Source organism: Paraliomyxa miuraensis (genome assembly GCF_026337845.1).
Taxonomy (GTDB): Bacteria; Myxococcota_A; Polyangia; order Nannocystales; family Nannocystaceae; genus Paraliomyxa; species Paraliomyxa miuraensis.
On record NZ_JAOVZF010000161.1, the window covers coordinates 1 to 230,686 of the forward strand.

Sequence of the window (230,686 nt, forward strand, 5' to 3'; positions counted from 1 at the left end):
GTCGAGGTCCACAGGGTCACGAAAGAAGGTTTCGTGCTGCTACATGGCAATCCTCCTTCTCCAAGCTTCATGGCGCACTCAGAAGGTTCGCAAGACGCTCCACCTCTCCGATTTCTTCGTTGCCAACGACAATCAGTCGGAAAAGATGCTTGGAGACGAGTTGTGGCGGTTCCTCCAAGCTGTGACTGGCCAAGAGATCGTACGGCCCCACCAGGATGAAAAGGGCATGCAGGCGGCCTGGTCCGCAGCGCTACGGTCTTCGTGTATGTCGCGTCAAGTAGGAGCAGCCATAGTCTCGAAGCAGGGGGAACTACTCTCCGTTGGGACGAACGACCCTCCCTCGCCCAAGGGAGGACTCTACGCCGACGGCGGCGAACCAGACCACCGTTGCTTCAAGTGGCCCAGCGACGACCCTCACTGTCGCAACGATCGAAAGAAGAAGGAGATCTACCAGGAGATCTTCGAGAAGCTCCAGAGCACCAAGATCACCCCGAAGAACATCGACCAGGAGGTCGAGGCCCCCCTTCTCGCTCCTGCTGCGTCGATCGAGGACCTGGTCAAGGCGCTGAAGTCCACCCGCATTCGAGACCTCATCGAATTCTCCCGCGCCATCCATGCGGAGATGGACGCACTCCTTGCCATCGCGAGAGAAGGCACCGCCAAGTCGGAAGGCGCGACCTTGTACTGCACGACCTACCCTTGTCACAGCTGTGCACGACACATCGTCGCAGCGGGGATCAACGAGGTCGTGTACATCGAACCCTACGACAAGAGTCTGGCCAACGAGCTACACAGTGATGCGGTCAGGGACGTTTCGGTCGTGGACCAACCGGTCGATCGCAAGAACGACCCGCGAGTGGTCTTTCGTCTCTTCGGTGGAGTCGCCCCTCGTCGATTCACCGCCCTGTTCGAGAAGCGACGCGACCTCAAGGATGGCGACGGACTGCGAGTCGACCTCGCCCACCGCGTTGCGCATACGGACCCCATCCTCAAGGGAAGCTTCCTGACATTGGAGGATGACGTGGCGGCAAGCGTAGCCGAGGCCCTCGAAGGGGGTAGCCATGCATGACCGGAGAAAGCCCCCCCCCCTGCGGGTCGTGGAGGGAGAAGGCCGAGCCCAGCAAAGCACGAGACGAGGGCAGCTACTCGAGGTGCGGGGGTCGGCGGCCATCTCTCCAAACGGTCAACTGGCGCTGCCGGGATTCCAATCTGGCCGAAACCCGGTCCTCATCTCGGGCTCCCTCGCATCGTTGGCCCTGCGCCCCATTCGGGAGTTCCTCCGGGAACTGCAGGTTCGAAGGATCATCGACATCCGCATTGCTCCATCCTTCTTGCGCCTCGGCCTACCGATGCCTGCGTTCCAGCACATGCTCCAAGAGCTGGGGATCACCTATTCTCACTTCTCGAGCCTGGCCAACCGTTTTGCCGGGCTGTCTTCGCATCCAGAGCTCCTCCGCTCGCGATTCACCCGCTACCTCGAAGATAGAGACAACGAGATCCGCGAGCTCCGAGCGCTCCTCGACGAGGGCCCCGTGCTGTTGATCGGCGCCGATCCCCCAGGGCCGAGCTCGGACCGAGACATCGTGCTTGGCGCCCTAGAGAGGATCGGGCCCCGCTTCGAACTCCAGTATCTTGCTGATCCTTGAGCTGCTCGGTGGCTGGCTCAGGGATCCGCAGCCCCGGCTGCCGAGCCATCGCCCACCGCTCCCTTGCGCTGGTAGAGGTCGACCGCCTTCTCGTGCTCGGCCACCGTCTTGCTGAACTGGTGCGTGCCGTCGTTGCGCGAGACGAAGTAGAGGAAGCGCGACTTCTTGGGGAAGAGCACGGCCTCGAGCGCGTCCTTGCCCGGATTGGCGATCGGCCCCGGCGGGAGCCCCTCGTGGGCGTAGGTGCTGTAGGGATTGTCCTTGTCGCGCAGATGGATCGTCCGAATGCGCCCCTCGAACTTCTTGCAGGCCTCACTCTTGTCGGCAGGCACGACGCAGCCATAGACGATGGTGGGATCGGTCTGCAGCAGCTTGGGCGAGAAGCCGGGGAAGCGCAGGCGGTTGAGGAACACCCCCGCGATGAGCGGCCGCTCGTGCTTGGCCGCCGTCTCCTTCTCGACGATGGACGCGAGGATCACGATCTCGTGATCGCCCCAGCCGAGCTGGCTCTCCAGCTCCTTGGCCTCGACCCGATGGCGCCGACGCAGCTCGGCGAACACCTGGCGATGCCGCTGCACCATGCGAGTGATCACCTCGCGCGGCGAGGCCCCGGCGCGGAACTTGTAGGTATCGGGGAACAGATAGCCCTCGGCCGTGGGCCCGGGGATCTCGAGCTCGGCGAGCAGCTCCGGATCTCGCATCGCCGCCTCGAGCTCGGCCGCGTCGCCCAGGCCTGCTTCGGACAGGAGCGCGGCGACCTCGAGGATGTTCTTGCCCTCGGGAATGGTCGCGCTCAGCTCCTGGCTCCTCTGCTTGCGTGCGAGCTCCTCGAGGATCTGCGCCGGCGTCATGTCGCCACGAAAGTGGTGCGGGCCCGCCGTGGTCTTGCGCGCGGCCCCTTCGTGCAGCACGTAGAGCTTGAAGTAGCCCGCTTCCTCCTCGGCGATCACTCCGTGCTCCACCAGCAACGCGAGCACCTGGGGAAAGGAGGCGCCGCTGGGGATCTCCACCTCGATGATCTCCGCGCTCCCGATCCCGGGGCGATCGGGATAGGCGACCAGCCGCGTATAGGCGCGATGGAGCGCCCAGGCGGCCAGGCCCAGGCTCACGAGCACCACCACGAGCGCCCAGCGCTGGATCCTTCGCGAGCGCCGCGGCTTCCACCACGGGTGCCGCCGACCCCGGGAGGCGGCCGCGCTCACGTGCGTGCCTCCGCGGGGCGCTGTGCATCGAGCCAGCCCTGCAGGATCACCTGGGCCGCGACCGCGTCGATCTTCTCCTTGCGACGCTTGCGAGACACGTCGGCCTCGAGCAACGCCCGCTCGGCCGCAGCCGAGGAGAACCGCTCGTCCCAGGTCACCACCTCCACGCTCGGCCCGGGCAGGCCGTGCAGCCGCTCTCGCAGGGCCTGCGCCAGACGAAGCACCCGGCGGGCCCGGTGCCCCTCGCGTCCGTCGAGCTCGAGCGGCAGGCCCACCACCACCCGCCCCACCTCGCGCGCCTGGATCCGCACCACCAGCTCGCTCACGTCCGCGGCCTCACCGCGCCGAGCCAGGGTCTCCCACGGGCAGGCCACGATTCCGTCGGGGTCGCTGAGCGCCAGCCCGATGGTTCGAGCACCAACGTCGAGGGCAAGGGCCCGCATGGAGCGCGTTGTAGCACGGGCGGGGCTTGGGCATGCTCCGCCTCGGCATGCCGTCGCTCGCACGATCCTTCGACCCGAGGACCCAAGCTTCCCCCGCTTCGAGACCGCATGGGGCCTTCGTGGGCGCGATCGGCCTGCTGATGACGATCTCGGTGGTTGGTTGTCCGTCGCCAGCCCCTCGACCGACGCCGGCCACCGCCGAGCGACCGCCCGCACCCGAGGCCAAGGTCGAGCCCACGCCGGCCGAGCCCGAGCCCCGGCCGCTGGCGCCCCCTCCCCCCGTGGATGCGGGCCCTCCCCTGCCGGCCGCGCTGACCGCCGCGAACTCCCCCATGCAATCCCTGTGGCGCGCGCTCGAGAGCGTGGACGGCGGAGACAGTGACGCACTGGGTCCGATCCTGCGCCCCGACGGTCGGTGGTTTCCTCCGGGGAGCGTCGCCGAGTCGGTGTCGGGGTCCGATCTCCCCCGGGCCATGCTGCCGTGGACGGGCCCGAGCGTGGAGATCGACGTGCGACGGATGATCGACCTCGGTGGGCCGTTCGTGGCGCAGGTCGCCGTGACCGAGCCGCCGAACCGCCACGAGCTCGTGCTGATGGTGATGCCGCGGGGCGACGGAATCGGGGCCATCCACCACCATGGCGATCCTCTCGGACCGATTCGGCTGGGCTCCGATCCATCGGAGCCCATGGACCTCGGGCCCCTGGGCGAGGTGGCGCTCGAGCGCGGCAAGCCCAACCCCGACGCGATCGCCCTCGTCACGGACCTGACCGAAGCGCTCGATGGGCGCAAGGACGACGCGGCCCGGGCGCGGCTGGCCGAGACCGTGGTGCTCCACGACATCATCGCGCGTCGCACCCGGCGAGGCCGCGACGCCTATCTGGCCGGGTTCCAGGCCACCATGGGGGACTCGGGGCACCTGACGATCGCGCGGAGCCACTCGGCGGCGGGCTGGGTCGTGGTCGAAGGCGCAGTCCACGGGCGTGAGCCCAGCGCCGAGAACCCCCAGGAATTCGGTTTCGCCGACGTTCATCGGGTGATCGACGGCGCGATCGCGGAGACCTGGCACTACGTCGATCGGCGAGGTCGCCCCCGCTCCCCGCGGCTCGATCCCTGAATGTCCGTGCACGTTTGCGGCCTTCCGTTCGACCAGTCGAACCGACAGGCACGCACACCGCCCACCCGCTCGGACGAGGCCTCGGTGAGCGCCCCCTCGGATGGCGTTCGCCCAGCCGTCCAACTGCGATAGCATCAGCGCTCCACCCGTGAGCGACGTCCGGTCCAATCCATCCGAGGTCGATGACGAGATGCTGCCGCGCGGGGTGCCCAACCTCAGCGGCACCCTCGTCGACGGACGCTATCAGATCGGCTCCATCCTCGGCGCGGGTGGCATGGGTGCCGTATTCGAAGCCCAGGACACACGACTGAGCCGTCGCGTTGCCCTCAAGGTGCTCAAGCCCACGCTGATGCACCGCGACGACTACGTCGAGCGGTTCAAGCGCGAGGCTCGAACGGCATCCAACATCCGCCACCCCAACGTGGTGGGCATCTTCGACTACGGCAGCATGCCCGACGGCACGGTCTATACCGTCATGGAGCTGCTGGTCGGGGAGGACCTCAGCACTCGCCTCAAGCGCATCGGTCGCATGTCGTGGCCGGCGTCGCGTTGGGTCCTGGTGCAGGTCGTGCGAGCACTCCACGCCGCGCACTCGCAGGGCGTGATCCACCGCGACATCAAGCCCGCCAACTGCTTCCTCATGGGCCCCGAGGGGCAGGAGCTGGTCAAGGTGCTCGACTTCGGCATCGCCAAGCTCGACCAGCTCGAAGAGGGAGACCGCGCGCTGACGGGCACCTCCGAGATCCTCGGCACCCCGAGCTACATGGCGCCCGAGATGGCCCGCGGCATCACGGCCGACGCCCGCTCCGAGGTCTACTCGATCGGCGTCCTCGCCTACCGAATGCTGGGTGGCCAGGTGCCGTTCGACGGCAACAATGCGTTCGACGTGCTGCTGCAGCACGCGACCCAAGCCCCTCCTCCGCTGCAGAGCAAGGCGCCCAATCTTCCGCCGAAGGTGGTCGAGCTCGTCCACCACCTGTTGCAAAAGGATCCGAGCGCTCGCCCGCAGACCATGCAGGACGTGGAGCGTCTGCTGCTCTCGCTCGACGAGAACGGACAGCCGTGCAATCCCGCCACGCAGTCGGTGTACCCGGTCGCGCCATCGGCAAGCTCGTCGACCTCCATGCAGCGCAGCAGCGTGGGCTCGGGGATCCATCCCACGCCTTCCGGCTCGCTGATCCCAGGGCCACCCACCCCGGGGCCCATGCAGCGAGACCTCGCCGCCCCCGGGTTCACCATGCCTCCACCCGGCGGGGGACCAGCCCGCGGGCGCACCCTCGGTCCCCCTCCGAGCCCACCCCCTTCGTTCGGCCGCCCCGCCGCCCCGCCGCCCCGCCCACCCGGCGCGAGCGGGCCGAGCTCGCCAACGCCGAACAAGACCGCACCACCCGAGCCCGGGTTGGGCACGGCCAAGACCGTCTTTGCCCCCGCCCCCGCCTCGCATCGCCCAAGCCCACAACCCTCGGGGGCGCGTCCCGGTCGGCCGGCCGCCTTCAGCAAGCCGGCCGCGCCCAAGCTCGATCGACCCGGGGGAGCCAAGCCGAGCTCCGCCTCGCGCAGGCCCGCGGTGGCGGAGCCCGAGCCCGAAGATCGCACGATGCTCGCCCCGTCGCCGGTTGCGCGACCCAAGGGAGCCGGCACGCCCCTCGATCAGCCGTCGGCCAGGCCCACGCTGCCACCGTCCACCGCGGCTCCGTATCCGCAGGCGGGCGTCGACCGCACCATGATGGTCGACGCCCCGTTTGCGCGACCCAAGCCTCCTTCCGCCGCCACGCCAGCTCCCGCGCCGTCGTATCCGCAGGCAGGCATCGACCGCACCATGATGGTCGATGCTCCGTTCGCGCGACCCAAGCCTCCTTCCGCCGCCACGCCAGCGCCCACGCCCTCACCCGCGCCGTCGTATCCGCAGGCGGGCATCGACCGCACCATGATGGTCGATACTCCGCTCACCCGGCCCAAGGACGACTTCGCCGAGGGGGCCGAGCGCACCATGATCCACCCGCCCGCCGGTGAGGATCTGGCGGAGCGCACCATGATCCATCCCCCATCGGCGGCGATGGGCGGACTCAGCGAGGACGAGCATCGACCCAAGCGCACGCTGATGCTCGACGATCCCTTCGCGGGAGCGGGTACGGATCGCACCATGATCCTCGACTCGGGCAACGATCCGCTCGAGCTCGACGCATCCGACTTGGTGCAGGTCGGCGGCACGCAGGTCGTCGACATCAACGAGGTCACCAAGGCGGCTGCACTCGCGGCCGTCGGCATCCAGGCCCCGCCTGCGGGTCCCCACGGATTCGCGCCGAACCCCGGAGCCGAGGTCCAGCATCCGATGCCGGGCGGGCCCAACAACCTGCTGCATTCCTCTCCGGGGATCGAAGCCTACGAGGAAGAATCCGAGCCGATCGGCAGCGGGCGCTGGGTGATGTTGGCCCTCGTCGGAGCGCTGGTCGCCATCGGTGCGGGTGGCTTGGTCGCGTACATGTTGTTCGCGGGTGACGACACGGAGGAGACGGCCAAGGCCGACGACCCCAAGCCCGAGGAGACCAAGACCGACGAGACGAAGGCCGAGGCCAACGCCGACGCCGACGCCGACGCCGACGATGGCAAGGCCCCGGCTGCGGACGACGGCACCCCGGCCGCCGACGATGGCACCCCCGCGGCCGACGATGGCACCCCCGCAGCCGACGATGGCACTGCGGCCGACGATGGCACCCCGGCCGGCGACGACGGGGCCGAGGCCGGCGACGATGGAGCCGAGGCCGACGACGACGGAGCCGAGGCCGACGACGGAGCCGAAGCCGACGATGGAGCCGAAGCCGACGACGGCACCGAGCCCGATCCCACGCCCAAGCCCAAGCCCAAGTCGACCGAGCCGACCAAGCCCAAGGGTCCTGCCCCCGACGGCACCGTCAAGAAGCGGGTCGCCAAGGCCGCCGCCAAGAAGTGCAGCCCCGGCAAGAAGTACACGGTCTCGTTCATCATCGGACCGGAAGGGACGCTCAAGCTGCCGAGCGTCTCCCCTCGGGACTCCACCGGCGACTGCATCCTCGAGATCGTACGCAAGGCCAAGTTCCGCACCCGCCCCTCCAACACCCGCGACCAACTCACGGTCCCTTGAGCCCACACCCCGGCCAGTCGTCGGCCAATCCGTCGGTAGGCCGCTCCTCCTCGCGCCCCGCGCAGGGTGATGCACGTGGGCGACTGTGCGCCGTCGTGTGCGGTCGCGATGCATCGTCTCTGGTCGAAAACGCGCCAAAGACCCCCTCAGGACGATTGTGGGGGCTTTGTGCAGGTGTTTTCATGGGTCGAGTCCGGTGACGATCCAAAGCCACCCCCTCGAGCTCACGCCCGGTGAAGTGCTCGACGGGAAGTACCGGGTCGAGCGGCTGCTGGGCGTGGGCGGCATGGGGGCCGTCTATGTCGCCGAGCGCATGCCGCTGCAAGACAAGGTCGCCATCAAGTCGATCTTGTCCTCGCAGAACACCGAGGCCAATCGCGTCCGCTTCCTGCGCGAGGCTCGAGCCGCCACCAAGATCCGCCACCCCAACGTGGTGAAGATCTTCGACTTCGGCGAGCCCCCCGGTCGGCCGCCGTACATGGTCATGGAGTACCTCGCGGGGCCGACCTTGGCCGCGGTGATCCGTGACTACGCGCCCATGCCCCTGGCGCGCGCACTGTGGATCTTCTCGGGCCTCTGCGCCGCGGTCGAGGCCGGGCATCGCCGGGGCGTGGTGCACCGCGACCTCAAGCCGGGCAACGTGATCCTCTCGCGAGCCGACGACGGTCGCGAGACGGTCAAGGTCCTCGACTTCGGCCTGGCGAAGGTGCTGATGGAGACCGAGGTCTCGGCGCTCACCAGCCCCGGCACCATGCTCGGAACGTGCAGCTACATGTCGCCCGAGCTCATCGAGGCCAACAACGCCTCGACCGCCAGCGACATCTATGCGCTGGGCGTGATCCTCTACGAGATGATCACCGGGCGCTCGCCGTTCCGCGCCGACAACAACGCCGCCACCATCTGGAGGATCACCAACGGCGACTACGAGCGCCCGGCCGATCTCGTGCCCGATCTTCCGCAAGAGGTCAGCTCGGGGATCGAGGCCGCGCTCGCGCGCGAGCCCGGTGATCGCCCGCGCTCGCCCGAGGAGCTGGCCGCCCGGGTGGGAGCTCCGCTGGCTGCATCCGCATCGGAGCACGACCGCCCCCCGCTCGAGCTGGCGCGCTCCCGCCCGAGCCCCGGGACCGAGATCAGCGGCAGCGACATCCCTCGCCCCGATGGCCCCGCCAGCATGTCGCTCTCCGCTCCGGTGGCGAGCGACGTGACCACGGCCGACGTGAGCGTCAACCTCGACGGAGGCGAGCGCACCAGCGTGGCGCAGGTCCGCGAGGGCCTCGCGTTCTCGGAAGTCTTCGTGGGCCGGGCCAGCGACCTCGATGCGCTGCGCCGCGAGTACCGCATGACGCTCGACGGACGCGGGCGCATCGTGGTCATTCGCGGCGATGCGGGCGTGGGCAAGAGCCGCTTGCTCGAGATGTTCGGCGACTGGGCCCGCAGCCAGGGCGCGTTGGTGCTGCGCGGGCGCTTCTTCGCCTACGAGGGCGATCAGCCCCCGCCCTACGAGACGTTCTCGTGGATGCTGACCGCGCCCCCGTCCCACAGTGCGCCGCGGCGCACCCACCTGGCATCCGGCAGCAACTCGAACCCCGGCATCGATCCGGCGCTCACCCAGGACAAGTGGCGAGCATTCTCGGCGCTCACCCAGGGATTCTCCGATCGCGCGGTGGGGCGACCGCTGGTGCTCACGGTCGACGACCTGCAGTGGGGCACTGCGCTCGACCTCGAGTTCCTCGCCCACCTGCCGCAAGCGATCGACGGCCCGGTGATGGTGGTGGGCACCGGACGCATGGGCGCTCGAAACGAGCACCATGGTGAGCTCGACGCCTGGCTGGCGCGCCTGGGTAGCCAGCGCACGCTCTCGATGCTGCGGCTCGAGGGCTTCGGGATCGGCGAGGTGCGGGCGTGGTTCCAGGCCTGCTTCCCCGGGATTCGCATTCGCCCGCAGGACATCCGACGGCTCCAGCACGCGACCAGCGGAAACCCCTACTACCTCGCCGAGGTGGTGGGACAGCTGGTGCAGGCACGCCGAATCCAACGCAACCCCCATGGGTACTCGTGCAGCCCGCTCGACTCGGTGGCCCTGCCCGACACCGTGTACAGCGTCGTGCAAGCCAAGCTCGAGGGGCTACCCGAGGACCTGCGCTCGGTGCTCGAGACCGCCTGCGTGGTCGGTGAGGAGTTCGGCTTCGAACTGCTCCGTGCCGCCACCGCGATGGAGGAAGACGCGCTCGAGGTCCTGCTCGAGCGTGCGGTCAAGCTGAACCTCTTGAGCGAGGACGTCCGCTCGCCCGCCTCGGACTTCCGCTTCGACACCACCACCCTCCGCAGCGTGCTCTACGACGGCCTGAGCCGACGTCGCCGACGACGCCTGCATCGCACCGTGGTCGACGCGCTGCTGCGGCTCCACGGCGACCAGAAGGCCGATCGCATCTCTCGCGTGCTCTGCTACCACTACCACGCCGTCGAGGACCACGAAGAGACGCTGCGGTGGGGCTTGCGAGCGGCCGAGGACACCCTTGCCCACTACGATCACGACCACGCCGAGCTCAGCCTGCGACGGGCGGCCGAGGCCGCCGAGGCGCTCTCGGTGCTCGGCAAGCCGGTGCCCACGCACAGCACCATCGAGCTCGATCGCCTGACCGGCCTGCTCTACGCCCGCATCGGCCGGCTCGAGGAAGCCGACGCCGTGCTCCAGCGCGCGCTCGAGCTCGCCGACGGCCACCCCGACGACGAGGGCGTGGACGCCCAGCGGCTCGACATCATGCTGAGCCTCGCGGGCTGCCAGCTCAGCCGGGGCCTGCTCGAGGTGAGCATCGATCTCGGCCAGATGGCCATCGAGCTCGCCGAGCTGCTCGGCGATCGCCCACGCGAGCTCGAGGCTCGCCTGCGCACCGCTCGGGCCGCCGCCGCGCACGGCCAGCTCGACAGCGCCGCGCTGTCCGTCGAGCCGATCATCGACAGCGCCGAGGGGCCCGAGCTCGCGCCGATGCGCGTGCTCGCCATGGCCGAGCTCGCCGCGATCCACACTCAACAAGGAGCCCTCGAGCGGGCCCACGATCTCGCCCAGCGAGCGCTGACCCTGGCGGGTGAGTGCCACGACCTCCAGGCCGAGTCGCGGGCCACCAGCGTGCTGGGCGAGGTGCTCCTCGAAGGAGCCGACCTCGAGGGCGCGGCTCGCCACCTCGAGCGAGCACTCGAGCACGCGCGCAGTCTGTCGCTGCGTCGCCGCGAGGGCCACGAGCTGCACCTGCTGGCCGTGTGCTCGCTCCAGCAGGGCAACCTCGACGAAGCCGAGGCCCGCGCTCGCGAGGCGCTCGCGATCTTCCTCGAGATCCACGACCTGGCCTCCGAGGGCGACTGCCGCGTGAGCCTGGGCCGCATCCTGCGAGCCGCCGAGGCCACCGAGGACGCCATCGAGATGCTCGAGACCGGCCGCGAGCTGTGTGCCACCGTCGGCCGCCGCGTCTACGAGGGTCAGGCCCTGCTCGAGCTGGGACTCATCAGCACCGAGGACGGCAACCTGCCGCAGGCGCGCGAGCAGCTCGAGCGCGCCAGCACCCTGTTCGGGAGCATCGACTCGCTGCACCTTTGGCGCTCCGAGCTGGGCCTCGCCAAGCTCGCCCTCGCCGAGGGCGATCGCCCGCGCGCCGCCACCCATGCGCGGCGGGCCGCGCAGCTGGTCGACATCCAGCGCTCACGCCTGGGCCATGCGCTCGACCACGAGGCGTTCGACCGCTCGGTGTCCGAGCTCCGCGAGACCCTCGACAGCCTCATGAGCTGAGCCGGGCGCCCGCCTGCGAGCACGGCACGCGCACCGGCCGGGCTCGAGCCCGACCGGCGTCGTTGGTGGTGGTGCGAGAGCTACGGGCAGCTCAGGCCGCACTCGCTGGCCACCTCGCCCACGCAGATCCCATCCCACGAATTGCTGCAACAGAACGCATCCACCGCACAGATCGTGGTCACGCACGGGTGGCAGCCGGCCGCGAGCGCAACCCCGGTCTGGCACACGAGGTGGGCACACGCGGGCGAGACGCAGGTGGCCAGCCCGCACACCGACGCCACCTCGTCCACGCAGATCGCATCCCACTGGTTGTTGCAGCAGAACGCATCCACCGCGCACACCTGGGTCACGCACGGATCGCAGCCGTTGACCTGCGGCAGGCCGGGCGACGTGCACAGGCCGAAGGGACAGCCGCAGCCATCGTCGGCCACGCCATCGCAGTCCTCGTCGAGGCCGTTGCCACAGATCTCGGCGCCCGGCCCCATGTTGCCCGAGCAGATCAGCGCACCGCCCGAGCACGACAGCGTGCCAGGGCCGCAGACCCCGGGCTGACCCGTGTTGCAGGCACCGCCGCCCCCCGGGTTGCCGTCGTCGACCACACCGTCGCAGTCGTCGTCTTGGCTGTTGCAGACCTCGCTCGACGGTGCCGTGTCCGGCACGCAGGAGATCACACCACCGCTGCACTGGTTGGTCCCGGCCGAGCACACCCCGGGCATGCCGGTGTTGCACGCCCCTCCACCACCGGGGTTGCCGTCGTCGGCCTCGCCGTTGCAGTCGTCGTCGAGGCCGTTGCAGGTCTCCGGCATGGCCATCATCACCGGGTTGCAGGCGATCGCTCCCCCCTCGCAGGCGGTCACCCCATCGGCACACACCCCGGACATGCCCGTGTTGCAGTCCTCGCCCGCGCCGGGATCACCGTTGTCGGGGACCCCGTCACAGTCGTCGTCGAGGCCGTTGCAGGTCTCGTCCTCGGGCACGCAGCCCGTGTCGGGATCGGGGCCCGTGTCGGGATCGGGACCCGTGTCGGGATCGGGACCCGTGGGGTTTGGACCATCATCGGAGCCGTCGCTGGTCATCACCCCGGTGTCGTTGGAATCGAACGTCGTCACCCCCGTGTCGGCGGTGTCGTTGGTGGTCGAATCCCCTCCGAAGGAGGTGAGGCTGGTGAAGCCACCGGGAGACTCCCCGCTCGCACAACCAAACGAGATCAACATCGCCGCGAACGGCACCCAACGAGCGCGCAGGAGCAAGGCCACGGCGAAATGATAACAGCGATGCGGCGGCCGATGGATGCGGGTTGCCATGGAATGGGCGACAGCGCAGCCTCCGCAAGCCAGCGGCGTCGTTCGGCGCCGAGTCTCGGAGCGAGGCTCACGAGCTCGGGAGCGCCGAGCGCCTGCGAAGCCACCAGGCACAGACGACCGCGATCACGATCTCCGCGCCGAGCCACACCCACTGCAGCCGATCGGGGCTGCCGTCGAGCACGAAGCCCACGGCGCGAGCCAGGCCGATCCCCACCATCAGCCACATCAGCCACGACACCACCCGCTGCGCACGGGTTTGCCGCTGAGCCCAGCCGATGGCGAGCCCCACCCCCAGCAACGCGCCACCCCAGCTGGCCCGCAGGTTGATCATCTCCGAGGACGTCGCAGCCGGGCGGCCGAGGAACTCTCCCACCTCGACCGGCGAGGCGATGGCAGCGATCGCCGCTGCGATCACGATGAGAGCGAACACGAGTCGGAGCCGCACGACCCGGATGATAGCGCGACCGGGCCGCCGGCGTGGGTCCAAGATCCGGCTCGGGGCCCGATGCGCAGACCGATCGCACCGACACCAGCGCGAGCCATGCGGATGTCGAAACGATGGGGACCACCGCGGGGGCTCGGATGTTCCACTCGGCTGGTACCAGAGCCCCCACGAGGCCGAGCACATGGGTCGTGCTATGGTGGCAACGCCTCCATGAGCTTCGCCGTCGGTATCATCGATCAGCAGGTTCGCGGGCTCGCGACGCGCCTCCACGATCGCATGGAGGCACTCCTCGAAAAGAAGGTCGACGAGACCCTCGGTCGGTCGATCGCGTTCGTCGTGCTGTGTGTCAAGGCCGTCCTCGACCTCGATGACGACGACGCCCTGGACCGACTGACCGAGGGCGGCAACGACTTCGGCGTGGATGCCCTCGACGTCTCCGACGTCTCCGAGGGCGAATTCACCGTCACCTTGTTCCAAGGCAAGTACAAGCACGAGAACCTGGATGGCCAGGCTCACTTTCCCGAGGACGGGGTCGCCAAGGCCGTTGCCGCGATTCGGGCCCTGTTCAACCCCCACGCGCCCGTCGATCTCAACCCACGCCTCCTCGCGCACGTCGAGGAAATCCGCTCGCTGATCGTGGACGGCTACATCCCCCGCGTGCGGTTCTTGCTGTGCAACAACGGCCTGCCGTGGCAACGACCCGTGGCCCAGCGAATCATCGACCGCGAGGGCTTCCCCGCCAATCGCGTCCAGTTCGAGCACGTCAACCACGACACCCTGTTCCAGATCCTCCAGTCGACTCAGCCGGTCGACGAGACCATCCAGTTCTCGGGCAAGGCCGTGGTGGAGGACTTCGACTTCAGCCGAGTGTTCCTCGGCAAGGTCACGGTGGGCGAGATCGCTCGTCTCATGCAGACTCACGGCGACCGCCTGCTCGAGCGCAACGTCCGGCGCTACCTCGGCATGCACGGCAACCGGGTCAATCTGGGCATCCGCAGCACGCTCTGCAACGAGGAGGAACGCCCGAGCTTCTTCTTCTACAACAACGGCATCACGCTGATCTGCCGCCAGTTCAGCCACAACGCGCTCCAGCCCGCCGACCACGAGGTGCGAGTCGAGGGTCTACAGATCATCAACGGCGGCCAGACCTGCAAGACCATCCAGGCCACGCTCGCCGAGCTCGGCCCCGATGCGCCCAGGCTCGACGATGCGTTCGTGCTGGTGCGCCTCTACCAGATCACGGGTGACGACTCGAAGTCGTTCGTCCACACCATCACCTACGCCACCAACAGCCAGAACCCCGTCGACCTCAGGGACCTGCGCTCCAACGACCCCATCCAGAAGCAGCTCGAGCTCGCGATGAAGGACCTCGGCTACGAGTACCGGAGGCAACGGAGCGAGTCGGGGACGAGGCCAGGCGATGTCATCACCAGCGGAATCGCGGCCACCGCCGTCCTCTCGGTGTGGCGCCGTCGGCCTCAGCAGGCAAAGTTCATGTCTGGCGAGCACTTTGGGCGGCTCTACGACGAGATCTTCGGCCACGAGCTCAACGCAGCGCAGGCGATCGTGGCGGTGCTGCTGTTCCGAATCGCCGAGTCCAAGCGCAAGCGGCCACCGTGGAGGGCCCCCGACTTCGTCCGCTACGCCTCGCACTTCGCCGCCATGCTGATGGGCAAGCTGCTCCTCCGAGATCTGGGCATTGGGCTCGACCGACTCGATCACCGCAGTTTCGCCCAGGCCAAGGCTCTCATCGACGAGCGTGGCGAGGAGTACTTCCGCCTCGCCACGTTGGTCATCGGCGCGGGGCTGGAGTCCCTCTACGGAAGGATGGACATCGGCTTCCAGCGGCTGTCGTCCCTCTTCCGGCACGGCGAGCTGCTGCTCGTGCTCGACAGGGACGAGGCCATCGATCCCATGGTCCTGAAGGAGCTGCTCGCGAAGGACGCCGCCAAGACCACGAGGACGCACGATCTCGTCGACTCATGACGGCGCTCGCCGAAGCCGGCCTACGCGGTCGCCTCGGCGGGCTTTTCCTTCTTGCCGTGGCACTTCTTGTAGCGCTTGCCCGAGCCACACGGGCAGGGCTCGTTCGGACGGACCTTTGGCACGTCCTTGACGGCCAGGGCGGCCGCGGCCGCCGCCTCGGTCGCCTCTTCGGGCGAGGCCATGGCGGCCGAGGCCGCCGCGGCCTGCAGCTGCTCCATCGCCCGCCGCGCCGCCTCTTGCAGCTTGTCGAGCTGCTGCCCCGCGGCGACCCGCCGCGGCTGCCCCGCCCCCCGCTGGCGAGCGCTCGCGCGGGTGAGCGCGGTCTCGTACTCGGCGCCCTCCTCGGCCTGTCGCCGCTCCTCCTCGGTGAGCCGCAGGGTGACGACCTTGTCGAGCACGGTCTGCTCGATCCCCTCCCACATCTCCTTGAACAGGTTGTAGCCGCGGATCTTGTACTCGTTCTTGGGGTTGCGCGTGGCGTACCCCACCAGGCCAATGCCGGTCCGTAGGTGCTCGATGTTCTTGAGGTGGGCGATCCACTGGCCGTCGATCTCGTCGAGCCACAGGCGCCGGATGTGGAACAGGTAGGTCGTCAGACCGAACTGCTCCTCGCGCTCGAGCAGGAGCGCCTCGAGGGCGTCCCAGCACACGTCGACCAGGTCGTCGAGGTTCTCGGGGACGTCGCGGAGCTCGAGCTCGACGTGGAAGCGCTGCTCGAGCTGCTTCTCGAGCTCGGGAATCTCCCACTCGTCGGGGTGCACGTCGGCCGGGCAGGTTTGCTCGACCACGTGGGCCACCAGCGCGTTGGCCAGGTCGTGCAGGCGCTCGCGCTGCTGGATCAGCGCCCACGCGATCTCGCGCACCGCCAGCTCGAGCAGCTTGCCGTAGTCACCCTTGACCGCGGCGAAGTCGACCATGGAGCCGTAGTGGCGGTAGAGCTCGTGCGTGAGCGCCTCGGCCTCCACGCCACCGCTGGGCCACTTGCCTCCGGCCACGCGCTCGTCGTCGACCGCCTCGGTGCCGGCCTCGGACTTGGCCGCCACCAGCGCAGCACAGTGGGCATCGATGATCGCCTTGACCCGCTCGCGGATCTTCTCCGACAGCGACTCGATGGTGTGCGGCCCCGACTCCTTGGGCGGATCGGGAAGCTTGTGCTGCTGCTCGTCGCGGGCCTGCTCGTCGAGGATCTCGGGGCGGTAGCGGCCCTCGAGGATCTGGCGGCGCAAGAGGTAGATCGCCTTGCGCTGCTCGTTCATCACGTTGTCGTACTCGAACAGGTTCTTGCGCGTGTCGAAGTGCATGGCCTCGACCTTGCTCTGCGCATTCTCGATGGCCCGGTTGACCAGCGGGGCCTCGATGGGCACGTCCTCCTCCATGCCCAGGCGCTCCATCAGGCCGGTGATGCGATCGGCCCCGAAGATGCGCATCAGGTCGTCCTCGAGCGACAAATAGAACTGCGACGAGCCCGGGTCGCCCTGGCGACCGGCGCGGCCGCGCAGCTGGTTGTCGATGCGGCGGCTCTCGTGGCGCTCGGTGCCGATGATGTGCAGACCACCCAGCGCGAGCACATCCTTCTTCTCGTCGTCGCACTGCTTCTTGAGCCCCTGGTGGAGCTTCTCGAATTCCTCGGGCTCCTTGTCGGGGTCGTAGTGCGCCTTGGCCATCATCTCGGCGTTGCCGCCCAGGATGATGTCGGTGCCGCGGCCGGCCATGTTGGTCGACACGGTGACCGCGTGCTTGCGACCGGCCTGCGCCACGATGTAGGCCTCGCGCTCGTGCTGCTTGGCGTTGAGCACGTTGTGCGCGATGCCCTCGCGATCGAGCAGCTGGTGGATGACCTGGCTCTTCTCGACGCTGGTGGTGCCCACGAGGATGGGCTGCCCCTTGGTCGTGCGCTCGCGGATCTCGGCCACGATGGCCTTGAACTTGCCGCGCTCGTTCTTGTAGACCAGATCGTCCTTGTCGTCGCGAATGATGGAGCGGTTGGGGGGGATCACGAGCACGCCGAGCTCGTAGATCTTGTGGAACTCCTCCGCCTCGGTGTCGGCGGTGCCGGTCATGCCCGCGAGCTTGCGGTACATGCGGAAGTAGTTCTGATAGGTGATCGTGGCCAGGGTCTGGCTCTCGGGCTGGATCGGCACGCCCTCCTTGGCCTCGATCGCCTGGTGCAGGCCGTCGCTCCAGCGCCGGCCCTCCATCTTGCGACCGGTGAACTCGTCGACGATGATCACCTCGCCCTTCTCGACGAGGTAGTTGACGTCCTTCTTGTAGAGCGCGTGCGCGCGCAGGGCCTGGTTGACGTGGTGCAGCAGCTCGTTGTTCTCGGGCGCGTAGAGGTTCTTGCAGTCGAGCAGCCGCTCGATGCGGTCCACCCCCGCGTCGGTGAGCTGCACGCTGTGGGCCTTCTCGTCGACCACGTAGTCGAGATCGCGGCGCAGCGAGGGCACGGCCTGGTTGACCGTGATGTAGAGATCGGCCGGCTTGTCGGCCTCGCCGCTGATGATGAGCGGCGTGCGGGCCTCGTCGATCAGGATCGAGTCGACCTCGTCGACGATCGCGAAGTGCAGGTCGCGCTGCACGTACTTCTCGATCGTCTCCTTCATGTTGTCGCGCAGGTAGTCGAACCCGAACTCGTTGTTGGTGCCGTAGGTGATGTCGCAGCGGTAGGAGCGCTGGCGCTCGCCGTGGTAGAGCCCGTGGACGATGGTGCCCACGCTCATCCCGAGGAACTTGTAGATCTGCCCCATCCACTCCGCGTCGCGGCTGGCGAGGTAGTCGTTGACGGTGATGAGGTGGGCGCCCCGACCCGGCAGCGCGTTGAGGTAGAGGGCCGAGGTCGCCGTGAGGGTCTTGCCCTCGCCGGTCCGCATCTCGCAGATCATCCCGCGGTGCATGCCGATGCCGCCGATCATCTGCACGTCGTAGTGGCGCATGCCCAGCGTGCGCTTGCTGGCCTCGCGCACGCTGGCGAACGCCTCGGGGAGCAGGTCGTCGAGCGAGGCCCCGTTGTCGAGCTTGGTGCGGAACTCGGCCGTCTTGCCCCGCAGCTGCTCGTCGCCGAGCTTCTCCAGGGTCGGCTCGAGCCCATTGATGCGCTCGACCAGCGGCCGCAGCTTCTTCATCTGCCGCTGGTGCTTGGTGCCGAAGATCTTCTTGACGATGCTGCCTAGCATGATGGCTCTCTGAGGCCGGCCTGACTCGGGTGCCGCGCGGGTCCGAGGGCCTTGGGGGCGTGCTGCGCCGGGCTCGCGCGGGGTTCCCACCGCGAGCACGACGCGCAAGGGTACGGCCCGGTCCGTGCGCGTGTCCACGCGCCGAGGACGCGGATCCCGACCGTCCGTGCTTGGCCGTCCTTGGCGGTGCAGGGCCTTGCTATAGTGACCGCCCCAGCCGCCCACGACCCGAGCCACGAGCCCGGCCACGCGCCCCGCCCACGAGCCTCACCATGACCGAAGCCGCCGTGATCCTCGAGATCCGCAACGTTCGCCTGGCCGAGCAGGCCACTCTCCAACCCACGAACCTCGGGCCTTCGCCTTCGGGGGCGGATGAAGAAGGCGTGTTCGTCGCGCTCGACGACCCGCCGCCGGTGCGTACGGTGCTCACCGTGATCGAGGGCGAGCAGCGCCGCGCGCTCGAGGTGGTGTGGGTCGTGGAGGTGCCCGAGCGCAACGCGGCCCGTGGCTTCCATGGCCGCTGGGTGGGGGACGAGGTGCGGCAGCGCGCCGCCAAGGTGGGAACCGAGCATCTGGAGGACGGGACGCCGGTCGTGCAGCCGGTCGTGCCCGACAATAGCCTGTCGATGGACGTATCTGACGCCGTGATGGCGATGCCGGCCCCCGTGATGATCCACGACGACGACACCGGCACGGTCGACGAGGGCGAGGACGAAGAGCGTGCAGCCTCCGACGACGAGGGCGGCAGCGACGAGGCGGCCGTCGAGCAGCAAGTGGCCTCCGACGAGGGCGGCAGCGACGACGCGTCCGCCGAGCAGCAGGCCGCCTCCGACGACGAGGGCGGCAGCGACGAGGCGTCCGCCGAGCAGCAGGCCGCCTCCGACGAGGGCGGCAGCGAGACCAGCGAAGGCGACGCGAACGCCGAGGGCGAAGCAGCGGCCGAAGGCGACGCGAGCGACGACGAAGCCTCCGACGAGGCGGGCTCCGACGACGACCCCGACGGCGGCGGTGACGAGCCCGCTGGCGAAGAGGCCGCCGCATCCGACGACCCCGCCGCCTCGGAAGACGGCAAGAAGCGCCGCAGGAAGCGGAGCCGGCGTCGCAAGTGAGCGGCCGTCCCACCGCCCTCCGCTCGGGCGATCGGGTGCACGTGGTCGCGGCGTCGGGCCCGGTCCCGGCCGAGCGCTTCGATCGCGGCCTGCGAGTGCTGCGACGTCACCTCGACGCCGAGCTCGTGCTCGCGCCGAACATCCACGAGCAAGAGGGCTACTTCGCCGGCTCCGATCGCCTGCGCCTGCAGTGCTTGCACGCCGCGCTCGGCGATCCCGATGCCAGGGTGGTGATGACCGCCCGCGGCGGCTACGGGGCCACGCGCCTGCTCAGCGCGCTCGACCCCGAGCTGCTGCGGCGTCACCCCAAGCTGCTGGTCGGCTTCTCCGACATCACGGCGCTCTTGTGCTGGGCCTGGGTCCGCGCAGGCATTCCCTCGATTCACGGCCCCGTGGTGACCCAGCTGTCCACCACCTGCCCCGACGACCTGCAGCGCCTGGTCGACCTGCTGCGAGGGGAGGTGCCGGCGCCCATCGAGGCCACGGAGGGCACCGTGATCCACGGCGGCACGGTGGAGGGCACGCTCGTCGCCGCCAACCTCGAGGTCCTGCGGGCGCTGGTGGGCACGCGCTTCATGCCCTCGCTCGCGGGAGCGGTGCTCGCCATCGAGGAGGTGACCGAGCGCCCCTATCGCATCGATCGTACGCTCACCCACCTGCTGAGCGCCGGGGCCATGCGAGGCATCCGCGGAGTGGTGGTGGGACAGCTCACCGATTGCGAGGAGCCCGAGACCGGCCGCTACGGCCCCACGGCCCACGACGTGGTGGTGGAGCGGCTGGCCACCCTGGGGGTCCCGGTGGTCACCGGCTTTCCCTTTGGCCACGACCCCGAGCGCAACGCGGCGCTGCCGTTCGGGGCCCGCGTGCGCCTGGTCGCCGACGACTGCTCGCTCGAGCTGCTCGAGCCGGTGGCTGGCCCGCCATGAACCCCCCGACCGCCCCGCCAAAGATGGCATGATCCCGCCGTGCCGCCCTGGTCCCTCGTTGCCATCGGCGTGAGCCTGACCGCCGCCCTGCTGGGACTGTGGCTGTGGCGACGGCCCGGCCCCGACGCCCGGCTCGCCGCCGACGCCCACGACCCCTATCGGCGCTGGGTGCAGAACGCATTCTTGTTGGTCACCGGTGACTGCGACTACGCGCACCTGCCCGGCGCGGAGGCGCGGCGGATCCTCGCCCACTGGTGGGACGTGTACGGGCCGCTCGAGCACCGTCGCACGCTGCTGCAGCTCGCGGACGAGGACGGCCGCGACCACGCATGGCCGCTGTTGCGCTACATCCTGGTGTCTCGACTCGGCGTGGCCGCGGGGATGCTCGCCGACGAGGTCAGCTGGAGCGAGATCGTACCGATCGCTCGCCGGCTGCAGGCGGCCCATCCCGGCTGGCGAGCGATGGCGCAGGCCTACGTGCAGGCGCGACGCCAGTGGAAGGAGCTGCCGCTCGACGGCAGCAGCGACGACGACGGCATGATCACGCTCCTCGACAACCTCGCGCGCCTCGACGACACCCGCTGGAAGGAGCTGCCGTGGGACACGGCGCTGACCCCGGCCGAGTCGGAGGATGGTGCCCATGGGTGAGCGCCACGGTCGACGCAAGCGCGGGCGTCGCAAGGGACCGCCCATGCCGCCGCCGCCCCCCGGTCTCGAGGTCGGGCAGGAGGCCGAGGTCGTCATCGACGAGATCGCTCCCAAGGGCGATGGCGTGGGGCCGCTGGGCGACAAGCGAGCCTATGCAGCGCGCACCATTCCCGGTGAGCGCGTGCGGGTACGGATCCGCCGGCATCGCCGGGAGTGGATCGCGGTCGACTTGCTCGAGGTGCTCGAGCCCTCGCCCGACCGCGTGCAGCCACGATGCCCCGTGTTCGAGCACTGCAGCGGCTGCCAGCTCCAGCACGTGGCCTACCCGCGCCAGCTCGAGCTCAAGCGTGCGATCGTGCGCCAGCAGCTCCGCACCCACGGCGGGTTCGAGGACGCCCCGGTGGCCTCGGTGCTCGGCGCCGAGGATCCCTGGCACTACCGCAACCATGGGCGCTTCACCGTCAAGGACGGCCACCTCGGCTTCGTGCGCCACTTTCGACGCGAGTTCCTGCCGGTGCCGCAGTGCCCGATCATGGAGCCGCGGATCAACGAGGTGATGGCCAGGGTCGACGGGCGACTGCACGGCGCCACCCAGTGCAACGTGCGGGTGGGCGGGGTGCCGGGCTCGCTGATGATCCAGCCCCGACTGCCACAGGTGGAGGACGTGGTGGAGAGCGGGCAGTCCTCCCTCGACGAGCAGCTGCTCGGCCATCGCTTTCGTGTGTCGGCGGCCGCGTTCTTCCAGGTCAATCGCAGGCAGGCCGAGCGTCTGGTCGAGCTGGTGCGCGAGCGCGTGAAGCTCTCCATGGCGGCCCATTCCGCATCGTCGCCCGACGGCGCCGAGGGGCCTTCGGGCGGCACCGTGATCGACGCCTACGGCGGCGTGGGCACGTTCGCCGTGCTGCTGTCGGCCCACGTGGGCAAGGTGATCTCCATCGAGGAATCCGGGCCCGCCGTGCAGGACGCCAAGCTCAACGCCGAGGGACTGACCAACGTGGAGCTGGTGCTCGGCAAGACCGAGGAGGTGCTCGCAGGGATCCCCGGACCGGTCGATGCGATCGTGCTCGACCCGCCGCGCAGCGGGTGCCAGCCGCAAGCGCTGGCCGCGGTGATCGAGCACCGGCCGCGGCGGGTCGTCTACGTGTCGTGCGAGCCCGAGACCCTGGCGCGGGACCTGCGGGTGCTGGTCGACGCGGGCTACGAGCTCGTCGAGGTGCAGCCGGTCGACATGTTCCCGCACACGCACCACATCGAGTGCGTGGCCACGCTGCAGCGGCCGTGACCGGGAACGCGGTAGACTCTCGCTCGCTCCCACGATGGACCGCTCCCTCGATCCCCTGGACGCTGCGGTGATCGTCTTCGTCGTCGCCTGCGCCGGCTTCGGGCTGCTCGTGTCGGCGTTGGTTCACTTCGAGGTCGTCGATCGCATCTTGCCGCTGTGGCCGTTGTTCCTGGCCGTGTCCGCGGTTGCCTGGATGACGCTCGATGTCTGGTCGCCGCCGTCGGCCTCCCCGGGACCGCAGGTGATCCGCCTTGTGGCGTTCGTGTGCGTCGAGGCGCTGGCCGCCGCGCCGATGGTCGCCCTCGGATGGGAGCTCGCCGGGCCGGCGACGGTGGTAGGAGCCGCGCTGGCGGCCGGGGCGACATGCGCGGGCTTGGTGGTCTTCGCCCTGCTCAAGCCCACCACGTACCTCGAGCCGATCGACCCCTTGATCGCACTGGGCATCATGGGGCTGGTGGTGGCCACCGTGGGGCTCGGCCTGGGCCTGCCGCTCCGTTTGGTGTGGGCGGTGCCGTTGCTCGGGCTCACCGCAACGATCGCGCTGCGAGAGATCGCGAGCGTTGCCGGCTTCGGACCGGATCAGCACGTCGCAGGCGGGACCCGCCTGTTCGCCTGTGGTGCGGTGCTCTTCGCCCAGCTCCTGCACTACTTCGTCTCGATGGCCCGGGCAGACGACCTGGTGTGGTTGCTCCTCGTGCGTGCGCTGGGCGGAGCCGACGTGGCGGTCTCATGATTGCGCGATTTGCGCATTAGGCCCGATCCGCGCTCAGGACTCGGGTTCGAAGCGCTCGAAGTCGAAGACGTGGATCCGCTCGAGCATCGGTCGCAGGAACACGTCGGCATAGGCGCGGTGCACCGGATCCACCCGGTAGCGCTCGACCGCCTCGACGTCGTCGAGCACGACCTGCAGGCACAGATCCCAGTCTCGTCGCGTGCGCCCATCCGCCGGAGTGCCGATGCGAAGGGCTCGCACGCCCTCGGCCTTGGGCAAGGTGGACGCCGTGGCTGCGGCAACCTGGGCCCGCTGCTCATCGGTGGCGTAGGCCTTCTTGAGCTTGATCAACACGACGCGCTCGATCACGGCGCCATCATCTCATCGCCTCTCCGACGACCGCCAACGCGAGGGGCCGAGCATCGAGCGAAGTGCCGGATCGAGTACGGCGCCATCATCGAGCCATGCAACCATCCTTGACAGCCCCCGGTACGCCGGCTACGGTGGGTTCGGCCTCGGCGACGCGGCCAATGATGAGCAACTGAGTCGACAACCCTCTGACGAGGGCACTTCACCAAGGTCGTCACAGCCGCCGTATTCGGCGTCCTGTCGCGATTTGGGGTATTTGCTCCGAGTAGGGTCATCGACGCGGTCGCGCAATCTTGCATCGCATTCGGCATCGGCATCGGCTGGTGACCGGTCACGTGCGTGATCGCCCTCGTCCACCTCGACGAGGCGACTCGACATCGAGGGCAAGCACCTTCGGACGCGCCAGGGCTTCGGCTCGGCGGTGACGACGAACCCAATTCGTCCCATGGCCAAGGCCGTGCACGAGACGGGACGGGACGCATGCGTCTCGTCCCGCCGCGAGCACGTGCCTCGGCGTGGGCTGCCTCGAGACCGAAAGGACGACGTCATGCCGAATTCCAAGACCACCCTCACCAGCTCCATCACCCCCGAGTCGAACCCGCTGAGCAACGATCAGCTCGATGCCGCGCTGGTCCCTCACGAGGGGCCTCCGCCAACGGCGGCGATCATCGAGTCCCTGCCGTTGACGGGGCTCGCCTCGGCCCGAAGCATCCGCAACGACGCCCCGGGCATCGGACGACCTCGACGGCCGGCGCGAGGGCGCGGGCACGAGCACGGGCGCGGCGTGCCCAACCGAGCCGATCGGAGGTTCAACTCGCGCCACCGCGGCTGAGCAACGGCTGAGCGACGGCCAGCGCACGCCCAAGGCCCTTGGGCGTGCCTGGCCGGCGCTGGCGGACGAGCACATCAGCGAGTGCCCGATGCCCCGTGATCACCCAGGTTCATGGGCCAGTATGGGTCATGGCTCGGCGAGCCTTGCCAACGGCGCCTCGATGGATCCCGAAGCGCAGAAGGGTGAGCTTCGGCCGTGGGTGTGCGATCATCCCGTCCGTGCAGGTCAACGGCACCGTGCTGCGCTCGCGCACGCTGTTCGTCCGCTCCAAGGGTGACGACGCATGGCAGAGGGTGCTGCACGAGCTGCAGCCGGCCACCCGCGAGGCGGCCGAGGCCGGCTTCCTCGAGACCCGCTGGTATCCATTCGATCTGCTCATCGACATCTCCTCGACCGCCGACCGCATGCTGGGCGAGGGTGACATGGCGCTGTGCCGCGAGATGGGGCGGCACTCCTGCGGCATCACCCTGACCACGATCCACCGCTTGCTGCTCAAGTTCGGCAACATCGGACACCTGGTCGATCGCGCGGCCACGGCCTGGCGCACGCAGTTCGACACCGGGGAGATCGTCGTCCACGAGCGCAGCAACGACCTCTACGTGTTCGAGCTGCGCCGCATCCCCACCCCCCATCGGGCGCACTGCTCCGCGATCACGGGGTGGATGGAGCGCGCCGCGGAGCTGTCGGGCGAGGACGAGTTCGAGCTCGAGGAGAAGTGCCGTGCGCTCGGCCACGGCTACTGCATGTGGACGTTCAAGCGCCGGCCGATGGGGCTCGAGATCTAGCCCCGCGAGGAGAAACTCGCACCGGGCTGGCGCGTGGTGGGACGCATGGGCGACGAAGGTCGAGACAACGAACCAAGGCGAATGGCCCCCTCGATGGGCCTGCTCGCGGTGCTGGGCGTGATGACGGCCGCGTGTCCAGCGACCCCCGAGATCGCGGACCCGACGGCATCGAGCACCTCGGAGGGCACGAACACCGACACCGAGGGCAAGCCGGGCTCGGACACGGGAACCTCGACCAGCGCCACCGCGGGCTCGAGCACGGCCGACGGGTCGAGCGGCTCCACCGACGCCTCGGCCACCACCGAGGGCTCGAGCGACACCACCAACGACTCGAGCACGGGCGAGCCCGGCACGGCGGTGCTCGACGGGCGCGCCGAGAAGGGGCCGCTGATCCTCGGCTCGACCGTGGTGGCAAGCCCGCTCGCGCCCGATGGCATGCCCACCGGCGCGGTCTTCTTCGGCATGATCGACGACGATCTGGGGAGCTTCTCGCTCGAGCTGCCGGTGGGTCTCGTGGGCCTGATGAGCGAAGGGTTCTACTTCGACGAGGTCGCGGGCGAGCTGTCGACCGCGCCGCTGAGCCTGCGGGGCACGGCGGTCGTTCCGGTGGGCGGCGGCCCGAGCCGGGTCAACGTGCTCACGCACCTGCGCGATGCACGGGCGCTGGTGCTGATCGAGACGGGCACCGATCCCGAGCTGGCGCTCCTGCAAGCGGCCGACGAGTGCGTGCAGGCGCTCGAGATCGGGGCCAACGTCATTCCGGCCGGCGCCTTCGATGCCATGGGGATCTTCGGCGCGGGCACGCTCGACGACGCCTACCTGCTGGCGGTCTCGGCCACCCTCATCGCCGCCACCAACGGCTCGCCGGCACAGCTGCAGCTGCTGCTCAACACGCTGGCGGCCGACCTGGCCGACGACGGTCTCATCGATCCCGCCCGGCTCCCCGACCTGCGCGCGGGTGAGTCGGCGGTCGAGGCCGCCACGGTGCTGGCCAACCTCGAGGCCCACGCGCTCGACGTGGGCTTTGCCTGGGTGGCCCCGCCGCTCGACGAGGTGCTCGACCGCGACCACGACGACGTGGCCAACGCGCTCGACAACTGCGTGGGCGTGCCCAATCCCTTGCAGGAGGACGGCGACGGCGATGGTGAGGGCGATGCCTGCGAGGATTGCAGCGACCCGGCCCTCCCCGACCCCGACAACGACGGGATTCGCGACCCCTGCGACAACTGCCCCACACTGCGCAACGTCGCGCAGATCGACTCCGATGGCGACGGGGTCGGCAACGTGTGCGATCCGTGCTCGATGACCGCGGGGGTCGCCGGACCGGCGTGCTGCGATCCCCGCGAGCCGGCGCTGTGGTGCATGGAGAACGACCTGGCGATCCAGAACACCAAGTGCGGCATCTTCGGCGGCGGCTTCGGCCCCGGCTTCGTGTGCAACGGCATCTACTTCGGGTCGTCGGGCTACCTCGAGGACTGCCTGTTCACCTGTGCCGCGGGGCCGTGCGTGCCGTCGGGGGTGCTGCCCGTCGATCCGGCCCCCGTCAGCGGCTACGACTGCGGTCCGGGGGACTCGTGCTGCACGAAGGTCTGCACCACGATCCTCGACGACTGCGGAGGCGTGCCCGACGTCCACTGCATCCCGTGGTTCGCGCCCGGCACGGCACCCCCTGGCCTCGACGACCTGGGGATCTGTGTGGACACCGTGGTCGGGCCATGCGCGGGCGCGGGCGCGGTCGCCAGCGCGTGCTCGGGCGCCACGTGGTGAGTGGCGCCCTTCGAGCCCCACCGCCTCCATGGTAGGGTCGTCGCGCATCGGCAGCCTCCATGCGCACCACCCTTCTGCAAGTACTGCTCTCGATCGGCACACCGTGCGCCTGTGCGGCCCCCACCAGCATGGCGCCATCGCCCGAACGAGCACCGCCCTCCCCCACCCCCGACATGCCCACCACCTCCTCGACCCAAAGTGACGGCGCCTGCAACCCCTCCCGCTTCGAACGAAGCGCCGAGGGATTCACGTGGGTCATCGGCGGCGCCTCGCTCCGATTCCGCACCCATGAGAAGGTGGAGGAGCAATACACCTACAACTACCGGCGGCGCACCGCACGGATCGAGTCGATCGACGATCCCACGATCTACCTCGAGAGCAGCCCCTACACCGAGACCGACTGTGGCGCCCCCCCGGACCCGGAAGGCAACGATCTATGGTGCCTGGTCTCCCATGGGCTTTACGGTGCAGAGTCCCTGTTCCCTCTCATCGAGGCCCACCGCCCTTGTGAGTCGGGGCTGGAGCTGCTCGAGGCGTTCGCGCTGCACTCGACCGCCCCCACCGGTTTCCGGGTGGCACTGACCACGTACCCCGGTGCCCTGTACGAAGAGCTGGGGGAGCTGTCGGAGCAGATGGCCGAGCAGGGGCTCGAGGCCGGGCTCATCGAGGCGATCGATGCCCATGCGAAGGCAGCGGAGGACGCCTATCAGGGCTACGACCGCCCGGAGGACAACGCCAAGTGTGCCGCGGCCCTCGCCGAGGCCCGCAAGCTCCTCGCTCCGCACACGCGATTGGAGGCGGCATGGAGGGCCGATCTCGTCGCGATGCGAGCGCTGGCCCGCCTGGAGAAGCGCTATCCCTACACCCTGGTGGGACCCCGCGAGACCTTCTACGACGTCGTCGATTCCCACACGGACCCGTGGATCATGAAGCCGACGCCACCCCCCTGGTCGGGGCCCTGAGAGCCGCTCACTCCACCACGACCTCGTCGCTGAACACGAACGTCGGGGCGCCTGCGCCCGGGTGCCAGTCGGGGATCGTGCCCAGGGTCGGTGCGCGCAGGCGGACGAAGCGGACGCGCCTGGCCTGGCCGGTGACGCGGAGCGAGCTGACGATCACCCGCTCCATCTCGGTGACGGGCACGTCGTGGGTCGCCCGTCCGAACGGTCGCCAGCGCTTGCCATCGCTGGAGACCTCGACCTCGAGGTGGCGCGGCATCCAGATCCACGCGCGCGCATCCTGCAAGAACCCCACCGTCACCGTGCGCACGGTCATGGGCTCGTCGAGCGCGATGGTGGCCTCCACGTCGACGCCCTGCCACCCGAGCCAGCCGCCGGTGCGCCAGTGCTCGGTTCCGCGGCGACCGTCGAGCAGCCCCGCCGCGCCACCGGCCTGGTAGGCGCGATGGGGCGGCACGGCGAGGGTGGCCTCCATCCCGTCGCGCCGGCGATAGAAGCTGGCCGTCACCACCGGACCCTGGCGCTGCCCCTCGAACACCGCCGCGCGCAGCGTGGCGCTCTGTCGCAGCACGATCGGCGTGCCGGGCTCGTAGCGCGGGCTGCTCGGCCCCAGCGGCTCGTCGTCTCGCGCATGGCGGATCTCCTGGCCGTCGCGCTCCTGTCCCGCCTCGATGCGCAGCGTCACCGGCAGCTCGTCCACGAAGCTCTGGCTGGCCGCCTCGACCAGCGGCGCCGGCAAGGCGCGCGCCGGCCCGGCCGACAGCGGCGGATCGGGCTCGATCGCCCCCCACCCCGGGTTGGGCTCGGTACCCATCTCGAGCCGGAGATGCCCGCCGCGCACGATGTCGTCGTGACGCAGCCGCGCCTGCGCATGGGGCTTGCCGTTCAGCGTGGCCGACTGCACGAACATCGCCTCGGACGAGACCCCGGGCGCCTCGATCACGAAGTCGTTGCCGCCCGGAACATACACCGTGACCCGATCGAACAGCGGCGTGCCGATCACGTAGTCGTCGCGCCCGGGCGCCAGCGGATAGAACCCCAGCGCGGACAGCACGTACCATGACGACATCTGCCCGCAGTCGTCGTTGCCCGACAGCCCATCGGGCGCATCGGAGTAGAGCGTGTCGACGATCTGGCGCACCCGCGCCTGGGTCTTGGGCGCCTGCCCCACGTAGGGATAGAGGTAGGCCGCATGGTGGCTGGGCTCGTTGCCCTGCGCGTATTGACCGATGAGCCCGGTGATGTCGACCTGATGCCGACCCACCAGCGCGCTCTCTTCGGTGAAGAGCTGATCGAGCCTCCGCTCGAGCCCCGCCGGTCCCCCGTGCCGCTGCACCAGGCCCCCCACGTCGTGCGGCACGAAGAACCCATACTGCCAGGCGTTGGCCTCGGTGTAGTGCAGGTTGACGTCGCGCGGATCGAAGTCGGGCACCCAGCCGCCGTTGTCGCGGGCACGAAACACCCCGCTGCCGGGGTCGAACAGGTTGCCCCACGACTGCGCGCGCTGCAGGAACCGATCGCGCACGTCGTCGTGACCGAGGTCGTCCGCGAGCATGGCGATGCACCAGTCGTCGTAGGCGTACTCGAGCGTCTTGGACACCGACTCGTGCTCCTGCTCGGCCGGCACGTAGCCCTGCGCGCGGTAGCCCGGCAGCCCCAGGTGCTCGGCGTCGGCCGAGGCGATCGCGGCCCGCAGCGCCTCCTCCGGGTCGAAGCCCCGCAGCCCCTTGGCCCAGGCATCCACGATCACGGGCACCGCGTGGTAGCCGATCATGGTGCCGGTGTAGTTGGCCGCCAGCTCCCACATGACCAGCCGCCCGCCCGTGCGGGCCTGGTCGAGCAGGGTGCGCACGAAGTCGGTCGAGCGTTCCGGCTCGAGGATGGTGAGCAGCGGGTGCGTGGCCCGAAAGGTGTCCCACAGCGAGAACACGGTGTAGACGGTCAGATCCGGTGAGTCGTGGATCTCCTGATCCATGCCGCGGTAGCGGCCATCGACGTCCTCGAACAGGTTGGGCGCGAGCATCGAGTGATAGAGCGCGGTGTAGAACGTGCGCCGCTGCGCCGCAGTGCCGCCCTCCACCTCCACCGCGGCCAGTGCGTCGCGCCACTGCGCGTGAGCGTCGGCAACGTAGGCATCGAAGTCCCAGTGCGGCGCCTCGGCCCGAAGGTTGGCGCGGGCTCCTTCCACGTCCACGCTCGAGATCGCCAGCTTGACCAGCAGCGCGTCGTCGTCGGGCGCGGGCAAGAGCCGCAGCCGCACGTCGGGACCCTCCCAGCGCGGCCCGCTTCCCCCGGGCGCGAGCGCGGCGATGCTCTGCAGCGGTCGCGACAGCTCCATCGCAAAGTACACCCACTGGTCGCGCGCCCACGAGCGCGAGCGCCGAAGCCCCACCAGCTCGGTGGGCGAGACCTGCTCGACCCACGATTCGATCACCTCGTCGCGATGCCGCAGGTCGAGCACCAGCCCCGGCGCCCCCGTGCCCGAGAACGCATAGCGGTGGATGCCCACGCGGGGCGTCGCCGTGAGCGAGACCTCCACCGCGGGCTCGTGCAGCCGGACGCGGTAGAACCCGGGCTTGGCGTCCTCGTCGGCGTGTTCGAAATGCGCGGCGAACGGGTGCTCGGGATCGACGGCGGGTCGCCGCCCACCCTCGGTGGGCATCAGCAGCACGTCGGCGTAGTCGGCGATGCCCGTGCCGGACAGGTGGGTGTGGCTGAAGCCGTGGACGATCGAGTCGTCGTAGTGGTAGCCCGAGCAGCCGTCCCAGCCCGTCAGGCGCGTATCGGGGCCGAGCTGCACCATGCCGAACGGCCGCGTGGCTCCCGGGAACGTGTGCCCGTGGGCTGCGGTGCCGATGAACGGATCGACCTCGGGGGTGGGGTCGAACGCCGGCTCGACCACCACCGGTGCCTTCGGCGGTCCGTCGAGCTCGGCCTCGACGCGGCAGCCGGCCAGCACCAACGGTCCCACGGCGATCCGCACGAGCATCACGGCCGCGCGCGACGGCCCGAGACCCACCGAGCGCGTGATCCTGGTGATCCTGGTGATCCTGGTGATCCTGGTGATCATGGTGATCATGGTGATCATGGTGATCATGCGTCCTCCTCGCCTCCCGAGCGGGCAAACCACCCGATGTATGCGTAGGCCACCACGGTGGCGAGCAAGGCCACGCGATAGCCGAAGGCATCGGCCAGGGCGCCCATGCCCACGGGGATCAGCGCCCCGCCGACGATGGCCATCACCAGCACCCCCGAGCCGCGGCTGGTCTCGTCGCCGAGGCCCTGCACCGCCAGCGAGAAGATGGTGGGGAACATGATCGAGTTGAACAGCCCGACGCCCAGCAACGTGGGCACCGCGATCGTCCCCATCAGGCCCACCGTGAGCAGCACCAGGACGATCGCCAGCGCGCTGCCCGTGGCCAGCACCGCGCGCGGTGAGAAGCGGCGCTGCAAGGCCGCGCCCACGAAGCGCCCGACCATGGCCGATCCCCAGTAGAACGACACCAGGTAGCCCCCGTCGGCCGGCGCCATCCCGGCCACCTCGGGCAGGCCGAAGAACAGCACCAGCATGCTGCCGATCCCCACCTCGGCCCCCACGTAGAGGAAGATCGCCAGCGCGCCCAGGCGCAGCCGACGGTGCCGCCACACGCTGCCGTTCACGGCCACGCGCACCTCGGTGGGTGGGTTCGGCAGCGGCACGCGAGCGAACACCAACGCCAGCACCACCAGCACGGCGGCGATGCCCAGGTAGGGCACCCGCACGCCCTGGGCCCCCTGCCCCTCGAGGATGAGCCACGAGCCCACCACCGGCGCCAGCGTGGTGCCGAGCGAGTTGATCCCCTGGGTGAGGTTCAGGCGGCTGGCCGCCGTACGCGGCGGGCCGAGCAGGGTGACGTAGGGATTGGCCGCCACCTGCAGCACGGTGATGCCCCCGGCCAGCACGAACAGCGCCAGCAGGAACGCGGCGTACGACGTCAGCCACGAGCTGAGCGCAAAGCACAGCGCGCCCGTGGCGGCGACCAGCAGGCCCACCACGATCCCTCCGCGATACCCCACCCGCGCCACCAGCCACCCCGCGGGCATGCCCACCACGAAGTAGGCCCCGAAGAACGACATCTGCACCAGCATCGCCGTGGCGGCGTCGAGCGAGAACAGGCCCTTGAGGTGCGGAACGAGGATGTCGCCGAGCACGGTGACGAAGCCCCACATGAAGAACAGCAGGGCAAGCAGTGCCAGCGCCGAGCGGTGATCGTCGTGAGGGTCCGAGGACACGCGGAGGCGGAGGATAGCGGACGGCGACGAATCCTACTGCTACCCTGGCGGCACCGCCCATGCGCGCCCACCAGGCCAGCCGCACCGCCGTCAAGATCAGCCGCCTCGTGCTCTACGTGGCCGACGACCCGCGCCGCGCCGCGCTGCTGCCCATGGGAGCGGCGGAGGCCACCGAGGCGCTGCTGCGCGCAGCGGGGCTCTTGCAGGACTGGCACCTGCGCGTGTACCGGTCGCAGCAATTCCGCTCGATGCTCGCGTGGACCGAGCGCAAGCTCTTGCCGGGCCAGACCACCCATGTGGCGCTCCGCAAGCGGGTGCTCCACGACGAGACCCGGGCCGGGCTCGAGGCCGGCGCCTCGCAGGTGCTGATCGTGGGTGCCGGCTTCGACACGCTGGCGCTGCGCCTGGCCCGGGCTCATCCAGGGGTGCGCTTCGTGGAGATCGACCACCCGGCGACGCAGTCGCTCAAGCGTCATGCGCTCGACCAGCTCGATCCTCCGCCCAACCTGCGCCTGTACCCGGCCGACCTGGGGCTCACCTCGCTCCCGGACGTGCTCGACCAGCTCGAGTGGGATCGCAGCGCTCGCGGGGTGGCGGTGGCCGAGGGCGTGCTGATGTACCTGGGCGAGCACGAGGTGGCCGACTTCATGCGCGGCCTGGGCGAGGCGCTGGGCTCGGGCAGCCGCATGCTGGGCACGTACGTGGTGCCCGACGAGCGCGGGCGCCCCCAGCTCGGGCGCCTGGGATGGTTGAGCCGTGCGTCGCTCGAGGCGATGGGCGAGCCCTTGCGCTGGTCCCCCACCCCCGAGGCGCTGGGCGCCTTGCTGCACGATGCGGGGTTCTCGATGCGCGACGCTCCGGGCCGCGTGGATCTGCGGCTGCGCTACCTGGTGCCCGCTGGGCTCGATGATCTACCGCTGGCCACGGTCGAGCGGGTGTTCATCGCCGATCGGGACTGAGCTGGTTCTCACGTCACGGATGCTTCGCGAGCCACTGCTCGATCCGACCCAGCTCACCGACCGCGTCGTGCCCGGCCCCGACCGCGTCCTCGTGCGGTGCGTCACCCACGCGGCTTTGGCCCAACCGGGCTAGCAGACGGGGGTGTTGCCCGGTGCAGCCGCGGGAACCGACGCGCCGATCGTCTCTGTTGTACCATTCCCCGGGGGCTGTGTCCGGCTCCATTGAGGTAAGACCATGCAGCACGGCTACATTTCGGGAATCCTGGTCTTGGTGTTGTTCTCGTTGTTCTCTTGCGTTCAGACCGAGACCACCGACGACGGACCTTCCTCCGAGACAAACGCATCGGCAACGAGCACGGCGGATTCGTCCTCGGCCTCGGCCGAGGATTCGACTGGGAGCAACGTACCGGCGGAGCAACTACTGTGCGAGCGCGCCGACGAGTGCAACCTGATGGCAATGGGCATCAGCGTGCAGGACTGCGTTGACCTCCAGACGATGTGTACGGATGGCCTGCTCACTTCCCAGAAAACGGACTGGGAAAATCTTCTGGGGGACTGCCTCGACCTGGCTAACTGTATGAACTACTCGAATTGCGTGCTCGAACTTCCCGATTGCCCTCCACGGGATGCGTTTGGGACGGACACGGCATCTTGCGAGGCGAACTGCGATTACTGTTGGATCGGAACCGAGGAAGAGAATATGTGTCCCGCTGAGTGGAACGGCGGCGGGGATGGCTGCGATTGCGGTTGCCAATTTGTCGACGTCGATTGCTGAAGAGTGAGGCACGCAATCTCATGGGCAAAGCTTGCAACGAATCGCCAACCGCACTCGACCAACTCTGTGCACTGCTTGCATGAAATTGCCTGGCGCCCTGGGAGTCGTCCATGCTTGTCCTTTCCATCGATGCCGACTTTTTCGTTGAACCCATCGCCACGGATATGTTGATGGATTCAGTCGACCGTCTTGCTGAGGCCGAATACGACGTCGACAGCGAGGGGGATGTTGCGGCCTTCTTCGAGGAGCGATGTGCTCTTGATGCGCGCAAACCTGTTCCCGGCGTATTCATTCGCCACCACGACCAGGCATTTGACGTTATCAAGGCCCTCGCACAACAGCACGGACCCGTCCGACTGATGCATGTCGATGCTCACGCTGACCTAGGGTCGGGCGATACGGGATATGTGTACTTGCTCTCAGACTGGCTCCAACGGCCGCATCCGCGTCCTGATCCCGAGAACGAGCACAACCGGATGAATCTGGGGAATTGGCTGGCGTTTGCCGCTGCCGGAGGCTTCATAGAAGCGATCGAGTTCGTGCCACGTCATTTCCCGCCGCCAGAGTCAGACCTTTTTCAATACTACATCGGTCCCACGCCCGAGACCTCCTCAGCTCTAACCTTCCGGCCGCTCACAAGGGAAGAAATCCTCTATAAAATTCCCGTCGGGCATGCGCGGGCGTGGGAATTTTTTGAGACTAAGCCAGTGCTGCAAGCAACTCCTTGGCACGTAGTGGCAAGAGACAGTTTCGCCATTGCTACTCCTCCCGATTTCGTCATTGTCTGCCAATCTCCGCAGTTTACCCCGGCGTCGGCTGACCTTGTTCTTGACCTTCTTCGTCGGTACGTGTGCCAGATTGATCTCGGTATCCCACTGACGCCGCCGCTTGTCTAGAAGCCTTGCCGTGGTAGGATTCACTCATGGTCACCATCCGAGTAATCCGAACCTCGCACCAGACTGAGGACGAGCGAGTCCCAATTTTGATTGAGCTGTCCCGCGTCCCATGCATTGGCGAAGAGATCAACTCGAACGGCGCAACGAAAAACGGAGAAGACATTTTTCCTGGGTTTTTTGTTGTTGAACGTGTGACCCATATGTGGGACCCATATGTGGGACCCATATGTGGGACCCATATGTGGGACCCATATGTGTGATAAGGATGTTCAGGCAAGAGTGGTTGTAAGCCAAATGCCAGACTAGAAGCGTCGAGGCACAAACCATCCCCGATACTTGGGCCAATGGACGACTCGGTTTCATTGCGCTTGTCCAACACATCGGGCCTGCGGCGCTCGACGCGGCGCGTCCCGTCATAGCCGGAGCCAGCGCGGCGAGAATCGACAGCGCCCCCAAGTGCGTGAGCGCTCCACCGGGGGAGCAGGCCCCCAGGGGCGCACACGGGTTCACCCAACCGTGGAGCGAGGGAGCAGGGCTCGATCCCTACCGGACCCCCAGCGGCGCCCCTGGCTCGCCCATTGCGTCGGGTGGGCGTTGCATTGCGATGCGACGCCTCGGGGGGCCGAGTCGCGAGGGTCGGTTGCGCGCGTCCAGCCGAGCAAAATTTGGCCCGAACGGTGTCGATTAGTGTCGACTGGCGTCGACCGTCAACCAACGAGCAACCCCGCGGGATCCCAAGTGTTTCGTCCAAAAGCCGCGTGATGACGCGTGGTTGGGATCCGCAGGGCTGTATTTCGTAGAGCGACGCGCAGAAGCTGAACTGGTCGCTGCGTGCGTCTGCCGGCCGCCCCACCATCTGCTCGTGGGGCATGTACGCCGGCGTGCCCAGCACCGAGCCGGTCCGGGTGATCGACTCGCTCGACGTCAGGACCGCCTGCCGCCTGCCGTGGTCGGGCTCGAGCTCGTTGGTCACCGTGTCCTCGAGCTCGTGCTCCTGCTCGTCCTGCCGCGCCAAGCCGAAGTCGAGCACCCGTGCCCTCCCCTTGTCGTCGACGATCGCGTTGCCCGGCTTGAAGTCGCGGTGGACCAACCCCTGCTCGTGCGCGGCGGCCAGCCCTGCGCCCAGCTGCACGTAGAGCCGCAAGCACGCGCGCCAGTCGGGGCGAGGGCGCTGCTCGGCCCATGCTCGCGCGGTCTTGCCCTCGACCAGCTCCATCGCCACGAAGGTGTGCCCGTCGAGCTCGCCGACCTCGTACACCTGCACCACATTCGGGTGCGAGAGCCTGGCCAACGCCTGTGCCTCTCGTCTGAGCCGGATGGTGTGGTGCTCGTCGAGCCCACGCTGCAGCACCTTGAGGGCCACCTGCCGGTCGAGCTGCCGGTCGTAGGCGCGCAGCACCACGCCCATGCCACCCGCACCGAGCGTACCGAGCACCACGTAGCGGCCCAGTGTCAGCTCGCCGGCGGATCGCTGGAACCGCAGCTCGAACTCCCGAGCGAGCGCCTCACCCCGTACCGAGTCGACATCACCATCCCCCTCGTCGTTCGTCCGGTTGGTTTTCCGCATGCGCGGATCATCACACCGATGACCCGGGAAGGTTCTGGGCACGAGGCGTGGCCAGGTGCTCGGCGAGCAGGTCGAAGACCACGCGGATCCGCCGAGCGGTTCGCAGCTCGCGGTGGGTGACCAGCCAAACCGGAAACCGCACGGGGGCCAGCGCCTCGAGCACCCGCACCACCCCCGGCGTCAGCCGAGCCACGTCGTCCATCATCGCGCCGATGCCGAGTCCCTGGCGCACCAGCTCCCAGGCAGTCACGGAATTCTCCGAGTACAGCGGAAAGTGGTCCGTCGTCAGCGGGAGGCCGTGGCCGCGGAGGTACTCGAGGAAGCGATCGGACCGGTCGCTGCCGATGAAGTCGTGCGCCATGGCCTCGTCGGCGGTGTGGGGGTGGCCGTGCTCGGCCACCCAGGCCTCGGACGCGTAGAAGCTGGCGGTGGCCTCGCGGATCAGCCGCGCGATCAGATCGGGCTCCGAGGGGCTCACGTGGCGAATCGCGATGTCGGCCTCGCGGCGGCGAAGATCGCTGAGGGCATTGGACGAGACCACCTCAACGACGATGCGCGGCGCGGCCCGCCGAATGTGGTGGATGACGCGCGGCAGGAGGTAGGCCGCCACGGCGTCGCTCGCCGAGATCGACACCAAGCCCTCGACCGCCTGCGAACGCCCGGTTGCGGCCAGGGCCAGCTCCTCGGCCGCACTGCCCATGATGCGCGCGTGCTCGAGCAGGTCCAGACCCGTGGAGGTGAGCACCATGGCCTTGCCGACGCGCTCGAACAGGGTGACCCCCAGCCGCTGCTCGACCGCCGCCACCTGGCGGCTCAGGGTCGGCTGGGTCAGGCCCAGCTTGCGGGCGGCGGCCGAGAGCGACCCCGCCTCGGCCGTCTCGAGGAAGGCGCGTAGCTGATTCCAGTCGAGACGATCCATACGCAGATGCATGAGCAGGCTACGAATTATCGCATTTCCCCTTGCATCCTGCATGGGTAGGCTACAGAGCCTCCCCCCAGCAGCCTCGACCATGACCACCGGCACCCTTCACACCAGCGCTCCTTCTTCCTCCATGGCCGTGGCGACCGACGGTCCCACGGCGAAGAAGGCCCGCTTCTGGGACAAGATCGCCCGCAAGTACGCCACCGACCCCATCGCGGACATGGCGGGCTACGAGGTGAGCCTCGATCGCACGCGGACGCTGCTCGCCCCCACGCACCGGGTGCTCGAGCTCGGTTGCGGCACGGGCACCACCGCCCTGCACCTCGCGCCCAGTGCCGGCCGCTTCGTGGCCACGGACGTGTCCCCGGAGATGATCGCCATCGCCCGCGAGAAGCTCGCCGCCGCCCCGCAGCCCAACCTCGAGTTCGAGGTCGCCGACGCCGATGCCCCGGCGTTCGGTCAGGGCTGCTACGACGTGGTGCTGGCCTTCAACCTCTTGCACCTGGTCGCGGACCTCGACGCGGCGCTGTCCTCGGCCCTGCATGCCCTCGTGCCCGGGGGGCTGTTCATCTCCAAGACGCCCTGCCTCTCCGAGATGAACCCGCTGATCCCCGTGCTGGTCTTGCCGGTGATGCGCCTGGTCGGCAAGGCGCCGCCCGTGCTGTGCCTGCGGGAGCTCGATCTACGCGCCGCCTTCGAGCGACACGGCATGGACGTCGTCGCGGTCGAGCGCCATGGCACCAAGGGCAAGGACGTCCGCCCCTTCATCGTGGCGCGCAAGCGCGGTCCTGCGGACGGCTGAGCGGCTCACGAGCTCTCGGGCGGCTTCGGCCCGATCACTCGAGCGCAGCCTCGAGCGCTCGCCGGGCCGCGAGCGCCGAGGCAAAGCGCTCGTCGGGCGCCTTGGCGAGCAGCGTGGACACTACCGCATCGAGGTCCGCATTGCCGTACTGCCCCAACGAAGGGATCGGGGCGGACAGGTGCATCCTCCACACCTTGGCGACCTCGTCGCCGTCGAACGGCACCCGCCCCGTCAGCATCTCGTAGAGCATGATGCCAAGGGCGTAGAGATCGGTCCGCCCATCGACCTCGGTGCCGAGGATCTGCTCCGGCGGCATGTACCTCGGCGTGCCGAACACGATGCCCCGGGTCGTCAGGCGCGTGCACTCCTTTGGGCCCAGCACGTTCTGCACGAGCTTGACCAGCCCGAAGTCGATGAGCTTGACCAGCCATCGTCCGTGCTGGTCCCGGGTCAGCAGCACGTTCTCGGGCTTCAGATCGCGGTGCACCATCCCGAACTGATGGGCATGATGCAGCGCGCTGAGGATCTGCGTGGCGATCGCGACCACCTCGTGCGCCGGCATCGGGCCGCGCTCGAGCACGTCGGCCAGGGGCGGGCCGTCGACCAGCTCCAGCACGAAGCACAGCTCGCCGGTCGAGCACGCCCCCACCGCCCACAGCGCCGCGATGTGAGGGTGCGAGAGCAAGGCGTGCGCGGACGCTTCGCGTTCGAAGCGTGCGATCAGCTCGGGCGTGGTGGCGATGTCGGCATGCAGCCGCTTGATCGCCACCTCGACGCCGTCCTGGTCGACGGCTCGGTACACGACGCCCATCCCTCCCTCGCCGATGACGTCGGTGAGGGTGTAGCGATCGAGCACGGTGTCGCCGACGTTCATCCGACTACTGCGTCCACACCAGGAACGCCGCGTAGGCCAGCCCCGCGAGCAACACCACCACCAGCAAGAAGCTCCAGCGCGGCAGCGGATCGACCGGTGCATGGGCGGCGGTGGGCCGAGCCCGCGCGCCATGACGGGAGGCCGCGGTCCCCGAGGTCGTACGCGCGCCCGGGGGCACCCGCTCGTGCGAGCCCGTCGCCGGCCGTGCGCCCGGGGGCACCCGCTCGTGCGAGCCCGTCGCCGTTCGTGCGCCCGGCGGCACTCGCTCGTGCGAGCCCGTCGCCGTCCGTGCGCCCGGCGGCACTCGCTCGTATGAGCCCGTCGCCGTGCGCGACTGCGAGGCCCGCGAGTCCCGGCCGTCGGCCCCGACCTTGCGCTTGCGACCCTTGGCGGGCTCGGCGGAGGGCTGCTGCTTGGTCCACGCCACGGTATCGACCACGAAGCGAGGCCCCGTGGGCGCCGACTCGCGCTCGAGCTCCTCGAGGTCGATCCGCGGCGCCGAACCGCTGTCGCTGTCGGGAGTGTCTCGGTTGTCGCGACCCCAGGCATCGCGGCCCGCTCGCTCGCGCTCGCGCAGCTCGTCGAGATCGATCCGCGGCACCGACCCCGTCGACGGCCCGTCGCGTCGCGCGCGCTCGCGATCGCGCAGCTCGTCGAGATCGATCCGCGGCGCCGACCCCGTCGATGGCCCGTCGCGTCGCGCGCGCTCGCGCTCGCGTCGAGCCTGCTCCTTGACCCGTCGCGCCTCCTCTTGCGCCCGCCGCGCCTCCTCCTGCGCCTTGCGGGCCTCTTCTTGCACCCGCCGCGCCTCTTCTTCCTGCTGGGCCCGGATCCGTGCGGCCTCTTCCTGCGCCTTGCGAGCCTCTTCTTGCGCTCGCCGCGCTTCCTCTTGCGCCTTGCGGGCCTGCGCCTGCGCCTTGCGGATCTCCTCCTGCACGCGCTGGGCTTCCTCCTCTTGCTTCGCGCGCAGGCGGGCGGCCTCTTCCTGCGCCCGACGGGCTTGCTCCTGCGCACGGGCCCGGCTGGTGTCCTCGCGGGCCCGCGGCGGGACTCCCATCCCCGACCAGGTTCCTCCCGATCGGGACTCGGCGTCCTCGGCGTCGGCGCCGGCCAGCGGCTCCCACGGCTTGCGCGCGCGCGACGGCGAGGGCGGCGAGGGCTCCTCCTCCGTGGGCTCCTCGATCGAGAGATCGTCGTCGTCGTCCACCAGATCCAGCTCGAAGTCATCCGGGGCGCTGGCCGCAGGCACCGCAGGCCCGCGAGACGGGCCGCGGCGCTTGGCCCCCCCACTCGCGGGTGGATCGCTGGCCTCGGCCACGGCCCACAGCTGAGTGCGCCGATCTTCGTCGGTGGTCTCGCCACCGGCGACCTCGTGGGGCACCACGCCCATCCACAGGAGCGCCTTGTCGATCCGCTCGAGCACCTCGTCCATCGACGACGGGCGATCGGCCGGGTTGCCCTCGATGCAATCGGACACCAGGCCCAGCAAGACCTCGGGCGCATCGAAGGCCTTGGTGCGGATGGTGGGCGTGCTCCGCCTGGCCTTGCCCCGCGGCGGCTCGGGCGGCTCGGGCGGCGCGAACGGATGCTCGCCCGCGAGCATCTCGTACATGATCACGCCCAGCGCGAACACGTCCATCGACGGCTGTGGGGGGCGCTGGCGGAGCTGCTCGGGCGCACGGTAGCGGCGCCGCTCCTGCGCATCGACGGCGCGCCCGCTCTGGTCCTTGACGCGGCGGACCGGCGCCCCCACGTCACCCACTGCGGTGAATTCGACCAGCTTGACCCGCTCCGCGTCCTCCGGTCCGATGAGCATGATGTTGTTGGGCCGCAGATCGCGATGGATCACCCCGGCCATGTGCATCGCGCGGAGCGCCCGCCCGATCTGGCGCGCGATCCGACACACCCGCTCGGGCGACATGCGATCGATCTCGGCGAGCGCCTTGGCCAGGGTGCGCCCGACCAGCAGCTCGAGCGCCACGAACTCGCGTCCATCCTCGATCGTGCCGTGATCGAGCAACCGCACCACGTTCGGATGATCGATGCGCCGCAGCAGCTCCACCTCGCGCCGAAACCGACTCACCTCGGTCTCGTCCCCCGCGAGCTGGGGCCGCAGCAGCTTGAACGCGATGGCGTCACGAGACCCCGTCGGCTTGGCCCGGTACACGATCGAGGACTCGGAGTGCGCGATCTCGTGCAGCAGCACGTACTGACCGCCACAGACCTCGGTGAGCGGCGTGATGTCCGATCCCCAGGGCGGTGACGATCGCGGGATCTCGTCCCGGTGGTCGCTCTCGCCGGTCAAGAGCACCTACTCCTTGCCGGGCTCGACATGGAGATGCGACACGGCTGGGCGTGAACCACGACGCTCATCTCGGGGGGGCGGCGCGCCGCACGGAAGGACACCGTGAACCGGGAGGCTGGTGAAGGGCTCCTCCGACGCGTTAGCGCCTTATAACAGAGTGATCGCAGGGTGAGAGCCGGCCAACGTCAACGGTCGTTTTGGTGGTGGCGCTGGGCCCGATGGGACGGACCGAACCGCGTCGATCACAGTTCTGAGCCGTGATCCCCAGGATCCGAGCTGAATTTCGACTGCGGCGGGTGCGTGGTTGCGCATGTCACGGACCCGCCGGGTCGCGAAGAACCATTCGCCGCCCCCTGCGGAGATCACCTCGGGTGGGGGCCCGGCGGGCTCATCGGGGATCGCGTGGTAGCGTAGCCACGCCGTGGCCAGGCCCCCCCGCAGCAAGACGGCTCCTCGGCTCCCGCCCCGGGAGGCGCCCTCGGCGGGGGCGGATGGAAGGGTACCGGGGCATCACCGGGGCCGGTCTCGAACCTCCCCGGCCCTGTCGCCTCGACCCCCCGGGCAGGAGCTCCCTCGCGCCCCCGATGGCGGCACTCATCATTCGCCGCTCGCACCGGGCTCGGGTCCGCACCCGCTCGTTCCGCAGATGCCGATCAATCGGCCGCAGCATCGATCCGGGGTGATGGACGCCATCACCAGCCCGCACCCGGCCCTGCCTCCCACCGAGCCCCCGCCCATGCCCGGCTCGCCGAGCGAGTCGACCGTGGGCGCCGCCATCGTCGACCCCAACGCTCGCCCCGGCACGTCCCCGAGCTTGCCGCCCCCCGGACCGCCCATGCCGCGGGTGAGCACGCAGCCCAATCAACTGCGCACCCTGCCCAGCGTGGTGCCGTTCCGCGCCCCCGTGCGCGGCGACATGATCCGCAACGCCGACAACGGCGTGTACTTCATGGGCGAGTACATCGGCGGTGGCTCCTATGGCGACGTGTACGAGTGCACCGACGAGTGGGCCAACCCGCTGGTGGCCAAGGTGCTCAAGCCGGCCATGTCGTTCGAAGAGGTCCGGCGCCAGTGGGAGAGCGAGGTCAACAACCTCAGCCGCATGCGGCACCCCAACATCACCTACATCTACGATGCATTCTTCTACGACAACGCGTTCTACATCATCGTGGAGAAGTGCCTCTACAGCCTCGATCGCGTGCTGCCGCGGATCGACGAGTCGTGGCTGCCCCACATCGCGCGTGATCTCCTGCAGGCGCTGTCGTTCATCCACCGCCACGGCCACGTGCACAAGGACGTGCATCCCGGCAACGTGTTCGTGAGCCTGACCAGCGACGTGATGGATGCCGAGCACGGCCCGCGGGTGTCGTTCAAGCTCGGCGATCTCGGCATCACCCGCGTGGAGACCGACATCCGCATCGTGGGCACGATCATGGCCCCGTGGATGCTGCCCCCCGAGGCCCTCGTCCCCGCCACGTTCGGCACCGTGGGGCGCCCCACCGACGTCTATCACGCGGCGCTGCTGTTGCTGTCGGTGCTGCGCCGCGAGGTCCCGAGCTTCACCGAGATGGAGATCGTCTCGGGGGTGCCCCAGCAGGTCGCCCAGAGCCTGCACACGCCCTATGCCTCGGCGCTGGCCAACGCCCTGCGGCCCCGGGTCATGCACCGCACCCAGACGCCGCTCGAGTTCTGGCGCGAGATCCAGGCGGCGCTTCAGTACGTGGGGCTCTAGTCCCGCCGGCGGCGCACGAGCATCGCGAGCACCAGCAACGCCCAGGCAAAATCCGACTCACCGGGCGCTCGAGCCGCGCAGGCACAGCCGCGATCGACCAGTTCATCGTCGAGCCCGGCGCCGTCGTCCGAGCCGCTCTCGTCTGCGGTGCCTCCGGACCAGTCGTCTCCGGTGTCGAGCGGCTGGGGGGGCGGCGGCTGGGGTGGGGGCGGCTGCGGCGGCGGTGGCTCCGGCGGCGGTTCCGGGGGCGGTGGTTCGGGCGGAGGCTCCGGAGGTGGACCCTCGAAGGGCGGTCCGCACAGCTCCCCCGGTCCGCTGAGCAGCTGGTTCACGCAGCCGTCCTGCCAGGTGCCCGAGGTCGTGGAAGGATCCCACGGGGCCATCGGCATCGCGTCGCAGCGCGAATCGGGGTTCCAGGTGCCGTTGGCGTCGTGGCAGGGCGTGAGGTCGAGACCGGTCTGCTGCTCGAGCCACGGCATCACGTGGGCAAACGTGGAATAGACCGTGCCGTAGCCGCACCAGTTGATGTCGTTGGGTGGCGTGTCGGGGTGGATCCGCGAGGCCGCCCCGATCACGCGCCACGTGCCATCGGGCATGCCCACCACCGCCGGACCGCCCGAGTCGCCCGGGCAGCCGCCGGCATCGTCGCCCAGCAGGCGGGCCGCGTCGTCGATCACCGCCTCGAGCACCTGCGGCGCCCAGCGCTTGGGGCCGTTGCCGCTGACCTCCTCCCAGCCGTCGGGGCCGAGGATCGCCACGTCGGCGCCGAACCCGACGATGAACACCTCGGCGCCGGGCACCATGGCCTCCCACTCGCAGCCCATGAGCGGGGGAACCACGTCGAGGTCGACCGCCTGCGAGAGCACGCAGTAGCCCACGTCGAAGCCGTCCGGATTGCCGTCGTGCCACTCGGGGTGGATGCCACAGAAGGCCGGGGCGACGTCGGCCACGGGCTCGAAGCCGTCCTCACCGAACCCGATGGAGGTGGGATCGCCAGGGCCGAAGGCGGGATCGATGCAGTGGGCTGCCAGCAGCACCACCTGTGGGTGCACCAGGGTGCCCGTGCAGAACGGGAACCCATCGATCCGCAGTGCCACCGCGGTGGCCCAGCCGCACGTCTCGACCTCCTCGCCACCCGCAACCGACTGGGGCTCGACGCTCGCGGCGACGCCAGGAGCCCCCATCGCGAGGGATGGCGCGACCACCGACGTCAAGAGCAATCCCAACGCCAGCCCGGCACGCACGATGTCCACGGTACGAGAGGAGGGCCGCTGCGTCAAACCGGTTGGGCTCACTTTGGGGTCCGCCCTAGAGGTATTCGGGCCATCACGACGATCGGACGCACGATCCGCACCCGCGCAGGATGAGGGTTTCGCGCCCGAGCACCGCCGTCCCTGGCCAACGCGCGGTACATTCGATGCGCCTTGGCCATCAAGACCATCGAGATCCCCCGCGGGGGACAGCTCACCCACCGTCGCCTGGGCCGGGTGAAGCTGCGCGTGCGCAGCGGCCCCGATCGCGGCCGGGAGATCGAGGTCCCGCGCACCACGATCACCGGAGGCCGCAGCGAGGTCAACGACCTGGTGCTCACCGACGGCTCGGTCAGCACCACCCACTTCGAGCTGGTGCTGCGCGATGGTGGGGTGCTGCTGCGCGATCGCGACAGCACCAACGGAACCTGGATCGGCAACGCCCGCGTGGTCGAAGCCTGGATCGACGTGGGCGCCGTGTTCTCGCCCGGCCAGCACACCGAGGTCGAGCTGCTGTCCGCCGAGGAGGTCGATGTCCCGATCTCCCCACATGATCGCTTCGAGGAGATGTACGGAGCGAGCTCGGGCATGCGCGAGGTATTCAGCGTACTCGAGCGAGCCGCCAACGCCTCACTCGACGTGCTGCTCGCCGGCGAGACCGGCACCGGCAAGGAGCTGGCCGCGCGAGCCCTGCACGGCCGGTCCCCCCGCGCCAAGGGTCCGTTCGTGGTGCTCGACTGCGCCGCCCTGCCGCGTGAGCTCGCCGAGGCCACCATCCTCGGCTACAAGAAGGGAGCGTTCACCGGGGCGCACGAGGACAACGCCGGGTGCTTCGAGGAAGCCCACGGGGGCACCTTGTTCATGGACGAGATCGGCGAGCTCCCGCTCGAGCTCCAGCCCAAGCTGCTGCGGGTGCTCGACCGCCGCGAGGTGCAGCGCATCGGCGAGGTCAAGCCGCGGCCGGTCGACGTGCGGCTGGTGGCGGCCACGCACCGCGATCTGCGACAGATGGTGGGTGAGGGAAAGTTTCGCGCCGACCTCTACTACCGCCTGGACGAGCTCACGGTGACCCTGCCCGCGCTGCGAGAGCGCGGCAGCGACATGCTGCTGCTGGCCGACCGCTTCTTGCAGGGATTCGCCCGCGACCGCGGCGTGGCGCTGTCGTTCTCCGACGAAGCCTACCAGGCGCTTCGCGCCCACCCCTGGCCCGGCAACGTGCGCGAGCTGAAGAAGGTGATCAAGCGCGCCGCCATGCTGTGCCCGGGCTCCACCGTGCGGCGCGACGACCTGGTCCTCGGCGGCGCCGTGGCCAATGACGCGCTCGACGAGTCGATCTACCGCCTACCGCTCGACGAGGCCCGCACGGAATTCGAGCGCGAGTACTTCAAGCGGCTGCTCGAGCGCACGCGCGGCAACGTGAGCGAAGCAGCCCGTCAGACCGGATACACGCGGCAGGGGCTGCGAGATCTGCTCAAGCGCATCGGCCTGAGCTAGCTCCAGGGCTTCGACGGCGGCTCCTCCAGCGCCTGCAGCACCCCGGCTTCGGCATCGAGGCGCACGCGCTGACCGGTTGCGAATCGCTCGGTCGCGCGATCGAGATCGACGACCGCGGGCAGCCCCAGCTCGCGAGCGACCACCGCCCCGTGCGACAGGGTGCCGCCGATCTCCGTGGCCAGCCCGCCCGCGATGCTGAAGTAGGGAGTCCAGCCCGCGTCGGTGAACGGAACGATCAAGATCTCCCCGGGCCGCAGCGCTCCCGCGTCGGCCGGCGTTCGAGCCACGCGCGCCAGGCCCTCGACCACGCCCCCGCTCACCGGGGTCCCCCGCACCTGCTGCATCCCGGCGGGGATCGGCGGCAGCGGAAGCGGCTCGGGCCTGGTCCGGCTGACCATGGGCATGCGCAGCGCTCGCTGACGACCGAGGGCGTGGCGTCGCCGGGTGGCGAGCCGGGCCATCGCACCGCCGTGGGTCGAGGGATCGCGGGCGAGCGCCACCAGCTCGTCGCGGGTCAAGAAGTAGACGAGGTCGGCCTCGGGCAGCCCCCCCTGCTCGATGAGCCGCTGGCCCAGACGCACGCAGCACGCCTTGGTGAGCCGGGCGACCCGCACCAGCAGCGACTTGCCGCGCTCGCGCTGACGGATTGCATCGTGAACCCGGGGCAGGAGCCACCGAACCCCGCGCCGGGCCCCGCGCGAGATCGCCAGGGCGTCCACGTCGACCGGCCGTGGGCGAGCGCGGTGGCCATCGCTCGACAGCGAGGCCCGCAGCACCGCCAGCAACGGGGTGGGATCCTGCGACCAGTCGCGCTCGCGCAGCTCGAGCTCGCCCACGCAGCGGTGGCCATGGCGCTCGATGAACGCACGCCAGCGCTCACCGGCCAGGCCGCTGCCGGGCTGCTCGAGCCAGGCCAGCAGCGCCGGGTCGTCCGCACCGCCCTCGGGGTCGCGCACGCGGGCCGTGGCCTCGGGGCTCTCGCGCAGGGCATCGACCAGGGTCTCCACGGCGGCTCCGATGTCGGCGCTCTCGACCCCGCCGATCCCCTGGAGGAGCGCCGCGAACGACGAGCCTCGATCGGAGGGCAGCGACTCGTCCCCGGCCAGCACTCGCTGGAGCACCCCCGCGAGCATCCCCGACCAGGTCGAGGCGATCATGTGCGCCTCGCAGGTCTCGACGCCATAGTCGACCAGCTCGTGTAGGCGCGCGATCAGGGCCTCGGTGTCGTCGGGCAGCGGCGCGTGGAACCTCGGCAGGGCCGCCTCGACCTCGGTGACCTCGGCCTTGGCCCGCCGCAGCAGCGGAAAGGCCCGCGCGGCGGTGCGCAGCCGCGTCCAGGTGCTTCGCGTGGGGTAGCCCTCGAGCTCGTCGAACACCCGACCTCCCAGGCTGCGATCGGCGTCTTCCTTGTTCGCCCCGGCGACCTTGGCCACGAACAAATAGGGAGCACGCATGCTCATCAGCAGGTGACCCGAAACGACGACGAAGCAGCGCCCACGCGCGTCGACCTCGTCGAACACCCCCATGCGCTCGTAGACTCGCGAGAACCCGCCGTCGATCATCTCCACCACGGTGGTGGCGGTGAGCGGCGTGATCGCCCCGGGCAGGATCTCGCCCACGTTGTAGCGGGTGAACCCCGGCGTCGGCACGTCGAGCGCGGTGTCGAGCTCGTCCAGCGGCGTGGGCCCCGACTCGGTGATCGGCCGTGCCTGCAGCCAGTAGAGGCCCTCGGCGTGATCGATGGCCCACTCCATGTCGAGCGGCTCGCCGCCCAGCTCGGCCCGGGCCACCCTGGCCTGCGCCACCATGGCCGTGAGCTCGGCGTCGTGGAGCACTGGCTGGTCGCCGACGAGCTCGCGCTCGAGCACCGTGCCGTCGTTCGGATCGACCACGTAGCGATCGGGCCGCTTGCGACCCGAGACCAGCGCCTCGCCGAGACCCTCGACCGCCTCGATGTGCCAGCGCGAGTCGTCGCCGCGCACCGGGTCGAGCGTGAACAGCACCCCGGCACAGCGAGCCCCGACCATGCGCTGGACCACCACCGACATGCGCGCGTCGCTGGCCCCTCCCGCGTAGGCCCGCACCCGCTCGTCGTGCACCGACGCCAGGCAACGAAGCACGGCCGCGCGCAGGGCCGTCTCGCCCTCCACGTCGAGCACCGACTCGTAGACCCCGGCGTAGGAGTGAACCGTGCCGTCCTCGAACGCGCCCGAGGACCGCACCGCAACCTTGCCCGCTCCGAGGGCGGCGTACGCCTGGCCCAGGTCGGGCGGGAGTGCGTCGGCGCGGGCATCCACGATCACGAAGCCCTCGGGCACCCGCAGACCGGCCGCGATCAAGCGGGCGAGGCCACGGGCCTTGCCTCCGCACGCAGGGTCGGTGGCGCGATCGAGGGGAACGAGCGAGGACATGGGGCTCGGCGGGCGCAGCGGAGATGTCGGTCGAAGCGGCCCGCCGGGCCCGTCTACGCACGTCGAGGGCGCAGAGCGGCGGGCATCCCGAACGCAGCATACCAGCGATTGGCCCAGCGATTGGCCCACGGATGCCCCCGTGAGCTGGCATGCTCGGTGCATTCAACGCCGGACGCGATGGCCCTCGTCGATTCCCTCCTCAAGCTGATGTCCGCCCAGGGGGCGGACGTGCTGGTGATCCCCTCGACCGAGCCTCCGTGGCTCGAGCGGCGCGGCGAGCCGCGTCCGCTGTCCATGCCCGCGCTGGGCCGCGACATGGTGGACGTGATGATCGAGGATCTCCTCGATGCGCCCGCGCGCGAGCAGCTGGCCGCCGGACAGCCCGTGGAGACCGTCTACGAGGCCGAGGATGGTCATGGCTACGCGGTCCTGGCAGAGCCTCGCAGCGATGGACCGCGATTGACACTTCGTCGCGCCGGAGCCGAGCTCGCGGCCCCTTCGTCCGCTCCGATGCCGGCCGAGCCCGGGCCACCGGCCTTTCCCGCGGCCCCGTCCGATCCCGAGCCCCCGCTCGAGGCCCCCGCGAGCAGCTCGATCCCGCCGGCCGCCAACCATCCCCCGTCTCAGGCCCCCGTGGTGTTCACCAGCGGAGCCGGTACCCCGCTCGAGCCGCTACGCAGCGAGCCGTTGCTCGACCCCGGCCCGCTCGGACCGGTGCTCGTGCAGGCGAGCCAGGAACGGGCGTCGGACATCTTGCTCTCGCAAGGCAGCAACGCCCGGCTGCGCGTCGCGGGAGAGATCACCGAGCTCGCCGGTCTGCCGATCGACGAGCCCATGATCCGTGGGCTCGTGCACCCCGTGCTGGGGCCGCGAGCCCAGCACGAGCTGAACCATGCGGGCAGCACCGATCTCGCCCTGCGCATACGCATCGAGGGCCAAGTGCAGCGCTACCGCGCCAACCTGTTCTTGCAGCAGAGCGGCCTGGCCCTCGCGCTTCGGCCGGTGCGCGCCGATCCGCCCACGCTCGACGTGCTGAACCTCCCGGCCGAGCTCGCCACGCTCGCCACGCTGGACAGCGGCCTGGTGCTGATGACCGGCACGGCCGGCTCGGGCAAGTCCACCACCCTGGTCGCGCTCATCGAGCACATCAACCGCACCGCGCCCAAGCACGTGATCACGCTCGAGGATCCCATCGAGTACGAGTACCGGCACCGCCGCGCGCTGGTCCACCAGCGCCAGCTCGGCGTGCACGTCAGCTCGTTCAGCGAGGGCCTGCGCGCGGCGCTGCGCGAGAGCCCCGATGTGATCCTCGTGGGCGAGATGCGAGACCACGCCACCGTGGCCGCTGCACTCACCGCGGCCGAGACCGGGCACCTGGTGCTGAGCACCCTGCATGCCGCCGATGCCACGATGGCCCTCGATCGCATCATCGACTCGTTCCCCGAGCATCAGCAGGCGCAGATCCGCTTCCAGCTCTCGGGGGTGCTGCGGGCGATCGTCACCCAGCGCCTGCTGCCCTCGCGGGTGCTGCCCCAGCGGGTGCCGGCGGTGGAGCTCTTGCGGGTCAACACCGCGGTGGCCACCAAGATCCGCGAGGGTCGCGGGCATCAGATCCTCAGCGAGATCCAAAAGGGCCGCGGCGACGGCATGCTCTCGTTCGAGGTGACCCTGGCCGCGCTCGTTCGCCGCGGCTTGCTGGCGACCGAGGCGGCCATGGCCCACAGCAGCAACCCGGCGCTGATGGCCGAGCACCTGCGCGGGCGTGGCTGACGATTCCTACGACCAGACGCAGGCGATTCCGAACGCACAGAGCATTCCCGGCGGGCAGAGCAGGCCGCCCGCACAGGACAGGACGCACTCGTTGGCTCCGTCGCCGGTGGCGTCGGTGCACTGCGCGACCGCCGTGCCGCCGGGCGGCGTGAGCGGGCAATCGGCCAGGGCCGTGCAGGACGCAGCGCATGCCCCCTGGGCGGGGTTCAAGGGGTTGAACACGCACTGCTCCTGGGGCAGGCACGCCACCCCCGGCGGATTGTTGATGCAGTCGCCGTAGCCGATGCTCTGGCACGACGACGTATCGAAGCCCGAGCAGTCGCCCAGGCAGCCGAGCGTTCCGCCGTCGAAGCCCTGCGAGAGGCAATCCTGCCCGGCGAGGTCGGCACCGTCGCAGACCTCGCCGGCACCGATGACGCCGTCGCCACAGGCACCCGGCGCGGGGCAGGAGCCGCCCACGCCCTGGCACGCCGGCTCGATGAGGGCCTCGTCGGCGCAGATGCCATCCCACTGGGTGTCGCAGCAGAACGGATCGATCGCGCACACGGCCGCGGTGCAGGCTGCATCGTCACACCCGGGGGTCCCGTTGTCCGCACAGCAATCGCCGCCGAAGTCGGCGCACCCGCTGGTGTCGAAGCCCGAGCAATTGCCCAGGCAGCCGAGCATGCCGGTGTCGAAGCCCTGGCTGATGCAGTCCTCGCCCGCGAGGTCGGCACCGTCGCAGACCTCGAGACCCTGGGCCACGTCATCGCCACAGACCGGCGCGGAGCAGGAGCCGCCCACGCCCTGGCACGCCGGCTCGGCGATGGCCTCACCCGCACAGACGCCATCCCACTGGTTGCTGCAGCAGAACGGATCGATCGCACACACGGCCGCGGTGCAGGCCAGGTCGTCGCACCCGGGGGTCGGATGGGCCGCACAGCAGTCGCCCGTGAAGTCGATGCAGCCCGTGGTGTCGAAGGCGCTGCAGTCGGCCTGGCAGGCCAGGGTACCGAGGTCGAAGCCCTGCGTCGCACAGGACTCACCCGCCAGATCCAGGCCGTCGCAGGTCTCGACCGGGCTGTTGATCGTGCCGTCGCCACAGTTGTCGCAGACGGCCGGGCACTCGACGAACGCCTCGTCGCCACAGATCGCGTCCCACTGATTGCTGCAGCAGAACGGGTCGAGCGCACACACGGCCGCGGTACAGGCCACGTCATCGCAGCCGGGGGTTCCGTTGGCCGCACAGCAGTCGCCGGCGAAGTTCGCACAGCCGCTGGTGTCGAAGGCCGAGCAATCGCCCAGGCAGCCGAGCGTACCCACGTCGAAGCCCTGGCCGACGCAGTCCTGCCCCGCGAGGTCGGTGCCGTCGCACACCTCGGTCCCCTCGATCGCATCGTTGCCGCACATGAACGCCACGCAGCTCGAGGTGTCGTAGCCCGTGCAGTCGTCCAGACAGCCGAGCGTGCCGGCGTCGAAGCCCTGGCCGATGCAGTCCTGACCCGCCAGATCGGTGCCGTCGCACACCTCGGCCCCCTCGATCGCATCGTTGCCGCACATGAACGTCACGCAGCCCGACGTGTCGTAGCCCGTGCAATCGCCCATGCAGCCCAGCGTACCGGCGTCGAAGCCCTGGCTGATGCAGTCCTCGCCCGCCAGATCGGTGCCGTCGCACACCTCGGCCGCCTCGATCGCATCGTTGCCGCAGTTCATCATGATGCAGCCCGAGGTATCGAAGGTGCAGTCGGGGTTGCAGGCGATCATGCCGGCGTCGAAGCCCTGGCTGATGCAATCCTCGCCCGCGAGGTCCGAGCCGTCGCACGCCTCGGCGCCCTCGACCACGTCGTTGCCACAGACCTCGCCCGGACCGGTGGTCGCGTCGGTGGTCGAGGCATCGGTGTCGCTCGTGGAGGCAGTGCCATCGGTCGCGGTCGAGTCCGGACCCGTGGTCATCGGCGTGTCGGTGTCGCCGGTGGTTCCGGAATCCCCGGTGCCGTCCTGCACCGCGGTGGTCCCCGTCGTGGTCGGGCCGTTCGTATCGGAGTCGGTCTGGGTGCCGCTCCCGCTCTCACTGTCCGAGTTGCTGGTTCCGATCGCGATGTCGTCGCTCGGGCACCCGGTCAAGAGAGCCAACGAGGTGCAAAGCGCTACCGCGCCCCATGAAGAGCTACGCAAGGTCATGGCAGGTCCCCCTCGCCCCGCCGGTCGCCCGCGCGGAGCCAAGCGATTCTATCGCGCATGGCGCCGGAAGCGGGGTTCGATCCGCGCCCCGAACGCCCATCTGGCGCGCGATCATCGCGGGAATTTTTGCCAACCCACCCCCGGTGGCTGCGGATAGGTGCCTCTGCAACCGCGGCTGACTCGCTCCGAGCGGCCATCTCCGCCACCTCCGAGGGCTTCACCCATGCGACCGACTGCCTCCCTGCTCCCCATCTCCGCCGCGCTCCTTGCGCTCACCGCGACCACCCCGGCCCTGGCCGGCGAGGGCGACGGGACCACCGTGGTCTCGGAGTCCGTCGAGGACGGACCGGTGAAGGTGGTGGTAGAGACCGACGCCGATGGCGACACCACCAAGACCACCGTGATCGAGGAGGCCGACGGCGAGGCCGTGGTGAAGGTCGTCGAGAAGGTCGAGGACGGGCAGACCAAGAAGGTCGTGAAGATCACCGACGGCGACCAGGCGGTGGTGATCGTGGAGAGCTCGGACGACGACGACGACGACGAGATCGTCGAGGAGGAGATCGTCGAGCATCACCATCATCATCGCCATCGCGACATCAAGTGGCTCGGCCTGCACGGAGGCCTGGTCTTCAACCCCGGCGGCAGCAACGGGCGGGTCTCCAGCGGCGACGGGCGGCTGCGTCAGAACCAGTTCAAGGCGTGCGCCGATCCGGCGGGGCAGACCGCGTGCGGCTACGTCAAGGGGCTCGACCTCAAGGTCCAGATGTTCGAGACCGACAGCGCGTGGCGCTACCCCCACTTCATCGGCTACTTCCGCACCGGCTTCGAGCAGGGGCGGGTGGTGTTCGAGCCGGGAGAAGGGGGCATCGGCCCGGGCCAGGCCACCCGCCTCGACTACACCTCGGTGCCACTGTTCCTCGGCGGCAGCCTGTACCTGTTCGACGAGTTCCCCGTGCGCCCCTACGCGGGCCTGGGCTTCGGGTTCGACGTGCTCCGCCTCGACTACCGCCGCGCCGAGGCGGCCCGCACCGTCGACGCCAGCGCGCGGATCGGCTTCGAGCTGCACGCCGGCCTCGAGGTCCGCATCAGCAACTACATCTCGCTCAACGCCGAGGTGATGCAGCTGTGGAGCGCGCGTCGCAAGATGCCCAGCCTGCCCGACTACAGCAACACGGGGCTGTCGGTGCTCGCGGGAGTCACGGTGGGGATTCCGGTGCGGCTCGACCGGCGCAACGAAGACCACGACGAGCACCACCACACGGTCAAGAAGGTCCGGCGCGTGAAGGACTAGGCTCGAGAGCCCCCGCTGGGATTCATGGGCTCGGAGCCGAGCGCCAACGACGGCTACTTCGCCGCCCGGCCTCGAGCCCGCTTCGAATCGCAGGGCGACCTTCGCACGAGCACGCGCCGCAGCTTCGTCGAGACGTCCGGTGGCACGTCCCCTTCGGAGAGGATTCGCCGGGCCTCGCGCTTGGCGTCCTCGAGCTTGCCGGCCCGAGCGAGCGAGGTGACGACGGCCACGGAGGCCCGGAGGGTGGCCTCGCCGCCCGCTGAGCCACGATCGGTGCCCTGGCGCTCCGCATCCGAACCGTCTCGACCACCCCGCTCGGCGTAGAGCCGGGCCAGGTTGTCGCGCGTCGAAGCGCGCTCGGTGAGGCCCGGGATCTCGGACCTCAGGATCTCGACCAACGTCGTCAGCTGCATCTCGGATCGAGTACCGCTCGAGTGGCTGGTGCGCCACGTCGGCTGCGTACGGGTCGATCGGAGATTCCTTCGTGATTCCGGGTGATCGAGACCGGAGATCTCGCGCAAAGTGAACGAGCAGATCCCGGGATCTCGCGCAAAGTGAACGAGCAGATCCCGGGATCTCACCGTGGGAGCATCCACGTGCAGACCCGCGTGCTCGGGGCGCTTCTACTCTTGGACACCCAGGTAGGGCGGCGACGCCCGCCACAGCTCCAGCATCGGCATCAGGCCGGTCGCCAGCAGGGGCAGCTGTGGAACGAGCGCGAGGGAGGCCACCACCTGGAGCGCCCGTGCGGTGTCCATGGCTCGCTGCACGTCCGGCTCGAGCACGCGCAGGCTCCGACGCGCCGCCTCGGCATCGTACGTCGCGGCGGCCGCGGGACCGAACAGCGCGAGATCCCACTCCGGGGGGCCGAGCGTGACGTCTTCGAAGTCGGCGTACCGGATCCCCGAGGTCGCGTGGATCAGGTTGTACGAGGGGGCGTCGCCGTGGATCGGCTGCACGGTGCCGCGGGGGAATGCTGCCGCGAACGACTCGCTCGAGGTCAGCACGGGCTCGAGTGCAGCCCACTCGCGCCGAGCCCGATCGAGATCGGCGGCCGCAATCAGCTCGGGATGATCGGCGAGGAAGGCGAGGCCGGGCGGAACCGTGGCGTGGACCGGCCACAAGAACGGCAGCTCGCCCGGGTACTCGCGCATCGTAGCGTGCAGTGCCGCAGCCAAGCCGGCGCTCGCAACGTAGTCTGGGGTGACGGTCGCATCGATCTCGACGAGCGTCCAAAAGGTCATCGAGAACCCCTCGTGCACCACTGGCTGGACCGGCACCAGCGGGCTGGGCACGACGACGGGCTCACCACGTGCCGCGAGCCACTCGACGATCCCGAGCTCTCTGCGCTGACGGGCGATCAGCTCCGCGCGCTCGAGCCCCGGCGGCAAGACGACGGGAATGCGGGCGACCAGCGGTGCAGGTGACAGGTGAACGACCACTGAGAACGCGTCGTGTAGAACTCGTGGCTCGATCACCGTGATCCCGAGCTCGCGCGCCACCGCAGCCGCGGCCTCGACGGCTCGGTTGGTGCGCCCGACGAGATTGCCCGACTCCGACATCGGCCTCATGGTGCCAGGCTTCGGGCTGAGGCGTTACCCTCGGCTCGGCCCAGTCAGGGCTCTCGATGGACCACCGCGCAAGCGCCTCTGCGTGAAGTCACATGACCCCCCAATTTCGTCACTGTCGGGCCACCGTGGCCAACCCGTGGGCCAGAGCCCGGTCCATCGGTTGGCCACTCTCGGACCATCGCGCTCGCAAGCCCGCGTGATCCTTCGACCAGGTCACCGGAACAGAAATCGCAAAGCGGTCGGCCTGTTCGATGGCCGACGACGAGGACGAACGACGCCGCAATCCGCATGATCGGTTGGCGCGGCGGATCCTCTCCGATCCCGCGGCTGCGGGAGTGGAGCTACGGCACGTGCTGCCTGCACGACTCGTGGCGCTGCTCGACTTCGACGACATTCGGATCGAGCCCGGCTCGTTCGTGGACCGCGTCCTCGACGAGGGGCGCACGGACGTCCTCTACTCGATCGCCTTCGCCAACGGCGAGCACCGAGCCCTCGTCTACGTGCTGCTCGAGCACCAGTCCCAGCCCGATCCGCTGATGCCGTGGCGAATGCTCGAGTACCTCGTGTGGATCTGGAAACGGTTCCTCGCCAACCAAGGGGACTCGGTCCGCAAGATCCCACTGATCATCCCGGTGGTCCTGGCTCAGTGTGAGAATGGCTGGACCGCACCGTATCGCTTGTCGGAGATGCTGGATCTGCCCGAGGAGCTGAAGGAAGGGTTCGTCAGCCCGGTGGAAGTCACGCTGGTCATCGACGACGTTCGTGATCCCATCGTCCAGGACCAGCAGGCCCGGGACGAGATCCTCACGCTGGTTCGGGTGACCCGGCTGCTCCTGCTGGCCCACCACGAAGGGGACCGGTACACGGAGGAACAGATGCTCGCCATCGCGGACATGCTCACGACGGTGAAGCGCGAGCTGGGCGGGGAGGTCGTCTGTACGCTATGGTTCTACGTGGTCAGCGTGTTCGGACCGGAGTCTCGGTTTCGACGCACGCTGCTGGACGTCATCGACGAGGAGCAGCGAGGGATGCACGACGCAGCGAGGCACAAATGGCTGGCCGAGGGCGGCGAGCAATGGCTCGAAGAGCAGATGAAGCAGCGGAAGGCCGAGCTGCTGGCCGAAGGGCACAAGGCAGGGCACGAGGCAGGGCACAAGGTAGGGCACGAGCAGGGGCGCAGGGAAGGGCGCGCTGCCGCGAAGGCCGAGATGCTCCTCGCACTGCTCGAGCAACGAGGCTTCAGCGTTTCTCCGAAGCTTCGCGAGCGCGTCCTGGCCACGCGCGACGAACTCCAGCTCCAGCGCTGGTTCCAGCGTGCCGTCGCGGCACACTCGGTGGACGAGGTCTTCCAGCGCGTGCCCTGAGTGTGGAGCACGCGGCATGCGCTCCAGCTCAGGCCCCTCCTACGTCACGCCGGCGCGGCGGATCACGCGGGTGAGATCGATGGCCCGCAGCCGCTCGGCATCCCGCGCGGCCTTGCTGGCCTCGGGCCGCTCGGCGTCGTGCAGGTAGTCCTCGGGACGGCAGGTGAGCACCACGATCTGCGCCCGCGCTCCGATCTGCAGCAACAGCTCGCGAAACCATGCGACCCGCTGTGGATCGGTCTGCGCGAGGTGATCATCGAGCACGAGCGCAGTGCCGAGGTGGTCGGCGATCGCCAGCCGCAAGATGGTGGCGAGCTGATCCTGCACGCCCTCGGAGAACCGACCCAGGTCCCGCAGCGCCCCCGCGACCTCGAGACCCTCGGCCTTCAGGTCACGGCCGAGCCGGAGCCCGCCGTAGCGACCGCCCGTGAGCGCGGCGAACCGCTTGTGTACGTCCTCGCCGAGCGCCTCGCCAAGGTGGCGCCCCTCGGCGCTCTCGGCCTCGCGCAGGGTCTGGGTCAGCAGCTTCCATGCCTCGTAGTCGAGCTCGAGGTCGTGCTCGCGCTGCCGCGCGGCCAACAGCGCATCGCGGGTCTGCTGGGCACGCTCGCGGGCGATCGCCCCGCCCACGTGCTTGAGCGCACCACGGAGCTGCTCGTAGTCGGCCTCGGCCTCGCGCATCGCGTGCTGCCGCGTGGTCAGCTCGGCCTCGGCGGCCTCGAGCGCCTCGAGCGTCACGACCGTCTGGGGCTCGGGCAGCGCCCGCAGCTGCTCCTGACAGCGCTCGACCTCGGCCCGCAACGCAGGCTCGTCCACGCGGCTGGCCTGGGCCTCGAGCTGTGCCAACCGACCGCGCGCCTGGGCCTCCGCCTCGCGACGCTCGTCGACCTCGCGCCGAGCCTGAGCCGCCGTCACTCGGCAGCGATCGGCCTCGGCCTGGGCATCGCGCACCAGCATCACCGCCTCGGCTCGCTGGCGTGCACGGGCCTCGTCGTGCTCGGCGAGCTGCTCGTCCACGGTCTCTTGCTCGCCCTCGATCGCGGCGAGGCGATCGAACAACGCATCACGCTCCTCCTCGGGATCGCCCATCGCCAGCAGCGGCTGGAGCTCGGCGTGGACGCGCTCGCGTTCCTCGGCCCGAGCACGCTGATCGCTGGCGAGACTGGCCGCGCGCGCCTTGGCCTTCACATGGCGGTGCTGGGACTCGTCGATGCGAGCCTCGGCATGGGCGCGGCGGTGCTCGAGAGCGGCCTCGTCGTGCTCGCTCGAGCGCTGCTCGAGCGCGTCGCGGTCGAGCCCGGCCAGCGCCTGCTCGCGCGCGTGGAGCACCTGCTCGAGCTGGGGCAGGTCGTCGGCCCGCTGCTGCAGAGCAGCCGCGCGATCGAGCTCGCGCTGCACCTCGTGCCGACGCCGCACGATGGACGCCCGCCGCTCCCGCGCATCGTGCAGCCTGCGCTCCACTGCCGACAGGTCGGGAACGCCGAGCCCGTCCAGCACGGGTGCGACCTCTTCGACCCAGCGACGCTCCACCGCGTCGCGAGCCGCTCGCGCCAGGGGATCGCCGCCTTGCACCTCCAGCTCCACCTCGTCGGCCACCTGTATGCGCAGCCGCTGGCGGGCCTCGACCGACTGCCCCGCCGCCGTGGCCTGGGGCTCGTGCTCATCGCGCCACACCCGGACGGGCACAGAGCCGCGATGCACCACCAGCGACAGACCCACGCCCAGCCGTGCCTCGGCCACGCGACGCTCCTCGGCCAGCGCTCGCCAGGCATCGAGGGTGGCGGGTTCGGGTAGCCGTGCGGCCGCGAGCGCGGCCTCTTCCTGGTCGAGCGCCACCGTTCGTGCGTCGGCGACCGAGCGCAGGCGGGCAACCTCATCGGCCGCTTGCCTGGCGGCATCGACCCGCGCCTTGGCCTCCTGCCAGCGACGCAGCCTCAGCAAGGCATCGTAGAGCCGTCGCTCCGCGTCGGCCTCGCGGCGCGAGGCCTCGGCCTGCGCCGCGGCGTGCTCGGCCGCGGCGAGATCCTGGCCCAGGGCCCGCTGCTCCTCGTCGAGCTGCTCGAGCCGCTCGCGCAGGCGCAGTGCTTCTTCGGCGCGCTGCATGGCCGCATCGGCCCGCTCGCGCTCGGTGCGAAGCTCGAGCCGCCGCGTCTCGAGGGCTTGACGAGTCAGCCGGCTCTGCGCGTCGCCGCCTTCTTCGATCGCACGCACCGCGGCCTCGGCCTGCACGAGCCGCTGCTGCGCCTCGTCGTTGGCCTCGCGCGCGCGCTCGAGCGCGGCCTCGGCCGCGGGCAGCATGCCGAGGTGACGCTCGGCCGCCTGCTGCCACTGGCGCAGCTCGGTGAGCACCGCCCGCCCCTGCTCGAGCGCCTGCGCCGCCTGCTCCTCCTCGGCCTTGGCCCGCATCCGCGCCCGTCCCTGCTCGAACGCGGCGCGAGCCTGCTGCGCCTCCGCCTCGGCCTCGTCGCGCGCCACGATCGCCTCGGTGCGCGCCGCTTCGAGCTGCAAGAGCTGCTCGCGCACCGTGTCGCTGTCGTGCACCCGCGACTCCTCCTCGCGCAGCCGCGACTCGAGCACCTCGATCTCCTGGCGCACGGGGGTCAGCGGCGAGGCCTTGCCCTTCTTGGGCTTGCCCAGCGGGGTGAAGGCCTCGTCGACCTTGCGCTGGGCCTCGTCGAGCACCTCCTTGAAGCGAGGGTCCTGCGCGAGCGCCTGCAAGGCCTCGGTCAGCCGCTCGCGACCGGACTCGCTGGCGTCGGCATCGAGACCCTTGCCCAGCACCGAGCCGGGCACTGCCTGCGGCCCGAGCAGCACGGTGGCGAGGAACGAGCCAGGAAAGCCCCGGGCGCCACGAGCACGCGCCTCGGGCACGCCCCAGCCCAGCAGGTGCCGCAGCTTGGCGTCGACGCCCGGTCCCTTCTCGTCGAGCGAGAAGCGCTCGCCATCGTTGGACCACTCGAGCTCGGCCTGCCCTCCCTTGCCGCCGAACACCTTGCGTACCCGCCAGCGCCGAGGCAGCGCGCCTGAGCCGGGCTCGTCGGGCGCTTCGAACGTCAGGCGCACCTCGGGGGCCGCATCGCGGTGCCAGGGTCGAAACTCCTGGGCCTCACGGTGCCCGCTGGGCAGCAGCAGCGCCGCCCGGATCGCGTGGGCGAGCGTGGACTTGCCCAGATCGTTGGGCCCGTAGAGCACGTTCACGCCCGGACCCAGCTCGATGCGAGCCTCCTCGACGCAGCCGAAGCTGCGCACGCGTAGCGAGAGCAGGCGCATGCTAGCCGGACCTCACCAGGCGATAGAGGTGATAGAGGGCTCGCTGCGCCACCTCGCCGGTCTCACCGGGCTCGCCGGCCTGGGCGCGCAGCCTGGTGGCGGTCTCCACGAGCACCGCAGGCGCGCCTAGTAGCGCATCGCCCAGATCCGAGGCATCGGTGCGCAGCCCGGTGCGATCGACCTGCAGCACCGCCGCATGGCCATGGCTCGACGACGTGCCCCCGAGCACGCGCAGGATCTCCTCGACTTCGTCGCGCTCGGCCGGGCTCACCCGCAGCCGCAGCTGCAGCCGCAGCACCGTGCGCTGCAGGTCCTCGTCCCGCAGCCGCCGCAGCGACGGCATGTCCTCGATCACCCGCTCCTCCCAGGTGAAGCGGGCCACCCGCTCGGAGCGGATGAGCGGCCGACGGCGCCGACGCCCGAAGAACACCAGCGCCACGTTGCCCACGTCGCGCTCGCCGAAGCTCGTGGGCTCGGGTGCACCCGGGTACACGGTGGGCTGCTCGGGCGGGTCGTACACGCGGTGGGCGTGGGTGTCCCCGATCGCGAGGTAGTCGAACCCCCGAACCACTGCAGCGTCGCGCGCGATCGGGAAGTTGGTCTGGTGCTCGGGCATGTCGAACGTGGACCCGTGCACCATGCCGATGCGGATCGACGCATCGCCCTCCTCGCGAGCCGGCAAGGCCATGGCCAGGTCGAGGCCCTCGGCCCGACTGCGGCACGGCCGGGCGTAGAGGGTGGCCTCGGGAGCCAGGGGAAGGGTGAAGTCGTCGCGATCGACCACGTGCACGTGCTCTGGCAGCGCCTGCCGGAACGCGTGCTCGGGGTGGTAGACGGTGCCCGGCCCCAGGAAGTCGTGGTTGCCGGGCAAGAGCACGACCGGACGCCCCGGCCGGGCGTGCCGCCGCAGCTTTTCCGTCAGAGGCCGCCACCACTCCTCGTCGGGGTTGGGATCGTCGAACAGGTCACCCGCGCACAGCACCGCGTCGACCTCGTTGTGCGCGGCCGAGCCGAGGATCGCATCGATCACCGACATGCGCGCGCGCATGAGCTCGAGTCCCACCTCGGTGGGGAAGCTCGGGAACCGCCGGCCCAGGTGCCAGTCGGCGGTGTGCAGCAGCTTGAGCGCCAAGTCGTCCTCCTCCCGTCCTTCGTATTCGGGCCCACTCTGGCCCGCGAGCTTGGTCTCGGTCATGTGATCACGAGCTCCACGTCGAGCACCCGCGTGACACGGGGCACGTTGTAGCGCCGCTGCAGGGCGTTTTCTCGCCAGGTCTCGTAGTCCTCGTCGTCGCGGGCCCGCAGCCGCGAAATCTCGCCGCAGGCCGCCTCGTGCTCTTCCTCCAGCGCGGACAGCTCGGCGTCCGCGCGGTCGCGGGCCGCGGCCCCAGCCGCCCCGTCCCGCCGCCGCCGGGCGTCTTCGATCCGCTCGTGGAGCTCGGCCCGCCGCTGCTCCCACACCAGCACGCGGTCGTCCATGAAGCGCTCGATGCGATCGAGCGCCTCTTCGAGGCGCCCGCGCTCGTGGGGCTCGACGGTGGCCCGATCGAGGAACAGCCGCTCCTCGATCGCATCCTCGAGATCGGCGGCATGGATCCGCAGCGGAGGCCGCAGCGACTCGCGATCGTGGATCGGCGCGTGGGCCAGCAGGTGCTGCGCAACCTCGAGCGGCAGCGCCTCCAGCCGATCCTCGAGCAGCAGCACCGGGCACAGGTTCTCGACCGGCTCGAACCCATCGTACGCGACCATCGAGAGCACCAGGCGACCACGCTGCCCCACGTGCTCCTGCAGCCACGGGTGATCGCAGGCCTCCACGTCCACTACGAATGGATCGCGCGTGGCCATGCGAGCCTCCTGCACCGCCGCGCGCACCAGCGAGTGCCCCAGGTGCAGGCGCTGCCCCGGCGGGCCCTCGTCTTCGAGCGCGGGCGAGCGCGGCCCCACCAGCACCCGCACCCCGCCGCGCAGCCCCTCGGGCAGGGCCGGGTGGGGCTGTAGATCGAAGCACCAGGTGCCCTCGTCCTCGCGCTCGGTCCACTCGACCCCGACTGCGCCGAGGTAGCGCTGCAAGAGCCCCCCCAGCGCTTGATCGAACGCGGCCAGGCCGGAGGGCAGATCGTCCTCGAGCCGAGCAAAGCCGGCGCGCACCGTCTCGTCGAGCCGGCTCTCGATGAGCCCGGCCGTGCGGCGGTAGGTGTCCTCGAACTCGTCGCGCTTGCCCTCGATCTCGCCGCGCAGCGCATCGAGCTCGGCCTCGATCTCGTCGAGGCTGCGCGCGCGCTCGTAGATCCGCTGGAGCTGCGCCTCGAGCTCGAGCCCCAGCGCTCCCGCCAGGGTCTCGGGCCCCAGCGCCCCCGGCTGGTGCAGCACCACGTCGGAGGCATCGAGCACGGTCCCGAACAGATCGAGCTTGCGGCTCAAGATCTCGAACGTCAGCCGCTGCGCCGCGTTGTCGCGATTGAGGAAGTTGATCACGGTGACCCCGCGGGTCTGCCCGTAGCGGTGGCAGCGACCGATCCGCTGCTCGATGCGCTGAGGGTTCCACGGCAGGTCGTAGTTGATCACCGTGTCGCAGAACTGCAAGTTGAGCCCCTTGGCCCCCGCCTCGGTGGCGATGAGCACCCGCGAGCGCGTGGCGAACTCGTGCACGAGCGCCATGCGAATGGCCACGGCCCGGCTGGGGGTCGGTCCGCCGCCACCCCCGTGGCCAGACCGAGCCGGTGCATCGGCCACCTCGTTGGTCCAGCGCCCGAGCGCAGCCTGGACCCGCGGTCCCGCGTTGGTGCCTCGAAACAGCGTGACCTCCTCGTCGCTCACCACCCCGGCCTCGACCAGGCGACGCGCCAGGTAGTCCTGCGTGCTGAGCGACTCGGTGAAGATCACCGCCTTGCCGCTGCCCTCCGGTCGCGACAGCGCCATCCGCAGGGCGATCACCAGCTGCTCGAGCTTGGCATCGGTGGGACAGCCGCGGGCCCGCTCGATGAAGCCACGCACGCGCTCGAGCTCTCGGCGGATCCTGGTGTCGGGTAGGGCGCCAGGCAGGGTGTCGGACGGGGTCTCGGGCCACGCGACGGAGCCTTCGAAGGCATCGCGCTTCCCGCCCTCGGGCCCGCGTTCCTCACCGTCGGCTCCGTCGCTCTCCTCGTCCTCGTCGCCGTTCTCCCCATCGTCCTCCCCATCGTCCTCCATGGCCGCGACGAGTCCGTCCTCGTCCTCGAGGTCGAGCGCGAACTGCTGCGCCTGCGCATCGGCCTCCTGCGGGGGCGCCGACCCGAACAGCGCCAGGGTCTGGTCGTCGCGCCGACGCCCGCTGCCCACCGCCGGCAGCAGCATGCCCTCGAGCCGCTGCGCGACCGACTCCAGGCTGGCCGCGAGCGCCTCGAGCGACGATGCCATGCGGCGGTGGAAGCCCAGCAGCAGCAGCCGTCGCTGCCCGCCCCGAAATGCGCACAGGTCGGGCTCGAGCAGGTAGCGGGTGACGTCGTCGTAGAGCGTTCGCTCCTGCGACCCCATGCTGTACTCGAACAGCCGCGCCTGCCGATCCACGAACGGCCGCTTCATGAACGCCTGGGCCTGGCGTCGCAGCGTCCGCTGGCACACCTTGGCCACGCGCCGTCGCAGCTCGTCGTCCGATCCGTCGCGGAGCCGGCGATCGTCACCCGCACAGAACAAGCTGCGAAACGTGGGCAGATCGCCGAGCAAGGTGCCCGTGGGCTCCACGTACTGCACCAGCCCCCACAGCTCCGTCAGCGAGTTCTGGATCGGCGTGGCGGTGAGCAGCAGCACCGGAGTACCGGCCAGCGCCAGCTTGACCCGCGCCGCCACCCGGGCCTGCCGTCCGCGCGCGCGCCAGCGACCGAAGCGATCGTAGCGCTTGTAGATCCCCGCGAAGATCTCGTGCGCCTCGTCGATCACCGCCAGGTCGAACGGAGCCGCGAGGCGCAGCCGCTCGGCCCCGCGCTCGCTGCCCGCCTGCTCGCGGCCGACGAGGTACACCCCGGGCTCGCGCAGATCGGTGTCGGCCCCGACCTCGATCGTCTCGATCCCGAACAGCGACAGCAGCTCGTCACCCCACTGCCCCATGAGCGGCTTGGGCGTGATGAGCAGGATCCGGCGCGCGCCCTCGACTCGCCGCTGGGCGATCACCAGGCCGGCCTCGATCGTCTTGCCCAGGCCCACCTCGTCGGCCAGGATGCAGCCGCCCTGGGGGATCCGCTGGAGCGCAAAGATCACCGCGTCGATCTGATGCGGGTTGGGGTCGATCCTCCCCGCGCGCTGTGACGCCACGTAGCGCGGGTGCTCGTCGGCCCGCCGCAGGCGAACCAGCGACTCGGCGAGATAGCGCCGACGGATCGGATGGCTCGCCATGGGGGAGGTGACATCGCACGTCGAGACGGATCGGGGAAGGGGCGCGATGGACGAGCCGCCGCCCCCGGCCCGGGGTGTAGGGCCGAGTACGCCGTACCCACCGTGTCCATGAGCTCGTGCGTTCCCGCCCCCGCGCTTTCCGGTAGCATCCTTGCATGGATTCCTTGGACATGCGCAGGTCGAGGCGGTGGCTCCTGCTCGCCTTCGCCCTCGGCGGCTGCATCCCCCCGCTCGTCGCCGTCGAGGACGATGGCGACGGCTCGTCCTCCGACGACTCGAGCACCGGCGACTCGACCATCACCACGACGACCGCCGGACCGACGACCTCCCCGCCGCCCCCCACCACCATCACCACCGTCACCACCATCGATCCCGACACGGGCACGAGCGCCGACACGGACGACTGCGAGTGCCCCCCCGGTCAGATCTGCCTCGCCGGCGTGTGCTTCGACTGCCCCGAGCCGATCTGCGACCACGCCTGCGCCCCCAACGAGAGCTGCGCATGCCCGCCCGGCGACGAGTGCTGCGACCTCGGAACGTGCACGCCGACCGACTGCCCGGCTGACCCGCTGCCAGGCAACTACGACGCATGCCTCGACGCGATGAGCACGCCCAACGATGCGTTCTGCGACGGCGCCCCTTGCGTCACCGACGACGACTCCAATCCCTCCGTGAGCGTGTGCATGGCGTCCGAGTGCGACCTCGCATGCCAGTGCCCGCCCCACCCCGGTACCGGCAATGCCCAGGTCGTCTGCGAGGACGTCACCGGCGAGGGCGTGGGCAATTGCTGGCTCGACTGCCAGAGCGGCGAGACCTGCCCCGACGGCATGGAGTGCTTCGGCGGCTTCATCTGTATCTGGGACCCCGCCAGCGCGCACTCGGCCTACGGCGATTGCATCAACTCGCCCGGCACCTGCCAGCCGGGTGAGAACGCCTGCCTCACCGACGGAGGCGGCGCGCCGACCGGCGGCGCTTGCTCGCTCGCCGGCTGTGCCTCGACCACGGACTGCCCCGCCCCGCCCGCCACCGGCAACGCCCCCGCCACGTGCGCCGACCTCGGGAACGGCAACACCTGCCATCTCGACTGCTCGATGGGCCAGACCTGCCCCGACGGCATGGTCTGTACCGGCGTGGGCATGGGCATGGCCTGTCTTTGGCCCTTCGTCCCGCCGAACTTCACCTGCATCGACGGCGATCTGGGCAGCGCCTTGGGACCGGCCGTGGCCATCGGCACGACCACCGGCGGCGGCAACGACCACTTTCCGTCGTGCACGGGCGGTGGCAACGACGAGGACGTGCAGCTGCGGTGGACCGCACCGGCCGACGGCACCTATACGTTCGACACCATCGGCTCCGACTACGACACGGTCCTCATGATCCATCCGGATTGCGTGGGCCCCGAGCTGGTCTGCAACGACGACACCGTGATGCTGCTGTCGGAGGTCACGCTCGGGATCGCGGGGGGTCAATCGGTGCTGATCGTGATCGACGGCTGGAACCAGTCCGGCAACTACGTGCTCAACATCCAGTGAGCCGGCCCCGACGACGCCGACCCAGAGGACCCGCATGCAAGCGCTTGCCCGGCCAGCCGTGCGAGCGCTTGCGCGACGCAGCAGCTCGTTGCATGCCGAGACCCACGGGGTAGGCCCCCCGTGTGCCCGGACTCACCCAAGGTGCATTCCCACCCACTGGAATGCGGGGCTCTGCGGGGCCTCGGCCCTTGGAAAGCAACGGCCCGGTGGCTTACCCTGGGTCGGATCCGAACGCGGATCAGGCCGCGGACCACGAAGACGAAGAAGGACGAGCTTTCAAGATGGCTAGACTCACCTACACCAAGCCTCTGTTGATCCTCGGCGTGCTGGCCCTGACCGCCTGCCCGGGCGACGACACCACGCTCGAGACCGACAGCGCCTCGTCGGGCGACGAGAGCACCACGGGCAACGGACCCACCACCACGCCACCCACCTCCTCCACCTCCACCACCGACGACACGGTCGACTCGACCTCGACCACCGGCGACGATCCGTGCGCCAACGTGGAGTGCCCCCCGGGCCAGGAGTGCATCGGCGGCTCCTGCTTCACGTGCGGCCTGCCCACCTGCGATTCGGACTGTCCGATGGGCGAGGTCTGCGAGTGCCCGGACGACGACGAGTGCTGCGACGTCGGCATGTGCGTGCCGCTCGACTGCCCGGGTGACGCCCTGCCCGGCAACTACGAGCCGTGCCTGACGGACGGCGTGCCCGACGACACGCCTTGCGACGGCGCGGCCTGCATCGTCGACAACGACGCCAACCCGCAGGCGGGCGTGTGCATGGTGCTGGGCTGCGAGTACAGCTGCCAGTGCCCGCCCCACCCGGGCACCGGCGACGCGGTCGTCACCTGCGAGGACGTCACCGGCGACGACGTGAGCGACTGCTGGATCGACTGTGGCGGCGGCGCGACCTGTCCCGACGGCATGTCCTGCTTCGGCGGCTTCATCTGCATCTGGTCGGACTCGCCCGAGACCCCGCTGTACGGCGACTGCTTCAACGGCTCGCCGATCTGCGCAGACGGTGGCTTCTGCCTCGGTGCCGGACCCGACGGTGCGTTCTGCTCGGGGGCGTGCGGCGACGTGGGCGACTGCCAGCCGCCGCCGGCCACCGGTGACGCAACCATCCAGTGCCTCGACGTGACCATGGACGGCATGCCCGAGTGCTGGCTGGGCTGCATGGGCGGCGAGACCTGTCCCGACGACATGTACTGCTACATGGACTTCATCTGCCTGTGGCCCGAGATCATCCCGCCCGGCGACAATTACGGCGATTGCTTCAACTGGCCCGGCGGGTGCGAGGCGGGCGAGGACGCCTGCATCAACGACAACGGCATGATGCCGATGGCCGGCGCTTGCTCGCAGAGCGGCTGCGCCGACGCCATGGACTGCCCGGCCGCCCCGGCGTCCGGCAACGCCCCGGTCGCCTGCGGAGACCTCGGTGGTGGCAACACCTGCCTCCTCGACTGCAGCATGGGCGAGACCTGCCCCGACGGGATGGCCTGCACCACCGTCGACCTGGGCATGGGCATGAGCACCGACGTCTGCATGTGGCCCGACCACGTCGAGGACTTCACCTGCTCCGACGGCGATCTGGGCAGCGCCGTCGGCATGGCGGTCTCGATGGGCACGACCGTGGGCGCCGGCGACGACTACATCCCGTCGTGCTCGGGTGGCAACGACGAGGACGTCGAGCTGCAGTGGACCGCGCCGGCCGACGGCACCTACACCTTCGACACCGTCGGTTCGAGCATCGACACGATCCTCACCATCTTCCCCGACTGCGTGACCCCCGAGGTCGCCTGCAATGACGACATCAACCCGGCGATGATGAACTTCCAGTCCACCGTCACGCTCGACGTCCCCGCGGGGCAGACCGTGCTGATCGTGATCGACGGCTGGAACGAGTCCGGCAACTACGTCCTCAACATCAACTAGACTTGGGACTCGGGCCCACCGGCCCCACCCTCGACCGGCACCGCACGCGGAACCCAGGTTTCGCGTGCGGTGCGCGTTTTTTCTCGAAACAGCGATCGCCGCTGGGTCCCACTGGCGAATTCAATGGTTTCCGTGACCGCACGGGCTGGCTTACTCTCGGGCGGCTCCGGGGCCGAACATACCGGCCGGAGCTCGAACGAAGACGAAGGGACGAGCTTCAGATGTCTAGACTCACCTACGCGACGCCGCTCTTGGCTGGCGCGCTCCTCATGACCGCCTGCCCAGACGACGCGCCGCCCATCGACACCGAGGCCTCCTCGACGGGCAACGACGAGAGCACCACCGGCGTCGGGCCCACCACCACGCCCCCCACCTCCACCACGATCGATCCCGACTCGAGCTCGGGCGATCCCACCACCGGTGGACCCATGTGCGAGCCAGAGTGCGCGCCAGGGGAGTGCTGCCAGGGCGGCTTCTGCTTCGACGCCCCGCAGCCGAGCTGCAACCCCGGATGCGAGGACACCGAGGTCTGCCAGTGCCCGGAGGGCTCCGATCCCTGCAGCTGCATCGCCGAGTGCGTCTCCTGCGGCACCCCGGCCGCCGACTACGTGTCGTGCCTCGACATGCCCTGCCCCGACGGCGAGGCCTGCATCCTCGACGATCCGATGGATCCCACCTTCGGGGTCTGTGCGCCCCAGGGCTGTGGCGAAGATGCGTGTGCCTGCCCGCTGCCGCCCGGCGGCACCGCCCTCAACGCCTGCGCCGACTTCACGGGCGACGACGGCGGAGGCTCGTGCTACCTCGACTGCTCCGACGGCACCTGCCCCGACGGCATGATCTGCCGCACCCTCAGTGGCAACAGCGCCTGCGTGTGGCCGGGCGAGGGCCTCGAGTCCGACTGCTGCTTCTCCAACGGCACCCCGGGCTGCGACGACATGGCCTGCCAGGACACGGTCTGCGCGGCCGACCCGTTCTGCTGCTCCACCGAGTGGGACCAGATCTGCGCCGACCAGGTACCCGACGCCTGTCCGGGCCTGTGCCCCGAGCCGCCCGAGCCCGGCTACGGCAACTGCGGCCTGGCCAACATCGATTGCGCCATGGTCGAGACCTGCATCGACGACGGCATGATGATGATGGATCCCACCTGGGCGGTGTGCACCCAGGGTGGATGCACCGACGCGGGCGACTGCGGCTCGCTGGTGCCGCCGACCGGTGACGCGCCGGTGGCCTGCGCCGATCCCAGCGGCATGGGCGGGCCCAACACCTGCTACCTCGACTGCTCGGGCGGACAGACCTGCCCCGACGGCATGAGCTGCATCGCCAGCTCGTGGTGCGCATGGCCGCAGGGTCTGACCACGTTCTCCGACGACTTCCAGACCGGCGACCTGTCGGCGGGCTGGACCCTGAACAACGTCGACGGGCTCGCTCCCGACCCGAACGTGGACTTCGTCAACGACGCGTGGGTCGTGGCCGACGTGTTCGCCGCGGGTGAGTTCGAGGCGATCAGCACCTCGTGGTACGCCCCCGCCGGCATGTCCGACGACTGGCTGATCTCGCCGCAGATCATGCTGGGCGCCAACACCCGGCTCTACTGGACCTCGCAGACCATCGACCCCGGCTTCCCCGACACCCTGGAGGTTCGCATCTCCATCGCCGGGACCATGATCGCCGACTTCGAGGCCAACCCGCCGCTGCTCGTGGCCGACCCCGAGCTCGACGTGCCCGTCAACCACTTCGTGGATCTGGCCCCGGCCGGCTACATGAACCAGCCGGTTCACATCGCGTTCCGCAACCTCACGTTCGACGGCTTCCTGCTCACCGTCGACGATGTGGTGGTGGTCGACCTGCCGTAGCCCAGGCGCTCGCGAGCTCGCATCGGAGCCCACCGGCCGCGCCTGCGGCGGTGGGCTCCGATCGTAGGGGGGTCAGCTCGGCGGCATGCCGCCACCCCCCACCGTGGAGAGCGCGTGACCGGTCATGTCGCTGTAGGTGTAGGCGCCGATCAGGTTGTTGTAGCTGTTCACGATACCGGTGACGGGATCGGCTCGATAGGCGTTGCTCCCGGCGAAGCTCACGCCCCACACCTTGCCCGCGAAGTCCACGCTGATCCCGTGCACGTACTCGGGCAGCTGGATCTGCTCGTCGACCGCCAGGGTCTCGATGTTGAAGCCCATCACCAGGCCGAAGTCGTTGCCGTGCCAGATGAGCTGATCGCCATCGGACATGCAGCCGCCGATGCCGCTGCCCCCCGTGGAGTTCCAGGTGGCGGTCACCAGATCGAAGCGCGACACGCCCCCGCCCCCACACACCCACGGCCGACCCACCGAGTCCACCGTGATGCCATAGCCACCCAGCGGCGGCAGCGGCCACGACTGGGTGACCAGCGTCTGATGGTCCACGCGGAACAGGTTGTTGTTGCCCATGTCCAGGCCCCAGAAGTTGCCGTCGGCATCGGCCGCGCCGCCGTACACGAACGCCCAGCCGCCGGCTCCAGCCGGTACGGGGACCGTCTCCTCGATCGCCCCCGTCTCGCCGTCGAGCAGCAGCACCTGGTCGTCGCACGCGGTCCACAGCTGCATGTTCACGAAGGCGCACTCGCCCTCGTCGAACTCTCCACGCGTCCATGCCACCGGGCGGTTCGAGTCGCAGACCAGCGGCGTGTGCCAGGCCATGCACTCCTCCTGGCCCCACGACTTGACGTCACCCGCGCCCGAGGACGTGTTGATGACCCCGTTGCCGTTGGCATCGTGACAGTCCTCCTCGTTGGCCCAGAACTTCGTCACGCCGCCGTTGCGATTGGCCACCGCCACGTCGCCCGCGAGGTTGACCGACGTCCGCGAGGGATCGCCCCCCGCCGGGCGCGCCTGGTAGCGCCCTTCCTCCACCATCGTGGTGGTGTCGATCTTGGAGATGGTTCCCTGCGCCGAGTTGGCGATCCAGATGTAGGAGAGCGACAAGTCACCATTGCCGGCGCCCCCGCAGATCGGCGGAGGCATGTCGGGCACCGCACCCAGGTCGAGCTTGATGCCAGGACCATCGGTATCGGGCGGGTCGCCCGTGGTGCCCGGAGGCTCACCCGTGGTGGAGCTGGTGGCCGAGCCCGTCATCATGCCCGTCTCGTCGACCGAGGTGATGGTAGGCGAGGTACCGGTGCTCGCGCCCGAGGACTCCCCGTCGGACTCGGTGCCGGCCGGAGGGGCGGTGGGATCGCCGCAGGCGATCGAGAGGGAAAGGAACGACGATGCCGTGATCGCGACCAGGTGGTTTCTCATCGAATGCTCCCAGAAATGCCAAGAACGGGCGCCCGAGAACGGGGCGCCAAGGACGACCGCGGACCCGGTCCGAATGCCAAGACCGAGTATATGGCCGGTGTGGGGAAGAAGCTTCAACGCCCCAGTTGGTCTCCACCCGGACCCGAATCCATCACGAAATCGGGAGGGCCTCGTTCGTGAGCTTTGGCGTCCCTCGTGAGGACCGAGGGGAACCTGCCCGGGGTGGGGGACCGACCCCTCCGACCAGCCCCGGCAGGCGTTCGGTTTCAGGGTCGATCACGCCGAGGCATCGAGCGCCGGGGGGTCTTGCAAGCGCCTGACCTCGAGGCCACGCGTGGCCATCGACTCGCGAAGCTCGGCGCGAGCGTGGCCCACCGTCCAGTGCAGCGGCGGGTCCGCCGCCACCACCACGTCGCCCATCGTCACCAGCGTCGCGTCGAGCGAGGGTCCACGCACGCTCCAGCGCCGACGGGGCGGCCACAGCCGCACCACGCGAAGCGACGACCACTGCTCGGCTCGGGCCACCAGATCCAGGGTGTCGTGATCGGGCGGCAGCGCCAGCACGAGGTCGGCCCATCCTCCGGCTCGCGCACAGGGCACGATGGAACCTCCACGATTGCGATAGCCCCCCCACGCGCGAAGCATGTCGTCGTTGCGTCGCGGCTCGGCCGCTTCGGGTGGGAGGCCGGCCTCGCGATGGAGCTCGTGCGGAGCGGGGAACTCGACCACCGGCAGCGCGCGTGCGTGGGCCCAGGCCGCCACGCCCTCGTCGGCGCCACCGCGAGCACCGTGCCAGACGCGATCGAAGCGGAGGTTCCTGCGCAGGAGATCGAGCAGCGGCCACCACGATGCATCGACCGCGAGCGCACGGCTCCCGCCGACCACGACGACGCGAGGCCGAGGTCCCGCGGACCCCGGCCGCGAACGCGACCCCATGCTCGAACGCTACGCGGGTTGGTGTGCGGCCACCATCGGCAGCGACCCGACAAGGAATCGCGCGTGGGTGCTCGAGAACGATCGTCGTGCGCGATGGTGAGCGGTGCACGAGCGAGAGCGAGCGGGGTACGAGCGATGGTGAGCAGTGCACGGGCGACATCGATCTGCGCGACATCGATCTGCGCGACATCGATCTGCGCGACATCGATCTGCGCGACATCGATCTGCGACCGCTCAGCCCTGAGGCATGTACGGATCGCAGTAGCTCTCTTCGACCGCGGCGTTGATCGCATCGACCAGCGACACCGCGCCCGACAGCACCATGTTGATGTCGTAGACACCACCGTCGGTGGCCTCCGGGATCGGCAGCATGCCCATGAAGGGTGTGGACCAGCCCGGCGTCACGTCCATGCAGTTGCACGCACCGCCGATCTGATCCGCGAATGCATACACCCGCACGAATTGGTCCTGGAGCGCCTGCACCGTCTCGGCGTAGCCGTGCTGGATCATCACCCCGTTGCCGATGGTGGGTCCGTCCCAGAACGTGTCGTCGGTCGTGTGGATGACGATGCGCGTGGTGGTCTCGGCCGGGCGCCACTGGAAGCCGTTCGCGGCCAGGTAGAGCCCATCGAGGCTGTTCTCGGTCCAGGTGGAGTTGGAGTTGCCGCCGCCCACCTGCTGATTGCTGGCGGTGAACGCCGCCCACATCAAGAAGTCGTCGCGCAGCGCGGTGGCGTTGGCATAGGGCGCACCGCCGTTGAGCAGCGCCGCATCGTCCACGAACACGGCCAGGCCGTAGTGGGGCTCGTCGGGCAGGTCCAGCATCTGGATCGCGGCATCGACCGCCAGCATCTCGTTGGCCAGCAAGTTGATGAAGCCCCCCATGGTGGTCGACACGTCCATCACGAACACGATGTCGAGGGACTGCTGGCACTCGGTCATCGGGATGTCGGGGATGATGCCGAGATCGAAGTAGACGGTGGGACCGGTGTCGGCATCGTCGGCCGTGGTGGTCGCGGAGGGATCGACCGCGGTGGTGTCACTCGGAGCGGGACCGGTGCTGTCGGGAGGAGCGGTGGTGGTCGTGTCGTCGCTGGTGGTGGTCAGCGGGCCGAGACTGCTCGCGGTGGTCGAGGTGTCGTCGCGCTCACCATCCTTCGAACCGCAAGCCCCCAGGCAACCCGCCACGGTCAATGCTGTCACGATCATCCACGCTCGCATCGGCTCGAAATCCCCCGGGACCAGGGGACCATGATCCGCGGTGGGACTCAAGGGTCGCGGCAATGGCGTCCCGCAACGTGGTGAAATCCATCAGAGGAGGTGAACCGGGAAGGTTCGTCAGGGCAGCACGACTCGAGCCGAATTCCGTTCCCGAGAATTCCTTCCGCCTCACCCCCCGCGCTCGCGCCGAAGATACCCCGCCCGCTGGAACGCCCAGTCCGAGGCCTCGTCGAGCCCGAGCGCGCCGTAGTGCTCGGCCAGCCCGCGGTAGCGTGCCTCGGGATCGAAGCCCAGCGTCAGGTGGAGCTTGCGCAGGCACACCGGGCACAGGTGCATCGGTGCCCGATCGACCTCGCTGAGGTGGTTGGCCCCGTTCATCACGCAGTGCAGGTGCACGCAGTGCTCCACGCCGAACATGTGGCCGATCTCGTGGCTCATCACCTTCAGCGCGCGTCGCACCATCAAGCGGCGATCCACCGTGAACCCCGGATCGTCGGCAGGCACCTCGCCGAAGAACGCGGGGTGGTAGCGCGCAAAGCTGAACACCCCCACCCGCGACTTGAGACGAGCCAGGCCGAACACGTAGTTGAAGTCGTCGCTGGGGTAGAGATCCTCGAGCGTCACGGCAATGAGACAGTAGGCATCGCGCGGGACCTCGGCCTGCAACACGTCGAGCACCGCGGTGGCGTTGAGCTGGCGATGATCACCCTGCACCCGCGACGGCACGTCGAGCTGGACGAGCGGCCGCACGGGCAGCACCACCACCGGCAGCCCGAAGAACCGACGCGCGTGCTCGGCCAGCTCGTCGGTGGTGGGCCCACGCTCGGAGGGCAGCCGACCCAGCGGGAGGATGTAGATGTGGTCGCCCGGCTCGGGCTCGTTGGGGTGCGAGTCGACGTAGTCCTGCACCGTCTGCCCGCGCTCGGGGTGGATCCGCAGCCAGTCCTCGGGGCCCGGGGCGGGCATCGGCGAGAAGTGCGAGGTGAAGCGGAACGCGGCCTGCTGGGCCCCGGGCAGGTGGTCGATGGGCCCCACCGCACGCGGCACCTCCTCGGCCACGATGTCGTGGGCCATGACGAAGGGCATGGAGCCCTCGTCGACCGGCTCGGGCGAGTGGAGCACGTGCAGCGCCACCGCCAGCCCGACCGTGAGCAACCACGGCAGCAGCCACGCGACCATCACCGTCACCCGGCGGGTCGGCCAACCGCGCGGCATCGGCCAGCGGTCGTGGTGCTCCACGGGGGCTTGGTGTCGCGAGGTCATGGCCGGGATTCACCGCGCAAGTCACGCGCAGGTCGCGCGCGTCGACGCTGTTCACACGATCACGGGCGCAGGCACAATCGCTCGCCCAACCGTGATACCCGACCCACGGCAGAGCCGCCGGAACGTTCCCCGCAGCTCGTGCGTACCGGCAGGCCGCGCGTGATCGTCATCCTCTACACCACCCGCTACCGCAGGGGCGGACCGAGCTTCGAGGCCGCGGCGCGGACCATGGCCCGCGAGCTGGCCGCCGCGCACCCGAGCCTCGAGGTTCGCTGCCAGCGGGTCGAGAGCAAGGCGGAGGTCCGGGCGATCTTCGCCGAGCTGCGGCGAGCCGACCGGCGCATCACCCAGCTGCGGTTCGTGCTGCATGCGGGGATGTACGGCCCCATGTTCGGGACCACCGAGTGGCCCGAGCAATTCAGCCCGCACGAGTGGCGCACCCTCGAGATCCCGTTTGCCGAGGACGGCGAGGCGTTCTTCCATGCGTGCCGCTCGGCGCGGTGGTTCGCCCCGTTCTTCGCCCGCACCTTCGGCGTGCGCAGCCACGGCTACCACTGGTACACCGCGTTCTCCACCGACCCCGAGCGCTTCGTGTGGCCGCCGCCGTGGCGGGATCCGAGCGCGCCGCTCTACGTGTTCGGCTGCCCCGGCAACAAGTCGCACGGGCGCATGGCCTCGCTGCGCAAGTACACCGGGCGCATGCCGGCCGAGGTCATGCGCAGCTTCGAACCCGACGACATCCATGGCCGCGCCAGCTACGACGGCGTGGCCACCGACTACGACCAGGTGTTCGACGACATCGGCGTGCGTCACGACGAGGTGCGCTGGCTCGAGCGACGGCTCGACGCGCTGGGCGGCCGCCCGCGGGTGCTCGACCTCGGGTGCGGCAACGGGGCGCTCTTGCAGCGCCTGGCCCCGCGCATCGGCGACGCGCTGGGGGTGGATGCCTCGGCCGGGATGATCGAGCACGCACGCGAGCGCTGCGCCCGGCTGCCCAGGCTGCGCTTCGAACGCGTTGAGGGCCCCACGATCCCCGCCGACGACGGCAGCTTCGACGTGGCGATCTCGATGCTCTCGTTTCGCTACCTCGACTGGGATCCGCTGATGGTCGAGCTACGCCGGGTGCTGCGACCGCAGGGGCGGCTCTACGTGATCGACATGGTCGACAAGCCGGTGGAGACCAAGCACGTGCCACGCATGCTGCTCGACAAGGCGCGGACCACCGCCCACGCCCTGCGCTCCCCCGGCTACCGGCACCGCCTGGCCACGATGGTCCGCACCCCGCAGTGGCAGGACATGCTGCGCTACAACCCCATGCGGGCGCTGCACGAGTACGAGTGGTACCTGGGCAGCCGCTTCCCTCGGGGGCAGCTGCAGACGCTGAACTACGGACGGCGAGCACGGGTCATCGCCTACGACAGCGGTCCGTTCGAGCACGCCGAGATCGTGGAGATGCAGTACCCCTGAGCGCGATCCATGTCGCAGTTCGCGGCCCGCCGCTCGACCTGCGATGATCCGGCTCGCGCATGGATCATCGCCTCGGCATCCTCGACTGGGGCATCGGCGGCCTCGACCTCTATCGCCGCCTGCGCGACGCGGGCTCGCGCCGTGACGTGATCTACTGGTCCGACGCCGGTGCTCCACCCTACGGCACGCTCCCGGGCCCCGTGCTCGCCGAGCGCGTCGCGACCGTGCTCGAGCACCTCGCCGACGAGGGCTGCCGCGAGGTGGTGATCGCCTGCAATGCGGCCAGCACCGTCCTGTCCGACGGAGCGCTGCGCCGCCGCGCCGATGCTCGCGGCCTGACCGTGCTCGGCGTCATCGAGCCCGCCCTCGAGGCCGTGCGTCGCCTGGGCCTGCGAGAGGTCGCGGTGATCGGCGGTCGACGCACCATCGAGTCCCGCGCCTACGCCGAGCCGCTCGAGGCCTCGGGCTGCCGCGTGACCCAGCGGGTGGCCCAGCCGCTGTCGGCCCTGATCGAGCGCGGCATCACCGAGGGCGACGATTTACACGCGTGTCTGGCGGAAATCCTCGACCCCTTGCACGACGCCGAGTCCCTCGTGATCGCCTGCACGCACTACGTGGCGGCCCTGCCCGCGATCCGCTCGCACCTGCCCCGGCTGCGCCGTGTGGTCGATCCCGCGGCGGAGACCACCGAGGCCCTGCTTCGGCTGCATCATGCGCGCGGCCTCGGTTCCTCCCACGGCCACGGCACCGCGCGCTTCGTGACCACCGGCTCGCCCACGGACACTCAGCGGGCCGCAAAACGAGCATTCGGGATCGCACTACCGGCAGTGGAGCCCGTGAATCGCTGATGCGCAGGGCCAGGGCGCGTGCGCGTGGCCGCCCATCGACGCGGCCCGGTTGAACCCGGGCGGGACCCCCGGCACGATCGACCCGATGAACGGCAGGGCGATCCGTTGGAGCCTCGTGGGAAGCTGGCTGGCCGCGTGCTCGCCCGTGCCCGACACGGTACCCGGTCAGACCGAGGGGACCGAGTCGAGCTCGACCAGCGAAGGAGACCTCGACACCGGGGTGTCCTCCACCACCACCGAGGGCCTCGACGAGAGCAGCGGCAGCGACGGCTCCACCGGCGAGCTCCCGCCCGATCCCGGCGATCCCTACGACCCTCCCCCGCCCCTCGATCCCCTCCCCGACGATCGCCTCGCCGCGCTGCAGGCCGCCATCGACGGCCACCTCGCCAACCCGGCCGTGTCGTTCGCCGATCAGGGCGTGCTCATCATCGACGCCGCCACCGAGCAGGTGCTCTACGAGCGCAACCCCGACGTGCTGCGCACACCGGCGTCGAACACCAAGCTGTTCACCACCGCGGCCGCCATGGGAGCGCTGGGTGAGGATCACTCGGTCGGGGTGGAGGTTTGGTCGGAGACGGCCATCGATGCCATGGGCGTGGTCTCCGGCGAGCTGCACCTGGTGGGTCACCACGATTTCTCGTGGTCCGACGACGTCGTGCCGGGGCCCGCGCGCCTGTCGCTGGATCTGGTCGCCGAGCGACTCTACGACGCGGGCCTGCGCGAGGTCACCGACGGCCTCACCGCGCAGGGCGAGTTCCTCTACGACGGGTACTCGCTGGGGACCTACAACGCCACGACCCACCGCAACCTCGCGGCCGCTCGCTTTCGCGAGGCGCTCGTGGCCGCGGGCATCACGGTGGGACCGAGCACCAACTCGTCGTCGAGCTTCGCCCCACCGCCCGGGGCGGTGATGCTCGAGCGCTGGGATGCGCCGCCGCTGTCGGTCGGCGCGGTGCCCCTCAACGTCTACAGCCACAACGAATTCGCCGACATCCTGCTGCGACACCTCGGCTGGGCCCTCGCGGGCACCAGCGACTACGCCACGGGCGCGACCGAGCTGTCGGTGTGGATGGACGACATGGGCCTGGCCGGCGACGAGGTGATGTTCTTCGACGGCTCGGGCCTCTCCCACAACAACGCGGTCACCCCTCGCCACGTGATCGACCTGCTGCAGGTCATGGCCACCGTGCCCGAGGGCGTCGCGTGGCGGCGCACGTTCTCGATCGCCGGGGTGCGCGGCACCCTGGGCGGTCGCATGCTCGGCGCCGACACCTGGGGTCGCGTGCACGGCAAGACCGGCACCCTCACCGGGGTCATCGCCACCAGCGGCGTGGTCTACAACCGCTGGGATCACCGCGAGTACCTGTTCGCGATCCTCATGAACGGCACGGGTGACGCCGGCTCCACCCGTGCGATCCACGACGCGGTCATCGGCGAGGTCGCGGCCGACATCCGAGGCGAGCCCACGCCGCCGCCGACCCCCGTGCTGCGATCCGTACGCCACGAGCCGGGCACCACCATCGCGCACGTGCAGTGGGATCCGGTCGCGGGCGCCGATGGTTACCTGGTGTGGCTGAGCCCGGATGGCCTGGTGTGGGACCGCGCCGACGCGCGCTACGTGACCACCACCGAGCACCGCGCGGGCACGCTGCCGTTCCCGGAGCCCCCGCTGTTCGTGCGCGTGAGCGCGGTGGGACCCGAAGGCGAGAGCGAGCCCTCCGACGTCTACGCGACCTGGGTGGGCGACCGACCCGCGCGCGTGCTGGTGGTGGACGGCAACGATCGCTGGCAAGACGAGCCCGTGCCCGAGAACCCCATGGGCGTGGGCCACGACTTCGCCGCCGTGCACGGCCGCGCCCTCGCCGAGGCGAGCGCGGGGACGCTGGTCGGCTTCGATACCGCCGCCAACGAGACCATCGTCGACGGCCTCGTCGCGCTCGACGACTACGACCTGGTGGTCTGGGCGCTGGGCGAGGAAGGCATCGACCACGACACCTTCAGCGCGGCCGAGCAGGGACTGGTGACCGCCTACCTCGACGACGAGGGCTCGCTGATGGTGTCGGGGTCGGAGATCGGCTGGGACCTCGTCGAGCAGGGCAACGCGGCCGATCAGGCGTTCTACTCCGACGTGCTGCATGCCCAGTACCTGGGCGATCAGGCCGACACCTACTTCGTGCGCGGCGAGGGCGAGCTGGTCGACGAGGGACAGTGGCGGTTCTTCACCCCCGGTGCCATGAACGTGCAGTTCGCCGATCGCCTGGTCCCGACCCCCGATGCGGAGCAGGCCGCCGGCTACGTCCGGGGTCTGGGAGACGGTGCGGCCGCGCTGTACCTGGGACCGGGGTCGGTGCTCCACCTTGCCTTCCCGTTCGAATCGGTCGACGAGGCCATCAAGCGCGTGACGCTGATGGAGCGTGCTCTCGACCTGCTGTTGTAGGGAGGCCCTACGCGCTCGCCTTGCCCGCCTCGGTACGACTGCGTAGCATCCAGCCCACGGGGCGCGCTCCAGGAGCAATGAGATGACGACACGCGTCGGGGTCGGCACGAGCGCGAAACCTTCGGCGTCGGTGGCCGAACGCGAAGCCGTCGACGAGACGGAGCGCCAGCTCGCCCGCGCGCAGGCGCTCAGCGAGTACGTACTGCGCTGCCCGAGCTTCGCAACCCCGGCCGAGATCCTCTCGGGCGCGACCGATCTGCTCGCCAGCCAGTTCGACGTGGACGATGCGCATGCCGTGCGGCTGTCCCTCACCGAGGACGCGGCGACCGTGCTGACCCCCACCGGCGAGCTCGCGCTGGGGCCGGTGGGACGAGAGCTGCCGACGCTGGGGCACCCCCGGCTGCTTCCCGACGGGGATCTCGAGCCCCAGGACGAGCCGCTGCTCCGTGCGCTGCAGCAGCTCGAGGACCGCAGCGCCCCGCTCCGCTCGCGGCGCATCACGCAAGCCGTGCTGATGCCGGTGCTGGGCGCGGATGCCGTGGAGTGGCTGCTGGTGCTCGTGTGCTTCGAGGGACGCGCCTCCAGCCGCACCCAGGAGGCCCCCGGGCCGCATCACGTGCAATTCTTGCAGCTCGTGTCCGGGCACGTCGAGCGCCTGCTGGACAACGCCCGGCTCGCCCACGACCTGCGCCACCACGCCGACGAGCTGGCCGAGTCCAACCAACGCCTGCAGAGCAGCCTGGACGAGCTCGCCCGTGCCCAGCAGCAGCTGGTGCAGGCCAGCAAGATGGAGGCCCTGGGCCGGCTGGCCGGTGGCATCGCCCACGACTTCAACAACCTGCTCACGGTCATTCTGAGCACCGCCGATCTGATGCAGCAGGACATGGAGCCCCATGCTCTGGCCGCCCGCGACCTCGCCACCCTCATCGAGGCCGCTCAGCGCGCCAGCGCCCTCACCCGGCAGCTGCTCACGTTCGGGCGGCGCCGACCGGGCAAGGCCCAGCACCTCGAGCTGCACCCGTTGCTCTCGGACATGAGCCGCCTGCTGCGACGCCTGATCGGTGAGGACGTGACCCTCGAGCTCCGCCTCGAGGCCCGCTACGACGCGCTCGAGGCCGACCCCGCCCAGATCGAGCAGGTGGTGATGAACCTGGTGCTCAATGCCCGCGAGGCCATGCCCTGGGGCGGCACCGTGGTGGTCGAGACCAGCCTCGGGAGGCCCGAGGGTGCGCCCGGGGGACCGCCCATGATCATGCTGGCCGTCTCCGACACCGGCATGGGGATGGATGCAGCCACCCGCGCTCGGGTATTCGAGCCCTTCTTCACCACCAAGGCCTCGCAGGGAGGCTCGGGCATGGGCTTGGCCACCGTGTACGGCATCGTCCGGCACCTCGGCGGCCAGGTGCAGGTACACAGTCAGCCGGGTCAGGGCGCGCGCTTCGAGGTGTTCCTGCCGCGCACGGGGTTCGTGAACCTCGAGACGATCGACGGCGAGCCCGCGGCGCCGCGCATCACCGTGCTGGTGGTGGAGGACGAGCCCGCGATCCGTCGCCTGGTCTCGCGAATCCTCGGTCGGAGGGGCTACGAGGTGCTCGCGGCGCCCGACGGCGAGACCGGCCTGCGACGCTTCTCCGAGCGAGAGGACGACATCGACCTCGTGCTCACCGACATCGTGATGCCCGGCCTCGACGGCGTGGGCATGGCCCAGGAGCTACGCACGCGGCGACCGGGGCTCCCGGTGCTGTTCATGTCGGGCTACCCGGGCGACAACCGGCCCGGCATGGACGACGACGACCTCGATTGCCTGATCGACAAGCCGTTCACGCCCGATCAGCTGCTCGAGCGCATCGAGCAAGTGCTACGGCCACCCACGGGTGCCTCCGCCGCCAAGCGCCAGTCTTGAATCGGGCGTGTCTCACCCGTCCCATCGGAGCATTGCGGCTTCCCCACGCGGAACGGGACCGTGGATGAAGACTCACGGGATGAGAACCACGGGATCGCGCGCGATCGCCATCATTCCGCATTCGGGCCGCATGTAGGCACGAGGGGTGATGCGGAGCCACCCGCGCAGTGGGGCGCTTTACGTGTTGCGCACGACGTTGCCCGACCCGTCCCAACTCGGCTCCCCCGAAGAGTGACCGCAGTGGCAAACTGGCCCGGCCAGGCGAGGACCACGCTACGCATGCGAAACCACCGACCCGCTCGCTTCGATGCGAGAGGACCCGACGACGAGACGCGAAGTCTCGGGGGAACCGCGAGCCGCGAGCCTCCGCGACCCATGATGGGCGACGAGACGCGACAGCTCGACGGCTCTGGATCGTTCGGCTCCGGGTCGTTCGTATCACGCGATTCCCTCGACCACCCGAGCAGCATCACCGAGCCCGAGGACGTCGGGGTTCGAGCGGATGATGCCATGAGGGGCAAGCAGATCGGACGTTTCGTCGTGCTCGGGACGCTGGGTCGGGGCGGCATGGGCACGGTCTACGAGGCCTTCGATCGCACGCTCGACCGAAGGGTCGCGGTCAAGATCCTTCACCATGACGTGACCGCCCTCGACCAGAAGCGGCTCATCCACGAGGCCCAGGCGCTGGCGCAGCTGTCCCACCCCAACGTGGTGCAGGTGTACGAGGCCGGCGAGATCGGCGGCCAGAGCTTCGTGGCCATGGAGCTGGTGCAGGGGCGAACGCTGCGGCGCTGGCTTGCCCAGGAACCTCGGCCCGACTGGCGCACGTGCGTGGAGATCTACATGCATGCAGGCGCCGGGCTGGCCGCAGCCCACGAGCAGGGACTGGTCCACTGTGACTTCAAGCCCAGCAACGCGATCGTGGACGAGAAGGGGCGGGTGCGCGTGCTCGACTTCGGGCTGGCCCGCCCGACCCAGCGCGTGGTGCCCGACTCGCGGCGCCTCGCCGCCCATCGACGTGCCGACTCGTCGACGACCGGCCCCGCGACGACCGATTCCGTGGCGGTGATGGGCACGCCGGCCTACATGCCCCTCGAGCAGATGGAGGGGGCGGAGGTCGATGCACGGGGCGATCAGTTCAGCTTTTGCGTGGCGCTCTACGAGGCGGTGTACGGCGAGCGTCCGTTCGAGGGGGAGTCGCTCGCGGAGCTGAAGGAGGCACGAAGGACCGAGCGCATCCTTGCTGCGCCTCGCCACACCAAGGCCCCGGCCAAGCTGCGCGAGATCCTGGTGCGGGGGCTCGCCGCCGACCCCGAGCGGCGGTGGCCATCGATGCACGCGTTGCTCGACCAGCTGCGACCGCTGTGTGCCCCGCGGAGGCGCCGCAGGCTGCTCGCGCTGGGCGGAGCGGTCGCGCTGATCGGGGCGCTCGTGGGAGCCGGGCTGACCTACCAGGCGCGCATGGACCAGCGGTGCAGCGGCGCCCGGGCCCAGCTCGACGGCGTCTGGGACGGTGCGCGTCGACAGCAGCTGGAAGAGGCGATCCTCGGCACCGGCCTGTCGTACGCCCGTGACACCTGGGAGCGCGTGGTCACCCCGCTCGACGAGTACGCCGATGCCTGGGTGAACGTGCACACCGAGGTCTGCGAGGCGACCAGCGTGCGCCAGGAGCAGTCGGCCGTCGTCATGGACCTGCGCATGAGGTGCCTGCGAGAGCGCGCCGTCGCCCTGCGGGAGGTCGTCGACGTGCTGCTGCAGGCCGATCCGACCCGGGTCAAGCAAGCGGTGACCCTGGTCGCGAGCCTCCCCGCGCTCTCGCGCTGCGACGACGTGGAGGCGCTCTTGGCGAAGCTTCCCCCGCCCGAGGATCCAGCGGACGCCGAGCAGGTCGAGGCGCTCCGCGACGGGCTGGCGCAGGTGCGAGCGCTACGCAGCGCCGGGGCCTACGACGAGGCCTTGGCCAATGCGGAGTCGATCGTGTCCCGGGCCGACGGTCTGGGCCATGCACCGCTGCAGGTCGAGGCGATGCTCGAGCGCGGCCTCGCCCGCCAGGAGCTGGCCCAGTACGAGGAGGCCGCGGGGGATCTCGAGCGGGCGTACGTGCTGGCGGCCGAGCTCGAGCACGCCGAGGTGGAGGCGGCCGCCGTGCGCGAGCTGGCCTTCGTCGTGGGTCACGATCAGGCCAAGCACGACGCCGGCCTCCAGTGGAGCAAGACCGCCCTGGCCCTGGCCCGCCGCCCCCGATCCGACGCGAGCGAGCAGGCCATCGTGCTCAGTGCCATCGGCGTGATGCTGCTTCGCAACGGCGAGTTGGACGACGCGCTGGCGCATCAGCAACGAGCCCTGGCGATCTTCGAGGCGGCGCTCGGCCCCGAGCACCCCGACATCGCCGACTTGCTGCACAACATGGGCACCGTGCTGCTACAGCAAGGCAAGCAGGATCAAGCGCTCACCCACCTACGACGAGCGCTGGCGATCCGGCAACAGGCACTCGGTCCCCGTCATCCCCACGTCGCCCACTCGCTCACCGCCATCGGGGCAGTGCTGATCCAGCAAGGTGAGTGGGAGCCCGCGCTCTCTCAGCTCGAACAGGCATTGACCATTCGAGAGGACGCGCTCGGCCCTCGTCACCCCGACGTCGCCACCTCACTCAACAACATCGGCGCCGTCCTCAAGCAACAGGGCAAGCGACAGCAAGCGCTCGAGCACTTTCAGCGCGCCCTGGACATTCAACGTGAAGTGCTTGGCGCTCGCCACCCACGAGTTGCCTATCCCCTGAACAACATCGGCGAGGTCTTGCGAGAGCAAGGCAAGCTCGACGAAGCACTGACCTACCTCCAGCAAGCGCTCACCATCTCCGAAGAAGCGCTCGGTTCCGAGCACCCCGACATCGCATCCAGCGCGGCCAACCTGGGGAACCTCCTCCTGCGTCAGCGGCGATATGACGACGCAGAGCACCAGTACCGACGAGCGCTGCAGATCCAGCGAGCGACTTTGCCCCCCGATCACCCGCATGTGGCCTTGTCGCTGCTCGGGTTGGCCAGAGTTGGCCTCGCCAAGGAGGAATTCGACGCCGCACGAGGTCATGCCGAGCAAGCAGTGTCCATCCGCGAGTCGGGGACGATGGCCCCAGAGCTATTGGCGGAGGCCCATTTCGTGCTCGCACGCATCCTCTGGAGCGAACCTGGTGAGCGCTCTCGCTCGCGGAGCCTCGCCGAGCAGGCCCACGACGCCTGGTCCAATGCTCGTTCCGACGACCAACAGACGAGGGAGTATCTCGCCGAGGTCGAGCAGTGGTTGACGGAGCACCCCATGGCACCCTAGGACACTGGAGAGACGCAGAACGGCGAGATGAAGGATTCGGAGCCGGTGATCACGACGAAGGCATTGCCGCATCGGCCACAATCCTGTGCTGAAGAAGCGCGTACACCGTCCGAGACAGCGACTCTCGGCGCATCCGTACCAAGCGACCAGGTGCGGGTCGCCACGGTCGCTCGCGAGCACTCCTTCCGGGTGCTGGGCCGCTACGAAATCTTGGGTAGGCTGGGGTGCGGGGCCATGGGGACGGTGCTCGAAGCATTCGATCCCCAACTCGATCGCAGGGTGGCGCTCAAGATCCTCCACCATGAGCACGACACGCCACACAACGCGCGGCTGTTGCGAGAGGCCAAGGCCCTGGCCAAGCTCTCGCACCCCAATGTGGTGCAGGTGTACGAAGTGGGCCAAGTCGACGGCCGAACCTTCGTCGCCATGGAGTTGGTCGAAGGTCGAACGCTCGACCAATGGATGCAGCAAGAACCCAGGCCGAAGTGGCGAGCATGCGTCCAGGTCTTCATCCAGGTGGGCATGGGCCTGGCCGCGGCCCACGAGCAAGGCATGGTCCATCGTGACTTCAAGCCGAGCAACGCCATGATCGACGGCAAGGGGCGCGCACGCGTGCTCGACTTCGGCTTGGCGCGGGAATCGGAGGAGTCCGAGCACGACGGGGCCACCCCCCTGCCCCTCGGCAAAGCCGGCGCACACCAAACAGAGCTCGAAGCCTCGCTCACTCGCACCGGCGCCATCTTGGGGACCCCCGCCTATATGCCGCCCGAGCAAATGTTGGGCCGAGAGGCCGATGCTCGTAGCGACCAGTTCAGCTTCTGCGTCGCGCTCTACGAGGCCGTGTACGGGCGCAGACCGTACGATGCTCGATCGATGGGCTCGTTGATGCACTCGGTGATGAGCGGTCGCATCGCGCTGCCCAAGGGGACTGGAGTACCCGGCCGGCTGGGCCAGATCCTGCTACGAGGTCTCGCCACCGACCCGCAGCAGCGCTGGACCTCGATGGAGGCCCTGCTCGAGGCGCTTCGGCGCCTCATTGCGCCTCGCCGAGGGCGATGGTTGGCACTCGGCTCGACCATCGGCCTCGCAACGATCGGTGCCGGGCTGTTCCATCGAACCGAGCTCGCCCAACGTCAAGAACTCGCGCGACAGGCCGAGCTCGCCCAACGCTGCAGCAGCGCCCGGATCCAGCTCGATGGGATCTGGGACGACGCGCGTCGTCGACAGCTGGAGGAGGTCTTCCTCGGCACCGGTCTGTCGTACGCTTCCGACACCTGGGAGCGCGTGGCAAACTCGCTCGACGAGTACGCGGACTGCTGGGTGAACACGCACACCGAGGTCTGCGAGGCGACCAGTCTGCGCCAGGAGCAATCGGCTGCCGTCATGGACCTACGGATGGGGTGCTTGCGGCAGCATCGCGTGGCCCTGCGGGAGGTGGTCGACCTGCTGCTCCAGGCCGATCCGACCCGGGTCAAGCAAGCGGTGACACTGGTTGCGAGCCTTCCCGCGCTCGCGCGCTGCGACGATGTGGAGACGCTTCAGGCGAAGCTTCCCCCACCCCAGGATCCACGGGCCGCGGAGAAGGTCGAGGCGCTCCGCGACGGGCTGGCGCAGGTGCGAGCGCTACGCAGCGCCGGGGTCTACGACGATGCCTTGGCAAACGCGGAATCCATCGTGGTCGCGGCCGACGATCTGGGTCATGCGCCACTGCAGGCCGAAGCCGTGCTGGAGCGCGGCCTCGCCCGTCAGGACCTGGCCCAGTACGATGACGCTGCCCGAGATCTCGAACAGGCATATCTACTGGCCATCGAGCTCGAGCACTTCGAGGTGGAGGCAGCCGCCGTGCGGGAGCTGGCCTTCGTCGTCGGCCACGACCAGGCCAGGCACGAGGCCGGACTCCAGTGGAGCAAGACCGCCCTGGCCCTGACCCGCCGCCCCCGAGCCGATCCTCGCGAGCAGGCCACCGTGCTCAGTGCCATCGGTGTGATGCTGCTTCGCAACGGCGAGCTCGATGACGCGCTGGCCCATCAGCAGCAGGCCCTGGCCATCTTCGAGGCGGCGCTCGGCCCCGAGCACCCCGACATCGCCGACCTCCGCCACAACATGGGCAACGTGCTACGGCAGCAGGGCAAGCTCGACGAGGCGCTCTCGCACCTGCAACGGGCGCTGGCCATCCGCGAGCAAACGTTGGGCCCGGGCCACCCCGACATCGCGAGCCCGCTCACCACGATCGGTGCGGTGCTCGACGAGCAAGGGCACAAGCAGGATGCCCTGCTCCACTTGCAGCGGGCGCTGGCCATTCGCGAGCAGGCGCTGGGCGCCAGTCACCCCGACGTGGCCACGTCGCTCAACAACATCGGCATCATGTACAAGCAGCAAGGCAAGCTGCCGGAGGCCCTCGAGTCGTTCGAACGGGCTCTGACCATCCTGGAAGCGTCGCTGGGCCCGACCCACCCCCGCCTCGCCTACCCGCTCAACAACCTCGGTGAGGTGCTGCGAGCACGGGGCGAGCAGGAACACGCCGTGACCTACTATCAGCGGGCGTTGACCGTGCTCGAGCAATCCCAGGGATCCGACCATCCCAATGTTGCCTCGAGCATGATCAACCTGGGTAACCTCCTGTACGAGCAGAAGCGGTACGAAGAGGCGGAGCACCACTACCAGCGGGCACTCGAGATCCAGCAGCGCACGCTGCCCGAGGATCACCCCCACCAGGCATGGCCACGCTTGGGTTTGGCCAAGATCGACCTCGGGCGAGGACGAATCGAACGAGCACGCGAGCAGGCCGAGCAGGCCGTGGCCATCCGCGAGCAGGCAGGGGTGGCTCCCGTTCTGCTTGCCGAGGGCCGCTTCGTGCTCGCGCGCACCCTCTGGAACGACCCAACCGAGCGCTCGCGTGCGCGGAGCCTCGCCGAACGGGCCCGCGAAGCCTGGGCCAGCGCGGAGGCCGACGACCCACAGACCAGGGAGTACCTCTCCGAGGTCGAGCTGTGGCTCGCCGAGCACCCCACTCGCTGAGCCAGTCGGCTACCCCCCGACTTCTCCTGGGATCTGCTGAGGCGGCGGCGGTGGTGGCTCGTTGATGTCCGGGTGCACCGGGCCCGTGGCGGGATCCATGGTTTCCTCGATCGGATACTGCGGGTCGTCATCCGCAACGACCCCCCAGCTTCCGCCGAATTCCTGGGCCAACGCCTTGAACAGCGAGAGTTCCTGGCAAGTCACGTCGCACTCGGGCTCGGGGGGCTGGTAGACCCCCCCGGCCGCATCGACGGTCCCCATGAGCTGGTCGATCTTGGACTGGGAGAGCCCCTCGATGTCGGCCACGATCTGCAGCTCGTCGAGCGAGGGATCGGCAGGCTCGTCCTCCGGTGCCGCGAAGTCATCGATCTTGGTCGGACTGAGCAACGCCGTGGGATCGACCCAGTAGCGCGTATCCACCATGATCCCGACCGACTGCATCTCCGCCCACACCTTGTACTGCCAGGTCCCCTGGTTGTTGATGCTCCCCGAGGGTCCGGAGCACTCGCCGTTGCTGTTGTTCTCGAAGCCGTCGGTCAGAACGTACATCCGGTTCAGCATCGGGCTGATCGTGAACGTCTCGCCGTCGCCGTTGACCCCCTTGCACAGCGCATCGGCCAGTGGGGTGCTGCCCTCACATGACAGGGCGTTGACCGCGTTCTTGGCCGACACCGCATCGGTGTAGTATCCGGTGATCGTGGGCTGGACGTCGTCGCTGGTGTCGTCGTCGTTGGCAAAACCCCAGATCGCGATCCCATCGCCATCGACCTTGGTGGGATCGAAGAAGTCGTTGATGATGCCCCGGGCCATGATCTTGGCGTCGTAACACCGCGTGTTCCCCGTGGAGGAGCGCACCGTGGTCATGGAGCTCGTCACGTCGATGAGCAGGATCCCGTACCCCCCGCCGTCGACCGCCGGATCGAGCTCGTCCACCAGCCCCCCGACCCCATCGGGCCGGTCGTAGGAGTCGAGGTCGTCGCCGGAGGCGGAGCAACCGGCGGTGACCAGCACGAGGATGGAAATGAGCCCTTGGCGTCGCATGGATCCTCCCGTAAGCACCGAGGACGAGCGGGCAATCACCCCGCCATCCCGGCGTCATCTGCATTACCGATGAATCCCACGGTAATGCAGAACCCTACAGGAGCTCAAGCCCCAAGTGCCCTCCTACCCCGTCCCAAGTTGGGTCCACGGCGGAATCGAGCCGAGTTCATTTTGGGCCAGGCGCCGGCTCGTTCGCCCCGCTCTCGCCTCGCGGCGCCTCGGCTCACGCCTCCTGGACGGTCACCTTGATCATCTGCACGGGCGTGCGCGGACGATCGCTGCCGTCGGTCGGCGTCTTCTCGATCGCGTGCACGACGTCCATGCCGTCGACGACCCGACCGAACACCGGGTGCTTGGACGGCCCGGGGCTGAACCAGTCGAGGTAGTCATTGTGCACGGTATTGATGAAGAATTGACAGCTCCCGCTGTTGGGGCGGCCGGTGTTGGCCATTGACAGCGTTCCGGGCTCGTTGGAGAGCTTGGCGTTGGCCGGGTGCTCGTCCGCAATCGTGCCGTCGGGGCCGTCCCCGGTGCCCGCGCGACGGCTGTTGGGATCGCGGCTGTGCGGGCAGCCGAACTGCAGCATGAAGCGGTTGATGACCCGGTGGAAGTGCAGCCCGTCGTAGAACCCGCTCTTGGCGAGCGCGACGAAATTGCCGGCGGTGATCGGCATCTTGTCGACGAACAGCTCCACGGTGATGTTGCCCATCGAGGTCTGCAGGGTGGCGGTCGGGTTGGCCATGGGCCCAACGAGTAGCAGAACGCGCGCGCGTCCGCGAGCGCGCGCCGCCCGCTACTGGATCCCGCGGGTCTCCGTCGCCAGCTTGACCTCGCGGATCGCCAGCACGAAGGCCGCCTTGCGCATCGAGATGTCGTGCGCCCGCTTGATGTCGCGGATCTTGCGATGGGCCTCGGTCATGATCTTGTCGAGCTCCTCGTTGACCCGGGTCTCGTCCCAGCGGAAGTTCTGCAGGTTCTGGACCCACTCGAAGTAGCTCACCGTCACCCCACCCGCGTTGGCGTAGATGTCGGGCACGATGGTGACGCCGCGCTGCTCGAGGATCTCGTCGGCCTCGGCCGTGACCGGGCCGTTGGCGGCCTCGACCACGTACTTGGCCTTCACGTCATTGGCGTTCCTGGCCGTGATCACGCTGCCGAGCGCCGCCGGCATGAGCACGTCGCAATCGGCCACCAGCAGATCCTCGTTCGAGATCGCCTCGGCTCCCGGAAAGCCCAGGACCGTGCCGTGCGAGTCGTAGTGCTCGAGCACGGCGGGAATGTCGAGGCCGTCACCCGCAAAGATTCCCCCCTTGGAGCCGCTCACGGCGAGGATCTTGGCCCCGCGCGCGTGCAGCAAGCGCGCGCTCCAGGAGCCCACGTTGCCAAAGCCCTGGATCACGAAGCGCTGATCCTTGAGATCGGCCCCCGACTCCCTCAGCGTCTCGCGAATGGCGAACACACAGCCGCGGCCGGTGGCCGCCGAGCGCCCGGGGGAGCCGTGCAGGCCGATCGGCTTGCCCGTGACCACGCCGGGCGCGAATCCGTGCAGACGGGTGTACTCGTCGAAGAACCACGCCATCACCTGCGCATTGGTGTTGACGTCGGGGGCCGGAATGTCCCGCTCGGGCCCCACGAGGTCGTGGACCTGCCGCACGAAGGTCCGGGTCAGACGCTCGAGCTCGCGCGGGCTGACCTCGCGCGGATCGACCTGGATGCCCCCCTTCGCGCCACCGAACGGAACCCCCACCACCGCGGTCTTCCAGGTCATCAGGCTGGCCAGCGAGCGCACCTCGTGGATGTCGACATGAGGGTGATAGCGGAGCCCGCCCTTGAAGGGGCCACGCGAGTCGTCGTGCTGGACGCGATAGCCGATGAAGTTGCCGATCGAGCCGTCGTCGCGACGAATCACCAGCTCGACCCTGAGCTCGCGGCTGGGCGTCGTCAGCATGCGCCTCATGTCCTCGTCCACGCCGAGGATCTCGAAGGCCTGTTGGAGGAAGTGCTGGGTGGTGTCGTTGGCGTTCATGGGGGGTGGCGCACAGGGCGGCGGCGACAGCATACCCCGCTCCGAAGATCTCGGGATGCCTTGGTATGCTCTCGCCGTGTCCACCCGGATTCAGCTCCGCCGTGATGCCGGGAAGGTGGGCCCCACGCACGGCCCGTGGATCCGCACGCGACAGGTGGCCCGCATCCTCGGCGTGCCCGATCCCGGCGAGCTGGCCGCGGTGGAGGATCGCCACGGCGAAGTGCTCGGCTGGGGCCTCGTCTCGGAGCGCTCGAGCATCACGGTACGCATGCTGCAATGGGGTGCAGAGCCGCCTCCACCGCAGTGGCTGTCGCAGCGGCTCACCCGCGCGTTCGAGGCCCGGCAGCACCTGGGGTTGCAGGCGCAGCCCACCACCGGCATGCGCATGGTCAACAGCGAGGGCGATGGGCTGCCCGGGCTGGTGATCGATCGCTACGACACGCAGCTGGTCGTGCAGATCGCCACCGCCCCCATGGCCGCGCGAAGGCACGAGCTGATGAAGGAGCTGCGCACGCGCTTCGATGGGCCGGTCCACGTGGTCCGCCCCGAGTCCGCAGCCAAGACCGAGGGCTTCGAGCCCGGGATCGAGCGCGAGGGCGAGCACGGGCCGCTGTGCTTCGTGGAGCACGGGCTGCGCTTGTCGGTCCCCGCACCGCCGAGCCAGAAGACCGGCGCATACTTCGATCAGCGCGCCAACCGTCGCGAGGTGGCGAGGCTGGCGGCCCACGCAGAGGGACCGCTGCTCGACCTCGGCTGCCACGTGGGTGGCTTCGCCCTGCACGCCGCGGCTGCGGGCGTTCCCGCGGTTGGTGTCGATCGGAGCGCGTCGATGCTCGAGCGCGCAGCAGCGCACGCGACGATGAACCATCTGCCCGGCCTACAGTGGGTCGAGGCCGACATGTTCGGAGTGCTCGACGATCCCCGGCTGGCCGGACCCTTCGGTACGATCGTGGTGGATCCTCCGAAGATCGCAGCACGACGGCGCGACGTGGATCGAGCGGCAGAAGCGATGCAGCGCATGGTCGCTCGCGTCGCCGCGCGACTTCGCGTGGGCGGGCACCTGGTGCTCTGTAGCTGCAGCCATCACGTGGGGAGCGAGCACCTCGATCGCTTCGTGCTGGCATCGCCCGGATCGTTCACCCGCGTGGCACTGCGCGGTGCCGACCTCGATCACCCGATCGCACCGGGACACATCGAGGGCGAGTACCTGCGGGTCGCCATCTACCAGCGCCGCACCTAGCCGGTGGCCGTGGCCGCCGCGGGGCGCTCGTCACGAATGGCGATCCGATAAACGCTGTTCTCGGTCTCGACGTAGAGGACGTTGTCTTCGCTGGTGGTCAGCACGCGACGCACCGCGGTCGTGACCATGCGACGCCCATTCGGATCGCGAAAGATGACCATGCCGCGACCAACGACGGGAGAGGACAGCAGATAGCCCTCGTAGATCCTCCCCACGGTCGCAGACAACCCGCCCACCCCGTGGGACGTGCGGATCTTCGTAGCGACGACCGACAACACCCTAGCGGCAAGCTTATCCCGCAGCGGGAAGGAACGCCACACGAGAATCCAACGACCCAGGGGGGCCGAGTGCGCCGCTCTCGGGGCGTCCGTGGGACTCGGTCTCGACGCGTCGTGTGGGTGCGTGCTGGAGGAGTGACGTATGGCGAGGTGGGCGAGAACATGACAGTGACACGGTCGATCGTGAAGCCGCGTGCACGCCTCGGCAGCCCACGGAGCGTCAACCGTCGCCGTCGGCGTCTTCCGATGCGTCGATCCGGGGGCGCGGCGGGCCTGCGCGGCCGGTACCTCGATCGCCGAGCTCGCCGATGGCCCCCTCGTGAACCCAGCCCTCGAGTCCTCCGGGCAGCCGAACCTGCCGCCAGCCCGGGCTTCGACCCACCACTCGCACGCGTGCCCCGCCCTGCAACCGGAACGCGACCCGCCGATGGTTGCCGGCGCCGTCGCGAGCATCGACGAGATCCTCGAGCACGATCGCTTCCGGTGCCGTGCGATCTGCGCGAAGGGCCAGTCCGTGCAGCACCCCGAGACCGAGATAGATGCTGGCGAGCACGAGCAACACGGCACCGATGGCCGTGCTCCCCGACTGACCGCGGCGGCGTCGACGACCACGCAGCCATCCGAGGCCGAGGACCAGCCAGCCCGCGACCAGAGCCGACCATCCCACTCCGGGCGCTCGTAGCGCTTCGACCACGAGATCCCACCAGGTCTCGGGGCGATCGATCTTGGCCCCCGAGCCCGCCGCCTGCATCTCGGCGCGGCGACGGGCCACGCCCAGATTGAAGCGCGCCGACTCGGCCAGCTCGGCCGTGGGCCCCCCGCGCCAGTCCAGAGCGCGGCGCAGGTGGAAGGTGGCACGACCCACGTCGCCGTGATGCAGATAGGCGGTGCCCAGATCATAGGAGAGCACTGCGCTGCGCTCGGGCAGCAACGCCGCGGCTTGCTCGTAGGCGGCGATCGCCTGCTCCCAGTCGCCGTCTTGCGCGGCTTGGCTTCCGCGAGCGAAGGCCTCGTCGACCGCATCGGCGCGTGCGCGATCGGGTGCGAGCAAGAGCACTCCCCCGAGGGCCAGACCCGCGGCCTTGCGAGCCCACGCGCGAGCCCAACGACGCGCTCGGATCATGGGGCCTCCTTGGCGAGCCGGCTGGTGCGAACCAGGTCGAGCACCTCGTCGAGCAAGATCTGTCGATCCTCGCGGGTGTCGCCCTGGGCTCCGAAGCGCGCGGCGTCGCAGCGGTCGAGCAGATCGCGAAGGCGATCCACGTCGGCTGGCGGCACGCCGTGCTGACCCAGCAAGCGCAGCAGCTCGGGTCTGGGCAGGCCCACGCCCTCGGCGCCCGCGCGCTCGACCGCGATCTCGTGCAGCAGCTTGCTGAGCGTTCCGTGGAATCCCTCGCCGCCGTCCACGGCACGCTCGGCCGTCTCGATGAGCTGCCGCTGCCGCTGCCGCCGACGCGCTGCCGCCTGCGCCCGCTCGTCGGCCCCAAAGCGCCGCCACAGCGCCGCGCCCGACAGGCCCAGCGCGGCCAGGCCGGGTACGGCGAGCATGCCGTAGAGCCAGCGGGTGGGGGTCAACCAGCGATCGCGCGGGGCGTGGCGCGGCAGCGCGTCGCCCAGCACCAGCGGCGACAGCTCCTCGGATCCCGCCTCGCGGTCGGCCTCGGGCTCGGGCTGCACCGCTTCGCCGCCCTCCACCGTGAGCACGATGGGCTCGGTACGCACGACCTGATAGGCCTCGGCCTCGGGATCGAAGAACGCCAGCTCGTGCGAGGGAATCGTCAGCTCGCCGCCGCGCTCGGGAATCAGCAAGAACTCGTAGCGACGCTCGCCGCCCAGGACCTGCCCCTTGCGCAGGCGCGTCTCGACCTTGGGGTCGTAGCGACGGATGCCTTCGAGGTCGGGCCACGGACCGGGGTCGACGAACTTCACGTTGCCCTCGCCGCCGATCGTCACCCGCAGGGTCACCGGCTCGTTGGCGGCGAGCTCGGTGCGATCGACCTCGGCGGTGATCGTGTAGCGCCCCACGTTGTTGGCCGAGAAACCGGCCGGGCGTCCCTGCGCCGGCAGCGGCAGCACCTCGACCGTGAGCGCGGGCGAGAGGATCCGCTGGCGACCGCCCACGGAGAGCTCGGCCGCGCCGATCTCGAGCGTGCCCGCGCGCTGCGGGAACAGGGCCCGCCGCAGGCCCGGGCGCACGCGATAGTCGGTGGTGCCCACGCGCTTGATCACCGGCTCGCCCTCGGGAAGCTCCTCGGTGAAGAAGTCGGTGAAGCTCGGCGGCTTGCGCAGGTGGATGCCGAGGAACGAGCGGCGCTCGTAGACGTCGAGCGCGTAGCTGACCTGCTCGCCCACGAACACCTGCTCCTTGTCGACGGTGGCCCACAGGAACACGGGGCCCTGCGCCTCGGTGGGCTGGCGGCCACCCGGGGTCTCGGGCAGGGGCTCGTCGGCGGCCACGACCTCGAGCACGGGTACGTTGGATTCGAACGTCTCGCCGTCGACCTCGAGCGAGAAGCCGAGTTCGAATTTGCCGGCGGTCTTGGGCGTGATGAGGGCCGAGACCTTGCGGGTGGAGACGCGGGCTGCCGGTCCCCCGAACAGATCGCCCGACCACCCCCCGACCGTCTCGATGCCGCTGACCTCGAAGTCGCCGATCAACGCCTTGGGCCAGGGCAGGTCGGCGGGAGCCCGGGCGCCGCGCACCGAGACCGCGAGCGTGAGACGAACGGGCTCGCCCACTCGAGTGGACGCCGCGCTGAGGCTGGCTTCGAGCTCGACCTCGGCCGCATGAGCAATGCCGACGTGCCCCAGCAGCGCGACGGAGGTCGACAGCGCGAGGGCTCGAGCAAAGCGGCGGCGGGTGAGGCGATGCATGGCCGGAGAACTCCAGGATTACCAGTCCTCGGTGGGGGGTCGCACCCCTCCCAGTGGACGATCGAGGGGAAAGTGGTCCTGCTCGTCGAGCTCGTCGAGCGCCTTTTGCAGATCGAGCTGATCCAGCGGCTGGGGCTGCGATGGTGGGGGCTCACCCGTGCCTTGCCCGTCGTCCTGCGGCTCGGGCTCGCCGCCCGTGGTTCCACCTTCGTCGGGGGGTTGGCCGGTCTCGCCTCCGCTGTCCTCCCCGCCTGCGGTGGAGCCTCCGTCGTCGCTGCCTCCATCACTGCCGCCCGTCGAGCCTCCGTCGTCGCTGCTGCTCGTCGAGTCCTCGCCGCCGCTGTCCTCACCCCCCGTGCCGCTGTCGTCCTGCTCGTCCTCGTTCTCGTCGTCCTCTTCCTCCTCGTCGTCCTCGTCCTTCTCGTCCTCCTGCTTGCGCAGGCGAGCGAGCTCGAGGTTCCACTTGGCGTTGATGTGATCGGGCCGAGCCTCGAGACACTCGATGTAGGCCTCGATGGCGGCGTCCCACTCCTCGGCGTCGAAGGCCACGTTGCCGCGCTCGTAGAAGGCGCTGGCGCGCACCTCGAGCTCCTCGGCCTCGCTGGCGTGTTCGAACGCGCGCCGGGCTGCATCGAGCTCGCCCTTGGCCAGCAGCACCAGGCCCCGGTCGTAGCTCAGCTCGGGCCGATCGCCGTGGCGCTCGATCGCGGCGTCGAAGCGCTCGAGCGCCGCATCGAGGTCGCCCGCCTCGTAGGCCTCGATGCCCGCCTCCACGTCGCGATCGGGACGCGCCAGCCGGTCGGCGAGCCAGCCCGCGAGCAGAGCGGCCAGGAGTACGCGCCCGATCACGCCGGCTCCCTCCGATCCCCGAGTCCGAGCGCCAGGCACAAGAGCGCGAGACCTGCGACCACCGGGATCCCGAAGCCCTCGTCGTGGTGGACCTCGATGGTGTCCTCGCGCTGGGTGCGGCTGAGTTCCTCGAGCACGTCGCGAACCTCGTCGAGGCTGAAGCGCTCGGCTTCGACCTTCACGTAGCGCCCCCCGGTGACCTTGGCGATCTCCTGCAGGAGCGACTCGTCGAGGCGAGTCATGCGGTACTGTCCGGTCTCCTCGTCCTTGACGAATCCGGTGGGGTTGCCGTTCTCGTCGAAGGTCTGGATGGGCTCGCCCGACTTGGAGCCGATGCCCACCGTGTAGATGCGCACCCCGAGCCGTGCGGCCTCCTCGGCGAGCTCGAGCGGGCGGCTGGCGTTGTCCTCTCCATCGGTGAGCAGCACGATGGCCTGACCGTTCTCGGCCGGGGGAACGTCTTGCAGCGCCGCGGCTTCGTCCTCGCTCGGGCGCGCGCCCTCGCCCCCCATGGCGGGCTGATCGTCCACGCCGCGGCGTGCGTCGACCAGGAACGTCAGCGAGCGCGAGAGTGCCTTGCCCATCGCGGTGCCGCCCGGGCGTTCGAAGCGCGGGTCGGCGTCGGCCAGGTAGAGCTTGAGCAGGCGCATGTCGGGGGTGACGGGAAAGCCTCGCGCGGCCCCGGCGAACACGACCACGCCCACGCGATCACCACGCCGCCCCGCGTCGTCGAGGAAGCGGCCGAGCTCGGCCTCGAGCCGCTCGCTCCGCGACGGGTACACGTCCTGGGCGAGCATCGACTTGCTGTAGTCGACCGCGAGCACCACGTCGAGACCGCTGGCCGGGATGACCTCGGCCGTGCCGCCGTACTGCAGGCGCAGCAGGCCCACCCCCACCGCCGCGACCGCAGCCGTGGTGGCCACCGCCACCAGCAGCCGCCGCCCGTGGTGCACGCTGCCCACCAGGCGGGAGATCAGCGCGGGGTTGCCCAAGGCCTCGACCGCGCGCCGGCGCTGACGCGCCGCATACCCGAACAGGAGCGCGACGAGCGGAACGGCCAGGAGCACGGGCCAGTACTCGGCGCTGGCCAACACGACCTCGTCGAGGGTGCCCAGCTCGCCGGGCTCGGCGAGGCCGAGCAGACCGGTCCATCCAGTCCATCCAGTCCATCCAGTCATGGGAACCTCCGCAGGCGAGTGGTTCGCAGGACGACGTCGAGCAGCAGCAGCACCAGCGCCGGCCACAGCAGCAGCTGGAACAGCTCCGGACGCACGGGCTCGCCCTCGAGCCGCGAGCGCTCGAGCTTGTCGAGCAGGTCCTGGAAGGTACCCTGCAGGGCCTGGCTGTCGACCGCGGTGTAGGCAAAGCCCCCGGTGATGCTGGCGATCCGCTCGAGCCGACCGGGGTCGATCGAGCCGCCGTCGAGGCCGTGGCGCCCGATGAGCACCGTGTACACGCTCACGCCGCGCTCGGCCGCCTCGCTGGCCACCGTGTCGGGATCGAGGCCATCGGCGTTGTGCACCCCATCGGTGAGCAGCACGATCACCTTGCTGTCGGCGTCGGACTCGTCGAGGCGGTTCAAGGCCATGCCCAGGCCCGCGCCGATGGCGGTGGTGTTGCCCTCCATCACCCCGAGCCGCAGGCGCCGCATGAGCGTGCGCAGCACCCCGTGATCGAGGGTCAGCGGGGCCACGGTGGATGCGGTGCTGCCGAACGCCACCAGCCCGATGCGGTCGCGCGGGCGACGGCGGATGAAGTCGTCGATCACCGCCTGAGCCGCGCCCAGCCGGTTGGGCGCCATGTCGGGGGTCTCCATCGAGTCCGAGAGATCGAGCACGATCACGATGTCGATGCCCTCGTGGTGCACGCGGTCGTTGCCGCGGGTCGACTGCGGACGCGCGAGCGCGCCGACGAGCAGCAGCGCCGCCGCCAGTCGCAGCCCGTCGGGGAGGTGGACCAGCCGCACGGCCCAGCCCCCGCGCAAACGCGTGAGCGAGCGCGCCCGAGAGTAGCGCAGGGTCGGCGCCCGGGGAGCGAGCCAGGCCCGCAGCACCACCGCGAGCACGGGCACCACCGCGGCCAGCAACCACTCGGGTCGCGACCAGATCACGTGACGCAAGCCGCCCCCCGCGGTCCACGACGCCGCGGCGAGGCCGAGCGCCAGGGCGAGCACCCCGAAGGCGAAGATGGGACCCACGGACCTCATCGCGCGTCGACCTCCGCTTGGGACTCCTCGGACGCGGTCGCGGTGTCGCGTGCCTCCGCGGCCTCGCTCGGCGCGGCCTCACTGCTCTCGTTGCGGCGCTCGGGCGCGCTCGCCTTCACCTCGGCGTCGCCGCCCTTCGGGCCTTCGGGCGCGCTCGCCTTCACCTCGGCCACCACCGCGGCCATCGAGCGCTTGACCATGTCGCGCACCAGCTCGAGCGCCTCGTGGGACTCCTCGTCGGGCGGGCTGAAGCGGGCGAATTTGACCAGGTCGCAGCGCTGCAGGAACTCGACCACCGCATCGGCCGACAGCGGGGCCAGGCGCTTGGCATCATCGAGCAAGGCGCGGCGGATCTCGTCGGTGGTGCGGTCGAGGGCGTCGAGCCCGAAGCGCCCCTCGAGGTAGCCCTTGGCGATCTCGGTGAGCTCGACGTAGTAGCGCTGGACCTGCCCCGAGGCGAGCAGCTCGCCGCGCTCGAGCTCGTCGAGCGCCTCGAAGGCCAGCTCGTGCGGCGGAATCGGTGGGGGCAGCGCCACGGCCCTGCGCGGCCCGAACCTGCGCACGAGCAGCCACGCCAAGAGCCCCAGCAGCAGCGTGCCCAGCACCGAGAGCACGACCGCCTCGGCCAGCGTGTCGGGATACTCGCGCGAGATCGGCGGGTCCTCCCCACGTCGCTGCGGATCGGACTCGTTGGCCAGCAGCGACTCGACCGTGAACGCACGCGGAGGGATCTGCACCGTGTGCACCGCCCCATCGGCGTCGACGTAGGTCAGCGGGAACGAGGGGATCGTGGCCGTGCCCACCTCGAAGTACTGCAGCTCGATGCGGAAGGTCTTGCGCAGCCCGTCGCCGGTGGGCTCGGCTTCGCCCTCCACCGTGCTCACGTGATGGAGCGGGGCGAGCTCGAGCCGCGTGGGCAGGTTGACCCGCACGTCGCGGGGGTAGGCCGCCACCACCTCGAGGACGAGGAGGTCACCAACGTTGGAGGGATCGGGAGCGAGCCGAGTGGTCACGGCCACCGGGCCATCGCTCACCACCGGAGTCTTCGACGTGGGGTCGGGTGCCGCGGGCGCAGGAGCCGGCGTCGCAGGCTCGCCGACGGCAGCGCGGCTCGGAGGCTCCGGCGCTGGCTCGGGGCTCGGAGGCTCCGGGGGCGCTGGCTCGGGCGCCGTGGGCTCGGGCGCCGTGGGCTCGGGCGCGGGAGCGGGGCTCGGAGGCTCGGCACGAACCATCGAGCCCGTCGCCAAGACCCACACCAGCCCCAGCCCCAAGCCGCCAAGGAGCCTCGCGACGCCGCGCCTCATGCTCGAAGCCTCCGGTTGCGCCGGGCGAAGAACGCCACCAGCGGCTTTTGCCAGTCGTCGCCGCAGCGGATGCTCATCATCGGCAGCGACAGCTTGCGCATGAGGCGATCGATGCGACGGCGCTCGGCCTCCACCTCGCCGCGGTAGCGCTTGGCCTGGCTCGCGGACAGATCGATCACGTGGTCGCCGCCGAGATCGAGCAGCTCGAGATCCTCGACGGTCAGCAGGCCCAGCGCGGGCAGCTCGAGCTCGAGGGGATCCTCGACCCGGATCGGGATCACGTCGTGCCGCCGCTTGGCCACCTTGAGCGCGTGCTCGAGGCGCTTCTCCTCGGCCTCGGTGCCGCCCTCGCCCCCGCCGCCGGACCGCTCGCCCCCGAGCGCGTCGACGAAGTCGGAGATCACGATCGCGACCCCGTGCCCCTTGTGCAGCCGCGAGAGGTACTCGAGCGCCACCGCGGGCGACGTGCCGCGATGCTCCGGCACGTGGCTGAGCACGCGCTGGATCACCGCCAGCACGTGCTTGCGCCCGCTGCGAGGCGGCACGAACACCTCGACCCGATCGGTGAAGCCGATGAGCCCCACGCGGTCGTTGTTCTGGATCGCCGAGAACGCGAACGTGGCCGCGAGCCGGGCCACCAGGTGGCGCTTGTCGTGCTCGCGGCTGCCCAGATCGAGGCTGGCGCTCATGTCGACCACCAGCATCACGGTCAGCTCGCGCTCCTCGGTGAAGAGCTTGACGTGGGGCTCACCCGTGCGCGCGGTGACGTTCCAGTCGATCGCCCGCACGTCGTCGCCGGGCTCGTAGGCGCGCACCTCGGCGAACGCGATGCCCTGACCGCGAAACACCGACTGGTAGGAGCCGGCCAGGTGCTGGGTGACCAGGCGCGAGGTCTGGATCTCGATGCGCCGGATCTCGCGCAGCAGCTCGGCCGTGCGCTCGCGAGCCTCGGCCGCCTCCTGGCTGGCGGCGGCCGGGCCCCGGGACGGACTGGGGGCGAGGCTTGGCGTTGGGCCCCTCGGAGAAGGGCTGGGCGTCCGGGCGACCACGGTCACTTCCCCACGCCGCTAGGGTACCTGCACGTGCTCGAGGATCTGGCGGGCGATCTGCTCGACCGTCTTGCCCTCGGCCTCGGCTTCGTACGACAAGATGATGCGATGGCGGAGCACGTCGGGGGCGATGGCCTTGACGTCCTCCGGGCTCACGTAGCCGCGGCGCCGCATGAACGCGTGGGCCCGCGAGGCCTGCAAGAGCGCGATGGTGGCCCGCGGCGAGGCGCCGAAGTCGATGAACGTCTCGAGCTCGGCCAGGCCCGCGACCCCGGGGCGCCGCGTGGCCGCGACCACGTCGACGATGTAGCGACGCACCGGCTCCTCCACGATGATCTCGTCGAGGGTCTTGCGGACCTGCTCGATGTCGGCGGGGCCGATGACCGGCTGCGCCTCGGGCTTGGGCGCCTCGGGGCCCGAGCCCATGCGCGCCATGATCTCCAGCTCGTCCTCGGCCGAGGGGTAGTCGACCCTGATCTTGAACATGAAGCGGTCGAGCTGGGCCTCGGGGAGGTTGTAGGTGCCCTCCTGCTCGATGGGGTTTTGGGTGGCGAGCACCAGGAACGGCCGCGGCAGCGGGTAGCTCTGGTCGCCGATGGTCACGTGGCGCTCGGCCATGGCCTCGAGCAAGGCGCTCTGCACCTTGGCGGGCGCGCGGTTGATCTCGTCGGCGAGCAAGAGGTTGGTGAAGATCGGACCGCGCTTGTTGGTGAAGGTGCCGCTCTGGTGGTTGTAGATCACCGTGCCGAGCACGTCCGAGGGCAGGAGATCCGGGGTGAACTGCACCCGCTTGAACTCGAGCTCGAGGCTCCTGGCGAGGGTGTTGACGGTGAGGGTCTTGGCCAGGCCGGGCGCGCCTTCCAGGAGCACGTGGCCCCCGCACAAAAGGCCCATGAACACGCGCTCGATCATGTCGCGCTGGCCCACGATGACCTTGTTGACCTCGGAGAACAGCCGGTCGAGGAATGCGGACTCGCGCTCGACGAGCTGGGTGACCATGCGGATGTCGTAGGCGCCTAGGCTCATGGTGCTCGGACTGCTCGGTGAGAAGGAGTGAAGGCAGATTCTCGAAGACGAGGCCGGCGCGACGACCGGCCTGCGGTCGGGTACGTTAACCCCAGCGAGCACGGCCGCAAGGGTCGCCCGCAACCTCGTCCCGGCGGGCATCATTCCAGGACCGCGGGACCAGCGCAAGGCAGTTGACGCTCGAATTGGGCCCGTGCGGGCCGTTTGACGCTGACTCGCGGCTGATCTACAACGCTGCGACCATGGCCCTACGGATCGACCGTGCGCGATTGTTCGACAAGCGAGTGGTGCAGCGAAACATCCACGCTGGCCGCGTGACGAAGGACGAGTATCGCGCGTGGCTCAAGGATCTGCCGGACTCGACCGACAAGATCATGGCGCGCGACGAGGGTGGTGACGACGACGGCTACGAGCCCTCGGCGCGCCCGGTGGTGGTGGCCGCTGCGCCTGCCGCTGCACCCGCCGAGGCTGCGCCCGCGCCCGCGCCCGCCGTGGTCGACGCGGCGCCGTCCGAGCCTCCGTCCCCCGACCAAGCGGGCTGACGCGTCCGCATGCGCGTCGCCGGCCAACGTGCTTCCTGTGGGGGGCAAGCTCCCCACCCGGGACGTGCGTCCGGCGGGCGCTTGGCCAGCCTCGCGAGTGCGGGCTTGCTGGTGCTCGCGATGAGCGTGGGCTGCCGTCGCGTGGATGAGCCGGTGGTGGAGATGCGCACGCCTCCGCCCAACCTCGACGCGGCGACCCCCGCCGAGCGCCCCCCCAACGGCGGCGGCGGCAAGACCTTCGTGGTCCCCGACTTCGCCAAGGTGGCCCAGCAGCTGTCGCCCTCGGTGGTCACCGTGATCTCCACCGTGGGCAGCCGCGGACCCCAGGGACAGCGCCGCACCGTGCACGGGGTGGGCAGCGGCATGCTGGTGAGCGCGCGCGGGCAGATCCTCACCAACGAGCACGTGGTGGCCAGCGCCACCCGGGTGCAGGTGGAGCTCTCGACCCGAGCCCGCCTCGACGCGCGGGTGATCTATGCCGACCCCATGCTCGACCTCGCCTTGCTCGAGCTCGACGGCCTCGAAGGCGAGCTGGCCCCCGTGCTGTTCTCCGAGCGCGATCCCACGCCCGGCGAGTGGGTGATGGCGGTGGGCCAGCCGTTCGGGCTGGGCAACACGGTCACGGTGGGGGTGATCAGCGGGCTGGGGCGCGACCACGCCGACCTCGGGCGTCCGCCGGGGCTCGATCCGCAGGGGATCTGGTCGTTCATCCAGACCGACGCCTCGATCAACGTGGGCAACTCGGGCGGGCCGCTGGTCGATCCGGATGGCGAGGTGGTGGGCATCGCCACTGCGGTCCGGGCCGACGGTCAGGGCCTCGCGTTCGCGATCCCGGCCCCGATGGCGCGGCACTTCCTGCAGGAGGTGTGGATCCACGGTCGGGTTCGCCACGCGCGGCTGGGCATGACGGTCGACGACGCCGTCAATGGAGAGCTGCCGGGGCGCGGCTCGGTGGTGCTGGTCAAGCAGGTCGAGCCCGGCGGGCCCGCGGCCGAGGGAGGGCTGCAGCCCGGCGACTTCATCCTCTCCGTGGGGGGCAAGCCGGTCTCGCGCGTGTCCGACGTGGCCTATCTGGTCCAGCTCGCGGGCGTGGGGGCGCAGGTGTCGTTCGAGTACAAGCGCGGCGAGGCGGGCATCGAGGAGTGCTTCGTGACGCCGACGCTGCGGTGAGGGCGGGGCGGGCCGGGGCTCGATGCCGATTCACTGGTGCATGGGAAGACCCACGGCACCGAGCGAGCGTCCGCCGAGCAACGCGCGGGCGAGCGGTGCGACCAGCTCGCGCAGGGCGTGCTGCGTGGTGGCATCGACGTCCGCGGGAGGCAGGATCCCGTGGGCACGCCATACCTCGTCGGGAACCTCCGCGGGGAGGTCGGCCCCGCGGGGGGCATGCTCGGCCGGGGCGCGCAAGGTGGTCTCGATGCGACGTCGCAGCGAGGCACTCGCTCGCGGCAGCGCCCAGGCGACGAAGCGCCAGGCGAGCGCGGCGTGCTCGAGCTCTTGCTCGGCCACGCGGGCCAGCGCAGCCGCCAGCGCGGGCTCGCGAGCCAGACGCGCGGCCACGGTGATGCGCCAGGCCGAGAGCGTCTCGGCGATGCAGCCCTCGCGTACGGTCGCCAGCACGATCTCGTCGAGGTCGTCGGAGCCTGCAAGAGCATCACGCACATCGAGCGCACCAGGCCCGAGCGGGCGCCCGGCCGCCCCGGATGCCAGCGCGAAGAACAGACGCGCGTGCTCGATCTCCTCGCCCAGCGCCACGTGAGCGGCGGTGACCAGCGATGCCGGGGCACCACAGGCCATCAGCTGCAGGATGAAGCGAGAGAAGGATGCGATCGACGCATGCTCCGCCAGAGCCACGTCGGCCCATGCGGCTGCAAGGGCGGCTCGATGATCGGACGGCATCGCCACGCGGGTGACACCACCCCAGTCGTCGCGCTCGACCTCGACGAGCGCGGCGAGGCGCTCGCGCCCATCGATCACGAACGGACGACCCTCGGGCGGGCAAGGCCACGACTGGACGATGAACCACATGCAACACTGGTCGCCGAAGTCGGGGAGCGGGCCGCAGCCGATCGCGCTCGCTTCGACCTGCTGGCACCCTTCGCCGTAGCACGCGGCGAGATCCTCGTTCAGCTTGGCGGAGCCGGCGAAGCCTCGAGCCCACTCGTCGCAGGTCTGCCCCTCGAAGAGCTCCACGCAGTAGAACTGGAAGTAGGACCCCTCGGGGAGCTCGGCCATGCACGCCTCGGCGGGCGGACGAGGCTGAGAGGGGCAATCGGGCGGGGGCATGGGCGGGATCGGAGGAACCCCACCAAAGTCGAACTTGGGCTGCATCGGGCCGGTCTCGGACTCGGCCCCCTCGTCGACGCCACCGGTGGAGGTCTCGGCGCTCGAGGTCGCGCTGGCGCCCGAGGACGATCCGCCGGTCGTGGACCCGACCGAGCTGCTCCCTCCGTCCCCTCCGCCGTCATCGGGCAGCTGCACGACGGGGCCACAGCCCGCGCCGAGGGCAACGGCCAACGACGCCATCAAGCGCGCACGGAGTTCTTCGATGCCCATGCGCCACGATACCATGGCGCGCTCCGCTCAGCGCGCGGAGAAGCTGCCGCAGTCGCTGTTGATCTCCACCGTGCGCATGCCCCCCTCGATGGTCACGCTGGAGATCCCGTTTTGGCCGTCGTCGACGATCCAGATCATGTCGCCCGCCTGCTTGCTGTAGGAGGTCGAGGTGTTGGAGCCGAGCGACGAGTAGGTCCCGCTGCCGAACTTGGGCTTGTCGCCAAAGAACAGCTTGACCGTCTGTGAGCAGGTGTTGCGCAGGGTGATCGAGACGATCGTGGGGCCGGCTGGCTGCGAGGGACCGGGGTCGGAGCCGCTGCTCGGGGAATCGTAGCTCCCGCCCCCACCACCATGGGGGTCGCCGCCTCCACCATGGGACTGGCCGTCGTTGCTGGCGTAGGTGGGCGCGGGACCGGGCTGCGAGGCCATGCAGATTCCGATGAGACCGCAGCGGCTGACGTACTCCGACTCCTGCCCGCAACCGCGCGCGACGTAGGTGCCGCTCATGCCGCTGTACTGGGTGGTCTCCACCTGCACCTGGTCTTGCGTGCACGCAAAGTCGCCCGCGGCGCGCTTGCGGACCGTGGTCTCGAGGCGGCCCGCGCAGGCGGGGAGCAGGGAGGTGGAGGCGAGGATCAGGGCGAGCGGGAGCAGGCGCATGGTGGGTCCGTGGTGCGCGGTTCATACCACGCGGTCGCGCGGCCCGGCGGCGGCTCGGGCAGCACACCGTTCTTCCGCGCCCCATGCCGCACGCACGGCCTGCCGCGGTCATGCCACTCGAGCGCGGCGCTCGACCTTCAGTGCAGCTCGTCGTCCCTTCGACGCCCATCCACCGTGTTCTCGAACTCCGCCTGCAGAGCATCGAACCCCCGGTTGCACGGCTCGTACCCCTTGGGCGGCGTGTCGTGGAACATCGCGGGCAGCGTGGTGAACGTGTGCATCTCCGACTCGGGGATGATCTCGCCGCACACGTCACAGCGAAACGGCGCCCGCGGGCGCTCGATGAGGTGCCAGCGACGTCGTGCACCGGGCAGGGGCATCGCGCTTCAGGGTACCACCGGTTCGCCCGCGTGAGCGTCAAAGGCGCCGCATTGGCCCTCGCCGAGTTGCCGTTCGTGCTACGCTCGCCTTGCTCATGACCTCCAACGAGCTTCTCGGTGCCGTGCTCGGGTTGCCCCCCAAGGAACGCGCTCGCATCGCGCATGAGCTCTTGCTCAGCCTCGACGACCGCCAGGGGGATCACCGAGATGAGCATGAGTTCATCGCAGAACTGGACCGGCGACGACAGCAGGTGGAGTCGGGCGAGGCTCGAATGCTCGACCGTGCCGAGTTCGCTCGCGCAATCGCAAGCCGCCGGGCAACCCGACGATAGTCGTGAAACTCTGGGTTCATCCGCTGGCGCTCGACGAGCTCGACGAAGCTGCCGCGTGGTACGACGCCCGTGAGCCCGGCTTGGGGAACGACTTGGTCGACGAGGTCAACGATGGTCTGCGGTGGATCGAGGAACGACCACTCGCATGGCCGACCCATTCGATCGATCCACGCTACCGCGTCTTCCACCTGTGGCGGTTCCCCTACCAGCTTCCATTCAGCATCGATGGCGACAGCGTGAACGTGTGGGCCATCGCTCATTCGAAGCGCCGAGTCGGCTACTGGCGTTCGCGTACCCAAATCTAGCCCAACAGACCTCCCTCGACGTCAGCTGCAGCGGACCGAGATGTTGTAGGTCGCGGTGGCGTCCTCGCCGTCGGCCGTTTCGAACATCACCGACAGCTCCACCGGGCGACCGCACAGGCCCGCGAGCTCTCCGTTGGTGGTGCCGCGGTTGAGCACGCGCACGGTCTGTTCCTCGTGGGCATCCATCCGCACCACCGCGTCGTCGCCCTGCGTCTGCATCAGCTCCGCAGGAAACATGACGCGCTGGGAATCGTCGCTGACGGGCTGGGCGGTGATCATCACCTCGCCGAGCTCGACCTCCTCGGGCTGGCCGCGGGACATGAGCTCCACCGTCACGTCGAGATTGGCGAGCGCGTCCGCCTGGGCCGGATTCACGTCGAGCTGCGCTCGCGCCACGGAGGCCTCGATGCCCCCGGGCTCGTCGCCCTGGCAGGCGAGCAAGAGGGTCGAGCAGAGCAGCAGCGGGGCCGTTCGGAGCAGGCGCACGAGCTGAAGCGTACCGCTGGTCCCGGCCCCGCGAAACGCCAGTCGATGCCCTTTTCGCCTGCCCACCCCCGGCGCGGCTTCGCCCACGGCCGAGGCCACGGCCGACGGCTTGCGCCCCGCTGCCCGACCCCGGCATGGTGGACCCATGCAAGGCCTGCGCGGGTGGCAAGTGGTCGTGTCCCTGGTGGCGCTGTTGCTCACGGGCTGCGGCATCTTCACCTGTGAGTCCCCCATCGAGCGGGAGCGCCGAGAGCTGCGCGAAGCCGGGGAGACCAGTGAAGCCGTGCTCTACCGCGGGCTCAAGGTCACACTGCGCTCGGCTCCACTCGAGGCAGGGATCGCCACCGATCCATCCGCGACCAAGATCCGTCAGCTCACCGCTCGCATCTTCGCGCGGCTGCTCGCCAAGGGCTCGGAAGGTCGGCCCGACACCGAGCCCACCGCGGCCGACTACGTGGCGCTGGCCAAGGAATTCTACGACTTGAGGGCCGAGCTGCGCGTCGCCAACGAGGACGACTACCCCACCCTGCTACAGCAGATCGTCACCGCCTCGGGCAACGACCCCGCCACGGTGGAGGCGCTGCGCTGGTACGACTCGTCGTGGGAGCACCTGGTGCTGGCGCTCCTGTGGACCAGCAGCAGCTCGGTGGCGCCGCAAGGGTTCGTGATCTACGAGATCGGCCAGCTCGATCCCGCTGGCATCCAGGACCACGGGGTGCGCATGGGAGCCCGGCTGATCCGAGCCGGTGCCTTCTATCGCTACCGCTGGGTCCATCTCACGGAAGAGGAAACCACGGCCTACCTCGCCGACCTCGAGGACCACAGCACCGAGGTGATCGCATTCACCCGCACCTTCGGCGGACCGGAGGTCTCGGCCAACGACGACGTGGTCCATGCCCAGTGGCACGCGCCGGGGGTGCTCCTGCGGGGAGTGGCACGCATGGAGATCGAGGACCAGGACGAAGCCTCGCTCGACGATCTCGACGCGTTCCTGACCGATGCCCAGACCCTCGGCCTCGACGACGAGGGCGTGTGGCTCATCGGCGCCTACGTGGGCATCCGTCGCGAGGACGGCGAGCGCGCCCTCACCAACCTGCGCAAGCTCGAGGGCAGCCCGCTGCTCGACGACGATGCGCGCACGCTCGTGCGGGACACGATCGCCGCGCTCGAGGATCGCGACCCGGACAGCGCCCTCAATCGCGTGACCGACAAGATCCTCATGGCAAAGATCGTGGGCAGCTACCTGCTGCGCGTGCTGGCCAAGGTACGCTGGCGCGAGGAGCTGCAGGCCACCGAGTCGGGGCGAGCGCTCCTGAAGCTCGATGCGGAGGTCCGAGCCGAGGTCGACCGCCTCGAGGGCGCTCTGTCGACCGAGCAGCTCGAGGAGCTGACCGCGTCGACCGTCGAGTCCGCGCGAGCGCTGGGTCGGAGCACCAAGGACAAGGCCGCCGAGGCCTGGCACCGCGCGGTGGGGGACTGATCTGCGCTCGTCGTGGATGCCCTAACCCTTCCCCTCCACCGTCAACCCGTACCCATCCTCCGCATACAGCCGATCGAAGCGCTCCGCAAACCCCTTCTCGATGTTCTTGCGCTTGACCTTGAGCGTGGGCGTGATCTCGTCCTCCTCGATCGACAGCTCGCGCTCGAGCACCATCACGCGCTTGACCTTCTCGACCTGCGAGAGCTTGGCGTTGGCGCGCCGCACCGCCGCGAGCACCCGGTCGCGGATCTCGGGCCGGCGCCCCACCTCGGCCAGCAGCTCGTCGAGCCCCTCCGGCCGCGAGAGCGGGTTGGCCAGTAGCTCGGCCTTCATGCGCGTGACCTCGTCGGCCCCGATCATCCCCTTGCCCTGCGCCCAGTCGAGCGCGTCGGTGGGACTGAGCGTGACCATGGCGCTCACGTAGGGCCGCCGATCCCCGTGCGCATGGACCTGCGAGATGATGGGGTCCTGCGCCTTGACCTCGTTCTCGATGTTAGCCGGGGTGATGTTCTTGCCGCCCGCGGTGATGATGATGTGCTTCTTGCGATCGACGATGTAGAGGTAGCCGTCGTCGTCGATGCGGCCGATGTCACCCGTGTGCAGCCAGCCGTCGTCGTCGATGGCCTCGCGGGTGGCATCGTCGTTCTTGTGGTAGCCGCGAAACACCAACGGGCCCCGGACCAGCACCTCGCCGTCGTCGGCCAGGCGGTGCTCGATGAACGACAGCGCCCGCCCCACCGAGCCCAGCCGCGTGGACCCGGGGCGATTGACGTGGGTGATCACGGTGGCCTCGGTCTGACCGTAGGCCTCGAACACGGGAAAGCCCAGCGCCCAGAAGAACCGCAGCACCTGCGAGGGAATGGGCGCGGCCCCCGTCACGAACATGCGCACGCGACCACCAAAGACCTCGCGGATCTTGGAGAACACCAGGCGATCGGCCAGCCGATACTGGAGGCGCAGCGAGAGCCTCACCGGCTCGCCTCGCTGCCAGCGATCGACCACCGCGAGCCCCACACCCTCGGCCCAGCGAAACACCTTCTGCCGCATGGGCGGCGCCTGATCCACCTGAGCCTGGATGCGGTCGTAGGCCTTCTCGAAGATCCGCGGCACCGCGCCGAACAGCGTGGGCCGAACCTCCTTGATCTCCTCGAGCACGGCGGGAACGCTGCTGGCGAGCGCGGTGGAGATGCCCACGTTGACCCGCATGTAGAACCCGGCGATGCGCTCGGCCACGTGGGCCATGGGCAAGAACGAGAGGTTCTCGTCGTCCTCGTCGAACTCGACCCCGACGCCCCCCGAGAGGAACGCCAGGAGGTTGGCCTGAGTGAGCATCGCCCCCTTGGGCGGGCCGGTCGTGCCGCTGGTGTAGACCACGATCGCCACGTGGTCGGGCTCGATCGCCTCGCGACGCCGCCGCAGCTCGTCCTCGTCGACCGCGGCCTTCAGCACCTCGGAGAACGGGACCACCTCGTATCCAGGCTCATGTCCAGGCGCGTGTCCAGGCTCGATCCCATCGGGCTCCCACACCACGATGCACTGGAGCTTGGGGCACCGTGCCGCGACCTCGCGCACCGCGGCGACCTCCTTGGCGCCCTCGGCGAATACCACCTTGGCGTCGCTGTGCTCGATGACGTAGCCGAGCTGCTCGACCGAGAGCGTGGGGTAGGCACCCACCGTGACGAGTCCCCCGAGCTGGCCCCCGAGATCGCACAGGTACCACTGCGAGCGCGTGCTGCCCACGACCAGCACCGTGTCGCCGAGCTCGAGGCCACGAGCGCAGAGCCAGCTGGCCACCGCTGCCGCCTGATCACGAACCTCTCGCCACGTCGACTCCCTCCAGCCTCCGGCTTGCTTGGCGCGCCACGCCCGGCGGTGGGGAGACGCCGCGACCCGACGTTCGAACATGTCACCGATGCTCGAGGATCCCTTGGCGACACCCTCGGTGAGGCGAACGGGAGGAGACAAGTGATCGAGGTTCATGGGGGCGGGTCCTTGCGCGAGAGTCGGTAGCAGGCGAGCGCGTTGTCGTGGAACAGGGCCCGCTGCTCGGCGAGCGGACGCCCGGCCACCAGCTCGCGGTAGGCGTCGTAGAGGCGCTCGAAGCCCAGCGAGACCTTGTCCATGGGGAAGTTGCTGGCGAACATGCAGCGCTCCACCCCGAAGCACGCGAGCGCATGCTCCACGAACGGGGCCAGGGCATCGCGGACCTGCGCAGTGGTGACCGGCGCGCTGCGTCCATGGAGGTCCCAGCCGACCGGCGGCATGAACATCCCCGAGAGCTTGACGCTCACCTGCGGGTGCTCGGCCAGCCGTGCGACGACGTCGCGCCACTGGGCTCGAATGGCGGCCTGCGCCGCCTCGTCGAGCCCCCGCCCGGCGAACGGACCGCCGGCCGCCACGGGAGTCACGAGGTGATCGACGATCACCCGCACGCGTGGGTACGCCCGCACCAGGTCCACCAGCGCGTTGGCCTGCTCGAGGTAGATCCACGCATCGAAGGACAGATCGTGATCGGCGAGCGAGGAGAACCCGCGACGCCACGCCGGATCGCCCATCAGCGCCGGAGCGGGCGCAAAGTCCATCACCCCGCGGGTGGGGCTCCACGCCAGCTTGTCGCGAATGCCACACAGGCGGTCGCTGGCGTCGCGATGGGCCTGCAGCAGCCGCGCGAGGTCGGGCCGCCGCAGATCGGCCGCCGCCACGATGCCCAAGAGCCGTGGTTCCCCCGAGCGCTCGTGCTGACGGCCCAGCGCCTCGGCCCAGCGCGTCTCGTCGGCCTGGGCCATGCGTCCCCGCCCCATCCAGCTCGCCTCCACGTAGACATAGCCCTCGACCTGGTGGTGCCCCACGTCGGCGGCGTAGTCGGGCGGCAGGTAGGGCGCCACCAGGTAGTCGGTACGGCCCACGAACTCGCGGACGGCCTCGGGGAGCACCAGCCGCGGCACCGTGTGCAACAGGTCGGCGTTCCAGCCCAGGAGCTTGACGAACGGCGTGGCGATCCGCGGCTGCCGCCCCGGGTCCCACAGGTGGATGTGCGGATCGATGATGGGGAAGGTGGAATCCATGGGCGCCCCCAGCTCACGGATTCTGCCACGGCTTGCGCCGGAAGTAGTCGCGGGTCATCTCGGCCACCTGGGGCGACAGCAACACCAGCGCAATGAGGTTGGGGAGGATCACGATGCCCATCATCACGTCGCCGAGCTCCCACGCGACCTTGAGCGGCAGCACGGCCCCCATGAAGTGCATGCCCACGAAGACCACGCGGTAGGGGAGCACCGCCTTCGCTCCCAGCACGTAGTGGGCACAGCGATCGCCGTAGTAGCTCCACGAGATCGCGGTGGAGATGCCAAAGAGGAGCACGCACAGCAGCACCACGTAGTGACCGAAGTCCCCCAGCGGAGACAGCCCCCGCTGGAACCCCAGCATGGTCAGCGGGGCTCCGCTCTCGACTGCGTCGCCCCATAGCGAGGCATGAGTGGTGCCGTCATGGGCGGTGGCCTGGCCGGTCTTGGGATCGATCACCCCGGAGAACGGGCGGGACTTGGCCTCGTCCTCGTAGAGGCGCTCCACGGGTACGTCGTGCCAGGCCACCCGGGTGCCTCCGCCGGTGCCCCCGCTGGTCGCCCCATCGAGCCCCCCACCGAGCCCACCGTCGAATTGGGTGCCATCCTCCACCGAGACCGAGGCCGGCTCCGAGGTCGGCTCCCAGCCGCCGTCGGCGGTGGCCGTCACCCAGGCCACGTCGCCGCCGCCCAGGGTCACCTCGGTGCTCACGCGCTCGGTCCACACCCCGGTCATCACGATCACCAGCGCGGTCATCGTGCAGATGATGATGGTGTCGATGAACGGCTCGAGCAGCGCCACCACGCCCTCGGACACGGGCTCGTCGGTCTTGGCTGCCGCGTGGGCAATGGGCGCGGAGCCCTGGCCCGCCTCGTTCGAGAACAGGCCGCGCTTGACCCCCCACATCATGGTCACGAGGATCGCCCCCACCCCCGTGCCGGCCACCCCGGCCGAGGGCTGGAACGCCTCCCGCACCACCAGGCCCAGCGTGGGGAGGATCTGCCCCGCGTTCATCACCAGGATGATCGAGGCCCCGGCCACGTAGAGCAGGGCCATGGCGGGAGCGAGCACCGCGGTGACTCGGCCGATGCGACGGATGCCCCCCAGGATCACCGCGGCCACGAGCGCGGCCGTCACCGCCCCGGTGATCGCGGGATCGATCGCGAACACGGCCTCGATGGTGTCGGCCACCGTGTTGGCCTGCACCCCGTTGCCGGTGAGGAAGGCGGTCAGGCCCAGCATGATCGCGAACAACAGCGCCATCGGACGCCAGCTCGGGCCGAGGCCGCGCTCGATGTAGTACATGGGACCGCCGGCCACCGTGTTGCCGCCCTCGTCCTCCTCGACCTGCCGGTAGCGCTGGGCCAGGGTGACCTCGGCGAACTTGGTGGCCATGCCGAGCAGCGCGGTGATCCACATCCAGAACAGCGCTCCCGGTCCGCCCCAGTGGATCGCGATCGCGACCCCGCCGATGTTGCCGATGCCCACGGTGGCCGACAGCGCGGTGGAGAGCGCCTGGAAGTGGCTGACGTCGCCGGGATCGTCGGGGTCGTCGTAGCGACCGGTGGCCACCGCGGCCCCGTGTCCCAGCCGGCGCAGCTGCACGAAGCCCAGGCGCAGCGTGAGGAACACCCCGGCTCCCAACAGCGCCAGCACCACCAGCGGGATGGTCTGACCTCCCACCGGAATGCCGAACGACCAGATGTAGAAGTTGAGGGTCTCGACGAGCGATTGCAGCGCTTCCATGGTCGCGAAGGGGGTACCCGCATGAGCGCCACCTCTTGGCCGCGCGGGGCGAGCCGCCCGCAACGAGCATCCCCCTCGGGGGCCACCCGAGGCAAGCCGGCGGTCGAGCCCCCCGGTGGGTTTGCCGGGGTCGAAGCCGGGATGTCATCCTGCGCGCGATGTTCATCCCCTCCCGCTTCCTCCGTGGCCGCATGCCCACGCTCGTGTCGGCCCTGGCGCTGGTGCTCGCCTGCAAGTCACGCGGCCAGACGAGCGAGGCGCCCGACGGCCAGACCGGCCCCATGGTCGACGCGGACGCAGCTCCACGAACACGGGTCGGCCCCGTGGCCAAGGCACCCGAGCCCACCAAGGAGGGCGAGGGGGCCAAGAAGGGCGACGAACCCAAGTGGGACGTGAGCCAGCCCTTCGGCCCCACCAAGTCGGTGGGTCTCGACGTGACCGAGGGCACCTGGATGAGCCTCGATGTCAGCCCCGACGGCAAGACGATCGTGTTCGACCTGCTGGGCGATCTCTACGCGCTGCCCATCGAGGGCGGCGATGCGCGCCCGCTGACCTCGGGCCTCGCGTGGGACATGCAGCCGAGCTTCTCCCCCGATGGTCGGTGGATCGTGTTCACCAGCGATCGAGGCGGCGGCGACAACATCTGGATGATCCCGTTCGGTGCGAGCGGCGACGCCGAGTCCGAGGGCACGGAGCCGCGGCAGCTGACCAAGGAGAGCTTCCGACTGGTCAATAGTCCCTCGTTCTCTCCCGACGGCCAGTTCGTGGTGGCGCACAAGCACTTCACCGCCGAGCGCAGCCTGGGCAGCGGCGAGATGTGGCTCTACCACGTCACGGGTGGCGGCGGCGTGCAGCTGACCGAGAAGCCCAACGACCAGCAGGACGTGGGCGAGCCCGCGTTCTCCCCCGACGGCCGCTGGCTCTACTACAGCCAGGACGTCACCCCGGGGCCGTTCTTCGAGTACAACAAGGATCCCCACCAGGGCATCTACGCGATCATGCGTCGCGATCTCGAGGAGCAGCGCACCGAGACGCTGCTGTCCGGGCCCGGCGGCGCGGTGCGTCCCGTGCCCGCGCCCGACGGCAAGCGCCTGGCCTATGTGCGCCGCAAGGGCCTGCGCACCGTGTTGTTCGTCTACGACCTCGAGTCGGGGGCCGAGCAGGCGGTGATGACCGGGCTCGACCGCGACATGCAGGAGACCTGGGCGATCCACGGGGTCTACCCGGCGTTCTCCTGGACGCCCGACGGCAAGGGCATCGTGATCTGGGCCGGCGGCAAGCTGCACCGCGTGGACGTGACCAAGCACGAGGCCAAGCCGATCCCGTTCCGCGTGAAGGACACGCGCACGGTGATCGAGGCGGTGCGCTTCCCGGTGCAGGTTCACCCCGAGAAGTTCGAAACCAAGATGCTGCGCTGGGTGACCGTGTCGCCCACCGGCGGGCGCGTGGTGTTCCAGGCGCTCGGACACCTCTACGTGCACGACCCGAGCACGAACGAGAGCCGCCGCCTCACCCGCGACGACGACGTGTTCGAGCACTATCCCGCGTTCTCGCGCGACGGCAAGCAGCTGGCCTTCACCACCTGGGACGACGAGGCGCTGGGCAGTGTGCGAGTGGTCTCGGCCGGCGGCGGCAAGGCTCGCACCATCAGCCCGCAACCGGGTCACTACGCCGAGCCCGTGTGGAGCCCCGATGGCAAGACGGTGGTCGTGCGACGCGGTGGCGGCGGGTACCTGCGATCGGGGCGGTGGTCACGGGATCCCGGGCTCTATGCGCTGCCGGCCTCGGGGGCCAAGAAGCCCGAGGACATGAAGCTGATCGTCCGCGAGGGCGAGCACCCGCAGTTCGGGGCGAAGAGCGACCGCGTGTTCTACGTGGCCTCTCGAAGGGGAGGTGAGGGCCCGGGCGGCAAGCGCAAGCTCGTGCTCGAGAGCGTCGATCTACAGGGCCACGAGGAGCGCACGCACCTGAGCAGCGAGTGGGCCTCGGACTTCGCGATCTCGCCCGACGAGCGCTGGGTGGCGTTCACCGAGCGCTTCCACGCCTACGTGCGACCGTTCGTCGCCACCGGCAAGGCCGTCGACGTGGGTCCCAAGAGCGAGGACGTGCCGCAGGTCAGGCTGACCCGCGATGCCGGCAACGACGTGCACTGGTCGGGCGACTCCAGCACCCTGCACTGGTCGCTCGGCCCCGAGCTCTACACCCGTGATCTGAAGGACGCACTCGCATTCATGGAGGGCGCCCCGGCCGAGCTCCCCGAGCCTCCCACCACCGGGGTCTCGCTGGCCTTCGAGGTCACCTCCGACGTCCCCAAGGGCCGCATCGCGCTCTCCGGCGGCCGGGTGATCACCATGAAGGGCCAGGAGGTCATCGAGCGCGGCACCGTGCTGGTGGAGGGCAACCGCATCGTGGCGGTGGGCAAGCAGGGTGAGGTTCGGATCCCGGCGGGCACCAAGACCATCGACGTGAGCGGCAAGACCCTGATCCCCGGCCTGGTCGACGTGCACGCGCACGGCTCGCAGGGCACCGATGGGTTCATCCCGCAGCAGAACTGGCTGCACCTGGCCGAGCTCGCGCTGGGCGTGACCACCGTGCACGACCCCAGCAACGACACCAGCACCGTGTTCGCGGCCGCCGAGATGGCCCGCGCGGGGTTGCTGGTGGCGCCGCGGATCTTCTCCACCGGCACCATCCTCTACGGGGCCCACACCTCCTTCACCGCCGAGGTCGACGGTCTCGACGACGCGCGCCGTCACCTGCGGCGCATGAAGGCGGTGGGCGCGTTCAGTGTCAAGAGCTACAACCAACCGCGCCGCGAGCAGCGGCAGCAGGTGCTCACCGCCGCCCGCGAGCTGCAGATGATGGTGGTGCCCGAGGGCGGCTCGCTGTTCCAGCACAACATGACGATGGTGGTCGACGGCCACACCGGAGTCGAGCACGCGATCCCCGTGGCCCGCGCCTACGACGACGTGGAGCAGCTATGGGGCGGCACCGAGGTCGGCTACACCCCCACCCTGGTGGTGGGCTACGGCGGGCTCTCCGGCGAGTACTACTGGTATGCGCACAGCAACGTGTGGCAGCACGAGCTGCTGCGCCGCTACGTGCCGCCGTTCGTGCTCCAGCCGCGGTCTCGCCGGCGTCAGCTCGCCTCGCGCGGCGACTGGAACCACATCGAGATCGCTCGCACGGCCAAGCACCTGCTCGACGCGGGCGTCGAGGTCAACATCGGCGCTCACGGACAGCGCGAGGGCCTGGCCGCCCACTGGGAGATCTGGATGCTCGAGCAGGGCGGCATGAGCCCCCACGAGGCGCTGCGCGCCGCCACCCTGCACGGCGCGCGCTATCTGGGTCTCGACGAGGACATCGGGTCGATCGAGGTCGGCAAGCTCGCCGACGTGGTCGTGATCGACGGCAACCCGCTCGAGGACATCCGCAAGAGCGACGACGTGCTCTACACGATGATCAACGGGCGAGTGTACGAGGCCAAGACCATGAACGAGATCGGCAACCGCGAGCGCAAGCGAGAGCCGCTGTTCTGGGAGCGCGAGGGCGGCAGCTCGGCACGGGGTGGGATGACGGTGGACCACGGACCCGGGTGCAGCTGCGGACTCGGGCGGCACTGACGGACCGAGCGAGACGAGGAGGCGAGGCATGCTGAGGCGCATCAAGATCGAGAATCTTCGGGGGATCCGCGAGGGGGAGATCGACGGGCTGACCAAGCTCGTGGTGCTGGTGGGGCCCAACGGCAGCGGGAAGAGCACGGTGCTCGAGGGGGCGTACATCGGCGGGGCGCGCCACCCAGCGGCGGCCGCTGGAGCCGTGACGAAGCATCGCACACACACTTGGAATGGTGCACAGTGGCTGATTCGGGGAGGGAGCGAGGAGAACGCGGCGAGGGTCGAAGTCGAGTGGACCAACGGGACACGTGTCACGCGTCGTATTCACTGGGATTCCGTGCTCGTCGTACGTGAAGCCAATGAGAAGCTATCGAAGCACGGAGCGCCCGGCCCATACAGCGCGTTTCGCATCTACCGGGAAGTCCCACCCATGCCCAGAACGGATGAAGCCGATGCGTTCGCGGCGACAGCAATGGCAGCGAACAACGAGTATCTCCCCTACGATGTCGAGATGGACCTGGAATTGGCACCGCTTCGGCTCATCGATCCTACCGGGGGGCAACCTCTCCACGACCTGTTCACGCAGGCCAAGAGATCGCCGTGGCGGGACGAGCTGCTCGAGAGCACGAGGTCGGTGATTCCCGACCTCGAGGACATCGAGATCTTGACCGAGAAGAGCGTCCCGAGACTGTTCTTGTTGTTCGGAAACAAGTCCACGCCTCCGGTGCCCGTCAGCCTCGCGGGTGACGGCATTCACGCGTTGTTGCGCATGGCATTCGAGCTGTCGAGCCCCGCAGGTGGAACAGTCTTGCTGGAGGAACCGGAGACCCACATGCACCCACGCGCACTGTCCGCTTGTGCCAAGGCGATCGTCGCGGCGGTGCGACGGGGAGTCCAAGTCATCGCCACCACTCACAGCCTCGAGCTCATCGACCGACTGCTCGCGGAGCTGACGGACGAGGAGGTCGAGGACCCGAGCATGATGACGTTGCAGAAGGTTCGCCTCCAAGACGGGCGACTCATGTCCATAGAAATTCCAGCATCCGACGCCGAACAAGCTCGCACGACGCTGTCCGAGGACCTTCGCTGATGCGCAACGTGGCGATCTACGTGGAAGGGTATCATGACCGCGCCTTCTTGAAGGGATGGCTCCTTCACCGCGGGTGGCAGGTTCCCGGCCGAAGGAAGTCGGGCCGCAAGCACGCCATCGTCAACCCCGTCACCGAGAAGGAAGTAGAGGGCGGGCGCTTCGCGTTCTCGTCCCCCCACGATTCGACCTTCCTCGAGCTGCGCCCCATGCACGGAGACGACTTGTTGCTCAACGAGATCGGTCGGTTGGCACGGCGTGTGACCCCTCCCGACCCCGATGAGATCGTCGTCGTGCTCGACGTGGACGTCGATGGAACCCAGCTGGCGGATGGCATCGCACGTCGCGAGCAATCGGTGAACGCTCGCCTGCTCAGCGGAGATCCAGGTACCACGCGCAGCGGCTCCTCGTGGGCCCTGTCCTCGGGGGTGCTCGTTCACTTGGCCCTGTGGACCTGCGAGTCCGAGGACTGCCGTGGCGTACCCGACGCTCACACGCTCGAGCGCCTCGTCTCCACGGCCATCAAGAGCGTCCATCCGGAACGGGCCGAGGCCGTCCAAGCGTGGCTCGATGCCCGCCCGGCACCACCGCCACGCCGCACCGCCAAGGAGCACTCGTGGTCCTACATGGCCGGTTGGTACGCCGACCTCGGCTGTGATGCGTTCCTCTCGAACGTCTGGGACGATCCCGAGATCGCGGCCGCGCTCGAGAACTCGCTCTCCACCTCGGGCCTCGACGCAATCCTCCGCGGCTATGAGCAGACTAGGGAGCAGATTGGGGAGCAGATTGGGGAGTAACCCACCCCCTCAGGTCGCCCGGTACACCACCAGCATCGCCGACATCTTGATCACCGGCGGCGTGTGGGCTCCGCCGTCGTAGTCGCAGCCGGTCCCCAGCGCGCAGCCCATGCACACGGGTGAGTCCGGCCGGCACGTGTTCTCGTAGTCCGAGAGATCGTAGAGCACCTGCACCGCGTCGCCGGGTGACACGCCGCCGGTCACGTCCTCGACCCACGCGATCACATCGGCCCCGGGGCACCACCCCGCACGCGGATACGTCCACGTGCCTTGCTGGTTGTCGATGGGGTTGTCTGCGCAGTCGTCTCGCCACACCAGGCGCTGCACCGCGGCGTTGCCCACCAGGTAGCCGTGGGTCAGGCCACAGAATTCCGCGCAGTTGTCGAGGTTGCCCTGCCCGTGCCCCGTGATGACCGATCGGAGCTCCACCCGCGAGGCCCAGTCGGGAATCTCTGCCATGGTCGGCTCGAGCTGGCCATCGACCGGCAGCATCGGATCGCCGATCGTCGCCTCCGCGTATGGCCACAGCGGGATCACCTCCACCGGCAACTCGGCCGGCACTCCGCCCACGAAGTCGAAGCGAGCATCGACGAGCCATCCATCGCCGTTGGCGTGCCCCGGCCCCACCCAGGTGTCGATGAACACCCGCAGCGTTCGCGGCCCGGAGAGCAGCGGTCGCAGGGCGCTGACGTCGATCGACCACTCCCCCGCCACCCGGTAGGGCGTGATGAAGCGTGCGACCTCGATCACCCGCTCCTGCTCGGTGCCCGCGTCCTCCACCACCGCGATGTTGCCGAAGCGGTCCCACCAGTCGCACAGACCATTGGGACAGCGCAGGCCCAGCTCGAGCGTCACCGACTCGTAGCCGAACATGGCCGGCGGGAACTCGACCTCGACGTCGATCGATCGCATGTTGTCGTCACCCAGGAAGTAGACGTGCGCCCCGTCGAAGGCGGCCACGCTCGTGTCGGGCCCGGGCTCGACGGGCGGTGCGCCGGTGGTCGAACCACTGCTCTCCCCGTCGGCCATCGCGGTCGACTCGCCGGCGGTGGTCGATGCCATCGTGGTCCCATCGGACGTGGTCGTCGAGGTGCTCTCGCCGCTCGTGCTGCCCCCACTCCCCGAAGGCGGCGGCGGGTCTCCGCAAGCGAGGACGAGGATCGACGAGGCGATCAGCACGGAGATACGAGCGCTCCTGGGCAACATGCCAGCGAGTGGAACACGAGCCGCGCGTGCCGTGGGCGCGCCGCGGCGTGGGCCCGCAGAGGCGGTCAGGAGGGGCCCTACGCGGCCTCGAGCGACCTCGACCGGAGCGCGCACACGCGTTCGCGTCTGCCACCGACGGATCGTCGAGCGCCGCGAGACGGCGCTTCGGAAACTTGGCCTCCGATCACGACTCGCGATCGGCATCGTCGCCTCATCATCTCGACGAGCATCGCCGACGAGTTCGGCACCCGACGCTCCGATTCGAGTCGACACGCGCTCGGTGATCGTCGCCGCACGTTTTCGCCCACGAGCACGGGTCCTGCCGCGATACGCTGGTCAACTGCCATGCGCAAAAGCATCTCTTCCTTGTCGATTGCCTGCTTCGCTTGCCTCGCGGGGCTCACCAGCCGCGAGGCCCTGGCTGCGTTCGGTGGACCCGACGGCTTCGGCTACTACTTCATCGATCAAGCCCACGGCACCGTCTACAACTACGTCGACATCACCGCGACCGGAGTGATGCTCGGCAACGGCGACGACGTGCTCGTCGCCGCCATGAACCTCGGTGCCCCGTTCACGTTCTACGGCAACGTGGTCACCCAGGTGCGGCCGAGCACCAACGGCTTCATCACCAGCACCACGGGCACCAGCTCCGACTTCTCCAACGACTGCCCGCTTCCCATCGTGGCGGGCGGCGGGGGATTTCGGATCGCGGCGCTCCACGACGACCTCATCTCCACCGTTCGCTACCAGTACTTCGATGAGGTCGCCGCCGCCGGGGTGGGCTACCCCGGCGAGACGGCCGGCATCAGCGTGTTCCAGTGGAATGGCGAGTTCTTCCCCGCGGGCGGCGGCGATGCGGTGAGCTTCGAGGCGATCCTCTTCCACGACGACTTCTCCATCCTCACCATGGTCGAGCAGGACACCAATGGTGGCTCGAGCAGCACGATGGGGATCCAGAACGGCAACGCGTCCATCGGTCTCAACTACACCTGCAACGCGGCGGGCGACGTGATCCCCGGGGTGACGGCCGTGCTCTACACGCTGACCCCACCCATGATCCCGCCCGACAGCGATTGCTGCACCGCGAGCCCCACGGGCACTCCTGGCTGTCTCGATGCCGCGTGCGAGGCCGCGGTGTGCGGGATCGATCCGTTCTGCTGCGACACTGCGTGGGACGGCATCTGTGCCGACGAGTCGGCCCAGCTCTGCGCGATCTGTGCCATGTGCGGCGACGGAGTGGTGGGCGTGGGCGAGGAGTGCGACGGTGATGGCATGGGCCTGGCGGGCGAGACGGCCACCTGCGACGCCGACTGCACCGCGGCCGCCTGCGGCGACATGGTGGTCAACGCCACCGCGGGTGAGGCCTGCGACGACGGCATGGAGACCGCGACCTGCAACGTGGACTGCACCGCGGCGATGTGCGGCGACACGGTGGTCAACACCACCGCGGGCGAGACCTGCGACGACGGTGGACGCTCGGCCACGTGCAACGCCGACTGCACCGCCGTGAGCTGCGGGGACGGAGTGCTCAACGCGGCGGCCGGTGAGGAGTGCGACGACGCCGGCGAGTCGGCGACCTGCGACGCCGACTGCACCAACTCCATGTGCGGCGACGGGCTCGCCAATGCCACGGCCGGTGAGGAGTGCGACGATGCCGGCGAGTCCAAGGGCTGCGACGACGACTGCACCCTCGCCACGTGCGGCGACGGCACGCTCAACGCCACCGCCGGCGAGGAGTGCGACGACGGCAACACCGACGACGGCGACGGCTGTTCCGTGGACTGCATGGAGGAGGCCGAGCCCGGGAGCACCGGGGGCGACGAGAGCACCGGCACCGACACGGGGCTCGAGACCGGCGCCGACGAGACGGCCGGAACCTCCGGCAACGCAGACACCGGGGCGACGTCCATGGGTCCCGGTCCCGACACTCTGAGCGCAGGCGACGACGACTCCTCGGGCGGCCGAGACACGGACACCGACACGAGCGGGGTGCTGCCGCCCACCGACGGCTGCAGCTGCTCGACACCCGAGCCGGGTGGCGGTCGTGGAATGCCGTGGTCGGTGCTCGCTCTGCTCGGCCTGGGTGCCCTGCGTCGGCGTCGTCGGAGTTAGCCCTACGAGCGCGAGGGACGATCTCGCGCTCGTCCCTCGACCCTGGCCCGTGCAAATCACGCACGGGCCGCTCGACGGAGACAGCGACTGGCTGCGGCAGGAATGTGACCGCGCAGCCGCGATCGCAGGGCCGTCTTTCGCCCGACGCCCGATCGGCCTGCGATACGCTCGACGCTGGCCATGCGTAGAACGACTTCCTCACTGACCACCGTCTCCATCGCGACCCTTGCTGCCCTCGCCTCCGGCGATGCGCAGGCCGCCATCGACGGGCCCGACGCATTCGGTTACCGACTCGTCGATCACAACGACGGCGCCCCCTTCGACTACGTCGACATCACCGCCACCGGGATGATGGTCGCCACCGGCGACGATCAGCTCGCTCCGGCATTCGCGCTCGGGGCCCCGTTCGAGTTCTACGGCGTGGTCGTCAACGACGTGCGAGTGAGCACCAACGGCTTCATCACCAGCACGGCCGGAACCGACTCCGACTTCAGCAACGACTGCCCGATACCGTTTGCGGCCGGCGGCGGAGGCTTCCGCATCGCCGCCCTGCACGACGATTTCATCAGCGACGTCTACTACCAGTACCTCGACGAGGTCGCCGCCGCGGCCGCCGGCTTCCCGGGGGAGACCGCCGGCATCAGCGTGTTCCAGTGGGTCGGCGAGCACTTCCCGGCCGGAGGCGCCGATCCGGTCGAGTTCGAGGCGATCTTGTTCCACGACGACTTCACCATCCTCACGATGGTGGCCGTCGACGCCGAGAACGGCCTCAGCAGCACCCTCGGCATCCAGAACGAGAATGCCAGCCTCGGCCTCAACTACGTGTGCAACACCGGTGGCAGCGTGATCCCGGGCCTGACCGCGGTGCAGTACATCCTGGGCCCAGCGCCCGACAGCAACTGCTGCAGCCCGAGCCCCACGGCAACCCCGGGCTGCACCAACCCCACGTGCCAGGACGCCGTGTGCGGGTTCGACGAGTTCTGCTGCACGATGGAGTGGGATGCCGTCTGTGCGGGCGAGGCCGCGACCGCGTGCGGGGTGCTGTGCGGCATGCCGCCGGCGGTCAGCATCAACGAGATCCGCATCGATCAGACCGGCACCGACAACGACGAGTACTTCGAACTCGCCGGACCGCCCGGGACCCTCCTCACCGACGTCCAGTACCTGGTGGTGGGCGACACGCCCACGGGCACCGTCGAGGCCGCCGTCGACCTCAGCGGCCGCGCGATCCCGCCCTCGGGCTTCTTGGTCGTGGCCGAGGGTACGTTCACGCTCGGCGGGTCCAACGTAACCACCTCGCTCAACTTCGAGAACGTCGACACCGTCACCCACATGCTGGTGGGCGGGTTCACCGGCACGGTCAACCAGAACCTCGACGCCAACGCCGACGGCGTGTTCGACGTCACGCCGTGGAGCGCGGTGCTCGACACCGTGGCCGTGGTGCACCCGCCCAGCACCGACCTCCCCTACGGCCCCCCGCTCAATTGCGCCGCCGGGCCGCTGTGCCAGGAAGTCGACGACGGCATCGACGGGGCGTTCCAGCTCTATCGCTGCCCCGACGGCGATGGGGTCTGGCAGATCGGCAACGACGACATCGCCACCATGCCGGCCACCGACAGCCCGCGCAATCCCAACGTGTGCGGTGCGTGCAGCAACGGGGTGGTCGATCCCGGCGAGGACTGCGACGGCGGGGGTGAGACCGCCATGTGCAACGTCAACTGCACGTTCGCATCGTGCGGCGACGGCATCGTCAACGGCACCGCCGGCGAGCACTGCGACGACATCGGTGAGTCGTCGGTCTGCAACGCCAACTGCACCAACGCGGTCTGTGGCGACTCCATCATCAACGCAACGGCGAACGAGACCTGCGATGACGGCGGTGAGTCGGCCGCCTGTGACGACGACTGCACGGCGGCCCTGTGCGGCGACGGCGTGACGAACGCGACCGCCGGCGAGGCCTGTGACACCACCGTCGAGTCGGCCGCCTGCAACGCCAACTGCACCCTCCCGGCCTGTGGCGACGGCGTGGTCAACATGGCCGCCGGCGAGGCCTGTGACGACGGCGGCGAGTCGGCCACCTGCAACGCCGACTGCACGCTCGCCACCTGTGGCGACGGCATCATCAACATGGCCGCGGGAGAGGAGTGCGACGACAACGGCGAGTCGGCCACCTGCGACGACGACTGCACCGCGGCCATGTGCGGTGACATGACGGTCAACACCACCGCGGGCGAGACCTGCGACGACGGCGGGCGCTCCCCGCTGTGCAACGTCGATTGCACCGCCGCCACCTGCGGCGACGGCATGGTGAACATGGCCGCGGGTGAGGAGTGCGATGGCGACGGCATGGGCATGCCGGGCGAGACCGACACGTGCGACGACGACTGCACCAATGCCATGTGCGGCGATGCCGTCATCAACGTCACGGCCGGCGAGGTCTGTGACGACGGCGGCGAGTCGGCCACCTGCGACGACGACTGCACGGACGTGATGTGCGGCGACTCGGTCGTCAACGCCACCGCCGGCGAGGACTGTGACGACGGCGGTGAGTCCGAGACCTGCAACGACGACTGCACCACCGCGACCTGCGGCGACGGCCTGGCCAACACCACCGCCGGCGAGGAGTGCGACGACGGCGGCGAGTCCAAGGGCTGCGACGACGACTGCACGATCGCGACCTGCGGCGACGGCCTGATCAACGCCACCGCGGGCGAGGAGTGCGACGACGGCAACACCGACGACGGCGATGGCTGCGCGGCCGACTGCACCGACGAGATGACGGGCACCACCGGGGGCAGCGACACCGATGCGGACTCGTCGGGTGGCGGCTCGGGGGTCGACAGCACCGGTGGTGGACCCGGTCCGGTGACGACGCCCGCCGACGACGGCTCGACCAGCAGGGGCGAGACCGACACCGAGACGGGCGGCAGCGTCCCGGGTGTGGGCGACGACGGCTGCAGCTGTTCCACCAGCGGCGACCGCAACGGCAGCAACGCGCTGTGGTCGATGCTGGCGGTGTTCGGCCTGGGCGCCCTCCGACGGCGCCGCCGGGCCTGACCCCGCGGGTCCTCGGACGACACGCGCTACGGCGCCGGGCTTCGGGCTCGGCGCCGTTCCTCGTTCGCAGCCCGCAGGCGGCTAGAACCCGAGTTCCTTCTTGCGCTCCTCGGCGCCGGGGAACGGCTCCCCGGTCTCGGTGACCGCGGGCAAGCCCGGGGCCTTCTCGGCGTTGACGTCCTTCCACTTCTGAAGCTCTTCGGGAAGCTCGGTCTCGTCGTAGATGGCCTCGACGGGGCACTCCGGGACGCACGCGCCGCAGTCGATGCACTCATCGGGGTCGATGTAGAGCATCTCCTTGTCACCGTGGAAGCATTCCACGGGACACACGGCGACACAGTCCGTGAAGCGGCAGCGTTGGCAATTTCCGGTGACGACGAAGGTCATGCGCGCTCCTTGGCAAGGGCTCTGCGCCCGGCGCGTTGTTTACCACGGTCTGCCCGCCTCGCCCACCTCGGAGGCGGGGTTGCGCCGACGAGGGCGCCACGGCGCCCGGAGGCCAGCTTCTTCCGCCGGTGATACACCTGGGCTCGTGCCCGGGCCGCCCCGCTTGCACGATCCGAACCGACCCGCAGGCTGCCAGCGCGGGGGGGGACCTCCGTGAGCCTCGCCCGCCCGACACGGTCCATCTCCGGACCCATCATCCTCAGCTCCGTGGCGGTGGCGCTGTCGGTGGCGCTGCTCGTGGGGTGGATCCTGGTGATCTACCGCAACCAGGTGCTCACCCGAAGCTGGGAGGGCAATGCCTGGCTGATGATCGCGGGAATCATCTCGTTCGTGACCATCATGACGGTGCTGGTGCTGTTCTCGGTGTTCCTCGCCCGCGAGATCCGAGAGGTGCGGCGCCAGACCTCCTTCATCGACTCGGTGACCCACGAGCTGCGCAGCCCCCTGGCCTCGCTGCGCCTGTGCCTCGAGACTCAGGCCCGCGAGGGCCTGCAGCCGGCCCAGCGCCAGCGGCTGCGCGAGATGATGCTCGACGACATCGAGCGGCTGTCGGCGTTCGTCGACGACATCCTCGAGAGCAACCGCCTGGCCCACGGGCAGGACGCCCGCCCGATCGAGGCCTTCGAGCTCGAGGCGCTGGTGCAGCGCTCGGTGGCCACCGTCACCAAGCGCCACCACATCGAGCAGGAGCCCATCACGGTGGAGGTGCCGCAGGACATGGTGCTGCACACCGACCCGGTGGCGCTCGAGCTGGTGCTGCGCAACTTGCTCGACAACGCGGTCAAGTACTCCGACCCACCGCGCGCGGTGCGGCTGCGCGCCACCGTGGATTCCAGGCACACCGTATCGATCGAGGTCGAGGACGACGGCGTCGGCATTCCCAAGGCCGACCTCAAGCGGGTGTTCGAGCGCTTCTATCGGGTCGACGACGAGGCCGTGCGCACGCGCCGGGGCACCGGCCTGGGTCTGTTCGTGGTGGCCTCGCTCGTGCGCGGCCTCGGCGGGCGGCTGCGCGCACACTCCCCCGGCCCTGGCAAGGGCACCTGCATGGTGGTCACCCTCCCCTCGCGCGTGCTCCACTCGCGCACCGCCCGTTCCCCTTCGACCGCGGAAGACGCCCCTACATGAGTCCGGAGCTGCCGATCGCCGACCCTCGCCTGCTCATCGTGGAAGACGAGGAGCACCTCGCGGCCGGGCTCAAGCTCAATTTCGAGCTCGAGGGCTACGTGGTCGACGTGGCCCGCTCCGGGCGCGAGGCGGCGAGCCTGATGATCCAGCCCGAGCACTACGACGCGATCATCCTCGACGTGATGCTGCCCGACATGAGCGGCTTCATCCTGTGCCAGAAGCTACGCGACGCCGGCAACCGCACCCCGGTGCTCATGCTCACCGCCCGCGGTGCCGTGGAGGATCGCGTGGAGGGGCTCAACGTGGGAGCCGACGACTACGTGACCAAGCCCTTCGAGCTGCAAGAGCTGCTCGCTCGCGTTCGATCGCTGCTGCGGCGCCGCTCGTGGGAGCAGCACCAGGACCAGGAGCTGTCGGTGCTGCACCTGGGCGATGCCACCATCGACTTCGACACCCATCGGGTGGAGATCGCCGGCGAGCAACGGCAGCTCACCAAGCTCGAGCTCGACCTGCTGCGCTACTTTGCCGAGAACCCCGGCCGCGTCCTCGACCGCGAGGAGCTGCAGGAGAAGGTGTGGAAGCTGCAGAACTATCCGAACCGCCGGATGGTCGACAACTTCATCATGCGGCTGCGCCGGCACTTCGAGCCCGAACCCAAGCGACCGCGCTACTTCGTGTCGGTGCGCGGGGCCGGCTACAAGTTCGTGCCGCCCGAGCCATGAGGCGCCCGGGCGGCCCTCGACGCCCCTGCTGCAAGCGCGCAGGGCTCACGCCGCACGACGGCGACGGCGACCCAGCCCCAAGAGCCCCAGCAGCACCAGCGCCCAGCTCGGGGCCGGGGCCGCGGTCACCGAGCAGCCCTTGCTGCTGCCGTCGTCGCCGGCTCCGCCGCTGGCCCCTTCAGTGTCTCCATCGGTCGCGCCCTCGCCTCCGGTCGTGCCGGGCTCGGTGCCCGTCGAGCCGCCCTCTTCGCCCGAGTCCAGGCCCTCGCCTCCGGTCGAGCCGCCGCTGGTAGCACCGTCGGTGTCGCCGCCCGCCTCGGTATCACCCTCGGTCTCGCCCGGCTCGCCGGTCTCGCCCTCGGTCTCCCCGCCCTCGGTGCATCCTTCCTCGAGCTGCATCTCGCACACCATCAGCAGCTCCTCCTCGGAGAGGCCGGCCCACTCGTTGCCGCCGCCCCCACCAAAGCCCAGGCCATTGGCGCACGCGCACTCGATGAAGTCCGCGGGGTCGTTGGTGATCGTGCACGTGCCGAGGTCGTTGCCGCACTCGAGCTCGCCCGGGGGCGGAGGCGGAGGAGCACCGCACTCCATGTCCACGACGTCCTCGCACACGTCGACGAGTTCCATGTCGGACAGGCCGGCCCAGGCGTTGCCGCCCCCGAACCCGAACCCGCTGCCATCGGCGCACTCGCAGCTGATGAAGTCCTCGGGGGTGTTGGAGATCACGCAGTCGCCGCTGGCGGTGCCGCAGGGGATTCCGGGCGGTGGTGGAGGGGCGCCACAGAAGAGCGCGAGCTGGTCGTCGCAGACCAGCTGCAGCTCCATCTCGGAGAGCCCCGCCCACGCCATGCCCCCGACCATGCCGCCGCCGCTGCCGTCGGCGCACATGCAGCTGAGGGTGTCCTCGAAGTCGTTGCTGACCTCGCACGAGCCGTCGGGGCTCATGCAGTTGGCGGTGGCCGCCATCGCGGGGCCGCCGATGAGCGAGGAGAAGGAAAGGGAGACGGAGAACAGGCCCAGGGCCAGGGATGCGCGCATGGTTTCGGTGTCCTTAGGGAGTAGTGGAGGTAGGAGCCGCCGCAGCGGCGGCTTCGCTTCCCCAGGTCTCCGGCTCCGGACCGAACCGTCACGGCCTCGCGAAGAAAGATCGAGAATCTTCGCGGGCCGCTGGCAATGTAGTGCGGCTTACTGGGTGAGATCGCTCGGGCGGCAGACCTGGCCGGGGCCATCGGCGATCGTCACGCACTGCTGGCCTTCGGGGCAGGCCGTGTTCTTGGGACCGCCGCACTGGATCTCACAGCTCGCGAACTTGGGGCCGCGGGGGCCCGCGATGCCGTAGTACTCGAGGCATCGGTAGGGTGCTGCGCAGCGCATGAACTCGCACGAGGCCCCGCCCGGCGGATCGGACGGCTGCTCGGGCGCCGGCAGCGTCAGCCCCTCGGCGTTCCACCAGATGCACTGGCCCTGCACGCAGCCGCACGAGGTGTTGGCGGGCAGCGGCGCCGGGGGAACGTCGCAGGTGGTCATCACGTCCGTGGCCGCGCTGCACACCTCGCTGCTGCACCCGCCCGCGTGGCAATCGGCGTCGGCGCTGCAGGCGTTGTCGAAACCCTCGCCCTCGTAGCGGGCGTGCAGGGGGTGATCGGCGGGCACCGCCGCCTTGCGCTCGTCGGCGGGGGGCGGAGCCGCCCCGTCATCGCTGGGCGGGACCACGCCCTCGTCACTGGGCGGAGGCTTGCTCTTGTCGCAGGCGGTGGCGGTGAGGGCGAAGAGGGCCGCGAGCAGAGCGGCACCGGGGAGACGGAAGGGGTGTGGCATGGGGTCGGGGGACATCGTAGCGCCGCTTCGGGACGGCGGCGAATGTCGGCGGGGGCGCAGGATTGGCGCTGCCTGCCGAGGCTCACGTGGGATCCAGGCTCAAGTGGTAGCGCTGCCGAACGGACGGCGGAACCAGTACCAGGAGTACATCGTGGGAGAGCGCACGGAACTCCCGTGCGGGATGAAGCAGACCGCGCTTCGCCCTGCTCCAGGCATCGACCACCGCCCTGGTGTCGCCTCGCTCCTCGGCTCTGAACAGAGGCTCGAGCTTTGGACGAACCACGTGATTGACGTGATCCGAATAGCGCGTCAGCAGTGCCGGTCGATCGAGCCCACACACCTCGATCGTCCTGGTTCCCCGCAGGGTGCGACCATAGGGGACCCAGCGCTCCTTCCCCTGGACCTTGTCACGCCGGTACTCGATCTCGGCCAAGGGATCGAGGTTGGAATCAGAAGGGTCGAGCACCAGCGGTTGCTCGTTGCCTGGTGGTGCTTGCTCCGCAGTCAAGCAAGCCGACTCGTCGACCAACGGGAACTGATCCCTCTTGTGCTCGCGGTTGCACTCGAAACACGCAAACAGGAGATTCTCCCATGTCCAAGCCAGCCACCAATAGTTTGCCTTGGGGCGATAGTGCTCCACATCGCGGTACTTCGCCTGCTCTTCGAGCTTCTCGCAGTAGCAGCACTTGCGATGCTGCATCTCGAAGAGGTTCTCCTTGACCTCACCGTATCCCTCGAATTCGAGCTTGCAGCCCTTGGAGCGCGCTCGACGGGCCGCAGTCAGCCTCTCGGTACGAGTCGGACCCAATGTTGGAGGTTCTGGCGTGCGGTGGATGCGGATCACGCCCCTTCCTCCCGCGATACGGGCTCCCAGTCGAACTCGATCCCGGCGGCAGCAAGCTCCCGCCGCAGAGCCTTCATCTCTGCATCATCTTCACTCGTGCGCGTCGGATCAGTCGCGAGCCTGCCGTACCGCTGCGTCTTCTCTCCCAATGCGTTGGGGTGAAGCTCGTGGATCTCGAAGAAGGCATCGAAGAGCTCGGAACCGGTGAGGAGCGCGGGCGAACGTGTCGATGGCGTCGCGACCACGCTTCCCTCCTCATCCTGGGAGAGCAGGATCACCTCGTCAGCGGTCAGGGCTGGCAGTAGCATCGCGGAGTGCGTGGTAGCGATGAACTGAAGCCGCGGGAACACCTGCTTGAGCGCGGGGATGAGGCGCAGCTGCCATGTGGGGTGGAGGTGCAGGTCGATCTCGTCGATGAGGACCAAACCCTCCATCTCGGCGGCTTCGAGGGGCTCTCCCGCTTCTAGGAGGATCTGACCCACGACGTCGGCCAGCCACGCGATCAGGGTCTGATAGCCCTGCGAGAGCCAGGTGGCGGGAACCCGGATGGGCTTGCCTTCGACGTCGAGTAGATCCATCTCGAAGCGCTGAGCCTCGATGAGGTCCCTTGATGAACGTATCCCTCCACGACCACGCAGTTCCAGCCGTGTTACGTGTGGCAACAGTTCGCCTGCGATGAAGATGGACTGGAGCACGCTTGCGAAAGCCCGCCCCAGCTCCTCTCCCAGTAGTTCGATGAACCCGGTCCCAATGAGGCCGGAACCAAAGAGCGACCGAAGACGATCGAGCGTTGCATCATACTTGCGATGCAACGACATGCCCGTGCCAAGCAGCAAACGGCTCGGACCGTAGCCCGCCACGAACCAATCGGGCAGTTCCTTGCTACGTGCCTCCATCAAGGGATCGCCTCCGCTGCCCAGCGGTTCCCGATCATAGGCAGAGCCGCCCGAGAACACCCGCTTGTCCGGCTCGAGCTCGAGGCACGATCGCAGCAAGGGGGGCTTCGTCGGCGGCCTACGCGTGGCAGGATAGCTCCGGCGAGCGTGTCTCTCATCGCTGAACCCGAACGTCGCTTCCACGCTCAACGGCACGGGATCCCTCAGATCAGGCCACGACGCAACGACGTCGGTCGCTAGCTGTGTCCCACGATCTGCACCACAGGCGGCTGCAGCGATCGTCTGGAGCAGCGTCGTCTTGCACAGCCGGTTCTCCCCCACGAATACGGTCCACATCCGCGGCCGCCCGTCTGGGCCGACGAAGTCGAGCTCGACGTCGCGGAGCAGCTTGACGTTCCTCACGTGGAGATGCCGCAGATACATGCGCGCTCACCCCCCCTTCTTCTCGAGCTTCGCCCAGCTGTCGCGCAGCCCGATCGTTCGATTGAACACCGGCCGGTCCACCCGGTGCTCCACCCAGTCGGCCACGAAGTACCCCAGCCGTTCGAACTGCACCCGCGTCTCGGGCTCGGCCTGGGCCAGCGCCGGCTCGAGCTTGCAGCCGGTGAGCACCTCGAGCGACTCGGGGTTCAGGTGATCGAGGAAGCTCCCGCCCTCGGGTACGTCGCTCGGATCCTCGGCCGTGTAGAGCCGGTCATAGAGCCGCACCTCGGCGTCCACCGCATGCTGGGCGCTCACCCAGTGCAGCGTGCCCTTGACCTTGCGCCCGTCGGGCGAGCGACCGCCGCGGGACTCGGGATCCCACGTGCAGCGTAGCTCGACCACCTGGCCCTGGTCGTCGCGCACGACCTCGTGGCACGTGACCAGGCACGCCGAGCGCAGTCGCACCTCGCGGCCAGGCGCGAGCCGAAACCACTTCTTGGGCGCGTCCTCGCGAAAGTCCTCGTGCTCGACGTAGAGCTCGCGACCAAACGCCACCTTGCGGGTGCCCGCCGAGGGATCCTCGGGGTTGTTGGGCACCTCGAATTCCTCCACGTGCCCCTCGTCCCAGTTGGTGATCGTGAGCTTGAGCGGTCGCAGCACCGCCATGCGACGCACCGCGGTGCGGTTCAGGTGCTCGCGCAGCACGAACTCGAGCAGGCTGACGTCGATCACCCCGTCGCGCTTGGCCACCCCCACCCGCTCACAGACCTCGCGCAGCACCTGCGGCGGATACCCGCGGCGACGCAGGCCTCGCAGAGTCGGCATGCGCGGATCGTCCCAGCCCGACACGTGACCGTCCTTGACCAGCAGCAAGAGCCGCCGCTTGCTCAGCACCGTGTAGCTGAACTGGAGCTTGGCGAACTCGATCTGCCGCGGCTTGGCCGGCACCGGCAGGTTGTCGAGGAACCACTCGTAGAGCGGGCGGTGATCCTCGAACTCGAGCGTGCAGATCGAGTGGGTGATGTGCTCGATCGCGTCACTCTGCCCGTGAGCGTAGTCGTACATGGGGTAGATGCACCACTTGTCGCCCGTGCGATGGTGGTGCGCCTTGCGAATGCGGTAGAGCAGCGGGTCGCGCAGGTTCTGGTTGCCCGACGCCATGTCGATCTTGGCGCGCAGCACCGCCTCGCCCTCCGGCAGCTCGCCTCGGCGCATGCGCTCGAACAGCTCGAGGTTCTCCTCCACCGATCGATTGCGATACGCGCTCTCCACCCCGGGGGTGTAGAAGTTGCCGCGATCCTTGCGGATCTGGTCGGTGCTGCTGCTGTCGACGTAGGCCTTGCCCTGCTCGATGAGGTGCACCGCCCATGCGTGGAGCTGGTCGAAGTAATCCGAGGCGAAGTAGAGGTGCTCGCCCCAGTCGAACCCGAGCCAGCGAATGTCCTCCTGGATCGCGTCGACGTACTCCTGCTCCTCCTTGGCCGGGTTGGTGTCGTCGAACCGCAGGTGGCAGCGCCCGCCAAAGCGCTGCGCGAGCCCAAAGTTCAGGCAGATCGCCTTGGCGTGCCCGATGTGGAGGTAGCCGTTGGGCTCGGGCGGAAAGCGGGTGATCACCTGCTGGTGCTTGCCCGCGCGCAGATCGTCCTCGACGATCTCGGCGACGAAGTTGCGGGGTGCATCCTCGGAAGCGGCGGCAGCGTCGGCAGGAGTCTCGGTCTTGGTGTCGGTCATGGCCGTGGCGGGACTATAGCGCCGGGTCGGCGAGCGCGCGCCGGTGGGTCTCCGGATGCCGGTGGAAGGCGTCAGCGCGGCGCCCGATACGCCCGTCCGCCCGACGACACGCTGGCTTCTGACGGCCAGGCAGACACGACATCCGGGGTGCGAGGGCCTGCGGCTCGATCTCGATGCGCTGTGGACCGAGGTCGACCGCGGGGCGGCGTTCCTGGCGGGAACTCAGGACGGCGAGGGCTGACCAGCGCGGCGCACATCGCCGCCCTCCGCACGTTCACCACCAGACCTTCCCGATCAGCTCCCGTGCCTCCGGCACCGCCCCTTGGAGCACTAGATACCCATCGAACGGCTCCCCCTCCGTCATCTCCCCCGCAATCGTGGTGGTCATCAACTCCCGCACCTTCCCCGGATCACCGGGGTGCAGCCCCAGCGCCCAGCCGAGCTTGATGTACGCGACCTCGGGCAGCATGTTGGCGAGCGGCACGACCCCCAGCTCGAGGATCTCCCGCCCGGTCTCGTACACGTGCATCTGCACGAAGCCCCACAGGGTCTGCAGCGTCATGTACATCTGCACCCCCGCCTCGTGGGCTCGCCTCAGCGCGGGGTAGACCTTCTTGTTGACGTGGCCCAGGCCGGTGCCGGCGATCACGATGCCCTCGTAGCCGCAGCTCACCAGCGCATCGATCACGTCGGGCTGCATGTTGGGGTAGTAGTAGAGGATGGTGACCTTGTCCTCGAACGCCACCTGCACCCTGGCCTGGCGGTCGCTCCGCCGCGGGCGTACGTTGGGCTCGAGCACCTCCATGGCGCCATCCTCCTGCACCATGGCCAGCGGAATCCCGCCCAGCGTGCGAAACGTGCTGCGGTAGGAGCTGTGCATCTTGCGAACGCGGGTCCCGCGGTGCAAGAGGTCGTAGCGATCGGAGGTGGGCCCGAACATGCACACCATCACCTCGGCGATCGGTCCCCGCGCGGCGGCCTGCGTGGCGGCGATCAAATTGCGAGCCGCGTCGGACGAGGGTCGGTCCGACGAGCGCTGGCTGCCCACCATCACGATCGGCACCGGCGGATCCTGCACCATGAACGAGAGCGCAGCCGCGGTGTGGGCCATGGTGTCGGTGCCGTGCCCGATGACGACGCCATCGTAGCCATCGGCGATGGCCTGCCCCACGCGGCGCGCGAGCACCTGATACTCGTGCGCGCCCATGTTCTCCGAGAACACCCCGAACAGCTTCTCGGTCTCGAGGTTGCAGATGTCTGCCAGCTCGGGCACCGAGCCGTAGAGCTCACCGGGGCTGAACGCGGGGATCACCGCCCCGGTGCGGTAGTCGAGCCGCGAGGCGATCGTGCCCCCCGTGCCCAGGAGCATCACGCGGGGCTTGTCCGGATCGACCGGGAACGGCTCCTCGGGGATCTTGTACTGGGCCTTGCGATAGCCCACCGCCTCCATGCTCTCGATGGTGTCGTGGCGGATCCCGATGTTGTAGCCGCTGACCAGCTTGAGCACCATGTGCTCGGCGTCCGAGGTCTCCGAGCGCGGCAGCACCAGCCCCTGGAAGTCGCCGCGCGTGGTGCGAGCCACGACCTCGCTCCACACGGTCACGCCAAAGCGCTTCATCACCCCGAGCATCGGCTCGCGGTAGCCCTTGTAGTCGTCGGGATCGGGGAGGTGAGCGGGGGATGATTGGTCGGACGAGCTCATGACGGTGCGTGATCCGAGCTAGGCGAGCACGGCGAGCAAGCGCTCGCGGACGACGGCAGGCGCGAGGTGGCCGAGCACGGTCGGCATCGCCTGGCCGAGCGCCCAGCGCATGCGAGCATCGGGCGACGAGAACCGACGCTCGGCGGCGGCCGCGACGAGCCGATCCAGCGCCGCGGCGAGCGAAGGCTCGGGCGAGCGCGCGCACCACTGCTCGACCAACACCCGGCCCGCCTGCGCGTCGTCGGCCCGCAAGAGCGCATCGAAGACCTCGTCGTAGGCCTCGGGACGCAGCTTCCCCTCGTCGATCGCGAGCACCAGCGGCCGTAGTCGCTCGGACTCGGGCAGCGTGCGCGTGCCCGACTCGCGCCACCAGGCCAAGAGCCGACACTCGAGCGCAGAGGCCAAGCGACGTCGGCCCACCACCGTGGAGGGCGCGAGCGCATCGAACAGCTCGTAGAGCCCGCGCTCGACCAGCACCCGCGCCGCCCGAGCGCCGAGCCCCAGCTCCTCCACATAGCGACGCTCGCGCTCCCAGGGCCGCTCGGGCTGGCTGGCGTCGATCTCCCCGAGCCAGGCATCGGGCACCGGCCATGGCGGCGTGTCGGTATCGGGATACATGCGCTCGGGCCCCGGCAGGATGCGTTCGAAGCCGGTCGTGCCATCGGGGTGCGCCTGGCGGGTCTCGGAGGGCACCCCCACGAGCGCCTCGCGACCTCGACCCACGATCTCCTCCACCGCGGTGGCCACGTCGGCCCAAGGGCCCCACACCACCACCACCGCATCGTCGGCCGTGGCTCGCAGCGCCCGGCGAAGCTCGCGCCAGGTGGACTCGTGTACGGGCGAAGACGCCTCGTCGGTGTGGGCCATGAACGGCCGCGCGGTGAGGCAGGCGATCACGCGCAGGCGCTCGGCGAGCTCGTGATCGAAGCGCAGATCCCCGTGAGGAGACGGCTGGGTACGATGCGCCAAGATCCCCGCGAAGCCCGGCAGCCGTACCGCCGCGATCATGTCCCCGCGCTCGCGCGCGCCCTGGATCGGCGGCCCGTCCCGATCACCCACCAGCGTGCGCGCATCGATGGCCAGCGGCGACGCCCACGGAGGATCGAGCTGGGGCAGCACGAGCTGCTCGGCCGTGACGCCCCGCCGCAGCAGCTCGGCGCGAATCCGCAGCAGCTCGAGGTGCCGGTAGGCCTCGATGTGCACCAGCCGCGGCAGCACCTTGTGCTGGCAGACCCCCTTGATCTCCACCCGCCGGCTGCCGGCGATCGACACGTTGACGTCCTGACGCGCGGCCCCGGGACCCCGCCGCACGCGCCCGCTCGCCCGCGCCACCCAGGCCAGCAACGATCCCCCCGCGGCCACGTCGCGCGGGGTCAACAGGTCGGGCTCGGTCACGGTCTCGGTGAGCGGCATCCCCAGCCGGTCGGTGCGAAACACGATGCGGTGCCCCACGTCGGAGACCTCGCGGCACGAGTCCTCCTCGAGCGTGAGCTGCCGAATGCGAAGCACGCGATCGGGGCCCAGCTCGCTGTCGGGGAACGGCAGCACGCCAGCCAGCGCGACCATGGCGGTGCGCTGGAACCCGGTGGGGATCGAGCCGTCGAGGTACTGCTTGCGCATGACCTGCAGCTCGGATACGCGATCGAGCCCGTAGAGCGTGGCGATCTCGAGCGCCGCCCGGATCGCCTCCTCGTCGATGGGGAACGGAGGAGTGTCGTCGATCTCGTAGGTGCACACGGTGCGACGATCGAGCCGGTACACGATCTCCTTGCGCGTGCGAAACTCCATCAGCGCGGTGCCGTCGTACTCGCCCAGCTCGCTGAGCGTGGGGCGCATGTGGCGGAGCACCTCGGCGTCGACCCGCGTGGTGCGAACCCCGGCGGGACAGCGACAGAACAGCTTGCCGCGGGTGTCGAGCTGCTGGTGTACCTCGAGCCCACACATGAAGCCGAGGATCTCGTAGTCCCGAGGCGTCAGCTCGCCCAGCGCACGCACGGGGAAGTCCAGCGGCGGATCGGTCCGCGGGTTGAGATCGATGGGGGCGGGCGGCGAAGCCTTGGGTCGATGGCGAGGCACGGGCGAAAACGACCAACGGGAGCGTACCCCATGGACATCGCTCGTGCGTCAGCCCGCGGCGAAGCGGCCCAAAACCATGCCACGGTCGCTGCGAGCGCTTCGTTCGCAGCCGCCGCATCCGCCCGCGCGCACGATGCCTCCGCGCTTCCAGCCTCACGCCTCGTCGAGCCTTGGTCGACGCACGGCACTGCGATCCCCGAGCCGGGTGAGGAAGAGACCGCGTGATGCGTGGCGACATCCACGATCACGGATCGGGCTCACAGGTCGGGCTCACAGGTCGGGCTCGCGGTGATGGATTCCGACCAAGCCGCACGGGTAGGCCTCGACCACGAACGAGCCCACCTCCACCGTGCACGTGCTCGGCTCCCGCTCATCTCGTTCGGTTCCACGATGTCTCGATCGACCCATCGAGCCACCGTCGCAATGGGTGAAACAGGCCACCGCTCGATCGACCTCGCAGTTTCGCGCGCCAGCACGAAATTGCGTTCGCTTGCTCCTACGAAGTGCTCTACATTGGAGGGGCGCCCGTCGCCGATGGGCGATCCATCGATCCGCCCGCCCGTTCCGAGCCCGTGGCGCGGGACGCGGGTGGACGTCACGCATCGGAGCCTGCCCTGCAACCCACCACCACGACCGCGGTGGATGCGTCCCACCGCTGGATGTTCCTCGACGAGGTGCTCGTGGCGTTCACGATCCCGGGGCGCATCCAGGACGAGACATGGGGCGCGTTCCTCGATGACATCGTCACTCGCCGACCCCGCGCATGCGTGGCGCTCTGCCTGGGCAAGCTCGAGGTCGACGCCGCCCAGCGCCGTCGCTTGACCCTCGCGGTGGTACGCACTCGCTGTCGGGTGGTCGTGGTCACCGACAACCGCACGACCCGAGGCCTGTCGATGGGCGTGGCCTGGCTCGGGGCCACGCTCGACGCGTTTCCGTGGCAGCGGCTCGAGCATGCCCTCCGCGATCTCGAGCTCACGGAGGACACGCGCTGGCGCCTGCTGCACGAAGCCCGGGCGTTCCACGCCGCGCTGGGGTACCTCGATGCCCCCGATGCCCAGGCCTGAGCCCAGTCGCCCAGCCCCCGGAACGAGCCCGACGCGGGCGAAGTTTGTGCGGCGTTTCGCGCAGCGCCATAATCGGCGCCATGACCGTAGCTCGCTTGGGTCTTGGCTTGCTCCTGGTGGCAACGACGGCTTGCACCGTGGAGGGGGAGGACATGGCCACGACCTTCTCCGATCCCACGGCCAACCCCACGGCCAACCCCACCAACTCGCCCCCCGGGGACGGCAGCGCGGGGGAGAGCACCGAGGGCACGGGGGGATCGGAGGGCCCCTCGTCGGAATCCGCCGGCTCGGGCACGTCGGGCGCAACCGCCACGACCGCCTCCTCGGCAGAGGACTCGACCGGCGCGCCCAGCGTCGACGAGCAGCCCGGCAACGGCATGTACTCGGAGTGCGCAGGGGTGGGCGATTGCATCGGCCTGAACACCTGCGTGACGACGATCGAAGGCGGCTTCTGCTCCAACACCAACTGCACCGATCCCGTATCGCAGTGCGCCGCGAACCCGGGCGCGACCTCGACCGCGCCGCCCTCGTGCGTCGACAACGGCCAGGGCCAGATGGTCTGCGCGCTGGTCTGTGCCGGCGGACAGTCCTGCCCCGGCGGCATGAGCTGCGTGGCCCTCGCCGGCACCAGCGTGTGCGCTTGACGAGTCCACCCGGGCTCCCGAGCGCTCATCGACGACGCAGCAGCGCATCGCGAGCGTGCTCGCGGTCGTCGAAGTGGATCTTCTCCGTACCGAGCACCTGATAGTCCTCGTGGCCCTTGCCCGCCACGAGCACGAGGTCGTCCTCGCTGGCCTCGGCGATCGCCCCTGCGATGGCCGAGGCTCGATCGACGCAGCGCTCCACGATCGCCATGCGATCGGCGGGCACCCCGGCGAGCATCATGTCGACGATGGCCTCGGGATCCTCGGTGCGGGGGTTGTCGGAGGTCGCCCAGAAGCGATCGGCCCCCCGCGCCGCCACCTCGCCCATATGGGGGCGCTTGCCAGGATCGCGATCACCTCCGCAGCCGAGCACCACGCAAAGCCGCCCTCGACAGAACGGGCGCACGGCCTCGATCGCCCGCGCCACGGCATCGGGCGTGTGGGCATAGTCGACCAACACGGCGGGCCCCGAGACCTCGGGCACGACCACTCGCTGCAGACGCCCCGGCGCCCCGGTGGCCGTGGCCAGGGCCTCGATCACCACCTGCGGGGCCACCCCGAGGCCCAGGCAAAGGCCCAGGGCGACCATGAGGTTGTCGAGGTTGAACGCACCCACCAGGGGGCTGGTCAGCCGAAGCGTTCCGGCCGGGGTCCGCAGCGTGGCCCGCAGCCCCTGGGGGCTCGGCTCGACGCGCTCGGCGAGGATCTCCGCGTCGGGCACCGCTCCCCGGGAGACCCGCCAGCGCTTCACGGAGGCCGGGGCGGCGGCCAGGAAGCGGCGAGCGGCCTCGGGGTGAGCGTCGACCGCCGCCACCGCGACCCCCGTGTCCCGCAGGTACTCGGCCGTCAGCCGGCACTTGGCATCGAGGTAGTCGTCCATGTCGGCGTGGAAGTCCAGGTGATCCTGGCTGAAGCTGGTCAGTCCCACCGCGGTGAAGCGCAGCGGACGAACCCGGCCCTGCACCAGGGCGTGCGACGACACCTCCATCACCGCATGGGTGGCCTCGCGCTCGCGCGCCGTGGCCAGCAGGGCCTGGAGCTGCTCGGGGAAGGGCGTGGTGAAGAGTGCCGGCCCCTCGCGATCGACCAACCAGTTGCCGGTGGTGCCGAGCCGGGCGTAGCGCAGCCCCGCCTGGGCGAGGGCCGAGCCCACCAGGTGGGCGGTGGTCGTCTTGCCGTTGGTTCCGGTGATGCCGGCGAGCCATAGCTCGTCGCTGGGGCGACCGTAGGCGTTGGCAGCGAGCTCCGGATAGGCAGCACCGGTATCGGCCAGGCGAACCACCGCGCCGGGCAACGGACCCACGCGATCGTCCTGCACGATGAGCACCACGGCCCCTTGCCGCCGGGCCTGCTCCACGAAGCGATGGCCGTCATTGGTCCCTCCCATCACCGCCAAGAAGGCCGCCCCCGGCTCGACCGTTCGCGAGTCGACCGCGAGCGCGGTGATCGGAGTGTCCGGACCACAGCCCTCGTAGCGTGGGGCGGGCTCGATCGTGGCCAGGAGGCGGCCGAGGGTGAGGGTGGTGTCCACGCCCGCCTTATACAGCGCGGAGGTCAGTCGTTGGGTGCCCCGGCGGCGATCCACTCGCGCAGCGCCGCCACCAGCCCGGGGTCGGACAGGCGCGGCGAATTGAGCGGCATGTGCGAGACCACGGTCCCCGACGCATCCTCGGGCCGGCACTGCGCGACCACCTGATACAGCCAGCTACCCTCGGGGTCGCCGGGCGCCACCAGCGGCAGCTCGGTGTTGGCCTTGACCGCGTGCTCGAGCAGCTCGGTGCGAAGCTCGGCGGCAGCCAGGTCGAGGCCGGCTGCCGCCGCGGCCCCCGCATGGCACGAGGAGAACTGACAGCTCGACACGAACAGGGTGTCGCGGACCTGCGAGAGCGTGCTCTCGGTGCTGGGCATGGCGTCGTCCGGGACGTCGACGCACTCGTCCACCGGGGGCAGATCCACGTCGCCCGGATCGGACGGCGGCACGTAGAGCGGGGCCTGCAGCTCCTCGGGGGTGGGCAGCTCCTGGGTGGGCTTCTTGGGCAGCCCGAGCACGTTGCACGGGGACTCGCTCAGCAGCACCTCGCCCTCGACGCCCACCACCTGGTTGGCGCTGGCCGATCCGTCGAGGACGAGGGCGGAGTCGGCCAGGCCCAGCATCACGCACATCTCCTGGTCGCCCACTCCCCAGCCGATGTTCTTGTCGGTCCAGTTGTCGTAGCCGCAGGTGAACGTCAGGCCCTCGGCGCCGATGAGGTCGATGGGCTGGGGATAGGTCTGGCCGTTGGCGTCGGCGTCGAAGCCCTCGAGGCGGTACACGCTCTGCCCGTCGAGCGGCCCGCCGAGGATCGACAGGTCGAAGAAGTTGCCCAGGTAGTGGTAGTGGGGCAGCACGTAGTAGATCCGCAGATCGAGCGACGCATCGGCGGCGCTCTCGTAGAGCCCCGCGAACGAGCACGAGCTGGAGAAGCGAGCCTCGGTGAAGGGCGGGATGTCGAGCGCGTAGTAGGTCAGGCGAAACGGCGCCGCCACCACCTCGACCTGCTGCGGGTGCACGATGTCGAGGGTCATGCGCAGCTCGGTCTCGTAGTCGGCGGCGGCGAGGTTGAGCAGGTGCCCGCCCGCCACGATCTTGTGGTGCGCGGGGATCTTGACCACCACGCCCGGCGGCAGCTCCATGCGCTCGTAGCGGGACTGCGTGGACTGGGCCGTGAGCACCGTGCCCTGCACGGCCGCTTCGAGCTCGGTGAACCCGCGCTCCTCGCAGTCGAAGAAGCCATCCTCCCCGGGATAGAGCTCCTCGGGGACCACGAACCAATTGGAGTGATGGAAGCCACCGTCGTTCGCCAGCGTGACGGCCTCGACGTAGATCGCCTGCTCGTTGCCGACGGTCCACTGAATGCAGGGCTGCAGCTCTTGGTGGGGCGAGAGCGTGAACTGGCCGAAGCCGTGGGTGACCGCGGCGCGATCGGGCCCGATGGGCCCCGTGTCGTCGCTCGTGTCACCGTGATCCGTGGCGCCGGTGCTCGTGGTCTCGGTGTCGTCCGAGGGGCTGGTCTGATCACGACAACCGAGCACGGCCAGGCCAGCGACCAGCACGGCCCTCGAGCGCGGTCTGCTCCTCGTCACCGCCATGCCCGCCTAGACTACCAGGGCATCGCCTTGGTTGTCGGCGGCCCCGCCCGCCCGATCAGTCGTCCTGCGCCCCGGCGGCGATCCACTCGCGCAGCGCCGCCACCAGCCCGGGATCGGACAGGCGCGGCGAGTTGAGCGGCATGTGCGGCACCACCGCCCCCGATCCATTCTGCGGCTGGCAGCGTGCGACCAGCTGGTAGAGCCAGCTGCCCTCGGGGTCACCGGGCGCCACCAGCGGCAATGCGGTGTCGGCCTGCACCGCGTGCCCCAAGAGCTCCGCATGGAGATCGGCGGCGGTCAGATCGAGACCCGCGGCCGCGCTGCCCCCCGCATGGCACGAGGAGAACTGACACGTCGACACGAACAACGTGTCTCGAACCTGCGAGAGCGTGGCCTCGGTGCCGGGCGTGGCGTCGGCGGGCACGTCGGCGCACTCGTCCACGGGGGGCAGGCCCACGTCGCCCGGATCGGACGGCGGCACGTAGAGCGGAGCCTCGAGCTCCTCGGGGGTGGGCATGCCCTGCGCCGCGTTCTTGGGCAGCCCGAGCACGCTGCACGACGACTCATTGAGCAGGATCTCTCCGTCGGTGCCCACCACCTGGCCGGCGCTGGCCGAGGCGTCGATGAGCATGGCGGAATCGGCCAGGCCCAGCATCACGCACATCTCCTGATCGCCGATGCCCCAGCCCACGTTCAGATCGGTCCAGTTGTCGTAGCCGCACGTGAACGAGAAGCCCTGGGCTCCGGTGAGGTCGATGGGATCGGGGAACGCCTGGCCGTTGGCGCCGGCATTGAAGCCATCGAGGCGAAACACGCTCTGCCCGTCGAGCGGACCCCCCAGCATCGTCAGGTCGAAGAAGTTGCCGAGGTAGTGATAGTGCGGCAGCACGTAGTAGAGCTTGAGATCCAGCGGCATGCCGACGGTGCTCTCGTAGAGCCCCGAGAAGTCGCACGCGCTGGTGAACCGCGCCTCGGAGAACGGCGGGATGTCGAGGTCGTAGTAGGTGAGCCGAAACGGCGCCGCCACCACCTCGACCTCGCGCGGGTGCACGATGTCGAGGGTCATGCGCAGCTCGGTGTCGTAGTCGACCGCGGCGAGGTTGAGCAGGTGGCCGCCGGCCACGACCTTGTGATGGGGCGGCACCTTGATCACGACCCCCGTGGGCAGCTCCATGCGCTCGTAGCGGGATTGCGTGGACTGAGCGGTGAGCACCGTGCCCTGGACGGCCGCTTCGAGCTCGGTGAAGCCGCGTGCGCCGCAGCTGAAGAAGCCATCGTCGCCGGCGTAGAGGTCGTCGGGGACCACGAACCAATTGGAGTGGTGGAAGCCACCGTCGTTCACCAGCGTGACGGCCTCGATGTAGATGGGCTGCTCGTTGTGGAGCGTCCACTGGATGCAGGGCTGGGACTCCTCGTGAGGGGTCAGCGAGTACAATCCGAAGCTGTGCGTCACCGAGGCGCGCTCGAGCGGCTCGGTGCCCGTGCTGTCGACTCCGTCGCTGCTGCCTTCCGAGCTGTCCGTGGTGGCGGTGGTGGTTGCGGAGCCGGTGGTCCCGGTGTCGTCTGCGGCGGGGCTGGGCGGAGGCTCGTCCTTGCAGCCGCCGAGGGTCATGCACGCAGTCAGCACATAGTTCCGCACGCACGTCGCATCTCGCATGCCCATCGCCGCCCTCGGTCTCACGAAGCCAGCGTAGCGCCCGGCTTTGATCCTGCCAAGACATGGCAGGTCATGGCAAATCCCGGCAGGCTCGAACCCCGTCGGGGCTCGCTGGGATCGAAGCACGTGGCCGAGGTGTCACGAGATCTTCTCGAGGCGGTCGGCATCCTCGAGATCCTTGGGCCTTCCCGAGGCTCGCTTGTTCGCCAGCAACGCCGCGCTCGGCATTGATTGGCGTCGGCCAACGGGCGCGACGGCGGGCGCGAGCGAGGCGGTCGGGGTCGGAGGGCACGAGGAGAGTATGGCACGACCCATCGACTCCTACCCCCGTGCCTCCTGGACCAACGCGGCCAGCCGATCGCAGGCCAGCTCGAGCACCTCGCGGGGCGGGCCGAACGAGAACCGCGAGTACGAATGGAAGCGGGAGGCCACGGCGCTGCGGCGCTTGCCCGGGTTGACGTCGAAGAACACGCCGGGAACGGTGATCACCTTGCGGTCGATCGCTCGCTCGAACAGGCTCATGCCGTCGTCGAGCGGCGGCGGCAGCTTGCTCAGGTTGCCCCAGACGTAGAAGGTGCCCTCGGGGGTGCGGTCGAGCTCGACGCCGATCTCGGTGAGGCGGTCGATGAACCACGCCCGCTTGCGGCGAAAGGTCTCGTGCACGGCGCGGGTCTCGGCCTCGACCACCTGCGGCTCGAGCAAGGAGACCGCGGCCCGCTGGAGCGGGCGGCTGCCGCCGCCGTCGAGGAACGAGCCCGCCGAGGTCACCGCCTCGATCACGGCGCGCGGGCCCACGGTCCAGGCCACGCGCCAGCCGGGATAGCGCCAGTTCTTGGTCAAGCCGTCGAACAGCACCACCGGATCGCGGTCGACGTCCTCCACGTAGCGAGCTGCGCTCTCGAGCGGGAGCTCGCCGGGCACGTGGGTCCACACGTAGTGCGAGTAGAATTCGTCGAGCAGCAGGGTGCAGTCGAGCGCGCGCGCCACGTCGATCCAGCCGGAGAGCTCCTCGCCCGAGATCAGCTTGCCGGTGGGGTTGCACGGGTTGGAGATGAGCAGCGCCGAGAGCCCGCGGCCCGCGACCTCGCGGCGCAGGTCCTCGGGACGAAACGCATAGCCGCGCTCGGGCTCGAGCAGGATCGGGATCGCCGTGAACGCGCGAAAGATGTCGAGCAGCTCCTCGTAGGCGGTGTAGTCCGGCAAGAAGTGCCCGAGGTTGACCCGCCCCAGGCTGGCCGCCGCACGGGTGAGCGCGGCCCGGCCCCCGCTCGAGATCGCCACGTTGTCCGCGGTGTACTGGGACGGCATCCCCCGGCGGTAGAGCCGGTTGTACATGGCGGCCACCGCCTCGCGCAGCTCGTCGATGCCGCCGACCGGAGCGTAGTCGCGATCGCGAGGATCGATGGTCACCCCTTCGACCCGCGGGGGCGCCCCCGACAGCAGCCCGGTCTCGGGCTGTCCCTGACCGAGGTTGCACCACTGCGGGTCGTGCCCGTCATAGCCACGGCGCACGGCCTCGGTCGTGACGTAGATGACCCCGGTGCGGGGCACCGGTCTGAATGCATGGGCGCCGTCGGCCTTCATGGGCGCGCGAGGGTAGCCAAGATCGGGGGAGCGCGCCGAGCGAGCCCGGGAGGACGTCGAGGGTCGGACCATGCACGTGCTCCTGGCCCGTTGGAGACCCGCGGGAGCCGGAGCGATCGGGTGGGGGAGGCCACGGGAGATCGCCCCCCGAGGACCGCCCCCCGAGGGACCGGGTCCGTGGCGACCGTCCCCCGGGAGGGGGAGGGGGCTCCCCCGTTCGGCCTGCACCCTTGTGGGGCCCAAGTGGCTCAATCCACGAGACGATGGTCGACGGTCCGATTCGGCTGCACCATGCACGAACCTGCATGGACCAGGGCGGTTTCCTCAACCCCAAGCTCCGAGTGCGGCAGTCGCCGCTCCATTCCGGCCACGGCGTCTTCGTCGCGGCCCCCATAGCCCGCGGCGAGCTGCTGGCCCTCTTCGGAGGCAGTCTCGTCGACCTCACCCAGCTGCGAGGCATCGATGGCACGCAGCATCGATACTCGCTCCAGGTGGACGACGAGCTCTACCTCGTGTCGCTCACCCCGGCCGCGCCCGACTACGTCAACCATGCCTGTGAGCCCAACGCGGGCATGCAGGGGCAGATCGGCCTGGTGGCGCTGCGCGAGCTGACGATCGACGAAGAGGTCTGCTACGACTACGCGATGAGCGACGGCTCGAGCTACGACGAATTCCCGTGCGCCTGTGGCAGCGCGCTGTGCCGGGGCTTCGTGCGGGGCACCGACTGGATGCGACCCGAGCTCCAGCAGCGCTACGCGGGGTTCTTCTCGCCCTACCTCGCGCGCCGCATCGAACGCCAGGCAGGCGCTCACGCCTCGCCCAAGCGCTCGAGCGCCGCCTGACCATCGGCCATGCGCACGATCCTCGTGGTCAACGACATCGCCGTCGCGCCGGTGGTCGAGGGCGTGGAGGTGATCGCGGCGCGCGACTACCTCGCGGACCCCCGCTGGGCGGAGCTTCGCAGCTGCCGGGTGCTCAACCTGTGCCGCTCGTTTCGCTACCAGAAGTCCGGGTACTACGTGTCGCTGTTGGCTCACGCTCGCGGCCATCGCCCCGTGCCCACGCTCGCGGCGATCCAGGGCGCCAAGTCGGCGGCCATCGTGGGGTTGGTCTCCGACGAGCTGCACGAGACGATCCAGCGCAGCCTGGCCCCGGAGGAAGGCCCGCGCGTGACGCTGACGGTGTGCATGGGCGTCGAGAGCAGCGGCCGGCACCAGGGCCTCGCCGCCGCGCTGTTCGGACACGTGCCCCTGCCGCTGCTGCAGGCCACGTTCACCCGACACGAGCGCAGCGGAGAGTGGTCGCTGTCACGCTGCACCTCGCTGCCCATCGACCGGCTGCCCGAGTCGGCACGGGAGCAGCTCGGCGAGCTCATCGGCCGCTTCCTGCGGCGGCGACGCTCGTCGCCGCGACGCGACGAGAGCTGCTACGACCTCGCGATCCTGCGCGACCCGGCCGAGGCCGAGCCGCCGTCCAACGAGGGCGCGCTGCGGCTGTTGCAGAAGGCGGCCCAGGCCGAGGGCCTCTCGGTCGAGCTCATCACCCGCGACGACTACGCCCGCGTGGCCGAGTTCGACGCCCTGTTCATCCGCGAGACCACCGCGGTCAACCACCATACGTTCCGCTTCTCGCAGCGAGCGGCCGCGGAGGGCCTGGTGGTGCTCGACGACCCCGAGTCGATCCTGCGCTGCTCCAACAAGGTCTACCTGGCCGAGCTGCTCGGGCGCCACGGGATCCGAACCCCGCGCACCATGATCGTCCACCGCGGCAACCTGGGCCCGGTGGCCGCCACCATGGGCTTTCCGTGCGTGCTCAAGCAGCCCGACAGCGCGTTCTCACAGGGCGTCACCAAGGTCACCGGGCCCGAGGACTTCCGCGAGCAGGCCACGCGGCTGTTGCGTCGCTCGGACCTGTTGGTGGTGCAGGCGTTCATGCCCACGGAGTTCGACTGGCGAGTCGGGGTGCTCGACCAGCGCCCGCTGTTCGTGTGCAAGTACTACATGGCCGCGCAGCACTGGCAGGTGATGCGCCACCGCGACGACGGGCGGCCGGCCGACGAGGGCACCACCGAGGCCGTGCCGTTCGACCAGACCCCACCCGCCGTGCTCGAGGCCGCGGTGCGGGCCGCGAACCTGATGGGCGACGGCCTCTACGGAGTGGACCTCAAGGAGGTCGACGGAAAGCCGTACGTGATCGAGGTCAACGACAACCCCAACCTCTATGCGGGCACCGAGGACGAGCTGCTGGGCGAGGGGCTCTACCGCACGATCATGGCCGAGTTCCGGCGCCGGCTCGACGTGCGGCGCCAGCGGGGCTCGCCGAGGTAGCGGACCCGCGGCATCAGCTCGGTGCTCGCGGGGGCGCACGTCGAGACCCCCGGCGACGACCTCGTCCTCGCGCGCGAACCCAGCGCCCGTCGTCGACGGGGCGATAGCCCATGGCGCGCAGCAGACCCGGCAGCCGGCCGCGTCGGCAGCCGAGCCAGGCCCCGAGCTCGGGCGGCAGCACGAACGGCTCGCTGCCGTGGGCTCGCAGCGCTGCGTGGGCGCGCTCGAGCTGATCCACGCGCACGGCACGGCCGGCCACGACCAGCCGTCCGAGCCACAGATGGACCTCGGGCGGCACGTCGGCGTGGGCGGGGACCGAGACCGCCGCCGGAGGGAGCACAGGTACGGGCCGAGACCACCACGCCTGCACGAGCGCGGCACGCCACCGCAGCGCGCGCGCATCGAGCATGGCCGGCACGTAGACGACCGCGTGGCCCAGCTCCACTCCGGCATCGAGCAGGCGCTGGCGATCCTCTTGCGCCAGCCCCTGTAGCTGGCTGCGCGCCTCCGCACGCGTGATCGTGCCCAGCCCCTGCTCGAGCTGGTAGAGCAGCCCTCGCGCCGCCGCGCCCAGGGGCTGCGCATGCAAGACTCGCAGCGGCGCGAGCAATCCTTCCACCAGGTCGCGGCCCCAGGCCTGCAGCCGTCGCTCGATCCTCCGCTGCGCCCCGGCGCCGAGCTCGGGCCGCTCGTGCGCCCGCACGACCGGGTGCAGCAGCTCGGCGCCCCGCTCGAGCCGACCCACCCGCTGCTGCTCGTAGATCACCATGCCCTCGTCGTCGACCGCGAAGGCCCCGAATTCGGCGTCGACCAGCCCCTGCACCCACTGCGCGCGGGCCTGGGCATCGGGCGCCTCCATGCCGGGCGCCTCGGGTACCGGCAGATCGAGCAGCGCCCGAAACGGGCTGCGCTCCACCACCTCGGGATCGAGCGGCGGCGCCGGCCGAGGCCGCCGTACCCGGCGCGAGCGACCGGACCGCCGCGCTTCGCCGCGGTGCTCCACGAACCGCGCGGTCAGGCGCTCGTGCAGGGCGTCGCTGTGGCGATCCTCGATCTGGCGGGTGAGCTCTTGCCAGTGGGCGGCGTTGGGGACCCAGTGCTCGTGGTGCGTGACGTACGTCCACGTGCGAACGAACGCGATCCGAGTCATGAGGGTGTCGATGTCACCGTCGGAGTCGTCGAGGCGGCGGATCCGATGCGCGATCCAGTCCTCGTCGAGTCGACCGGCCGGACCCGCGAGCTGCTCGTAGATCGCGGCCAGCAGCTGCACGTGGCTGTCGACCAGGAGCTTGCGGTAGTCGGGGATCCGACACACCTCCCATAGCAGCTCGATGGCCTCGGGGCTCCGGGCCCGGCGCTGCACGGCGTCGAGCCGCGACAGACGGACGAGCGCCTCGTAGTCGTCGGCGTGCTCGACCAGGCGCAGGCTGCGACGAGGCGGCCGCTGGCGCAGCGAGCCCAGCAGCTCCGACACCGAGGCGAACGACAGCTCGCGGCTGCGCCACACCAGGCGGTGCAGCGTCTCGAAGCGGTGGCGCTCCATGGCCTCGACCGTGGACGCGGGCAGGCCGGTGAGCGGGCGCAGCGTGCCGAACCCTCCGTCGCGGGTGTGGCGACCGGCTCGCCCCGCGATCTGCCCCAGCTCCGCGAGCTCGAGCGGTCGACGCTCGCGGCCATCGAACTTGTGCAGCGATGCGAACACCACCCGATCGACGTCGAGGTTCAGGCCCATGCCGATCGCATCGGTCGCCACCAGGTGGTGCACCTCACCGGCCTGGTACATGGCCACCTGCGCGTTGCGGGTGCGAGGCGACAGCGCCCCCAGCACCACCGCGGTACCGCCGTGCTGGCGTCGCAGCGCCTCGGCGAGCGCGTAGACGTCCTCGGCCGAGAACGCCACCACCGCGGTACGAGCGGGCAGGCTGCCCTGGCCGTGGGTCCCGGTGTAGCGCAGTCGAGACAGGCGAGGAGCGCCCTCGATGATCGCGGTGGGCACCAGCTCCTCCAGCAACGGCCGCATGGTGTCGGCCCCCAGGAACCAGGTCTCGTGGCGGCCGCGCGCGTGCAGCAGCCGATCGGTGAAGGTGTGCCCGCGCTGGTGATGCGCGGCGAGCTGGATCTCGTCGACGGCCACGAAGTCCACCTCGTGCTCGGGCATCGACTCGACCGTGCACACCCAGTAGCGCGGGCGCGCGGGGATCCGCTTCTCCTCGCCGGTGACCAGCGCCACCTGCTGCTCGCCGATCCGCGCGGTGACGCGATCGTAGACCTCGCGGGCCAGCAGGCGCAGCGGCAGGCCGATCATGCCGCTGCGGTGCGCGAGCATGCGCTCGATGGCCCGGTGGGTCTTGCCCGTGTTGGTCGGCCCCAGCAGGGCCGTGATGCCCACGCCCGGGGGGTCGGCACCGCTGACGTGCAGGCGCATGTCGAGCGCGAGTATGGCAGGCCACCATTCATGGACGCCACCCGCACGCCCTCGGCATGACAAGGAAGCGATGCTCGCGTGCCGACGGACCGGATCAGCCGAAGAGCTCGGCGTGCTCGATGGCCCACTCGAGCAGCGCTTCCTCGAGCTCGTCCTCGACCCCCGGGACCTCGAATTCGGGGCCCTTCACCTCCACGCGATAGCGATGGAACGCGGCCACGACCTGGTCCGGTTCGAAGGGCTCTTGCGTGTCGAGCACATCCGCGAGCCGGCACAGGAGCTCACCGTTCTCCACCGCTCCGACCTCGCGCCAGGCCCGACCGATCTCGCGGGCGCGCTCCGCCCCGTGATTCCAGACGAACTGATCGAAGCCGCCGTTTCGTAGGTCGCGCATGCACGCTCGCAGCCCGTCGAGCGCAGCCAGCACGGGGGGAGGCACGCGGGGATCCCCGCAGGCCGGGGGGAGCGTGGGGTGGTGGGCACGACCCGAGCACGGTCCCGCCGTCACTCCCGGAAGTCAACGCCAAGGCGTCTTGCAGCGAAGCACACCGAGCTGGTCGAGCGCCGCGAGCCCATGGCCGGCCGCGGGCGAGTCCGACTGCGGCTCCTCCTCGGAGATCACCCGGCTCACGAACACATGGGCGCGATCGGGGCAGGCCACGTGGCCCACCAGCCACGTCACGCTGCCCTCGCCGTGCGGCGTCGTGACGGCGTCGGTGCCGGTCTTGGCGCTGAACACCAGCTCGGGGTGAGCATCGGGGACCGTCATGCCGTCGGGCATGCGGCCCGCGAACGACGACGGTGGACGGATCAGCAGCTCGCGCAGCATGGGCACGTGCTCCTGCCCGCGCGGCAGGCCCTCCCTGGCGGCCCCTCCGGAGGCGCCGCCTGACGGCGTCGCAGGGCCTTCGCGATAGAGCCTGGTCAGAAAGCGCAGCTGCTCCTCGGGGCTGATCTCCAAGCTGCCGCCGTCGAGCCAGAACATGTCGATCGGCTCCTCGACGCGGGCATTGCCGTATTCGAACGCCTCGAGGTACTGCCGCATGCGCTCGCGACCGATCTGCCGCGCCGTGCCCTGGAAGAACCACACCACCGACTCGTAGATCGCGGTGCGCAAGCTGTGGGGCTGGTCCCACACCGGGTTCCAGCGCTTCTTCCCGTCCCACTCGACCTGCGCGTCGACGTCGACCACCACCCCGGTGTCGAGGGCGATGAGCGCGTGCGGGATCTTGAAGGTCGAGGCAGGAGTGGTCCGCTCGTCGCACGGCTGCGCCCCTGCTTGCCGGACCGGGCCGCCGTCGAGCGACCGCAACAGGAAGCAGCCCGGGTGCTCGACCCCCTCGAGGAGGACCACGTCCGGCGTCTCCGACTCGCTCACGGCCGGGGTCGGAGCCCCCGCCTCGACCCCGGCTTCGGGCGCCGGGACCACCGACGCCCGGCTGCACGCGCCGAGCACCCAGGGGCCGATCACGGCCCATCTACGGCATCTTGGAGCCAATCGCTTCATCTCGGGCTGCCCGACGCCCGAGCCCTCCGGGCGCATTCCCGAGCAGGCGCCCCCGAGCTTGGTAGACTGCGCGGCGCATGGCCCTGGCGCCGCGGCTCGCCCCGGGCTCGGTCTTCGCCCGCGACTACCGGATCGTCGACCTCCTCGCCGAGGGAGGCATGGGGGCGGTGTATCGGGCCGAGCAACTGAGCACCCGCAAGCTGCGGGCGCTCAAGCTCGTCACCACTCGCCTGGCCGCCGACCCCAAGGGCCGCGAGCGCTTCGTGCGAGAGGCCACCGTCGGCGCCTCGATCGACAGCGAGCACGTGGTCGAGGTGATCGGGGCGGGCATCGACGACGAGACCGGGCGACCGTGGCTGGCCATGGAGCTGCTCGACGGCGCCGACCTCGGAGCGGTGGCGCGGCACCAGGGACCCCTGTCCCCCGGGCAGCTGCGCGAGGTGGTGGGTCAGCTGTGTCACGGGCTGGCCTCGGCCCATCGCGCGGCCGTGGTGCACCGCGACCTCAAGCCCGCCAACGTGTTCATCGCTCGCTCGCGACGCGCCGGGGTGCCCTTCACGCTCAAGATCCTCGACTTCGGCATCGCCAAGGTGGTGCAGGAGTCGGGCACCGGCGCCACCGAGACCGACACGGTGGGCTCGCCGCTGTGGATGTCTCCCGAGCAGCTCAACGCCCAGCGACCGACCCCCGCCACCGATGTGTGGGCGCTGGGGCTGCTGGCGTTCTGGGCCCTGACCGGCAAGCACTACTGGCTCGCCGCCCATGCCGCCTCGAGCAACGTGCAGGCCCTGTTCGTCGAGCAACTGTTCAAGCCGATCGAGCCGCCCTCGCAGCGCGCGGCGGCCCTGGGCGCACTCGATCCGTTGCCCAACGAGTTCGATGCATGGTTCCTGCGCTGCCTCGACCGCGAGCCCTCGCGTCGCTTCCCCGACGCGGCCACGGCCGGTCAGGCGCTGCAGGGCCTGCTGCCCGAGGATCCCGAGGCGGCCGCTCGCCTGCTTCCCGACGTGCCGCTGCGCCCCAGCGACAGCGTGACCGATCCCTACGCGCCCACGAGCGCCGAGGCGACGAACGCCACCGAGGGCGCCAAGTGGGACGCCAGCGCAGTGGTGCACGCCGACACGATCGCCAACGCGCGCTCGCTGGCCGAGGGCGAGTCGACCCACGCCGACCCGGCCCCCCTGCACGACCACGGCTCCGTGCCGCCGCTGCCCCACGCAACCGGGACCTCGGCGCGCCCGCGAACCTCACCCGTGGTCGTGACGCTCGCCGTGGCGCTGGCGGTGAGCGCCCTGGCCGGCGGTGGCTACTTCGCGTGGCAACGGCTCGGGGCGAGCACGATCGAGCCCACGCCCACGCCCACGGCCGCCATCACCGACGAGCCGATCGAGCCCCAGCCGGGCGCGAGCACCAGCGCCGCCGCGGCGGTCTCGTCCGGTGACGAGCCCGGCACCGAGGACACGGCCGACCCCGACCCCACCGCCGCGCTGCCATCGGTCGACCCCGACGATCCCGCGCTCGAGCCGGTCGTTCCCCTGCGCACGCAGCTCGAGCCGAGCGCCCACGACGTGCGCTTCCTGGGCTGGAGCACACCCGGACACCGATTCGCACTCGAGGTGGAGCATCGAGCCGATCGCAAGCCCAAGGCCCCCAAGGAACCGCTTGCCGATGGCTCGCCGGCTCCGGCCCCCCCGATCGAGCCCTACCGCATCACGCTCGTCCAGGTTCACGACGCCCTCACCGGCACCACGGTCGCGTCGTACCTCGTGAGCCGCGAAGGAGGCGAGGCCCAGACCAAGGCCCAAAAGAAGCTCGACAAGGCCGCCTCGGAGGCTCGACCGCACGGCGACTGGCCCGCGGCCCGCGATGCGCTGGGGCTCGTCAAGACCGCCCCCAGCCGCAGCGGCCCGCACGATGCTCGCCTCGTCGTGCAAGCCAAGGATGCCCCCGAGGGCACCAAGCTGAGCCTGCCGCCGTCGGACCTCGGGGTGGCCTTTCGCTGGTCGGTGCAGCCCCAGCAGGTGCTGTCGAGATCCAACGTGGATGGGCCCGAGATGACGGTCCGACTCGAGCGCGGCGACCAGCAATGGCCGCTGTGGGAGATCGCGACGGCATTGGGCACGCACCGCCTCGCCAACCTCGCACGCCCACAGGGAGAGGCTCCAGCCGCCGTGGGCCGCGTGCTGGCCTACTGGTCGCCCGATGCAAGCCGCATGCTGCTGCTGCTCGAGGTCGACGCGCAGCCGAGCGATGCAGACGAAGGGCTCCGTCAACGACGATGGGCGGTGCGCTCGATCGGCCCCCAGATCCGCCTGGTCGAGGCCGGCGCCGGTCAGCGGCGGACTCGCGAGCTCGCCACCCAAATGGCAGCCGCGGGTCTGCCCGTGACGGTGATCGATCTACGCGCGCCTCCCTCGTCGAGCTCCACCGTGATCTTCGACCGCGCCCACGAGCCCGCGCGGGTGCTAGCGGAGCGGATTCGGGCCGCCCTCCCGGGTCAGCCCGAACCCCAGCCCCGCCGCTTCATCCGGGACTTCGTGGAGGTGATCGTCAACCTCGGCCACGACGCCGGTTGATCGCCAGCAGGCCCAGCAGCAGCAGGCTCCACGCCGCGCCCCCCGACGACGACTGACGGCAGCCGCAGCCGCCCCCGTCCCCGTCGTCGGCACCACCGGCCGAGTCGGTCTCGGTGTCCTCGCCCGCGTCGCCGGCCGAGGCGGTGACCGTGGCCGACGCCGTCATCGTGGTCATCGTGGTCATCGTTCCGATCGTGGCGCTGTCCACCCCGTCATCGGTATCCGGGCCGCCGCCCGAGCTGTCGACCGCGCCGCCCGAGCTGTCGGTGCCACCGGGCGGCTCGCCGCCGACCTCGTAGACCTGCGGGTCCGAGCACGCGAGGTTGGCGTTGCGGTCCTCCGCACACGCCTGGTAGGTGACCAGCTCGCCGTCGTTGCCGGCCGGCAGCACCGCGCGGAACAGGTCGCCGCCCATGAACGTGGCGTCGATGATCGTGCCCGCGCCGTCGGGATCGACCACGATGAACGCGCGATCGAGACGCGGCCCCTCGTCGGTCACCGTGCGATCGCTGACCGCGAAGCGCACCGCGGGCTCCACTCCGGCCGCCACCGGGCTAGGATCCTCCACCGCGATGATCTTGGGCGGGAGCGAGTCGGGCGGCAGGAACTGGTTGGCCAGGTAGACCTCGTCGGAGCTGCTGCACTCGCCCTGGCCCGTGATCAGATCGAAGCGGCCATCGCCGTTGAGATCGCCGAACTCGCCCCACAGGCTGCAGTTGCCGGGCGGCGGGAAGATCCCCGGCACGTAGGTGAAGTTCCCCGTGCCGTCGTTCTCAAGCAAGCGCTCGGTGCCGCTGAGGGTGATGACCACCCCGTCGAAGTCCCCGTCGTCGTCGATGTCGGCGCAGATCACCCCGTTGTCGTCCGCGCCCGGGTTGCCGCTGACCCGCGCCGCGGTCTCGTCGGTGAGGTTGCCCGAGCCATCGTTGATGAGCAGCTGCTCGGTGTACCCACCCCCGATGTTGTCGATCCACATGTCGAGATCCCCGTCGCCATCCACGTCGCAGGGGGCCGCGTTGTAGTGGTTGCCGTTGTTCCCGGGCGGCGACACCGAGGGACCGGCGGCGAACGTGCCCGTGCCGTCGTTCAGCCACAGGGCTCCGGTCCCGCCGTTGTGCGCGTTGACGAACAGGTCGAGGTCGAAGTCGCGGTCGACGTCGAGGAATTCGACGTCGTCGATGTCCACCCCGGAGATCGACCCCGGGATCGCGCCCATGGCCTCCTCGAAATTGCCCAGGCCGTCGTTGATGTAGAGCCGCCCGTACGGCGGGCCTCCGCTGGCGTAGGCGTCGGCACTGAAGATGTCGAGATCCCCGTCGCCATCCACGTCGCCCATGCGCGCCGCGGCTCCGGCCGGGTAGTCGCCCGCGGGCAGGCGCATGTCGGCCTCGTCGGTGAACACCCCGCTGCCGTCGTTCATGAACAGCACGTACGGCCCGCCGTTGCCCTGGGGGGCGAACACGTCCACGGCCCCGTCGCCGTCCACGTCTCCGACCGCGATCATCCGCAGGTTGCCCGTGTAGCCACCCACCGCGGCCGCCGAGGTGTTGGTGAAATTGGCGCTGCCGTCATTGGTGTAGACCACCAGCGGCTCGGGGTCGTTGCTGCCGCCGAAGAAATCGGAGTAGTTGGCCAGCAACAGATCGAGGTCGTCGTCGCCGTCGATGTCGGTCACCCGCAGGTGATTGGTCCAGCAACCCGAGCCGCCGCACGCCTGGGGATCGAGCGCGTCGGGGATGAGATCGAACAGCGGATTGCCGGCCCAAGCGGGACGGCAGACGAACAGGCCGGCGAGCGCCGCGATCGTGGTCAGTGCATGTCGATTCAAGGTGCCTCCAAGGGGCGCCCACCGAGTGAGGAAGGAGCCTCGGCGGACGGCCGGCCGGAGTATATGGCCCCGCCCTCCGCGCGATCCCGACCCGGCCAGCCGTCAAGGGATCGATCCGAGCAAGAAATGTAGCCGTGGCCCTCGACATGACCGGTCCGCCGTGTCCATACTCGACCGACACTCCCTCACAAAGGTCACGAAGCCAATGAATCGCACCTTGATTCTCTCGCTCATGGGCACGCTCGCGCTGGCGTGCGGCACCAAGGACGACCAACCGGTCGCGGACGACGGACCTTCGATGATGGAGGACACGGGTCAAGGCAGCACCAGCTTCATGCCGCCCGATCCCTCGGTCACCGACAGCGGCATGGGCATGAGCAGCAGCAGCAGCTCGGGTGGTGCCGACGAGAGCACCACGGGCATGAACTTCCTGCTCCCGCCCGATGGAGGTGGCACCGAGATCGAGTGCGACATCTGGATGCAGGATTGCCCGCCGGGAGAGAAGTGCATGCCGTGGGCGAACAACGGCGGCAACTCCTGGAACGCCACGCGCTGCAGCCCGGTCGACGAGAACCCCGGTCAGGTGGGCGACGAGTGCATGGTCGAGGGCAGCGGCGTCAGCGGCATCGACGACTGCGACGTGGGCTCGATGTGCTACTACGTCGACCCCGAGACCGGCACCGGCACCTGCGTGGGCTTCTGCGAGGGCTCCGAGGCCGCGCCCATGTGCGACGACGGTTTCTTGTGCTCGATCTCCAACGACGGCGTGCTGATCCTCTGCCGTCGCGAGTGCGACCCGATCCTGCAGGACTGCATGGGCAGCGCGGCCTGTCTGCCGGCCAACGGCAGCGAGGGCTTCGTGTGCATCGTGGATGCCTCCGGCGAGGGGGGTGCTCCCGCCGATCCCTGCGAGTACCTCAACGCCTGCGATCCGGGCCTGTTCTGCGCCAACGCCGACGTGGTCCCCGGCTGCGCCGGAGCGGTGGGCTGCTGCAGCGAGTTCTGTGATCTGAGCGATGCGGATCCCGACGCCGGTTGCTCGCTGATGGGGCAGGCTTGCGAGCCCTGGTTCGAGATGGGCGCCGAGCCGCCCGGGCTCGAGCACGTGGGCGCTTGCGTGCTGCCGACGTAGGCGGTGCTTGCCCTCGCGGTACGGCGAGCTCGCCACCCTCGGAGGGGCGAGCTCGTCATCGCGCGTCGCGGCCGTCGCCGCGAGGCGGCATCAGTGAGCCAGCATCCAGGAGTAGATGTCGTCGCCGGCCGAGAGGTCGTAGACCCGGTGCCAGGACTCGTGGCGCACGCCGGGATAGATCGTCATCTGCACGTCGGGGGTGGGCTCGCAGGCCAGTAGCGCCTCGATCGGCTCGATGGTGCCCTGCGGCTCGACCACCTCGTCGTCCTCGCCATGGAACGCCCAGATGGGCACCTGGCCCAGCGCACAGCCAGCGTAGGCAAGGGCGCCGCGCCCATCACCGGCGATGAGCACCGCGGAGGTGATCTGATCGACGAAATAGTTGCCCAGGTAGTCCCAGGCCCCGATGGCCCCGCAGCTGATCCCGGTGAGATGGACCCGGTCGGGATCGATGGCGTAGGCATCGATGGCGTAGGCGAGGAAGGACTGGATCTCGGCCACGGTGGTACAGCCGGAGCCCGCGTGCTGCGGCGAGAGCACCACGAAGGGGCGCTCGTAGGGCCACTGGTCGTCGTCGATGAGCTTGGCCGGTCCGTTGATCAGCACTCGATCGAGCTGGGTGGTGCCGTTGCCGTTGGCCCCAATGCCATGCAAGTAGACCATCAGGGGATGATCCGAGGACTGCTCGTAGTCGGGGGGTAGGTACTCCCAGTAGCCCTGCGGCGACGTCGTCTCGCCCAGAGGGCGTGGAGTATGACGCGCCGAGCTGGGCTCGACGAAGGGCCCGGTGGTCTCGCTGCTCCCATCCGTGATGGTCGCGGAGTCGGGGCTCGAGGTGGCGGTCGAGTCGACGCCGGAGGTGCCGAGCGTGGTGCCGAGCGTGGTGGTGATGGTCGTGCCGGTCGGCTCGCCTCCGTCCGAGAGCGAGCCGCCGTCACAGGTGACCGAAGGACAACCGGAGCTCGTGCTCGGCAGGGAGTCGCTTCCGCAGGCGAGCAGCGGCAGCGCGAGCAAGGCCGCGAGGCAGCGGGTGGCCATGGAAGGCGAGTATATCGTGTCGACTCGGCGACCGATCTAGCCGGCCCAGGGCCGGTTGCCCACGAGCAAGGCGTACGCCTTCACGGCCGACTCGCTGGCGGCGCGGGCCTGCTGCCGCAGCCGCTGCTGGCGGGCGACCAGGCGCTTGGCGGCCTCGTGCTTGCCCTGCTCCTTCAGCGCGTGGATCTCCTCGTAGAGAGCCCCGGCTTGATCCTCGAAGATCGCCTTGCGGTCGAGCTGGAGGGACGCGTAGCGGAACAGGTAGTCCGGGTACTCGTCGTCGTTGGGGCTGGCCTCCTGCAGCAACGCCTCGAGCAGGTCGAGCTGGGCATCGATGGCGGCCAGCTCCACGTCGATGCGACGCTGGGGAAGCGGTGCTCCGGCGCTCGAGGGACCGCTGGGCGCCTCGGCCACCTCCTTGCGCGCCGCGTCGACCCGAGCCTTGGGATTGCCGTTGGCCACCCGCACCTTGGGCGGCGGCCGGGTGTAGCGAACGTTGGAGGGCGGCTCCGCGGCCCATGCGGTGCTCGCCAGCGCCCACAGGGCTGCAACGAGCCAGCTTTGCCAGCCGCGAACGAAGAGAAGACGACGACGGACCACGGGACGACGACGCCCCTTGGCCCCCGAAGACACGACGGTGCTCGAGGCCTTGGACATGACCAGCAGTCCTACGGACCACGCGCCGTCGGGTTCCCACCTGGAGACGATTGGGCTCGATCCCGGATCGTGTGCCCTGGTGGCGCGGCTTCGCGTGCGGCCTTGGAGCGGCGCCGGGGTGAGTGGTATCCCTGTCGACGAGTGTTCCTGCGCCGCCTGGAGATCGAGAACGTTCGGGGCTTCCGCCGCGCCTCGTTGAACTTCGTCGACAGCGACGTGGTGAGGCCCTGGACGTTGCTGCTGGGGGTCAACGGCGTGGGCAAGAGCACGCTCTTGCGGGCGATCGCGTTGGCCACCACGGGCAGCGATGCCTTGACGGATCTCATCGGTCTGCCGCACGAGTGGGTGCGCAACGGAGCCAAGCGCGCGGTGATTCGGGCCGAGCTGCAGAACACTGCACCCGATGCGACGCCCTTCGTGGTCGAGCTCGAGATCCACCGCGACGACACCATCCGCAGGGTGCTCGACCGCAACGAAGAGTCGCTGGCCTACCTCGACGGCATCATCGCCGACCAGGGATGGCTACCCACGGTCGGCTACGGCGTGTCTCGCCGTGCATCCGCCGAGGCCCTACGGGCACGATCGCGCACGGGCATCGTTCAACCGCGCGCCAGTGCCGTAGCCACGTTGTTCTCACCCTTCGAGGAGCTGGTGTCGATCGAGTCGTGGGCGATGGACCTCGACTACCGCCGCGGCGCCCAGGCCCTGTCCCTGATCCGGCACGCCCTCGAGAGCATCCTGATGCCCGGCGTGGGTTTCGTCGACATCGACAAGGACCAGCGTGAGCTGATCTTTCGCACCGAGGACGGAGATCTGCCGTTCTCACAGCTCAGCGACGGCTTCCAGAGCGTCGTGGCGTGGGTCGGTGACCTGCTGTTTCGGCTGACCGACACCTTCGAGATTGCCAAACGCCCGCTCGAAGCCCCTGGCTTGCTGCTGCTCGACGAGATCGAGCTGCACCTGCACCCACAGTGGCAACGGCGCTTGATCGAATACCTGCGCCAACTCCTGCCCAACTTCCAGTTCGTCGCCACGACTCACTCACCGCTCACGGCTCAGCAAGTCGACGAGGGCGAGCTGTATGCGATCGAGCGCAGCTCCGACGATGGGCCGCAGATCGTCCCGTTCGCGGGCGAGCCCCGCAAGCTATTCATCCATCAGCTCCTGGCGGATCCCATCTTCGGGATCCCGATGAGCTCGCAGTACGTCGAGAATGCACGGGCCCGGCTGCACGAACTGCGCAAGAAGCGCAGGCTCGCGGCTTCGGAGCGAGACGAGCTTGCCCGACTCGAGGCCGAGCTCGACTCGATGCCCGAGTGGACCCGCGACGAGGCACCCGAGCGCCGCACTCAGCTGCTCGCCCGCATCGAGGCGCGCCTCGCCGAGCTGTCCGAAGTGAACGAGGTCACCAAGAAGAAAAAGAAGAAGGCCACCAAGAAGTCGACCCGGAGCCGTCGATGATCTCGCTTCAGCGAATTCGCAATGATACTTCGATTCCCCGAAAGTACCGATCACCCAGCAAGAATCGACATGAGCTCGACCTGATGCAGCGCCACCTCGCGGGGGAGGAACCCAGCGAGAGGCACTGGTCCGCCGCCAAGCGCTGGCTCAAGCGCGAGTCGTTCGGGAAGTGTGCGTATTGCGAGGCACGCACCGATACGGTCGCGCACGGCGACATAGAGCACTTTCGCCCCAAGACCATCTACTGGTGGCTCGCGTATTGCTGGGACAACTGGCTGTTCGCCTGCCAGATTTGCAACGAGAGCTACAAGAGAGCCCAGTTCCCCGTGGCGGGCGCCCGCATGACCGAGTGGGATCTGGACGATGCCGTGCTCTCGGAGATTGCGGGGAGCCTCGCGCCATGTCCCCTCGATGGCGATGCCCGCTACTGTCTCGGCGCCTACTGGGCCGAGGCCAAGGCCGAACGTGCGGATCTGATCGACCCCTACCGCGAGGATCCCTCGTCGCTGCTCGCCTGGAAGGTCGACTCCATCGAAGAAGCGGTCATGGTGGTTCCGGCCAGCCGCCGCGCGGCCACCCAGCGACGGGTGAAGGCGTGTGTGCGCGTCCTGGGTCTCAACCGCGAAGAACTCTATCGTGAGCGCTGGGCCAAGTACGTGGACCTGAAGCTCTACGTCCGAGTACGGGCGAAGCTACCGGGCAACGATCCCCTGCGTGCAGAGATCGAACGCAAGATCGAATCCATGATGGCCGACGACGCGAGCTACGCCGGGATGTGCCGCTACTTCGTGCGCAGGGTCTGGAAGCTCCCGCTCTGACCCAGGCCACCGCCGCGACATCAATCCTCCTCGAGCGTCGTGGTGAACCCGCCGGCCGAGCCTTCGCGCTCGTTCGAGCCCGCCTCGGCCGGATAGAGCGCCTGGTGGCCGAACTTCCTGCGCACCTCCGAGAGCACCCCTTGCAGCCGCTGTCCCCTCGCCTCGGCGGGCGGCTCGACGGCCGCGAGCAGATCGAGCTGCCTGGGCGCACGCACATCCTGAAGCTGCCCCACCCCCACCCCCGTGAGCCGAAACCTACGCCCGGCGAGCTCCAGCTCCTGCAGCAGCCGACACACGGCGTCGTAGATCACCCGCGCCTCGCTCGTGGGCTCCGGCAGCGTGCACTGCCGGGTCTCCGTGCGAAAGTCGATGTCGCGGATCTTGAGCTGCACCTTGCGGCCGCCGATCCCCTTGGCGGTGAGCCGGTCGGCCACGCGCGTGGCCTGCGACAGCAGCTTGCGACGCAGCGCCTCCTCACCCACCACGTCGACCGCATAGGTGTCCTCGTGGCTCACCTGCTTGCGCTCGCGGCCCGGAATCACCTCGCGGTCGTCCCGGGCGTGGGCCAGCGCGTGCAGGTGCAGGCCGTGCTCGCCGAACATGCGCTGCAAGGCGTCGGCCGAGATCCGCCGCAGGTCGCCAACCGTCCGCACCCCGTGCTCGCGCAGGCGAGCCTCGGTCTTGTCGCCCACCCCCCACAGCTTGCCGATCGGCAGCGTCGCCAGGAACTCCAGCTCCGTGCCCGGCAAGACCTCGGTGAGCCCGTCGGGCTTGTCGATCGCCGAGGCGAGCTTGGCGATGAACTTGACCGCCGAGATCCCCACCGAGCACGTCAGCTGCGTGCGCTGCCGCACCGCCGACCGCAGGGCCTCTGCCGCCGTCCGAGGCGGACCGAGCAGGCGCTCGGTGCCCGTCATGTCGAGGAATGCCTCGTCGATCGACAGCCCTTCCACCAGGGGCGAGAAGCGATCGAACACCTCGAACACCTGGGCCGATGCCTCGCTGTAGGCGTCGAAGCGCGGGGGCAGCACCACCGCATGAGGGCAGCGACGCAGCGCCACCGCCATCGGCTGGGCCGAGTGACAGCCAAAGCGCCGCGCCTCGTAGCTCGCGGCTGCCACCACCCCACGGCGTCCCTCGCCCCCCACCAGCACCGGCTTTCCCCGTAGCGAGGGATCGTCGCGCAGCTCCACCGACGCGAAGAAGGCGTCCATGTCCACGTGGAAGATCGTGCGCAACGCCGAGGCCATGGCGCGGGCGGGGCTGGCAATCTAGCATGCGGCCCGATCCGTCTCCGACGGCTGTCACCGTGAGCACCCCACGCCCATCCCGCCGCCTGCTCGCCCTCGACGCCCTCCGCGGCATCGCGGTGTTCCTGATGATCGAGCAGCACGTGGGCATCTGGCTGTGGCATGGCCCGGGGCCCGGCGAGCGTCAGCTCGACTACCCGCTGCTGGTGGGTTTCAACGCGCTGGGGGGCATGGCGGCGCCGCTGTTCGTGAGCCTGGCCGGAGTGGGCAGCGCCCTGTTCGTGGCCGCCGGCCGCCCGCGCACCGACGTGACGCTGGTGCGTCGCGGGCTGGTGCTGATGCTGTTCGGCCTCGCGCTGAACTTCTTGACCCCCAGCTGGTTCTCGTGGGGCTCATGGTTCGTGCTGCACATGATGGGCTTTGCCATGGCCCTGGCCCCGGTGTGGCGACGGCTGCCCACGCCGGTGCTGCTGCTGGGCTGCGCGTGCGTGCTGATCAGCACCGTCGCGGTCCAGCTGTGGCTGAACACGCCGATCCCGCTCGACAACCCGCGCATGCGCGACACCAGCCTCCCGGGCGGACCGCTGCGCCTGGCCCTGGCCGAGGGGCAATTCCCGATCCTGCCGTGGCTGTGCTTCTACCTGGCGGGGTTCTGCGCGGGTCGCTTCATCAAGGCCGAACGCCACGGGCGCATCGCGCTGCTGGGCGCATGCTTCGTGGCCGTGGGAGGTGGCGGCCACCTCCTGGCGCGAGCCCCCGTGGCACACCCATGGATCCAGCGGGGCTTCGAGCTGCACCTGGGCTTCTACCCCGCGTCGGTGGCCATCGCGGGGCTGCTGCTGGGCGGAGCGCTGCTGCTCATCGCCTTCGTGGCCTGGCTCGAGACTCGCCGGCCGATCGCCGACGACCACCCCCTGGTCACGCTGGGTCGCATCTCGCTGACGCTGTTGATGCTGCACGTGGTGCTGTTTCGCGAGCTGAGCCGGCCCATCCACTGGTGGCGCGGGCTCTCGGCCAATGCGGCGCTGGCGGTGATCTTCGGGTTCGTGATCCTGTCGATCCTCGCCTCGCGCCCGTGGCAGCGGGTGGGCTATCGCTTCGGCGCAGAGTGGCTGCTGCGCAAGATCGCGGGTTGAGCGGGAGGGCTCGGGGCGCGAGCACCTGCCGCGCTCGCGGCGACGCTCACGCCCCCTCGAACAGATCCCCGCGCCCGAGGTGGCGGGCCACCGCACGGCAGACCGCGGCATCGTCGTCGAGCCCCCACAGCGACTCGCGGTCGGGCTCCACGTCGGCCTCGGCCACGAAGTAGCGCACGGCCGCCCCGACCAGGCGCTGCGTGGCCTCGTCGGCCCCCTCCGCCAGCGTCAGCAGCTCCTCACAGCCGCGCGCGAGCGCCTCGACCTGCGTCACGTCGAGCAGCTCGTTGTCTCGCGTGGCCCAGCCGCTGCGCGCCACGTACTCGCGCAGCTCCTTGCGGAGCACATCCGCCGACTCGAGCGGTGCGTCGTGCAGCCGCTCGAACAACTCCTGGGACTCGGCGGGCAGACCGGGAATCGAGACGGGCATGCTCAGTCCTCCACTACCATGTACAGGTTGTAGCGGTAGTCGGTGATGACCATCTCGTCGTTCATGGTCATCGGGAACCCATCCATGAACGGGATGTTGATCCGCACCGCTTCCTCGTAGCCATTGTCGCCGTTGAAGGTGCGCGCCAGCGGGGTGCTGCCCGCGGTGTGCAGCATCACCCAGTACTCGCCGGGCATGATGGTCGTGGCCCCCACGTCGAACTCGTTGACCCCGTTGGCGTAGAGGGTGACCGCACCGGTCTGGGCGATGCGATCGGCCGGGCCGACGCCGTCGTGGGTGTAGAGCGCCATGCGCACGTCGACCCCGGCCCCGCCGGAGATCACCGCCAGCCGCCGGACCACGCGCTCCTCGAACACCTGGAAGCGGAAGCCCAGCTGCACCTGGCCGTTGACCAGCGCGGTGCTGCCAAAGTCGTTGAAGAAGCCGACCGGCAGGCCGCAGTAGGTCTGGTCGTCGGCACACGTCGCCATGGGACTGCAATCGCCACAGGCACAGCCCTCGGACGGGCCGCAGGCCAGGCCGTCGCACGCCAGCTCGCAAGGATCGACGGGACCGGTGGTGTCGGTGTCCGTGGTGCCGACGCTCGTGGTGCTGTCGGCCGTCTCGGATGGATCGACCGTGGTCGTGCCCGTGGTCATGGGGTCCACGGTGGGATCGGTGGTCATGCTGGTCGTCGTCGGCGGCGCGGTGGTGCTCGTCGTCGACATCGAGGTGCCCTCGGTGGTGCTCGTCGTGCCCGAGGTCGTGGAAGGATCGAGCATGGGAGGATCCTCCTCGAAGCAACCACCGAGCAACGCACCCAGCGCCAACGTCACCGGGAGACCGAGCCGACCAAGCGAAAACGAGCGTACGAGCATGGACGACTGGAGCTTACCGCTGCGCCCGGGGGCGCCGCTACACCACCACGTCGAGCGCACCGGGCAGCACGTCGAGCACCCGGGGCACCACCTGCAGCGCCTCGCCGTCGACCATCACGTCGATGGCCTCGCTCACGGACAGCTCCACCCGGACGGCCTGGCACGTGGTCACCGCAGGGTGGTGGACGTGGGTGCCCCCGAAGATCTTGGGGAACGTTGCCAGCAGGCTCAGGCGTCCCATCTCGCCCACGCGAATCACCGCGATCTTGCCGTCCGAGGTGTCGGCGTGGGGGGCCATCATCATCTTGCCGCCGGTGAACTTGCTGTTGTTGAACGACGAGAACACCTGCAGGGCCTCGTCGAGCTCGCCCTCGTCGACCCGCATCGGGTAGCCGCGGGCTCGCAGCCCGGCCACCGCTGTGATCACCGCGAGCACGTAGCCGAATTCGCCCCAGCGCTTGAACCGACGCGCACGCAGGCCGTTGACGTCGGCGACGAAGCCGATCGACAGGATGTTGATGTAGTGCAGCGCGCCATCGGCATGCGTCAGGCGGATCACGTCGCACGGGCGACGCGCTCCCTTCGACAACGCCTCGATGGTGTGCTCGGCGCCCTGATCCGTGAAATCGCGCAAGAACGAGTTGCCGGTCCCCAGCGGGAGGAAGCCGAGCACGGGGCGCTCGGTCGAGCCGGTCGCGGCGGGGAACAGGCCGTTGACGACCTCGTAGCCCGTGCCGTCGCCTCCCACGGCGATGAAGCGGCGGCGGCCCTCGGCCCACGCCGCGCGGACCAGCTCGGAGGCCTGCCCCGGACCGGAGGTCTGCGCGGTATCGACCTCGATTCCGGCCTCGCGCAGGCGCTCGAGCGCGGCGGGAAAGTGCTTGCCACAGCGGCCTCCACCGGCGGCAGGATTGATCACGGCGAGGTAGGCGTCGCTCATGCTGGCGGCTGCGAGTCTGCCCGAACGCGCGCGCGCACGCCAGGCACGAGGCGTACGTCGTCGAGAGGCGCACGAGAGTCCTGGCAAGGATGGCGAGGGCGTCGTCGCAATCCCAAGACGACGCCCTCGCCCATGCGATGCGTGACACTCGGTGTGGATCTCGCTCAGACCATCGTCTCCTCCTCGCTGGGCAGGCGTGCCCGGGGGGGAGCCTGCGGGCCCTGGGGAGGATCGAGCTCGACGGTGACCTCGTAGGCGGAGTCGTGGGCGGGAGCGCCGAGGAACGAACTGCTGGGGCAGGGCGCGAGGCAGGAGATCGGCAGCGGGGGTTGGGGGTGATGACTCATCATGTTCCTTCTATCGGCCACCGGAGCGTGGCGTTGCAGGGTTGGCGAGAGAATTTCGGCCGGCGGCGATCTCCCGAGTGGTGACGGTGCGAGCCGTCGGCGCGGCGCGGCGGAGCATCCACGGCTTGCGTCGGCACAGCGGGGGCAGGTAGGCACCCGCGTCGTTCTCGGCCCAGCGCAGGCGCATCACGCCGCGCAGGCAGTGCTGGTGCGCCTGCAGGAACAACGCGAACGCAGCGTCGCGCATGACCACGTGGGGCAGGTGGTCGGTGCCCTCGGAGAGCACGAGCAGGTGCATGTAGAGGGCCGCACCGGCGTAGAACCGCAGGCGACGGATCGGGCGCAGCTCGAAGTCACCGAGCTGCCCCAGCGCGGGCAGCAGCGTGGCGAGCCGCTTGGCCGTTCGCAGCGCGGCACGGGCCGAGCGAGGGACGTCGATGTCGACCGGTACCTCGACGCTGGCGGGCACGCGCAGCAGCTCGGGCTTGACGATCTCGAACGAGCGGGCCAGGCCCAGGGGACCCGCGTGATTTCGGGTGGGCTGGTTGGCGGAGAGGCGGGCCGAGGGGAGGACGGAGGAGCGGGAGCAGGGGCGAGACATGCTGCTCCTTCCATCGGCCACCGCGACGCGGCGTTGCAGGAAATCGACGATCTTTTTCCAGGATCATCGAGAGCGGGCGCTCGAGGTGCGAAGAGCCCACGGATCCAGCTCGCGCGAGATCCGCGTCACCACCCTCGGTGGCCACCTCCCGGCGTGCCTCACGAGGCGGGCAACGCCGGCGAGCCGCGAAGGATGAGCCACAGCGACACGGCGATCGCGGCGACCTGCGGGAGCGTGAAGTAGACGGCCAGGGCCTCGGGCGAGAGCGGAGGCAAGAGCGTCACCACGGCCCACAGAGCCAGCAGCGCCAGCCCGCCGCGCATGGTCCGGACCTCGGTGGTCAGCAACGTGATCGCCCAGGCGAGGGCAAAGATGACGTAGCCCGGGGCAAACGGACTGCGGAGCGCCGTGAGGAACAGCAACGCCATCCATGCCAGCGCCCGCGAGGTGAGCGTGCCCTCGACCGGCGCACGCTGACGTCGTCCGATCACGACGGCCAGCACCACGACCACGATCGTGACGACGCGGTTGATCCACCGCGCGAGCGGCCATGGATCGCCCACGTCGATCCCGATGAGCCCGAGCTTGAAGGCCACGCCCGACGGCGACTGATTGACGGCGATGCTCTCGGGGTGGCGGAGCATGACGGAGAACGCCTCACCCGAGCTCAGGCGCGGCAAGGCGTAGCTCACCCATGACTCGAGCGGATCGAGCCCGTACACCAGCAGCGTGGCCACCAGCATGAGCGCCCCAAAGCCCGCGGTCCACGCCACGGCCCGCCAGCGACCTCGTACGAGCAGGATCACGCCGAGGATCCCCGGAGAGATCTTGGCCATCGTCGCGAGCGCGAGCGCGAAGCCACCGAGGGCGGGTCGGTCGACCTCGAAGGCGAGCATTGCCAGCACGGCGGCCACGACCACGGCCGCCTGTGCGTTGCCGACCTGGAGCAGGACGAGCACGGGCAGGCTGGCAAAGAACAGCGGCGCGAACAGGAGCGCTCGATGCCACCTGGCCCCGCCGAACGAGCGCGCCGCCAGACCCAGCGCGAGCGCGACCAAGAGCCCGTTGAGGCCAAACCATGCCGCCCGCTGGGCGAGGAAGTCGCCGCGCATCGGGGCCAGCAGCTCCGCGACCAGGAGAAAGGGCGGCGGATAGAAGAACGGATCGATGTCGAACGGAGAGAACGGGGTCTGGGGCCGAGCCTCGGCCTCGAGGTCGATGGGCCAGCGCTCGGCCCGATAGAGGTCGTCCACGCCGTCGCGGGCCATCTCACTGGCGCGCACGTAGGCGGTGAGGCACGAGTGCCGCTCGAGGAACTCGAGCCCGGGTACGACCTGTGCATCGGTACGCGTGGGATCGGCAATGAACACGCTGACGCGGGCCACCTGCACGACCGAGATCAGCGCCATCACCACGTAGGCGATCGTCAGGACGCGTCGGCGTGACGCGATCCCATCGAGTGCCGCCGGCAGTCGGGCCGGAAGCCAGCGCGACAGCATCACCGTGGCGCCCGTCACCGCCACGAGCGCGCTCGCCCCGGACATGCCCAGGCCGAGCGCCAGCACCAACACGACCCCGACGAGGCCCGTGGCGCCCCACGCGGGGTACGGCCTGGCGTGTTCTCGCATCGCAACGACGAGCCAGCCCGTGAGGGCGATGACCAGCGAGCAGACGGTGAGCACCGAGCCGCTTGGACGGCTGGCGAACAGGCTGGCGAGCGGGCGGTCGAGTCCCTGGGCGATCACCGGCGCGAGCAGCAGCGCGACGAGACCGGTGAACAGCCAGCGCTCGAGATTGCGGCGGATGGGGGCTGGCATGGGGCTGCGCCTCGGCTCGCGAGGTGCCTCATTATCACGGATGGCGCGACTCGACGGGGCACCGCGCCTCGACGGCCCTCATCCCAGCAGGTGCGCGTCGGGACAGTTTCCATCGGCCCGTCAAGGCCCCTCACCCCTCGTCGAGCCCCCGCACCGCCTCGTCCCGCGCCTTCCCCCGCAGCCGCTCGGCCAGCTCGCCCCGCTTGACCTTCAGCGACGCCGTCGCGGGGAACTCCTCGCGCTCCACCACGAACGCCGACAGCCGCTTGAAGTCCGGCAGCCTGCGGTTGCGCGTCCGCAGCTCCTGCAGGCACTCGTCGCTCGGCCAGTCGCCCTCGGGCCGCAGCACCACCAAGAGCTGCTCCCCGATCATCGACCCGCGCGGCCAGATGTAGTCGGCCGCGAACACGCAGTACTCCTCGATCCCCGGCAGCCCCTCGAACACGGCCTCGATGTCCTCGGGGTAGATGTTCTTGCCCCCCTCGGTGACGATCATGTTCTTGGCGCGCCCCATCAGCCGAAGGTGCCCGCTGATGTCCAGCGAGCCGAGATCGCCCGTGCGCAGCCATCCGTCCACGATGGCCTCCTCGGTGAGCTCGGGCGCGTCGAGGTAGCCCTTCATCACGGTGGGCCCACGCACCCACACCTCGCCCACGCCGGCCTCGTTGGCGTTGCGGATCTCCACCTTCACGCCCTGCACCGCCTTGCCCACGGTATCGCTGCGGAACGGCTTGAGATCATTGACCGTGATCACGGTGCTCGCCTCGGTGAGCCCGTAGCCGATCACCACCGGGATCCCCAGCTCGTAGAAGAACTCGGCGAGCTTGCGATCCACGAAGGTGCCGCCCGCGAAGATGTACTTGAGCTTGCCGCCCAGCGACTCGTGGATCGGCCGCAGCAAGGTGCTCGAGAGCCGGTGGTTGGGCGCCTTGCGGGTGACGATCTCGTTGGTGCGGATGAGCCCGTCCACCAGCTGCCGCTGCCAGCCGGGAAGCTCGTCCAGCCGCTCGCGGATCCGCTTCTCGAGGTTCTTCAGGATCGAGGGGACCAGCGCGATGTGGGTGATCCCGTACTTCTTCATGGTGGCCCGCAGGAACTGGGGCCGCAGCGTCCGCTGGTGCACGATTCCGCCGCCCATCAGCAGCGGCACGATGAACCCCACCATGAAGTCGATGGCATGGTTGGTGGGCAGCACCGAGAAGAAGCGCTCGTCCTCGGCCAGCGGATAGAGGTTGCCGAGGATCTCCGCCTGCGCGAGGTAGTTGCCGTGGGTGAGCATGCAGCCCTTGGGCGTGCCCGAGGTGCCCGAGCTGTACACGATGCAGGCCACGTCCTCGCGGCTGCGCTCGCAGTAGCGAAAGCTCCCCGCGGGCTCCTGCTCCCAGCGGCGGGCCGGCCCGAGCTCGGCGCCCTCGGGCGCCTCGGTCACCAGCACCAGCGTGCGCTCGAGCGCCGCGCCCCGCTGCTGCTCGCGCTGCAGCTGTTGCTCGCGCTGGAGCTTGGTCCACTCGCCGTACTCCGTGACCAGCACCCGCGGCTTGCAGTGCTCGAGCAGCTCGAGCTGCTCGCGAGCGGTGAGCTTGTAGTCGATCGGCACCAGCGCGGCCCCGGCCCACAAGGCCCCCAACCCGCTGAAGATCCACTTGCTCTGGTTTTGCATGACGATCGCGCAGCGATCGCCGGGCTGCAGGCCCTGCTCCTGCAAGAGCGCCGCGAAGCGCTCGGCCTCGGACCGGAGCTGCGCGTAGGTCCAGCGCCCGTTCTCGCGGTGGCGCTCGGCCTCGATGAGGGCCTCGTTGGACTTGAAGGTCACGGTGGCGTCGCGGATCGCCTCGCCCACCGATTGGATGCGGCTCAGTTGAAGCATCGGTCAACTCACTCCGGGAGAGCACGAGGAGGACTGGGAGTCGAAGGAGCGGCGGGCAGCGGCCGCACCGTCTGCTCGAGCAGGGCCCGCAGCCGCTCCCCGGCGGCACGGGAGCGTTGCCCATCGAGCACGAACACCAGGAACCATCCGAGCACCAGCGCGCCGAGGAACACGGCCACGGCGATCGACTCGATCCCCAGCTTCCACGAGTAGAGCGCCCGCACGGCCAGCGCCAGCGCTCCCGCGGCCGCGGGGACCCCGAGCGCCATCGCGAGCACCGGCCAGCGCTTGCGCGCCGTCACCCGCAAGAGATCGCCCCGCGCGGTGCTGCGTAGCTCGAGCCGCAGCGAGGGCGAGCGCCACACCCGACCCGAGGGCAGCTCCTCCCAGCGCCCCGACTCGCCCCGCTCGTGCGCCAGCCGGCTGGACAGCTCGGTCCGCTCGTCGTCCGACAGCGGGCGCAGCAGCTCGCAGCGCACGACCGTGGCGAGCAAGCGCGACTGCAGGTGCGACTGCACCCGGCTGTCCTCCAGCTCGCCGAGGGCCTGGTCGAGCAGGTCGACATCGAGACCGGTGTCGCCTGCGATCCGCTGCAGCTCCTCGCGCGTCACGCCCACCGTGCTGCGCTCGCGCGCCACCTGCAGCTCGGCCGTGCGCGCGAGCGCCAGCTTGGCTTCGGTGGGGCTGTAGCGCTCGGTCATCGCGAGGGTCCATGCGCGTGGGTTCCAGCGGGTCGACGTCGCTCGTCGCTAGCGCCGCTTGTCGATCACGGCCGCCAGCCCTCCGAAGGTCTTGACCCCCTGCAGCTCGTAGTCGGGGATCTCCACGTCGAACTCGAGCTCGAGCTCGCTCATGAGCTCCGCCGCGGCAAAGCTGTCGATGCCGAGGCTCTCGAACACGTCGTCGTCGGCCTTCAGCGCGTCGGCGTCGGCTCCGTACTTCTTGGCGGCAAGGCGAATCAGTCGATCGAGGACGTCGGTCATGGCTCGGGTCTCTTCGGGGGGCTCTGCTCGGGATGGGCGCTCACGGCAGGTACGGCCGCGGGTCGTCGCTCTCCACGAATTTCTTCAGCGCGAGCTTGAGCACCGGTCGCTGGGCCAGGCGAATGAAGTGCTCCTTTTCCTGGGCGAGCTCCTCGACCGGCAGCGGCTTCATGAAGCGCTTGCAGGTCTTGGCCGCCTCGCGATCGAACTTGGTGGCCTGGCGCGCGGTGGCCATGGCCGCCCGCAGGCCCTCACCCGTGGGCACCATCTGGCTCACCAGGCCGATCTGCTGCGCCTTCTTGGCGTTGATGCTGCGACCGGTGAGCAACAGATCCCGCACCACCGCGTTGCTCACGTCGCGGCGCAAGCGGGGAATGCCGCCAAAGCCCGGGATGATCCCCAGCCGCAGCTCGGGGAAGCCGAAGCGAGCGCTGCGCTCGGCGATGAGGATGTCGCAGGTGAGCGCCAGCTCGAAGCCACCGCCGAAGCAGATCCCGTGGATCACCCCGATGGTGGTCAGCGGCAGCATGTCGAGCCGATCCATCACCGAGTGGATCCGATCGATGAACTCGCGCAGCGCGTCCTCGTGCTCGCGCTCGGGTCGCTGGCGCAGCTCCTCGTAGAGCTCGCGCAGGTCGGCCCCGGCCGAGAATCCGCCGCGCACCGTGCTGCGAATGACGAGCGCGTGGGCCGACTCGGTGTCGACCTGATCGAGGAAGCGCTCGAGCGCGGCGAGCATGGTGGTGCCGATCTCGTTGCACGGCTCGACACCCAGCCGCAGCTCGTACACCCCCTCGATCAGTGACCACTCGATCATCGTGCGCTCCCGCCCGCGGGCTAGCTGGCCTCGGTGCCCCCGCTGGCCTTGGCGCCCCCGCTGGCCTTGGCGCCCTTGGTGGGCTTGGCGCCCTTGAGTCGGGCCACCTCGGCATAGAGCGCGTCGATCTGGGCCTTGAAGTGATCCTCGATCACCCGTCGCCGCAGCTTTTGGTTGGCGGTGAGCAGCCCGTTGTCCACGGTGAAGGCCTCGTCCGCCCGCAGCGCCCCGCGAATGCGCTTGTAGAACGGCAGATCGGCGTTGACCGCCTCGATCGCCCGATCGACTGCCTCCTGCGACGGCTTGCCGGTGACGATGATCGCCACGTGGGCGCGCCCATGCCCCACCAGCATGCACTGCTCGGCCTCCGGGCACGCCGCCATGAACTTCTCCTCGATGGGCTCGGGCGAGATGTTGTGGCCGGACTCGGGAATGATGAGGTTCTTGATGCGGCCGACGATCCGCAGGTTGCCCGTGGCCTCGTCGATCTCGACCTGATCTCCGGTGTGGAACCACTGGTCGCGAATCGCCGCCTCGGTCTCCTCGGGCTTGCGCCAGTAGCCCTGGAAGATGTTGGGGCCCTTGACCAGCAGCTCGCCCTCTTCACTGACCTTCAGCGCCTGGCCCGGCAGCGGCACGCCCACCTTGCCTGCCTCGACCTTGTCCGGGTCGTCGAGCGAGACGATGCCGGTGGTCTCGGTCAAGCCGTAGGCCTGGTAGACGGGGATGCCCAGCATCTGGAACCAGCGCTGGGTGTCGGCCGACAGCGGCGCCGAGCCGGAGATCAAGAACTCGAGGTTGGGCCCGATCTGCTGCTTGATCTTGCTGAACACCACCCGTCGACCCAGCTCGAGGGCCACGGTGTCGAGCAGCCCCATGGTCCCGGCCAGCGACCGTCCGTGGGCCTGCACCGCTCGCTCGTAGATCTTGAGCCCCGCCCCGCCCCGCTCCCGGAGCTTGGCTCCCACCCCGTTGCGGATCCGCTCGAGCACGGCCGGCACGTTGAGGAAGTAGTTGGGCTTGGCCACCGCCATCTCCACCACCAGGTTGTTCAGGTCGGTGGACATCATCAGCGGGTTGGGCCGCGACATCTGCGTCCACAGCATCATGCGCGAGGCCGCGAAGCAGAACGGCAAGAAGTGGAACACGCGGTCGGGGCCGGCCTTCCTCGGCGGCCCTCCGATCTCGTCGCCGGCGGCGCCAGAGGCCTTCCCGCCCACCACCCGCGCGATGCGAGCGATGGTCTGGGGGATCATGTAGTCGATGTTGGCGCGCGACAGCATCACCCCCTTGGGCTCACCGCTGGTGCCCGAGGTGTAGATGATCGCGACCGTGTCGTCCTCGGCGCGCGGGTGCAGCCCCTTGGCCGAGGGCGACGGCTCGAACAACGCCTCGAAGTCGAGCACGGTGCAGCCCTTCGACCCACCATCGGCCTCCCACGCCTCCATCACAGGCGCCGCCAGCTCCTTGGTCGCGGCCAAGAGCAGGCGCGGCTCGGCCGAGCGCATCATGATCGCCAGCTCCTTGGGATCCTGGCGGTCGTAAAGCGGCACCACGATCGCTCCGGCCGCCAGCACCGCCAGGTCGGCGGCCACCCAGCGGGTGGAGTTGGGGGCCAGCAGCGCCACGCGGTCGCCGGGCTGCAGCCCCGCTGCTTCCATGGCCGCGCGGGCCCGCCCCACCAGCTCGAGGATCCCCGCACCATCGGTGCCCACGAGCGACGTGCCCCGAACCTCGATGAGCTTGGTCCGCTCGGGCTGCTGCTCGAGGTTGTCGAAGATGCGCTCGAGGAAGCTCATGCGTACCGCTCCATCAGTCGCTCGAGCGCGGGCTCCAGCGACGGCAGGTGAGCTTGCCAGGTGCGCGGCAGATCACGGCGAGGGAACTCGGGATACACCCGGCACAGCTCGTCCATGAAGTCGATGCCCATCTGGCCCATGAGCGCGAGCTGCTGCGGGATCACCCGCCCGATGTCCTCGGAGATCTTCTCGCTCTCCGCCTCGAGCCTCAGCAAGATCGCGAGCACCTTCTCGCCCAGCCCGTCCTCGTCGACCTCGAGGAACAGATCGGGGTGGCCGCGATCGTTCATGAGGTTGCGGATGCGCTCGTCCATGGTGACCCCGGCCGAGGGCACCAGCCCCGGCATCGAGGTGACGATGGCGTGGAAGCGCGAGCTGACCATGTACGAGCAGTTTCGGAGCACCGAGACCAGCTGGTACATGTCGTAGTCGTCGCTGATGAAGCAGGGCACGTTGCCCAGCTCTCGAAGGCGCTCCGCCATCGCATCGCAGGCCAGGCGATCGACCCGCTCCATGCCGACCATGATGGGGAGCACGTCGCGGCCCTTGCAGAACTCGCGCACCGCGAAGGCCAGGCCGTCGAGGTAGCGCTCGTACTTCTCGTCGGCCTCGACGGAGCTGTGGTGGAAGTAGATCGAGCGGTAGTGCTCCTTCTTGAACTGCCCCGCCAGCGTCTTGGCGGCCGCCTTGCCCAGGTCGGGCTTGACCGGCCACCAGAACGGGTTGATCGGGCACACCACCAGCACCTTCTTCTCGCCGTCCCAGCCGCGCTCGCGCAGCAGCTGTGCGCCTTCGGCCAGCGGAGCAGGCTCGAAGGTCCACGCGGTGTCGGTGCCCCCGGTGGTGCGCACGCCCAGCCGACCCAGCACGTCGCGCGACGGCTCGTTGCGGCACTGCACCAGCGCGTGCTTGCAGTGGCGCTTGACGAAGTCGCGCAGCGCCGGCGACATCGCGCCGGCCTCGGCCCCGTAGCCGACCGCGAGCTTGTTCTCCACCGCCGCCATGCCCAGCGCCCCCGCCATCATGGTCGACAGCGCCGAGGCGAACTTGCTCTTGAACATCGAGCCCTCGCACGCGACCACGCCGTGGTGCTTGGGGCACTCGTCGAACAAGAACTTGGGGAACAGCACCGGCATCTCGAGCTGCCGCACGGCGCGGAAGTAGCCCGCCGTGCGCCGCTCGTTCAGCGTCATGATCGACAGCTCGAGCTGATCGTCGCCGATGACGTGGCGGAACTGGCGGATCATCTCTTCCACCCTCACGTCGGCGCCCGTGTTGCGGGTGCCCACGTAGCCGGCGAGGATCAGCTTGAGGGGGTTGCCGGGCGCCCAGGTCTCCTGGTCGATGTCGAGCGCGCGCCTTTGGGCCGCGAGCTCGATCATGGCGTTCATCGCCTCCATGAGCACGCGATCGGGCTCGAGCGCGTCGCTCAGGCGACCGAGGATCCCGGTCTTGAACAGGGAGCCGCTCTTGAAGAAGCTGGCCATGGCGTCATGCCACCTTTCGCAGCCGGGCCTGCGCATCGTCGGGCCACGGGCGATAGGGGTAGGTGAAGCGCTCGCGCACCGCAAAGCGCAGCAACGGATGGGCGTACTCGGGGAACGGCCGCGGTCGCTCCCCCCCGAGCTCCTCGACGACGCGGGAGTTGTCGAACACCGTGTCGTAGGTGAGGTAGGGCCAAAACACCTTCATCAGGGAGGCGGCGGGGGCAATGCCGTACTTTCGCGGGGCGCTCATCGCCGCCTCGATGCCGGTGGAGAACGCTCGGCCGAGCCGCGGGGCGAACACCACCGTCGGCTTGTGTCCCGCGTCCTTGAGCGCCGCCACGATCTCGCGATAGCTCGGCGAGGCCATGCCCGCGCTGAGGTTGTAGGCGTCGTAGCGGGGCTGCTCGGCCATGTGCACCGTGATGATGCCCTTGGCCACGTAGTCGGCCGGGCAGATGTCCATGCGCCAGTCGGGGTCCAGGGGAAGCACCCGCATGTAGGCCAGCGCCGCGAACGCCCGCACCATGTCGAACTGCGTGGTCTCGGGGAAGCGGCTGTCGCCGAGCACGGTGCTGGGGCGGAACACGGTCTGCGGCACGTCGGGCAGCAGCTCGTGCATCATGTGCTCGCAGAACTTCTTGGTGCGCGCATAGGGGTCGTAGTCGCTGCGGTTCCAGTCGATGGTCTCGGCCTCGGTGACCACCTCGTGGCTGCGCTCGCCGGCCACCGCCACGGTGGACACGTCGGAGAAGCGCCGCAGCCCGTGGTGATCGGCCGCCGCCCGGGCGATCTTGATGATCTCGAGCGTGCCCCGCAGGTTGACGTTGAAGCAGGCCTTGGCCGACTTGCGGTTCAGCGAGGCGGCCACGTGCAGCACGCTGTCGGTCGAGCGGATCAGCCGATCGCGCGCCTCGTCGTCGAGCCCCAGGCTCGGGGTGGTCAGATCGCCGCGGTAGATCTCGATGCGCGGCAGCAGCTGCGCGAAGCGATCGAAATCGGGCTCGTGGAGCTGCAGCGACTTCCACAGCCGCTGGCGGGCCTCGTCGTCGCTGCGCGCCCGCACCAGCGCCGCGATGCGCAGCTCGGGCCACCCGGTCAGGAGCCCGTGCGCCACGTACGAGCCGATGTAGCCGGTGATCCCGGTCAGGAACAGCGCCATGGTCAGCCGGTCTCCTTCTCGAGCTCGACGGCCTCGCTTCCGGCCCCGGGCGGCAGCGCCTCGCGCAGCTCGAACGGCACGACCGGCTGGTAGACCTCGCGATCCTTGTTCTCGAAGGTCGGGAAGCACCAGCGCCGCAGCCCCGGCATGTGCACCTGCAGCCAGTAGCCGCGCCACTCGATCGACTCGGGCTCGAAGCGCAGCTCGGGCTCGATCACCGGGTGTCGATCGACGGCCCGGCAGATGAACACGCAGTAGTGGTCGTGGGTGAACGGCTGGAACAGCGCGAGCACGTCTTCGATCTGGCGCAGCCTTCGATTGGAGCTCTCGGTCTCGGTGGCGAGACGATCGGCGGCCTCCTGCAGCTCCGAGGGGATCTTCTCGGGCAGGCCGTTGCGCAGGTAGCGGGTGAGCTGCCCCAGCACGCTGCGAATGTTGCCGAGGTTGAGCACGTGATCGGGATCGGCCGCCAGCGCATCCCAGCGCGACAGGATCACCTTGTGCAGGGCGCTCTCGCCGTGCTCCTTGAGCCAGCGACGGTGCCCCAGAGCCGACAGCTCGGTGAGGCGATCGATGGGCAGGAAGTTCCGGTCGGACGAGCCACACTGGTAGACCGGCGCGTGCTCGCCCCGCATCACGGCCGCGCCGGCGATGAGCAGCGCCTTGCAGACCATGTCGACCGGGATCACGTCGAGCGGGTTGCCCTCGCGCGCCGGGATGTGGCGAAACCACGTCTTGGCGAGGTAGACCAGCGGTCCCGAGGTGTTGAAGCCCTCGTTCCAGCCGGCAAAGGGATACTCGACCGCGCTCTCGACGATGGCGGGCCGGAAGATCGCGAACTGCTCGGGCGCGAGGCGATCGAGCAGCAGGTACTCGGCCAGCGCCTTGGTGTACGTGTAGGTGTTGGGCCAGCCCAGCTCCTTGGCGCGGTCGGTGCCCGCGGCGGCCATGGTCTCGCGCAGGCGCTTGCGCTTGAGCCGGCCCACCATGTCACGGATGCGGCGCTCGTTGGCCCCACCCTTGCGATCCTCGAGCCGCTTGATGACGTCCTTGTGCAGGTGTGCCTCGACGTCGGGCGACTCGTTGTCGAGCTCGGTACGCTCGATGATCCGGCGCATGTACGCGAGCTCTTCGCTCGCGTCGATGGGCTCGCCGCTGGGCGCGAGCGGCTGCACCTCCTCGGGGATCCGGCCGTCTCGCTGCCCCGCCACGTAGCAGGTGCTCACGTGCACGAGCTTGGCCTTGGCACAGCTGCGCACGAAGTCGGCCACGTGCACCGCCCCCATCACGTTGGTGTCGGCGGCGTCGCGCAGGTCGGGGTTGAAGTCGACCAACCCCGCGAAGTTGATGATGAGGTCCACGCTGCCGCGCAGGCGCTCGGCAACCTGCGGCTCCATGCCCAGGTCGGGGCGGCTGACGTCACCGGCCACCACCTCGAGGCGCTGCGAGACGTAGTCGGAGAGGCGCTCGCCGAGCTGCTCGTGCAGCGGCGCGAACACGTGCCCCTCGTTGACGAGCTTCTCGAAGCGCTCCTTGACGCCACGGCCCTTGCCCCGCAGCAGCAGGGAGATGCGCCCCACGTTGGGGATGCGCTGCAGGACCATGGCAAGCCACACCTTGCCCAAGAAGCCGGAGCCACCCGCCACGAGGACGTGGCGACCCTCGTAGGCCTCGCGGATCGAAATCGGAGCCCCCACCCTCCTGCTCCTTCCTCAGGCGGTGTAGTCCACCACGGGCCAGTCGGCTTCCTTGGCCGCCTTGCGCAGGGTGTGGTCGGGGTTGACGACGCAGGGCTGGCCCACCGCCGAGAGCAGCAGCAGGTCGGGCCCGTGGCCCGCGTAGGCCACCGAGCGAGAGAGGTCGATGCCGTGCTCGGCCGCGTAGGCCTGCACCCAGCGCCCGCCCTCGTAGCCGCCGATCACCGGCTCGAGCAGCTTGCCGGTGGCCTTGTGGTCCTTGTACTCGAGATGGTTGCAGCAGAGCTCGTCCACGCCCCGGAAGTACTTCTCGACGGCCCGCTCCATGATCTCGGAGATGCCCTCCGAGATCACCACCACCCGATGGCCAGCCGCGCGCGACTTCTTGACGAGCTCCACGCCGCTGTCGAGGACGTGGTCCTCGAGCATGTCCTCCACGTACTCCTCTGCGAGCACGTCGATGCGGTCGGAGGTCATCTCGCGGTAGGCGAGGTGGGCGATGCGGTTGCCCAGGCTACGGTCGTTCTGGCCCAGCAAGCCGAACACCGGAGCCGCCAGGGCTGCCTGCCCGAAGCGGAACGCCCGCTCGCGCAGGCCCGCCCGCTGAGCGGCCATCCAGGTGGCGGCATGCACCACTCCGCGCGAGATCAGGACTCCCTCGGCTCGAAAGAAAGCCGCACTGCTCTTGTCGCTCATCGGCGTCGTCCCCCGAACCGCCCGTCCCTCCGCCGAGTCGCCGATTTTCGGTGTTATCGGCACCTGAGCGGCCAACTGACCGCTCGGAAGGGAACGGGCGAGCGGGCGCGAGTCTACCCAGATGCACCGGCTTGGCAAACGCGCGCCCTCACGCAGGAACGCGCAGCGCAGTGGTGATCGCAGCGATCCCTCGGGTGCGCAACCACATGCGCACCCCGAGGCCGCTCTTGGTCGTGGTGTCGGCGCAGACGCCCAGGTAGAGGAATCGCAGGCTCAGCGGGGCCGCCGAAGGAACTGCACCACCGCGTGCACGAAGCGTGAGCCATTGTCCTCGAGGTGCGCCGCGTGATCGCCGTTGGCCACGATCACCCAGGCACGATCGGGAGTACCGAGCAGAGAGAACAGCTCGGCCTGGTTGGCGACGGGCGCATAGGGGTCGCGCTCGCCGTGGATCACCAGGGTCGGAGTGTGCACCGCGGTGGGGTCGAGCGCGGCCCACTGCTCGTTGGCACGCCAGTCCATGCGCACCGGGTCGGCCGCGAGAGCAGCCTTCACGAACGCGTCGATGCCCGCCTGGGAGATCGAGCCAGGGATGATGAAGTCCTCGGCCGCCGCCTCGGCGGTGGTGGCCGCCATGGCGGGCGGTGGCAGGGGCACGGGGTCGGGCGGGTACTCCTGACCGGGCCGTCGCGGATAACCATAGAGGATGAGCGTCGAGAGCAGGTCAGGGTGCTGCTGGGCGGTGAGCTGCGAGATCAACGAGCCGAGCGACCAGCCGAGCAGTGCGGGCGGGGGCTGGCCAGGGTGCTTGGATCTCACCCACTGCAGCACGGCGGCGAGATCGGCCACGGCGCGTTCGGTCGTGAGCCAGCCGGTGTCGTCGCGCGGGGTGTCACCGTAGCCACGCTGATCGATGGCGTAGACGGTCAAGCCCTCGGCCACGAGCATGTCCATCAGCGAGCGCGTCGGCACGGTATCGATGCCTTCCACCCGTAGATCGAAGTCGGGTCGCGCGCTCCAGGTACGACCGTGAACGAGCACCACCACGCCCCATGGTCGCTCGGCGTGCTTGGACCACACGGTGATCGGGTGCCCCTCGACGTCGACTTGCGAGCGGGTGAGCGGGGGCGCGAGCTGGGCAGGCGGGGACGCGGCGGTGTGCTCGGCCTCCGTGGCCGCGGCCGCAGGCGGGATGGCGGGCGCGGGCGCGGGATCCTTGGGCACGCAGGCGCCGAGCAGGGCCAAGGCCAGCGTGACGGCAGGGAGGCGTCGGGACGAGCGAGCGGTGAGCAGCACGGGGGCAGTATCGCGAAGAGCGTCACGCGTGGCCAGGGTCGGATGAGCGGGATGGATGGAGCACGTGTCACGAGTTTCGAGATGTCCCGGGAAGTCCCCTCACTGACACAAACCATTGATGCACGCGCCCACCTCGGCCTCGCACGGCTGCCCGCACCCACCGCAGTGCATCGCATCGACCTGCACGTCGACGCACACCCCATCGCAGGCGGTGTCGGTGAGACCTCCGCAGATCGCCCGCACCACCACCCCGCCCTCGCCCTCGTGCCCCTGCGCATCCACGAAGCGCACCACGAACGGCAGCTCCACCTCCCGCTCGAACTCCAGCGGCCAGCGCTCGTGCACGTCGCTCCAGGTCACCATCGATCGCCATCGACCGGCCGACTCCGGCTCCATCGCCCCGTAGCTCGCGGGCTCCCCCGGTCCGAAGAGCTCACCCTCTCGCACGTCGTCATCGGGATCGCTCACCACCGCCGTGACCACCACCGCCTCCCCCTCGCGCAGCACGAGCACATCGATGCCCACGTCGATCACCTCGGGCCGATCGCCCGGACCGGTCGAGACGGCACCGGTCGAGACGGCACCGGCGCTCGCGCTGGTCTCGCCGCCCGTACCCGTGGGCCAGCCCGCGCCCACTGACGGAGGCTCGCCGCACGCAACGGACACCGTGCCCAGCGAGAGCGCGAGCACGAGCACCAGCCTCCCTCGCCGCGATGCGCTCAGCATCCCACCACGTGAACTCGCTTGCCGCGGTGCTCCACCTCGCGATGGGTGAGCCGCTCCGCCCACGAGAGCGTCGAGCGCAGGTCGAACATCACCAGCCACCCTTCCTCCACGCCCAACCGGTCGAGGTACCTCCCGAGCTGCTCGAGCGCCTCCTGCTCGGTCTCGGTGTCACGCCGCAGCTTGACCTCGATCGCGTGCCGCCGTCCTTCCCACTCGATCATGAGATCCAGCGCCCCGCGTCCCAGCCCGTACTCTCGCTCGATCCGCCCGCCGCCGTTGACCACGCGCTGCAAGAACGCCATGAGCATCAGGTGCGGCCCGGCCTCGAGGTAGCGAAAGCCCTCGGCGGCGAGGTGGCCATCCTTGCGCCAGAACACCTGCCAGTCGGCCATCAGCTGGTGCATGTCGAGCGAGCCGTCGGGTCGCACGTACCACGCCGGCTCGTTGGCGATCTGCCCCTGGCGTACGTGGGTGAGCGCGCGGGGCAGGACCTCCTGGTAGATCGGATTGGCGATGACCCACTTGCCCTCTCGCCAGCGCAGCAGGCCCAGGCCCACCGCGTAGGCGAAGTCGTCATCGAGCACGTCGGCCTCGGTCGCTCCCCCGGTGAGCATGGGCGCGAGGATCCGCTGCACCCGATCCTCGCGCAGTCGTCTCACCAGCGAGTCGATGTGGGTACGCCGCTCGATGATGATGGTCTCCTTGGCCGCGTCGACGTGCTCGGCCGTGAGCTCCACCGCACGATCGGTGACGTCGCGCCGCACGATCTGATCGGCAAGCGCATTGGTGAGCCACGGATGCCCCTGCCCCAGCTCCCAGATCCGCGCCACCGCCTCGGGGTGGAACCGCTGCCTGGTGACCGCACGGTGCTGCTCGAGCAGCTCGCCGACCTCGGCCTCGGAGAACGGTCCCAGCGTTGCCGCCTCCGCCGTGATGTTGAACGGCGAGGTCGTTCCCAGCCACGTCAGGGTCTTGCGATCCTCCTCCCGCAGCGCGTAGTCCCGCACCTGCCGCTGTCCCACCAGCACCACGCTGGCCGGGAACGGCGCCTTGCTGCGCTCGATGTAGCCATGCCGCAGCTGGGTGAGGAACGAGACCATCGACTCGCCCACCAGGCCATCCGCCTCGTCGAACAAGAGCACCAGCGGCAGCGGGGAGAGCCTGGCGAGCCGCTTGAGGTAGGCCAGGAGCGCCCGGTCGGGCGTGGCCAGCATGGCGGCGATCTCGCCGGGCTGGGGTCGCGATTGCTCGGGATGGCGATCGGCGAGCGCATCGTCGAGGATCGCCAGGATCACCGTCATCGCCCGACCGACGTCGGGCTTCTCGCGGGCCGTCTCGAGATCGACCCACACCGCACGAAACCGACCCATGGCCCCGAGGTGCTCCTCGAGCCACATCGCGCTGGTGGTCTTGCCGGTCTGGCGGCCCGCGTGCAGGGTGAAGTAGCGACGTGCTTCGATGAGCGCGAGCACGTGCCCGAGCCGCCGCTCCGGAGGCAGCATGTAGTGCTCACCCGGGATGCACGGGCCGGAGGTGTTGAAGAACGGGAGCATGAGGGCGCGCGAGCCCCCGTAGCCTAGCACCGGGCTCGTCGTCGGTCGCCGGGAGCCAATTCGGCTGTCATCGGTCGGGCATGATCGGGCATGATCGGGCATCGTCAGGCGTCGTGCTCCCATCGATCATCAGCGTGGCCCTGGTGCTCGCCGGGGCCTCCGGCTTGGCGCCCGCCGCCGATCGCTCCGCGATCGCCAACGGCAACGCGGCCATGGAGTGCCAGTGGCCCACGGTCGTGTCGTTCCGCGCCAACGAGGACAAGTGCACCGGGATCCTCGTGCACCCGCGCGTGATCGTCACCGCCGCCCACTGCGTCGAGCACTCGCCCGCGGGGGCCATCCGCTTCGGCGAGGAGAGCCAGCCCGCGGCGTTCATCGTCGACGCCGAGCGCTGCGGCTTCGATCCCGAGTTCGCGCGCACGCGTGCTCCCTCGAGCGATGTGGGCTACTGCGTGCTGGAGGAGGCCGTCGAGGACATCCCCCCCACTCCGCTGCTCATGGGCTGCGAGACGGCATGGCTCCACCAGGGCATGCCCGCGGTGATCGTGGGCTTCGGCATCACACCGACCAACGACCTGTTCGGCACCAAGCGCTATGCCTTCACCGTGCTCGACAGCGAGCTGCGATCCGACGGCACGGTGTGGGTGGGTGACCAGGAGGTCAACGCATGCCTGGGCGACTCGGGCGGCCCCGCGTTCGTGCAATCGCCCGCGGGCACCTGGCACATGGCGGGCGTGCTGACCCACGGACCCGAGTGCGGCGAGGGACCGATGCTCTACCGGTCGCTGTACGATCGCATCGCCTGGCTCGAGACCGAGACCGGCTTCGACCTGAGCCCCTGTCACGCTGCGACGGGCGAGTGGGCACCTGGACCCGAGTGCGAGTCGATCGCCGCGGCTCCGCTCGCTCACGGACCGAGCTGGGCCGAGCACTGCGCAGGCGAGCTGGCCGCGGCGCCCGAGTGCCCGGCCGTCGACGCGACCACGGGAGAGGACGGCTCGTCCGAGTCGGGCTCGTCGACCGAAGCCGACACACAGGCCGACGGACCTCGTGAGCCCGACGGCTGCGGCTGCCGAGCGCACCACGAACCTCGCGGCGCGCCGGCCTGGCTGCTCGGCCTCCTTGGCCTCGCTAGGCTTAGTCGACGATCTCCTTGGCCTCGCCGGCCTTGGTCTCCACGGCCACGCCCTCGGTGTCCTGGATGATCGTGAACTCGATCCGCCGGTTCTTGGCGCGTCCCTCGGGCGTGTCGTTGGTGTCGATCGGCTGATCGGGGCCGAAGCCCTGGGTCTCGATGCGATCCTTGTCGATGCCGCCATCGACCACCATGTAGCGCTTGACCGCCTTGGCGCGCCGCTGCGACAGGTCCACGTTGTGGCGGTAGGGCCCGCGCGAGTCGGTGTGCCCGGTGACGCGCACCCGCAGCTCGGGGTACTTCTTCATCACCTCCACCGCCTGATCGAGCTGGGTCTTGGACGAGCTCTTGATCGTGTCCTTGTCGGTGTCGAAGGTGATGCCCTCCATGATGCCGGTCAGGTCGGCGAGCTCCGGCGGCACCTCGTCGGGACAGCCATCGCGATCCTCGAAGCCGTTGCGCGACTCGGGATCATCGGGACACTTGTCGACCGGGTCCGACAGCCCGTCCCCGTCGCGATCGTCGATGCAGACCTGCGGGCAGCCGCGCGGGGGCACGCCGAACACGTCGACGCAGTAGTCGTCGCGGTCGAGCACCCCGTCGCCGTCCTTGTCGCCCGCACCCGGCCGCGCCTTCTCGGCCTCTCGCTCCTTCTTGCGGCCGAGGGTGAGCGACAGGCCCAGCAGGATCTCCGGGCTCGACGTGAGCCCATCGCCCACGCCCACGCGGTTGCTCACCACGTCGCGGATGTCGAGGCGCAGCTGGATCCAGCGGTTGATGTAGAACTTGGCGCCACCACCAAAGTGGATCGCCACGTCCTGGTCGGCGCCCAGGCCCATCGGCACGGCCTCGCTGGACATCCCCAGCACCCCGGTGCCCACGAGCAGGAACGGCGTGATGCTCCACAGCCCGAGCTGCGCCACCAGGTGCCCGCGCACGGTCCAGGCGGTGGCCCGGCCGTCGGTGTCGAGCGTTCGCGTGGGCATCACCCCGCCCTCGAGCTCGACTCCGAGGAAGCGCGACGGATAGTACCCCGCGCGCCCCCCCACCTCGGGCGCAACCACCTTGAGCAGCTGCAGACCGACCCCGGGCATGTTGGCCAGCGAGGCGTAGAGCTCGAGGTGGCGGCTGGGAAACCACACGCCGCCGTAGATCCCGACCTCGGCCATGTTGCGCTGGGGAGCCCAGCGGTAGATCCACTTGTCGTCGTTGCGCTCGCGGGTCTTGCCGGGGTCGGTGTAGCGCACCGACGTGCCCTCGCCCTCGCCGCTGGAGTCGGCGTCGGCCTCGGCCGAGCCGCTGGCCTCGGCCGTGCCGCCCCCTGCCTTGGCCTTGCCGCCGACCTTGGCCTTGCCACCGGCCTTGCCCTTGGGCTTGGCTGGCTGCGGCTCGGCCGCGGGCTCGGCGGGCCCCGGGGGCGCAGTGGTCTCGGCGGGCCCCGGCGCGGTGGTGTCGGCGGGAGGCTCGGGAACGGGCTCGGCCGCGGCCACGCTCGGCATGGCGAGCGCCGCCGCAACGATCCAGGGATGCATCGTGCGGGCCATGGGAGGGCGACTAGGACTCACAAGAGCACTCGAGGTGGATGGAGACGACGCCTTCTTGGATGGCGTCACAGGCCGAGCCTTGCAGCACGAGGGTCATCTCGTCGGGCACGGACCAGCCATTGGGATCGTCGTAGGGAAAGGATGAATCGTTGACCGTCACGCCACACGAGGGCGCGAGCGCAGCCGGCAGCGGGTCGGCGAGCGTGAACTCGCAGGGCCGCAGGCCGGCCACGATGGCCTCGAACGCCGCGAGCAGCGAGTCGGTGTCGTTGGCCACGTAGAACGGAGCATCGGGATCGCCCGCCTGCGCCCCCACCCCGGCGTTGGCGAGGTCCTGCAGGTGCTCGGCCGCAACGTCGGGACCCACGCTGATCACGAACGTACGGATGCCTTCGGCATACGCGGACGCCACCGCATCGACCGCGACCCCGCGAACCTGATCCTGCTCGCCCTGGTTCATGGGCTCGGGAATGGCACACGTGTCGGGCTCGCCATCGGTGGCGAGCACGATGACCTTGTCGCCCTCCCAGGCGTCGGCGAGCAGCTCGGAGGTGATCTGCTCGATCGACTCGCCGGTGGGCGTGTCACCGCCCGGCATCTCGGCCGCGAGCAACGTGGAGATCTCGTCGCGCGCGTCGAGCTGCGGCGCCAGCGACTGCACCTGCGGGCAGCTCATCGGCGTGGGGTTGCTGTAGAGCGAGGCGCCGAAGCGAATGCTCGACTGCAGCTCGGTGACCACGCCCGACGGGCCCACCAGGGTGTCCTCGACCGCCTCCCACCGCGACACGCCGCCGAAGTCCTCGTCCATGCTCCCGCTCTGATCGATGACGAGCTGGAAGGTGGGGACTTGCGGCAGCAGGACCTCTTCGAGCATGGGGCAGCCGCCACCATCTCCGCTGCCCACGCCCGTGTCATCGACCGTGCCGTCGACGGTCTCGGTGGCCGAGCCCGACGCCGACTCGCCCTCCGTCTCGGTCGCGGTCGCGGTCGCGGTCACGGTCACGCTCACGCCCTCGGGGCAGCCGTGCTGGGCCAGCCCGTCGTCGAAGCACGACTCCGCACAGCCGACCATCGACATCGGCACGCAGATCAGGGAAGCCGCCAGCGCGAGACCAGCGAGCGCGCGGTGTTGTTGGTGGTCCCTCACCCGAACCAGAGTGGCCGAGTCGTCGCCGCTTGACCAGCACCATCGTAGGACGGATCGGCAGGGCGCCGCGGCCCCTCGTTCTCTTGGTGAGGCGGACCATGGTCCGCGCACCCCGTTGCCAACCGCCGCGGTTGGGTCACCGCTGGGGGCCGCCGCCCACGGCCGACGTCGGCGTGACCTCGAGCACCTCGACCACCAGCTTGGCCGCAGCCCCTTGCGCTAGACCGAACAGCAGCGGGCCCACCAGGGGAACGGCCATCAACAACGTGAGCGGCGCACCGAAGCCGACCAGCGCGGAGCGATGGGCGTCCACGAACGCTCGCTGCTGATCGAACGGCAAGCCAAGCTTGTCGAGGTACGGATCGAGCAGCTCCCACGCCAGCCCGCGGGCGCTGAGGTAGCCCTGCAGCACGGGGCCGAGCACCTGCCCGACCACCGGGATCAACGACAGCAGGAATGCCAGCAGCGTCAGTCCCAGGAACATCAGCAGGCGCAGCACGGCCGCCGCCACCGAGGCCGACAGCGGCAGCCCGGGGCTGCCGGCCAGCTGCTCGGCGCGCGCCGGATCCAGCACCCGCATCGCGGCCAGGAACACGCGCTCGCCCAGGAACGGAAGCAGCAGGTTGACCAGCAAGAGCGACAACAGCGGCGCCGCGAGCAGTACCGCCACGATGCCGAGCCCGCGTGCCACCCACAGGGCGATCGCCATCCACCACGAGGTGTCGTCGTCGATGGGTAGCAGGTGGAGGATGGTCCAGATCCCACCCGCATCGATTGCGGTCATGGTGACGAGCAAGACCAGCGCCAGCTGTAGATAGGTACGGCGCAGCTCGGGGCTGCGCGTGGACAGCCGCAGCCCGCCGAGGGCCGCGCCCAAGCCGGCCATGAACCGCTGACGGGAGGAGGAGTGGGCCATGGGAGGCTACGGAAACGCGGAGTCCTGGCAGCGCTGCGCAAAGTTCAGGTTGTCGATGAACCAACCGCGCTCGAATTCGCAGCACGAGTCCAGGGTGTCGTAGGTGATGCGCAGCTGGCCTGGCATGCCTGCGAACGCTCCGGTGGGGATGGTCACGCTGTCCCAGTCGTTGCCGAGGCGACCATCGCTGCGAAAGTCGCAGAACGGCTGCGGGGTGCCGATGCCCCCCCCGCAGTTCACCAGCACGTTCCAGGTCGCGCCACCGTCGACCGACAGCTCGATGATCTTGTTGTCGACGCCGCTGCCCTCGTCCACGTTCCACGAGTTGAAGGTGATCGAGGGGGGCACGGTATCGACGGTGGTGGTGACCCGCGAGTGCTCGTCCTGCGCCCCGGGGTAGGGCGGCTGTCGGTTGCCGTCGGTGCCGAACGCGGGCGCAGACGAGAGCGCCACCGGCACCGAGCCCGGGTTCTGGTTCGGCGGAGCCTGGGAGTAGAGCTGCCAGCCGGCTCCGTTCCCGTTGAAGTCCTCGATGACCCAACCGCCGAAGGACTGCGCCCCCTGGCTGAACGCGTTGACGGACGGCAGCGACACGCAGTCGGGGCACGCTCCCGCCTGGCAGACGTTGCAGTCGCCCGCCCCCGCCGGACAGTCGAAGCAGGTGGTCAGTCCGGTGGCCGCCACGTTGGGGGCACAGTAGCCCAGGCCATCGCAAGCATCGGCCGCGTTGCACTCCACGTCGGTGGCATCACCGCACGCCGTCCCGGCCGCCACCACGTCGAGCTCGCACTCGCCGGTGCCGCCGCAGACCCCGGTCCCGCACTCGCCGCCCAGCCCGCCGCACGACGCGTCGTCGAGGCAGGCGCACTGGGTGGCGAAGTTGGTCGCGTCGATGTACCAGCCCTTCTCGAAGTTGCAGCACGAGTCGAGCGTGTCGTAGGCGAATTCGACGATGCCCACCTGCCCCACCATCATGGGAGGCACCGGAATCGTGATCGGATCCCAGTCGTCGGGCGCCCGGTCGGTGCGGAACTGACAGAACGGCAGGGGCATGCCCATGTTGCAATCGACCAGGGTGGTGAAGCTCGCTCCGCCGTCGGTGGAGACCCTCACCCACTTGTTGTCCACGCCGGTGCCCTCGTCCACGTTCCACGACAGGAACTCGAGCGTGGGCGGCAGGATCGTCGGCGGGGTGCGAGCGCTGCTCTGCTCGGTCTCACTGCTCGGATAGGGCGCCACGCGGTTGCCATCGGTCCCGAACACCTGCGAGCCGAACACGGTGGGCCCCACGTCGAAGTTCTGCGGCGCCTCGCGGTACAGGCCCCAGCCCCCCGTCAGCTGCCAGCCCTCGATCGAGCGCGTGGTGATGAAATCGTTCTGGAGCGCGAACGCGGTGCAGTCGCCACAGGCTCCGCCCATGCACGCACAGCTGCCCAGCGGGCAGTCGCTGCATGGAACGCCGTCGGGCGCGTCGTTGGCCGAGCAAGTGCCCGCGCCGTCGCAGGAGTCGGCGCCCGAGCACGCGACCTCCGTCGCATCGCCGCACGGCGTCCCGGCCCGAAGCGGCTGCACGCTGCAGGTGCCGTCGTCACCGCACACCCCCTGCTCGCACTCCCCCTCGGCCATGCCCGCACAGTCGGCGTCATCGGTGCACTCCGGCGGAGGGCCGGTGGTGGGATCGATGGTGCTCGAGCCCGTGTCCACCGCCCCGCACTCGCAGCCACCAAAGCCACTGCCGTCGGGAAGACATGTCTGCGTACCGATGCTGTCATCGGCACACGCGCAATCCTGCGTCTGCCCCGCCATGCACGCCGTCCCCGTGTCGGTCGCGGGGCCGGTGTCCTCGGCGGTCCCGGAGCCTTCGGTCTGGAGCGGCGTCACATCGGGGTTGAAGCACCCCGTCGCCAGCAGGGCCACGCCGATCGAACGAGAACGCATGCGCAAGAGGAGATGGGCCACGAGGCCGAGCCTATCGGCACCCACGGGCCTCCACAACAAGGGCCCACGCCAACGCTCGCAGCTGCGGGGAGCACGCTCGAGCATGCCCCCATGCACGAGCCTCAGCTCACGCGCGAGGGCCCGAGCGGATCGAGGAACTCCTTGAGCCGCGCGTTCACCTTCGCCGGACGATCCACCTGCACCCAGTGGCTGGCATCGTCGATCGCGTCGTAGCGCAGATCGGGCACGAAGCGGGGCGACGGGCGCGAGAACTCGATGCCCAGGTGGCGATCCCGCGAGCCCCAGATCACCTGGACCGGCGCCTCGATGGGTCGCAAGGCTCGCCGCAGTGCGAACGGGCTGCGACGCAGCAGCGCCCGGTAGTAATTGATCGCCGCGGTGGTCGTCCCCCCCGAGAGCGCTTGGACGTAGCGATCGATGTCCGCCTCGGAGAACGCCCCCTCGCGCTCGGTATCACGGCGCAGCAGGCGACGCAGGGCCGCTCCCCCCTCGCGCATGAGCGCTTGCTCGGGCACCCACGGCAGCTGGAAGAACAGCATGTACGAGCTCTTCCGGAGCTGCACGCGGCTGCGCATCATCCCCAGTGCGTGCTCGGGATGCGGGCAATTGAGGATCGACAGCCGCGACAGTCGATCGGGGTGCCGCATCGCGAACCACCACGCCGCGTAGCCTCCCCAGTCGTGGCCCACCACGGCGGCCCTCGACTCGCCGAGCTGCTCGACCAGCGCTGCGATGTCGGCCGCGAGCCGCTCGACCCGGTAGGCATTCACGCCCGCCGGCTTGTCCGAGAGGTTGTAGCCGCGCATGTCGGGCACCACCACGCGAAAGCCCTGGCGCACCAGCACGGGGATCTGGAAGCGCCACGAGTACCAGAACTCGGGAAAGCCGTGCAGCAGCAGCACCAGCGGTCCCTCGCCGGCCTCCACCACGTGCAGCCGCACCTCGTCGAGCTGCACGAAGCGATGCGAGACGAAGTCGTCGTTCCACGGGATGAGCTCGGGAGCGAACCGCGAGGACGAGGATGGACTGGGAGGCTGGGCCGACATCGCGCCCGTTCATTCTACGGCAGGTGGCATCGCCGCGCGCCCGGCCAGCGCGTCCACGACCGCCGCCCACTGCTCGGGGGTGTTGCAGCCCTCCACCACGCGCGGCTCGGGAAGCGCGCCAGCGTCGATCCGACGGGCATGCAGCGTGATCATCAGATCCCGAGCGGCCCGTCGACCGCTCTCCACCAGCGCCTGGGCGGCGGGAGCGGCCGCCGCCACCCGCACCGCGCCGCACAGCGGATGCATCACCCGAGGGTCACCCGCCTCGCTCACCGGCACCACCGCATCCCAACCCTCCGAGCCCCCCGCCGACTCGGCCAGTGCCTCGAGCACGAAGCGCACGTGGTCGGGCCCCATCCACAGCGCATCGCACGTGGCCAGGCATGTCCTTTCGATGCCACGCGCATGCAGCCAGCAAAGGCCCGCCGCCAGCCCCGACAGCGGCCCCTCATGACGACGCAGCACGGGATCGTCGACCCGCGTCGCCTCGGGCGGCAGAGAAGGCAGCGACTGCCCCGATGACCCGACCACCACCGAGCACCCGAGCCCCGCATCGCGACCGGCCGCGAGCACGTGCAGCAGCGCCGGCTGGCCCCCGACCGGCAGCCACGCCTTGTCGCGCCCCATCCGCTGGGACCGCCCCCCCGCCAGCACCAGCATGGCGCTCGTCGCCGTGCGCGTCACGAGGGCAGCGTGACCGAGTCCCCTGCCGCCGTCGACCCTCGTGCTAATTTCCCCTCCGCCCATGAAGCTCCGCATCCTCGACGACACGCTGCGCCTGCGCCTGCCCAAGAGCGAGCTCGACCAGCTCGGCGCGACCGGTCGCGTCGAGGCGGTCATCCACTTCGGGCCCGGCCCCGAGCAGCGCCTGGTCTACGCGCTGGTCGTCGACCGCGAGGCCCACCGCATCAGCGCCACCTTCACCGCGGGCGAGATCGCCGTGCACCTACCGGCCGACCGCGCGAACACCTGGGCCGAGGGCGACGAGGTCGGCCTCTACGCCGAGCAATCGCTGGGCAACGACCGCCACCTCTCGCTCGCGATCGAGAAGGACTTCAAGTGCCTGGTGCCACGCCAGGGCGAAGAGGACTACGACGGCTTCTCCAACCCCAAGGCGGCTTGTTGAGCCCCCCCGCAACCGACTTCCGGCTCTTACCGAGCCCGCGCCACGATGCGCTCGGCTCCCGCGTAGACCGACAGCCGCTGCCCGCGAAGGAACGCCACCAGCGTCATCCCGGCCCGCTTCGCGAGCTCGACCGCCAGCGACGACGGGGCCGAGACCGCCGCGAGCACCGGAATCCCCGCGACCACCGTCTTCTGCGCGATTTCGAACGAGACGCGCCCCGAGACCATGAGCACGTGCCCCCGCAGCGGCAAGAGCCCCCGCTGCGAGGCCCACCCCACCACCTTGTCGACCGCGTTGTGGCGCCCGACGTCCTCTCGCACCACCAGCGGCTCGCCCTCGGCATCGAACAGCCCCGCCGCGTGCAGGCCCCCCGTGCGGGCGAACACGGTCTGCGCGGTCTCGAGCCGGGCCGGCAATCCATAGAGGCTTCCCACCTCGATGCGGGCGTCGTCTTGCAGCGCCTCGCAGCGCAGCATCAGCTGATCGATGCTGGCCTTGCCGCACAGGCCACAGCTGCTGCTCGCATAGAGGTTGCGGCGCAGTCGGGCCCAGTCGACCTCGATCCCCTCGCGCAGCGTCACCTGCACCACGTTGCCCTCGACCTCGGGATCCTCCACCACCGTGCAGTGCCGCACCGACCCGACTGCCTCGGGCCCATCGACCACCCCCTCGGTGGCAAGAAAGCCCATCACCAGCTCTTCGTCGTGCCCCGGCGTACGCATCACCACCGCCACCGGGATCCCACCGATGCGAATCTCGAGCGGCTCCTCGCGCACGACTTCGTCGGTGTCGTCGCTGCGAACGTCTCCGTGCCAACACGCCCGGCGCAGCGGAACACGGGGGTCTTCGGGCTCGACGTCCATGGATGCTCGCGGGAGCCTAGCAGCTCGCCCCCGCGCCCGTCGGGCGGTAATGGCGCGAACTCGACATGTGTCCAGGACGTCGGCGGTCACTGTGTGATCGGTTGCGCACCCATGGTCCACCCGGAGTCGATCAGGATCGAATGGGGCCAGTCCAACGGTGTAGATTGCGGCAATGCGCTCTGGCTTCCCTGGCGGCGTCCTCGCCCTGACCGCTTGCATGTCGCTCGGTGCCTGCAAGGAGGAGCCCGACGAGCTCGGCGAGCTGTTTGGCAGCGCGCTCATCGGCCCCGACGGTGGCGAGGTCGTCGGCGGCAGCGTCACCCTCACGATCCCCGCCGGGGCGCTCACGGCCGAGACGGAGATCGAGCTGCGCCGCCTCGACGACTACGACCTCTCGCCTCCCGGCTACTCGCAGCAGAGCGCCACCATCTCCATCGAGCCGCACGGCCTGGTGCTGCGTCAGCCGGGCACGCTCGCCTTCGGAGGCGATCGCGGCGAGGACACGCAGGTGGCCTTCCAGCAGGACTCACTCGAGATCATCGCTCCCGGAACCACCGCCTACATCAACGAGCTCTCCCGAGCGACCACGGTGCGACCCCAGGAAGGCACCACCCCCACCGTCGTGGCGCTCGAGCCGATGTTCGGCGTTGGCCCCGATGATCCAGGCCCGCTGCAGCACGACGCGGTCCACTTCCAGCTCCAGGTCTCCGACACCCCCGAGCTCGCGCTGGTGATGACCATCTACGACGTCGATCAGGCCTACGATCGTCCGCTCAACGGCATGGGCTCCGGCGAGTGTGGCTTTCGAACCCTGAACGTGACCTCGGGCTCGCTCGCGGGCGACTGCTCCGACGGACGCTTCACCTCGCTCATCCGCACCACCGGCAGCACGCTCACCTTCGACACCGAGCCGCACCTGTCGGGCAAGCTGCAGACCCCGGTGCTCGTGGGCGTGGTCGCCGGTCGTGCCGAGCTCGCTCACCATCTCGGATTCTTCAGGTTCGAAACGGGCCCCTGCTTCGACGAGACCTGCTCGGGCCTGGGCACCTGCGTGGCCCAGGGCTCCACCGGCACCTGCGAGTGCCAAGACGGCTTCGAGGGCGTCGGCTTCGAATGCGTGTGCATGCCCCAGTGCGACGGCAAGGTCTGCGGCCCCGATGGCTGCGGCGGCGGCTGTGGGGGCTGCGACACCAACGAGAGCTGCAATCAGGACGGCACCGCCTGCGTCCCCGACGAGCCTCCGCCTCCCGGAGACAGCAGCGATGGGGGCAGCAGCGATGGCGGCTCGACCAGCGGCGGCTCGACCAGCGGCGGCTCGTCCGGTGGTTCGTCCACCGGAGGCTCCACCACCTGAGATCCCCGTCGGGAGTCCGGCAACGGACGCGATCTCGAGCCGGTCACGAGGGCCAGCGTCGCGAGGCGATGTCGGCCCGCGGTGTTCGATCGCGAGCGTCCGGCCCTCGTTCCAAGAAAAAGCACGGGGTCGCGAATTTTCCCTTCGTGACCTCGCGCTTGAAATTCCCGTAGCGATGGCTGGGGGCCTCGGTCCTCAGCCCGACGGGACGCGATCCCCCATCGCCTGCGATCGCTGGATCGCGCCCGCCGAATTCGTGCCCGCAGGGGCTGATCCGGCGTGGAAGCCAATGGACAGTGGCTCACAGCACCCAGGCTCGTGGTTGATTGGCCGTGGGTTCGCAAAGCCCCAGGGGCCATCTGCCCCCTGTCGCCAGAAGCCCCCGGAGACCCCGTTAGCACCCTCTAGACCGCAATTGCGTACCAACACCTACATTGATCCGCGGCATCGCTTCTGCGTAGGATGTGCCTGCTCGCAGCGTGGCAGGGGCATGGGCCACGCGAGCAGAGCCGAGCGCATGGGCGCTCGCCATCAAAGGTCTTTCTCGAGCCGAGACGAAGGTTGGGGCTCATCAAACTCCGGAGCGTTTGGATGATGTACGCGCGCAAGAACAAGAAGACGCTGGGGCTCGCCACGATGGCCGCGGGATTGGGGCTGTTGGCGATTCCGGGCTGTGGCAACGACGACGCCAATGGGGACTGCGTCTCCAACGAGACGTTCTTCCGCGAGAACGTCTCGCGGTTCCTCGTGGGCACGAGCCAGGAGAGCGGCTGCGTGGGTTGCCACAACCCCACCGGTGCCGCCAAGGACACGAGCTTCATCCTGCGTACCTCCGAGTGGGGGCCCGACTACGTCGAGCAGAACCTCGAGGTCTTCACCCAGATGTCGCGCCTCGAGTATGACGGCGTGCCCTGGGTCATCGCCAAGCCCACCGCTCGCGTCGACCACGGCGGCGCCAAGCAGTTCGACGACGACAGCGAGCAGTACGCCGTGTTCACCGAGATGATCTCCCGTCTCGACAACCCGGTGGTGTGCGACGAGGGCGATCCGGCCGAGCAGTTCTTCGACGGCGTCGAGCTGCTCGACGAGGTGGCCACCCTGCGCAAGGCCAGCCTGGCCCTCGTCGGCCGCCTGCCCACCATCGAGGAGGAGCAGCAGGTCCGCGACGGCGGCTTCGAGGCCCTCGACGTGGTGCTCGACCAGATGATGACCGACGAGGTCTTCTACGACCGCATCGTCGAGATCTACAACGACCACTTCCTCACCGACCGCTACTACCCGGGCACCAACGCCATCGACCTGCTCGCCGGTCTCACCGACAACAACGACAACCCGATCTACCCCAACCTGTTCTGGTACGACGACGGCTCGGCCGAGGCAGGCGCCCCCAGCGAGGAGTTCCTCCGCAACGAGGAGTTCACCAACAAGGGCATCTCGCGGCAGTCGCTCGAGCTCGTCGCCCACGTGGTGCGCAACGACCTGCCCTTCACAGAGATCCTCACCGCCGACTACACGATGGTGAACCCGTTCTCGGCCAAGGCGTTCGGGGTCAACCCCGCCTTCAACAACCCCGACGACTACAACGAGTTCCAGCCGGCCAAGCTGCCCGGTGTCCCGCACGCGGGCGTGCTGACGAACCCGATCTTCATGAATCGGTTCCCCACCACGCCGACCAACCGCAACCGGCACCGCGCCCGCATGGTCTACCAGTTCTTCCTGGCGACCGACGTGCTGCGCCTGGGCGAGCGGCCGCTCAACGACATCGCCGAGCTGCCCGACAACCCCACCATGAATGCCCAGGAGTGCAGCCTGTGCCACGAGGCCCTCGACCCCATGTCGGGCCTCATGCAGAACTGGGACGAGATGGGGCGCTACAACCCGCCCGAGACCTGGTACACCGACATGCGGCAGGCCGGCTTCGGCTCCGAGACCCTGCCGGTCGGCGAGAAGCCCCGCGCCGAGCAGTGGCTGGCCCAGCAGTTGGTCGCCGATGGCCGCTTCGCCATCGCTCCGATCCACATCCTCTTCAAGGGCCTGTCGGGTCAGGATCCGCTGCGCGAGCCCTCCGACGTCCAGGACGAGCACTACCTGCAGGCCATCCGCGCCTACGACGTGCAGACCCAGGTCTTCCAGGGCATCGCCGACAAGTTCGTCGAGGACAACTACAACCTCAAGTCGGTGATCAAGGAGATCATCAAGTCGCCGTACTACCGGGCCTACAACGCCGCCGACTCGCTCAGCCCCGAGCGTGAGGCCGAGCTGGCCGAGGTCGGCACCGGCCGCCTGCTCACCCCCGAGCAGCTGCACCGCAAGATCGAGGCGATCACCGGTCAGCCCTGGCGCAACGGTGGCACCAACTACCTGCTGTCCGAGAACGAGTACCTCATCTTCTACGGCGGCATCGACTCCGACGACGTCACCACCCGCATCACCGAGCCCAACGGCATCATGGCCAACGTGGCGGCCCGCATGGCCAACGAGATGGCCTGCTGGACGGTGGCGGCCGACTTCGCCAAGGACCCGGCCGAGCGCATGATGTTCCCGTTCGTCGAGGTGGGCTTCGAGCCCGAGGACGAGAACGGCTTCGAGGTCGCGGGCGCCGCTTCGGCCATCCGCGCCAACATCCAGTACCTGCACCAGCGCCTGCTCGGCGAGTTCGTCGACCTCAACGATCCCGAGATCGACCGCACCTACCAGCTCTACCTCGACGTCTGGAAGGACGGCCAGGAGAAGCTCACCCTGCCCCCGGAGGAGGGTGGCTACGGGGGCGGCCTGCCCGGCCAGTGCCAGGCGACCGTCGACTACTGGACCGGTGAGCCGCTGCCCGACGGGCGCCAGATCACCAGCGACGAGACCTACACCATTCGGGCCTGGATGGCCGTCACCGCCTACCTCCTGACGGACTACAGCTTCCTCCACGAGTAGACCGCAACGGACTCAACGAAAACGAAGAGGAGATCGAAACCATGGATCGCCGTGATTTTCTCAAGCTCGCCTCCGCTGCCGGTATCTCGGTCGTCTCGCCCGTCGTGTACGGCGAGTACGGCATCAAGGACGAGCCCCGCACCACCGAGGCCTACGGGGGCAACCTGTACCTGTTCGTCAACGCTGGCGGCGGCTGGGACGTGACCAGCCTCTGCGACCCCAAGGGTGCCGCCTACGAAGACGACCCCGAGCGGATGAACAACTACCTCAAGGACGACATCGGCGAGGCGGGCAACATCCGCTACGCGCCGATGGGGTACAACGAGACGTTCTTCCAGAAGTACTACGATCGTCTGCTCGTCGTGAACAACATCGACATGCAGACCAACGGCCACGACCAGGGCAACCGCCACACGTGGTCGGGTCGCCTGTCCGAGGGCTACCCCTCGATGGCCGCGTTCATGGCCGGCGCCTACGGCCCGGAGATGCCGCTGGCCTTCCTGAGCTTCGGCGCCTACTCGGAGACGGCCGGCATCGTGGCCCGTACCCGCTCGGGCAACATCAACGTGCTCCAGCGGCTCGCCTACCCCTCGCGCATGAACCCCGACGACGAGAACTCGGAGTTCCACAGCGCGGTGGCGTCGGAGTACCTCGTGCGCGCCCAGAAGGACCGCGAGGTCGCGCTGCTCGAGCGCCAGAACCTGCCCCGCATCCGGCAGGCCATGTCGACCCTGTTCACCTCGCGCGCGGGCAGCAACGAGCTGCGCAAGCTGCAGGAGTACCTGCCCGAGACCTTCTCGGACAACCCGATCGGTGAGCAGGCCCAGCTGGCCATCGCGGCGTTCCGCGCTGGCGTGTGCGTCTCGGCCAACCTGAGCACCGGTGGCTTCGACACCCACGGCAACAACGACGACGGCCAGACCAACGCGCTGACCCGCTTGCTCGAGGGCATCGACGTGGCGCTGACCGAGGCCGAGGCGCAGGGCGTGGCCGACCGCGTGTTCATTGCCGTGGGCTCCGACTTCGGCCGCACCCCGGGCTACAACGACGGCAACGGCAAGGACCACTGGTCCGTGAGCAGCATGATGTTCATCGGCGCTGGCGTGCCGGGCAACCGCGTCATCGGTGAGACCACCGATCGCCACAACCTCAAGGGCATGAACCTCGACAACCTCACGGTCAACGACACCCCGGATGCTCCGCGGCTGCGCCCCGGCAACGTGTGCCAGGCCATCCGTCGCCTGTCCGGCCTCGACCAGTCCGAGCTCTCCGCGATGTTCCCCATCGAGGAGCAGTACGTGCCGCTGTTTGGCTAGGTTCGGCTCCTCGAAGCCAACCGAGGGCAGGGCCGGGCGATGCATCGCATCCCCGGCCCTCTTCTTTGGTTTTGATATCCTCCTCGCTCGCGCGTGGGCTACCTCTTTCTCATCGTCGCCGGCTGGGCGACCTACGGGATCTACCGCATGCTCCGCACGGGGCGAGAGAACCAGCGCTACCTGATCGAGAGCCGCGAGGAGGTCCCGCTGCAGACCGACCACCTCTCTCCCGCAGTGGCGAGGCTGGTGCGAGACACACGGCTGCTCCGGATCAGCCTCGAGGCTCCGGTCCGGCAGATCCGCGAGCTGCTCATCGGCGACCTCGACACCGCGAGCGCGGAGGATCTCGATGCGTTCGACAACATGCTGATGACGGTGAGCCGCCAGCTCGGCGAGTGGCTCCAGACGGTGGACCGCCTGCCCGAGGGCGACGCCGCCGTGCTCGCAGACCAGGGCCTGAGCGGCGAGCCGATCCGCAACGCGATGATCCGCGAGGGCTGGTCGTTCGACCGCAAGCACCTGCGGGGACCGGGCGGCCCCATGGATCGCCGGCTTGCGCAGATCATCGCCGAGCTGCAGCGCTTCGAGACGCTGCTGCAGAACACGGGACGCGTATATCGCTGATAGAGCCCCCCCTTGAGCCGGCCCGCCGGGTCGATCCTCTCTAGACCCCGGGGATCCCCGGGGTCCCTCCACGTCGGGGCATCCCCCGGTAGCACTTCGCAACGCCCCCGGTGTTGGATCCCGCGACACCGAAGCGGATCCCCCGACGCCAAATCCATGGAATCACGTGGGTGCAACTTGGCCTAGGCCGTGCAGAACTGGGAGTGACTAACGGCCGCGACGGAACGTCCACCACCATGCTCATGCTGTCCCCCATCACCATCACCATTGCCCTGATGTGCTGCGCCTTCGTGGTGGCCCTGGCCTACGTGGCCATCGATGACCCAGCCTGACGAGCAGAGGGGAGCGCGACCGGACCCGGTCTCGCTCCCCTCTTCACGTCTGCGTCTGGCCCACGTCTGGATGCCCACGCGACCGTGGCTCAGCCGCCAACGACGCCGAGCTCGCGCCCGATCTTGGCGAACGCCTCGAGCGCCCGGTCGATGTCGGCGTCGGAGTGACCGGCCGATAGCTGCACCCGAATGCGGGCCTGCCCCTGGGGCACCACCGGATAGCTGAAGCCGATCACGTAGATGCCCTCGGCGAGCAGCTTGCCGGCGAACTCCACCGCCAGGCGCGCCTCCCCGAGCATGATGGGCACGATGGGGTGCACGCCGGGACGGATCCCGAACCCAGCGGCCGTCATGCCTTCGCGGAAGCGGGTGGTGTTTCGCTCCAGGCGATCGCGTAGCTCGGTGGTCTTGGTGAGCATGCCCAGCACGGCCAGGCTGCCCGCCACGATCGGAGGCGCAAGGGTGTTGCTGAACAGGTAGGGCCGCGAGCGGTTGCGCAGGACCTCGATGATCTCCTTGCGCCCCGAGGTGAAGCCGCCCGAGGCGCCGCCGAGCGCCTTGCCGAGGGTGGAGGTGATCACGTCGACCCGCTCCATCACCCCGCAGTGCTCGTGGGTTCCGCGTCCGGTCTTGCCCACGAAGCCGGTGGCGTGGCTGTCGTCGACCATGACCATGGCGCCGTACTTCTCGGCGAGGTCGCAGATCGGCCCCAGCCGGGCGATGTCGCCGTCCATGCTGAACACGCCGTCGGTGGCGATCATCCGCAGGCGTGCGCCCTGCGTGTCCTTCAGCAGGCGCTCGAGATCGTCGAGGTCGTCGTGCTGATAGCGGTGTCGCTGCGCCTTGCACAGCCGGATGCCGTCGATGATCGAGGCGTGGTTCAGGGCATCGGAGATGATCGCGTCCTCGGGCCCCAGCAGGGTCTCGAACAGCCCGCCGTTGGCATCGAAGCACGAGCTGTAGAGGATGGTGTCGTCGGTGCCGAGGAACTCGCTGACCTTGGCCTCGAGCTCCTTGTGGCGATCCTGGGTGCCACAGATGAAGCGCACGCTCGACAGCCCGTAGCCGCGCTCGTCGAGGGCCGCGTGGGCGGCCGCGATCACACGAGGGTCGCTCGAGAGCCCCAGGTAATTGTTGGCGCAGAAGTTGAGCACCTCCTGACCACCCTCGGGCCCGGCCACCTCGATGGCAGCTCCCTGCGCCGAGGTGATGATGCGCTCGTCCTTGTAGAGGCCCGCATCTCGAATCTCACCGAGGATGGCGGCATAGTGTTCCTTGGCCTGACTGAACATTCTCGATTTCTCCGGGGGTGACTGCCGTGACGGGGCTCGCGGCACGGAGGGCGAAGCCCGACCGCGGGGAGGGGGCCCCGGGACGGCTCCGCCGGCCCGGGGGCGGGGCTGCGAAGCCCCGCCATACGGACGTAGAGCCTAGTCCCCTGCCCGAAGTTCCGAAAGGAACTTCGGGCACAGGGGACTAGTCGAGCGGAGAGTCGAGCTTGCGCAGCCCCACCCGCAGGCGCCCCACGGTGCCGTCCAGCGGATTGGTGTAGTAGAGGACGTCGCGGCCGAACTCGCCGTTGTTGACGTCACCGCGGCCGAACTCGAGGTTGGAGAAGCCCGAGACGCCTCCGCCCACGTTGCTGAAGGTGCGTGAGATCTCTGCCGGTCCTCCGACCGAGTAGTGCGCGATGTAGAGGGTGGAGTTGTTGGTGCAGCCGATCCAGAGGTTGTTGCCCTCGTCGAACACCAGTCCGTCGACCTCGTCGGTGGGATCGAGCACCACGTAGTCCACCGGCTCGCCCGCCACCCCCATGTCGGTGAGCGGGACGCGCCACACGTGCCCCTGGGCGCCAACGTAGACGTTGTTGCCCTCGGGCCCGAAGGCCAGCGCGTTGGGGTTGACGACGCTGGCGTGCTCGAGGAAGACGATGGCCACCCCGGCCTCGGCGTCGTAGCGCAGCACCGTCTGGTCGAGGTTGGTGCTCACGTAGATGTTGCCGTCGACGTCGGGCAGCGTGCTGTCGACGGCCCCGAGCGGCCCGCCGCCCTCGATGGTGTTGAACAGGGTGGTGAGGTTGCCGCTGACCTCGTTGAGCCGCTGCACGCGACCGGTCCCCTCGCGGTTGGCGATGATCAGGTCCTCGACGCTGAAGCGCCCGCCGCCGGGGATGCCCGCGACGTCGTAGCTCTCGATGAACGCGCCGTCGTCGTCGAAGCGGGACACGAAGCCCTCGCTGTTGACCACGAACATGCCCATGCCCCCGAAGTCGATGCCCTCGGGGGTTCCGAGCTGGAGGGGATCGGCGATGTCGGGCAGGGCGTTCTCGAAGTTGGCCCCACGCACTCCGATCGTGGTCTCGTCCGACAGCATCACGCCGTTGCGCGTGGCCGACAGCCGCAGGACGATCTCGTCGCCCCCGTTGGCGTCGGGCGGCACGACGACGGCGATGTTGAGCGTCTCGCTGCCGAGGATCTCCACCGTCGGCCCCGAGACCTGCTCCCAGGTGAACGAGTCGGCCTCGACCTGGCCTTCGATCCGCACCACCACGCCACCGACCACGGAAGGGCCCTGATCCACCTCGACCTGCGGACCGAGCACGCACATGTCATCGACGCAGTAGATGCCTCCGATGCACTGGCCCTCGAGGCAGGCGCAGCCGCTCTGACCGAGCACGCAGCCCCCCGTGTCATCGGGGTCGGTGGTCGGGTTGGTGTCGGGACCGGTGGTCCCCGAAGTGTCGGTTCCCCCGGTGTCCTGGCCTTCGGGGTCGTCCCCCGGGCAAGCCGTCAGTCCGAGGACGAGCGTGATCACGAGCGGATTTCGAGTCCAAGCCACGGTGCCATGATACCCGACGCCATGCCCCGCGTGAGGGGGGCGGACGATACCCTCGTCAGTGGGGCGCGTTCCCCAGCTGGTCGGGGTCGCGCTCGAGCAGTTCGCGCACGCGCGGCACCAGGTCGTCGGTCATCGCATCGAGATCGAAGCGACACTGCCAACCCCAGTCGGCGCGAGCGGCCGCGTCGTCGAGCGCGTCGGGCCACGAGTCGAGGATGGCCTGGCGTCGCGGGTCGGGCTCGAACCCGATGCGAACCCCCGGGATGGCCCTCGCCACGCTGTCGGCGATCTGCTGGGCCGAGGGGCTGAAGGCCGCCACGTTGTAGATGCAGCGGCGCAGCCTGGAGCGCGGCGCCTCGGGGAGCTCGACCAGGGCTCGGATTCCGTCGGGCATGTACATCAAGGGGATGCGCGTGTCGGCCCGACAAAACGCCTGATAGGCGCCGTGGCGCACGCCATCGACGTACATGAACAGGGCGTAGTCGCTGGTACCACCGCCGGGCAGCGAGGCACTGATGAGGCCGGGGAATCTGACGCCACGGAAGTCCAGCCCGTAGCGGTGGTGGTAGTACTCGCCCAGCAGCTCACCCGCGACCTTGGTGACCCCATACATGGTGGTGGGGTGCAGCGGCACGTCCTCGGGCACGGTGGGCGGCAGTCCCGGGCCGTAGGCGGCGATGGTGCTGGTGAAGATCAGCTGCTCGACCCCGTGGGTCCGACAGGCCTCGAGCACGTTCCACGTGCCCTGCTGATTGACGAGGTAGGTCCGCTGGGGGTTGATCTCACCCCGCGCGCTGAGGATGGCGGCGAGGTGATAGATGCGGTCGGGCCGGATCTCGCCCACCAGCCCGTCGACGCGCTCGGGATCGGTCACGTCGAGCCCATGCCAGGGCACGGCGGGGTCGAGCACACCGGCGCCCGGACGCGCGACCACGTCGCTGCCATGGGCCTCGTGCCCCCCGGCGCACAGCTCCGCGATGAGATCGAGACCCACCTGTCCGCCCGCGCCCGTGACCAGTACTCGCATCGTCGTTTCCGGCCCTGCCCCCCGCGTCGCGCCGCGAGGCCCCGGGATCATCCGCGGGACCACGTTCCCGGGCAAGCAAACGCGCCTTGACGCCCGTGGGGCCGCTCACATCCACGGCGCACCGAACCACCTCGTCCCGCGCACCCAACCAACGAACCACCCCAACGAACCACCCCAAACCAACGAGCCACCCGACGAGCCCCCCTTGGGGGGCACCTCGCTGATTGCTTGCCTACCGTTGCCTGCGGGGGGCCAAACTAACTACTCGCCAAGGACGGATCCGAGGCGAAGAAGCGGTTGAGCTCGGGCCGCTGGTAGCTGCGGTAGTCGATGGCCCACGGCGTCACCGTGGTCTCGCCGTCCTTGCGAGCGATGGTCAGCGCCATCGGCCGTACGTCGCGATAGTTGCTGTCCTCGGGGACGTCGTCGTTCTCGACGCCGCCGGCCGAGAACAACGTGAGCAGCCGGATGTCGTCGCGCGGATACATGTCCTTGAACCCGGCGTTGACCTTCTCGTGGCCGCGCACCATCAGCACGCACCCGAGCTTGGACATGAAGCGGCGGAACTGCTGGCGGCCGAATGGAAAGCGGGCGCTGCTGCTCTGCAGGTCGTCGGGGATCACGTCGGCGCGGCTCGGGTCGCTCCACAGCATCTGGAAGCGAATGTCGGGATCGTTGAGCGACGACAGATCCTTCCAGCGCTCGCGCAGCAGCGAGTCGCGAGGGATGCCGCCGTGCACGAACATGAGATCGTCGTAGAGCAGGCTGTTGGGCATCCTCTCGAAGAACGCGAGGTAGCGCTCGAACACCTCGGTGGGCAGCACGGTCGAGAGGCTGTTGATGGTGTCGGCCGGCTTGACCCCGCCGTAGATGCGGCCCTGGTACTCGATGTAGTACTCGTGGTTGCCGCGCAGCACGAACACGTGCTCGGGCACCGTGAGATAGAGCTTGAGCACGGCCCGCAGCACGCCGTTGAACGAGAACCGCCCCCGGTCGATGTAGTCGCCCAGCAGCACCAGGCGCGGCTCGGGGTGCTTGTCGGGGTCGGCCCGGTAGGCCCGCACCTTGTTCATGAAGTCGCTCTGCATCACGGCGGCCTTGAGGCAGCTGTAGCAGCCGTGCAGATCTCCGAGCACGGTCAGCTCGAAGTCCCGGGGCCGGCTGACCACGTGGACGTGACCATCGAGGAACTCGCCGGGCTCGGTGAAGTCGTCGATGGCCTGCTTGCCGCGAAGGCGACCCCGGCCGAGCTTGCGCTGGTCTTCCCAGCGCGCCTCGACCTGCTCGAGCTGGCGAATGTCGGCCTCGATCTGCTTGCGGATCTGCTCGGGGTCGGCGGAGTAGTGGTGCTCGAAGCCGGAGAAGAACGGATGATCGACCTGCCTCGAGGGCAGCTCGGTGGGCCGGCTCACCTCGAGCCTGGCGATCTCGATGATCTCCACGTCGTCACCGACGACCTCGGCTCCCAGCAGAGCGGCGAGGTCGTTGCGAAACTGCACCTCGGCCGGGTGCACCACGCCATCGGCGTTGATGAACTCGTCGACGGTCTCGAGCAGCGCCCCTCGGTTCTCGGGGGACAGCTCGCGGAACATCTCGTAGCAGCGCAGCTTGAGCTGCGAGAGCACGAAGCCCTGGGGATCCTCGCCCTCGGCGACCGCCTCGGTGAACAGCGAGCGCACGTCGTAGTCGATCTGCTGGAAGCGCTCGACGTAGTGCTCGTGCTGGTGCTCGATCTGCTCGAAGCGCACCTCGGGCTCGAGCGCCCCCTGGGCGTCGACTCGTGCCGTGACCAGCCGGCGGAGGAAGGAGCGAACGAACGCCTTCTCGCGCAGGTCGAATTCGGAATCGATGTAGCCGCAGGTCGTGAGGTAGAAGATGACCGCCTCGATCTGCTGCTCGGCGATCGCGGGGTCGGGGCTGAGCTGGATCATCGCGTCGTCTCGCTGGGAGAGTCGTGAAGACGGGCCGATCCGGGCGGGGCCCGGGGGCCGCTGGGGCGGGGCGCTCGAATCGGCGCACCGGGGTGTCGGCGCCGCGGAGACACGTGCGCGCGGACGAGAGTAAACCTCAAACGGCGTCCGCACAGTGATCCGTCCGTCATCACGGCCTCGCCGCGGTGTCGCGAAACCGGCAGACCCTCGTTCTGAACGCTTGTGCGGCCCCTGAGGCCGGGGGTGGCCCAGAACGTGGCTCACGACCGAATGAGGTCGCGCACGGTCCCGGGGCAGAGAATTCGACTCGATCCTGGAGCCGGAATCGCCGACCGATTTGACCGGGATTCCCGCCTTTTGGCATAAGGGAGCGCCTGCCGCCGAGGCGCAATCCGTCTCGGGGCAACACCACCACTACTTCGCGAGGAACGAAATGCGAAAGACCGCTGCTCTTCTGTGTGTCCTGGTTGCCCTTCCGGCCATCGCCTGCTCGTACGGCGGCATGGCTGCGCACTCCAACGGCAAGATCTACATCGCCCGCAACGACGGCTTCCTGTTCGGCGCCCTGCGCAAGATGTACGAGTGCACCCCCGACGGCGCTGGCAACATGACCTGCGTCGCCGCCGCTGGCCGTCCGTAGCGCCGGGTTTCCATCTCCAACGAAGAAGAAGGAGAGGAACCATGCGCAAGACGGCTGCTCTACTGTGCGCCCTCGTGGCGCTGCCGCTCATCGCCTGCTCGTACGGCGAGATCGTCGCCCACGACAACGGCAAGCTCTACGTCGCTCGCAACGACGGCTTCCTGTTCGGTGCACTCCGCAAGATCTATGAGTGCACCCCCGATGGCGCAGGCAACGTGACCTGCCAAGACATCGCGGGCAAGCCCTAGGCTGCAACAAAAACTCGAGCTCGAGCCCGGCCCCGCGGTGCACTGCATCCACGGGGTCGGGTTCTTGCTTTACATGCCCCCCGCGGCCTGCCGGCTGCGAGAGAGCAGCCAGCTTGCCCCCCAAGGGGGGCATTTGGGAGGCAGGACGGTACGCTCTACTCTGCTCGCCCCGCGACCAGCTGGCTGCGAGCGAGCAGCCAGCTGGCGCCCCGCGGCCTGCCGGCTGCGAGCGAGCAGCTGGCGCCCCGCGGCCTGCCGGCTGCGAGCGCGAGCGTCAACCAAGCTACCCTCCGAGGCGATCGTGCGAACGTCCAAGATCCTTCCGGCCAAGCTCTCCGCGGTTCTGACGATTGGCGGGCTCGTGCTCGCATCGACCGGCTGCTTCGACGGTGATGCCTCCAGCGGTCCGCCGCAGCGGGCGATGCCACGCAAGGCAGACCCCGAGCTCACGCACTCGTGGCAGGTGCCACCCGACAAGAGCGTGCTCGGAGGGGCCGACCTCGGCAGCGACCCGCCCGCGCTCGCCGACGCGCTGATGAGCAGCGGGGCGGCCCCGAGCATCACCCATCGCATCAGCCTCGCATGCGCAGAGAAGGGCGCGCTGGCCCATACGGCCACCGTGGCGCTGCGGCTGTCGATCGCCGAAGGGGGCACCGTGACCTCGCTCGAAGGCGATCCGGCGGGCGCGGCCGCGACCTGCATCGCGGACGCCTTCCGCGAGGAGCTGGCCAAGCTCTACCCGCTGCCCGCGGGCGCTGCGCTCCTGGTGCTGCGATTCCACCCGCGCCAGGGCGGCTAGGCGCCCGGCCTAGTAGGCCCGCGGGCTTTCGGTTAGCCTTCGGACCGTGCGCTGCCGCGCATATCAGATCCCCTCCGAGGTCTATCGGGAGATCGAGACCCAGATCCTCCAGCAGCTTCGCGACGGGGACCTGGATCAGCTCCGCCACCTGCTGAGCGAGCACGATCTCGAGGTCGAGCTGCTCAGCGGCGAGTGGCGGATCCTGTTCGCGGCGCTCGAGGACTACTTCCAGGAGGTCGACCACGGTCGGCGGATCGCCCGCATGGCGGTGAGCCCCGACGAGCTCGCGGAGTTCGTCGACTTCCTGCGCGACGAGCAGCGACAGGAGCAGTGGCGGCCGATCTCGTTCGGGCTGGCCGAGCTCACCGATGCGCTGCCGGTCGACTGCGACCTGGTGGGCGTGGTGTTCACCGAGGAGAGCGACGACTGGCTGTGGGCCGAGCCGGTGTCCGAGCTGGTGGCGATCCGTCCCGAGGTGTTCGAGCTGATCGAGCCGCACATGCGCACGCTGATGAGCGTGGGCGACTTCGCGGCGCTGGCCCGGCTGGCCGAGGATCACGCCGAGGGCTGCGTGGAGCTGTCGGCCCACCAGTGGCGGCTGATGATGAAGCACTCGGCCGAGCGAGTGCCCGAGCTGCTCCCGATCTATCAGCAGCGGATCTCGGCGCCCGACGACTACACCGGCATCCTCGAGGGGCTGGGCCAGGTGGCCGACCCGCGGTTCCAGCCCAGCCTCGACGCGTGGCTGCGGGTGCACTCCAACACGGCCCAGTATGCGCTCTACTTCCGCGACGCGGGGCTCGAGCGGCGCGAGCTCGAGGGCTCGGGACTCATTCGGCTCAGCGACATCTCCATCGACGACCAGGTGACCCAGCGGCTGCCGGTGATCCCCGGTGGGTCGAAGCCGGCCCACGTGATCGGGCCGCCCAGGCTCGAGCCGGCCACCATCGGCGAGGAGGCCGGGGAGGAGGCCGGTGACGAGCTCGGCGGAGACGATCACCAGCCCGACGGCCAGCCGACCGACACCGACGACGAAGAGGAAGAAGAGGAAGAAGAGTAGCCGCCTACTCGACCACCAGCGGCGGAGCCATCACCACCCCGCCTTCGCCGCTGGCGAGCTCGGCCGCCCGCACGGCCGCCGCCAGGCCGCGCCAGCGCTCGAGGCCGGTCTCGAGCTGGGCCCGCGCGCTGATGTCGTCGCTGTTGTCGGGCGAGCCCTCGAGCAGGCGGGTGACCATGCTCTTGCTGGCCGGGAACATGCGCAGCTCGATCGCTGCGTCGGCCGACAGCCCGGCCTCTTGCTTGGCCAGCGCGATCGCGGTGGACAGACCGCCGAGCTCGTCGACCAGCCCCAGCTCCTTGGCTCGCGTACCCGTCCACACGCGGCCCTTGGCCACGGCCTCGACCTGCTCGGGCGTCAGCCCCCGACCGTCGACCACGCGCTGCTTGAAGTCGGTGTAGATCCGGTCGAGCCACAGCTGCAGGTCGGCCCAGCCCTTGGTGTCGTAGCCGTCGATGTCGCTCCAGAACGCGGCGTTGCCCGAGGTCTGCGCCGTGTCCCAGGTGATGCCGAGCTTGTTCCACAGCCCGCGGGTCACCATCTTGATCGCGACCACGCCGATCGAGCCGGTGATGGTGGAGGGGTGGGCGACGATCTTGTTGGCGCCGGCCGACACGTAGTAGCCGCCCGAGGCGGCGTAGTTGCCCATGCTGACCACCACCGGCTTGCCCGCGTCGCGGGCCCGGGCGGTGGCCCGCCAGATCGCGTCGGAGGCCACGGCCGAGCCTCCAGGGCTGTCGACCCGGAACACGATCGCCTCGACCTCGGGATCCTCGATGGCGGCCCCGAACGCGGCCACGACCGTCTCGGCGCCCATGGTGGGCGAGCTGTCGAGGGGGTCGAAGCTGCTGGGCCCGCGGGAGATCGGCCCGCTGCCGTGGATCACGGCGATCGCGGTGCCCTCGTCCCACGCGCCCCCGGCCCGCTCGAGGTAGGGCTTGGGGTAGAGGCGCTCGGCGTCGCCGCCCACCTTCTGCTCGAGCTTGGCGAGCACCTCGTCGCGATAGGCCAAGCCGTCGACGAGCCCGAGCTCGAGGGCCTCGGACGCGAGGTAGGGGCCCTGCTCCATCACGGTGCGCGCGCGGTCGGCATCGTCGCGCAGGCGCGGAGCGATGGCCTCCACCATGCGGTCGCGCATGTCGCCGAGCAGCGCCTCGGTCTGCTCGCGGGAGGCCTCGCTCATGTGGCGCTCCACCTGGCGATCGTAGGCGGTCTTGTACTGGGCCCGGCGGTCGCCCTGAACCTCGATGTCGAGCTTGTCGAAGGTGCCGCGCATGAACATCTGCTCGCTGCGCAGCCCCGTCAGCCCCACTGCGCCCGTGGGCTGCAGCCAGATCTCGTCGAAGGCGGTGGCCAGGTAGTAGCCCTGGTTGCCGGGGCCCATCTCGCCGAGGGTCTCGGAGAACGCGACCGCGGGCTTGCCCGAGGCGCGGAAGGCGATGATGGCGTCGCGCAGCTCCTCGACCTGCGCCATGCCGTGGGAGGTGCCGTCGAGGTAGGCGACGACTCCTAGCACCCGATCGTCGGTGGACGCGCGCTCGAGCGCCTCGACGACCTCGACCCAGGAAGTGCTCGGACCACCGAGGACCGAGTCGAGCGGATTGCTCGATCCAGGGGTGCCGAGCGGTCGATCGAGGTGGAGCTCGAGGACGGTGCGGCGCGGAACCTCTTCGCGGGAGGCACAGGTGCAGGTGATCGCGGCTCCCACCAGCAGCGCCAGCACGGTGGTCACGATCCCGATGACGGTGAACACCGTGAGCAGCCGCTGCCGCAACCTTGTCGTCATGTCGAGATGGTACGGCAAATCCGCGGTTCGACCCGGGGGCTGGTACCTCGGTTTCAGCCCCGGGCGCCGTCCGGGGCGCTCGGGGCGGCCGAGGGGCGCCCGGCGGTGGTCGTGGTGCCGGGGCAGCGGCGATGCTATCTCCTCGGGCCGTGGAGCTTCGCTCGGTCCTGGGGAACTCGCAGCGCCTCGACGGGGGCGCGATGTTCGGCAATTGCCCGCGCGCGCTGTGGCAGCGCTGGTGCCCGCCCGACGAGCACAATCGCATCGCACTGGCATGCCGGGCCCTGCTGGTGCGCGAGGACGACGGCCGCGTGGTGTTGCTCGAGACCGGCATCGGCAGCTTCTTCCCGCCCAAGCTACGGGAGCGCTACGGGGTGCAGGAGGCCGAGCACGTGCTGCTGGCCCAGCTCGGTGCGCTCGGGATCCAACCGACCGACGTCGACGTGATCGTGCTGTCGCACCTGCACTTCGACCACGCGGGGGGCCTGCTGCAGCCATGGCAAGAGGGGGCCGCGCCGGCGCTGGCGTTTCCCCGGGCGCGCTACGTGGTGGGAGCGCAGGCGTGGGCGCGCGCCAAGGCTCCCCACGCGCGCGACCGAGCGTCGTTCATACCCGAGCTGCAGGATCTGCTCGAGGGCACGGGGCGGCTGGAGATCGTGGAGGGCACGAGCTCGAGCACGCTCGGCCAGGGCTACTCGTTCTCGCTGTCGCACGGGCACACCCCCGGCCTGCTGCTCACGCGGGTCGAGACCCCACGCGGGCCCATCACCTTCATGGGCGACCTGGTGCCTGGGGTACCGTGGGTGCACCTGCCGATCACGATGGGCTACGATCGCCACCCCGAGCTGCTCATCGAAGAGAAGCAGGCGCTGCTCGACCGGATCCACGCCGAGGACGGCTGGATGTTCTTCACGCACGACGCCGCGGTGGCGGCCGCCAAGGTGAGCGTGGACGAGCACGGGCGCTATGGCGCCGCGGGGTCGATCGACGAGCTCCGCTGGGACTAGGGCCCCGCAGCGCCGCCCGGTGACGCCGAAACCGGCCGGCTTGAAAAGCGTGCCCTGCACCCGTATGCAAGCGCGGGTGACGATCGAGGTCGAAGCGGCGGCCGAGCGGCTGCGGGGGGTCATCGAGCGGGCATGCACGGGGCTGGTGCAGCGCGAGGTGGCGGTGCAGTTGGTGGTGCTGGCCGCGGTGGCGCGCGAGCACGTGTTGCTGGTGGGGCCGCCCGGCACGGCCAAGAGCGAGGCGGTGCGCCGCGTGGCCACGGGGCTCGGGGGGCGCTACTTCGAGTATCTGGTGGGGCGGTTCACCGAGCCGGCGGAGATCTTCGGCCCCGTCGATCTGCAGCGGCTGCGCGAGGGCGTGGTGGAGACGCGCACCAGCGGGATGCTGCCCGAGGCCGACATCGCGTTCCTCGACGAGGTGTTCCTGGGCTCGACCGCGATCCTCAACACGCTCCTGGGCCTGCTCAACGAGCGGGTGTTCCGCCGCGGGCACACCACGATCGCGTGTCCGTTGCGGGTGTGCGTGGGGGCGTCCAACGGCCTGCCCAAGGAGCCTCAATTGGCGGCGTTCTCCGACCGCTTCTTGCTGCACCTGTTCCTCGAGCCGGTCGGCGACCCGTACCTCGAGACGCTGCTCGACGCCGGCTGGACGCTCGCCAGCCAGGCGCGCGGCGGTGAGTCGACTTCCGATGACGACGCGCTGGCCTCGCTCGATGCGCTGAGCGAGGCCGCGACCCGGGCCGAGGTGGCGACGATCCGACCGCACCTGGCCGAGGCGGTCCGGGTGCTGCGAGGCGCGGGCATCGAGCTGAGCGACCGTCGCGTGGTCAAGCTCCAGCGGCTGGTGGCCGCGGCGGCCGTGCTCGACGGGCGCACCAGGGCCGACGGGCGCGACCTGTGGCCGGTGGTGTTCGCGATCCCCGAGCCGGCCGACCAGGACCGCGCTCGTGACCTGCTGCGGGCAACGCTGGAGACCAGCCGCAACGTCACGCTAGGCTCGGCGGCCGAGAACGCCTCGCTGGGGCCCTTGGCGCGGGCCCAACGGCTCGAGCGCACGGCCGAAGAGCTGCTGGGGATGGAGCTGTCCGATGATCCCACCGCGCGACGGCGCTGGCGGCTGCGGCTCGAGGGGGTGGCGCGGGAGCTCGACGCCGGCTTTCCCCCCGAGGATCGACCCGAGTCGCTCACGGCGGTTCGCGCTCGGCTGGTGGCCAAGCTCGAGGAGACCGCACCTTGAAGCTGGCGATCCCCGGGCTGCAGCGCCGCCCGGTCGTGGGCGAGCTGCGGATCGACGGCGTGGCCGCGCTCGGACCCGCGGTGCGTCGCCTGCTGGCGCGTCTGCTGCTCGATGACGACGAGGAGCTCGCCCGCTTGACCGGAGTGGCCTCACCCAAGGGTGCTCTGCCCGAGGTGGCCGTGGTGCTGGGGCCCACCGATGCGCTGCCATGGCTCGAGGAGGCGATCCACCTGGGGCGGCTGCCGGACGAGCCTGCCTTGCTGCTGCCCACGGGGGTGTGCCCGCCGCTGCCGGGCGCGGTGCTGCTGCGTGCGCTGCGGGCCCACGCGCCGCGGGCCCGTCCTCCGCTGGTGCTGTTGCCGAGCACCCAGCACGTGATCTCGCTGGCCGAGGCTCGCCCGCTGCTGCGCGAGCACCTGCGTAAGCGGATGGAGGCGCGCGCATGACGGCGATCGAGCTGCCCCGCGCGCTGCGGCCGTGGACCGAGCCGCTGACGATGCTCGACCCGGTGGTCCACGACGGTCTGGGCCGCTGGCTCCACCCGCTGCGCAGTCTGTTGGGGCCGCTGGCGGTGCCGCGCTCGGCCAGCGAGGGCGAGCCCGATGGCTACGCGGGGCTGCATCGCCGCGGTTCCTATGAGCGGCTGCTGCTGAGCGAGTGGGCGGTGGCACTCGAGGCGCCCGAGGAGTTCCTGCGACGCGCCACCGCTGGCGAGCACGTGTTCATCGCGCCTGCATTCCACGAGCCCCAGGCCGCGAGCGCCAGCGTTGCGCTGCTCGACGCCGGACCGCGCCAGCTCGGCGCTCCGCGGCTGCTCCACCTGGCGCTCCTGGTGGTGCTGCGGCAGCGAGCCCAGGATGGTGGCGCGAGCTTTCGCTTCGGAGTGCTGCAGGATCCCGAGGAGCCGCCGCGCGAGCTGACGCCGCCCGCGATCACCGAGTGGATGGCCCACGGCACCTGGCAGCCCACCGTGACCCGTGCGTCGGCGTGGGAGGCTCGCCTGGCCGAGCTGGCCGCGCCCGATGTCTGGCTGGTGGGCGCCGCCGACCTGCTGCCGCTGGCGCAGCGGACGGGGGCGGGACTGCTGGAGATCGAAGAGGTCACCCACGATGGTGCGCCCGCGCTGCGCCTGCGCGCGCACCATCGCCAGCGCGGCAGCCGGGCGATCATCCTGCCCCTGCCGCCCCCCGACGCGGGCGTGCGGATCCTTCGCTCGCCGCTGGCCCCCCCTCCGCCGGTGCCTCGCCCCGACCGCGGCCACGATGCCCCGCCGTGCACCGATCGGCTCGGGCAGCTCTCGTGCGACGGCCGCCGCTGGGTGCTGCCCCATCGCGATGGAAGCGCGGGCGCCCTGCACGTGCCCAACACCACCCGGGAGCAGCCGGGGCGCACCAAGCTCATCATGGCCGACCACGACCTCGTGCTGCTGGCCGTCGACATCAAGGGCAAGCGACCGATCGCGGTGGCGGTCTCCGACGAGGGCGAGGTGGTGCTGCGCGGCAGCGGCCTGGCCCTGGGCGAGGGACCGCCGTCGTCGATCTCGACCGAGCAGCACACGGGCCTGCTGCTGCCCGTCACGTTCCAGCGCCCCAGCAGAGGACTGGAGCTGCTCACCATGTTCGTCGTCACCGCGACCGCGCTGGTGTTCGATGCCTGGATCCTCGACGCGCACGACCAGCTATGGGAGCTGCGGATCGAGCTCCAGGACTCGAGCCATCGGATCATCCGCCGCACCCTCGACGTGCGCGACCGCGGGTGCCGATCGCTGTGGCGGCTCGACGCCGACACGGTGGCCTGGCTCTCCGACAGCCAGCAGCGCATGCTGAGCTCACCCCGGCTGTTCGGCAACGACCACGTGCTGGCCGCCGAGGAGCGAGCGCAGTGCGTGATCAGCCCCATGCCGATCCGCAAGCACCGAGCGCTGCGCTTCGCCGTCCCCCACGGCAATGCGCTGCGCGTCCATGACTTCGATGCCAACGGTCAAACCACCCAGGATCTCGTGCTGCCGCCCGGTCGAGCGTTCGGCTTGCGTGCGATCCCCACGGGTGCACCTTCGACCACCCCGGTGGCCCTCTACGTGAGCCCCGACTGGCGCGGCGTGTGCACCCAGCAGCGCAGCAGCGGCGACCACCTGCTGTTCACCACCTCGTCGCGGATCCAGCAGATCCGCTACGAGCCCGCGTGCGACAAGATCGTGTGGCGGACCGAGCACGGGGAGCTGGGGATCTACGATCCCTTCCGTCGCCAGATGCTGCGGCGGATCTCCCCGCAGGGCATCACGGAGGACGAGCCATGAGCGCACTGCTGCCCCGCGTGCTGCTCCACCGGGGGCGGATCCAGGCCGGCGGCCTGTGGCTCGACCGTACCCTGCTCGGTGAGCGGCAGGCCCGGGCTCGCGTGCTCGAGCACCTCCACGGCACGCGGGCGGTGCTCGACGTGGGCGGCGGCTATCTGCTGCTGTTCACGACGCCACGCTGGCTCGACGCCGATTGTTGCCCGGGCACCCCGGTGATCGAGCACGACGGTCGCTGGCTCGCGGCGCCGCTTCGCCCCGACGAGCACGCGCGGGTCGATGCGCCGCCCGGCAGCCTGGTGCGCGTCCACGGCGGTCGGCTCGAGGCGCTGCCGCTGCAGAGCGCGCCGCCCGTAGACGTGGCGCCGTGGCTCGAGCTCTCGAACTTCTGCGTGCTCGAGGTGGAGCCGCTCGGCGAGCGCCCTCGTGCAGCCGCCCCCACCCTCGCCGCGGGCACGATGGTCGACGCGAGCGTCCGCTCGCTGCTCGGTGAGCGCCTGCCTCCACCCGACCCGCAGCGCGACGAGATCCTCGCGGCCCTGGCCGACCCCGAGCAGGCGACACGAGCGAGGGGCACCCCTCGCGGAGGCTTGCTGGGCGCGCTGGAGGGCTGGTGGTCCGCGCTGGTGGGCAAGCCGGCCTCGGCCCTCCCCCAGGCCGGGCCCATCATCGGCGGCACGGGGCGCACGCACGGCGAGAGCTCCTCCACCGCATCGCCCGCCGACCCGCCGCGCCCGGGCTGGCTGCGCAAGTGGATGTCCAAGCTGGTCGCGAATAGCCAGCTCGCCCAGGTGATCGGTCGTCGACAGGCGATGTACCTCGAGCAAACCATGCAGATGTTCGAGGGCAAGGACTGGGACGAGGCGCTGCGCCGGGCGATCCCATTCTCGTCGCTGCCCGGCGCACCCGCTCCCCCCAAGCTGTCGGTACCCACGCCGCGGGCCCAGCTCGAGCTCCGGGCCGAGCGCTCGCCGGGGGCCAAGACCTCGATGACCCTGGGCGACGATCTCTACGAGCGCTTCAAGACGCTCTACCGCCAGGCCGCGCGCGAGCTCGAGGCGCAAGATCGCATCGAGGAGGCCGCCTACGTGTTGTTCGAGCTGCTCGGCGACGATGCCGAGGGCGTGGCCATGCTCGAGCGTCACGAGCGCTATGACCTGGCCGCGCGCATGGCCGAGGGCCGCGGCATGACGCCGGGGTTGGTGATCCGCCTGTGGTTCCTCGCCGGCGAGCCCGCCAAGGCGATCCTGGTGGCGCGCCGCACCGGAGCCTTCGCCGATGCGATCGAGCGACTCCAGCGCAATCACCCCGCGCTCGCCGATCGCCTGCGCCTGTCGTGGGCCGATCGCCTCGCCAGCGCGGGTGACTACGCGGCGGCCGTCGACGCGGTGTGGCCGGTAGAGTCGGCGCGTAGCCTGGCGCGGGCGTGGATCGACCTCGCGATCGCCTTCGGTGGCCCGGTCGCGTGCCGCCTGCTCCCGCGCAAGCTCGCGACGTGGCCCGACGATCCCATCGCGACCTCCGAGGTGAGCACCGCCGTGGGCGAGCTGCTCGACGACGATGCCCCCGAGGCCCTGCCGCTGCGGCAGGCGCTGGGCGATGCATGGCTCGACCACCGCGCGGCCACCCCGGTGTGGACCGAGCTCGGGCGCACGCTCGCCCGTCGCCTGATGCTCGATGCCAGCGTCACCGACCAGTCCAGGTCACCGATGCGTCTGCTCGAGCAGCTCGGCGATCGCCTGCTCCACGTCGACGCGACGCGAGCCCGTGCGACCCCCAAGCCCCCGACTCCCACCCCGCGCACGCCGATCTTCGAGGCGCACGAGCGCGGCCTGACCCCCGTGCACGACGCGGTGCTCCTGCCCAACGGTCGCCTGCTGCTGGCGCTGGGCGACGCGGGCATGCGGTTGTGCGATGCCCGCGGCCGAACCCTGCGAGCCTACGAGCACCCCGCATCGCGCCTGGTGCTCGCCGACAACGGCACCCGCGCGCTGGGGCTGATCCAGCGCGGCGAGACGTGGACGCTGCGGCGCATCGAGCTCTGCTCGGGTCGCGCCGAGGTGTGGTGCGACGCTCGCATCCTCCATCCCGCGAGCAGCTACGACGGCGCCGCGTGGTTCGTCGCCGATCACCAGGGCATGGCGGTCATCCTCGTCGACACCCAGGCCCCGGGCCTCGACGCGCTGTGGCGCGTGTCGCTCCCGAGCGGCACGACCATCGTGGCCCTGGAGCGCTCGTCCTCCCACATGGGCCTGGTGACGCACCACGCCGCCCCGGGCGCGATGCTCTTCGAGATCTGGACCTACGAGCTGACCACCAACGGTCCGGTGCTCCGCCAACGTCGCGATGTGGAGATCCCCATGACCACCCGCGCGCTCGCCCTCGCAAGCGACCCGCCCCGGTGCTCGCTCGCCCCCAGCGGTCCCATGGTCGCCGAGCTCTCTCTCGGTCCCAAGGACCCCATGCGGCGCGTCGTCGCCTCGGGACCCAGCGGCACGATCGTCGAGGCACGGCTGTCTCGCGTCCACGCCCTGCACGCACGCGCCACCCACGTCGACTACATCGAGGCCCGCAACGAGGGCCTGGTGCTCCATCGCCTCGACTACGCCTCGATGGTCCCGCCCGCCACGCCGATCCTCGAGCTGCGCGGTAGCCATGACGCCCACCTCCACGCGCTATCGAGCGACGAGCTGCTCGTGATCGACGACCTCGGTCGCGTGATCCGGCTCGACGCGCAGGGCCGCGTGACGAGCTGGTGGCTGGTGTGATCTCGGCGCGCGAACGTGGCGCCCAGGTGGGACACTGCGCAATCTCGCGATCCACGGGAGCCTCGTGCTCGCCTCCGCGCCCCGCTGGCGCGCTTCTGGACCGCGTTCGGGCACTCCTTGCCGACAGCGGGCGTCGGCAGAACCGCGATTCGATGATGATCGCGAGCCGCCAACGTGCCACCATGACGCCCCCGGGGTTTGGTCTCGGGGATTCGGGTCACCATGTCCGTGCTGTCGTCCCTCGTTCTCGCGACGCTTCCCCTCGTGCCGAGCCACGCGCCGCTGGCCTCCTTGCCGCTCGCCCTCGCTGCTGGCCCCACGCCCACCGAGGCCGCCGCCACCGAAGAGGAAGAAGAGGAGGAGCAAGAGGAGAAGGAGCTGCGACGCACCAAGGGCCTGGTGATGCGGGGCTTCGCCAAGGTCGGCACGGCCACCTTGCCCGGCATCGGCATCGGCGGCGGCCTGAGCGTGGGGTACCTGCGCAATCGCTTCCGCGTCGACCTCATGGGCTCGGGTCGCCTCAACCGCAGCGCGTGGTATCCCCACGGCGAGGTCGGCGGTGACTTCGCGCTGTGGCGCGCCGGCCTGCGAGCGTGTGCCGTGTTCGGCTCGGGTCGCATCTCCACGCCGCTGTGTGGCGGAGCCGACACCGGCATGGTCACCGCGTCGGGCGTGGGCGTCGCCTCGGCTCGTACCGAGCGTCAGCCGTGGGCGTCGGCCTTCGCCGACATCGATCTGGCCTGGCACGTGCTGCCGCAGGTCGCGTTGATCACCACCAGCCGCTGGCTGGTTCCCCTGGCGCGCCGAAACTTCTACGTGGGCGATCGCGGCACGCTGGTCACCACGCCTCCGTTCGGCGTGGAGATCGGCCTCGGGCTCGAGCTCGTGCTGCCGTAGCCTGCACCTGTCATCATCGCGCGGCGCGAAACCGATCGCGTCGCGGCTCGAATTCCTACCGGTCGCTCGAAGACGAGGGTCGTGCACATGAAGCGCAGCGTGATCGTAGCCGTGGGGTTGCTCGTGTTCGGGGGAGTCGTGCCTGCGTGCGGCCTCGAGGACGTGTGCATCGGCGAGTGCGAGGGCCCGGGGCAAGACACCGACGCCACCGAGAGCGCGGCATCGCAGGGCACCAACTCCGGGCCCACCGATGGATCACCCAGCACGGGCGGCACCGATCCCACCCAGGGCGATCCCACCGAGAGCGGGCCGACCGCATCCGCGGGCACCGTCAGCGACTCCGCCGGCACCGCCAGCGACTCCGCCGAGGGCACCATGGACGGAGGCTCGGCCACCATGGGCTCGGCCACCATGGGCTCGGCCACCATGGGCTCGGCCACCATGGGCTCGGCCACCGACACGGACTCGGGCACCATGGGCTCGGGCACCGACATGGGCTCGGGCACCATGACCGACACCGACGCGGGCACGGCAGGAACCACCGACGGTGACACCGGCGCCTGATCGCCCGCGAGCCCTCAAAGGCCCATCTGCTTGGCGATGATCACCTTCATGATCTCGCTGGTCCCCGCGTAGATCCGCTGCACGCGAGCGTCCATGAAGGCCCGAGTGACCGGGTACTCGAGCATGTAGCCGTAGCCCCCGAACATCTGCAGGCAGGTGTCGACCACGCGGCCGAGCATCTCCGTCTGCCACAGCTTGGCCATCGAGCACTCCTTGACCAGGTACTGCCCGCTCATGTGCTCGGTGACGAGCCGATCGATGAACGCCTGCCCCACCTCCACCTCGGTGGCGCACTCGGCCAGCTTGAAGCTGGTGTTCTGGAACTTGGTCAGCGGTCGCCCGAATGCGTGGCGCTCCTTGGTGTAGGCGATCGTGTCGGCGAGCACCTGCTGGGCCGCCGCCTGGGCCGTCACCGCCACCGCCAGGCGCTCCTGCTGGAGCTTCTGCATGAGCATGAGGAAGCCGGTCCCCTCGGCCCCCAGCAGGTGGTCGGCGGGGATGCGGCAGTCCTCGAAGAACAGCTCGGCCGTGTCCTGCGACGCCATGCCCATCTTGGCCAGCTTGCGCCCCTTGACGAAGCCCGGGGTGCCGGCCGGGACCAGGAACAGCGAGAGCGCCTGGTGGGGATCGGTGCCCTCCCCGCCCGTCCGCGCCGCCACGATGCACAGGTCGCAGAGGATCGCATTGGAGATGAAGGTCTTGGTGCCGTCGAGCACCCACTGGTCGCCGTCGCGGCGCGCGGTGGTCGAGATCGCCGCGAGGTCGGAGCCCGTGCCCGGCTCGGTCATCGCCACGGCGGTGACCACCTCGCCGCTCGCACACGCGGGCAGCCAGCGCTCCTTCTGCGCCTTGGAGCCGTAGGCCTGGATGTAGGGCACCACGATGTCCGAGTGCAGCGGCATGGCAAAGCCCGACTCGTAGATCCGGGCCAGCTCCTCGATCACCACCACCGAGTGCAGGAAGTCTCCGCCCGCTCCGCCGTACTCCTCGGGCATCCACGGACACAGAAGACCCGCCTCGCCGGCCTTGCGCCACGCCTCGCGATCGACCGATCCGGCCTCGTTCCAGGCGTGCTGATGGGGCACCACCTCGCGCTCCAGGAAGCGACGCACGGCATCGCGGAACAGGTCGTGCTCTTCGGAGAAGATTGCGCGCTGCATGGGCGGGGCGTAGCGTAGCAGGGTGGAGCGGTCTTCGTACGAGTCGTGGTTCCCGCAGCTGTTTGGCTTTCGGGAGGGATCCTACGAGGACACGCGCGGGCAATTCGTGGTGGAGGGCACCACGCTGCGCTCGCTGGCCAACGGTCGCACGTTCGAGATCGGGACGTTCGCCACCCCCACCCTCGCATCGCTGCGCGAGCGCTCCCCCGAGGCTCTTCGCGGGCGGCTCGAGGTCGAGCACGAGGCGATCGGCGACGTGCTCGAGCTGCACGCGCTCCCGGCCAACCGCGGCGCGCTGTTCCAGGTGGCCTCGCAATTCAACTGTCTCGAGTTCGCCGATCCGCGCCAGGTGCCCGAGGACGGGATCACCGACTACTCGACCGACCCCACCCAGGGCCCGGCGTGCTCGCTGGCCGCGGCGGCGGCCACCGTGTATCGCAACTACTTTTGTGCGTTTGCGGCGCCCGCCGGGGGGAAGGTCGGCGGCGAGGGCCAGACTCGCGAGCGACAGATCGACAACCTCGACCAGCTCGCGGCCATGCTCGGTGGCCCCGCCGAGTACTTCGAGGTCGTCAACGGCTACACGTGGTCGGACGAGACGCGCCTGCGACGGCTTCGCGAGCGGATGACCGCTCACGACCGCGACCGGCTGTTGGGCGCGGTGAAGATCGGCCTACAGACGGGCGTGGGCGTGACCTTCGCGCGACGCTTCGCAGAGCCGCCGCAGCCCACGACCGTCTCGCAGGCGTTCTGCTCGGCGCTCTCGTGCGGCTACACCCGGGTGGGACTCGACCACTGGGAGCCGCTGGCCACGCTGGTCCTCGATGCCGCCTACGAGGCCACGCTGTGGGCGGCCGCGCTGCATGCCCGCGGCGAGGATGGACGGCCACCGCGGGTGTGGCTCACGTTCCTGGGCGGCGGGGCCTTCGGCAATCGCAAGCAGTGGATCGCCCGCGCCATCGGCCGCGCGCTGGCCCGGCTCGACGGAGTGGCACTCGACGTCCGCATTGCGCACTACCGCCGGTTCGACGAGGGGATGGCGGCGGAGATCGATCGCGCCCGCCAAGGCGCTCTGCGAGCGGGCTAGCACCTCGGCATACGAGCCCGCCCCTCCGCGCCTGCCGACGGGAGCGCCGTTCGGCCTGGACCGCTCTCCCCGCGCCGGGCGAGCTGCTACCATCGTTGGTCGATGTTCGCTCCCAAGCGCTCGCCGTGGTCGCTTCCCTGGTTGGCGGGCTCCCTCGTGCTCGCGTGCGGTGGTGATCCCCCGGAACGCCCGCCCGAGCTGGTCGGCCCCCGCAACCTCGTGCCGGTCGAGGCCTCCGCCACGCCGCGGGTCGTTCGCGAGTCCGTGTACGTGCCGATCTACTCGAGCCTGTACGTCTCCGACAACGTGGCTCCGGTCTCGCTGGCCGCCACCCTGAGCCTGCGCAACACCAGCGAGGACCTCCCGGTCTACATCGACGCGGTCGAGTACTACGACAGCGATGGCAAGCTGCTGCAGGACATGCTGCCCGCGCCGTCGCGGCTCGGCCCCATGATGACGGCCGAGTTCTTCATCTCGCGGTTCGACCGCAGCGGCGGCAGCGGGGCCAACTTCTTGGTGCGATGGAGCGCCGACGAGCCGGGCCATGGCCTGCTGGTCGAGGCGGTGCAGCAGGGGCGCGACGGCAACGCCGGGATCTCGTTCGTGACCCAGGGCAAGCTCATCAAGCCCAAGTGACCGCCTCGCGAGCGCCTCGCGAGCACGTTCGGGTGGCCCCCGAGTGCCCTCAGCTGCGGCGGCGCGGCGGCGGCGTGCCACCGAGCCACGCGTCTTGCGGGATCCGTGCCTCGAGCTCGTGCTCGGGCAGCCGCGACAGGTCGCGCCCATCCTCGACCACCACCAGCGCCCGGGTCTGCGCGTCGATGGCCCGACGCAGGCGGCCCAGGAACTCGGGCGCAGCCACCAGCACGATCGCATCCACGCGGTTGGCGATGCGGCCGCGCTGTAGCACCTCGGCGACCTCGCGCGCGAGCAGATCGTGCTGGTGCTCGCTGGGGTCGGTGGACGCGGCCATGCTGTGCACCTTGTGCCCCACGCGCTCGTGCGACGTGCCCGCTCGATCCGCCCAGCGCTCGTGGTCGCGCAGGCGATTGACGGTCAGCTCGTAGGGCAGCACGGGGCGCAGCCCTGGAGCGTGGCGGTAGGTCTCGAACACTCGAGCACGAGCCCCGTTGGCCACGACCACCCAGCGTCCGGTGGCCGCCTCGTTGGGCGGAAGGAAGTCGGTCTCCATGCCAGGAGCCTTCGCCGTGAGCCGGCCGCGTCGCCGCGCAATCGTTGCGCCCGCACGAAAGAAGCGGCCGGCCGGCTCGTGCAGCGTGGTGGATCGGCCACCAACGGCTCACGCCGGCAATGCGATCGGCGGCTTGTCCTTGTTGCGGGGGTCGTTCTTCGGACGCGGCCGGTAGAGCACGATCACCCGACCGATCACCTGCGTGAGATCGGCCTGCACCGCCTCGGCCAGCTCGCGCGCGGCGTCTCTGCGCCCGCCTTCGAAGCTCTGCTGCAGCTTCACCTTGATGAGCTCGTGCTCGGCCAGCGCCTCGACGGTCGCCGCCACGATGCCCTCGGTGATCCCATCGCCGCCCACCTGCACCACGGGGCGCAGGCCGTGGGCCAGAGAGCGGAGGTGAGCGCGAGCGCGAGTGCTGATGGTGGGCGCGGACATGAGAGCCGGCAACCCTGCCCGCTTCGCCGGCCGCATGCAAGCCCGGCCGCGGCGAGGGCTACACCCCCACGCCCCGCAACAGGGGCAGCAGGACCCGCGTGAGCAAGCCCGCCAGCGGCGGCAGGCCCAGGCAAGCCAGGAACCGCAGCGTGGCCAGCCGCCACCCGATGAGGCCCACCTCCATGGGAATGCGGATCGCCGACAGCGTGGCCAGCGACACCAGGTAGGTGACCAGCACGGAGGGCCCCACGCCCACCCGGTGAAGACCCGCCACGATCGGTAGACCCACCAGGCTGCCCCCGGGCGTAAGGAAGCCCGCGCCCCACGCGATGGCGATCCCGCGAAACCCCGACGCATCGCTGAGCCAGCGCTCCACCAGCTCCTTGGACAGCAGCACCTCGGTGCAGCCCACCACCAGCATCGCGAGCACGAGCACCGGGCCGAACTGTCCGGCCTGCGTCCAGCTGGCGCGCGCGGCCTCGGGCAGCTGACCGCGCCACGCCACGATCCCGACCAGGACGACCAGGAACGCGGCCATGACGATGAGCGCCCCCCTCATGCGCGCACCTCCTCCGGCGAGGCGTCCGCGGCGGGCACCTCGTCGAGCAGGATCACGCGTCCGCGGTCACCATCCACGCGCACCCGCTGCCCGCTGCGGATCCGCGTGGTCGCCCCGTCGACCCCGACCACGGCGGGCAGGCCGTACTCGCGAGCCACCACCGAGCCATGGGTCATCAGCCCGCCGACCTCCATCACCAGGCCGCCCGCATGCACGAACAGCGGAGTCCAGCCCGGATCGGTGAACGGCGCCACCAGGATCTCGCCCGCCTCGAGCACCTGCCGCGTGGGGTCGAGCACCACGCGGGCCACCCCTTCGACCACCCCGGCCGAGGCCGCGTGACCGGCCAGCTCACCCGGCGGCAGCGGGCCCGTGTCGTCGGGCAGCACGGGCTGCTCGCCTTCGCTGGTGATCACCCGTGGAGGCACCAGCCGAGCGTGGCGCTCGAACTCATGGCGACGCCGGGCCACCTCGCGGCGCAGGGCATCCACGTCGAGCGCATCGTCCTCGACCGCGGCCTCGAGCTCGTCGAAGTCGAGCATGAAGCCGTCGTCCACGCGCTCGAGCCGACCGCGCTCCACCGCCATGCCCGCAGCCTCCACGATCGCCTTGCGCGTGTGCATGAACATCATCGTCGCCACGTACTTGGCGTGCTCGCGCAGGCCCAGGTAGGCGCGAACCCGTCGCACGAGCGCCAGCGCCAGCGGCCGCCGCAGCCAGCCCAGCAGCCCGCCACCCGCCGCCCTCGCGATCTCGGCCTGGGCCGCTTCGGCCTCGCGAATCGCGGCCTCGTGCCGCCGCCGATGCGACCCGGGCTCGTCGCCGAGGATCCCCACCAAGCTGGTGACCAGGCTCGAGGAATCATCGGCCCAGCGCGGCGTGGTCACGTCGATCTCCCCGGGGCCACGATGACCGTAGCGCGCCATGAAGCGCTCCCAGTCGGCGAAGAACGCCTCGGTACCCGGCAGCTCGCGCGCCCGTGCGATGGCCTGCGACGGCGGGGCGCTCCGCAGGCACTCGACCAGCTCCGGGACCTGCCGCGCCCGATCGGCGAGGTCTCCCAGCTCGAGATCCATGTCGGTGGTCACGTTGCCCGGCAACCCCCGCGACAGCGCGCGCACGGTGGCGTCGGAGACCCGACCCCGCACCAGTCGCCGCAGCAGACCCCAGCAGAGCATGCCGCCGATGATGAGCGGCATCTGCATGGGCACCATCGGTCCCTGGAAGAAGCCCTCGAGCGTACGCACCGCCTCTCGCAGGCGCGGGCCCCCAGCCGGTGCCTTGGCGAAGCGCTCGGCGAACTCGCGGCGCATCTGCTCGACCAGCGCCTCGAACTCCTCGCGTGCCCGCTCGGGGCGTGCCCACACCAGCCGCCGCAGGAGGCTCGGCACCACCCGTCGGCCGAACCACCGCAGGGTCGCGGGGCGGGCCGCCAGGTGCGATCGCCCGTCGGCGAACCCCGGACGATCGCGCACCGCCATCAAGCGCCGCGCGATCCCGGGGTCGATGTTCATGAGCGCGACCGGCAGGATCCTCGAGATCGGCCAGCGCAGCAGCGCCGGCGTCATGTCGAAGTAGATCCGACCACCCGCCGACGCCGGCAACGACGAGCGCTCGTGCGGCCCGGATTTCCCGAACGGGATCAGCCAGCGAACCAAGTCGTGCGCCATCGGCCGCATGGGGGCGGTGTTGACCTGCACGTGGCCGAAGCTCATGTAGACCCGCAGGTCGCCCTCGGGCGGCGCGGGAGCGGGGAGCGGGAACAGCGAGGTGATGGCCCGCGCCTGCACCAGGAACAGCTCGTCGCCCTCGATGCACCACTCGAGGTCCTGCGGGCATCCCTGGAGCTGCTCGACGCGCAGGGCCAGCTCGAGCAGCGCGGCCAGCTCGGTGTCGCTCAGGCAGCGACGGGCTCGGTCCTGCGGCGGCACGGGACGGGTCTGCGTGCCACCTTCGGGAAGCGGCACGATCGCCTCGGCCTTGGCCCCCACCCTGGCCTCGAGCACCGCGCCCGGGGGCATGGTGAGCGGCCCGCCGTGCGCATTGGCGGTGCCGAACCGCTTCTTGTCGAGGCGATAGAGATCGGCGTCGACCAACCCCGACACCAGCGCCTCACCCAGGCCGTAGCTGGCGTCGATCGAGCACACCCCACGGTGGCCGGTGACCGGATCGGCGGTGAACAGGATGCCCGAGACGTCGGGCGCCACCATGCGCTGCACCACCACCGCCAGGCGAGCCGCCCGCGAGGGGAACCCGTGCTGGCGGCGGTAGAGCACGGCCCGATCGGTGAACAGCGAGGCCCAGCAATCGCGCATGCGCTCCACGATCGCCTCGCCGCCGCGGATCTGCAGGTAGGTGTCTTGCTGGCCCGCGAACGAGGCCTGCGGCAGATCCTCGAGGGTCGCGCTCGAGCGCACCGCGTAGGCGTGCTCGGACCCCGCCCGCTGCCATGCAAGCTGCACCGCGTCGCGGACCTCGGTCGGCACGGGCAGCCCGCGCAAGTGCGTCCGCAGGCGCCCGGCGTGCTCGCGCACGCCCTGCACGTCGTCGGGGTCGAGGCGCTCGAGTGCATCGAGCAGCCCCGAGAGCCCGGGATCCTGGGCCATGAAGCGGTCGAACGCCGCCGTGGTCGCGCAAAAGCCCGAAGGCACCGGCAGCCCGGCCGCCGCCAGGATGCCCAGGTTGACGCCCTTGCCGCCCACGCGGGGCAGATCGTCCGCACCGATCTCCGCCAAGTCGACGACCAGCTCGACGTCGTACTCGTTCGTGCTCATCCTCGTGCTCCCTTCAGCCACATCGACACCAGAGTCGCGGCTCGCTCGTCGAGCGCCACCTCGTCGTCGGACGGAAGCCGCAGCCGCGCGGCGAGGCGACGGCTTCCGCCCGCCAGCATCCGCGGGGCGAGCAGCGAGGTGGTGATCGCTCCGCCGAGCAACGTGGCCGCCAACAGCCACGGATCGGCCGGCACCAGCGCGCCGCGCTCGATCTGCGCCTCGAGATAGCCCACCAGCCGCGACAGCGTGCTGCGCCCGCCCTTGCGCAGGCGCTCGAGCTCGACCGCGTCGGGCCCCTCACCCAGCAGGCCAATGCGCGCCAGCCCGGGGTGCTGCACCGCAAAGCGCAGCACCGCGCCGACGAACGCCGTCAGTGCCACCTCGACCGGGGCCTCGAGATCCCGCAGCTGCTCCGCCGCCATCCGCCGCGGGCTGCGCTCGGCAAAGAACACCCGCAAGAGGCCCTCGCGATCACCAAAGCTGCGATACACGGTGGCCACCCCCACCCCCGCCGAGTCGGCCACCTGCTCGAGCGTAAAGCGCAGGCCGTGGGCGTCGATCAGCCCGCCAATGGCATCGAGGATCCGCTCGTGGGTGGGGTCACCCAGCTCCGCGCCCGGCTCGACCCCCTGCGCACGCAGCCGACCCGCCAGCGCCTCGCGGCTGGGCACGCGCCGGTACAAGGTCGCCCGCGACACCCCCGACGCCTCGGCGAGCTGGGCCATGGTGAACGTTGGTCCGTGCCGCTCGAGCAGCCGCTGGGCCGCCTCGAGGATGCGGGCATCGACCGCGTCACCCTCGATCTCGCCGGCTTGAGACATGAGATAGTTATGCATCTCGAGCGTATCAAGCGCAAGCAACCTTCGACGAATCGGCGCTCGACCGCTCGCTCGTGGCCGAGGGCCTCAGCCCCTCGACGCGTCGGCGTCCTCGCCCTCGGGTCCGCGAGGCTCCGTCGTCCCCGCCTCCCAGCGCAGCCACAACAGCCACTCGCGGTTGCCCGTGCGGCCCTCCACCTCGGACTCGCAGGCATCGACCACCCGCAGGCCCACCGCCTCGGCGCTGGCCCGTGCGCGCTCGAGCGCCTCGGCGCGATCCTCCTCGCGGCGCACGACCCCGCCCTTGCCCACTCGCCCCGGATCGAGCTCGAACTGCGGCTTGACCAGCACCACCGCGTCGGCGCTCGCGGCCAGGAAGCGCGGCAGGTGGGGCAGCACCTTGGCCGCCGCGATGAACGAGCAGTCCATCACCAGGAGCTCGACCGGCTCGCCGATCTCCTCGACCGCCAGGCGCCGGATGTTGCGGCGGTCGTGCACGATCACGCGGGGGTCCTGGGCCAGCGCCCAGGCGAGCTGCCCGTAGCCGACGTCGACCGCGTGCACGCGGGTGACCCCGGCCTGGAGCAGGCAATCGGTGAACCCGCCCGTCGACGCGCCCACGTCCATCGCCACGCGGCCCTCGACCAGCAGCGGTGCGCGACCGTCCGCCGGCGCCCCGAAGCGACGCAGCGCCCCCGCGAGCTTGAGACCTCCGCGCGAGACGTAGGGGTTGTCGTCGCCCCGCACGCGCAGCTCGGCATCGCAGGCAATCATGGCGCCGGGCTTGTCCACGCGTTGCTCGCCCACCACCACCTTGCCCGCCATGATCAGCGCCTGGGCGCGGGCCCGGCTGGGGGCGAGGCCGCGCTCGACCAGCAGGCGATCGACACGGTCGCGGCGGGGCTTCATGAGCGGCGGCGAGGCTAGCAGGTCGGATCGGCCCCGACCTGCACGACCGCGCCAGCGGATCTCGCGCGACCGTCCCGCTCGCCGCTATCCTCTGCCTGCATGCACGCCTGGCTCGTCCGCCTGACCCAGCCCGAAGATCCCATCCTGTGGACCTGGGTCGCGATCGCAGCGCTGCATGCCGTCGTGGGCATCCTGATGGGTATTCGCGCCCAGCGGCCGAGCACGTCCAGGCCCGACTAGCCGTCGCTGACCCGAGCCGACCGCGCGCGAGCGACCCCCTTGCACTGCCCCCAGCCTTCGGCTAGGTTTCCCGTCCTCTCGGGGCCGTAGCTCAGCTGGGAGAGCGGTGCGTTCGCAATGCACAGGTCAGGGGTTCGATCCCCCTCGGCTCCACTTCCCCCTCCTCCTCACTCCGGTGTTATCTTGCCTCCCGCCCTGGCGGTGAGGCCGCCAGGACCTCGGAGGCATGTACAAGCTCTTCAAGCGCTCTCACGTGCCGGGGATCTTCGAGATCCAGATGTCTGGTGCGTGCGACACGGGGATCGCTCGCGACCACAACGAGGATGCGATTGCGATCCAGGAGGACGACGGTCGCGGCTACATGCTCGCCATCGTCTGTGACGGCATGGGTGGTCACAGCGCGGGCGAGGTCGCCTCGGCCATCGCGGTCGGGGTGCTCAGCGACTTCATCGCGGCCGAGTTCAACGGCGACAAGACCCCCGACATGCTGCTGCGCGAGGGCTTCTCGATCGCCAACGGCCAGATCGACGAGCACGCGCAGGTCAACCCCAGCGCCCACGGCATGGGCTGCACCTGCGTGGCCGTGCTGGGCGTCCACAATCGCATGTGGGTGGCCCACGCCGGCGACAGCCGCCTCTACCGCGTGCGCGACGGGCAGATCGATCAGCTCACCGTCGATCACACCATGGTGCAGGAGCTGGTCGACCAGAACCTGCTGACCCCCGAGCAGGCCGCCACCCATCCCTACCGCGGTCGCATCAGCCGCTGCCTGGGTCACGGCCGGCACAAGAGCGACGCCGAGGTCAACGAGTTCGTGCTCGAGACCGGCGACAACCTCCTGCTGTGCAGCGATGGCCTGTGCGACGTGGTCCCGGCCGACGAGATGGCAGCCCTGGTCGGTCAGCGCGACGTGCGAGATGCCTCGCGCCGCTTGATCGAGGCCGCCAACAAGCACGGCGGGCCCGACAACATCTCGGCCATCATCCTGCGTCGCGTGGTCTGAGGCGAACCCCGTGCGGCGAGACGAGCCCCACGACCCCCGGATCCGCGGAGGTCTCTGCGATGGGCTCGGCGGTGGGCCCAGCGCCGAACGCCCCGTGATCGGTCAGCGCACCGTGGCCGGCCTGCCGCTCCACGACATCAGGTCCCTGTCCGAGCACGATCGCACATGGCTCCACCGCCGGCTCGTGCGGCTCCGGGTCGCCACGGCCGCGCTGGTGCTCGCGCTCGCGCTCGTCGTGGCGGTCGCGCTGTGGCTGCCGCTGCCGCCCGTGCTCGCGCTCGCCGTCCACGGCCGCCTGGGCGTGATCGCCCTGGCCCTGGGCTCCGCGGGCCTGCTCACCGCCATGCATGCCGGTGGCTGGTGGAGACGCCTGGCCGTGGGAGGCGTGGGCGCGCTGACGATCGCCCTCGGGCTCGCGTTGCCGCCGTGGCTCGTGGCGGAGCTGCTGGTGGCCACCACGGTGCTGGGCCTGAGCCACCTGGGCCTGGGCCTGGCCCGACGCGCCAGCGTGCTGGCTCGCGCTGGTCGCCTGCGGGCCGATCTCGCCGCGGGGCAGCTCGAGCGCTTCGAGGCCCCACCCCCTCGCGGTCCGCTCGAGGGCCTGCTCGCACGCCTGCACGGCGCGGGCTACATCGAGCCCAAGAGCGATGTGCTGCGGCTCGAGGTGCTGCCGCGCTCGGGCGTGATCGTGCGGGCCGGCGGGCAGCGGCTCGAGCGCTGGGAGCTGGCCCACGTGGCCCATGTGGCCCACGCCCAGCCCCATGCGCTGCGGGTACCGCTGCCGCGCGGCGTGGCCCCGACCACGCCCGATCCTCGCCTGTGCATGCGACGGCGCAGCCTCACCCCACAGGAGCGGGCCGAGCTCGAGCACCACATCGACCGCTTGCGGCGGCGCTGGTGGCCGGCCGCCTCGCTCACCGTGGTGGTGGCCGCGCTGGTGGCCTACGACCTGCGGGACTCCTCGTCGTCCGAGACGCTGCCCCTCGATGGCACCTCGATCGGATGGTTGGCCCTGCTGGTGCTGGCCTACGTGGGCTACGCCCGGCGCGTGGTCGCGGCCCGCAAGCTCGAGCACGACCGACGCCTGCGCTGGGTGGTCACCGTGCACCAGGACGCCGACCCCAGCCGCGATCCACCCTCGCTCGAGGTGCTGCCGGTGTCTCAGCTCGCGTGGACCGAGCAGGCCACGCCCGCGGGCTGGCGGTCGAGCTTGCTGTAGCCGGGCTCACCCACCCGAGGCAACGCCGGCTCGCATGCCGAGCACGCGCTCGGTCCACGACGGATGGAAGGGCGCCACGTAGTCGCTGTGCGGGCTCGAGAACCAGCGATGCCACTGGCCCGGTAGCTCGTGCGCGAAGCCGCTGGTCGGCTCACCGGCCGTCCAGGCCTCTTCGCCGGGACCGAGCGCCAGCGCCTCCCGGGCGACGAAGGCCCGCAGGGCGTCGTCGCCGCTCGCTTCCTTCTCGAGCACGGCCCGCATCGCCTCGGGGAAGCGCGCGAGCGCCTGCCGAGCCGGGCGCAGCGCCCCGCCGTAGCCGTACCATCCGTTGTCGCAGAGCTCGCGGAACAGCTTGGTTCGCTCCTTGGCGTCGATGTCCGCGTGCCCGAGACGAGCTGGCTTGCCGCTCTTCGAGATGCTGGCCTTGGGTACCCAGTCCGGGATCTTCGGGCCGCGTGCGACGAGGGGCGTGAGGTAGTAGAGCAGGTCGTCGCGCTCGTCCTTCTTCGTCTTGGGCGTCGGCGCGAGCTCGTTGGCGAGCGCGAGCACGCGCTCGAGATCCAGATCGACCACCATGCGGAGCAAGGTCTTGCGGACCGCCGGCTCGGTTCCTTCGACCAGATCGATCGCCCGAGCGTCACCGAGCGCGGCCACCAGCTGGAGCAGCGCGCCGTCGGGCCGCGCGCGCCGCTTCGGGCTCTGCATCGCCTCGACGATCGCGTCGAGTCGCTCCGCCCCCGGGCGAACGTAGGCCAGCATCGAGGCCGCCCATCGAGCGAGCTCCGTGTCATCCGTGTCGCGGTGGATCGTGCACAGCGTGTCGAGCCAGCGCTCGCGGATCGCCTTGCCCGCCCCCATGCGCTCGAGCGCCCGCAGGCCCTGGAAGAGGTTGAGCCGCGGGTTCGGCTCGACGGACTCGAGGTGGGCGATGATCGCATCCGCCACGTTCGGAACCCCCAGGAGCGCCCCGGCGGGCGTGGCCATCCAGCCGACCGGCGTGACCAGCTGCTCGAGCACCGCCTTCTTGGCCCCACCCGCCGCGGCGATCGGCAGCAGCGTGGTCGGGTTGTCCTTCGCCATGCGCCGCAGCCGGGCATCGAGCTTCGAATCGCGGGACTCGAGCGCGGCGATGGCCCCGATCACCGTGTAGAGCAGGCTCGGGTTCTGCTTCCAGTCCATCTTCTCGAGCAGCTTGGGCACCAGCTCGTGCAGGGCATCCGGCGCGACCCGGGCGAGCAGCTCGAGCGACGCCGGTGAGAACGAGCGGGGATCGACCAGGCTCTTGGCGCGCTCGGCCCAGGCCGGCTCGAGCTCGGCGCCGCGAACGAGCAGCCGTCCCGCCCCGAGCTCGAACTGTCGCGAGTCGCCCTCCTCGAGCAACAGCCGGGTGACCTCGGGATCGTCGGCCAGGACGGGCGCCCAGGCGATGCGCCGCTTGGTTGCGACGTCGGCGTCCTCCATCAGCGCGCGAAGGTGCACCGCGAGCGAAGCCAGGCGCACCGAAGCAAACGGCGGGTTGCTCTGCGCGCTCATCTCGCGCGCGATCCTCCGAAGCACCTCGGCGTCACCATCGTCCGGCGCGAGCGCGGCCTGGTCCTGCTTGGGCACGGCCGCGACCAGCAGATCGCGATGGCGGCGACCGCCACCCGCCTCGAGGTACGCCGCCACAAAGGCCCCGGCGTTCGGCAGCGACTCCACGCCCGCCCGGATGTGCCCCTCGTCGTCGTCGCGCCTTGCGTCCTCTACCCGCCGCAGCAGCGCCTGCGCGGCGTCCTGCACCTTCGGGCTCGGAGCGCGGCCGACGTGGCGAAACGTCGCGAGCGCCTCGGCACGAAAGTCGTCCGCCGGCTCGGCCGCCAGGCCCCGCAGCAGCATCGCCTCGGCGGCGGCCGGATCCGCGGCCGCGATCTTCGCGAGCGCTGCGCCCAGGATCCGGCGATGGGCATCGGCCTCCCCGCGCAGCCCCGGATGCCGCGACGGATCGCGTCGGATCGCATCGTTCCACAGCAACGTGGCCTCTGGGTCGATCGTCTCGCCCCGCTCCGCAGCCCGCCCGAGCGCAATCACGCCGGCCAGCGCGAGCCAGCGCCGATGCCCCGCGCGCACCTGACCGTGCAGGCGCACGAGCGCCGGGAGCCTGTCGCCAGCGGACAAGCCCAGCGCGACGGCCTCGTCGAGCGGACGCGGGCGGCCCTCGTGGGCCGCGATCGCCTCCGGGTCCAGCGGCGTGGACATGGGAGCCGTCGCCGGAACCTCGTCCCAGCGGCCATCGATCCAGTCACCGTCGATCATGCTCATGACAACGCCTCCACGCGAGCGGCAAAGGTGGCCAGCAGCCCGTCGTCGAGCGTGCCCTCGTCCTTCACCTCGGAGTGGTTGATCCGATGCAGGCGGGTGCCGCCGGATTTCTTCTCGAGCACCAGGATGTCACTGCCCTGGACGCCGAGGATGTGCTCGTGAAACAGCGCCTCGGCCTCCGCTGGATAGTCCTCGGGATGGATCGGCACATCCAGCTCACCCCAGATGGAGTCGTACCCGTAGTTCTCGTCGTCGTGGAGCGCGACCGTCTGCCGGGTGTGCCAGCCCCGAACGACGTAGGCGACGGGATCCTGCTCCGCGAGGGGCTCGAGGCGCGCGAGCTGCTCGCGGCACTTGGTCCCCAC

General features: G+C 69.8%; 180 protein-coding genes and 1 tRNA gene (1 of these 181 cut by a window edge). 79 read left to right on the forward strand and 102 right to left on the reverse strand.

Annotated features, from left to right (window positions below):
- Together OEB96_RS35505 and OEB96_RS35510 are read left to right on the forward strand one after the other, a co-directional pair.
- The coding region (locus tag OEB96_RS35505; RefSeq protein WP_266221305.1) for a deaminase at window positions 1–1,069 on the forward strand (1,069 nt) is incomplete at its 5' end.
- Window positions 1,062–1,646 (forward strand): DUF488 family protein, encoded by a 585-nt coding sequence (locus OEB96_RS35510; RefSeq protein ID WP_266221306.1) that lies wholly within the window; start codon window positions 1,062–1,064, stop codon window positions 1,644–1,646. The genes OEB96_RS35505 and OEB96_RS35510, both read left to right, overlap by 8 nt.
- Before the next feature lie 17 nt (window positions 1,647–1,663).
- Here the strand turns inward: OEB96_RS35510 and mltG are convergent, their stop codons facing one another.
- Both mltG and ruvX read right to left on the reverse strand, forming a co-directional pair.
- Entirely contained in the window at window positions 1,664–2,848 is a 1,185-nt protein-coding gene (gene mltG, locus OEB96_RS35515) for an endolytic transglycosylase MltG (RefSeq protein WP_266221307.1), read from the reverse strand.
- Window positions 2,845–3,291, reverse strand: a complete 447-nt coding sequence (ruvX, locus tag OEB96_RS35520) for a Holliday junction resolvase RuvX (protein ID WP_266221308.1) — start codon at window positions 3,289–3,291, stop codon at window positions 2,845–2,847. The genes mltG and ruvX overlap by 4 nt, the downstream gene beginning before the upstream one ends.
- A gap of 119 nt (window positions 3,292–3,410) precedes the next feature.
- Here ruvX and OEB96_RS35525 point away from each other — a divergent pair, with 119 nt between their 5' ends.
- The 3 genes from OEB96_RS35525 to OEB96_RS35535 all read left to right on the forward strand — a co-directional run bounded on the left by OEB96_RS35525 (window position 3,411) and on the right by OEB96_RS35535 (window position 11,308).
- Complete coding sequence (locus tag OEB96_RS35525; protein ID WP_266221309.1) at window positions 3,411–4,406, forward strand: nuclear transport factor 2 family protein; 996 nt, start codon at window positions 3,411–3,413, stop codon at window positions 4,404–4,406.
- Window positions 4,407–4,554: 148 nt separating this feature from the next.
- Window positions 4,555–7,527 carry a serine/threonine protein kinase gene (locus OEB96_RS35530; RefSeq protein WP_266221310.1) on the forward strand — a complete coding sequence of 991 codons (2,973 nt, stop codon included), beginning with the start codon at window positions 4,555–4,557 and terminating at the stop codon, window positions 7,525–7,527.
- Between the two features lie 196 nt (window positions 7,528–7,723).
- Window positions 7,724–11,308, forward strand: coding sequence for a serine/threonine-protein kinase (locus OEB96_RS35535; protein WP_266221311.1), 3,585 nt, complete (start codon window positions 7,724–7,726; stop codon window positions 11,306–11,308).
- Between the two features lie 80 nt (window positions 11,309–11,388).
- Here the strand turns inward: OEB96_RS35535 and OEB96_RS35540 are convergent, their stop codons facing one another.
- Entirely contained in the window at window positions 11,389–12,564 is a 1,176-nt protein-coding gene (locus OEB96_RS35540) for a MopE-related protein (RefSeq protein WP_266221312.1), read from the reverse strand.
- 115 nt (window positions 12,565–12,679) lie between these two features.
- Window positions 12,680–13,057, reverse strand: a complete 378-nt coding sequence (locus OEB96_RS35545; protein ID WP_266221313.1) for a DUF4345 domain-containing protein — start codon at window positions 13,055–13,057, stop codon at window positions 12,680–12,682.
- A gap of 210 nt (window positions 13,058–13,267) precedes the next feature.
- Here OEB96_RS35545 and OEB96_RS35550 point away from each other — a divergent pair, with 210 nt between their 5' ends.
- On the forward strand, window positions 13,268–15,043 hold the full coding sequence (locus tag OEB96_RS35550; RefSeq protein WP_266221314.1) for an AIPR family protein: 1,776 nt from the start codon (window positions 13,268–13,270) through the stop codon (window positions 15,041–15,043).
- A gap of 20 nt (window positions 15,044–15,063) precedes the next feature.
- On the opposite strand, the gene secA is transcribed toward OEB96_RS35550, so the two are convergent.
- Entirely contained in the window at window positions 15,064–18,216 is a 3,153-nt protein-coding gene (gene secA, locus OEB96_RS35555) for a preprotein translocase subunit SecA (protein ID WP_266221315.1), read from the reverse strand.
- Window positions 18,217–18,488: 272 nt separating this feature from the next.
- Here secA and OEB96_RS35560 point away from each other — a divergent pair, with 272 nt between their 5' ends.
- Genes OEB96_RS35560 through OEB96_RS35580 form a run of 5 tightly spaced genes read left to right on the forward strand, consistent with a single transcriptional unit; the run spans window position 18,489 to window position 22,914 of the window.
- A complete protein-coding gene (locus tag OEB96_RS35560; RefSeq protein WP_266221316.1) occupies window positions 18,489–19,325 on the forward strand; it encodes a hypothetical protein in 837 nt (278 codons plus the stop codon).
- Entirely contained in the window at window positions 19,322–20,251 is a 930-nt protein-coding gene (locus OEB96_RS35565) for a S66 peptidase family protein (RefSeq protein WP_266221317.1), read from the forward strand. The genes OEB96_RS35560 and OEB96_RS35565 overlap by 4 nt, the downstream gene beginning before the upstream one ends.
- A 39-nt stretch (window positions 20,252–20,290) precedes the next feature.
- Complete coding sequence (locus tag OEB96_RS35570) at window positions 20,291–20,899, forward strand: DUF1266 domain-containing protein (protein WP_266221318.1); 609 nt, start codon at window positions 20,291–20,293, stop codon at window positions 20,897–20,899.
- Window positions 20,892–22,181: a class I SAM-dependent RNA methyltransferase gene (locus tag OEB96_RS35575; protein ID WP_266221319.1), complete on the forward strand. Its 1,290-nt coding sequence runs from the start codon at window positions 20,892–20,894 to the stop codon at window positions 22,179–22,181. Before OEB96_RS35570 ends, OEB96_RS35575 begins: the two co-directional genes overlap by 8 nt.
- Before the next feature lie 34 nt (window positions 22,182–22,215).
- Window positions 22,216–22,914: a hypothetical protein gene (locus OEB96_RS35580; protein WP_266221320.1), complete on the forward strand. Its 699-nt coding sequence runs from the start codon at window positions 22,216–22,218 to the stop codon at window positions 22,912–22,914.
- 33 nt (window positions 22,915–22,947) lie between these two features.
- Here the strand turns inward: OEB96_RS35580 and OEB96_RS35585 are convergent, their stop codons facing one another.
- Window positions 22,948–23,262: a Dabb family protein gene (locus OEB96_RS35585; protein ID WP_266221321.1), complete on the reverse strand. Its 315-nt coding sequence runs from the start codon at window positions 23,260–23,262 to the stop codon at window positions 22,948–22,950.
- 547 nt (window positions 23,263–23,809) lie between these two features.
- On the opposite strand from OEB96_RS35585, the gene OEB96_RS35590 reads away from it, so the two are divergent.
- The 4 genes from OEB96_RS35590 (at window position 23,810) to OEB96_RS35605 (ending at window position 27,608) form a co-directional block, all read left to right on the forward strand.
- On the forward strand, window positions 23,810–24,094 hold the full coding sequence (locus OEB96_RS35590) for a hypothetical protein (RefSeq protein WP_266221322.1): 285 nt from the start codon (window positions 23,810–23,812) through the stop codon (window positions 24,092–24,094).
- A gap of 218 nt (window positions 24,095–24,312) precedes the next feature.
- Window positions 24,313–24,879 (forward strand): hypothetical protein, encoded by a 567-nt coding sequence (locus OEB96_RS35595; protein WP_266221323.1) that lies wholly within the window; start codon window positions 24,313–24,315, stop codon window positions 24,877–24,879.
- 81 nt (window positions 24,880–24,960) lie between these two features.
- Window positions 24,961–26,646, forward strand: a complete 1,686-nt coding sequence (locus OEB96_RS35600) for a thrombospondin type 3 repeat-containing protein (protein WP_266221324.1) — start codon at window positions 24,961–24,963, stop codon at window positions 26,644–26,646.
- 59 nt (window positions 26,647–26,705) lie between these two features.
- Window positions 26,706–27,608 (forward strand): hypothetical protein, encoded by a 903-nt coding sequence (locus OEB96_RS35605; protein WP_266221325.1) that lies wholly within the window; start codon window positions 26,706–26,708, stop codon window positions 27,606–27,608.
- Window positions 27,609–27,615: 7 nt separating this feature from the next.
- Here OEB96_RS35605 and OEB96_RS35610 read toward each other — a convergent pair whose 3' ends face one another.
- Window positions 27,616–30,702 carry a GH92 family glycosyl hydrolase gene (locus OEB96_RS35610; RefSeq protein WP_266221326.1) on the reverse strand — a complete coding sequence of 1,029 codons (3,087 nt, stop codon included), beginning with the start codon at window positions 30,700–30,702 and terminating at the stop codon, window positions 27,616–27,618.
- Entirely contained in the window at window positions 30,699–31,877 is a 1,179-nt protein-coding gene (locus OEB96_RS35615) for a sugar MFS transporter (RefSeq protein ID WP_266221327.1), read from the reverse strand. Before OEB96_RS35615 ends, OEB96_RS35610 begins: the two co-directional genes overlap by 4 nt.
- A gap of 59 nt (window positions 31,878–31,936) precedes the next feature.
- Here OEB96_RS35615 and OEB96_RS35620 point away from each other — a divergent pair, with 59 nt between their 5' ends.
- The 3 genes from OEB96_RS35620 to OEB96_RS35630 all read left to right on the forward strand — a co-directional run bounded on the left by OEB96_RS35620 (window position 31,937) and on the right by OEB96_RS35630 (window position 34,507).
- Window positions 31,937–32,836: a class I SAM-dependent methyltransferase gene (locus OEB96_RS35620; protein WP_266221328.1), complete on the forward strand. Its 900-nt coding sequence runs from the start codon at window positions 31,937–31,939 to the stop codon at window positions 32,834–32,836.
- Between the two features lie 235 nt (window positions 32,837–33,071).
- Entirely contained in the window at window positions 33,072–33,611 is a 540-nt protein-coding gene (locus tag OEB96_RS35625; RefSeq protein WP_266221329.1) for a hypothetical protein, read from the forward strand.
- Between the two features lie 110 nt (window positions 33,612–33,721).
- Entirely contained in the window at window positions 33,722–34,507 is a 786-nt protein-coding gene (locus tag OEB96_RS35630; protein WP_266221330.1) for a hypothetical protein, read from the forward strand.
- Here OEB96_RS35630 and OEB96_RS35635 read toward each other — a convergent pair.
- Both OEB96_RS35635 and OEB96_RS35640 read right to left on the reverse strand, forming a co-directional pair.
- Window positions 34,413–36,074, reverse strand: coding sequence for a serine/threonine-protein kinase (locus OEB96_RS35635; RefSeq protein WP_266221331.1), 1,662 nt, complete (start codon window positions 36,072–36,074; stop codon window positions 34,413–34,415). The two genes, OEB96_RS35630 and OEB96_RS35635, sit on opposite strands and share 95 nt — an antisense overlap.
- A 10-nt stretch (window positions 36,075–36,084) precedes the next feature.
- Complete coding sequence (locus tag OEB96_RS35640; RefSeq protein WP_266221332.1) at window positions 36,085–36,993, reverse strand: LysR family transcriptional regulator; 909 nt, start codon at window positions 36,991–36,993, stop codon at window positions 36,085–36,087.
- 91 nt (window positions 36,994–37,084) lie between these two features.
- Between OEB96_RS35640 and OEB96_RS35645 the strand changes: the two genes are divergently transcribed.
- Entirely contained in the window at window positions 37,085–37,798 is a 714-nt protein-coding gene (locus OEB96_RS35645; protein ID WP_266221333.1) for a class I SAM-dependent methyltransferase, read from the forward strand.
- Between the two features lie 34 nt (window positions 37,799–37,832).
- On the opposite strand, the gene OEB96_RS35650 is transcribed toward OEB96_RS35645, so the two are convergent.
- Both OEB96_RS35650 and OEB96_RS35655 read right to left on the reverse strand, forming a co-directional pair.
- A complete protein-coding gene (locus tag OEB96_RS35650; RefSeq protein ID WP_266221334.1) occupies window positions 37,833–38,672 on the reverse strand; it encodes a serine/threonine-protein kinase in 840 nt (279 codons plus the stop codon).
- Between the two features lie 4 nt (window positions 38,673–38,676).
- Entirely contained in the window at window positions 38,677–40,977 is a 2,301-nt protein-coding gene (locus tag OEB96_RS35655) for a serine/threonine protein kinase (RefSeq protein WP_266221335.1), read from the reverse strand.
- Between the two features lie 682 nt (window positions 40,978–41,659).
- On the opposite strand from OEB96_RS35655, the gene OEB96_RS35660 reads away from it, so the two are divergent.
- Complete coding sequence (locus tag OEB96_RS35660) at window positions 41,660–42,709, forward strand: protein kinase domain-containing protein (protein WP_266221336.1); 1,050 nt, start codon at window positions 41,660–41,662, stop codon at window positions 42,707–42,709.
- On the opposite strand, the gene OEB96_RS35665 is transcribed toward OEB96_RS35660, so the two are convergent.
- Window positions 42,706–43,953, reverse strand: coding sequence for a trypsin-like serine protease (locus OEB96_RS35665; protein ID WP_266221337.1), 1,248 nt, complete (start codon window positions 43,951–43,953; stop codon window positions 42,706–42,708). The two genes, OEB96_RS35660 and OEB96_RS35665, sit on opposite strands and share 4 nt — an antisense overlap.
- Before the next feature lie 180 nt (window positions 43,954–44,133).
- On the opposite strand from OEB96_RS35665, the gene OEB96_RS35670 reads away from it, so the two are divergent.
- Complete coding sequence (locus tag OEB96_RS35670; RefSeq protein ID WP_266221338.1) at window positions 44,134–45,453, forward strand: sigma 54-interacting transcriptional regulator; 1,320 nt, start codon at window positions 44,134–44,136, stop codon at window positions 45,451–45,453.
- On the opposite strand, the gene OEB96_RS35675 is transcribed toward OEB96_RS35670, so the two are convergent.
- Window positions 45,450–47,864 (reverse strand): PEP/pyruvate-binding domain-containing protein, encoded by a 2,415-nt coding sequence (locus OEB96_RS35675; protein ID WP_266221339.1) that lies wholly within the window; start codon window positions 47,862–47,864, stop codon window positions 45,450–45,452. The genes OEB96_RS35670 and OEB96_RS35675 overlap by 4 nt on opposite strands.
- A 177-nt stretch (window positions 47,865–48,041) precedes the next feature.
- Between OEB96_RS35675 and OEB96_RS35680 the strand changes: the two genes are divergently transcribed.
- The gene (locus tag OEB96_RS35680) at window positions 48,042–49,634 is read left to right on the forward strand and encodes a type IV pilus twitching motility protein PilT (RefSeq protein ID WP_266221340.1); all 1,593 of its coding nucleotides are present in this window, start codon (window positions 48,042–48,044) and stop codon (window positions 49,632–49,634) included.
- 6 nt (window positions 49,635–49,640) lie between these two features.
- On the opposite strand, the gene OEB96_RS35685 is transcribed toward OEB96_RS35680, so the two are convergent.
- Window positions 49,641–51,737: a hypothetical protein gene (locus OEB96_RS35685; RefSeq protein ID WP_266221341.1), complete on the reverse strand. Its 2,097-nt coding sequence runs from the start codon at window positions 51,735–51,737 to the stop codon at window positions 49,641–49,643.
- A gap of 280 nt (window positions 51,738–52,017) precedes the next feature.
- Between OEB96_RS35685 and OEB96_RS35690 the strand changes: the two genes are divergently transcribed.
- On the forward strand, window positions 52,018–53,085 hold the full coding sequence (locus OEB96_RS35690) for an outer membrane protein (RefSeq protein WP_266221342.1): 1,068 nt from the start codon (window positions 52,018–52,020) through the stop codon (window positions 53,083–53,085).
- A gap of 53 nt (window positions 53,086–53,138) precedes the next feature.
- On the opposite strand, the gene OEB96_RS35695 is transcribed toward OEB96_RS35690, so the two are convergent.
- Together OEB96_RS35695 and OEB96_RS35700 are read right to left on the reverse strand one after the other, a co-directional pair.
- Window positions 53,139–53,498: a hypothetical protein gene (locus OEB96_RS35695; protein WP_266221343.1), complete on the reverse strand. Its 360-nt coding sequence runs from the start codon at window positions 53,496–53,498 to the stop codon at window positions 53,139–53,141.
- 210 nt (window positions 53,499–53,708) lie between these two features.
- Window positions 53,709–54,656, reverse strand: coding sequence for a phosphotransferase (locus OEB96_RS35700; protein WP_266221344.1), 948 nt, complete (start codon window positions 54,654–54,656; stop codon window positions 53,709–53,711).
- A gap of 251 nt (window positions 54,657–54,907) precedes the next feature.
- Between OEB96_RS35700 and OEB96_RS35705 the strand changes: the two genes are divergently transcribed.
- Window positions 54,908–56,020, forward strand: coding sequence for an Rpn family recombination-promoting nuclease/putative transposase (locus OEB96_RS35705; protein WP_266221345.1), 1,113 nt, complete (start codon window positions 54,908–54,910; stop codon window positions 56,018–56,020).
- 39 nt (window positions 56,021–56,059) lie between these two features.
- Here the strand turns inward: OEB96_RS35705 and OEB96_RS35710 are convergent, their stop codons facing one another.
- From OEB96_RS35710 to OEB96_RS35720, 3 genes are read right to left on the reverse strand one after another with little or no spacing between them, the layout of a single operon-like run.
- Window positions 56,060–59,290, reverse strand: a complete 3,231-nt coding sequence (locus tag OEB96_RS35710) for an AAA family ATPase (protein ID WP_266221346.1) — start codon at window positions 59,288–59,290, stop codon at window positions 56,060–56,062.
- A 1-nt stretch (window position 59,291) separates the two neighbouring features.
- Window positions 59,292–60,485, reverse strand: coding sequence for a metallophosphoesterase family protein (locus OEB96_RS35715; RefSeq protein ID WP_266221347.1), 1,194 nt, complete (start codon window positions 60,483–60,485; stop codon window positions 59,292–59,294).
- A complete protein-coding gene (locus OEB96_RS35720) occupies window positions 60,482–63,658 on the reverse strand; it encodes an SNF2-related protein (RefSeq protein WP_266221348.1) in 3,177 nt (1,058 codons plus the stop codon). The genes OEB96_RS35715 and OEB96_RS35720 overlap by 4 nt, the downstream gene beginning before the upstream one ends.
- Window positions 63,659–63,813: 155 nt before the next feature.
- Between OEB96_RS35720 and OEB96_RS35725 the strand changes: the two genes are divergently transcribed.
- From OEB96_RS35725 to OEB96_RS35735, 3 genes are all read left to right on the forward strand, one after another.
- Window positions 63,814–65,190, forward strand: coding sequence for a hypothetical protein (locus OEB96_RS35725; protein ID WP_266221349.1), 1,377 nt, complete (start codon window positions 63,814–63,816; stop codon window positions 65,188–65,190).
- Between the two features lie 281 nt (window positions 65,191–65,471).
- Complete coding sequence (locus OEB96_RS35730; RefSeq protein ID WP_266221350.1) at window positions 65,472–67,124, forward strand: hypothetical protein; 1,653 nt, start codon at window positions 65,472–65,474, stop codon at window positions 67,122–67,124.
- Window positions 67,125–67,393: 269 nt separating this feature from the next.
- The gene (locus OEB96_RS35735; RefSeq protein WP_266221351.1) at window positions 67,394–68,977 is read left to right on the forward strand and encodes a choice-of-anchor J domain-containing protein; all 1,584 of its coding nucleotides are present in this window, start codon (window positions 67,394–67,396) and stop codon (window positions 68,975–68,977) included.
- Window positions 68,978–69,049: 72 nt separating this feature from the next.
- Here OEB96_RS35735 and OEB96_RS35740 read toward each other — a convergent pair whose 3' ends face one another.
- From OEB96_RS35740 to OEB96_RS35755, 4 genes are all read right to left on the reverse strand, one after another.
- Complete coding sequence (locus tag OEB96_RS35740; RefSeq protein ID WP_266221352.1) at window positions 69,050–70,396, reverse strand: NHL repeat-containing protein; 1,347 nt, start codon at window positions 70,394–70,396, stop codon at window positions 69,050–69,052.
- Window positions 70,397–70,672: 276 nt separating this feature from the next.
- Entirely contained in the window at window positions 70,673–71,281 is a 609-nt protein-coding gene (locus tag OEB96_RS35745) for a hypothetical protein (RefSeq protein ID WP_266221353.1), read from the reverse strand.
- A 285-nt stretch (window positions 71,282–71,566) separates the two neighbouring features.
- Window positions 71,567–72,535, reverse strand: a complete 969-nt coding sequence (locus tag OEB96_RS35750) for a vWA domain-containing protein (RefSeq protein WP_266221354.1) — start codon at window positions 72,533–72,535, stop codon at window positions 71,567–71,569.
- Between the two features lie 186 nt (window positions 72,536–72,721).
- The gene (locus tag OEB96_RS35755; protein ID WP_266221355.1) at window positions 72,722–73,816 is read right to left on the reverse strand and encodes an archaemetzincin; all 1,095 of its coding nucleotides are present in this window, start codon (window positions 73,814–73,816) and stop codon (window positions 72,722–72,724) included.
- Window positions 73,817–73,975: 159 nt separating this feature from the next.
- Here OEB96_RS35755 and OEB96_RS35760 point away from each other — a divergent pair, with 159 nt between their 5' ends.
- The 6 genes from OEB96_RS35760 (at window position 73,976) to OEB96_RS35785 (ending at window position 86,813) form a co-directional block, all read left to right on the forward strand.
- Window positions 73,976–75,283: a class I SAM-dependent methyltransferase gene (locus OEB96_RS35760; protein ID WP_266221356.1), complete on the forward strand. Its 1,308-nt coding sequence runs from the start codon at window positions 73,976–73,978 to the stop codon at window positions 75,281–75,283.
- 59 nt (window positions 75,284–75,342) lie between these two features.
- Window positions 75,343–76,131 carry a glutamate racemase gene (locus OEB96_RS35765; RefSeq protein ID WP_266221357.1) on the forward strand — a complete coding sequence of 263 codons (789 nt, stop codon included), beginning with the start codon at window positions 75,343–75,345 and terminating at the stop codon, window positions 76,129–76,131.
- 85 nt (window positions 76,132–76,216) lie between these two features.
- Window positions 76,217–78,568 carry a D-alanyl-D-alanine carboxypeptidase/D-alanyl-D-alanine-endopeptidase gene (locus OEB96_RS35770; RefSeq protein ID WP_266221358.1) on the forward strand — a complete coding sequence of 784 codons (2,352 nt, stop codon included), beginning with the start codon at window positions 76,217–76,219 and terminating at the stop codon, window positions 78,566–78,568.
- Between the two features lie 130 nt (window positions 78,569–78,698).
- Window positions 78,699–80,471: a hybrid sensor histidine kinase/response regulator gene (locus tag OEB96_RS35775; RefSeq protein WP_266221359.1), complete on the forward strand. Its 1,773-nt coding sequence runs from the start codon at window positions 78,699–78,701 to the stop codon at window positions 80,469–80,471.
- Window positions 80,472–80,846: 375 nt separating this feature from the next.
- The gene (locus tag OEB96_RS35780) at window positions 80,847–83,795 is read left to right on the forward strand and encodes a tetratricopeptide repeat-containing serine/threonine protein kinase (RefSeq protein ID WP_266221360.1); all 2,949 of its coding nucleotides are present in this window, start codon (window positions 80,847–80,849) and stop codon (window positions 83,793–83,795) included.
- A 27-nt stretch (window positions 83,796–83,822) separates the two neighbouring features.
- Window positions 83,823–86,813 carry a serine/threonine-protein kinase gene (locus OEB96_RS35785; protein WP_266221361.1) on the forward strand — a complete coding sequence of 997 codons (2,991 nt, stop codon included), beginning with the start codon at window positions 83,823–83,825 and terminating at the stop codon, window positions 86,811–86,813.
- A 9-nt stretch (window positions 86,814–86,822) separates the two neighbouring features.
- Here OEB96_RS35785 and OEB96_RS35790 read toward each other — a convergent pair whose 3' ends face one another.
- The 3 genes from OEB96_RS35790 to OEB96_RS35800 form a co-directional block, all read right to left on the reverse strand.
- Window positions 86,823–87,854, reverse strand: coding sequence for a vWA domain-containing protein (locus tag OEB96_RS35790; protein ID WP_266221362.1), 1,032 nt, complete (start codon window positions 87,852–87,854; stop codon window positions 86,823–86,825).
- Between the two features lie 223 nt (window positions 87,855–88,077).
- Window positions 88,078–88,596 carry a peptidylprolyl isomerase gene (locus OEB96_RS35795; RefSeq protein WP_266221363.1) on the reverse strand — a complete coding sequence of 173 codons (519 nt, stop codon included), beginning with the start codon at window positions 88,594–88,596 and terminating at the stop codon, window positions 88,078–88,080.
- 51 nt (window positions 88,597–88,647) lie between these two features.
- On the reverse strand, window positions 88,648–89,880 hold the full coding sequence (locus tag OEB96_RS35800; RefSeq protein WP_266221364.1) for a Glu/Leu/Phe/Val family dehydrogenase: 1,233 nt from the start codon (window positions 89,878–89,880) through the stop codon (window positions 88,648–88,650).
- A gap of 76 nt (window positions 89,881–89,956) precedes the next feature.
- Here OEB96_RS35800 and OEB96_RS35805 point away from each other — a divergent pair, with 76 nt between their 5' ends.
- Window positions 89,957–91,120, forward strand: coding sequence for a class I SAM-dependent rRNA methyltransferase (locus OEB96_RS35805; RefSeq protein WP_266221365.1), 1,164 nt, complete (start codon window positions 89,957–89,959; stop codon window positions 91,118–91,120).
- Here OEB96_RS35805 and OEB96_RS35810 read toward each other — a convergent pair.
- The 9 genes from OEB96_RS35810 to OEB96_RS35850 form a co-directional block, all read right to left on the reverse strand.
- Window positions 91,117–91,398: a hypothetical protein gene (locus tag OEB96_RS35810; RefSeq protein WP_266221366.1), complete on the reverse strand. Its 282-nt coding sequence runs from the start codon at window positions 91,396–91,398 to the stop codon at window positions 91,117–91,119. The two genes, OEB96_RS35805 and OEB96_RS35810, sit on opposite strands and share 4 nt — an antisense overlap.
- Window positions 91,399–91,618: 220 nt before the next feature.
- Window positions 91,619–92,521: an SH3 domain-containing protein gene (locus OEB96_RS35815; RefSeq protein ID WP_266221367.1), complete on the reverse strand. Its 903-nt coding sequence runs from the start codon at window positions 92,519–92,521 to the stop codon at window positions 91,619–91,621.
- Window positions 92,518–94,272 (reverse strand): BatD family protein, encoded by a 1,755-nt coding sequence (locus tag OEB96_RS35820; protein WP_266221368.1) that lies wholly within the window; start codon window positions 94,270–94,272, stop codon window positions 92,518–92,520. The genes OEB96_RS35815 and OEB96_RS35820 overlap by 4 nt, the downstream gene beginning before the upstream one ends.
- 18 nt (window positions 94,273–94,290) lie before the next feature.
- On the reverse strand, window positions 94,291–95,121 hold the full coding sequence (locus OEB96_RS35825; protein WP_266221369.1) for a tetratricopeptide repeat protein: 831 nt from the start codon (window positions 95,119–95,121) through the stop codon (window positions 94,291–94,293).
- Window positions 95,118–96,299: a VWA domain-containing protein gene (locus tag OEB96_RS35830; protein WP_266221370.1), complete on the reverse strand. Its 1,182-nt coding sequence runs from the start codon at window positions 96,297–96,299 to the stop codon at window positions 95,118–95,120. Before OEB96_RS35830 ends, OEB96_RS35825 begins: the two co-directional genes overlap by 4 nt.
- Complete coding sequence (locus OEB96_RS35835) at window positions 96,296–97,327, reverse strand: VWA domain-containing protein (protein ID WP_266221371.1); 1,032 nt, start codon at window positions 97,325–97,327, stop codon at window positions 96,296–96,298. Before OEB96_RS35835 ends, OEB96_RS35830 begins: the two co-directional genes overlap by 4 nt.
- Window positions 97,324–98,631 (reverse strand): hypothetical protein, encoded by a 1,308-nt coding sequence (locus OEB96_RS35840; protein WP_266221372.1) that lies wholly within the window; start codon window positions 98,629–98,631, stop codon window positions 97,324–97,326. Before OEB96_RS35840 ends, OEB96_RS35835 begins: the two co-directional genes overlap by 4 nt.
- A complete protein-coding gene (locus OEB96_RS35845) occupies window positions 98,628–99,686 on the reverse strand; it encodes a DUF58 domain-containing protein (protein ID WP_266221373.1) in 1,059 nt (352 codons plus the stop codon). Before OEB96_RS35845 ends, OEB96_RS35840 begins: the two co-directional genes overlap by 4 nt.
- A 12-nt stretch (window positions 99,687–99,698) precedes the next feature.
- Window positions 99,699–100,706, reverse strand: coding sequence for an AAA family ATPase (locus tag OEB96_RS35850; protein WP_266221374.1), 1,008 nt, complete (start codon window positions 100,704–100,706; stop codon window positions 99,699–99,701).
- A gap of 242 nt (window positions 100,707–100,948) precedes the next feature.
- Here OEB96_RS35850 and OEB96_RS35855 point away from each other — a divergent pair, with 242 nt between their 5' ends.
- Window positions 100,949–101,248 carry a hypothetical protein gene (locus OEB96_RS35855; RefSeq protein ID WP_266221375.1) on the forward strand — a complete coding sequence of 100 codons (300 nt, stop codon included), beginning with the start codon at window positions 100,949–100,951 and terminating at the stop codon, window positions 101,246–101,248.
- A gap of 81 nt (window positions 101,249–101,329) precedes the next feature.
- Window positions 101,330–102,418: a S1C family serine protease gene (locus OEB96_RS35860; RefSeq protein ID WP_266221376.1), complete on the forward strand. Its 1,089-nt coding sequence runs from the start codon at window positions 101,330–101,332 to the stop codon at window positions 102,416–102,418.
- A gap of 30 nt (window positions 102,419–102,448) precedes the next feature.
- Here the strand turns inward: OEB96_RS35860 and OEB96_RS35865 are convergent, their stop codons facing one another.
- From OEB96_RS35865 to OEB96_RS35875, 3 genes are all read right to left on the reverse strand, one after another.
- Complete coding sequence (locus tag OEB96_RS35865; protein ID WP_266221377.1) at window positions 102,449–103,819, reverse strand: hypothetical protein; 1,371 nt, start codon at window positions 103,817–103,819, stop codon at window positions 102,449–102,451.
- A gap of 12 nt (window positions 103,820–103,831) precedes the next feature.
- Complete coding sequence (locus OEB96_RS35870; RefSeq protein WP_266221378.1) at window positions 103,832–104,464, reverse strand: hypothetical protein; 633 nt, start codon at window positions 104,462–104,464, stop codon at window positions 103,832–103,834.
- 137 nt (window positions 104,465–104,601) lie between these two features.
- Window positions 104,602–104,844: a hypothetical protein gene (locus OEB96_RS35875; RefSeq protein ID WP_266221379.1), complete on the reverse strand. Its 243-nt coding sequence runs from the start codon at window positions 104,842–104,844 to the stop codon at window positions 104,602–104,604.
- A 95-nt stretch (window positions 104,845–104,939) separates the two neighbouring features.
- On the opposite strand from OEB96_RS35875, the gene OEB96_RS35880 reads away from it, so the two are divergent.
- A complete protein-coding gene (locus OEB96_RS35880; protein WP_266221380.1) occupies window positions 104,940–105,176 on the forward strand; it encodes an addiction module protein in 237 nt (78 codons plus the stop codon).
- 2 nt (window positions 105,177–105,178) lie between these two features.
- Window positions 105,179–105,481: a type II toxin-antitoxin system RelE/ParE family toxin gene (locus OEB96_RS35885; protein ID WP_266221381.1), complete on the forward strand. Its 303-nt coding sequence runs from the start codon at window positions 105,179–105,181 to the stop codon at window positions 105,479–105,481.
- A gap of 21 nt (window positions 105,482–105,502) precedes the next feature.
- On the opposite strand, the gene OEB96_RS35890 is transcribed toward OEB96_RS35885, so the two are convergent.
- Complete coding sequence (locus tag OEB96_RS35890) at window positions 105,503–105,967, reverse strand: hypothetical protein (RefSeq protein ID WP_266221382.1); 465 nt, start codon at window positions 105,965–105,967, stop codon at window positions 105,503–105,505.
- A gap of 145 nt (window positions 105,968–106,112) precedes the next feature.
- On the opposite strand from OEB96_RS35890, the gene OEB96_RS35895 reads away from it, so the two are divergent.
- Entirely contained in the window at window positions 106,113–107,447 is a 1,335-nt protein-coding gene (locus OEB96_RS35895) for a hypothetical protein (protein WP_266221383.1), read from the forward strand.
- A 21-nt stretch (window positions 107,448–107,468) separates the two neighbouring features.
- Here OEB96_RS35895 and OEB96_RS35900 read toward each other — a convergent pair whose 3' ends face one another.
- Genes OEB96_RS35900 through OEB96_RS35910 form a run of 3 tightly spaced genes read right to left on the reverse strand, consistent with a single transcriptional unit; the run spans window position 107,469 to window position 112,256 of the window.
- The gene (locus OEB96_RS35900; protein ID WP_266221384.1) at window positions 107,469–109,427 is read right to left on the reverse strand and encodes an AMP-dependent synthetase/ligase; all 1,959 of its coding nucleotides are present in this window, start codon (window positions 109,425–109,427) and stop codon (window positions 107,469–107,471) included.
- Window positions 109,424–110,512: an amidohydrolase family protein gene (locus tag OEB96_RS35905; RefSeq protein WP_266221385.1), complete on the reverse strand. Its 1,089-nt coding sequence runs from the start codon at window positions 110,510–110,512 to the stop codon at window positions 109,424–109,426. The genes OEB96_RS35900 and OEB96_RS35905 overlap by 4 nt, the downstream gene beginning before the upstream one ends.
- A 13-nt stretch (window positions 110,513–110,525) precedes the next feature.
- Window positions 110,526–112,256, reverse strand: a complete 1,731-nt coding sequence (locus tag OEB96_RS35910; protein WP_266221386.1) for an alanine/glycine:cation symporter family protein — start codon at window positions 112,254–112,256, stop codon at window positions 110,526–110,528.
- 158 nt (window positions 112,257–112,414) lie between these two features.
- Between OEB96_RS35910 and OEB96_RS35915 the strand changes: the two genes are divergently transcribed.
- Genes OEB96_RS35915 through OEB96_RS35925 form a run of 3 tightly spaced genes read left to right on the forward strand, consistent with a single transcriptional unit; the run spans window position 112,415 to window position 117,757 of the window.
- Complete coding sequence (locus OEB96_RS35915; protein ID WP_266221387.1) at window positions 112,415–115,879, forward strand: amidohydrolase family protein; 3,465 nt, start codon at window positions 112,415–112,417, stop codon at window positions 115,877–115,879.
- Window positions 115,880–115,907: 28 nt separating this feature from the next.
- Complete coding sequence (locus OEB96_RS35920; RefSeq protein ID WP_266221388.1) at window positions 115,908–116,963, forward strand: AAA family ATPase; 1,056 nt, start codon at window positions 115,908–115,910, stop codon at window positions 116,961–116,963.
- Window positions 116,963–117,757: a hypothetical protein gene (locus OEB96_RS35925; RefSeq protein ID WP_266221389.1), complete on the forward strand. Its 795-nt coding sequence runs from the start codon at window positions 116,963–116,965 to the stop codon at window positions 117,755–117,757. The genes OEB96_RS35920 and OEB96_RS35925 overlap by 1 nt, the downstream gene beginning before the upstream one ends.
- 9 nt (window positions 117,758–117,766) lie before the next feature.
- On the opposite strand, the gene OEB96_RS35930 is transcribed toward OEB96_RS35925, so the two are convergent.
- A complete protein-coding gene (locus OEB96_RS35930; RefSeq protein WP_266221390.1) occupies window positions 117,767–118,819 on the reverse strand; it encodes a peptide-N-glycosidase F-related protein in 1,053 nt (350 codons plus the stop codon).
- 510 nt (window positions 118,820–119,329) lie between these two features.
- Here OEB96_RS35930 and OEB96_RS35935 point away from each other — a divergent pair.
- Entirely contained in the window at window positions 119,330–121,075 is a 1,746-nt protein-coding gene (locus OEB96_RS35935) for an MYXO-CTERM sorting domain-containing protein (RefSeq protein WP_266221391.1), read from the forward strand.
- Between the two features lie 180 nt (window positions 121,076–121,255).
- Window positions 121,256–124,132, forward strand: coding sequence for an MYXO-CTERM sorting domain-containing protein (locus tag OEB96_RS35940; RefSeq protein WP_266221392.1), 2,877 nt, complete (start codon window positions 121,256–121,258; stop codon window positions 124,130–124,132).
- An 81-nt stretch (window positions 124,133–124,213) separates the two neighbouring features.
- Here the strand turns inward: OEB96_RS35940 and OEB96_RS35945 are convergent, their stop codons facing one another.
- Window positions 124,214–124,519 carry a ferredoxin family protein gene (locus tag OEB96_RS35945; protein WP_266221393.1) on the reverse strand — a complete coding sequence of 102 codons (306 nt, stop codon included), beginning with the start codon at window positions 124,517–124,519 and terminating at the stop codon, window positions 124,214–124,216.
- Between the two features lie 267 nt (window positions 124,520–124,786).
- Here OEB96_RS35945 and OEB96_RS35950 point away from each other — a divergent pair, with 267 nt between their 5' ends.
- Together OEB96_RS35950 and OEB96_RS35955 are read left to right on the forward strand one after the other, a co-directional pair.
- Entirely contained in the window at window positions 124,787–125,707 is a 921-nt protein-coding gene (locus OEB96_RS35950) for a sensor histidine kinase (RefSeq protein ID WP_266221394.1), read from the forward strand.
- Window positions 125,704–126,429: a response regulator transcription factor gene (locus tag OEB96_RS35955; protein WP_266221395.1), complete on the forward strand. Its 726-nt coding sequence runs from the start codon at window positions 125,704–125,706 to the stop codon at window positions 126,427–126,429. The genes OEB96_RS35950 and OEB96_RS35955 overlap by 4 nt, the downstream gene beginning before the upstream one ends.
- Window positions 126,430–126,474: 45 nt before the next feature.
- Here OEB96_RS35955 and OEB96_RS35960 read toward each other — a convergent pair whose 3' ends face one another.
- From OEB96_RS35960 to OEB96_RS35980, 5 genes are all read right to left on the reverse strand, one after another.
- Complete coding sequence (locus OEB96_RS35960; RefSeq protein WP_266221396.1) at window positions 126,475–127,467, reverse strand: MYXO-CTERM sorting domain-containing protein; 993 nt, start codon at window positions 127,465–127,467, stop codon at window positions 126,475–126,477.
- A 147-nt stretch (window positions 127,468–127,614) separates the two neighbouring features.
- Window positions 127,615–128,247: a hypothetical protein gene (locus OEB96_RS35965; RefSeq protein ID WP_266221397.1), complete on the reverse strand. Its 633-nt coding sequence runs from the start codon at window positions 128,245–128,247 to the stop codon at window positions 127,615–127,617.
- A gap of 82 nt (window positions 128,248–128,329) precedes the next feature.
- On the reverse strand, window positions 128,330–129,091 hold the full coding sequence (locus OEB96_RS35970; protein WP_266221398.1) for an HNH endonuclease family protein: 762 nt from the start codon (window positions 129,089–129,091) through the stop codon (window positions 128,330–128,332).
- A complete protein-coding gene (locus tag OEB96_RS35975) occupies window positions 129,088–130,410 on the reverse strand; it encodes an AAA family ATPase (RefSeq protein WP_266221399.1) in 1,323 nt (440 codons plus the stop codon). Before OEB96_RS35975 ends, OEB96_RS35970 begins: the two co-directional genes overlap by 4 nt.
- Window positions 130,411–130,416: 6 nt before the next feature.
- On the reverse strand, window positions 130,417–132,141 hold the full coding sequence (locus tag OEB96_RS35980; protein ID WP_266221400.1) for a glutamine--tRNA ligase/YqeY domain fusion protein: 1,725 nt from the start codon (window positions 132,139–132,141) through the stop codon (window positions 130,417–130,419).
- Between the two features lie 55 nt (window positions 132,142–132,196).
- Here OEB96_RS35980 and OEB96_RS35985 point away from each other — a divergent pair, with 55 nt between their 5' ends.
- Complete coding sequence (locus tag OEB96_RS35985; protein ID WP_266221401.1) at window positions 132,197–132,382, forward strand: hypothetical protein; 186 nt, start codon at window positions 132,197–132,199, stop codon at window positions 132,380–132,382.
- Window positions 132,383–132,415: 33 nt separating this feature from the next.
- Here OEB96_RS35985 and gatD read toward each other — a convergent pair whose 3' ends face one another.
- Window positions 132,416–133,843, reverse strand: coding sequence for a Glu-tRNA(Gln) amidotransferase subunit GatD (gatD, locus tag OEB96_RS35990; protein WP_266221402.1), 1,428 nt, complete (start codon window positions 133,841–133,843; stop codon window positions 132,416–132,418).
- Between the two features lie 18 nt (window positions 133,844–133,861).
- Window positions 133,862–135,919 carry a Glu-tRNA(Gln) amidotransferase subunit GatE gene (gene gatE, locus OEB96_RS35995; RefSeq protein WP_266221403.1) on the reverse strand — a complete coding sequence of 686 codons (2,058 nt, stop codon included), beginning with the start codon at window positions 135,917–135,919 and terminating at the stop codon, window positions 133,862–133,864.
- A 638-nt stretch (window positions 135,920–136,557) separates the two neighbouring features.
- Between gatE and OEB96_RS36000 the strand changes: the two genes are divergently transcribed.
- Complete coding sequence (locus OEB96_RS36000) at window positions 136,558–136,983, forward strand: hypothetical protein (RefSeq protein WP_266221404.1); 426 nt, start codon at window positions 136,558–136,560, stop codon at window positions 136,981–136,983.
- 80 nt (window positions 136,984–137,063) lie between these two features.
- A complete protein-coding gene (locus OEB96_RS36005; protein ID WP_266221405.1) occupies window positions 137,064–137,627 on the forward strand; it encodes a hypothetical protein in 564 nt (187 codons plus the stop codon).
- A gap of 25 nt (window positions 137,628–137,652) precedes the next feature.
- On the opposite strand, the gene OEB96_RS36010 is transcribed toward OEB96_RS36005, so the two are convergent.
- The 4 genes from OEB96_RS36010 to OEB96_RS36025 form a co-directional block, all read right to left on the reverse strand.
- The gene (locus OEB96_RS36010) at window positions 137,653–139,158 is read right to left on the reverse strand and encodes a UDP-N-acetylmuramoyl-L-alanyl-D-glutamate--2,6-diaminopimelate ligase (protein ID WP_266221406.1); all 1,506 of its coding nucleotides are present in this window, start codon (window positions 139,156–139,158) and stop codon (window positions 137,653–137,655) included.
- Window positions 139,159–139,181: 23 nt separating this feature from the next.
- Window positions 139,182–140,750 (reverse strand): hypothetical protein, encoded by a 1,569-nt coding sequence (locus OEB96_RS36015; protein WP_266221407.1) that lies wholly within the window; start codon window positions 140,748–140,750, stop codon window positions 139,182–139,184.
- A gap of 61 nt (window positions 140,751–140,811) precedes the next feature.
- Window positions 140,812–142,437, reverse strand: a complete 1,626-nt coding sequence (locus OEB96_RS36020; protein ID WP_266221408.1) for a hypothetical protein — start codon at window positions 142,435–142,437, stop codon at window positions 140,812–140,814.
- A 297-nt stretch (window positions 142,438–142,734) separates the two neighbouring features.
- Complete coding sequence (locus OEB96_RS36025) at window positions 142,735–143,997, reverse strand: pyridoxal phosphate-dependent aminotransferase (RefSeq protein WP_266221409.1); 1,263 nt, start codon at window positions 143,995–143,997, stop codon at window positions 142,735–142,737.
- 263 nt (window positions 143,998–144,260) lie between these two features.
- Between OEB96_RS36025 and OEB96_RS36030 the strand changes: the two genes are divergently transcribed.
- On the forward strand, window positions 144,261–144,839 hold the full coding sequence (locus OEB96_RS36030; protein WP_266221410.1) for an SET domain-containing protein: 579 nt from the start codon (window positions 144,261–144,263) through the stop codon (window positions 144,837–144,839).
- A gap of 9 nt (window positions 144,840–144,848) precedes the next feature.
- Window positions 144,849–146,324: a RimK family protein gene (locus tag OEB96_RS36035; protein ID WP_266221411.1), complete on the forward strand. Its 1,476-nt coding sequence runs from the start codon at window positions 144,849–144,851 to the stop codon at window positions 146,322–146,324.
- A gap of 13 nt (window positions 146,325–146,337) precedes the next feature.
- On the opposite strand, the gene OEB96_RS36040 is transcribed toward OEB96_RS36035, so the two are convergent.
- The 3 genes from OEB96_RS36040 to OEB96_RS36050 form a co-directional block, all read right to left on the reverse strand.
- Window positions 146,338–148,749 (reverse strand): helicase-related protein, encoded by a 2,412-nt coding sequence (locus OEB96_RS36040; protein WP_266221412.1) that lies wholly within the window; start codon window positions 148,747–148,749, stop codon window positions 146,338–146,340.
- A gap of 94 nt (window positions 148,750–148,843) precedes the next feature.
- On the reverse strand, window positions 148,844–149,188 hold the full coding sequence (locus OEB96_RS36045) for a DMP19 family protein (protein ID WP_266221413.1): 345 nt from the start codon (window positions 149,186–149,188) through the stop codon (window positions 148,844–148,846).
- A 78-nt stretch (window positions 149,189–149,266) separates the two neighbouring features.
- A complete protein-coding gene (locus tag OEB96_RS36050) occupies window positions 149,267–150,220 on the reverse strand; it encodes a penicillin-binding transpeptidase domain-containing protein (protein WP_266221414.1) in 954 nt (317 codons plus the stop codon).
- Between the two features lie 113 nt (window positions 150,221–150,333).
- Here OEB96_RS36050 and OEB96_RS36055 point away from each other — a divergent pair, with 113 nt between their 5' ends.
- Complete coding sequence (locus OEB96_RS36055; RefSeq protein ID WP_266221415.1) at window positions 150,334–152,832, forward strand: serine/threonine-protein kinase; 2,499 nt, start codon at window positions 150,334–150,336, stop codon at window positions 152,830–152,832.
- Here OEB96_RS36055 and OEB96_RS36060 read toward each other — a convergent pair.
- On the reverse strand, window positions 152,807–154,660 hold the full coding sequence (locus OEB96_RS36060) for an FG-GAP repeat domain-containing protein (protein WP_266221416.1): 1,854 nt from the start codon (window positions 154,658–154,660) through the stop codon (window positions 152,807–152,809). The genes OEB96_RS36055 and OEB96_RS36060 overlap by 26 nt on opposite strands.
- A gap of 205 nt (window positions 154,661–154,865) precedes the next feature.
- Here OEB96_RS36060 and OEB96_RS36065 point away from each other — a divergent pair, with 205 nt between their 5' ends.
- Window positions 154,866–155,792, forward strand: a complete 927-nt coding sequence (locus OEB96_RS36065; protein ID WP_266221417.1) for a ribulose phosphate epimerase — start codon at window positions 154,866–154,868, stop codon at window positions 155,790–155,792.
- A gap of 90 nt (window positions 155,793–155,882) precedes the next feature.
- On the opposite strand, the gene OEB96_RS36070 is transcribed toward OEB96_RS36065, so the two are convergent.
- Together OEB96_RS36070 and OEB96_RS36075 are read right to left on the reverse strand one after the other, a co-directional pair.
- Entirely contained in the window at window positions 155,883–156,830 is a 948-nt protein-coding gene (locus OEB96_RS36070) for a carboxylesterase family protein (RefSeq protein ID WP_266221418.1), read from the reverse strand.
- Window positions 156,831–156,866: 36 nt separating this feature from the next.
- Window positions 156,867–157,487 (reverse strand): hypothetical protein, encoded by a 621-nt coding sequence (locus OEB96_RS36075; RefSeq protein WP_266221419.1) that lies wholly within the window; start codon window positions 157,485–157,487, stop codon window positions 156,867–156,869.
- A gap of 141 nt (window positions 157,488–157,628) precedes the next feature.
- On the opposite strand from OEB96_RS36075, the gene OEB96_RS36080 reads away from it, so the two are divergent.
- Both OEB96_RS36080 and OEB96_RS36085 read left to right on the forward strand, forming a co-directional pair.
- Window positions 157,629–158,948 (forward strand): AAA family ATPase, encoded by a 1,320-nt coding sequence (locus tag OEB96_RS36080; RefSeq protein WP_266221420.1) that lies wholly within the window; start codon window positions 157,629–157,631, stop codon window positions 158,946–158,948.
- 83 nt (window positions 158,949–159,031) lie between these two features.
- Window positions 159,032–159,766: an HNH endonuclease family protein gene (locus OEB96_RS36085; protein WP_266221421.1), complete on the forward strand. Its 735-nt coding sequence runs from the start codon at window positions 159,032–159,034 to the stop codon at window positions 159,764–159,766.
- Between the two features lie 20 nt (window positions 159,767–159,786).
- Here OEB96_RS36085 and OEB96_RS36090 read toward each other — a convergent pair whose 3' ends face one another.
- Window positions 159,787–161,016 (reverse strand): DNA polymerase IV, encoded by a 1,230-nt coding sequence (locus OEB96_RS36090; RefSeq protein ID WP_266221422.1) that lies wholly within the window; start codon window positions 161,014–161,016, stop codon window positions 159,787–159,789.
- Between the two features lie 26 nt (window positions 161,017–161,042).
- Between OEB96_RS36090 and OEB96_RS36095 the strand changes: the two genes are divergently transcribed.
- A complete protein-coding gene (locus OEB96_RS36095) occupies window positions 161,043–162,152 on the forward strand; it encodes a DUF418 domain-containing transporter (RefSeq protein WP_407674726.1) in 1,110 nt (369 codons plus the stop codon).
- Window positions 162,153–162,198: 46 nt separating this feature from the next.
- Here the strand turns inward: OEB96_RS36095 and OEB96_RS36100 are convergent, their stop codons facing one another.
- The 18 genes from OEB96_RS36100 to OEB96_RS36185 all read right to left on the reverse strand — a co-directional run bounded on the left by OEB96_RS36100 (window position 162,199) and on the right by OEB96_RS36185 (window position 181,275).
- A complete protein-coding gene (locus tag OEB96_RS36100; RefSeq protein WP_266221424.1) occupies window positions 162,199–162,582 on the reverse strand; it encodes a hypothetical protein in 384 nt (127 codons plus the stop codon).
- Between the two features lie 2 nt (window positions 162,583–162,584).
- A complete protein-coding gene (locus OEB96_RS36105; protein WP_266221425.1) occupies window positions 162,585–163,364 on the reverse strand; it encodes a hypothetical protein in 780 nt (259 codons plus the stop codon).
- 133 nt (window positions 163,365–163,497) lie between these two features.
- Entirely contained in the window at window positions 163,498–164,400 is a 903-nt protein-coding gene (locus OEB96_RS36110) for a diacylglycerol/lipid kinase family protein (RefSeq protein ID WP_266221426.1), read from the reverse strand.
- 164 nt (window positions 164,401–164,564) lie between these two features.
- Window positions 164,565–164,750 (reverse strand): hypothetical protein, encoded by a 186-nt coding sequence (locus OEB96_RS36115; RefSeq protein ID WP_266221427.1) that lies wholly within the window; start codon window positions 164,748–164,750, stop codon window positions 164,565–164,567.
- 7 nt (window positions 164,751–164,757) lie between these two features.
- A complete protein-coding gene (locus OEB96_RS36120) occupies window positions 164,758–165,348 on the reverse strand; it encodes a hypothetical protein (RefSeq protein WP_266221428.1) in 591 nt (196 codons plus the stop codon).
- Between the two features lie 158 nt (window positions 165,349–165,506).
- Entirely contained in the window at window positions 165,507–167,165 is a 1,659-nt protein-coding gene (locus tag OEB96_RS36125) for a glycosyltransferase family 87 protein (RefSeq protein ID WP_266221429.1), read from the reverse strand.
- Between the two features lie 130 nt (window positions 167,166–167,295).
- Entirely contained in the window at window positions 167,296–169,032 is a 1,737-nt protein-coding gene (locus OEB96_RS36130; protein ID WP_266221430.1) for an AMP-binding protein, read from the reverse strand.
- 8 nt (window positions 169,033–169,040) lie between these two features.
- A complete protein-coding gene (locus tag OEB96_RS36135) occupies window positions 169,041–169,733 on the reverse strand; it encodes a hypothetical protein (RefSeq protein ID WP_266221431.1) in 693 nt (230 codons plus the stop codon).
- 48 nt (window positions 169,734–169,781) lie between these two features.
- A complete protein-coding gene (locus OEB96_RS36140; RefSeq protein WP_266221432.1) occupies window positions 169,782–170,015 on the reverse strand; it encodes an acyl carrier protein in 234 nt (77 codons plus the stop codon).
- Between the two features lie 40 nt (window positions 170,016–170,055).
- Complete coding sequence (locus tag OEB96_RS36145) at window positions 170,056–170,832, reverse strand: enoyl-CoA hydratase/isomerase family protein (RefSeq protein WP_266221433.1); 777 nt, start codon at window positions 170,830–170,832, stop codon at window positions 170,056–170,058.
- A 20-nt stretch (window positions 170,833–170,852) separates the two neighbouring features.
- On the reverse strand, window positions 170,853–172,631 hold the full coding sequence (locus OEB96_RS36150; RefSeq protein WP_266221434.1) for an AMP-dependent synthetase/ligase: 1,779 nt from the start codon (window positions 172,629–172,631) through the stop codon (window positions 170,853–170,855).
- A complete protein-coding gene (locus OEB96_RS36155) occupies window positions 172,628–174,118 on the reverse strand; it encodes a polysaccharide pyruvyl transferase family protein (protein WP_266221435.1) in 1,491 nt (496 codons plus the stop codon). The genes OEB96_RS36150 and OEB96_RS36155 overlap by 4 nt, the downstream gene beginning before the upstream one ends.
- 4 nt (window positions 174,119–174,122) lie before the next feature.
- On the reverse strand, window positions 174,123–175,277 hold the full coding sequence (locus tag OEB96_RS36160; RefSeq protein ID WP_266221436.1) for an SDR family oxidoreductase: 1,155 nt from the start codon (window positions 175,275–175,277) through the stop codon (window positions 174,123–174,125).
- Window positions 175,278–175,279: 2 nt separating this feature from the next.
- Complete coding sequence (locus OEB96_RS36165) at window positions 175,280–176,974, reverse strand: SDR family oxidoreductase (RefSeq protein ID WP_266221437.1); 1,695 nt, start codon at window positions 176,972–176,974, stop codon at window positions 175,280–175,282.
- A 15-nt stretch (window positions 176,975–176,989) separates the two neighbouring features.
- Window positions 176,990–177,670 (reverse strand): HAD family hydrolase, encoded by a 681-nt coding sequence (locus OEB96_RS36170; protein ID WP_266221438.1) that lies wholly within the window; start codon window positions 177,668–177,670, stop codon window positions 176,990–176,992.
- 273 nt (window positions 177,671–177,943) lie between these two features.
- Window positions 177,944–178,966, reverse strand: coding sequence for an alpha/beta hydrolase (locus tag OEB96_RS36175; RefSeq protein ID WP_266221439.1), 1,023 nt, complete (start codon window positions 178,964–178,966; stop codon window positions 177,944–177,946).
- A gap of 99 nt (window positions 178,967–179,065) precedes the next feature.
- Window positions 179,066–179,656, reverse strand: a complete 591-nt coding sequence (locus tag OEB96_RS36180) for a hypothetical protein (RefSeq protein ID WP_266221440.1) — start codon at window positions 179,654–179,656, stop codon at window positions 179,066–179,068.
- A gap of 29 nt (window positions 179,657–179,685) precedes the next feature.
- Window positions 179,686–181,275: an ATP-binding protein gene (locus OEB96_RS36185; protein WP_266221441.1), complete on the reverse strand. Its 1,590-nt coding sequence runs from the start codon at window positions 181,273–181,275 to the stop codon at window positions 179,686–179,688.
- Between the two features lie 83 nt (window positions 181,276–181,358).
- Between OEB96_RS36185 and OEB96_RS36190 the strand changes: the two genes are divergently transcribed.
- The gene (locus OEB96_RS36190; RefSeq protein ID WP_266221442.1) at window positions 181,359–182,450 is read left to right on the forward strand and encodes a S1 family peptidase; all 1,092 of its coding nucleotides are present in this window, start codon (window positions 181,359–181,361) and stop codon (window positions 182,448–182,450) included.
- Here OEB96_RS36190 and OEB96_RS36195 read toward each other — a convergent pair.
- The 6 genes from OEB96_RS36195 to mobA all read right to left on the reverse strand — a co-directional run bounded on the left by OEB96_RS36195 (window position 182,383) and on the right by mobA (window position 189,676).
- On the reverse strand, window positions 182,383–183,924 hold the full coding sequence (locus tag OEB96_RS36195; RefSeq protein WP_266221443.1) for an OmpA family protein: 1,542 nt from the start codon (window positions 183,922–183,924) through the stop codon (window positions 182,383–182,385). The genes OEB96_RS36190 and OEB96_RS36195 overlap by 68 nt on opposite strands.
- A 10-nt stretch (window positions 183,925–183,934) precedes the next feature.
- Entirely contained in the window at window positions 183,935–185,002 is a 1,068-nt protein-coding gene (locus OEB96_RS36200) for a vWA domain-containing protein (protein ID WP_266221725.1), read from the reverse strand.
- Between the two features lie 205 nt (window positions 185,003–185,207).
- The gene (locus OEB96_RS36205) at window positions 185,208–185,987 is read right to left on the reverse strand and encodes an EI24 domain-containing protein (protein ID WP_266221444.1); all 780 of its coding nucleotides are present in this window, start codon (window positions 185,985–185,987) and stop codon (window positions 185,208–185,210) included.
- A 6-nt stretch (window positions 185,988–185,993) separates the two neighbouring features.
- On the reverse strand, window positions 185,994–187,925 hold the full coding sequence (locus OEB96_RS36210; protein ID WP_266221445.1) for a hypothetical protein: 1,932 nt from the start codon (window positions 187,923–187,925) through the stop codon (window positions 185,994–185,996).
- 122 nt (window positions 187,926–188,047) lie between these two features.
- On the reverse strand, window positions 188,048–188,992 hold the full coding sequence (locus OEB96_RS36215; RefSeq protein ID WP_266221446.1) for an alpha/beta fold hydrolase: 945 nt from the start codon (window positions 188,990–188,992) through the stop codon (window positions 188,048–188,050).
- A 9-nt stretch (window positions 188,993–189,001) separates the two neighbouring features.
- Window positions 189,002–189,676: a molybdenum cofactor guanylyltransferase gene (gene mobA, locus OEB96_RS36220; protein WP_266221447.1), complete on the reverse strand. Its 675-nt coding sequence runs from the start codon at window positions 189,674–189,676 to the stop codon at window positions 189,002–189,004.
- A 61-nt stretch (window positions 189,677–189,737) separates the two neighbouring features.
- Here mobA and OEB96_RS36225 point away from each other — a divergent pair, with 61 nt between their 5' ends.
- Window positions 189,738–190,118, forward strand: a complete 381-nt coding sequence (locus OEB96_RS36225) for a DUF7009 family protein (RefSeq protein WP_266221448.1) — start codon at window positions 189,738–189,740, stop codon at window positions 190,116–190,118.
- Window positions 190,119–190,144: 26 nt separating this feature from the next.
- Here OEB96_RS36225 and fdhD read toward each other — a convergent pair whose 3' ends face one another.
- Window positions 190,145–190,981, reverse strand: a complete 837-nt coding sequence (gene fdhD / locus OEB96_RS36230; protein ID WP_266221449.1) for a formate dehydrogenase accessory sulfurtransferase FdhD — start codon at window positions 190,979–190,981, stop codon at window positions 190,145–190,147.
- 172 nt (window positions 190,982–191,153) lie between these two features.
- Between fdhD and OEB96_RS36235 the strand changes: the two genes are divergently transcribed.
- From OEB96_RS36235 to OEB96_RS36250, 4 genes are all read left to right on the forward strand, one after another.
- Window positions 191,154–192,335 carry a hypothetical protein gene (locus tag OEB96_RS36235; protein WP_266221450.1) on the forward strand — a complete coding sequence of 394 codons (1,182 nt, stop codon included), beginning with the start codon at window positions 191,154–191,156 and terminating at the stop codon, window positions 192,333–192,335.
- A gap of 591 nt (window positions 192,336–192,926) precedes the next feature.
- Window positions 192,927–195,260: a DUF1588 domain-containing protein gene (locus OEB96_RS36240; protein WP_266221451.1), complete on the forward strand. Its 2,334-nt coding sequence runs from the start codon at window positions 192,927–192,929 to the stop codon at window positions 195,258–195,260.
- A 41-nt stretch (window positions 195,261–195,301) separates the two neighbouring features.
- Window positions 195,302–196,576 (forward strand): DUF1501 domain-containing protein, encoded by a 1,275-nt coding sequence (locus OEB96_RS36245; RefSeq protein ID WP_266221452.1) that lies wholly within the window; start codon window positions 195,302–195,304, stop codon window positions 196,574–196,576.
- Window positions 196,577–196,669: 93 nt separating this feature from the next.
- The gene (locus tag OEB96_RS36250; RefSeq protein WP_266221453.1) at window positions 196,670–197,200 is read left to right on the forward strand and encodes a hypothetical protein; all 531 of its coding nucleotides are present in this window, start codon (window positions 196,670–196,672) and stop codon (window positions 197,198–197,200) included.
- Between the two features lie 421 nt (window positions 197,201–197,621).
- Here OEB96_RS36250 and kbl read toward each other — a convergent pair whose 3' ends face one another.
- From kbl to OEB96_RS36270, 4 genes are all read right to left on the reverse strand, one after another.
- Window positions 197,622–198,824 carry a glycine C-acetyltransferase gene (kbl, locus tag OEB96_RS36255; protein WP_266221454.1) on the reverse strand — a complete coding sequence of 401 codons (1,203 nt, stop codon included), beginning with the start codon at window positions 198,822–198,824 and terminating at the stop codon, window positions 197,622–197,624.
- 184 nt (window positions 198,825–199,008) lie between these two features.
- Window positions 199,009–200,370, reverse strand: a complete 1,362-nt coding sequence (locus OEB96_RS36260; RefSeq protein ID WP_266221455.1) for an SMP-30/gluconolactonase/LRE family protein — start codon at window positions 200,368–200,370, stop codon at window positions 199,009–199,011.
- A 55-nt stretch (window positions 200,371–200,425) separates the two neighbouring features.
- Window positions 200,426–201,397, reverse strand: a complete 972-nt coding sequence (locus OEB96_RS36265; protein WP_266221456.1) for an NAD-dependent epimerase/dehydratase family protein — start codon at window positions 201,395–201,397, stop codon at window positions 200,426–200,428.
- A 257-nt stretch (window positions 201,398–201,654) separates the two neighbouring features.
- Window positions 201,655–203,328 carry a metallophosphoesterase family protein gene (locus OEB96_RS36270; RefSeq protein ID WP_266221457.1) on the reverse strand — a complete coding sequence of 558 codons (1,674 nt, stop codon included), beginning with the start codon at window positions 203,326–203,328 and terminating at the stop codon, window positions 201,655–201,657.
- Between the two features lie 502 nt (window positions 203,329–203,830).
- Here OEB96_RS36270 and OEB96_RS36275 point away from each other — a divergent pair.
- The 4 genes from OEB96_RS36275 to OEB96_RS36290 all read left to right on the forward strand — a co-directional run bounded on the left by OEB96_RS36275 (window position 203,831) and on the right by OEB96_RS36290 (window position 206,075).
- Complete coding sequence (locus tag OEB96_RS36275; protein WP_266221458.1) at window positions 203,831–203,968, forward strand: hypothetical protein; 138 nt, start codon at window positions 203,831–203,833, stop codon at window positions 203,966–203,968.
- A gap of 41 nt (window positions 203,969–204,009) precedes the next feature.
- Complete coding sequence (locus OEB96_RS36280; RefSeq protein WP_266221459.1) at window positions 204,010–204,216, forward strand: hypothetical protein; 207 nt, start codon at window positions 204,010–204,012, stop codon at window positions 204,214–204,216.
- Window positions 204,217–204,517: 301 nt separating this feature from the next.
- Complete coding sequence (locus tag OEB96_RS36285) at window positions 204,518–205,015, forward strand: hypothetical protein (protein WP_266221460.1); 498 nt, start codon at window positions 204,518–204,520, stop codon at window positions 205,013–205,015.
- Between the two features lie 46 nt (window positions 205,016–205,061).
- Window positions 205,062–206,075: a hypothetical protein gene (locus tag OEB96_RS36290; protein WP_266221461.1), complete on the forward strand. Its 1,014-nt coding sequence runs from the start codon at window positions 205,062–205,064 to the stop codon at window positions 206,073–206,075.
- A gap of 4 nt (window positions 206,076–206,079) precedes the next feature.
- Here the strand turns inward: OEB96_RS36290 and sppA are convergent, their stop codons facing one another.
- Window positions 206,080–207,861 carry a signal peptide peptidase SppA gene (gene sppA / locus OEB96_RS36295; protein WP_266221462.1) on the reverse strand — a complete coding sequence of 594 codons (1,782 nt, stop codon included), beginning with the start codon at window positions 207,859–207,861 and terminating at the stop codon, window positions 206,080–206,082.
- A gap of 149 nt (window positions 207,862–208,010) precedes the next feature.
- On the opposite strand from sppA, the gene OEB96_RS36300 reads away from it, so the two are divergent.
- The 7 genes from OEB96_RS36300 (at window position 208,011) to OEB96_RS36330 (ending at window position 216,627) form a co-directional block, all read left to right on the forward strand.
- The gene (locus OEB96_RS36300) at window positions 208,011–208,868 is read left to right on the forward strand and encodes an MBL fold metallo-hydrolase (protein ID WP_266221463.1); all 858 of its coding nucleotides are present in this window, start codon (window positions 208,011–208,013) and stop codon (window positions 208,866–208,868) included.
- A 76-nt stretch (window positions 208,869–208,944) separates the two neighbouring features.
- A complete protein-coding gene (locus tag OEB96_RS36305) occupies window positions 208,945–210,105 on the forward strand; it encodes an AAA family ATPase (protein WP_266221464.1) in 1,161 nt (386 codons plus the stop codon).
- Window positions 210,102–210,551, forward strand: a complete 450-nt coding sequence (locus OEB96_RS36310) for a bpX5 domain-containing protein (RefSeq protein WP_266221465.1) — start codon at window positions 210,102–210,104, stop codon at window positions 210,549–210,551. Before OEB96_RS36305 ends, OEB96_RS36310 begins: the two co-directional genes overlap by 4 nt.
- Entirely contained in the window at window positions 210,548–212,401 is a 1,854-nt protein-coding gene (locus tag OEB96_RS36315; RefSeq protein WP_266221466.1) for a hypothetical protein, read from the forward strand. The genes OEB96_RS36310 and OEB96_RS36315 overlap by 4 nt, the downstream gene beginning before the upstream one ends.
- Window positions 212,398–215,166, forward strand: coding sequence for a bpX6 domain-containing protein (locus OEB96_RS36320; protein WP_266221467.1), 2,769 nt, complete (start codon window positions 212,398–212,400; stop codon window positions 215,164–215,166). Before OEB96_RS36315 ends, OEB96_RS36320 begins: the two co-directional genes overlap by 4 nt.
- 264 nt (window positions 215,167–215,430) lie before the next feature.
- Window positions 215,431–216,063, forward strand: coding sequence for a hypothetical protein (locus tag OEB96_RS36325; protein ID WP_266221468.1), 633 nt, complete (start codon window positions 215,431–215,433; stop codon window positions 216,061–216,063).
- A gap of 87 nt (window positions 216,064–216,150) precedes the next feature.
- A complete protein-coding gene (locus OEB96_RS36330; protein ID WP_266221469.1) occupies window positions 216,151–216,627 on the forward strand; it encodes a hypothetical protein in 477 nt (158 codons plus the stop codon).
- A 14-nt stretch (window positions 216,628–216,641) separates the two neighbouring features.
- On the opposite strand, the gene OEB96_RS36335 is transcribed toward OEB96_RS36330, so the two are convergent.
- Window positions 216,642–217,787, reverse strand: a complete 1,146-nt coding sequence (locus OEB96_RS36335) for an acyl-CoA dehydrogenase family protein (protein WP_266221470.1) — start codon at window positions 217,785–217,787, stop codon at window positions 216,642–216,644.
- Between the two features lie 22 nt (window positions 217,788–217,809).
- On the opposite strand from OEB96_RS36335, the gene OEB96_RS36340 reads away from it, so the two are divergent.
- Both OEB96_RS36340 and OEB96_RS36345 read left to right on the forward strand, forming a co-directional pair.
- Window positions 217,810–218,874: a hypothetical protein gene (locus OEB96_RS36340; RefSeq protein ID WP_266221471.1), complete on the forward strand. Its 1,065-nt coding sequence runs from the start codon at window positions 217,810–217,812 to the stop codon at window positions 218,872–218,874.
- 102 nt (window positions 218,875–218,976) lie between these two features.
- The gene (locus OEB96_RS36345; protein ID WP_266221472.1) at window positions 218,977–219,510 is read left to right on the forward strand and encodes a DUF3124 domain-containing protein; all 534 of its coding nucleotides are present in this window, start codon (window positions 218,977–218,979) and stop codon (window positions 219,508–219,510) included.
- A gap of 49 nt (window positions 219,511–219,559) precedes the next feature.
- Here OEB96_RS36345 and OEB96_RS36350 read toward each other — a convergent pair whose 3' ends face one another.
- The 6 genes from OEB96_RS36350 to OEB96_RS36375 form a co-directional block, all read right to left on the reverse strand.
- Complete coding sequence (locus OEB96_RS36350) at window positions 219,560–220,066, reverse strand: host attachment protein (RefSeq protein ID WP_266221473.1); 507 nt, start codon at window positions 220,064–220,066, stop codon at window positions 219,560–219,562.
- Window positions 220,067–220,174: 108 nt separating this feature from the next.
- Window positions 220,175–220,501 carry a ribosome assembly RNA-binding protein YhbY gene (yhbY, locus tag OEB96_RS36355; RefSeq protein WP_266221474.1) on the reverse strand — a complete coding sequence of 109 codons (327 nt, stop codon included), beginning with the start codon at window positions 220,499–220,501 and terminating at the stop codon, window positions 220,175–220,177.
- A 58-nt stretch (window positions 220,502–220,559) separates the two neighbouring features.
- Entirely contained in the window at window positions 220,560–221,060 is a 501-nt protein-coding gene (locus tag OEB96_RS36360; RefSeq protein WP_266221475.1) for a permease, read from the reverse strand.
- Window positions 221,057–223,834 (reverse strand): phosphoenolpyruvate synthase, encoded by a 2,778-nt coding sequence (locus tag OEB96_RS36365; RefSeq protein WP_266221476.1) that lies wholly within the window; start codon window positions 223,832–223,834, stop codon window positions 221,057–221,059. Before OEB96_RS36365 ends, OEB96_RS36360 begins: the two co-directional genes overlap by 4 nt.
- A complete protein-coding gene (locus OEB96_RS36370; protein ID WP_266221477.1) occupies window positions 223,831–224,655 on the reverse strand; it encodes a TetR/AcrR family transcriptional regulator in 825 nt (274 codons plus the stop codon). The genes OEB96_RS36365 and OEB96_RS36370 overlap by 4 nt, the downstream gene beginning before the upstream one ends.
- Before the next feature lie 84 nt (window positions 224,656–224,739).
- Window positions 224,740–225,561 carry a TlyA family RNA methyltransferase gene (locus OEB96_RS36375; protein WP_266221478.1) on the reverse strand — a complete coding sequence of 274 codons (822 nt, stop codon included), beginning with the start codon at window positions 225,559–225,561 and terminating at the stop codon, window positions 224,740–224,742.
- A gap of 99 nt (window positions 225,562–225,660) precedes the next feature.
- Here OEB96_RS36375 and OEB96_RS36380 point away from each other — a divergent pair, with 99 nt between their 5' ends.
- From OEB96_RS36380 to OEB96_RS36395, 4 genes are all read left to right on the forward strand, one after another.
- On the forward strand, window positions 225,661–225,801 hold the full coding sequence (locus tag OEB96_RS36380) for a hypothetical protein (RefSeq protein ID WP_266221479.1): 141 nt from the start codon (window positions 225,661–225,663) through the stop codon (window positions 225,799–225,801).
- An 80-nt stretch (window positions 225,802–225,881) separates the two neighbouring features.
- Window positions 225,882–225,954: transfer RNA gene (locus OEB96_RS36385), tRNA-Ala, on the forward strand.
- A 73-nt stretch (window positions 225,955–226,027) separates the two neighbouring features.
- Complete coding sequence (locus OEB96_RS36390; RefSeq protein ID WP_266221480.1) at window positions 226,028–226,804, forward strand: PP2C family protein-serine/threonine phosphatase; 777 nt, start codon at window positions 226,028–226,030, stop codon at window positions 226,802–226,804.
- A 10-nt stretch (window positions 226,805–226,814) separates the two neighbouring features.
- Window positions 226,815–228,023 carry a GlyGly-CTERM sorting domain-containing protein gene (locus tag OEB96_RS36395; protein WP_266221481.1) on the forward strand — a complete coding sequence of 403 codons (1,209 nt, stop codon included), beginning with the start codon at window positions 226,815–226,817 and terminating at the stop codon, window positions 228,021–228,023.
- 6 nt (window positions 228,024–228,029) lie between these two features.
- Here the strand turns inward: OEB96_RS36395 and OEB96_RS36400 are convergent, their stop codons facing one another.
- Together OEB96_RS36400 and OEB96_RS36405 are read right to left on the reverse strand one after the other, a co-directional pair.
- Window positions 228,030–230,321, reverse strand: a complete 2,292-nt coding sequence (locus tag OEB96_RS36400) for a hypothetical protein (RefSeq protein ID WP_266221482.1) — start codon at window positions 230,319–230,321, stop codon at window positions 228,030–228,032.
- Window positions 230,318–230,686, reverse strand: partial view of an ankyrin repeat domain-containing protein gene (locus OEB96_RS36405; RefSeq protein ID WP_266221483.1) — the 3' end only. Its footprint extends 1,140 nt past the window's final position; the window shows 369 of its 1,509 coding nt (coding positions 1,141–1,509); the start codon falls outside the window, past its right edge; the stop codon is at window positions 230,318–230,320. Before OEB96_RS36405 ends, OEB96_RS36400 begins: the two co-directional genes overlap by 4 nt.

Excerpts from the sequence above, each read along its gene's own strand:
- OEB96_RS35510 (WP_266221306.1), top strand. The coding sequence starts at position 1,062 with ATGCATGACCGGAGAAAGCCCCCCCCCCTGCGGGTCGTGGAGGGAGAA.
- ruvX (WP_266221308.1), bottom strand. The coding sequence starts at position 3,291 with ATGCGGGCCCTTGCCCTCGACGTTGGTGCTCGAACCATCGGGCTGGCG.
- OEB96_RS35550 (WP_266221314.1), top strand. The coding sequence starts at position 13,268 with ATGAGCTTCGCCGTCGGTATCATCGATCAGCAGGTTCGCGGGCTCGCG.
- secA (WP_266221315.1), bottom strand. The coding sequence starts at position 18,216 with ATGCTAGGCAGCATCGTCAAGAAGATCTTCGGCACCAAGCACCAGCGG.
- OEB96_RS35560 (WP_266221316.1), top strand. The coding sequence starts at position 18,489 with ATGACCGAAGCCGCCGTGATCCTCGAGATCCGCAACGTTCGCCTGGCC.
- OEB96_RS35575 (WP_266221319.1), top strand. The coding sequence starts at position 20,892 with ATGGGTGAGCGCCACGGTCGACGCAAGCGCGGGCGTCGCAAGGGACCG.
- OEB96_RS35580 (WP_266221320.1), top strand. The coding sequence starts at position 22,216 with ATGGACCGCTCCCTCGATCCCCTGGACGCTGCGGTGATCGTCTTCGTC.
- OEB96_RS35590 (WP_266221322.1), top strand. The coding sequence starts at position 23,810 with ATGCCGAATTCCAAGACCACCCTCACCAGCTCCATCACCCCCGAGTCG.
- OEB96_RS35600 (WP_266221324.1), top strand. The coding sequence starts at position 24,961 with ATGGCCCCCTCGATGGGCCTGCTCGCGGTGCTGGGCGTGATGACGGCC.
- OEB96_RS35605 (WP_266221325.1), top strand. The coding sequence starts at position 26,706 with ATGCGCACCACCCTTCTGCAAGTACTGCTCTCGATCGGCACACCGTGC.
- OEB96_RS35610 (WP_266221326.1), bottom strand. The coding sequence starts at position 30,702 with ATGATCACCATGATCACCATGATCACCATGATCACCAGGATCACCAGG.
- OEB96_RS35620 (WP_266221328.1), top strand. The coding sequence starts at position 31,937 with ATGCGCGCCCACCAGGCCAGCCGCACCGCCGTCAAGATCAGCCGCCTC.
- OEB96_RS35625 (WP_266221329.1), top strand. The coding sequence starts at position 33,072 with ATGCAGCACGGCTACATTTCGGGAATCCTGGTCTTGGTGTTGTTCTCG.
- OEB96_RS35630 (WP_266221330.1), top strand. The coding sequence starts at position 33,722 with ATGCTTGTCCTTTCCATCGATGCCGACTTTTTCGTTGAACCCATCGCC.
- OEB96_RS35635 (WP_266221331.1), bottom strand. The coding sequence starts at position 36,074 with ATGCGGAAAACCAACCGGACGAACGACGAGGGGGATGGTGATGTCGAC.
- OEB96_RS35640 (WP_266221332.1), bottom strand. The coding sequence starts at position 36,993 with ATGGATCGTCTCGACTGGAATCAGCTACGCGCCTTCCTCGAGACGGCC.
- OEB96_RS35645 (WP_266221333.1), top strand. The coding sequence starts at position 37,085 with ATGACCACCGGCACCCTTCACACCAGCGCTCCTTCTTCCTCCATGGCC.
- OEB96_RS35650 (WP_266221334.1), bottom strand. The coding sequence starts at position 38,672 with ATGAACGTCGGCGACACCGTGCTCGATCGCTACACCCTCACCGACGTC.
- OEB96_RS35660 (WP_266221336.1), top strand. The coding sequence starts at position 41,660 with ATGGACGCCATCACCAGCCCGCACCCGGCCCTGCCTCCCACCGAGCCC.
- OEB96_RS35675 (WP_266221339.1), bottom strand. The coding sequence starts at position 47,864 with ATGTCCTCGCTCGTTCCCCTCGATCGCGCCACCGACCCTGCGTGCGGA.
- OEB96_RS35680 (WP_266221340.1), top strand. The coding sequence starts at position 48,042 with ATGGCCCTCGTCGATTCCCTCCTCAAGCTGATGTCCGCCCAGGGGGCG.
- OEB96_RS35690 (WP_266221342.1), top strand. The coding sequence starts at position 52,018 with ATGCGACCGACTGCCTCCCTGCTCCCCATCTCCGCCGCGCTCCTTGCG.
- OEB96_RS35695 (WP_266221343.1), bottom strand. The coding sequence starts at position 53,498 with ATGCAGCTGACGACGTTGGTCGAGATCCTGAGGTCCGAGATCCCGGGC.
- OEB96_RS35700 (WP_266221344.1), bottom strand. The coding sequence starts at position 54,656 with ATGAGGCCGATGTCGGAGTCGGGCAATCTCGTCGGGCGCACCAACCGA.
- OEB96_RS35705 (WP_266221345.1), top strand. The coding sequence starts at position 54,908 with ATGGCCGACGACGAGGACGAACGACGCCGCAATCCGCATGATCGGTTG.
- OEB96_RS35710 (WP_266221346.1), bottom strand. The coding sequence starts at position 59,290 with ATGCGCCTGCTCTCGCTACGCGTGCGCAGCTTCGGCTGCGTCGAGGAG.
- OEB96_RS35715 (WP_266221347.1), bottom strand. The coding sequence starts at position 60,485 with ATGACCGAGACCAAGCTCGCGGGCCAGAGTGGGCCCGAATACGAAGGA.
- OEB96_RS35720 (WP_266221348.1), bottom strand. The coding sequence starts at position 63,658 with ATGGCGAGCCATCCGATCCGTCGGCGCTATCTCGCCGAGTCGCTGGTT.
- OEB96_RS35725 (WP_266221349.1), top strand. The coding sequence starts at position 63,814 with ATGGATTCCTTGGACATGCGCAGGTCGAGGCGGTGGCTCCTGCTCGCC.
- OEB96_RS35730 (WP_266221350.1), top strand. The coding sequence starts at position 65,472 with ATGGCTAGACTCACCTACACCAAGCCTCTGTTGATCCTCGGCGTGCTG.
- OEB96_RS35735 (WP_266221351.1), top strand. The coding sequence starts at position 67,394 with ATGACCGCCTGCCCAGACGACGCGCCGCCCATCGACACCGAGGCCTCC.
- OEB96_RS35740 (WP_266221352.1), bottom strand. The coding sequence starts at position 70,396 with ATGAGAAACCACCTGGTCGCGATCACGGCATCGTCGTTCCTTTCCCTC.
- OEB96_RS35755 (WP_266221355.1), bottom strand. The coding sequence starts at position 73,816 with ATGACCTCGCGACACCAAGCCCCCGTGGAGCACCACGACCGCTGGCCG.
- OEB96_RS35765 (WP_266221357.1), top strand. The coding sequence starts at position 75,343 with ATGGATCATCGCCTCGGCATCCTCGACTGGGGCATCGGCGGCCTCGAC.
- OEB96_RS35770 (WP_266221358.1), top strand. The coding sequence starts at position 76,217 with ATGAACGGCAGGGCGATCCGTTGGAGCCTCGTGGGAAGCTGGCTGGCC.
- OEB96_RS35780 (WP_266221360.1), top strand. The coding sequence starts at position 80,847 with ATGATGGGCGACGAGACGCGACAGCTCGACGGCTCTGGATCGTTCGGC.
- OEB96_RS35785 (WP_266221361.1), top strand. The coding sequence starts at position 83,823 with ATGAAGGATTCGGAGCCGGTGATCACGACGAAGGCATTGCCGCATCGG.
- OEB96_RS35790 (WP_266221362.1), bottom strand. The coding sequence starts at position 87,854 with ATGCGACGCCAAGGGCTCATTTCCATCCTCGTGCTGGTCACCGCCGGT.
- OEB96_RS35795 (WP_266221363.1), bottom strand. The coding sequence starts at position 88,596 with ATGGCCAACCCGACCGCCACCCTGCAGACCTCGATGGGCAACATCACC.
- OEB96_RS35800 (WP_266221364.1), bottom strand. The coding sequence starts at position 89,880 with ATGAACGCCAACGACACCACCCAGCACTTCCTCCAACAGGCCTTCGAG.
- OEB96_RS35815 (WP_266221367.1), bottom strand. The coding sequence starts at position 92,521 with ATGATCCGAGCGCGTCGTTGGGCTCGCGCGTGGGCTCGCAAGGCCGCG.
- OEB96_RS35820 (WP_266221368.1), bottom strand. The coding sequence starts at position 94,272 with ATGCATCGCCTCACCCGCCGCCGCTTTGCTCGAGCCCTCGCGCTGTCG.
- OEB96_RS35830 (WP_266221370.1), bottom strand. The coding sequence starts at position 96,299 with ATGACTGGATGGACTGGATGGACTGGATGGACCGGTCTGCTCGGCCTC.
- OEB96_RS35835 (WP_266221371.1), bottom strand. The coding sequence starts at position 97,327 with ATGAGGTCCGTGGGTCCCATCTTCGCCTTCGGGGTGCTCGCCCTGGCG.
- OEB96_RS35840 (WP_266221372.1), bottom strand. The coding sequence starts at position 98,631 with ATGAGGCGCGGCGTCGCGAGGCTCCTTGGCGGCTTGGGGCTGGGGCTG.
- OEB96_RS35850 (WP_266221374.1), bottom strand. The coding sequence starts at position 100,706 with ATGAGCCTAGGCGCCTACGACATCCGCATGGTCACCCAGCTCGTCGAG.
- OEB96_RS35855 (WP_266221375.1), top strand. The coding sequence starts at position 100,949 with ATGGCCCTACGGATCGACCGTGCGCGATTGTTCGACAAGCGAGTGGTG.
- OEB96_RS35865 (WP_266221377.1), bottom strand. The coding sequence starts at position 103,819 with ATGGTATCGTGGCGCATGGGCATCGAAGAACTCCGTGCGCGCTTGATG.
- OEB96_RS35870 (WP_266221378.1), bottom strand. The coding sequence starts at position 104,464 with ATGCGCCTGCTCCCGCTCGCCCTGATCCTCGCCTCCACCTCCCTGCTC.
- OEB96_RS35875 (WP_266221379.1), bottom strand. The coding sequence starts at position 104,844 with ATGCCCCTGCCCGGTGCACGACGTCGCTGGCACCTCATCGAGCGCCCG.
- OEB96_RS35880 (WP_266221380.1), top strand. The coding sequence starts at position 104,940 with ATGACCTCCAACGAGCTTCTCGGTGCCGTGCTCGGGTTGCCCCCCAAG.
- OEB96_RS35895 (WP_266221383.1), top strand. The coding sequence starts at position 106,113 with ATGCAAGGCCTGCGCGGGTGGCAAGTGGTCGTGTCCCTGGTGGCGCTG.
- OEB96_RS35900 (WP_266221384.1), bottom strand. The coding sequence starts at position 109,427 with ATGAACCTCGATCACTTGTCTCCTCCCGTTCGCCTCACCGAGGGTGTC.
- OEB96_RS35905 (WP_266221385.1), bottom strand. The coding sequence starts at position 110,512 with ATGGATTCCACCTTCCCCATCATCGATCCGCACATCCACCTGTGGGAC.
- OEB96_RS35910 (WP_266221386.1), bottom strand. The coding sequence starts at position 112,256 with ATGGAAGCGCTGCAATCGCTCGTCGAGACCCTCAACTTCTACATCTGG.
- OEB96_RS35915 (WP_266221387.1), top strand. The coding sequence starts at position 112,415 with ATGTTCATCCCCTCCCGCTTCCTCCGTGGCCGCATGCCCACGCTCGTG.
- OEB96_RS35920 (WP_266221388.1), top strand. The coding sequence starts at position 115,908 with ATGCTGAGGCGCATCAAGATCGAGAATCTTCGGGGGATCCGCGAGGGG.
- OEB96_RS35925 (WP_266221389.1), top strand. The coding sequence starts at position 116,963 with ATGCGCAACGTGGCGATCTACGTGGAAGGGTATCATGACCGCGCCTTC.
- OEB96_RS35930 (WP_266221390.1), bottom strand. The coding sequence starts at position 118,819 with ATGGCATCGACCACCGCCGGCGAGTCGACCGCGATGGCCGACGGGGAG.
- OEB96_RS35940 (WP_266221392.1), top strand. The coding sequence starts at position 121,256 with ATGCGTAGAACGACTTCCTCACTGACCACCGTCTCCATCGCGACCCTT.
- OEB96_RS35945 (WP_266221393.1), bottom strand. The coding sequence starts at position 124,519 with ATGACCTTCGTCGTCACCGGAAATTGCCAACGCTGCCGCTTCACGGAC.
- OEB96_RS35955 (WP_266221395.1), top strand. The coding sequence starts at position 125,704 with ATGAGTCCGGAGCTGCCGATCGCCGACCCTCGCCTGCTCATCGTGGAA.
- OEB96_RS35960 (WP_266221396.1), bottom strand. The coding sequence starts at position 127,467 with ATGCGCGCATCCCTGGCCCTGGGCCTGTTCTCCGTCTCCCTTTCCTTC.
- OEB96_RS35965 (WP_266221397.1), bottom strand. The coding sequence starts at position 128,247 with ATGCCACACCCCTTCCGTCTCCCCGGTGCCGCTCTGCTCGCGGCCCTC.
- OEB96_RS35975 (WP_266221399.1), bottom strand. The coding sequence starts at position 130,410 with ATGTATCTGCGGCATCTCCACGTGAGGAACGTCAAGCTGCTCCGCGAC.
- OEB96_RS35980 (WP_266221400.1), bottom strand. The coding sequence starts at position 132,141 with ATGACCGACACCAAGACCGAGACTCCTGCCGACGCTGCCGCCGCTTCC.
- OEB96_RS35985 (WP_266221401.1), top strand. The coding sequence starts at position 132,197 with ATGCCGGTGGAAGGCGTCAGCGCGGCGCCCGATACGCCCGTCCGCCCG.
- gatD (WP_266221402.1), bottom strand. The coding sequence starts at position 133,843 with ATGAGCTCGTCCGACCAATCATCCCCCGCTCACCTCCCCGATCCCGAC.
- OEB96_RS36005 (WP_266221405.1), top strand. The coding sequence starts at position 137,064 with ATGACCGTAGCTCGCTTGGGTCTTGGCTTGCTCCTGGTGGCAACGACG.
- OEB96_RS36025 (WP_266221409.1), bottom strand. The coding sequence starts at position 143,997 with ATGAAGGCCGACGGCGCCCATGCATTCAGACCGGTGCCCCGCACCGGG.
- OEB96_RS36030 (WP_266221410.1), top strand. The coding sequence starts at position 144,261 with ATGGTCGACGGTCCGATTCGGCTGCACCATGCACGAACCTGCATGGAC.
- OEB96_RS36035 (WP_266221411.1), top strand. The coding sequence starts at position 144,849 with ATGCGCACGATCCTCGTGGTCAACGACATCGCCGTCGCGCCGGTGGTC.
- OEB96_RS36040 (WP_266221412.1), bottom strand. The coding sequence starts at position 148,749 with ATGCGCCTGCACGTCAGCGGTGCCGACCCCCCGGGCGTGGGCATCACG.
- OEB96_RS36055 (WP_266221415.1), top strand. The coding sequence starts at position 150,334 with ATGGCCCTGGCGCCGCGGCTCGCCCCGGGCTCGGTCTTCGCCCGCGAC.
- OEB96_RS36065 (WP_266221417.1), top strand. The coding sequence starts at position 154,866 with ATGAATCGCACCTTGATTCTCTCGCTCATGGGCACGCTCGCGCTGGCG.
- OEB96_RS36070 (WP_266221418.1), bottom strand. The coding sequence starts at position 156,830 with ATGGCCACCCGCTGCCTCGCGGCCTTGCTCGCGCTGCCGCTGCTCGCC.
- OEB96_RS36075 (WP_266221419.1), bottom strand. The coding sequence starts at position 157,487 with ATGTCCAAGGCCTCGAGCACCGTCGTGTCTTCGGGGGCCAAGGGGCGT.
- OEB96_RS36085 (WP_266221421.1), top strand. The coding sequence starts at position 159,032 with ATGCAGCGCCACCTCGCGGGGGAGGAACCCAGCGAGAGGCACTGGTCC.
- OEB96_RS36090 (WP_266221422.1), bottom strand. The coding sequence starts at position 161,016 with ATGGCCTCGGCGTTGCGCACGATCTTCCACGTGGACATGGACGCCTTC.
- OEB96_RS36095 (WP_407674726.1), top strand. The coding sequence starts at position 161,043 with ATGCGGCCCGATCCGTCTCCGACGGCTGTCACCGTGAGCACCCCACGC.
- OEB96_RS36100 (WP_266221424.1), bottom strand. The coding sequence starts at position 162,582 with ATGCCCGTCTCGATTCCCGGTCTGCCCGCCGAGTCCCAGGAGTTGTTC.
- OEB96_RS36105 (WP_266221425.1), bottom strand. The coding sequence starts at position 163,364 with ATGCTCGATCCTTCCACGACCTCGGGCACGACGAGCACCACCGAGGGC.
- OEB96_RS36110 (WP_266221426.1), bottom strand. The coding sequence starts at position 164,400 with ATGAGCGACGCCTACCTCGCCGTGATCAATCCTGCCGCCGGTGGAGGC.
- OEB96_RS36115 (WP_266221427.1), bottom strand. The coding sequence starts at position 164,750 with ATGATGAGTCATCACCCCCAACCCCCGCTGCCGATCTCCTGCCTCGCG.
- OEB96_RS36120 (WP_266221428.1), bottom strand. The coding sequence starts at position 165,348 with ATGTCTCGCCCCTGCTCCCGCTCCTCCGTCCTCCCCTCGGCCCGCCTC.
- OEB96_RS36125 (WP_266221429.1), bottom strand. The coding sequence starts at position 167,165 with ATGCCAGCCCCCATCCGCCGCAATCTCGAGCGCTGGCTGTTCACCGGT.
- OEB96_RS36130 (WP_266221430.1), bottom strand. The coding sequence starts at position 169,032 with ATGCTTCAACTGAGCCGCATCCAATCGGTGGGCGAGGCGATCCGCGAC.
- OEB96_RS36135 (WP_266221431.1), bottom strand. The coding sequence starts at position 169,733 with ATGACCGAGCGCTACAGCCCCACCGAAGCCAAGCTGGCGCTCGCGCGC.
- OEB96_RS36140 (WP_266221432.1), bottom strand. The coding sequence starts at position 170,015 with ATGACCGACGTCCTCGATCGACTGATTCGCCTTGCCGCCAAGAAGTAC.
- OEB96_RS36145 (WP_266221433.1), bottom strand. The coding sequence starts at position 170,832 with ATGATCGAGTGGTCACTGATCGAGGGGGTGTACGAGCTGCGGCTGGGT.
- OEB96_RS36150 (WP_266221434.1), bottom strand. The coding sequence starts at position 172,631 with ATGAGCTTCCTCGAGCGCATCTTCGACAACCTCGAGCAGCAGCCCGAG.
- OEB96_RS36155 (WP_266221435.1), bottom strand. The coding sequence starts at position 174,118 with ATGGCCAGCTTCTTCAAGAGCGGCTCCCTGTTCAAGACCGGGATCCTC.
- OEB96_RS36160 (WP_266221436.1), bottom strand. The coding sequence starts at position 175,277 with ATGGCGCTGTTCCTGACCGGGATCACCGGCTACATCGGCTCGTACGTG.
- OEB96_RS36170 (WP_266221438.1), bottom strand. The coding sequence starts at position 177,670 with ATGAGCGACAAGAGCAGTGCGGCTTTCTTTCGAGCCGAGGGAGTCCTG.
- OEB96_RS36195 (WP_266221443.1), bottom strand. The coding sequence starts at position 183,924 with ATGGCCCGCACGATGCATCCCTGGATCGTTGCGGCGGCGCTCGCCATG.
- OEB96_RS36200 (WP_266221725.1), bottom strand. The coding sequence starts at position 185,002 with ATGTCGATGGTCGGCTGTGCGGAGTCGTGCTTCGACGACGGGCTGGCC.
- OEB96_RS36205 (WP_266221444.1), bottom strand. The coding sequence starts at position 185,987 with ATGGCCCACTCCTCCTCCCGTCAGCGGTTCATGGCCGGCTTGGGCGCG.
- OEB96_RS36210 (WP_266221445.1), bottom strand. The coding sequence starts at position 187,925 with ATGCGTTCTCGTTCGATCGGCGTGGCCCTGCTGGCGACGGGGTGCTTC.
- OEB96_RS36215 (WP_266221446.1), bottom strand. The coding sequence starts at position 188,992 with ATGTCGGCCCAGCCTCCCAGTCCATCCTCGTCCTCGCGGTTCGCTCCC.
- OEB96_RS36225 (WP_266221448.1), top strand. The coding sequence starts at position 189,738 with ATGAAGCTCCGCATCCTCGACGACACGCTGCGCCTGCGCCTGCCCAAG.
- fdhD (WP_266221449.1), bottom strand. The coding sequence starts at position 190,981 with ATGGACGTCGAGCCCGAAGACCCCCGTGTTCCGCTGCGCCGGGCGTGT.
- OEB96_RS36235 (WP_266221450.1), top strand. The coding sequence starts at position 191,154 with ATGCGCTCTGGCTTCCCTGGCGGCGTCCTCGCCCTGACCGCTTGCATG.
- OEB96_RS36240 (WP_266221451.1), top strand. The coding sequence starts at position 192,927 with ATGATGTACGCGCGCAAGAACAAGAAGACGCTGGGGCTCGCCACGATG.
- OEB96_RS36245 (WP_266221452.1), top strand. The coding sequence starts at position 195,302 with ATGGATCGCCGTGATTTTCTCAAGCTCGCCTCCGCTGCCGGTATCTCG.
- kbl (WP_266221454.1), bottom strand. The coding sequence starts at position 198,824 with ATGTTCAGTCAGGCCAAGGAACACTATGCCGCCATCCTCGGTGAGATT.
- OEB96_RS36265 (WP_266221456.1), bottom strand. The coding sequence starts at position 201,397 with ATGCGAGTACTGGTCACGGGCGCGGGCGGACAGGTGGGTCTCGATCTC.
- OEB96_RS36270 (WP_266221457.1), bottom strand. The coding sequence starts at position 203,328 with ATGATCCAGCTCAGCCCCGACCCCGCGATCGCCGAGCAGCAGATCGAG.
- OEB96_RS36275 (WP_266221458.1), top strand. The coding sequence starts at position 203,831 with ATGGCTGCGCACTCCAACGGCAAGATCTACATCGCCCGCAACGACGGC.
- OEB96_RS36280 (WP_266221459.1), top strand. The coding sequence starts at position 204,010 with ATGCGCAAGACGGCTGCTCTACTGTGCGCCCTCGTGGCGCTGCCGCTC.
- sppA (WP_266221462.1), bottom strand. The coding sequence starts at position 207,861 with ATGACGACAAGGTTGCGGCAGCGGCTGCTCACGGTGTTCACCGTCATC.
- OEB96_RS36315 (WP_266221466.1), top strand. The coding sequence starts at position 210,548 with ATGACGGCGATCGAGCTGCCCCGCGCGCTGCGGCCGTGGACCGAGCCG.
- OEB96_RS36320 (WP_266221467.1), top strand. The coding sequence starts at position 212,398 with ATGAGCGCACTGCTGCCCCGCGTGCTGCTCCACCGGGGGCGGATCCAG.
- OEB96_RS36330 (WP_266221469.1), top strand. The coding sequence starts at position 216,151 with ATGAAGCGCAGCGTGATCGTAGCCGTGGGGTTGCTCGTGTTCGGGGGA.
- OEB96_RS36335 (WP_266221470.1), bottom strand. The coding sequence starts at position 217,787 with ATGCAGCGCGCAATCTTCTCCGAAGAGCACGACCTGTTCCGCGATGCC.
- OEB96_RS36345 (WP_266221472.1), top strand. The coding sequence starts at position 218,977 with ATGTTCGCTCCCAAGCGCTCGCCGTGGTCGCTTCCCTGGTTGGCGGGC.
- OEB96_RS36350 (WP_266221473.1), bottom strand. The coding sequence starts at position 220,066 with ATGGAGACCGACTTCCTTCCGCCCAACGAGGCGGCCACCGGACGCTGG.
- yhbY (WP_266221474.1), bottom strand. The coding sequence starts at position 220,501 with ATGTCCGCGCCCACCATCAGCACTCGCGCTCGCGCTCACCTCCGCTCT.
- OEB96_RS36360 (WP_266221475.1), bottom strand. The coding sequence starts at position 221,060 with ATGAGGGGGGCGCTCATCGTCATGGCCGCGTTCCTGGTCGTCCTGGTC.
- OEB96_RS36365 (WP_266221476.1), bottom strand. The coding sequence starts at position 223,834 with ATGAGCACGAACGAGTACGACGTCGAGCTGGTCGTCGACTTGGCGGAG.
- OEB96_RS36370 (WP_266221477.1), bottom strand. The coding sequence starts at position 224,655 with ATGTCTCAAGCCGGCGAGATCGAGGGTGACGCGGTCGATGCCCGCATC.
- OEB96_RS36375 (WP_266221478.1), bottom strand. The coding sequence starts at position 225,561 with ATGAAGCCCCGCCGCGACCGTGTCGATCGCCTGCTGGTCGAGCGCGGC.
- OEB96_RS36380 (WP_266221479.1), top strand. The coding sequence starts at position 225,661 with ATGCACGCCTGGCTCGTCCGCCTGACCCAGCCCGAAGATCCCATCCTG.
- OEB96_RS36390 (WP_266221480.1), top strand. The coding sequence starts at position 226,028 with ATGTACAAGCTCTTCAAGCGCTCTCACGTGCCGGGGATCTTCGAGATC.
- OEB96_RS36400 (WP_266221482.1), bottom strand. The coding sequence starts at position 230,321 with ATGAGCATGATCGACGGTGACTGGATCGATGGCCGCTGGGACGAGGTT.